Below are 228449 nucleotides of genomic sequence, written 5' to 3'. Positions count from 1 at the left end.
AACGCCGCCTGGTCCCGCGGCTTGGGCTGTGTGGTAAACAGTCAGGGCATTATGCACTCACCGGTGGTGCGCGAGCATGCGGGCATTCCGGAGGATCAGGTGATCATGATCTGCGTTGCCATGGGCTTTCCGGATGAAGACTTTCCGGCCAACGCAGTGGTGTCGAAGCGTCGCGCTGTCGACGAAGTGGCGACCTTTGTCGGCTTCGACGAGACGGTTTCCTAGCGCGATCTGCCGCACGACAATATTCCGGATTCAGGACAGCATGAATCCGGAATACCCTTCGATGGCCTTGAAAACCAGCAATATTCCCGTAATTACCAGCAACCCATACACCACCTGACGGAACCGCTGTTCATTCAGGCGGTGATGCAGGTATTCGCCGAGCAGCACGCCAACCACTAGCAGTGGCAGATAGAGCGCCAGGCGCGGCAGGCTGGGGATGAGCGTGCCGTCGAACAGAAACAGTGCTGTCAGGCAGCTGTTCAAGGTAAGCCACACGACCAGCAGGGTGGCGCGCATGCGGCTCTTGTCGAGCTGGATGCCGCCGATAGCGTAGACCAGCAGCGGGCCGCCGGAAGCGAACAAACCGTGGGTGATGCCGGCGCCGAAGGTCAGGGCGCGGCTGAGTATCAGCGGGTGCGGGGCGATCACGATCCCGCGGTACATGCGCCAGAGCTCGCGGCTGGCGAACCAGAGCACCAGCATGCCGAACAGCAGTTTCAACAGGTTGTCGCCGAGCCAAGGACGCAGTACATAACCCGCGGCCGTACCCAGTACCATCAGCGGCAGGATCAGTTTGAGCAGCACCGGCCAGTAAATATGCCTGCGGTGGCGCCACACCAGATAGCTGGTCATCAGCACGTTGAGCGGCACCACCACCGGCATCATTTCCGAAATCGGCAGGATCAGTGCGCCCAGCGAGAGTGCAATGACCAGGCTGCCGAAACCGGTAATGGCTTCGACGGTGTAGGCCAGCAATATGAACACACCGAGCCATAGCCAGGGATCAAGCAGCATCATTGAGCCTTATTCTGAAAGTAGTAGTGGATAGTAGTCGGGAGGCTGAGATGGAGCCCGGTCGTCCAGGGGAGGTGTGAACTGGGAGTGTCGAGTTCCATCTCGACAAAAGTGTGAGCCGAGACGCCGTTGGTCGAGATGGAACTCGACCTTCCCAGGGAGGGGTGTTGGATCGTGGCATGACGTTAGCGCAACTCCCCGGCGAAGCGCTTACGCACCTGGCGCAGGTACAGCGATGGCGCGATGCGCCAGAGCAGACTGCCGAATCGCGAGACCGGTTCAGGCAGTATCCAGCGCTTGCGCCGCTGTAGTCCGTCATCGATCAGTTTGGCCATCCATTCGGCGCTGCGCATGCCGCCGACCATCGAGCGCGGGTGCTTGGCGACCTTGCCATCGCGCCCCAGGGCGTGATGTTCGATCGGCGTGTCGAGAAAGCTCGGGTAGGCCATGAGTATGTGGATGCCATCAGGCTCCAGCTCCAGGCGTAGCACCTCGAAGAACTGCGTCAGCGCGCTTTTGGCGGCGCAATAGGCAGCGCGGCCGGGCACCGGCATCCAGCCGGCCATCGAGCCGATGCAGACGATCGAGCCGCCCGATTCGCGTAGTAGCGGTAGCGCGGCCATGGTCAGCTCCACCGGGCCTTGCCAGTCCACCGCCATGACCTTGCGAAAGACGTCCGGGTGGGTCTGATGGGCCGGGGAGCGGTGGGTGATGCCGGCATTGTTAACCAGCAAATCGAGCCGGCCGAAGCAATAACGTACCTCATCGATCAGAAAGCAGATGTCGGCTGCCTGGGTAATATCCGCGGTGACGGTTAGCACCCGCTCCGGGTCGCCCAGTTCTTCGGCGCGGGCGGCCAGGCCTTCTGCGTCAATGTCGGCCAGCACCAGACTGTGTCCAGCGGCAAACCAGTGGCGCGCCATGGCCCAGCCGAGGCCGGAGGCGGCGCCGGTGTTCAGGGTGACGTGCATGGGCTGTTCTCTCCGTATCAGGGTTTGCGCAACCCATTGCACTCGACGAAATACTCGAAGGTTTCGGCGGATGTCTTGGCCAACGGATACCCGAATTCCTCCTTCAAGCGCCGATTGCTGAGTACCGGGCGGTAGCGCAGGAAGTTGACCTGCTCTGGCCCGGTTGGCTTGCCGCGCCATTTTGCAATCTGTAGCCCGGCTTTGACCAGCCATACCGGCAAGGTCAATAACGGCTTGTTCAGGCGGTGTGCAATTTCCTGCATGGTCAGCGCGCCATCACCGGCCATGTTGAAAATGCCGGTCTTGTCCTGGCTGATGCCCATTTCCATCGCGCCGATCACATCCTGATCCCAGATGAACACGAAGGGCGAATCGCTGCCCTTGAGCGCGAGGATGCGCGGGGCCATGAACAGGCTGGTGATCTGATTGCGCGTCTCGGTGCCCAGCACGGTGCCGGGGCGGAAGATCAATTGCTGCAGGTGTGGATGGCGCAGACGGTAATCGGCGAGCATCTCTTCTATCTGCCGCTTGTGGTCTGAGTAGGCAAATTCGGGATTGCCGCGTAGGGCGTCCTGTTCGTCGATCCAGGCCGGGTTGTCCGCGTGGTAACCATAGGCGGCGCCGGAGCTGGTAACGGTCAGGTGTTGCACGCCGGCCTTGATGCAGCACTCGAGCACGTTGCGGGTGCCGTTGACGTCGATGTCGTAATCACGGGCGCGGTCCGGGGAGGCCTGGAGCACCGAGGCCAGATGCACCACGTGGGTGATCTGTGCGCGTTTCATCAGGTCGGCCAGGTTGTGTTCACGCACATCGGCGATTTCCAGCGCAAAGCGCAGGTCGTCACGTGTGCGTAAATCCGTGCCGGTCACCGCAAAGTGCTCGGCCAGGCGATTGCCCAGCTGATGACCGATATAGCCGGCCGCGCCGGTGATCAGTATGCGTTTAGTCATGTGCGGTCCGCGCCCAGATGTGTGAAAGAGTGATGCCCGACACCAGATGCCAGACGCCCCAGAAGGCGGTGATCAGCATCATGCCGCCGGCTTCGGGGAAAAAGGTGAACAGGATGACCAGACCCAGCCCCGAGTTCTGGATGCCGACTTCCATGGTCACCGCCCGGCGGTCGGCCACGGGTAGCTTGAGCAGCAACCCCATGCTGTAACCCAGCGACAGCGCCAGCAGGTTATGCGCGGCTACCAGCCAGAAGAAACTGTGGAAACGCTCGAGGAACAGGCCGAAATTGTTGGTGAAGGCGATCGCGACGAAGCCCAGAAACACCAGCAACGAGATAATGCGCAGGGGCTTTTCGCTGCGGGCGACCAGGCCGGGCAATCGGCGTCCGATCGTCATCCCGAGCACCAGGGGCAGCGCCAGTACCAGCAACACCAGCAACAGAATGCCGCCTGGCTCCAGGGTGATGTGCGTCAGGTATTCGCGGGTGTGCGGATTGAGCCAGCCATAGAAGGCGAAATTCAGCGGTGTCAGCACCGTGGCGGCCAGGCTGGACACCGCGGTCATGCTGACCGACACCGCGACGTTGCCGCGGGCCAGCCAGGTCATGATGTTGGAGAAACTACCGCCCGGGCACGACGCCACCAGAATCATCCCCAGCGCCAGTTCGGCATCGATCCGCAGCGCCCAGGTGAACAGGCAGGTCGCCAGCGGCAGCAACAGGAACTGGGCGAACAGCCCGGCCAGAGGTGCGACGGGTGCCATAGCGATGCGCTTGAAATCCTCCAGCCTCAGGCTCAAGGATACGCCGAACATCATGCACGCCATGATGACGTTGAGCAGGATCAGGCTGGCCGGGTCGAACTGGATCGGTAATGCACCGCTCACGCTGCGGGCACCGGCTTGGCTTCGTCCACGCTGAGTCCACTTTGCAGTGCGGTTATGTGCTCAGCCAGCGTCTTCAGGTATTCATCCTTGTTCACGTAATAGGCCATGCGCGCCAGCTTGATGTAATCGTAACCGCCATCGAGCGTCACGCCCGCGCGCTCGTTTTTAATCTTGTCGAACGTTTTGGCAGCCTCCGCGTTTTGCTGGCGCTGGCGGATATACAGCGCTACCAGGCGCGCTTGCTGATTACGGCCCTCCCAGCCGAGCCCCGCGGCCTCGATCATGCCCATCATGAACAGGTTGTCGTGCTCGGGATGGAATACATTCATATACAGCTGCGGCGCGTCCTGCTCGGCTGGCCAGTTCAAGTGCTGGCGCTCAATGAAAGGGTAATCCAGCAGGTAGCCGGTGGACATCAGGATCAGGTCGTACTCCTTGCTCTGGCCGTCGGCGAAGGTGACCTGTTTGCCGCTGACCTTGCTGATATCGCGGCGCGCATGGATATCCCCGTGACCGAGGTGATGCAGGATCAGCGAGTTGATCACCGGGTGGGACTCATACAACCGGTAGTCCGGATTGGGCAGGCCGTAGTCCGAGGGCTTGCCGATGACCAGGCGGATCATCGCGCCATCGATGCGTTGCTTGAGCGCACGCGGCAGCTTGACCTTACCGCCGAGGGTGTCGACCGGCCGGCCCTTGATGAACTTGGGCACGAAGTAGTAGCCGCGGCGCAGGCTGATGTCCACCGATTGCGCGTGGTGAACGGCATCCACGGCGATGTCGGCGCCGGAGTTGCCACAGCCGACAATCAACACTCGCTTGCCCTTGAATACATCGGGCGTGCGGTAATCACAGGAATGCATCAGCTCGCCGCTGAATTCGCCGGGCAGTGTCGGCATGTTCGGCTTGTGCAGCGTACCGTTGGCAATCAGTACGCCATCGAACAGGCGCGATTGCTGTTGGCCGTCATGCTCGGTGGTGACCTTCCATTGCGCGCCGGCGGGTTCGACGCTGAGCACCCGGGTGCTGAATTCATAATGGCGGCGCAGATCAAACTGGCTGGCGAAATCCTGGAAATAGGTCTTCAGCGCGCGGTGGTGTGGATAGGGCGCGACGTCATCCGCCATCGGGAATTCTTTGAACTCCGTCATGCGCTTGGATGAGATCAGGTGCGCGGTCTCGTACATGGTGCTGTGTGGGTTATCGATGTCCCACAAACCGCCCACATCGCTGTGCAGGTCGAACCCGGTGAAGGGGATGCCGAGTTTCTGAAGGTTACGGGCTGCGGCCAGGCCCATCGGACCTGCGCCAATCACGGCGTACATGGGTGCTACCTCGGAAGTCTTTGTTGTTATGCTTGCCAGTCTAAGGGATGCGCTGCGAGGCGTATCGCACCAAACAGGACAAAGGACCGGCAATTCAGGCCATGGGCGACATTTCCGAACACAGCGTCACGCCGCTATACAGCCAGGCGATCGTGCAGGCCGCCGAACGTCAGGGTCTGACGCTACCCCGAGAATTGCTGGCAGAACTGCGCCCGGACCAGCGCGTACCACTGGTCCGGCAGGACGCGCTGTGGGAAGCCTTTTGTGCCGCCAGCGCTGACCCTCTGGCCGGGCTGCGTCTGGGGCTGGAAATGCAGATTGGTCATCTGGACAGTGCCGGCATGCTGCTGGTGACCTCCGACACGCTTGGCGAGGCGCTGGACGAATTGGTCGAATATGCCCCGGTGATCGGTGACGGCGGTGAGTTCAGCGTGCGCCACGCCGGCGAGCGGGTATTCATCGATTATCTGCCGGACTATTCCGTACGCCAGGCCGAGCGGGTGGAGGCGGTGCTTGCCAGCCAGCTCAACCTCACGCGCTGGTCCACCGGTGGGCGCTTCCGTGCCGCCGGCCTCTGGCTCAGCCATGCGCCGCTTACCGGGCTGGATGACTATGCGCAACTGATCGACTGTCCGCTGCATTTTGACGCGGCGCATAACAGCCTCGGGTTTGCGGCGCAGCAGCTCCATCTGCCACTGATTCAGGCCAACAGTTCGCTGCGTGAACACCTGCGCCAACTGGCCGATCAGACCCTGGCTGCGCTCGGCCAGCACAGTCTGACGGCCGAGGTGCAACGCCTGGTGCGGCAGCATCCCCGCTGGGGCAAGGAGCGCGTAGCAGGTGAACTGGAGCTGAGCGGCCGGCATCTCAACCGCCGTCTCGCGGAGGAAGGGCTGTCGTTCAAGAGTCTGCGCGAAAGCGTGTTGCAGCAGATGGCTTGCCGGGCGCTGCGCGGAGAACAACGGGTTGCGGAGATCGCTGAGCGACTGGGCTTTTCGGATGAGGGCGCCTTCGTGCGTGCGTTCCGCCGCTGGCAGGGCGTTACGCCGGCGCGTTATCGCGATACGGCTGGTGGCAACGTGGCGCTCAGCTGAATAAATGGCAGGCTGAACAGAGGGCAGAGCGTCAAGCGCTACCAGGAAGCACCGCTTCCTGGTAAGCAGGAGGGCTATCTAAGATCGCTAGCGAGCTTATCGATCTCTTTGTATGTCTTGCCATCCAGCTCTTTGTTTATACGTGCTTCGGCTTCCATCATGCTATTGAGGCTCAAGCCGTCCGGCGGATTCAGTGCGTAATGCAGAGTAATAGACGCCAGATTCCTGCCGAGTTTATTACGCTCCTCCGGCGACAGATCTTCCATCATCCTGTTCATGCTCGCCTCAGCGTTTGCAGGCGAAGACGTATCCAGCGATGGATCGCCGCACGCGGCCAACAGCGAAGCCATCCCGACTATCAGTGCCAATTTCAGTGTATTCATTGCATACCTTCCTGGTAGAGGACCGTCCGTACCAACTGGCTAACGGCCTATTTCAAGCGCAGCGCTATTATCATCTGCTGGCCTGCTGAAACCGGGGTGAGATTAACATCAATTTCCGGATGCAGACGTGCGCGTCGGATTGGGGCGTGGGTTATGTGTTTCTAGCTGCCGTGATTTTTCATTGTCCCAATGAATTGCCTATCCTCGGTAAATGGGTTGTTGCTCTCGGGGAGACGCCAATGAACCGCTATAAAAATCTGAGTGGAAATTCAGGTGTGCTTGCCTACGAGCTCTCACCAGGGGCCATAGTTGTGCAATTCAACAACGGTTGGAAATACGAGTACACCGACGACAGCGCTGGCGCTTCCGCCATTGCGACGATGCATCGTCTCGCGCGCTCGGGGAAAGGGCTCAGCGGTTTCATATCCGTTAACGTTTGGGACGCTTATACACGCAAATTTCAGTAGCAAGTCACGATTAACGGCTCGAGCCGTTTAGGCTGTTTCATCAGCCTTCGCAAGGTCACCACAGCCAACCCAGCATCAGCAGCACGCCAATGATCCAGGCGCTGAGGGCGACGGTGCCGGGTTGCCACAGGCGATTCCACTGGCGCTCATAGCGACGCCACCGGTCGCTGTCCACATGGGGTTCGGTGGGCGGTAGAGGCGGGCGTTGCAGCAGGCGTTTCAGGCGTAGCGAAGCGATCAGTGCCGGATTCGGTAGGCGGGTCAGCGTCGGGGGGATCTGCCAGCCGATCTTGAGTATCAGAGCGGCGAGGGCGGTGGCGGCCAGTACCGGCCATAGCGACGCCCAGATGGCGTACAGCGGCAGGCTATCGAGCATGGCGCCGCGCAGTGGCGGCCATAGCCACGGCAAGGTGATCGGCATCAGGCAGAGCAGTGCCCAGGGAAGCATTTGGCCGGCGGGCGCTGGCGGTAGCGATTCGTTCTGCTGCTGACTTGCGCGCATCAGCCACAGGGCACGCAGTACCAGCAAGGTGGTGCCGAGCGAACCGGCGGTGAGTAGCGGCATCCAATCCGCCACGGCGCTGGCATCGACGCCGTCCTTGAGCAGCGCCTTGACCGCCGCGCCGCTGGTCAGCGGCAGTCCGGCCAGGGCCAGCGCGGGCACCGCCATCAGTAGCCAATGCACCGGTCCTAGCCGGTTATGGGCACTGAGTCCGGCGCCCATGAACAGCGCGCCCTTGGCCAGGCCGTGATGCACGCCGTAAATGGCGAGCAAGGTGGCCGCCGCGGTTCGGTATTCCGGTTGCTGCCAGGCCAGCGCGAGTATGGCCAGCAGATAGCCCATCTGGCTGACCGATGAATAGGCCAGCACGGTTTTGGTTCGTGTTTGCAGCAATCCGAGCAGCACGCCGTAAAACGCGCTGAATGCGCCGATCGCCAGCAAAACGGGAGCCCAGCCTTGTAGTAGCGGATCCTCAGTTGGCAGGAAGCGCCACAGGCCGAGGATGCCTGCCTTGAGCATTGCCCCTGAGAGCACTGCACTGGCTGCGGCGGGCGCGGCCGGGTGGGCCAGCGGCAACCAGACATGCAGCGGCCAGAAGCCAGCCTTGAGACCAAAACCGACCAGCAATAGCGTGGCGGTCAGGGTGCTGGTCGGCGCGTTTTGCCAGGCATTCAGATCCAACGCACCATCGGCCTCGTGAATACGCAGCATTATGCCGGCATAGAGCAGCATCTCGCCGAGCACCGCCAGTTGCAGGTAAAGCCTCCCGGCCTGGCGCGGGGCTGGGCCGCGCAGGTGAACGACCAGGCCGTAGGCAGACAGACTCATGAGGGTAAAGCCGACATAGAAGCTGCCTGCATCCTGAGCGATGACCAGCTGCAGGTTGCCGGCCAGCGACAGCAGCCAAAAGATCCAGAATCGCTGCCGGTGGTTGTCGTCCCTCAGATCGCCCACTGCAAAGCGGGTCGAGCAAGCCCAGAGCAGGGCGGTGAAGCCGAGCCAGGCGCGGCCGAGCTGATCATCCAGCGCCCATTCGGCCCCCGGCCAGAGGGTCGAGATCGCCAGTGCCTGCGGCGGCCAGAGGCTGAACAGCAAAGCCGGCAGGCAGCTTAACCAGAGCCAGCTGCCGGCCTGGCGTGGCTGGCGCCATACCAGCAGCGCGGCGATGAGCGGCGCGCCTGGCACCAGTAGCCACAGCAGCGGGCTCACAGGTTGAACTCGCGGTTGATGATCAGCTCACTCCAGCTCAGCGGGCTGAAGCCGGTGCCGGCCAATATGCCGGCGAGTAATGCCAGCAGCGCGGTGAATAATACCGGGACCAGCAGCATCCAGTGCGTCTCGCCCAGGCCGGGGCGGCCGGTGCCAAGCGAGCGTTCCTCGGGCCATTCGGCCGGAGGGCGGGCAAACCAGCCGCGGTAGATCAGCGGCAGGAAGTAGGCGGCATTCAACAGACCGGATATGACCAGCACCAGCAGTGCGATGTCCCAGCCAGCTTCCAGCGCGCCCAGACCGAGATACCACTTGCTGATAAAGCCGGCAGTCGGCGGCACACCAATCATGCCCAAGGCGCAGAGGGTGAAGGCGGCCATAGTCAAGGGCATGCGCCGGCCAATGCCGTCCATCTCCCGGATCCGGTGCACGCCCAGGGTCTCGGCGAAGATGCCTGCGCAATAGAACAGCGTGACCTTCATCAGGCCCTGATGTACCAGGTGCGCCAGGGCACCGACACCGGCAATTGGTCCCATCAACGCGACCCCCATGGTGATGTAGGACACCTGGCTGATGGTGGAGTAGGCCAGGCGTTTTTTCAGCTCCTGCTGCTGCAGGGCCTTGAGCGATCCGTAGATGATGGTGGCCGCCGTCAGCGCCAGCAGCGGCACGTTCAACCCCAGTGCCTGCACCGGTTCCACGCCGTAGACGTCATATACCACCCGCACGATGCCGAAGGCGCCGGCCTTGACCACCGCCACCGCGTGCAACAAGGCGCTGACCGGTGCGGGCGCGATCATCGCCTGCGGTAGCCAGCCATGCAGCGGCAGTAACGCCGCCTTGACGCCGAGCCCGGCGATCATCAGTGCAAAGGCGACAATCAGGCTGGTGCTGTGTGCTTCCAGCATGGGTTGCAGGTAGCCGCCGGTAACGAAATCCGGACTGCCGGTCAGGCTGTGCAGCAAGGCCACGCCCATCAATAACAGGGCGCCGCCGCCCAGGGTATAGGTCAGATAGACACGTCCGGCCCGCAATGCTTGCGGGGTGCCGCGGTGCACCACCAGCGGGAAGGTAGTCAGCGTCAGCAATTCGTAGAACAGTAGAAAGGTCACCAGATTCCCGGCCAGCGCTACGCCGACAGTGGCGCTGACGCACAGGCTGAAATACCCGAAGAAGCGCGAGCGCAGCGGCGAGTCCTCCAGGTAGCCGATGGCATAGATGGTGGTCGCCAGCCATAGCACCGACGACAGGCTGACGAATTGCAGAGACAGCGCATCGCCCTGCAAGACCAGGCCGCCGCCAGGCAGGAAAGGCACGGCAAAACGAAACTCCAGCCCACGGTCGACGCCCCAGAGCATCAGCCCGACCAGCGCCAGCTTGAGTAACACGCCGGTCATGTTGAGCAGCACGCGCAACCTGTTCTGGTCCTCACGCAGGGTGAATATCAGCAGGCCGGGCACCAGCGAGCTGAGCACGATGAGCAGGGGCAGCAGGCTGGACCAACTGGTGATCATCGGTTCACCTCCGTCAGCCAGAGGATCAGCGGCTCGCTGTACAGCGCCATGCCCCAGACCACCAGCGCCGGCAGCAACGCCAACCATTGGGCGAAGGCGTCGGGGTTATAGTTGGGCGGATTCGGATCGGCCCTGTCGAAGGCCAGGGCAACTACCCGAAAGACATAGGCGGCGCTGGCCAGGGTGCCAAGCAGTACGCCCAGTGCCCAGGGCCAGTGCACGGGGTCCGCCAGCAGCGGTTGCAGCAGCACCCATTTGGCGACGAAACCGCCGCTGGGCGGCAGACCGATCAGGCTGCCACCGGCCACGGCGAAGGCGAACATGGCGATCGGCATGGTCTGTGTGGCGCCCTTGAGCGAGGAGACCCGTTTGCTGCCGAGGGTGGCCTGCATTTCCCCGGCGGCGAGGAACATCGATACCTTGGCCAGCCCGTGGGCCAGCACGAACAGCCACAGCGCCGCGGACAGCTCGGTCTGTTGCCAGCGCAATAACAATCCCAGGGCGAGCAGCGCGTAACCCAGCTGGGCGACGGTGGAATAGGCGACCAGGGTTTTCAGGAACGGCGTACGCAGCGCCGCCCAGCCGCCAGCCAGCAGCGCGACGATGCCCGCCAGGGCAAACAGCAACCCCGCCGGTTGCGCCACCTCGACCGGCGCCATCCGGCTCCACAGCATCCAGAGAATGAACAGCGGACCCTTGACCACCAGGGCTGACAGGAGCGCGCTCACCGCTGTTGGCGCACTCGCATGGGCGGCGGGTAGCCATAGATGCAGGGGCCAGAGCGCGGCCTTGAGCATCAGTCCGAGAGTCATCAACAGCAGCGCCAGGCGCGTTGTGTGATTGGCGTCGATCATGGTCGCCAGCAGGTCAATGTCGAGTACGCCGTACCGGCCGTAGAGCAGCGCGACGCCGAGCAGGTAGCAAAGCGACGCGGCGAGGGACAGCAGCAGATAACGCAGCGCCGGCCCGTAGGCCTTGGGCCCGGAGATGATGATCATGGCGACCGCCACCAGCCCGAGCAGCTCCAGGGTGACGTACCAGTTGAACAGATCGCGGGACAGCCACAGCGCGGCGAGGCTGCCGTGCAACAGACATGACAGCGGCCAGTAATCGGTGTCGCGGGTCTGGCTATGGCGGCTGCGCTCGGCATATACCGCCACCAGCAGATGAACCAGTGCGGTGAAGGTCAACAGCAGGGCGCTCAGCAGGTTCAGTTCAAACCGAATGCCCAGCGGCGTGTCCCAGCCGCCGATGGCCAGGGTCTGGGTACCGTGTGCGACCACCTCGGCCAGCGCCAGACCGGCGACAATCAGGCTGAGCAGGCTGGCGATGATCACCCAGGCGCCGGCTCGCGAGCGCAGGAAAAGCAAGAGTAACGCCGTGGCCAGCGGGATCAGCAGACTTGCCAACGCCAGGGTCATTCGTTTGGCTCCGGCGCCTGCTGCTTACCCGACTTGTGCGCACTGATTGCCACCGCCAGACGCAGCGCGAAGGCGGTGGCACTGACTGCCACCACCAGTCCGGTCACTACCAGCGCATGTAATACCGGGTCGCTGTGTTCGCCGCGGTTGGCAAGCGCGATCATGACCATGAAGGTGCCACTGCCCATGATGTTGATCGCCATGATGCGGCGTATGGGGTGGTGCAGGCGTGCCAGCCCGTGCAACCCCATCAACCAGAGGACGCTGCCTGCACAGAGAAAGATCAGCGTGCTGCTCATGTGCCCAGCTCCTCGCGCTCACCGATGACCAGCAGGCTCAGACTGGCGGCAATCGACAGGGTGGCGGCGACCTCAATCAAGAGGATCAGGTTGCCGGACCACTGCGGCGGATAGTTCAGCCAGCCACTGCCGAGCCAGGCGCCCGCCGCGGCGATTCCGAGAAACACCACGATGCCCATCAGCACCAGCGCGCGCATCGGCCAGTCATCCCAGCGCAATACCGGCAGCAGCCCGGCAAGACGCAGCAGCACTATTCCAGCAGCCAGCAGCGCGCCAGCCTGAAAGGCTCCGCCGGGCGCGTGGCTGCCGCGCCATAACAGGTAGCCGGCGATGATCACGCTCAACGGCGCGAGAATCCGACTCCAGGCGCGCAGCAGGGTCCAGGCGTGCGCCTGTTTATACCCCGCCGGTTGCAGCTGGCGCACGCCGAGCACAGCCAGCAGCAAAACCACCAGTTCCAGCAGTGTGTCCCAGGCGCGGAAGTTGAGTAGCACCGCCGTCACCGGATGGCTGACGCCACTGGTATCGAGATGGGCGCTGACCAGCCCGGGCAGAGGCTGGGGTCCCTGCTCCAGGGGCAGTACGGCGCGGATCAACAGGATCAGCACCAGCACGCCAAGCACTCCCGCAGACAGTGCTCGAGCGGGTGGTCTGCGCGGTGGCGGCTCCGGCCCGATGCGCGCCAGGGCGGCCAGCAGCAGGACGCCGGTCAGGCCGGCGCCAATCGCCGCCTCGGCCAGCGCCAGATCCGGCGCACCGAGCCGGGCCCAGGTGATTGCCAGCAGCAGCCCGAAGGCGACGAACAGAACTATGCCGGTATACAGGTGACGCACGTGCAGAGCGGTGCCGGCGAGAATCAGCAGCAGTACGCTCAACGTAATGTCGAACAGCAGCTCAAGGGAGAGCATCATCGTCCTCCTGTTCGGGGTTCCGATCCTGCTCGCGCTGGTAGCGCGCCAGCAGTTGGCAGGCGGTGGTGCTCGAGGCCATCACCAACAGCCAGACCGCAAACATGATGGCGATCGCATGCCAGCTCTCGGCACGCAGACTGAGACCGAGCACCACGAGGCCGAGGCCCAGGGTGTCGGCCTTGGTCACCGCGTGCAGCCGACTGTAGACGTCGGGAAAGCGCAGCAAGCCGAGGGTGCCGGCGACGAAGAAGAAGCAGCCGAACACCAGCGCTATGCCGCTCAGCCAGGCCAAAAGATCAGTCATCACTCGGCGGCCTCCGCAGCAGCTGCACCAGGGCGGCGGTCACCACCGCTGCCAGCAATGCCAACACCAGCGCCGCATCGAGCAGTGCCGGCTGGGCCTGGGAGTGGGCCATCAGCATGAGCAGCGCGGCACCGGCGGTGCCGAATAACTGGATGGCCAGCAGACGATCGGCGCGGGTCGGTCCGTGGAGGACCCGCCACAGACCGGCGAGGATGCTCAGTAACAGGATGACCGCCAGTAGCGTCATGCTGGGCCCTCGCCGAGCACGTGCATCAATTGTTGCTCAAGGCGAGCCACGCTCTCTAGCCAGGGCTGCGTATGGTCGAGTACATGCAGTGCCAGATGATCTGCTTCAATGGCGCCGGCCAGCGTACCCGGCAGCAGGCTGACCGCCGCGGCGAGCAGCAGGCGGGAGCGCGGGTCGCGCGCTGTGAGTGGATAACTGACCCAGGCGGGGTCCAATGGCATGCGCGGTTGCACTGCCCGGCGAGCGACATCCCAGCCGCCGGCCACCAGCGCCCGGAGAAAAAACAGCAGGAAACCCGGTACCGCCCGCGGGCGGAAAGTCCAGACTGGGTTGCCGAGCCAGCAGGCCAGCATGGCTGCGGCCAATGCACAGGGTATGCCTATATACCAACCCTTGCCGCCCGCAAGCAGCCCCCATAGAGCGACATACAGCAACGACCAGAACAGCATGCGTCGTGACAGAAAGCGATCCGCCCAGGAATAAGGCACAGTAACTCCCGTTGTGTCATTGGATTCATGTTAGGTCACCATTGAAGGCGGCTCAATGGGGCGGTATCCGATGATGCCCCCTGGCAGCGAAGGCTTGCTAGACTCTCTCGCATGATAGTCCTGTTGATGGCTTCCCTACACGACAGAGAGAAACCTATGTCTCGCAACATCATCGTTCTTGGCGCCGGTATGATCGGCGTTTCCGTGGCCTGGCATCTGGTGCGTCGCGGTCATAGCGTGACGCTGGTCGATCGTCGTGAGCCGGGTCGTGAAACCTCTTTTGGTAACGCCGGTATCATCCAGCGCGAGGCCGTGCGGCCTTATGCGTTTCCACGTGACTTCAGTACGCTGTTGCGGGTTTTGCCCAACCACGAGGTGGATATTCGCTATCGGCCCTTCGGCATGCTGCACGCAGCCGGCCCGCTGTTCCAATACTGGATCAACTCGGGCGGGGCGCGTTACGAGCGCATCGTCAAGGAATGGGCATCGCTGATCATGCGGTGCCAGGACGCGCACGCGCCGATGATCGAGGCGGCCGGTGCGGGCGAACTGGTACGCAAGGGCGGCTGGCTGGAGTTGTATCGCACCCAGAAGGCGCTGGATGAGCGGCTGGAAAAAGCGCGTATTGATCAGGGGCGTTTCGGCGTGGAGTTTGACGTGCTCGACGCCGCCGGGCTGTATGCCATGGAGCCGCATCTGGGCAAGGGGCTGGTGGGCGCCATTCACTGGACCCAGCCGTGGATGGTCTCGGATCCGGGTGCGCTGGTGCAGGCCTATGCCCGACATTTTGAACAGCAGGGCGGTCGCCTGGTACAGGCCAGTGTCGAGGAAATCCGTCATGAGGGCGCTGATTGGCAGGTGGTGACCAGCGAAGGGCCGATCGAGGCAGAGCAGGTGGTGATCGCCATGGGGCCTTGGTCAGGCAAGGTGCTCTCGGATATCGGTATTGATGTGCCGTTGTTCGTTAAACGCGGCTACCACATGCATTACTCGACGGAGCAGGGCGCCAGCCTCAACCACTGGGTAATGGATGCCGAGAAAGGTTTTCTGCTCGAGCCGATGCGCGCCGGGATTCGCCTGACGACAGGGGCCGAGCTGGCGGATCTGGATTCACCGCCCCAGTACCGGCAGCTCGCGGCCGCTGAACGCGCCGCGCGTGAATTGTTCCCGCTCGGCAAAAGACGCGACGCCGAGCCCTGGAAGGGCGCACGGCCCTGCATGCCGGACATGAAGCCGGTGATCGGTCCGGCCCCGGACAAACCCGGGCTATGGCTGGCCTTCGGGCATGGACACCAGGGCTTTACCCTGGGACCGGCGACCGGAGAGCTGCTGGCGCAGATGATGGATGGCGAACAAACGCCAATCGACATGACGCCATTTCGCGCGGATCGGTTCTAGAGTTTCGGAGGGTGTGTCGATTTCACGGTCCCGGGTTCGACCAGATCAGGAAAAGAAACAACGTTCCGCAAATCGACAGGAGCCTGAAATGATCAAACTATACGGCACACCCCCAACCCGCCTGCTACGCGTTACCTGGTTGCTTAATGAGCTGGGTCTGGAATACGAGTCGCACCCGATTGACCTGATGAAAGGTGAGCATTTACAGCCGGACTTTCTGGCGCTCAACCCTGCCGCCAAGGTCCCCGTACTGGTTGACGGCAGTCTGGTGTTGACTGAGTCGTCTGCCATACAGCTTTATCTGGCGGAAAAATATCCAGAGGCCGGGTTCATTCCGCAGACGCTGGAAGACAGAGCCCAGATGTATCGATGGATTTTCTTCCTGGTGACGGAAATCGAGCAGCCGCTGTGGCGCATCGCCCGTCAGACCTTTATCTATCCGGAAGAGCGGCGTTCTCCTGGCGACGTGGAAAAAGCGCGGGAGGAGTGCCTGGAAATGGTGGCAGTACTGGAGCGCCACATGGCGCAGCGGGAATTTATCGTCGCCGACCGCCTGACCGTGGCCGACTTCAATGCCGCCTACACACTGGACTGGGCCAACGAAGAGAAGATGCTCGAAAGCGCACCAAGGCTGAGCGCCTACCTGAAGACCATGTATTCACGCCCCACGGCGCCGCAGACTATCGCGGAGGCGTTTGCGGCGGGGGAAGGTTAGGATTAGGCAGTATCACTTTGAGTTCGGACCAAATGGGGCCTGGCACGCTGGCTGATCCCAGATAATTGATTCACCGTCGCTGCTCCGACTATGGTGTAAATGAGCTGGAGAGTGAGCGAAAGCCGCCTAGGGTGCTCGGCCTCTTCAGCCGTTGGTGCCCTCATCCGGCCTCGACGATCACAATCCCTTCGTTCTTGGCCTAGACAGGAAAGCTCCATGACAGCCTATGTAATCACCTACCTCGACGTCACCGACGCCGAGGCCTTTGCGGAATATCAGGCCGTAGCGTTCCCAACGATCGAGCCGCACGGCGGGCGACTGTTGGCCTCGGGGGATAAACTTGAAGTCATGGAAGGCATACTCCGTCCGCAAACAGTGGTGATCATCGCGTTCGATTCGATCGCGCAGGCGAAGAAATGGTACGCCTCGCCGGAGTACGCGGAGACGATTCCGATGCGTCAGCGTGCGGCAAGCGCGAGCATGATTTTCGTGGAGGGCTTGCCGCCGAAGCTCGGCTAAGGAGTGTATCGAGCACTGATTGGCCTTGACGCGTTCAAATGCCATATCCAGGCTGCAGTTGATGTATGGGGAAAAGCTTTTGACTGACGATGAGATAGCGGCGTTCAGCGAAGAGGCCAGAGCGGCTGCAGACAGATGGTTGAGCTTCTTGAACGAACGGGACGACTGACCACGCAGTCTGCACAGAAGGCCCCGCGTCAGCGGCCTGCCTGGGGTGTTCTTTACTTCAACTGTTCGCGCACGATCTCTTCGACCTTGCCGCGCAGCCGGTTGCGCAGTTCGGCTTCGATGGCAGGGATCATGTCGTCAATTACATCCTGCAACACCATCTGCACTTCCGAGCGCAACCGTTCCTCCAGTCGAAATTCCTTGGCGCCGGTAGGCGGTTCTTCAGTGGCTTCCGGCTGCGGCAGGTACTCGGCCATCAGCTTGTCGAGATGGATGCGTTCCTGAGCCAGGCGCGCAAGCGAATCGTAGGGCAGGAAGGGGTTGGCCGACTGCTCGGCGGCGATCGGTGTCAGCTGATAGGGCGGCGACTCGGGTTCGGTCGGTGCTTGGGGTGGCTCTGCTGGCTCTGCGGACTCAGGCCCAGGCTCGATAAATACATCCTGCAGCAGCGGTATGTCGAGTTCCGAAAGGTCGAGCTCCTCCTCGGAATGCACTTCCGGGTGCTCATCCAGCAGCGTACGGATGGACTCGAGGTCCTTCAGCAGGCGTGAGGGTTCATCGGAATCGTGCGTCATGGTCATGGTGCCACGCGGATTGAGTGTGAATTTAAAGGATAGCCCCGTTCGCGGTAGAAGCGAAAGCGGTCCCGGGCGGGAACGCGAACGCTATCATGCTCGACGATTATCTCGGCCAGACGGCTGAAACGGCTGAAAAACTGCGGTGTGGCATCGGTGACATTGATCAGCAGATCGTGGTGCGGCGAGGGATCGTCTCCGCTGCCGCAGACCACGGGCTCATCTGGATGGTCACTGTGCAGTCCGTGGGGCACAAAGCTGTCGGCGCGGAACGACCAGAGCAGGTTATCCAGCTCTGCGGCCTGCTCCTCGCTGGCGCAATGCAGATACACCTTGTGCCCCTTGCCCCACGCCTTGTGGGCCAACCGACAGGCGTAATCCAGGCGTGCGCCAGGTTGGTCGCTGGACAGGAGATAAAAATCGATACGGGTCATAGTCCTCGCCGTCCGGTGATCAACAATGTGCCTTCCAGCTTTTAGACCTGCGCCTGATTCAGCAGATACTGGGTCAATAACGGTACCGGCCGTCCGGTTGCGCCTTTTTCCTTGCCGCCGCTGATCCAGGCCGTGCCGGCGATGTCCAGGTGCGCCCAGGGGTAGGCCTTGGTGAAGCGCGACAGGAAGCAGGCGGCGGTGATGGTGCCAGCCTTGGGCCCGCCGATGTTGGCGATATCGGCGAAGGGGCTGTCGAGCTGCTCCTGATATTCATCAAACAGCGGCAGTTGCCAGGCGCGATCGTCGGACTGCTTGCCGGCGTCGAGCAATTTGCCGATCAGCTCGTCGTTATTGCCCAGCAAGCCGGTGGTGTGGCTGCCAAGAGCGACAATACAGGCACCGGTCAGGGTAGCGATGTCCACCACGCTGGCGGGTTTGAAGCGTTCGGCGTAGGTCAGCGCATCGCACAGTACCAAGCGGCCTTCGGCGTCGGTGTTGAGCACTTCGATGGTCTGGCCGGACATGCTGGTGACGATGTCGCCGGGCTTGGTAGCCGTGCCACTGGGCATGTTCTCTGCGGCGGCAATCAGGCCGACGATATTGATCGGCAGACGCATGCTGACAGCGGCCTTGAGCACGCCAAACACCGTGGCCGCGCCACACATGTCGTATTTCATCTCGTCCATGCCGCTGCCGGGCTTGAGGCTGATGCCGCCGGTATCGAAGGTGATGCCCTTGCCGACCAGTACGTGGGGCTGGTCCTTCGGCTTGCCGCCCTGGTAGCTGAAGCGAATCAGCTTGGCGGGTTCTGCGCTGCCGGCACTGACTGACAGCAGCGAGCCCATGCCCAGCGCTTTCATGTCCTTCTCGTCGAGAATTTCGATATCGAGCTCGGGGTGTTGCTTGCCCAGGACCTTGGCTTCTTTTGCCAGGAAGGTCGGGGTACATACGTTGCCGGGCAGGTTGCCCAGGGTACGGGTCAGGTCGGTACCGTCGCTGATGGCCTGGCCATGGGCAACGCCGCGGCTCAGTGCATCGCCATCGGATTTGTCCGCAGACCACATCAGGACTTTCTTCAGGCGCGGCTTGGTGGCCTTCTTGCTCTTGAACTGGTCGAACTGATACAGGCTCTCGCGCGCGGTTTCGACCAGCAGGCGGGTGCGGCTGTAGAGGTCGCGCTGCTTGACCGGCAGGGCAGCGAAGGTAAACAGGGCATCGGTAGCGCCGCCGTCCTTGAGCACGGCCATGACTTTTTGTACCAGTTTGCGGTAGCTGCGGTCGTTCAGTTCGTCTTCTTTACCGTAGCCTGCCAGCAGCACGCGCTGGGCCGAGATACCGGGGAGACCGAACAGCATCAAGGTCTGGCCGGCCTTGCCACTGATGTCGCCGTGCTTGACCGCCAGGCTGATCTGGCCGCCGCAGGCCCGGTCGAGTTCCGCCGCCGCGCCGGCCAGTTTGCCCGACTCATTGATGGCTACTACGACGCAACCGGTTTTTATTGTTTCAAGTGTGCCGTGCTTGACGTTGAACTCCATGGTGCTCCTCAAGACAAATCGTGTTGTTTGACTGATAATGCAGGCCCTTACCCGCCTGAGACCAAGCGGGTGGTGTGTTGCAACCAGGTGTGCTTTCCCTGCATTCTGGCCTATTCCCGTGTGCCCATAAAGCCCTGGAGCCAAGGAAGTTACTGTGATTGTCTTTCGTTATTTAAGCCGTGAGGTCCTTATGACGCTCACCGCGGTCAGCGGCGTGCTGTTGCTGATCATCATGAGTGGGCGTTTCATCAAATATCTTGCGCAGGCTGCGGCCGGACAACTGGATCCGGGTGTGCTGTTTGTCATCATGGCCTACCGGTTGCCCGGCTTCATGGTGCTGATTGTGCCGCTGGGCATGTTTCTCGCCATTCTGCTGGCGTACGGGCGGCTGCATCTGGAAAGCGAGATGACGGTGTTGTCCGCCACCGGTATCAGTGACCGCAAGATTCTCGGCTACACCCAGGGGCCGGCATTGCTGGTGGCGCTGCTGGTTGGCTTGCTCAGCCTGTGGGTAGCGCCGGCAGGCGTGGTCAAGACCCAGCAGCTGTTCAATGAGCAGGACGCGATGACCGAATTCGATACCCTGGCGGCTGGGCGATTCCAGTCGGTGGGCAAGGATGCGCAGCGGGTGACCTATGCTGGTGGTCTGTCGGACGACCGCACCGAGCTGCAAGAGGTGTTTATTGCCGAGAAATCCGGCTCTGGCGAGGATGCCAATATTGGCGTGCTGATCGCGGAGGGTGGTCGACAGCAGATGAACCCGGACGGCAGCCGTTATCTGGTGCTCAATGATGGCTACCGCTATGACGGCACGCCGGGTCAGGCGGATTTTCGTCGGATCGAATACGAGACCTATGGCGTGCTGTTGCCCAAGCCCGAGGTAGTGACCGAAATCACCGATCGTGAGGCAATCCCCACTCGGCAGCTGATAGGCGACCCTGATCTACGTACGCGCGCCGAGCTGCAATGGCGTATCGCTCTACCGATTCTGGTGCCCATTGTGGCCTTCTTCGCGGTACCGCTGGCGCGGGTCAATCCGCGGCAAGGGCGCTTCCTCAAACTGCTGCCCGCGGTACTGCTGTACATGTCCTATCTGGCGCTGCTGATCAGCGCACGTGGCTGGATGGAATCAGGGCGCGTCCCCGCGATACTCGGACTCTGGTGGGTGCATGTGCTGTTCCTGGCAATCGGCGTAGGGCTGAATTATCGCTCACTGTTCGCCCGCAGCACTCCAAGGAGACGCAATTATGCGGCGGCTTGATCGATATATCGGCAATTCGGTGCTGTCGAGTGTGGTGCTGGTATCGCTGATTGTGCTGGGTCTTGATGTGCTGTTTGCCTACATCGGTGAGCTGGAAGATCTGGAGGGCGGCTACGGCGCTGTCCAGGCGCTTGGCTACGTGGTACTCACTCTGCCGCGTCGGCTGTATGACCTGTTGCCAGTGGCGGTACTGGTTGGCTGTCTGGTGGGGCTGGGTACCTTGGCCAGCAACTCCGAGCTGACCGTCATGCGCGCTGCGGGAGTATCGGTTGCACGCATCATCGGTGCGGTGATGAAACCGCTGGCGGTGGTGATGCTGGCAGGTGTGCTGCTCGGCGAATACGCCGCGCCCTACACTGAAAGTTTGGCGGAAAGCCGCCGGGCTATTGCGGTGGGCAGTGGCGAGGCGATCAAGTCCAAGGGTTTGTGGCATCGCGAAGGCAACGATTTTATCCATATCAATGCCGTGCAGCCTGACGGCCAGCTGTATGGCATTACCCGTTACCGCTTCAATGAAGACCGCGAATTGCAGGAGTCCAGCTTTGCTGCCCGGGCAACGGTGCACGAGGAGGATTGGCTCCTGGAAGAGGTCAAGCTGACGCGTTTCCTGGACACGGGGTTGAGTGAGGTCGATACGCTGGAGCAGCAGCGTTGGGATGTGGGCCTGTCCCATGAGCTGCTGCGGGTGGTGCTGCTTGATCCGGACGTACTGCCGATCAGCGGGCTGTGGCGCTATCAGCAATATTTGGCCGAACAGGAGCTCGATAGCAGCGCTTACTGGCTGTCGTTCTGGAAGAAGGTGTTCCAGCCGGTGACCACTGCGGCGCTGGTGTTTGTGGCGATATCCTTCATTTTCGGCCCGCTGCGGTCGGTCACTCTCGGTCAGCGTGTGTTCACCGGGGTGCTGGTGGGTTTCAGCTTCCGCATCGTGCAGGATCTGCTCGGGCCATCCAGCCTGGTGTTTGGTTTTTCGCCGCTGATCGCGGTGTTATCGCCGATCCTTGTGTTGGTCTTGATGGGTGTGGTGCTGATTCGTCGGGCGGGGTGATGCTGGCGGGTTCTTCGTGGCAGGAGAATCCGCTATCGCGCCGGGTCGGCCCTCCCACGGGAAAATCTGTGCCAGCCGACAATTTCCGAGTTTTAAGTTAAGTGAGGTGCAGTCTGCAAATAGCAGGCAGCGCCGGGTTGGCCAGCCAAAAAACTCATTTGATATCAATATGATATAAAGCATGACCAGTTATCATTTACCCAATCGGGTGAGATAAACCGGCTCTGTTATCCGCTACTTTCTGCCCCGCCATGAGCGCTGTTGTTGGTTCTGACCATTGAGCTCAATTCAGAAACCCCAACACAGAGACGACAATGCACTCACCCCTATTGAAACTCAGCACCCTGACACTCGGTCTCGTATTGGCCGCTGGCGCCTACGCGTTCAACCCAGGCAATCCCGGGAACGGAAGCAACCCAGGCGGTGATCAACCCGTCGAATCCGGCTTTCCGTCAGTGGGCAACTTTGCAGCGTCCGGCTCGTTCGCGACCACCAGCGCGTCTGAAGGACCTTCTTGCACTGTCTACCGTCCACGTACCCTGGGCGAGAATGATCTGAAACACCCGATCATCCTCTGGGGTAACGGTACGGGCACCGCTCCAAGCGGTTATTCCGCGCTGCTTAATCACTGGGCCAGCCATGGTTTCGTGGTCGCCGCAGCCAATACCACCAACGCCGGCTCCGGCCAGGAAATGATCGCCTGTCTGGATTATCTGGTTGAGCAGAACGGCCGCGGCTCCGGCCCCTATGCCGGCAAGCTGAACCTGGACGCTGTCGGTTCATCCGGTCACTCCCAGGGGGGAGGGGGCTCGATCATGGCCGGTCAGGACAGCCGCGTTACCGCGACCGCACCGTTCCAGCCGTTCGTTCTGGGTCTGGGGCACCGCAGAGCGTCGCAGTCCAACCAGAACGGTCCTATGTTTCTGATGACCGGCAGCGCTGACACCCTCGCGGGTTCCGAAGCCAACGGCCGTCCGGTATTCAGCAATGCCAACGTTCCGGTGTTCTGGGGTGAGTTGCAGGGCGCCAGCCACTTTGTGCCGGCCTTCAACGGCGGCGGTTTCCGTGGGCCATCCACCGCCTGGTATCGCTACCAGCTGATGGGCGACAAGAATGCCGAAAGCACCTTCTATGGTCCGGATTGCACGCTCTGCACCAGCAGCGAATGGAAGGTGCAAAAGAAGGGCATCGAGTGATCTGAATCCTGGGTTTATGCCAAAGGGGCTGGCCGTTTCGCGGCCAGCCCTTTTTTGTGGTGGTTAATACCGTATGGCTGGGTTTATTGAACCCGTCTTGATGGGGTCGCTATGACCCTCTGCAATCTAATTAATTGATTCATATCAAATTTAGGATTGGCACGGTTAATGACTGTAACTCCGTACATTAATCATTCAGAGTTGTTCATGAAAAAATCAATGGTGTCAGTCGCCGCTATCCTGTTGTTATCGAGCAGCCTGGTTCAGGCGGATCAGGTAGTAGAGGCGAAGGAAGATCGTATGGTGGGCGGTGGATTCGGCGGGCTCACCGGCTTTATGGTCGGCGGCGCGGTGGGCGGTCCGATCGGCGCTCTGGTGGGTGGCGGCCTGGGTTACTTCGGTGGCAAAGGGGCTCAGCAGGCCGCCGGGCTCGACCAGACGCTCTATGTCATTCAGGCCGAGGACGGTAGCCTGAACCGCGTGCGAACCTCTTCAGCCGATGGTTTTGCGGTAGGCGAAGCGGTAAACCGCGACGGCTCCAACCTGAGCGCAATGAATCACTGAGATTTTGATTTTCAGATGTTTATCCACGGATCTCCAGCGGCTACCCGACCCCAAGGGGGATCGGGTACATGCTGCTGAACGATTGAATTAGGGGGCGCTGGCAGTGGTCTTGCTATCCCGGCGCGCGACGCCAAGCTCGCCCAGCGTAGCCGCCATATCCTCGGCTGAGGTGGCGGGCTCAACGTCGGTATCGATCTTCAGAATCCGACCATCCTGGTCGATGTAGAAGGTATGCCGTTTTGCATAGCCGAGCATGTGCAGCACGTCATACGCCTTGGCGACTGATTTGTCCTCGTCACTCAACAACGGAAAATCGGCACCGGTCTCTGCGGCAAACTCCTTGTTCTTTGCCAGGGGGTCGACACTGGCCATGAAGTAGGTAACGTCGTATTCGCGAATCAGATGGCCGTTTTCTGCCAGGGATTTGCATTCGATGGTGCAGCCGGACGTGAAGGCCCGCGGAAACCAGGCCAGCACCACCGCTTGCTCGCCACGATAGTCGGCCAGGCGATACGTTTCGCCATCCGCTCCCGGCAGCTCGAAGTCGGGCGCCATGTCGCCCACTTCCAATGCACTCGCCGTCGCAGCGGCCAAGCTCAGGCAAGTCCCTAACAGCAATGCTTTAACTGATGTGTTCATGTCACTTTCTCCTTATCGATCCGGGTTGGCTTACTCGCCAACCTGAACGAGCGAAGGCACCGATAAACCATAGCTGTGCACGGGCACAAGCGCCACTGGCAAGGCCTGCGTTCAGGCGTCAGGCCACGGTCAACTGTTACCTGTTTATATCCATGTTCCTGGTTTCCTTGCCAATCACCAGTGCGAGCAGGGTGATTGCGGCCATCGATGCGAGGTAAACCCCGACCAGGAACGGACTGCCATCACCCACACTCCATAGCCACACGGCGATGAAGGGTGCGACAGCGGCGCCGAGAATGGACGATACGTTGTAGGAAATGCCAGAACCGGTGTAGCGCACGTTGGTCGGAAACAGCTCCGGAAGCAGGGCGCCCATCGGGCCGAAGGTCATTCCCATCAGACTGAACCCCAGTACCAGCCAGAGCATCACGCCGACAAAGCCCATCGACAGCAGCGGCACCCATAGCAAAGCAAACAGAATGATCGCCAGGGTCACGCAGATCAGCGTCTTGCGTCTGCCCCAACGGTCCGCCAACACGCCAGACAGCAGGGTGAAGATGCCGAAAAACACAACGCCGAAGATCAGCATCAACACAAAGTTGTTATAGCTGTAGCCAAGACCGGAGAGCTGGCCGGGTGCAGGGTCAATCGGCGCGCGGCCATAGCTCAGGGAGAAGGTCGTCATCAGATAGAAGAGTACGTAGGTGGCGAGCATGTAGAAGGTGCCGAGAACCAGTTCGCGCCAGTTTTTACGGACTACTTCGCCGAGTGGCAGCTTGACGACTTTGCCCGCGGAGACCGTCTTGGCAAACGTGGTGCTTTCCACCAGGTTGAGGCGAATCCACAAGCCGATGATCACCATGACCGCGGAAAACAGGAACGGAATCCGCCAGCCCCAATCGAGGAAAGCTTCGGATGGGCGCGATGGATCATCTGATGGCAGCATCGCTGCAACGATCAGGAACAGCCCGTTAGCGATGATGAAGCCCAGGGGCGCGCCCAGTTGCGGGAAAGTACCGAACAACGCGCGTTTGCCCGCCGGTGCGTTTTCCGTGGCGACCAGCGCCGCGCCGGACCACTCGCCACCAATGGCAAAACCCTGCGCCAGACGGAGGATGACCAGCGCCAGCGGCGCAAGCCAGCCAATGCTGTGGTAGGTCGGCAGCAGCCCGATCAGAAAGGTGGCGATGCCCATGGTCAGCAGGGCATAGATGAGCGTGGTTTTGCGTCCGACCTTGTCACCCAGGTGCCCGAAGAACACCGCACCAAGCGGACGTGCAATCATCGCGGCGCCAAAGATGGCGAAGGACGCCAGCAGTGCAGCCGTCTCGTTGCCTGATGGGAAAAACAGATGCGGAAAGACCAGAACGGCAGCCGTTGCGTACACGTAAAAGTCATAGAATTCGATGGTTGTGCCGATCAAGCTGGCGAACAGCACCCGCGAACGGGAATTGGCTGGTGCTTGCACGGTATCGGCAGTGGCGATGGCGTCGGACATGGGCTGCTTATATCTGGAGTGGAGGAAAGGCCGTAGGGCGCGATGAGGCGCTATTTTCACTGATCAACCGCGTTAAGGGTAGCGCTCGCTCGAAAACCAGACCTGCTGTCCTGCGGACAGCGTCGCCGCGAGGGCGCACCTCCTACGAAAACCAGCCTCCAACCTGAACCATCACCTCTCCACCAACCCCAGCCTCCCATCTGTGGTCAACCGATACCGCGCAAAATCCTCTGCCAGAAACAAACTGCCCGAATAGGTGGCGGCGGCCTCGTTGCGAATGTCGTCAATGGATGGGCTGCGTTCGGGGTGGGCCTGATAGCGGGCGCTGAAATGCGTCAGCACCAGATGCGGTATGCCGGTTTGCTGGGCAAAGGCGGCCACGGCGGCGGCGGTGCTGTGACCGAAATTGGCACGGTCGTTTTCGGCAATGGCCTGGGTGTAGGTGGATTCATGCACCAATACTTGCGCGCCTTCGCAGGCCTGCGCCAATAGCTCGGGCTTGTCGTTGTCGCCACCCACCACGATGCGCCGGGGCGTGCGGTTGAAGATCAGATACTCATCGCTGTAGAGCGTGCGGCCCTCATATTCAACATCAAAACCGCGCGCCAGCTGACCCCATAGCGGACCGCGCGGAATGCCCTGGGCATCGAGCTTGTCGATATTGAGCTGCGGGTCCGGCCTGGCTTCGGTGAAGCGATAGCCGTAGCTGGGCACGCGATGGGAGAGGGCAATGGATTCGGCGCGCAGAGTGTTGTTGCGCCATTCACCCAGGGATTCGCTCGCATGGAAGACCAGTTCGAAGGACAGGTAGCTATGGCTGAAGCGCAGGCTGGCGTCGATCCATTCGCTGATGCCTGCCGGGGCAATGATATCCAGCGGCCGGGTCCGGCCCGACATGCCGGCGCTGGCCAGCAAGCCTGGCAGGCCGAAGCAATGATCACCATGCACATGGGTGATGAATATGCCGCGCAGGGCATGCAGAGAAAGCGGGGTGCGCAGCAGCTGATGCTGTGTGGCCTCGCCGCAGTCGATCAGGTACCAGCCCTTGCCGGTGGTTTCGGTCAGCGCCAATCCACTGACATTACGTGAGCGGGTTGGCGTACCGGATGAGGTGCCGAGGAATAACAGGTCCAAGCGGGGCTCCCGTTCCAGCAGCGGCTCCGAACGCAAATGCTCGGTTCGCCGACATCAGATGACGTGCTGCAGATGAGTGTTGCTGGCGCCACTGTAGCGCCCCAATGCCGCGTATCGCTACTGGCTGGACTGCTGAGTCTCTACCGGCAGTCGTCGGATGGGCAAGCAGGCGTGAATTGACGCTGCCATAGTAGATCCATGACCTGTGCAACCTTTCGCTTCTATGCCCAATTGGACCGCTTTCTGCCGGGTGACCGGCGGGGGCGCGCATTCGATATCAGCTGCGCCGAGCGATCGACCGTCAAGCACATGATTGAAGCGCTGGGTGTGCCACATACCGAAGTTGCCCTGGTGATTGCCAACGATACGCCAGCGGGGCTCGACCGGTTAATCGCCGAGGGCGACCGAATAGCCCTGTACCCCAAGTTCGAGTCACTGGATGTCTCTGCCATCAGTGCCACTGCGCCTCGCCCACCCGGTCCACCGCGGTTTGTGGCCGACTCGCATCTTGGCGCACTGGCCCGGCTGCTGCGTATGGCCGGGTTCGACACGCTGTATGACAATCACTACGCCGATGCAGCAATCGTTGAGTTGGCCCAGGCCGAGCAGCGCATCGTGCTGACCCGTGATCGCGAGCTGCTCAAGCGACAGGCAGTCGTCCATGGCTGCTTTGTTCATACGCTCAAGCCGGCAGCCCAGTTGCGGGAGCTGTATGAACGGTTCGATCTGGCAGCTGCAGCGCAGCCTTTCAGGTTGTGCATGGATTGCAACCTGCCGCTGCGCGGAATTCCAAAACAGCAGGTACGCGAACGGGTACCTGCCCGTGTGCAGGCGCGCCACGAACTCTTCTTTACCTGCGACCAGTGCGAACGGGTGTTCTGGGAGGGTACGCATTGGCGCGCCATGCGCCAGGTGCTGGATGCGTTATCGGCAGCAAAGTGAGCGGTTGCCGCTCCTGGAGAGGCGGGCAACGCATAGCTTCAGGGTTTTTTTACGGGCTTGGGCAGCAGTACGACGCGAGTGCCTGAGGCGATATCCTGCCAGGTGCGTCCCTCACGATCCCAGAGTGCCCACAACACACCCAGGCCGCCGCACAGCCAGGCTGGAATGGCGACCAGAAAGCGGATCACCGCCTGCTTCCAGGTAATCGCAAGCCCGCCTGGCTGTTGCACGCGCAATCGCCATACCTGCATGCCGAGGGTCTGGCCACTCAGCGTCCAGAACAGGCCAAAGAAGGCCAGCAGACTCAGCAGCATGATCAGGCTGAGGATCGGGTCCTGATCGAGCGCGCCGGATTCAGACATGCCCTGCAGGGTCTGCGCACCGTATATCTGGCGCAGTATCCCTTGCTGATAGGCCAGCGTCAGCACCATGATCATCGCCAGGCTCAGCAGAAAATCATAGAAGGCGCTGGCAAGGCGACGAATCAGGCCGGGCGCCGGAAAATCTCCGGCAGGTATCAACTGCTTGGCCGCCATGCGGGCTCCGGTTACGGTTACGTTCAACGCCGGCTCAATGGCTGGCGCTCGAAGGACACGCCGGCGAGACCCTGTTGCATCAAGGCGCGAATATTGGCATGGCTGTCACCGTCGGGGTCGGCCAGTACGGATCGATAATGTTCGGCGAAGCACTGCAGGGCCTGCTCGTCCGTCAGGCCCAGATCCAGTGCCATCGCCAACACCTTGCAGGAGCCCTGATTCTGCTCGGCGCTGTTATGCACAGACCCGTTATCGAATGCGCTGGGTTGGTATTCGTAATGCTCATCGATGAATGCGAGGGTATCGACAAACTGATGTTGCGGCGTACCGAGCTGCGCCAGAAAACCTGCTGGAGTCATGCCTTATCCTGCTTTGACTGGTCGAATGCGGCCTGCTGGGCAGGCGTGGCGTCCTTCTGATATTTGGCTTTCCACTCCGCATAGGGCATACCGTAGATGGCTACGCGGGCTTCGTCCGGAGTGACGGCAATATCCATGTCGTCTGCGGCGTTCTTGTACCACTTGGCCAGGCAGTTGCGGCAGAACCCGGCCAGGTTCATCAGATCGATATTCTGTACATCCTTGCGGCTGTTCAGATGGCTCACCAGATTACGGAAGGCTGCGGCTTCTACTTCGAGGCGCTCTTGCTTCGTCATGGTTCTACTCCGGATGGGTCAGGGCGTGCTTGCTCGGATAATACTGAGGGAAGAACCGGCCAGCAATCGCTTGCCAGCGCTTCGTGTTCAGGAGCTGATTCAGCGCCTGCGCCATCCTGGCTGTTTATTCCCTGCCGGCACTGAGAGTGATGGAAACCGACTCGGCAAAGCGTAGCGCATGCGGCTTGTCCACCTCTACCTCGGCATACCGTACCTGCGGGTACCGCATGACTATGTCCAGCAGCTCCTGGGTCAGTCGTTCCAGCAGGGCGAAGCGGTTTTCTTCGACGTGGCTGATCAGCGCTTTGGTGACGGTGCGGTAGTTCAGCGCATGGTCAATCTCGTTGACCTGCACCGCGCCCATGGCCGGGTAGAGGATGGTGACGTTGATCACCACGTCCTGCCGGTTGCGCACCTCGTCGTCGTTGATGCCGATAAAGGTGCGCAAGCGCAGGTCCTTGATACGGATGCGTGCCAATCCGGGAGTCAGCGTATGCATAATCCTACCTTGCGATCAGTTGCAGGAATTCCTGCCGGGTCGAGCCGGACGTGCGGAACGACCCGAGCATGACGGACGTATGCATCGAGGAATTCTGCTTCTCCACGCCGCGCATCATCATGCACATGTGCTTGGCTTCGATCACCACTGCCACGCCGGCGGCATGGGTGACACTCTGCATGGCGTCGGCGATTTCCCGGGTGAGGTTTTCCTGGATCTGCAGCCGGCGCGCATACATGTCGACGATACGCGCTACCTTGGAAAGGCCGATGACCTTGCCGGTGGGCATGTAGGCGACGTGCGCCTTGCCGATGAAGGGCAGCATATGATGCTCGCACATCGAGTACAGCTCGATGTCCTTGACGATGACCATCTCGTCATTGTCGGACTCGAACAAGGCGCCGTTGACGATTTCCTCCAGCGACTGCTCATAGCCACGGCAGAGAAACTGCATTGCCTTGGCTGCACGCTGGGGCGTGCCTTGCAGTCCGCCGCGCAGGGGGTCTTCACCGAGGTTGGTGAGGATTTCGTGGTAATTCTGGGTCAGTTTTTCCAGGCTCATCGGGGTGCTCTCATGCAATCATTTGAGGTGCCTGCCGCCATTGAGCTGCAGGCAGGTACCAGTTGTATAGGGTGAATCCATCAGATAGCGGATGGACTGATACACCACGTCGGGGCCGGGCTCGATACCCAGAGCGGACTTGCTCAGCGCTTTGGCGCGGTAGTTGGCATCGTCCCGCTGGTTGAACATGATCAGCGCTGGGGCGATCGAATTGACCTTGATATTCGGAGCCAGGCGCGCAGCGAAGGATAGCGTCAAGGATTCGAGCCCTGCCTTGCTGGCGCAGTAACCGGTGTGCTTGGCGCTGCCGCGGCGCACGACATCATCGGTAATGTGGATGATATCGGCAGCCTTGCCGGGATCGAACAGATCGGCGCAGGCTTCATTGAGCATATAAGGCGCCTGCATGTGCACCATGAACATCTGCTCGAAAGCATCGGGCTCGCCGTCGTCGAGCCATAGCGAGGCATTGTGAATCAAGGCCCGCAGCCGAAGCTGACGGTCCGTCAGCTCACCGATCAGAGCCTGAATGCCGGCGCGCGTGGAGAAGTCGGCCTGGATCACGTCAATACCCTGCAGCGGCGCTGTTGCCCATTCGGGGCGCAGTTGGCGACAGGTGATAATGACATCGTAACCGTCGTCAACCAGACGCCGCGCGCAATGCAGACCTACCCGTTGGGCGCCCCCTGTAATGACAACAGTCGGCCTGTTGCTCATCGCCTTTCTCCCTGCGGTGCATCGCTTACGTTGCTGGTGTAACGGTCGTTACGCTCGGCCGGGGATATTAACATGCCTTGTGCCGCAGAGGGCCGGTGCGACCGAGCATAGTATTTACGGCATAATGCGCGTTTTCCAAACAATGGCAGGGGGAACAATGCATCTGGGGATAATAAGCGGTTCGGTTTTCGGCACGGCTGATCTGGTTGCCGACGAAGCGGCCACGCACTGTGAGGCGGCCGGGCTGCAGGTTACCCGCATCAAGCAGCCAACGGTCGATGCGCTGCTGGGCGCGTCGGTGGATGCCCTGCTGGTGGTATGCTCGACGACTGGCATGGGCGAAGTCCCAGAGACCCTGATGCCTTTTTATCTGGAGATGCAGGATCGCTTTCCGCTGCTGACCGGCGTTCCCTTCGGTGTGATTGCGCTGGGCGACGCGGGTTATGGCGATACGTTCTGTCAGGGTGGTCAGCAGGTCAGGGAATTGTTGCAGGAATTGCAGGGCCGCGAAGCGATCGCGATGCTGGAGCTGGATGCCAGCGAGACCGTCACACCGGAAACCGATGCCTTGCCCTGGCTGGATGCGTTCATCAAGCAACTGAAAAGCGCCTGACAGGCGCTATTCAGCCTCTTCCAGCGTGGCGCTGCCAACGGCCAGACGGGTCAGCGCTGGCTCATCGAGAATGACGATCTCACCATAATTGATTTGCAGCCAACCGGCCTGCTCCAGGCGCTTGAGCAACCTGTTGATGCTCTGGCGCGAACTGTTGAGCATCAATCCCAGTGCTTCCTGGGAGAGCTGGATCGACGGCCGTGCTTCTTCACTGCGGGTCTCGCCATAGGCATGCGCGTGCGTCAGCAACCGTTTGGCCAGCCGTGACGGCAAGGGCAATAACGCGCTGTCCTCCAGCATGGAAAAGGACAGGCGCAGTCGCCGGCAGAGCAGGCGCATGAAGTGCGGATACAACTCCGGGCGCCGCTCAAGCAGCTGGTGAAAGCCCTGGCGCGGAATCATCAGCAGTTCGGTGGCGCCGCTGGCATGGGCGTCGTGGGTTCTTGGCAGGCCATCGAACAATGAGATCTCGCCAAACCAGCTTCCGGGGCTGAGTACGGTCAGCAGCGCTTCACGGCCATCGGCGCCGGTATTGCTGATTCTCACCGCGCCAGAGATCACGCCGTACAGCCCGTCGGGCGGATCATCCTTGGCATGCAGGCGCTCGCCGTCGCCCAGGGCTCGCACGCGCGCCAGGCTGAGCATATCCTCGAGACAATCGGCCGGCAGCTCGCGCAGCCAGCGATTACGCTGTATCAAACCTGCATATCGGCCTGTCTCGCCGCTGGACACTGTCTTCTGCTTGACAGTCCTTTTAGCTGCCACTCTCTAGACTCCTGCTACTGTGAATAATCGCGAGTATGCCGCAAGACGCCATTTGGCGCCCGGCTTCTGTGAACAAGAGGAACACATCCATGAACGCAATCCAGTCCCTTGAGAATCTTGATGTGAAGGCGCAGGTCAGCGCGGAAGAATGGCAAGCGCGGGTAGACCTGGCGGCCTGTTACCGCCTGATTGCCATGTATGGCTGGGATGATGTGGTGTTCACCCACGTTTCGGCGAAGATACCCGGCACTGAGCATTTCCTGATCAACCCGTACGGGCTGATGTTCGAGGAGATAACTGCCTCGAGCCTGGTGAAGATCGATCTGCAGGGCAACAAGCTGATGGAGTCGCCGTTCGAGATCAACCCCGCCGGTTTCACCATCCATAGCGCGGTGCATGAAGTACGTCATGAAGCCGGTTGCGTGATGCATACGCATACCCCGGAAGGCGTGGGCGTATCCTGCCAGAAGGACGGGATTCTGCCGATCTCGCAGCAGGCGCTGTTCGTGCTGTGCAGCCTGGCGTATCACGATTACGAAGGCGTCGCGTTGAACGAGGACGAGAAGAGCAGACTGCAGGCTCACCTCGGCCGCGCCAATAACCTGGTGCTGCGTAATCACGGCCTGCTGACCTGTGGTCGCAGTATTTCCGATGCCTTCCTGACCATGTACACCCTGCAGCGCTGCTGTGAAATTCAGGTCGCAGCGCAGGCTGGCGGCAGTGAACTGACCACCATTTCCCAGACCATTCTCGACGGCGCCGTGGAAAGCATGCGCAAGGTTACCCGCGGCGCCGGCAGTGGTATCGCCTGGCCGGCGTTGCTGCGCAAGATCCAGCGGGTTAACCCGGGATTTGATGTTTGAGCCATTCGGTCGAGGGCATCGATCTGGACAGCTGGGTCGAGCAAGCCCAGATCTTCGATTTCGACGGCCATCAGATCCGCTATTGGGCGGCGGGGGAGGGCGAGCCGCTGCTGTTGATTCACGGATTTCCCTCCGGCTCCTGGGATTGGCAATACCTGTGGCGCCCGCTCGCCCAACGTTACCGGGTGATTGCCTGTGACATGCTCGGCTTCGGTTTTTCCGCCAAGCCGCGCGGTCACCGCTATAGCCTGATCCAGCAGGCCGAGCTGCAACAGGCATTGATGGCGCATCTCGGTATCGAGCGCTACCACGTGCTGGCGCATGATTACGGCGACAGCGTGGCGCAGGAATTGCTGTCGCGGGACGGGGCAGGACCGCCGTTCCTGGCCAGCCTGTGTTTTCTCAACGGGGGGTTGTTCCCGGAAACCCACCGTCCGGTGCTGCTGCAAACACTGCTGATGAGTCCGCTGGGGTTTCTGATAAGCAAAGGCTTCAGCCGCAACAAGCTGAAGCAGAATTTCGGACGCGTATTCGGTCCGGATACCCAGCCGTCCGAGCAGGAGCTTGATGGGTTCTGGGAGATGATCGTCCACAACGACGGGCCGGCAGTGATGCACCGGCTGATTCGCTATATGTCTGAGCGCAAGGTGCACCGCGAGCGCTGGGTCGCAGCCATGCAACAGACCCAGGTACCGATGCGCGTCATAGACGGTGCGGTGGATCCTGTTTCGGGGGCGCATATGGTTGCCCGCTACCGTGAGGTGATCGCGCGGGCCGATACCGTGCTGCTGGACGGCATCGGCCACTATCCACAGGTCGAAGCGCCGGAGCAGGTGCTGGCGGCATATCTGGCGTTTCGTTCGGCACCGGCTGAAGCCGCTTGAGCAACCGTTAGAAGGGTGCCGGTACGCGCCGCGAACGTGCGGCGCGTTTTCATTTTAGTTAACGCTGCTCTTCGCGCAGAAATACCAGCTTGTTTGGCGATGAGCTGGCGGAATTGAAGCGGTATCCATCCAGACCGAAATCCTTCAGGCCTTCCGGATCGGTCAGACGTTCCTTGATCACATAGCGGGCCATCAGGCCGCGGGCTTTTTTCGCGTAGAAACTGATGATCTTGTACTCGCCGTTCTTGCGATCCTTGAACACGGTATCGATCACCCGGGCATTCAGCGCTTTGGGTTTTACCGCGCCGAAATACTCCTGGGACGCCAGATTCAATAGCACGTCGTCGCCCTGTTCGGCCAGATCCTTGTTCAACCATTCGCTGATGCGCTCGCCCCAGAAGGCGTACAGATCCTTGCCCCGCGAATTGGACAGCTTGGTGCCCATTTCCAGCCGATAGGGCTGCATCCGATCGAGCGGACGCAGCAGACCATAAAGGCCTGAGAGCATGCGCAGATGCTTTTGGGCAAACTCGAAATCTGCTTTGCTGAAGTCCTCGGCTGCGAGTCCGGTATATACGTCGCCTTTGAAGGCGAGAAGCGCCTGCTTGCTGTTTTTCGCAGTGAATTTCTCGGCCCAGCTGCCATAGCGGGCGACGTTCAGCGCGGCCAGCTTGTCAGACAGTTTCATCAGCTCGGCGATGTCCTGCACGGACTTGTCCTGCAGGATTTCAATCAGCTCGTTGCTGTGCTCCAGATACCGCGGCAGTGTGTGGCGCTCGGCCGCGGGCGGGGTTTCGTAATCCAGGGTCTTGGCGGGGGAAATCACCATCAGCATGACAGACAGCTCCTAGTCGCATAGTGCTGGCTATTATGCCGCAAGAAGGAGGTGATCAGGGCTTATGGGGTTAATAGGTCTGGGCTATTAAGTTTGAAGCTGGCGCCCAACTGCAAGTGGCCGGGAAGTCCCGGCACTTGCAGTCGTGGTTCCGATCAGAGATGCGTCTCGGCATATTCCGCCAATATCGAGCGCGGTACACCCTGCAGGTGGATGTGCACGCCGTGGGGGAAGTCCTTGAAGCACTCGGTCAGGTAGGTGAGCCCTGAACTGGTGGCGTTCAGGTAAGGTGTGTCGATCTGCGCCAGGTTGCCGAGGCAAACCACTTTGGAGCCGGCGCCGGCGCGGGTGATGATGGTCTTGATCTGGTGCGGGGTGAGGTTCTGGCTCTCATCGATCATGATGAGACTCTGCTGGAAGCTGCGACCCCGGATGTAGTTCAGCGATTTGAACTGCAGGGGCACCCGGTCGAGGATGTAATCCACGCTGCCATGGGTGCATTCATCGTCCATATGCAGGGCTTCAAGGTTGTCGGTAATAGCGCCCAGCCAGGGCTCCATTTTCTCCCGCTCGGTACCCGGCAGGAAGCCGATGTCCTCGTCGAGCCCCTGGGTGCTGCGGGTGGCGATGATGCGCCGATAGGTCTTGCTGACCATGGTCTGCTCGATGGCAGCCGCCAGGGCCAGGATGGTTTTACCCGAGCCTGCCGCCCCGGTCAGGTTGACCAGGTGAATGTCCGGATCGAGCAAGGCGAACAGCGCCAGCGACTGGAATACATCACGCGGGCGCAGGCCCCAGGCTTCCTGATGCAGCAGCGGTTCCTGATGCAGGTCCTGCAGCATCACGCGCCCGCCCTCGCGGGATCTGACCCAGCCGACAAAACCCTGGCCATCAACGATGAAGTCGTTGATGTGCAGCCCGGGAATCGGCGCGCTGAGTTCTACTTGGTGCATCGTCTTGCCCAGGCGTTGCTGGGTTTCGACCTTGGTCACGCCATCCCAGAACGAGCCTTCAAGCTCATGGTATCCCCGGGCGAGCAAGGAGATGTCGTCGAGCAACTGATCGGTCTGATAGTCCTCCGCGTCGATTCCACATGCACGCGCCTTGAGCCGCATGTTAATGTCCTTGGATACCAGCACGATGCGGTTGTCAGGGTGGCGCTGCTGGAGTTGGCACAGCTGGTTGATGATCTTGTTGTCGTTGATGTCATTGGGCAGGCAGTGGGAGGGGATGGGTGCCTTGTCCATGAGTATTGCGAGGGTGCCGATGTTGCCGAGTTTGCCGCGTTGGATGGGAACGCCTTGTTCAACCAGGTCGGGGGGAGAGTCTGCCAGTGTGTGATCTATCTGGCGTATGGCCTGGCGACAATCTGCTGCTGTGCTGGTCTTGCCAGACTTGAGTTTGTCGAGTTCTTCCAGAACGGTCATCGGGATGATGACGTGGTGTTCTTCAAAGTTGAGTAGCGCGTTTGGGTCGTGTATCAGGACGTTGGTATCAAGGACGTAGTAGGAGTGTCGGGTTCGTCCGGACGCTTCCATATGCCATCACCTCGCAGGCCGAATATACGTGGCTGTATCAGACGTTAACTCTACGCCTGGCAGTCCGTAGGGCCGACTCTGGGAGGCCTGTCAGTATCATGGGATCACCGTCAGGCTTCCGGTCGGTTAATTTGTGTATAGCGCAGGAAAGATGACATTCACAAGCACCTGAGTGATGTTTGTGAAATAAACGGGCAAATTGACAGACGGCGATTTTCAGCGGCTGCGTTAGCGCGCTATATTGGTGGGCCAGGTCGGGTTTGGGTGGTGATTTGCTCTAAATCGGCTGGCCTATCGGCCAGATCGCCGCGGGTCGCGCCTCCCACGAATTACTCCGAAGTCGCTACGACCTTTTTTGGAAGGGGGCGACCGCCGCTACGGTTCGGCGTGATCGCGCTTCCCAGGGGTTTAGTGCCTGGACTCCGAACAATCACACAGTTTCATTGCCAGTGCTCGGAGTAACCTGTGANAGTTTCATTGCCAGTGCTCGGAGTAACCTGTGAGAGGGGCGACTCGCCGCGATCGGCGTCCGCAGGACGCCTTGTCTTTGTCTCAACGCCGACGCTGCCTATCCCCAGAAGGCCTCGAACGCTTGCGATTGGCCGCAGCGGCGGCGCCTTGTGCCGCTTCATTGGCATCGCTGGCAGCCTTTTCCTCGGTGGTCTGGTTGCGGCGCGGAACGGGTTTCAGATATATCTCTTCAGGCGGCAGACATTCCAGTTTGCTGCCGAGCATTTCTTCAATCGGTGGCACCTGGAATGCATCATCCTCGCCGGCAAAGCTGATCGAAGTCCCCTTGGCGCCAGCGCGGCCGGTACGGCCGATGCGGTGCACATAATCCTCTGCATCATCCGGCAGCGTGTAATTGATCACATGGCTGATGCCGTCGATATGAATCCCGCGGCCCGCGACATCAGTGGCCACCAGCACCCGTAGTTTGCCATCGCGGAAGTTGTCCAGCGTGCGGACCCGCTTGTGCTGCGGCACATCGCCGGACAGCTGGGCGGCATCGACGCCATCACGGACCAGCCGTTCCTGAATGCGGCGCACCTCATCCTTGCGGTTGGCAAATACCATGACCCGCTCCAGCTCCAGCTGGGTGACCAGGTTGTAGAGCAGGGTGTACTTGTCCTTGCCGCTGACGGCGTAGACCTTCTGGGTGATGTTCTCCGAGGCGGGGCGTTCGGGTTCAATCTCGACCACCGCCGGATTATCGGTCCACTGCTGAGCCAGGTTCATCACGTCGTCGCTGAAGGTGGCGGAGAACAGCAGCGTCTGCCGGTCACCCTTGCGTGGGGTCTGGCGGATGATTTGGCGTACCTGGGGGATGAAGCCCATATCGAGCATGCGATCGGCTTCGTCCAGTATCAGCACTTCGACCAGGTCCAGATGGACTTCGCCGCGGTTGCAGAAGTCCAGCAAGCGTCCCGGCGTGGCAACCAGAATGTCGCAATAGGTGTTTTCCAGCTGACGGATCTGCTTTTCGAAATCCATGCCGCCGACAAAGCCCATGACGTTCAGCGAGCAGTGTTTGGTCAGGCCCACGGCGTCATTGGCGATCTGCATGACCAGCTCGCGGGTCGGCGCAATGATCAGCGCCCGCGGCTCGCCCATGAAGCGCTCATCTGGTGGAGGTGTTTCCAGCAGCTGGGTGATAGTCGAGATGAGAAACGCCGCGGTCTTGCCGGTGCCGGTTTGCGCGCGGCCGATGGCGTCATGGCCCTTGAGCGTATTGCCCAGCACCTCAGCCTGAATCGGCGTGCAGTAGCTGAAACCCTGCTCGTTGATGGCGCGCATCAAGCAGTCGGGCAGCGGGAAATCATGAAAACGCGTCTTGCCTTCCATCGGCTCCACAGCGAAGTCTGCAAGCGACCAGGGCTTGGCTTCGGCGGGCGGAGACTGACGAGGAGCACGTGGCGCAGCGCTACGCTTGGGCTTGGACCGGGGCGGCGTGGACGGCTCGGTACTCGCGGGCGCAGAGGTCTGGTTGGTTACCGGTGCGGCTTGGGGCGTTGCGTTGGCCGACTCGACATGCGGCGCGGGCGTCTCTCCGGGTTTGAACAACTTCTTTAGTGCTTTGAGCACAGGCGTCTCTCGATCTGGCGTGTGGATAATAATTGGCCAGTGTAAAGCAAGCCCGACGCTTAGCGAAGCCTTGGTCGCCTTGTCAATGGGCGCCCGCTAAAAGTCTGGCTTTTATTTCAACCAATGGAGCCCGTCTCAGAGCCCTAGGCGCTGTGTCAGCCAGCTGCGGATGTGCACGATTTCTTCCGGGCATACCTCGTGCGACATGTCGTAATCGTGCCAATGGGTAGTATGGCCGAGGGCTGCAAGGCGGTCATGGGCGTCACGGCCGAGCGGCGTGGGCAGAATGTCGTCGTAACGGCCGTGGGCAAAAAAGATGTCCAGCCTTGGCTCGGCTGACGCATCCTGTAGCAAAACATCCAGTGTCGGACCATAGGTAGACAGCGCCATCAGACCGCCAAACGGCAGACGGCTTTCAAGGGCGGCGTGCAATGCCACCGCACCGCCCTGGGAAAAGCCGGCAAGGATGATGCGTTCGATGGCGATGCCCTGCTCGCATTGCTGTTGGACCAGCTCGAGCACAGTGCGCACTGATTCATCCATCTGTTGGTTATTGATGATCCGCGCGGGTGACAGCCCAAGAATGTCGAACCAGCAGGGCATCGGAAAACCGTTGTTGATCGTCACCGGCCGGGTCGGAGCCTGGGGAAAGATGAACCTGATGCCGTGCCCAGGCGGCAGCCGCAGGGCTTCCACTACCGGCACAAAATCGTAGCGGTCGGCGCCCAGACCATGCAGCCAGATTACACAGGCGTCTGCCGGGCCAGGTGGATCAAGGATCAATGGGGATTGGCTCATGGTCGTGCTCCTTTCGTTCAGTGTCTGGCCTGTTCAGGCCCGTGACATGAATTTTCCAGTGTCGGTATTGATACGGACGACTTCGCCAGTGGCCAGGTATTCCGGGATCTGGATTTCCAGTCCGGTCGCGAAGCGCGCAGTCTTGGAACGTGCGCTGGCTGAAGCCCCCTTGATCGCCGGGGGCGTTTCTTCGATGGGCATTTCCACCACCGCAGGCAGTTCGACGCCGACCATGTTGCCTTCAACGATCAGCCCGAACAGGCCCTGAATGCCTTCAGCCAGATAGGGAATCTGTTCATCGATCTGGTCAGGGCTGAGGGTGTACTGGCTGAAATCCTCGTTATCCATGAAGGTGTAGCCGTCAGCGTCCTGATACAGGAGCTGAATGGCGCGTTTCTGGAAATCGATGGCGGCGAGCATGTCATCGCCAGTCAGACTCTGATCGAGTTTCTGTTTGGTCTGCACGTGATTGAAGCGAATCTTGTACAGCGTGGTGCCGCTGCGTGAAGACGGGCTCTTTACGTCAATAGTGGAGACGATGTAGGGCTGGCCATTGATCTGTACGATCTGACCTTTTTTTAACTCGGACGCTCTGGGCATGGGGCTGACTCATGATTGATGCAGCCGGTATTCTGCAGCGGGGGAGCCTGCTGCTGCAAGCGTATCTGGAAGCAGCCGGCCCGCGCCCTCAGGCGCCGTCCGGCCCGCGCTGATACGCTAGCAACTGCTTTTCGGGCTCAGGGTCTGGCATTTCGTGCGCGGTGGCAGTCGGCGCTTCCCCGCTGGATGCCTGCGCGGGTCCGGCCGGCAGCACCCTGCTGTTGATCAGCCGTTCCAGGCCCTCGCTGTTGCGCAGATTGACGTCGAGCTGACGGTAGGCGATGACAATGCCGTGTTCACGGAACTGGCGATCGACTTCCCGGTTGATCTCATCGATGGCGAAGTTGCGGTCCATCAGCTCGCGCACATGGATGCGCAGCTCGTGTTCGAGCCGGTGATCGCCAAAATTCAGAAACAGCACCATGGGTTCGGGATCCTTCAGCACCCGTGGATTGTCATCGGCAATCTGCATCAGCAATTCCTTGGTCTTGGCCAGATCGGCGCCATGGGCAATACCCAGCTTCAGCGACACGCGGGTGATGGTGTCGTCCAGCGACCAGTTGATCAGCTGCTCGGTGACGAAGGTCTTGTTGGGAACGATGATTTCCTTACGGTCGAAATCGGTAATGGTTGTCGCCCGAATCCGTATCTTGTTCACCGTGCCGGATAGCGGGCCGATGGTCACCACATCGCCGATGCGCACCGGGCGTTCAAACAGAATGATCAGACCGGATACGAAGTTGGCGAAGATCTCCTGCAAACCAAAGCCCAGCCCCACACCCAGCGCCGCGACCAGCCACTGCAATTTGTTCCAGCTGACGCCAAGCGCTGATAGCGAAAGAAAAATACCCAGGCTGACGATGGTGTAACTGAGCAAGGTGGTGATGGCGTAGCTGCTGCCCTGGCGCAACTCTATGCGCGACAGCACCAGCATTTCCAGCAGGCCGGGCAGGTTGCGACCCAGGGTGAAGGTCAGCGCGACGATGGTCAGCGCGCCGAGCAGGTCGCCGGCGCTGATGGCGTCTAGCTGAGGATTGTCCGCGCTGCCGGCGTTGTACTCCCACATGGTTACCGATTCCAGGTAGGAGGCGGCACTGATCAGATCCGACCAGGTGAAATACACCAGCACGCTGAAGATGATGGTTAGACCGAGCCGGGCCAGGCGCAGCGATTGCTGGTTGATCTGCTGGATGTCCATCTCGGGAACGTCGATGGTGGCTTCCGGCTCCGGATGGTCCAGCTGTTCCTGGTGTTCGGCGGCCTGGCGCTTGCCCAGCGCGCGCTGGTAGGCGAGGCGACGCCCGGCGACGTTCAGGTTGCGCACCACGGTGCCCTCGAACAGCATCCATATGGTGATCAGATACAGCGTGGTGATGAACCGGTCCGACAGTATGATTGCCGTGTAGTTGTAGCCCCAGGCCACCAGGCCGGCCAGCGCCAGGGGCGCCAGCGTCAGGATCAGTGCAGCCAGCAGATGCAGTACGCGCGAATCATAGATCGGATCGCTGCGCTGCATCATCCGGCCCAGTAGCCAGGCCAGTCCGAGCATGCCCAGGAACATGAACAGCCGACCCATGACATCGTCGCCAATCTGTTCGGGGAGAATCTCGCCTACTGCGACCACCAACACCAGTGGCAACAGAATCCATGCGGCCCGGCGCGTGAGACGGCGCAGGCGTGACACCTGGGCGGGGTCCCAGCGGAAATGTCGAGTGGCTATGCCCTGCGGATCGAATACGCGGTACAACAAATGAATGATGAACCAGGCCAGGGCCAGTTCACTGAGCCCCTGACCGAGGGCAGGCATCGCCGGCTCCTCACCCAGACTCAATAGCAGGCCCAGGGAAATCAGCACCATCGGAACCGGGATAATAGTCAATGCCGTCAGCATCAACGCGCGGGGCGTGTGGTGCACGCTGTCGCGCCGGAAATGCCCGACATCCTCATGCAGGCTGCGCAGCTGTTCGCGCAGGGCTGGCAGACGCCAGTTATAGAAACCCAGCAGCAGTGCCAGCAGGATCAACCAGCCGACATTGTCGAGCAGTATGTTGCCCAGCTTTTTAACATGCACCAGCGGATCGATTATCTTCCATTGCTCGGTCATCTTGCGCGGCAGGTCCAACAGCCAGGCGCGGTCGACCGGACGGTTGCTGGCGACCCAGAACAGTTGATCGTCAATCCGCCGCTCCAGGTCCTCACTGAGTTTTTCGACCTGCCGCTGGTTGATCTGCACGCTGATCGCCAGACTCAGCAGGGTGTTGATGTTGTCGCTCAGCTTGTCGACCAGACTGATCCGGCTGCTCACCAGGCTCTCGAATTCGTCACGCAGCTCTTCACGTTGCTCCTCCGGCAGGCGGTCGATCAGGCGATCACGGTAGGCGGTGGGATTAACGATTTCGTCACGCAGCTGGTTGAGTTCGAACTGGCGTAGTCGCAGATCGGCGATCTGGTCAGCCAGCGTGGTGTCATAGCGGACGCTGGGCAAGGCCTGCTTTTGCTGATGCAGAATGCGTGACAGCAATACGCTGCCTTCAAGCACGTCGATCTGCTGTTCAAGGGCACTCTCGATCTGGCCGAGACTGTCGACCTGTTGCTTGGTCTGGATGCCCTTGCGGGTCAGCTCACCGACCTGGGTGGTGGCGCGCAATAGCTCTTCACTGAGCTGCCGGTTGATCGCACCCTGATCACTGAGTAGCTGATGGTTGCTGGCCTGCAAGGCTTGTTCGGTGGCTTCGGTAACTGTCTGCTCGGACTGGCTGCGGCGTTTCTCGTTGATTACATCCTGCAGGACCTGAATCTCGACCTCGAAGCTGCTGATCTGCTGGGCCAACAGGTCACGTTGCTGGGTCGCCAGGTCCTGGAGAATATTGTTCGCCGAGAGACGCTGGCGCAGCAGATCACTGGAATATTGCAGGCTCTGTTGTTCGGCGCGCAGCAGACGGAGGCGGGCATGGGTTATCGGCGTTTCACTTTGACGTTGTAGTGCGCGGATCTGATCGTTGAGTTCATTTTCGCGGGTCTGGTTCTTCGCGACGCTGGCCTGTGTGCGCTCCGGGCGGGTTTGCGCGGCAATCAGTTCGCTATTGATGGCAGTCAGTTCATTCTGCGCATTGAACATGCGCGCGACCTTTTCGCCTAGAGACCTTTCCAGCTCTCCCAGCTCCTGACCTTCGAAGCTGGCGCGCATCTTGTCGAGATCTTCGTCCTCAATCTGTTCCAGTTCCTGCTTCGCACTTCGAGTGCGCGCGGGTGCCTCTTCCTTCTGCGTCTGGAGTTCGGCCAGTTGCTCAATCAACTTTTCGGTCCGTTGCAGATGCGTCAGGGTCTGCTGAAAGATCTCCCTGAGCTCGACTTTGTCTGGTTCTGAAAAGGACGCTTCATCCAGGCCCTGAATGTCAGCGCGCACGGATTCGATCGCCGCCGTGGGTTCCTCCTGCGCGTGCAGGGGAGCGATGAACATAACCAGGAGAGCCAGCAGCAGGCCGACGGGGAGCGAGAAAAGCCGGGACATGAAAGAAATTTCCACAGTAGAAGTTGCTGGCGCAGAGTAATCCTGCGGGTAGTTCATGGGAAGTGTCGCGATGACGGGTGTAATAGCGAATGTAAACAGACCGCCGGGAGGGCGGTCTGTTCAGAGGTGGAATTTCAGGATTAGTTCACAGTTTAATCAGAACCAGTCGTCCTGCATGTCGAGACAGGTGGTGTCGCGACGCTCAAGCACCGCCAGCGCCTGATGGCAGCTGGGAACTTCCCAGGTCAGGAAGAACCGGGCAGCCTGCAGTTTGCCCTGATAGAACTCGCGGTCGGCTGGCGAGCCGCTTGCCAGGCCCTGTTGGGCGCGAATCGCCTGTTCCAGCCAGCGCCAGCCGATCACCATGTGACCGAAGGCGTTGAGATACAGCGCCGAGTTGGCCAATGCCTGATTGACCTGGCCTTTGCCCATGTCGCCCAGCAGCGCCAGGGTCACCTTGCCGATATGAGCGTGCAGTGCTTCCAGTGGTTCGCGCAGCGCAGTGAGTTGCTCGAACTCTGAAGCACGAGCGCAGCAGTTCTGGATCAGCTCGGACAGTTGCTTCAAGGCCGCGCCATTATTCATCGCCACCTTGCGTCCGAGCAGGTCCAATGACTGGATGCCGTTGGTGCCTTCATGGATCGGATTCAGACGATTGTCCCGGTAGTACTGTTCCACCGGATATTCGCGCGTATAGCCCGAGCCGCCGAGGATCTGGATCGCCAGTTCGTTGGCCTTGAGGCAGAACTCCGATGGCCATGCCTTGACGATGGGCGTCAGTAGATCAAGCAGTTGCAAGGCCGTCTGACGCTGGTCTTCAGTTTCCAGGGTCTCGGTATCGTCGAACAGCCGCGCTGCGTACAAGCCCAGATCGAAGGCGCCTTCGACATAGGCCTTTTGCGTCAGCAGCATGCGCTTGACGTCGGTGTGCTGGATGATTGGCACCTGCGCTGCCGCCGGATCCTTGCCGTCGGGCAAGCGACCCTGCGGACGTTCACGAGCATAATTCAGCGAATACAGATACCCCGCGTAGCCCAGCATGACGGCGCCCATGCCGACGCCGATACGCGCTTCGTTCATCATCTGGAACATGTACGGCAGCCCCTGATGCGGCTTGCCCACCAGATAGCCCACGCAGTTGCCATTGTCGCCAAAATTCAGCGCAGTCGAGGTGGTGCCCCGCCAGCCCATCTTGTGAAACAGGCCCGCCAGGGTCACATCGTTGCGCTCGCCCAGGGAGCCATCGTCGTTGACCAGAAACTTGGGCACGATAAACAGCGAGATGCCTTTCACGCCCGCCGGAGCGTCGGGCAACTTGGCCAGCACCATATGTACGATATTGTCGGACAGCGGATGATCGCCGCCGGAAATGAATATCTTGTTGCCCTTGAGCCGATAGCTGCCGTCGCCGGCCGGTTCGGCGCGGGTGCGGATGTCGGATAGAGAGGAGCCGGCATGCGGCTCGGTCAGCGCCATGGTGCCAAAGAAGCGGCCATCGATCATCGGCTGCAGGAACCGCTGCTTCTGATCCTCGTTGCCGAAGGCCTCGATCAGGTTGGCTGCGCCCATGGTCAGCATGGCGTAGGACGACGTCGCTATGTTGGCTGACTGGAAATGCGCAAAACAGGCTTGCGACAACAGATTGGGCATCTGCATGCCACCCTGTTCGAACGTCCGGGTGGCATTGAGGAACCCGGCTTCGAGGAACGCATCGACCGCGGGTTTGACCTCGGGAATCAACTCCGCCGCACCATTAACGTATTGGGGCTCGTTTTCATCGCTCTTACGATTGTGCGGCGCGAAAAACTTCTCCGCGATAGTGCGGGCAGTGCCCAGGGCGGCGTCAAAGGTTTCGCGATTATGCTCGGCAAACCGCGGGCGCTGGGTCAGGCTTTCGGCATCCAGTACTTCGTACAACTCGAAGGCCAGATTGCGGGTATCAAGCAGGGTATCTGTCATGGCGCTCGTCTCGAAAATGAACGCCTGGCAGTGTATGCGTTCCGAATATGACTGCAAACGCCTATTGATACGACTGATGTCACCAGATCAGAACAGCCGAAGCGGTGGCTCATCCAGGGCGGCGCGTTGCTCGCGCAACGTCAGGATCTGGTCTGCCCAATACCGTTCGTTGGCGAACCAGGGAAAGTGTTTGGGGAAGGCCGGATCATCCCAGCGGCGAGCCAGCCAGGCGCTGTAATGGATCAACCGCAGGCTGCGCAGCGACTCGATCAGCGGTAACTGGCGTGGATCGAAATCGTAGAACTCGTTGTAGCCGTCTGCCAGTTCGGCCAGTTGCGCCTGGCGCTGGTCGCGCTCGCCGGAGAGCATCATCCACAGATCCTGGATTGCCGGGCCCTGACGGCAATCGTCCATGTCGACCATATACAGCAGCTCGTCACGCCATAGCAGGTTGCCGACGTGCAGGTCGCCATGCAGGCGAATGGTCTCATAGGGGTGCGCTGCATAGATCTTGTCGATCTGCTCCAGCAAGTCATCCGCTACGGAAAAATAAGCCGGGCGCAGGTTTTCTGGCACGCTGTTGTTTTCGCGCAGCCAGGCGATGCTGTCGTGACCGAAGTTCTGTGGCGTCAATGAGGGGCGATGCTTGAACGGACGCATCGAGCCGACGGCATGCAGACGTCCCAGCAGACGGCCAAGCATGAGCAGATGATCTGGATTGTCGAACTCGGGCGCACGACCGCCAAAGCGTTTAAACAGAGTGAAGCGAAAACCGGCGTGTTCAAACAGCGTTTGCCCGTCGATTTGCATCGGCGGTATGACCGGGATTTCCAGGTCGGCGAGTTCGAGAGAGAACTGATGCTCCTCGAGGATCGCTTCGTCGCTCCAGCGATTCGGCCGATAGAACTTGGCAATCAATGGCTCGCCGTCTTCAATGCCAATCTGGAATACGCGGTTTTCGTAGCTGTTCAACGTAAGCGTACGGGCGTCACTGACATAGCCGAGCGATTCCACCGCATCGAGAACGGTGTCAGGTGTGAGCAGGGCAAAAGGGTGTAGGTTGTCCATGGCGTCGCACCGTCAGTTGAGGATGCACTATGGTGTCACATTTCAGGGCGGATAAGTTCGCAGGGTGCTAATCGGTGGTCAGCATTCGCGAGGTTCTGCTTCGGGTGGAGGAGTCAGCTTTCGCGAGGCGACAGAGCCGCGCTGACACGCTGCAAGTACGTCCCTGTAAGCTCGTCGATGACATCCCTGTCATCGCACGGTCATCGCGACCCTGTCGCCTCGCTGCGCCACCAAGATTTGCGTTGCCGGAGGGAGAAGTCAGGTCGTTGCCTGGGGGTGTAGTGCGCTGCGCTACGCCAAGCTTTCCGCAACCTCGAACCCCGCCAGAGACTGGCTTCATGACAGTCAAATCGATGTGTGACGAGAAATCCCCCCTAGCCCCCCTTTTACCAAGGGGGGAACTGGTCCGTGGTGTCTGGTGGTTTTGATGTCTGAGCCATGCCGATGCGGGAGCAAGTCCGCTGGCTGTCAGGGTGGAGCAAGTGTTGAAAACAGGGAAGTTTTCGTCAAGCCCCCAGGGACGGGTTCACGGCGTCGTGCGTAATCCTGACAGTCGGTGGGCGGCAGACTCCGATGTTCCCAGCCAAGTGGGTAAGTCAAGGCAGAGTGAAAATCCCATCAAGCATCAGTGCGCGCCACGCACCAGACACTGACACTCGCCGCGCCAGCATCCAGCAGAACCCGGCTGGCTTCTCTTACTGTCGCTCCCGTGGTGACCACGTCCTCAACCAGGGCGATGTGTTTACCGAGAACCCGCTCTGGCTTGCGGCAAACAAAAGCGTCCTTGAGATTGCGGCGCCGGGCTCGGGCGTCCAGACCTTGCTGGGCTTGGGTCGCACGTTGTCTTAACAACACACCGTGCTCAACGGAAATAGTCAGGCATCTGGCCAGTGGGCGGGTGAGCTCCATCGCCTGATTGAAACCGCGTTTAGCCTGACGCGCACCGTGCAGCGGCATGGGGATCAGGCAGTCGGGCAACGCCTGTTGCCGCTCCTGATAATGAAAGCGCACGGCATCAAGCAACAACAAACCAAGCATCCGACCATAGGTCAGTTGATCGTGATGCTTGAAGGCCAGAATCAGACTGTCGATGGGAAAGCCATACACAAAGGGCGCCACGATCTGGTTGAAGGCGGGCGGGCTGTTCATGCATTGGCCGCAGAGGCCTTCGGCAAGCGAAAGCGGTAGCGCGCATTGGCGGCAGTGTGATCCCAGCCAAGGCAGGTCGGCGCGGCAGGCCTCGCAGATTCCCAGTTGGGAATGCCCGCCATAGCTCAGGCAAAGCAGGCAGGATGCGGATTGGTTATTAATTAACCACTTGTAAACCGTGCTTGATTTCAAAGGTTGACGCTTTCCCTGTCGTCGCTATGATGCGACAAACGTTGAAGCCAAACCGATCTTCAAGCAAACACCAGGAATGTTTTTGATGACTGCATCCCAAACCCGCCACGACTGGACGCCGGCAGACGTACTGGCCCTGCTCCGCCAACCCTTCAATGATCTGCTCTTTCAGGCGCAGACGGTGCATCGCCAGCATTTTGATGCGAACCGGGTGCAGATCTCAACATTGCTTTCGATCAAGACCGGTGCTTGCCCTGAAGACTGCAAGTATTGCCCCCAATCCGGGCATTACAACACCGGCCTGGACAAGGAAAAACTCCTTGAGGTGCAGAAGGTGCTGGATGAGGCCGCTGCAGCCAAGGCCATCGGCGCAACGCGTTTCTGCATGGGTGCGGCATGGAAGCACCCGTCCGAAAAGGATATGCCTTACGTTCTGGAAATGGTTAAAGGCGTGCGCAAGCTCGGCCTGGAAACCTGCATGACGCTGGGCAAACTGACTAAGGAACAGACCGCTGCGCTGGCCGATGCCGGACTGGACTATTACAACCATAATCTGGATACCTCGCCGGAGTTCTACGGCAAGATCATCACCACCCGCACCTATGGCGATCGTCTGCAGACGCTGTCCTACGTGCGTGACGCGGGGATGAAGATCTGCTCAGGCGGTATTCTGGGCATGGGCGAGTCGCTGGAAGATCGCGCCGGGCTGTTGATTCAGTTGGCGAACCTGCCGGAGCATCCGGAAAGCGTGCCGATCAACATGCTGGTCAAGGTCGCCGGGACGCCGCTGGAAAATGCCGAGGACCTGGATCCCTTCGACTTCATCCGCATGTTGGCTGTGGCGCGCATCATGATGCCCAAATCGCATGTGCGTCTGTCGGCCGGTCGCGAGCAGATGACTGAGCAAACCCAGGCCCTGGCGTTCTTTGCCGGAGCCAACTCGATCTTCTACGGTGATCGGCTGCTTACCACCTCCAATCCGCAGGCAGAAAAGGATATGCGTCTGTTCGAGCGCCTGGGCATCAAGCCCGAAGAGCGCGAAGAACATGATGATGAAGTGCATCAGGCAGCCATTGAGCAGGCGCTGGTTGAACAGCGCGATAGCGCATTGTTTACCAACGCCGCGGCGGTCTGATCACGTCCCTCATGAGTCATTACCATGCCTTTCGACCTGACTGCCCGACTAGCTGAACGTCGGGCGGCCCACCTGTATCGTCAAAGACCATTGCTTGAGGCGCCGCAAGGCGTGCGGGTAGTGGTCGACGGTCAGCCGCTGCTGGCGTTCTGCAACAATGATTATCTGGGCCTGGCCAATGATCCGGAAGTCGTCGAAGCCTTTATCGACGGTGCCCGCAAATGGGGCGTCGGTGGTGGCGCCTCGCATCTGGTGGTCGGTCACAGCACTCCACACCATCAGCTTGAGGAAGCGCTCGCCGACTTAACCGGCAGGCCTCGTGCGTTGCTGATGTCGAGCGGCTATATGGCGAATCTGGGTGCAGTGACCGCGCTGGTCGGGCAGGGCGATACGGTGCTGGAAGACCGTCTGAACCATGCGTCGTTGCTGGACGCGGGCTTGCTCAGCGGCGCGCGTTTCTCCCGTTACCTGCACAACGATATCGAAAGTCTGACGTCGCGCCTGGCCAAGGCCACCGGCAATACCCTGGTGGTGACTGATGGCGTTTTCAGCATGGACGGTGACCTGGCGAACTTGCCCGCGCTGTGCGCTGCGGCACGAGAAAAGAACGCCTGGGTCATGGTTGACGATGCCCACGGGTTCGGCTGCCTCGGCCAGCAGGGCGGCGGCATCGTCGAGCATTATGGGCTGGGGGTGGAGGATGTGCCGGTACTCGTCGGCACCCTGGGTAAGGCGTTTGGTACTTCAGGTGCGTTTATTGCCGGCAGCGAGGAGCTGATCGAAACCTTGATCCAGTTCGCGCGGCCCTACATCTATACCACCAGTCAGCCACCGGCCGTGGCGTGCGCTACGCTGAAGAGCCTGCAGATCCTGCGTGAGCAAAGCTGGCGACGCGAGCATCTTGCTCGACTGATTGCCCAGTTTCGCACTGGCGTGTCCGACTTGGGCCTGGAACTGATGGACAGCCCCACCCCGATCCAGCCTATCCTTATCGGCAGCAGCGAGCGCGCCATTGCGATATCGGCAGCGCTGCGCGAGCGCGGCATTCTGGTTACGGCGATTCGCCCACCGACCGTCCCGCGCGGCACCGCCCGGTTGCGCGTGACCCTGTGCGCAGCGCACAGTGAGCGCGATGTGGCGCATCTTCTTGATGCGTTAGAACAAGCCATAGCTGCTGTGCCGGAGTGTGAATGATGACTAATATTTCCCTGTTGCCTGGTTGGGCGATGTCTGCTGCTAGCATGGAGCCGCTGCGCGGGGCGCTGCTTGAGCGTCTGCCGCAGGCGCAGGTTCAGTGCCATGATTTACCCTCCCTGCAGATGTCCAGCATCGAAACGGATCTGGCACGCCTGGGTGAGCAGTTGCCGGATGGCGTTCTCATCGGCTGGTCGCTTGGCGGCGTGCTGGCGCTGCAGTTGCAACGGCGTTTTCCGAAGAAATTTTCCGCGGTCATTACCATCGCCAGCAATCCCTGTTTCGTCAGTCGGCGGGACTGGGCTGAGGCCATGCCAACGGACACCTTCAAGTCCTTTTATGCTGACTTCCGCGACGAGCCGGAAAAGACGCTCAAACGTTTCGCCCTGCTGGTCACGCAAGGCAGCACGCAGGGTAGGGCACTGAGCAAAGCCTTGCAGTGGGACGACGCGGACCATGAGCAGCGCCTGCATGCGCTGGCGATTCTCGGTGTGCTGGATAGTCGCTCCATTCTGCGGCGCTCCAGCCTGCCGACGCTGCACTGTCTGGCGGGGCAGGATGCCCTGGTGCCTGCGGCGGTTGAAGGGTCGCTTACGGAGCTGGATGACCACTCCCGCGTTGCGGTGCACGCCGAGGCCAGCCATGCGCTGCCGCTGGAGCAGCCGTTATGGCTGGCTGAGCAGATAGCCCAGTTTTTGCAGGTCGGCGATGACTGAGCAGGCGATCGACAAACGCCGGATCGCTGAATCCTTTGGTCGGGCGGCCACGACCTATGACCAGGCTGCAGCTTTCCAGCGCACGGTTGGCGGTAATCTGCTGGCGCGCCTGTCTGCCGATTATTGTCCCGTGGCGATCGCGGATCTGGGTTGTGGCACGGGCTATTTTACCCGGGCGCTGCATAGGCATTATGGCCGTCCGGTGATGGGTATTGATCTGGCGGAGGGCATGCTGCAGTTCGCCCGCGATGCGTCACCGGACTGCGGACCCTGGGTTACGGCTGACGCGGAAGCGTTGCCGCTGCGTGCCGGTTCACAGGATCTGATCTTTTCGAGTCTGGCGCTGCAGTGGTGCGCCCATCTGCAGAGGGCGTTGAACGAGGCATACCGCACCCTGCGCCCTGGCGGCTGTCTGGCGTTCAATACCTTGGTTGAAGGGTCGCTTGATGAGCTGCGCCAGGCCTGGCAGCAGGTCGATGGTTTCGTTCACGTTAATCGGTTTATGTCGGAGACCGCGTTGCGTGAGTTGCTGGCTGACGCAGGCTTTGCGCAGTATCGCTGCGAGATCGAGCAGCACCTCCTGCATTACGGACAGCTCAGCGAACTGACCCGCGAACTCAAGGCATTGGGCGCGCACAATGTGAACCCTGGACGTCCTGGCGGACTGACTGGCCGCGCCAGGCTGCGCGCGCTAACCGAGGCGTACGAGCACTTCCGGGATAACAAGGGTTTGCCAGCCACCTATCAGGTTGCACAGATCCTATTGATAAAGGGGCCGGCGTAGGTGCCGGAAGCAAATATGCTCAAGCGTTATTTTATTACCGGTACTGATACCGAGATCGGCAAAACCACCATTGCGGCGGCCCTGCTGCATAGTGCGCGGCAACGGGGATTGACCACCGCTGCCGTTAAACCCGTAGCGGCTGGATGCGAGCGCACCGCTGAGGGTCTGCGCAACGATGACGCGCTGGCGCTACTGAGTGAGTGTCAGCCGTCACTGCCCTATGAACGGGTTAACCCGGTGGCGCTGGAAGCGGCCATCGCTCCGCATATTGCAGCGAGTGAGGAGGGCGCAACCCTGAGTGCTGAGCTGCTGGCTGCCGGATGTCAGACCGTATTCGACACCAATGCCGATCTGACGCTGGTCGAAGGGGCGGGTGGTTGGCGTGTGCCGCTGAATGCACACCAGACATTGGCGGATCTCGCCGGCTTGCTCAGCGTTCCAGTAGTGATGGTGGTTGGCATGCGGCTCGGCTGTATCAATCATGCGCTGCTGACCGCTGAGGCGATCAAGGCCGACGGGCTGGTACTGGCCGGCTGGGTGGCGAACCGAGTGGACCCTGATATGAGCCGGCCGGACGAGAACCTGGCGACGCTCAAGCAGCTGATTGCAGCGCCCTGTCTGGGCGTGGTGCCCTGGCTGGAACAGCCGTCTGCCGGCTCGATCGCTGCGCATCTGGATATCAGTACGCTGCTATGAACGCAGCGCTACCCATTTACCCCGGCCTGTGCTTGAATGGCCGTATAGGCTGAATGGAGGCGAAGTGCCATGGCTAGCTTGGATCTAGTGTCATCCGGGATGAATAGCGTCAGACAGGGGCAGTATCGTGCGAACACCGCAGCGGCGGAAATCGCCCGCAGTGGTGTGCAATCGGATCCCGCTGCGTCTCAGGCCATCCCGCTGCAGCCCGCCAATGGCCAACCCGCTGCCACAACGACCGTCGATTCCAATCGTCCGGTCAACCTGGTCGATAGTCTTGTCGAGCTGCAGTTGGGGCAACGCAAAGTCGAAGCTGGCGCCGCCGTGATCGATACCGCCAACGAAGTGCTTGGCACGCTGCTCGATGTAACCGCCTGAATCACATTTCCCTTTACGATCTTGCGCGGTCGTTCTTCTAACCGTCACTGCCGTATTCGCGGCCAGCTGGCGGTTTGCTCGTAATCGGTGTTTCCCCAACCTGAAAAATACTTGCCCGGAGCGACCGGGCGGGCTTGACATGTCTGCGCGGTAAACGTAAGTTTCAAACGTCTGTTTGAATGCTGCCGTCGGCAGCCCTGTTTGCAGCTTTCGTCTGCTCTTGAAATCCCGATATAACCGTTGAGGTCAAGTTACCATGCCAGATTACAAGGCTCCCCTGCGTGACATCCGTTTCGTCCGCGACGAAGTTCTGGGTTATGAAGAACACTACAAGAGCCTGCCGGGCTGCGAAGAAGCCACCCCGGATATGGTCAATGCCATTCTGGAAGAGGGCGCCAAGTTCTGTGAGCAGGTTATCGCTCCGCTGAACCGCGTTGGCGATAGCGAAGGCTGCACCTGGAGCGCTGAAGGCGTGACCACTCCGACTGGCTTCAAGGAAGCTTACGCCCAGTACGTTGAAGGCGGCTGGCCGAGCCTGGCCCACGACGTCGCCCATGGCGGTCAGGGTCTGCCCGAGTCGCTGGGTCTGGCGGTCAGTGAAATGATCGGTCAGGCCAACTGGTCCTGGGGCATGTACCCGGGCCTGTCCCACGGCGCGATGAACACGCTCGACGCCCATGGTACTGACGAACAGAAGCACACCTACCTGAGCAAGCTGGTGTCCGGCCAATGGACCGGCACCATGTGTCTGACCGAGCCGCATTGCGGTACCGACCTGGGCATGCTGCGCACTAAGGCCGAGCCGAACGCCGACGGCAGCTACAAGATTTCCGGCACCAAGATTTTCATCTCCTCCGGTGACCACGACATGGCCGAGAACATCGTCCACATCGTACTGGCGCGCCTGCCCGACGCACCGGCTGGCACCAAGGGGATCTCGCTGTTCATCGTGCCGAAGTTCCTGCCTGACGCCAATGGCGACAAGGGTGAGCGCAACGGCGTCACCTGTGGCTCGCTGGAACACAAGATGGGCATCCACGGTAACGCCACCTGCGTGATGAATTTCGACGCTGCGTCTGGCTATCTGATCGGGCCGCCGAACAAGGGTCTGAACTGCATGTTCACCTTCATGAACACGGCCCGCCTGGGTACCGCGTTGCAGGGGCTGGCACATGCTGAAGTCGGCTTCCAGGGTGGTATCAAGTACGCCCGTGATCGTCTGCAGATGCGCTCGTTGACTGGTCCGAAGGCACCTGAAAAAGCCGCTGATCCGATCATCGTGCACCCCGATGTGCGCCGCATGCTCTTGACCATGAAGGCTTTCGCCGAAGGCAACCGGGCAATGGTGTACTTCACTGCCAAGCAGGTTGACATCGTCAAGAACAGCCCTGATGAAGCGGCGCGCAAGCAGGCCGACGCGTTACTCGCGTTCTTGACGCCGATTGCCAAGGCATTCATGACTGAAGTCGGCTTCGAAGCAGCTAACCACGGCGTGCAGATTTACGGCGGCCACGGTTACATCTCCGAGTGGGGCATGGAGCAGAACGTACGTGACGCACGTATCGCCATGTTGTACGAAGGCACCACCGGCATCCAGGCACTGGATCTGTTGGGCCGTAAGGTACTGATGACCCAGGGCGAGGCGCTGAAGGGCTTCACCAAGATCGTGCACAAGTTCTGCCAGGCGCAGGAAGGCAACGAGGCGACCAGCGAGTTCGTCGCACCGCTGGCGGCGCTCAACAAGGAATGGGCAGACCTGACCATGAAGGTCGGCATGGCCGCCATGAAGGACCGCGAGATGGTTGGCGCTGCCTCCGTGGACTACTGCATGTACTCCGGTTACGCCTGCCTGGCCTACTTCTGGGCTGACATGGCGCGCGTCGCGGCTGAGAAGCTGGCTGAGGGCACTGCCGAGGAAGCCTTCTACAAGGCGAAGTTGCAGACTGCGCGGTTCTATTTCCAGCGCATCCTGCCACGCACCCGCATGCACGTTGAAGCCATGCTGTCGGGTTCTGCAAACCTGATGGATATGGACGAAGAGGACTTCGCGCTGGGTTACTAAGCCCGGTTGCGGTTTCCAAAGGGCTGTCCCGCGAGGGGCAGCCCTTTTTTCGTCTCTGGATTTTTATTCGGGGTTGGTCCGTCCAGTGGGCCACATGCGCGCTCGCCGAAGCGTCTGGTGTTGCTGCGAAGCTCTGGCGTAGCGCAGGCGCACTCCACCTCAGGAGGGCCCGACGTAGAGGGTGATTTACGGGGCTGCGCCCCTGGTTGGTCCGGCGCAGCAATCTACCGTGCCAGCCGTAGCCCGGAAAACTGCCAGCGTGCCTGGGTTGGGAAAAAGTTGCGATAACTGAGGCGCGCATGGCCGGGTGGTGTCGCCAGCGAGCTGCCGCGCAGCACCATCTGGTTGATCATGAATTTGCCGTTGTACTCACCCACGGCGCCGGTCGCAGCCTGAAAACCGGGGTAGGGCAGGTAGGCGCTATTGGTCCATTGCCAGACCTGGTCGAACAGACCGCTCAGATCTGGCTGCGAGGCGGCGGCATGTTCCCACTCCGCTTCGGTGGGCAGCCGCGCCTGGGCCCAGCGGGCATAGGCATCGGCTTCATAGAAACTGACATGCATGACCGGCGCATCGTGGTCGAGCAGCTGTTCGCCGTGCAAGGTGAAACGCCGCCAGTCTTCCCCATCATGACGCCAGTACAGTGGCGCCTGCAGGGATTCATTGCAGCGCATATCCCAGCCGTCCGATAGCCACAGTTCGGGTCGTTCATAGCCGCCGTCGGCCATGAACGCAAGGTAGTCACCGTTGCTGACGTTGCGCCTGGCCAGCTCGAAAGGCTCAAGCCAGACCCTGTGTCGGGGTTGTTCGTTATCGAAGCTGAAGTCACCGCCCTCGTGTCCGATAGTCACCAGCCCACCGTCAAACTGAATAAAACTGTTCGCGCACTGCTCATTCGCGGCGCCGTCTGCGGAGGCGCTGCGCCAGGCGGGCAGCAAGGGGTTACGCGAAAAATGATGCTTGAGATCGGTGAGGATCAGCTCCTGATGCTGCTGCTCATGATTGAGCCCCAGTTCCAGCAGATCCAGCGCCTCATCGCTCAGAGTGCCGCTTTCGATATGGGCCTGCATGTGGTGATCGACATGGGCGCGGTAGGCGAAGATCTCCTCCAGCGAAGGGCGGGACAACATGCCGCGTTCGGCGCGGAGATGGCGTTCGCCCACGCCAACGTAGTAGGAGTTGAAGAGCACCTTGAACGCTGGGTCAAAGGCTGCAGGGGCATCCGGTGCAGCGGACAGGATAAAGGTCTCGAAGAACCAGCTGGTATGCGCCAGGTGCCATTTGATCGGACTGGCTTCGGCCATGGATTGCAGCTGGCAATCCTCTGCCGACAGACCTTCAGCCAGTGCCAGGGAATACTGGCGCACCTCATGGAAGCGTGCGGCAAGTTGCGTGGAACGCGAGACAGGTTGGTGAATGCTCATGGGCTGGGCTCCGCTAGAAAGACCCCGAACCATTGGTCGGGGTCGGTCCATAACTGGCAGCGTCCGAAACCGGCTTCCTTCAGCATGTCACCGAAGCCGTCCGGCGTGTACTTGTGCGAGTACTCGGTCAATACGTGCTCGCCGGTATTGAAATAGCGACTCGTCTGACCGCCGAGATCGACGCGGTGCTCGCGCTGAGCGACCAGCTGCATTTCGATGCGGTTCTGTACGCCATCGTAGCGTGCCCGATGCCTGAAATTATCCCGATTGAAATTCGAGCCGAGCTGGTCATTGACTACGTCCAGCACATGCAAATTGAACTCTGCAGTGACGCCCGCCGCATCGTCGTAGGCTGCCTCCAGGATCTCGATGGGTTTGACCAGATCAATGCCAATCAACAGCCTGCCGTGCTGGCCGCAATTGCGGCGGATGTTGCGCAGCAGCCTGAGTGCATCGGGTCGGGCGAAGTTGCCGATTGATGAGCCGGGATAAAAGAATACCGGCGGCGCATCGGGGCATTCACTGAGCAAGGCCGACAGGTCGAGGTCGCGGGTGAAGTCGCTGACGACGCCGATACATTCTACCTCCGGATTGCGGGCAGCCAGTTCAATCAGGGAGCTTTGCAGGAAATCGCCGGCAATATCAACGCCGATCAACCGTTCAGGCGCGACGTGGCGCAGCCATTGGCGGGACTTGGAACAATCGCCGCAACCCAGATCGACCCATTGCGCTCCTGAAGGGAGGGCCTGGGTGATTTCCTGGGCATACAGGCTGAATATCCCCGCTTCGGTGCGGGTTGGGTAGTATTCGTCGAGTTCGCAGATACGGTTGAACAACTCGCAGCCGATATCATCATAGAAATATTTTGAATCTATTCGGGCGATGGGCTGCAGGAGACCGTCGAGCAGGCTGGCTATCTCAAGGGAGGCGTTAGGGTGCAAGGTATTTTCGATGCGCGGCAGCGGGAGAGCGATATTCACGGGATGCCTCAAAGTCAGGTCTACGATCTTTGAAACTAGCAGCCGCGCGCTGCTTGTGCCAACTGGATGACGCGCTACGTCATCCTGAGGCGGTCTGGCCCGGCCGGGCTCAGCCCTCGTTCTCGACGATCCCGCGGATCATCTTGAACAACTTGCGTGAGGCCGCTGGCGGTTTGTTTTCCGCGGCTTCCTTGACGCCCTGACGCACCAGTTGCCGGAGTTGCTGGCGGTCGGTTTCAGGATGGAGCGCGACGAAGGCGTCCTGCTCTTCGGGTTTGCCGGTCAGCAGGCGATCACGCCACTTTTCCAGATGGTGGAAATGCTGAGCATGTACCTGGCTGCTGCTGTCCAGCCGATCAACGTAGGCCTGAATGGCCTCGACATCCTGGTCGCGCATCAGTTTGCCGACAAAGCTCAAATGCCGCTTGAGGGCGCCACGTGCGGTATGTCGGTGGGCTTCTTCCAGTGCCCGGCGCAGCTTGTCGGTCAGCTCGAGCTTTTCCAGCTGCGCTGGCTTCAGTTCGGTCAGACGACGTCCGAGTTCCTGCAGGTCGTGCAGCTCGCGCTTTACCTGGGTTTTGCTCTTGCCCTCGTCTTCGTCGCCCTGCTCTTCGTCGTGAAAATCTGTCATGGTGGTCCCGTTACGGCCTTTCGCCGGGTCTGTTCGATGCGCCATGATACCCGTTCACAGTGCAGCTGTCCGGAGTACAATGGCGGCCACAAAGGAGAACCTATGACTGATAACCTGCCTACCCGGAACGACGATCCCCAGGCCCTGCAAGGGTCTCTCGAGCAGCGAGTGGCCTTCATCCTCGATGAGTCGAAACGCCAGGGCGCTTCAGCCTGCGAGGTAGTGGTCAGCCACAACACGGGTCTGTCGGTGGGCGTGCGCCAGGGCGAGGTCGAGAACGTCGAGTTCAATCGCGACCAGGGCTTTGGCATTACCCTGTACTCAGGCCAGCGTAAGGGTTCTGCCAGTACCTCGGATACCTCGGACGATGCCATACGTTCGGCTATCGAAGCGGCGCTGGTGATTGCCCGGCACGCTTCCGAAGATCCCTATGCAGGTCTTGCTGATCCTCAGCTCATGGCCAAGGCTCTGCCTGATCTGGACCTCTACCATCCCTGGGAGCTGGGCGCTGAAGCTGCCATCCAGCGGGCGCTGGACAGTGAAGCGGCGGCTCTGGCGGTGGATAGCCGCCTCACTAGCGATGGCTCACATGTCAGCAGCCATCAGGGTTGCCGGGTCTACGGCAACAGTAACGGCTTTATCGGCAGCTCGATTGGCACGCGCCACAGCGTGGCGACGCTGACCATCGCCGCCGATGAGCAAGGCATGCAGCGCGACTACTGGTATGGCGTTGACCGTATTGCCGAGCGCCTGCCTACCGCCGAGGCGCTAGGCCAGAAGGCCGCGGAGCGAACGCTGTCCAGACTGGGCGCCCGCTCCATTCGTACTGCCAAGGTGCCGGTGCTGTTCGCTGCGGACCAGGCGGCCGGCTTGCTGGGCCATCTGGTCGGCGCAATCGCGGGTGGAGCGGTCTATCGCCAATCAACTTTTCTGCTTGATGCCCTGGGCCAGCCGGTATTTCCTGACTGGGTGACCATCGACGAGCGTCCGCATCTGAAGCAGGCGCTGGGCAGCTCCGCTTTCGACGGCGATGGCCTGGCCACGCGGGAGAAATCCTTTATCGAACGCGGCGTATTGCAGAGCTGGATTCTGAGCACCTATTCCGGTCGCAAACTGGGTTTGCCGAGCACCGCTAACGCTGGCGGTGTGAATAACCTGCATGTTTCCTGCAATATCGCAGGCGGTCTGGATGCATTGCTCAAGGAAATGGGCACCGGTTTGCTGGTCACCGAGCTGATGGGGCAGGGCGTGAATGGCGTGACCGGGGATTATTCCCGAGGAGCGGGTGGGTTCTGGGTGGAGAACGGTGAGATCGCGTTCGCGGTGAAGGAAGTCACTATTGCCGGTAATCTTCGCGACATGTTCGGTCAGCTGCGGTGCGTAGGGGCGGACGAGGAGCGTCGTGGCAATTATCTCACCGGCAGCTGGCTGGTTGATGGCATGACCGTCGGCGGGGAGTAACGAGCGGCTTAGCGACCCTCTCAGGTCTATTCACCTTCCTCGAAGTAGTTATTGACCAGCGCCAGGAGCTCCTCCATGGCCTGGTCAGCCTGCTCGCCTTCGCAGCAGATACACACCTCGGTTCCCTTGCTGGCAGCCAGCATCATGACCTGCATGATGCTCTTGCCATTCACCATCTGCTCGCTATCACTGCATCCGATGCGGACATCGCAATCATAACGGTTGGCGACGCCGACAAATTTGGCGGCGGCCCGCGCATGCAGGCCCAACTTATTGATGATTTCGACGTTGGCTTTCGGCATGTCAGGGCAGGTCGCGGTGGCGTATCAGCAGGTTAGGGGTATGCGCGCCGAGCTCCCGGACCAGGCGCTCGGCGATGTACACGGAACGGTGATGTCCACCGGTACAACCGATGCCAACGCTCATGTAGCTGCGCTCGCCGGCGGCGTAGCGGGGCAGCCACTTGGCCAGGAAGTTGTAGATATCCTGGTACATCTCCTGCGCGTCGGGTTCGCCCTCAAGGTAATCACAGATTTCCTTGTCCTTGCCGCAGAACGGGCGTAATTCCGCTTTCCAGTAGGGGTTGGGAAGGCAGCGAACGTCGAACACCAGGTCCGCATCGACCGGTACGCCGCGCTTGAATCCGAACGACTGAATGAGTACCGAGGGCGCATTGCCGTCGCTGCTCAGCAGGCGTTGTTTCAGTAGATCCCGCAGTTGATACAGGGTCAGATGACTGGTGTCGATCTTCAGATTGGCCAGGTCGATAATTGGCTCAAGCAGGCGCAGTTCCGCCGCGATGGCTTCACCCAGCGATTTGCTTTCGTCAGTTAGCGGATGTTTGCGGCGTGTTTCGGAGAAGCGCTTGATGAGCACTTCGTCGGTGGCGGCAAGAAACAGCACGTCGCAGCGGATACCGGTAGCACGGACCTGTTGCAACAGCTCGGGGAAGCGTTCCAGATCGCTCGCCAGGTTGCGCGCATCGATACTGATAGCCACCTTGGGCAGATGCTGTTCGGTGTCGTTGGCCTGTCGGGCCAGTTCGGGCAGCAGCCCGGCGGGCAGGTTGTCGATACAGTAAAAGCCATTGTCTTCCAACAGATGCAGTGCGGTGCTCTTGCCGGAGCCGGATCGGCCACTGACTACAACCAAACGCATTATTCTCTAACTCCCGTCGTCGGTGCCAACCATCACTTCATAGAGGGTCTGGGCATCGGGTGATTGGCGCAGGGCTTCTCGCAGCGATGGCTGGTCGAGCTTCTCTGCCAGCATTTTCAGAATCTGCAGATGTTCTTCGGTTGCTTGCTGTGGCACCAGTAGCACGAATATCAGGTCTACCGGTTCGCCATCGAGGGCGTCGAAATCGATTTTACTGTCAAGTTGAAGAAGTGAGCCGATCGCCTGGGTGCACCCTGGCATGCGGCAGTGGGGTATGGCAATGCCATGCCCGAATCCGGTCGAGCCGAGCTTTTCCCGGGCAACCAGACTTTCGAAGATGGCGTCAGGATCCAGGTTGGTGTGCTGGGAGATCAATTTTCCGATCAGCTCCAGCACACGTTTCTTGGATGCCCCCTGCACACCTGCAAAGGTGCGCTCGGGGGTCAGGATATGGTCTATTTGCATGGTCACGCGGCGTTGTTGGCCTTAGCGGTCGTTGACGCCCTGTAGGCGATTGAGGTTCTTTTCCTTGTATTTGATCAGCTGTCGATCAAGCTTGTCGATCAGCATATCAATTGCCGCATACATATCGGTATGTTCTGCGTTTGCTACGACTTCGCCCCCTGAAACGTGGAGAATGGCTTCGGCTTTCTGACGCAGCTTTTCGACTTCGAGGATGACCTGAACGTTGGTGATCTTGTCAAAATGCCGCTCGATGCGTGCCATTTTTTCAGTGACGTAGTCGCGCAGTCCGTCAGTGAGCTCGAGTTGGTGACCGCTAATATTGAGTTGCATACGGCTTCTCCTGATTGGTTTTATGGTACTGGGTGAATACCGATCACCCGGTGGTGCCACCTTGATTCCTTTGTACTGTCAAACCAGTCGCTTGCGTTCGCTCGATGGAGCGATATTGAGTGATTCCCGATACTTGGCGATGGTGCGGCGCGCCACGTGAATGCCCTGTTCCTCCAGTAAACCAGCGATCTTGCTATCGCTCAATGGTTTCTTCGGGTTTTCCGCCGCGACCAGTTTTTTGATCAAGGCGCGAATGGCCGTCGATGAAAATTCTCCGCCTTCGCTGGTACTGACGTGGCTTGAGAAAAAGTACTTGAGTTCGAAGATTCCGCGCGGCGTGTGCATGAATTTCTGCGTGGTAACGCGCGATATAGTGGACTCATGCATACCCACGGCCTCGGCAATGTCATGCAGTACCAGAGGTTTCATCGCCTCCTCGCCGTGCTCGAGAAAACCGCGCTGGTGCTCGACGATTTGCGTCGCCACTTTCATCAACGTCTCGTTACGACTCTGCAGGCTTTTGATGAACCAGCGTGCCTCCTGCAGATGATTGCGCAGGTAGGTGTTGTCATTGCTGGTGTCGGCGCGACGGACCATGGAGGCATAGGTATTGTTGACGCGGACCTTGGGCACCGACTCCTGATTCAGCTCCACGACCCAGCGATTGCTGTCGCGGCGCACGATGACATCGGGAATCACGTATTCGGCATCGCCGGAGGCGATCTCGGAGCCCGGTCTGGGATTGAGCGTCTGGATCAGTGCGATGGCATCGCGCAGCTGATCTTCCTTGAGCTTGGAGCGGCGCATCAGCTGGGTGAAGTCGCGGTTACCGAGGAGTTCGAGGTGATTTTCGACTACGCGTTTGGCCTGTTCCAGCATCGGGGTATCGGCGGGTAGTTGCCGCAGCTGCAGCAATAGGCATTCACGCAGATCGCGGGCGGCCACGCCAACCGGTTCGAACTGCTGGAGTCGATGCAGGACCATTTCAACTTCGTCGAGATCCGCCTCCAGCTCCGGATCAAGGGAGGAGAGGATATCCTCCAGTGATTCCTGCAAATAGCCGTCGGCGTTGATCCCGTCGATCAACGAGATGGCGATCTGATGATCCGTTTCGGATAGGGGAATCAGATTCAGCTGCCATTCCAGATGGCTCTGCAAGGTTTCGCCGGTGCCGGTGCGCGAGGTGAAATCCCAATCCTCGTCATCATTGCTGGGCAAGGAGCTGGCGGAGGTCTGATAAACATCTTCCCATTGGGTGTCGACCGGCAGCTCGTTGGGTATCTGTTCGTTCCAGCTGCCTTCATCGTCTGCCTGGCCATGCTGTTCAATAGCATCAAGAGCAACTGGCTCGGGAAGGGTGACGGCGGCGGCATCATCGCTATCCGGGGCGCTTGCGGCATCGCCGGAAAAATCATCATCGCCATCGTCCGCCATTTCGAGCAACGGATTGGCTTCCAGGGCTTCCTGAACTTCCTGCTGCAGATCCAGACTGGAAAGCTGAAGTAAACGAATGGCCTGCTGCAGCTGGGGCGTCATGGTCAGCTGCTGCCCCATCTTGAGGACGAGCGTTGGTTTCATTTTCCGGTGAACTACCTTGTGCGCTGAATCAGAACCGTGTGAACGCCGCGTGGCGCTTTGCCTGTAAGATCATGCCTGAACCCAAGCGGCTTTTACAGACGGAAGGCGTGACCGAGGTAGACGTCCCTCACCAACTGGTTGGCTAGCACGGTCTCCGCGTCGCCTTCAGCGATGATGTGGCCGTCGTTGACAATGTACGCCTTATCGCAGATATCCAGTGTCTCGCGCACATTGTGGTCGGTTATCAGCACGCCAATGTCCTTGTCCTTGAGGTGCTGGATAATCTGTTTGATGTCGTTGACGGATATCGGATCCACGCCGGCAAAGGGCTCGTCGAGCAATATGAATCGCGGCTCTGTGGCCAGTGCGCGGGCGATCTCCGCTCGCCGGCGCTCGCCACCGGACAGGCTCATGCCCTTGCTGTCCTTGAGGTGATGGATATGAAACTCGCGCAATAGTGACTCAAGCTTGCCCTCGCGACCCTTGCGATTGAGATCCTTGCGGGTCTCGAGAATCGCCATGATGTTCTCGCCGACGGTCAGCTTGCGGAAGATGGATGCTTCCTGCGGCAGGTAACCAATACCCTGGCGCGCGCGACCGTGCATAGGCAGACCAGTCACGTCGACGCCATTGATCTGGATCTTGCCTTCATCAGCCTTGACCAACCCGACGATCATGTAGAAACAGGTCGTCTTGCCCGCACCGTTCGGCCCCAGCAGGCCGACCACTTCGCCGCTGGTGATCGACAGGGAAACATCCCGCACCACCTTGCGCGACTTGTAGGCTTTGGCCAGGTGGTGCGCCTGTAGCTTAATCATTATTGGCCGGCTCCGGCGTGCGATTGCGCGGCTGAATCACCATCTCGATGCGACCGGGCTTCTCGGCGCTTTCGCCGGGGCGTCCGGCATCGACGATTTCTTCGGCCACGTTGTAGGTGACATATTCACCTTCAAAGGTATTGCCGTCCTGGTCCAGATGCGCGTTATTGATCAGCACCACCCGTTCCTCGGCGGCATAGTATTCAATGGTCCGTCCGCGGGCGTTGACCGGGCCTTTATTCGGGTTGGGCGTCTGTTTGAACGTGGCGGGGTTGCCTACGCTGACGATTTTGCTTACCTCACCTTCAGCATTGGTGGTCAGGGTCACCTCGTTACCGGTCAGGCGCATGCTGCCCTGGGTCACAATAACGTCCCCGGTGTACACGGCGATATTGCGCCGGTCGTCGAGGTTGGCCGTATTGGCCTGAATACGAATGGGTTGATTGCTGTCTTCGGGAAGGGCTAGTGCCTGAAAACAGGGGCCGAGCAACAGGGCAACAAGCGCCAGGGATTTAACGCACCTCATGTAGGCCTCGTACGTTGGACAGCAGCTGCATGCGGCCGTCTTGGAAATAGACATGCATGCCAGTGGCGGTGGTAACGCCACTGACTGCTTCGATTCTAACGTCCTGATCAGTCTCGGCGTAATCCCTCGAGGGGAATACCGTCAGGGCCGATGTGGTCATCTGCGATACCGGTTCGTCAGGTATCTCCTGCTTGAGCAACACATCGTCATTCAGCTGGACCCGGTCACCGCCTTCGGTAATCCATCCCGTGCGCGAAGTTACCAACCAGGGTTGCTGCTCGTCCGCGCGGTAGTACAACAGGTTTGGCGCTTCCAGCCGAGTGCTGTCTTCGTTGGCCAGGTGCGTGGCGCGTCGGCTGGTGAGCTCATAGCGTACCGTGCCGTCGGGATTGAGCATGGTGATGTGACTGTTTTCCATGAAGAAATCAGGCTGGGTCGGGTCGTCCACCAACACTGTTTCGCTGAAGCTGCCGGGCCGAATGTTCCAGTAGCCCATCGCCAGCGCAATCGCCACGGCGATCCCGACAATGGCACCGACCACCAGGTAGCGGGGCGGATTGAAACTCACAGGTAGGCAGCCTGCGCGGCATCAAGCGTGCCCTGGGCGCGCATGATCAGCTCGCAGAATTCGCGTGCAGCCCCCATCCCGCCGGCATTCTGCGTTACGCCATGGGCGTGTTCGCGTACGAAGGCGTCAGCGCTGGCGACAGCCATGCCAAGGCCGACCAGGCGCATCACCGGCAAATCCGGGAGATCATCGCCCAGGAAGGCGATCTGCTGATATTTGAGCTGTATCTGTTGGCGCAGCTCCTCCAGCGCATTGATCTTGTCTTCCCGGCCCTGGATCAGGTACTGGATGCCCAGGTTGGCAGCGCGCTTTTCTACCAGGGGGGAGTTGCGCCCACTGATGATTGCCGTCTCGACGCCCGAGGCAATCAGCATCTTGATGCCATGGCCGTCCAGGGTGTTGAAGGACTTGAACTCGGTGCCGTCGGGCATGAAATACAGCCGCCCGTCAGTCAATACGCCGTCCACGTCAAAGATTGCCAGGCGAATAGCCTGAGCCCGTTCGAACAGAGGAATTTCCGGAAATTGCTTCATACCACTCCCGCCCGTAGCAAGTCATGCATGTTCAGCGCTCCAACCGGTTTACCGGCGTTGTCGACAACGAACAGACCATTGATCTTGGCGTCCTCCATGACCTTCAGCGCCTCGGCAGCCAGTGCACCCTGACTGACAGTCTTGGGCCGAGACGTCATCACACTGGCGATGGACGCGTTATGGATGTCGACGTTGTGATCAAGCGTGCGACGCAGATCGCCGTCGGTGAATATGCCTACCAGTGAACCGCTTTCATCCGCCACGCCGGTCAGGCCAAGCCCTTTGTGGGTCATTTCCAGAAGCGCATCGCGCAGTCGGGTGTCCGGTGAAACCATCGGCATGCGCTCGCCAGCATGCATGATGTCATCTACCAGCAGCAGCAAGCGCCGGCCGAGGGTGCCGCCTGGATGTGAAAAAGCAAAATCCTCGGCGCTGAATCCCCGGGCTTCGAGCATGGCGATAGCGAGGGCATCGCCCATGACCAGTGCCGTAGTGGTGCTTGAAGTCGGTGCCAGGTTCAGCGGGCAGGCTTCCATTTCGACGCCAGTATGCAAATTGGCGATCGCAGCCCGAGCCAGGGTCGAGTCCGGATTGCCGGTAATGCTGATCATTGGGACGCCAAGACGCTTGATGAGTGGTAACAGGGTGACCAGCTCGGCGGTATTGCCCGAATTGGACAGGGCGATGACCACGTCATTGCGGGTGATCATGCCCATGTCGCCATGCGAGGCTTCGCCGGGGTGCACAAAAAATGCCGGTGAGCCGGTGCTGGCCAGCGTCGCTGCCATTTTCCGGGCGATATGACCGGATTTGCCCATACCCGTGACCACGATGCGCGCTTTGCAGTCCAAGAGGGTCTGGCAGGCAATGCCAAAATGTTGGTCGAGCCTGGCCAGCAGGCTATTGACGGCGTCGCGCTCCATGCTGATGGTGCGTTGTGCTGAGGCGATAAAATCGAATTCGGACATGTAATCTGCGTCTTGGTTTGATCAGGCGGCGAGTATAACGCCTTGTCCCGTCCAACTCACGCTGGGTCGGCCTGTTTGGCGCAGCATCGGTTGCTCGTCGCGCTTGAAGCAGCCGCGCCGTGCTCGTCACGCGTTGTTTTGCAACCAAATGAGTCCTGTCGCGGTGTTTTTAACCCGCAATTGGTTGTGAACACTGCGCACCTTGGGGCGAGCCGGTTGAACTGGTATATTAGCGCGTTCATTTTTGCCGCACCTTCGCGGCACCCCAGGATCAGGTTCGTTCATATGGCCGTATCGTCGGACTACATCGTTGATATGCAAAAGGTTTCCTTCTCGCGAGGAGAGCGCCTGATCTTTGATAATGTCGATATCCGCATCCCTCGAGGCAAGGTCACCGGCATCATGGGGCCGTCCGGTTGTGGCAAGACCACGCTGTTGCGCCTGATTGGCGCCCAGCTGCGTCCGGACAGCGGCTCTATCATGGTTAATGATCAGGACATCCCCAAGCTGGGCCGTAGCGAGCTGTTCGAGGCTCGCCAGCAGATGGGCATGCTGTTCCAGAGCGGTGCGCTGTTTACCGACCTTAGCGTATTCGAGAATGTTGCCTTCTCACTGCGCGTGCATACCGATCTGCCGGAAGAAATGGTCCGCGACATCGTGTTGCTGAAACTTCAGGCGGTGGGTTTGCGTGGCGCATACCAGCTGATGCCCGACGAGCTGTCTGGTGGCATGCAGCGCCGCGTGGCGCTGGCCCGGGCTATTGCTCTTGATCCTCAGCTGTTGATGTACGACGAGCCATTCGTGGGCCAGGACCCGATTTCGATGGGGGTATTGGTCCGTCTGATCCGGCTGTTGAATGATGCGCTGGGGCTGACGAGCATTGTCGTCTCCCACGATCTGGCTGAGACCGCCGGCATTGCCGACTATTTATATGTGGTGGGCGATGGCATGGTGCTGGGGCAGGGCAAACCCGAGGATCTGATGAATTCGGATAATCCGCGCATTCGGCAATTCATGCAGGGCGAGCCGGATGGTCCGGTGCCCTTCCATTATCCGGCGAATGGCTACGTCGATGATCTGTTGGGCAAGGAGAGCAGATGAAAGCTTCGATGACTGACCGGATTGCCCTGCTGGGGCGGTCCGGTCTGGATGTGGTAGGCACGCTGGGGCGCTCGGGCATATTTCTGTTCCAGGCATTGGCGGGCAGGTCACAGTTTGGTAACGCATTCGGTCTGCTGGTGCGCCAGCTGTACGCCGTCGGCGTGTTGTCCATGGTCATCATCGTGGTGTCCGGGCTGTTCATCGGCATGGTGCTGGCGCTGCAGGGCTACAACATTCTGTCCGGTTACGGCTCTGAGCAGGCGGTCGGACAGATGGTGGCACTGACGCTGCTGCGCGAGCTGGGACCGGTGGTCACGGCATTGCTGTTCGCGGGTCGTGCCGGATCGGCGCTGACGGCGGAAATCGGCCTGATGAAAGCCACCGAGCAGTTATCCAGTCTTGAGATGATCGGCGTCGATCCGCTCAAGTATGTGATCGCCCCGCGGCTCTGGGCGGGATTTATCTCCATGCCGTTGCTGGCAATGATCTTCTGCGTCGTGGGAATCTGGGGTGGCGCCATGGTCGCGGTCGACTGGCTCGGCGTATACTCCGGCTCCTATTGGTCGAATATGCAGAACTCCGTTCAGTTTGGTGAGGATGTTCTCAACGGCCTGATCAAGTCAGTGGCATTTGCTTTCGTGGTGACCTGGATTGCAGTATTCCAGGGCTATGATTGCGATCCGACCTCCGAAGGCATCAGCCGGGCAACCACCCGCACTGTCGTCTACGCGTCCCTGGCCGTTCTGAGCCTGGACTTCATTCTCACCGCTTTGATGTTTTGATTACCCAAGGAAACCCAAGATGCGTATGCGTACTCTGGAATTGACAGTAGGCGTGTTCATTCTCGCCGGACTGCTGGCGCTCGCGGTCCTTGCCGTGCGGGTCAGTGGCCTGTCAACGAATACTACCGGGGATGTCTATAAGGTCTATGCCCATTTCGACAATGTGTCAGGCCTGACTACCCGAGCCCGCGTCACCATGGCGGGTGTGACAATTGGCCAGGTGACCGATATCCAGTTTGACAAGAACCGCTACACCGGCAGAGTAGAGATGGCCATATTCAGCGACGTGGATACCTTGCCGGCGGACAGTGCTGCCTCGATTGTGACGGCGGGTTTGCTTGGTGAGAAGTACATCGGGATTTCGGTAGGTGGTGATGACATGATGCTTGCCGAGGGTGATGAGATCTATGACACCCAGTCGGCCCTGGTGCTTGAAGAGCTGATCGGGCGCTTCCTGCTCAATACCGTCAGCAGCGATGATTAATCGGAGAGAAAAATGCGTAACGTAATCAAGTTGGCCCTGGTGCTGGCTCTGTCGGTTCCCCTGTTTGCTCAGGCGGCTTCCGCTACACCGCAACAAGTGGTGGAGGATACGTCGAACCGCGTGATGGACGTGCTCGACTCCAATCGCGAGCTCTATAAAAAGGATTCCGCCGCTTTCCTGGAAGGCCTCAGCGAAGTGCTGGATCCGGTGGTCGACTATGAAGGTATCGCGCGCAGCGTCATGACCGTGCGATTCAGCCGTGATGCCAGCCCGGAGCAGGTCCAGCGGTTTATCGAGACCTTCAAGCGCAGCATGGTGCAGTTCTATGGCAACGCCTTGCTGGAATTTGATAGCGGCGAAATCAGCGTTCTGCCGCCGCGCAACCGCGACAAGCGCGAGGACCGCGCCAGCGTCAACATGGAAATCAAGACCGCCAACGGCACGGTTTATCCCGCGACCTACACCATGGTCAACAAGGATGGTCAGTGGATGGTGCGTAACGTCATTGTCGAAGGTATCAATATCGGCCTGCTGTTCCGTGACCAGTTCGCCCAGGCCATGCAGACGCATAACAATGATCTGGACAAGGTGATCGACAACTGGGGCGGGGTGGTAGCTGAATCTCGCGAGAAAGTTGCCAAGGGTGAGGCGCAGTGAAGGCAAGGGTTGTCAGCGAGGAGGGCGCCCGGATCAGTATCGAGGGTGAGCTCGACTTTGCGACAGCTGTATCCGTACGTTCTGAGCTCGAGAGCGCGATTGACAGCGCTGGGCAGGATGTTCTCCTTGATCTCTCAGGCGTTAGCCGGGCGAACAGCGTTGGATTGTCGTTGATTCTGGTCGCTGCCCGCAGACTGAGCGAAAAGGGCGGCAATTTGCGCCTGACCGAGGTGCCGCAGGCGCTGCGCAGCATCGCCACCGTATGCCAGCTTGACGAGTGGCTGGCTTCCGTGACTGTTTCACCGCAAGCCAACTGAACCGCACCGCAACGCAACGCCACAGGAGAAATGCTCATGCACGCGCACGAAGTGAAAAAGTTACTTGAAGAGCAACTACCAGGAGCGCAGGTGGAAGTAGAAGGCGAAGGCTGCAATTTTCAGCTCAACCTGATCAGTGACGAACTGAAGGCATTGCCGCCGGTCAAGCGTCAACAGCAGGTGTATGCACTGCTCAATCAGCCGATCACCGACGGCAGTATTCATGCCGTCACAATGAAATTTTTTACCCTTGAAGAATGGACCAGCCGTTCCTGAAGGAAGGCCCCGACTAAAGAGACCCGAATGGACAAACTGATCATCACCGGTGGCGATAGCCTCGACGGCGAAATCCGCATTTCCGGGGCCAAGAATTCGGCTCTGCCAATTCTGGCCGCCACCCTGCTGGCTGATGAGCCGGTTACTATCTGCAATCTGCCGCACCTGCATGACATCACCACCATGATTGAACTGTTCGGTCGCATGGGTATCGAGCCCGTCGTCGACGAGCGGCTCAATGTGGAAGTGGATTCGACGCGCATCACTACCCTGGTGGCGCCCTATGAGCTGGTCAAGACCATGCGCGCTTCGATCCTGGTATTGGGACCGATGCTGGCGCATTTCGGCCAGGCCGAAGTCGCACTGCCGGGCGGTTGCGCTATCGGTACGCGTCCGGTTGATCTGCATATCCGCGGCCTGGAAGCCATGGGTGCGGAAATTACCGTGGACGGCGGTTACATCAAGGCCAAGGCGCCCCCGGGCGGCCTGCGCGGCGCGCATTTCTTTTTTGATACGGTCAGTGTGACCGGTACCGAAAACGTGCTGATGGCGGCAACCCTGGCCAAGGGGCGGACGGTACTGGAAAACGCTGCCCGCGAACCGGAAGTGGTTGACCTGGCTGAATGCCTGATCGCCATGGGCGCCAATATCACCGGGCATGGCACCGCAACGATCACCATTGAAGGCGTTGAGCGCCTTCACGCTGCGCGCTATTCGGTCATGCCGGACCGGATCGAGACCGGTACCTATCTGGTTGCTGCTGCAGCCACTCGCGGCCGCGTCAAGCTCAAGGGCACCGATCCATCCATTCTGGAGGCGGTACTGCTCAAGCTGGAAGAGGCGGGCGCGCAGATCGACACGGGCAAGAACTGGATCAGTCTCGACATGAAAGGCAACCGGCCCCGGGCGATCAACCTACGCACCGCTCCGTACCCGGCCTTTCCGACGGATATGCAGGCGCAGTTCATCGCGATGAATGCGGTCGCAGAAGGCACAGGCACGGTCGTTGAAACCGTGTTCGAGAATCGCTTCATGCACGTTCAGGAAATGAACCGCATGGGCGCTCATATTCTGATCGAGGGCAACACGGCGATCGTTACCGGCGTCGAGCGGCTCAAGGGTGCCCCGGTCATGGCGACTGATTTGCGCGCCTCAGCCAGCCTGGTCATCGCCGGTCTGGTTGCTGATGGCGACACGCTGGTTGATCGTATTTACCACATCGATCGCGGCTATGAATGCATCGAGGAAAAGTTGCAAGCGTTGGGGGCCTGTATTCGTCGGGTGCCCGCTTGAGGGAGCAGTAATGAGCCAGAGTCTGACAATTGCCCTGTCCAAGGGCCGTATCCTCGATGATACCTTGCCGCTGCTGAAGCTCGCCGGCATCGAACCGATCGAGGATCTGGAAAAGAGCCGTAAACTGATCTTTCCCACCAGCGATCCGGACGTACGTCTGTTGATTGTGCGTGCCACTGATGTGCCGACCTACGTGGAGCTCGGCGCCGCCGATCTGGGCGTGGCGGGCAAGGATGTGCTGATGGAGTACGACAGTCAGGGGCTGTATGAACCCCTGGATCTAAAAATCGCGAACTGTAGACTGATGACTGCAGGTCCGGTCAATACGCCCGAGCCCAAGGGACGGCTGCGTGTGGCCACCAAGTTCGTCAATGTGGCGCGGCGTTACTACGCAGAACAGGGGCGCCAGGTCGAAATCATCAAGCTCTACGGCTCCATGGAGCTGGCACCCCTGGTGGGCTTGGCGGACAAGATCATCGACGTAGTCGATACCGGCAATACGCTGCGTGCCAACGGCCTCGAGCCGCAGGAGCTGATCTGTCATATCAGCTCGCGGCTGATTGTCAACAAGGCAGCAATGAAGATGAAGCATGCCCGCATCAAGGCGTTGATTGATGTGCTCGGTGATGCCGTCGAGCGCCGCACTGAAACTGCTTGATCTGTCACTCTCTTTACAAAGGTAGCGCGCCCATGAACACGCCATTGAAAATCGCTCGTCTCGACGCCGACCAGGTCGATTTCAATCAGCATCTGGATACGCTGCTGGCGTGGGAAGGGGTATCTGACCGCGCGGTGAACCAGCGCGTCGAGGAAATCATTGACGCTGTGCGTCAGCGTGGTGACGCCGCCGTGGTCGAGTATACGGCGCGGTTTGACGATCTGAACGTGGCGCAGATGTCCGATCTGATTCTCGGGCGCGAGCGGCTCGAACTGGCCCTTGAACGCATCACGCCGGAACAGCGCACCGCGCTGGAAGTGGCGGCTGAGCGTGTTCGCATCTATCACGAACATCAGCGTCAGGAGTCCTGGCGCTACACCGAGGCTGACGGCACCGTACTGGGTCAGCAGATTACCCCGCTCGATCGGGCGGGGCTCTATGTGCCCGGTGGCAAGGCGTCCTATCCCTCCTCGGTGCTGATGAACGCCATCCCAGCCAAGGTCGCAGGCGTGCGTGAAGTGGTCATGGTGGTGCCAACCCCGCGGGGCGAGATCAACGAGCTGGTATTGGCCGCGGCCTGTCTGGCCGGTGTTGATCGGGTGTTTACCATCGGTGGCGCCCAGGCGGTGGCGGCGCTGGCCTACGGTACCGAAAGTGTCCCCCGGGTCGACAAGATTGTCGGGCCTGGAAATATCTACGTGGCCACTGCCAAGCGCGCGGTGTTTGGTCAGGTCGGTATCGACATGATCGCCGGACCCTCGGAAATCCTGGTGATCTGTGACGGTCAGACTGATCCGGACTGGATCGCCATGGATCTGTTCTCACAGGCTGAGCACGATGAGAAGGCCCAGTCGATCCTGTTGTCACCGGACGCGGCGTTTCTCGATGCGGTCCAGGCCAGTCTCGACAAGCTGCTGTCCAGTCTGGAGCGCTGCGATATGGTCCGGGTGTCGATGGAAAGCCGGGGCGCGCTGATCAAGGTTGCCAGTCTGGAACAGGCCATCGAGGTGTCCAATCGGATTGCTCCGGAACACCTGGAGTTGTCTGTTGCGGATCCGGACGCGCTGTTGCCGAAGATTCGTCACGCCGGCGCCATCTTCATGGGTCGTTTCACGCCTGAGGCGCTGGGCGACTATTGCGCGGGTCCGAACCACGTGCTGCCGACGTCCGGTACCGCACGGTTCTCCTCGCCGCTTGGCGTCTATGACTTTCAGAAACGCTCGTCGGTGATCTTCTGCTCACCAGAGGGCGCCTCGGAACTGGCGAAAACCGCATCCGTGCTGGCGCGGGGCGAAAGCCTGACCGCGCATGCGCGCAGCGCAGAATATCGAATCAAAGATTAACAGCGAGAGCTGAAAATCGGCTGGATGCTCGTCGGTTTGAGCTCCCGCGCTTTTAGCTCAACGCTTCATGCCGAGGATTGATCAGTGAGCCGCTTCTGGAGTCCCTTTGTCAAAAATCTGGTGCCCTATGTTCCGGGCGAGCAGCCGAAGCTGGATAACCTGGTCAAGCTCAACACCAACGAGAATCCCTACGGTCCGTCACCGCAGGTACTTGAGGCAATACGCGGCGGCGTCGATGCCAGCCTGCGGCTCTATCCTGCGCCCAACGCCGACAGTTTGAAGTCGGCAATCGCCGATTATCACTCGGTCACGCCGCAGCAGGTTTTTGTGGGTAACGGCTCCGACGAGGTGCTCGCGCACATCTTTCATGCGCTGTTCCAGCACGATAGGCCAGTGCTGTTCCCGGATATCAGCTACAGCTTCTACCCGGTGTATTGCGGCCTGTACGGCATCGAAGCTCGAACCCTGCCGTTGGCCGCGGATTTCAGTATCCGCCCAGAAGACTATCAGCAGCCAAATGGCGGCATTATCTTCCCCAATCCGAATGCGCCTACCGGTGTGTTGTTGGGCCTGGACAAGATCGAAGTGATTCTGCAGGCCAACCCTGACTCGGTGGTCGTGGTGGATGAAGCCTACATCGATTTCGGCGGTGAAACGGCAATCAGCCTGGTTGACCGTTATGCCAATCTGCTGGTGACTCAGACCCTGTCCAAATCGCGCTCACTGGCAGGGTTGCGGGTCGGTTTTGCGGTGGGGCATCCGGATCTTATCGAAGCGCTGGAACGGATCAAGAACAGTTTCAATTCATATCCACTGGACCGCCTGGCTATCCTCGGATCGGTCGCCGCGTTTGAGGATGACGAATATTTCCGTGCCACATGCCAGGCGGTCATACGCAGTCGCGAGCATCTTGCCACAGCACTGCAGCTCCTCGGATTCGAGGTGCTGCCTTCCGCGGCCAATTTCATTTTCGCGCGACATGCCACATGTGACGCTGCCGGGCTGGCGCAGGGCTTGCGGGAGCAACGGGTGATAGTGCGGCACTTCAATGCGCCGCGGATTGACCAGTTCCTGCGCATTACTATCGGTACAGAAGAACAGAATCAGGCGCTGCTCGAGGCACTGAAGCAGCTGCTCTGATGACCTGAGGCGAAGGGGCGATCAACGCCCCTCTGCTGGCCCGTCAGGGCTTGAAGCTGGGCCGAACGCCCACCTGCGCGACGAAGGTATGGGTGTTGCCGTCGCGCAGGACCTCCATGGTCACTGTTTCGCCAGGATCAGCACGTGCCACCTGATTCATGGCGTCGCGTCCGCTGCTGGCGGGTTGATTGTCGATACGCAAGATCAGATCACCGGGTTGCAGCCCTGCCTGCCATGCCGGGCCATCGCGATACAGTCCGGTAATCACGATCCCTTCATTCTGTTTCAGGTTGTACGAGGCTGCCAGCTCGGGCGTTACGGGCTGCACCTCTACACCGAGCCAGCCGCGAATGACCCTGCCAGCCGCGATGATTTCGTGCATGACTTCATAGGCCAGGCGAGCCGGGATGGCGAAACCGATCCCCTGGGAGCCGCCAGATTGGGAGAAAATCGCCGTATTGATGCCGATCAGGTTACCGTGGGCATCGATCAGCGCACCGCCCGAATTGCCCTGATTGATCGCAGCATCGGTCTGGATGAAGTCTTCATAGGTATTCAGTCCCAGCTGGTTGCGCCCCGTGGCGCTGATAATGCCCATGGTCACCGTTTGGCCCAGGCCGAAGGGGTTGCCGATGGCCATGACTACATCGCCGGTGCGCTGTCTGAGTTCATCGCTGGAGCTGATGGTAACGGCCGGCAGGTTGGGCAGATCGATTTTGAGTACCGCCAGATCGGTTTCCGGGTCCGTGCCGATCAGCCGTGCGAGTGCTTCGCGACCATCCTGCAAGGCCACCAGAATCTCGTCGGCGTCGGCGATCACGTGATTATTGGTCAGCAGATAGCCGTCGGGGCTCAGGATTACCGCCGACCCCAGGCTCGACTGGCGCCGGGCGGGCGCGGGCATGGTGTCGGAATAATCCCTCAGGGTCCGGCCACGCTGCTGCCCATTCGTTTCACCTTCGAGTTCCTTGCTGGTGAAGATGCTCGCCACTGCCGGGGCGGCGCGCTGAACGGCGTCGCTATAGGAGGCAGGGCCGACCGACGGAGCGGCGGCCTGCGGGGCCATCTGGATGGCGACATTGCTAGTTTCCGGCAAGCCGAGCCAGTGTGGGTATTTCTGGACGATCAGCAGCGCTGCCAGCAGGCCGCAGGCCACCGGCCAGGCGAGATTACGCACGAGATCCTTCATAAATCTGTCCCTTGAGACCGTGGTCGGCCAGTCGATTAACCCGCCATTATAAGTACATGCGGCGAGCCTGTGGAGCGTGAGTTCTTGAAAAGGCTGCGTCTGGGTCTGAGAATGCAGAATCTGTTCATCGGTTGGAGAATATCATGAGCGAAAAAGGCTCGGTCGCGCGTCGCGACCTGGTTGCCTATTGCGATGCCATGCTGGAAAGCGCGGCGTTCCAGGACTACTGCCCGAATGGGCTGCAGATCGAAGGTCGCGATCGAGTACAGCGCCTGGTTACCGGCGTCACTGCCAGTCAGGCCTTGATTGACGCCGCTATCGCGCGGGGTGCGGACATGCTGCTGGTCCACCATGGGTACTTCTGGAAGGGCGAGTCCGCTCCGCTGACCGGTATCAAGAAAAACCGTATCAAGGCGTTACTTGATCACGATATCAGCCTGCTTGCCTATCATCTGCCGCTGGATGTGCATGCCGAGGTGGGTAATAACGTCCAGCTTGCGCGCTTGCTTGGCTGGCGGATTCGCGGCGGGCTGGAGCCGGAGAACCCGCGCTCGGTGGGCCTGCACGGCGAGCTTGAAAAACCGCAATCGGCCTGTGAAATGACCGAAAGCCTGACGCGCGTACTCGGCCGGGCGCCCTTGCATATCGCCGGGAATGACCGACCTATCAAGCGTATCGCCTGGTGCACCGGCGCGGCCCAGGGCTACATCGAAAAAGCCATCGCCCTGGGCATGGATGCCTTTGTCACAGGTGAAGTATCCGAGCCGACGGTCCACAGTGCGCGGGAGAATGGCATTCATTTCTTTGCGGCTGGCCACCACGCTACCGAACGTTACGGTGTACAGGCGCTGGGGGAGAAGCTGGCGGAGCAATTCGGAATAGCGCATGAATTTGTCGATATCGATAACCCGGTCTGACCCGCTGCGCTTGCGCGTCCTGTTGAATCAGCGCCAGCCTGCCCAGTATATGGTTATGCTTTAAAGGTATTAAAAGGCAGCTTATTAGATGCATGTGGCTTTGTTACAATGCCGGCCTATCTGACTGCCCTTCATCGTGAGTACGCCATGCTCGAAAAACTGACACATCTCAAGCAACTGGAAGCCGAAAGCATCCATATCATTCGTGAGGTGGCCGCCGAGTTTCAGAATCCGGTGATGCTGTATTCGATCGGCAAGGACTCCGCGGTCATGTTGCATCTGGCCCGCAAGGCCTTTTACCCCGGTCGTCTGCCGTTTCCGGTCATGCATGTCGACACCGGCTGGAAATTCCGCGAAATGTATAGTTTCCGCGAGCGCATCGTCGAGGAAATGGACCTGGACCTGCTGGTTCACAAAAATCCCGAAGGTGTGGCGCAGGGCATCGGACCCTTCACCCACGGCAGCGCGGTGCATACCGACGTGATGAAGACCCAGGGTCTGAAGCAGGCATTGGACAAGTACGGCTTTGACGCGGCCTTCGGTGGCGCCCGCCGTGATGAGGAAAAGTCACGCGCCAAGGAGCGCGTCTATTCCTTCCGCGACAAGCATCACCGCTGGGATCCAAAAAACCAGCGTCCCGAGTTGTGGGATATCTACAACGGCAAGGTGCACAAGGGTGAAAGCATTCGCGTGTTCCCGCTGTCGAACTGGACCGAGCTGGACATCTGGCAATACATCTATCTGGAAAGCATTCCCATCGTGCCGCTGTATTTCGCCGCCAAGCGTCCGGTGGTCGAGCGTAACGGTTCGCTGATCATGGTTGACGACGAACGTATGCCGCTGGAAGAGGGCGAAGTGCCGGAAGAAAAGATGGTCCGCTTCCGTACCCTGGGCTGTTATCCGCTGACCGGCGCGGTGGAATCCACCGCTGCCACGCTGCCGGAAATCATTCAGGAAATGCTTCTGACCCGCACGTCCGAGCGCCAGGGCCGGGTGATCGACCACGATCAAGCCGGATCGATGGAAGAAAAGAAACGCCAAGGCTATTTCTAAGCGCTCACCCCGGAGAATTACATGAGTCACCAATCAGATCTTATCAGTCAGGACATCCTGGCCTATCTGGGGCAGCACGAGCGTAAGGAGCTGCTGCGCTTTTTGACCTGCGGCAACGTCGACGACGGCAAAAGCACCTTGATCGGCCGTTTGCTGCACGACTCCAAGATGATCTATGAAGATGACATGGAAGCCATCACCCGCGACTCCAAGAAGTCCGGCACCACCGGTGAGGAAGTTGACCTGGCGCTGCTGGTCGACGGTCTGCAGGCCGAGCGCGAGCAGGGCATCACCATTGATGTCGCCTATCGCTACTTTTCCACTGCCAAGCGCAAATTCATCATCGCCGATACCCCCGGTCATGAGCAGTACACCCGCAACATGGCCACCGGGGCCTCGACCTGTGACCTGGCGATCATCCTGATTGATGCGCGCTACGGCGTACAGACGCAAACCCGCCGGCACAGCTTTATCGCTTCGTTGCTGGGCATCAAGCACATCGTGGTCGCCGTCAACAAGATGGACCTGATGGAATTCGACGAGACTGTATTCGATCGGATCTGCGACGATTACCGCGACTTCGCCAGTGGCCTGGAGCTGCTGGACGGCAGCAGCGTGCACTTCGTGCCGATGTCGGCGCTGAAGGGCGACAACGTAGTCAATCGCAGCGAGCGCAGCCCCTGGTATACCGGGCCTTCGCTGATGGAGATTCTTGAGACCGTCGAGATTGCGGCCGATCGTAACCTTACAGATCTGCGTTTCCCGGTTCAGTTGGTCACCCGACCGAACCTGAACTTCCGCGGCTTCGCCGGTACCGTGGCGTCCGGCATCGTCCACAAGGGCGACGAACTGGTGGTGCTGCCTTCGGGCAAGACCAGCCGGGTCAAATCCATTGTGACCTTCGACGGTGAGCTGGAAAGCGCCGGCCCCGGTCAGGCCGTGACCTTGACCATGGAAGACGAGGTGGATATCTCCCGCGGCGACATGCTCGCCCACGTGGATAACCGGCCGCTGATTGGCGATCAATTCGAAGCCGATATCGTGTGGATGGCCGAGCAGCCGATGCAGCCGGGCCGCAAATACGACATCAAGCGTGCCACCAGCACCAGTCCGGGCTCCTTTACCCGGATACTGCACCAGATCAACGTCAATACGCTGCAAAAGCAGACTGCTGCGCAGCTGGAATTGAACGAGATTGGCCGGGTCGAGCTGGCGCTGGAACGGCCGATCGCCTATGACGATTACCGCGCCAACCACGTCTCGGGCGCCTTCATCGTTGTCGACCGCATGACCAATGGCACCGTTGGCGCGGGCATGATCGTGGCCAAGGGGCTGCTTGGGCAGAACACCAGCGGTAGTCATCATGGTCGTCTGGCCCACGTGACCGCATCGGAACGCGCTGTGCGTTTCGGTCAGGAGCCGGTCACCGTTCTCTTTACCGGGTTGTCCGGGTCCGGCAAAAGCACTATTGCCTACGCAGTAGAGCGCAAGCTGTTCGATAGCGGCCGCGCCTGTTACGTACTGGATGGCAAGGTGCTGCGTCAGGATCTCAGCAAGGGTGTCGGCCAGGATGCGCTGGGCCGCGCGGAAAATCTGCAGAAGGGTGCTCGCATCGCCAGACAGCTCAATGAAGCGGGGCTTATTGCGTTGGGCGCCTTTATGGCACCGACCGAAGAAGGCCGCGCGGCTGCCAAACACATTCTGGGGGAGCGCTGCCTGCAGGTGTATCTGGATGCGCCGCTTGAGGTCTGTCAGACACGTGATCCTTCGGGTCTCTACGCTGCGAATGCGGACAACACCGTGCCGGGAGTTTCCTATCCCTATGAAGCGCCCGAGGAAGCAGCGCTGGTGCTGAATACCGCGGAGATGGATCTTGAGAGTTGCGTGGACAAGGTGATCGGTCTGCTCCGTGAGCGGTCACTGATCTGACCTATGAAACCTGCCGATATTGACTTCATGCGTCTCGCGCTGGCGGAGGCCGAACAGGCCGCCGCCTGTGGCGAGGTGCCGGTGGGGGCCATTCTGGTGCAGGATGGCCAGATAATCGGCAGAGGCTTCAACCAGCCCATTACCAGCCACGACCCCAGCGCTCATGCCGAGATGGTCGCGCTGCGTCAGGCGGCAGCGACGCAGCAGAACTACCGCTTACCCGATTCCACCCTATACGTGACCCTCGAGCCCTGCACCATGTGTGCGGGGCTGCTGATTCACAGCCGGGTCAAGCGGCTGGTATTTGGCGCCAGCGAGCCCCGCGCGGGCGCGGTGATGAGCCGAAGCCAGATTCTGGCGCAGTCCTGGATGAATCATCGCGTCGAAGTGGAAGGCGGGGTGCTTGAGGAGGAGTGCGCTGCTGTTCTGACTGCGTTTTTCAAGGCGCGGCGCGAACGCTAGTTTCATGTTTCATGGCACATCCCGAGGCGTCCTGAGATCTTTTCATTGGGTAACCGCTGCTCGTCCCCGCCGCTCTACCGTACCGGTAGTTGTCTGCTTGTGCCTGATTACCGAGCCCGAACGCGCCACCCAGCTGCATTTGTGGGAGGGGCGACTCGCCGCGATTGCTATCAGCCCGCACAAGCCATCAGAACTGGACACAGTTAGTCCGGTGCGTACGAGTTATTGTTTTGCTTGTAGCCAATTAATCAAAGAGTTTTGCGCTTATCGCACGAAACCAATCGCGGCGAGTCGCCCCTCCCACAGGCTAATCGTCGCGCATCATCAAATCCCCTGCGGTAACTGCTCCAGGATGCCCGGCGTATGGTAGTTGCTGTCCGGCAGCCGGCCTGTCTCGGACTGGGGCTGGGTTATCCATTGCAGGATTTCGTAGTAACGCCGGATGTTCTGCACGTAATTGACCGGTTCCACACCGCGGGCGTAGCCGTAGCGGGTCTGGGTGTACCACTGCTTCTTGGCCAGCAGCGGGAGATGGTCTTTGACATCGATCCAGCGGTTTGGGTCGCGGCCGTTGTTGCGGGTCAGAATGCGCGCGTCGTCGAGATGGCCAAGGCCGACGTTATAGGCTGCCAGGGCAAACCAGGTCCGGTCCGGCTCGGGTATATCCGTTGATAACTGATCCCGTACCCACACCAGATAGCGGGCGCCCCCGAAAATACTTTGCTTTGGATCTACCCGATTGGTCACGCCGACAAATTTGGCTGTGGGCAGGGTGAGCATCATCAGACCCCGCACGCCGGTGGGCGAGCGTGCGTCCGGGTCCCATAAAGATTCCTGATAGCCCATGCCGGCCAGCAATCGCCAATCGAGTGCGTACTGATCGCCGGCCTGACGGAAAAGGGTTTCAAAGCGTGGCAGTCTGTTCTGCATGTGCCGAGCGAATGCGCGGGCGCCTACATAGTCGAGCACATCCGAATGGCCATAGAAGCGTTCGACCAACTGATCCAGTGTCCCGTCCTCCTTGATCGTTTCGAAAAACGCAGACACCGCTTCAAGCAAGCTGTTGTCGTTGCTGTGCGGCAGTACCCAGGCGATAGGTTGGGGCTGGTCGAGATCAAAGCCGACCCGCACGGCGGGGTAGAACGCCTGGTTGACGACCAGCTCGTTGGAATAGACCACTGCGTGATCGATTTCGTTATCGTTGACCAGCCGCAGCAGGTCCACCACTTCCAGGTTGTCTGATTCCTCGAACATCAGCTCAGGGTGTTCGAGCTGCAGATCGCGTAACTGGTCGGCCAGTGTGCTGCCCTTGAGCACCATCACCCGTTTACCGTAAATGTCTCCGAGGTTGCGCGGTTGGCGCGTGCCGCGTCGATACACCACCTGCGGCGTGGCGTCGAGATAGGGTTCGGCAAAGCGCACCTGGCCCTCGCGCGCCGGGTTGATGGTCAGTCCGGCGGCGGCCAGGTCCGGGCCTTCCTCGGCACCGAGGCGCTGGTACAGTTCGTCGAGCGTGTTGGAGGTAGTGAGATCCAGCTCCACGCCGAGGCTGTCGGCAAAACGTTTGCTGAGCTCGTACTCGAGGCCGGTATCGCCGTTACGGTCCTGATAATAGGTCGTGGGGGTGTTGCGGGTGATGACGCGCAGAACCCCCTCTTCGTGGATCTCCTCCAGGCGGTCGGGCTTATCGCAGCCGGCCAGCAGGTTTGCCAGGAACACAACCGCCAACGTTGTTGCCCAGCCTTTGAACGACCATGGCGCTGTCGTACGTCTGAGGCCACGCGCGAGCAGACTCGACGCGCCCGGCGCGCTCAGCGGTGAGTGCTGCCGTGTGCTGGCTGCCTCGCCTGGATCTTCCGCGGCTGTGTTGATCAGGGGTATGGGACGCATGCGCGCAAGTATATGCAAATCCGCCGCTTCGCAATAGCGGCGGGAGGCGGTAGTGCTTCGCTTGTCACCGAGAGCCTGATCACGGCCTGGGAGTGTCGCTCCTCAGCGTGGTGGGAAAGCACCTCTTGAGGTATCCTATGGGCCTTCAATTTTCCCTTCCAGCACCCCGAGGCCTATATCGACATGCAAATCCTGCGTGGAGCCCCAGCCCTTTCCGATTTTCGCCGTGACAAGCTGCTTGCGCGGCTTCAATCCAGTGTGCCTGCGGTGCAGGGCCTGTATGCCGAATTCATGCATTTTGCCGAGCTCGGGGCGGAGCTTGATGAGCACAGCGAGCAGGTGCTTGCGCGTCTGCTCAAGTATGGCCCATCGGTTACGGTGGAAGAGCCCGCTGGCACGCTGATTCTGGCTGTTCCACGTTTCGGCACCATCTCGCCCTGGTCGAGTAAAGCCACCGACATCGCGCATAATTGCGGTCTCGACGCTGTCGTTCGGCTGGAGCGGGGCACGGCCTATTACATCCGGGGTGAATTGAGCGCTGCGGATCGGGCGATCGTGGCAGATCTGCTGCACGACCGCATGACCGAGCTGGCGCTGGAGGATCTGCAGGTGGCGGAGAATCTGTTCAAGCACACCGAGCCCAAGCCGCTGAGCACCGTCGATATTCTTTCCGGCGGACGCGAGGCACTGCAGCAGGCGAATATTGAGCTGGGTCTGGCACTGGCCGACGACGAAATCGATTATCTGGTGGACAGCTTCAAGGGCCTGGAACGCAACCCCAGCGACGTTGAACTGATGATGTTTGCCCAGGCTAACTCCGAGCATTGCCGACACAAGATATTCAACGCCACCTGGGATATCGACGGCGAGGCTCAGGACAAGAGCCTGTTCGGCATGATCAAGAACACCTACGAGTTGCACAGCGAAGGCGTGCTGTCGGCCTACAAGGATAACGCGTCGGTCATCGAGGGCTTTGTCGCTGGGCGCTTCTTCCCGGATGCCGCCAGCGGTGAATACCGTGCTCACCAGGAGCCGGTGCACATTCTGATGAAGGTTGAGACGCATAACCACCCGACGGCGATTGCACCCTTTCCGGGTGCGTCGACCGGTTCCGGTGGCGAGATCCGTGATGAGGGCGCCACCGGTCGGGGTGCCAAGCCCAAGGCGGGCCTCTCCGGTTTCACCGTTTCCAACCTGCGTATTCCCGGTTTCGTACAGCCTTGGGAAGAGGACAACGGCAAGCCGGATCGTATTGTCACACCCTTGCAGATCATGATCGAAGGCCCGCTGGGCGGCGCCGCGTTCAACAATGAATTTGGCCGTCCGAATCTGACCGGCTATTTCCGTACCTTCGAGCAGACGCTGGCGTCGCCGCGCGGGCCGGAAATCCGCGGCTATCACAAGCCGATCATGCTTGCCGGAGGGTTGGGTAACATCCGCGCCAATCACGTGGAGAAAGCCGAAATCCCGGTCGGTGCCAAGCTGATCGTGCTTGGCGGGCCGGCCATGTTGATTGGTCTGGGCGGCGGCGCGGCCTCGTCCATGGCCACCGGCAGCAGCGCCGAGGATCTGGATTTCGCCTCGGTACAGCGCGAGAACCCGGAAATGGAGCGCCGCTGCCAGGAGGTCATCGACCGTTGCTGGCAGCTGGGTGACAAGAACCCGATCCGCTTCATTCACGATGTGGGTGCGGGTGGTCTGTCCAATGCCTTCCCCGAGCTGGTAAATGACGGCGGTCGCGGCGGTCGTTTCGAGCTGCGCAACATACCCAACGATGAGCCTGGTATGAGCCCGCTGGAAATCTGGTCCAACGAGTCCCAGGAACGCTACGTGATGGCCGTCGATCCAGCGGACTTTGAGTGTTTTCAGGCCATTTGCGAGCGCGAGCGTTGCCCCTTCGCGGTGGTTGGTGAAGCCACTGAAGAGCGGTTGCTGACCCTCAGCGACCGCCATTTCGACAATATGCCGGTGGATATGCCGCTATCGGTTTTGCTCGGCAAACCGCCGCGTATGCACCGCAGCGCCGAGCGTGAAGCTGAGCAAGGCGACGACTTTGACGGTACCGGGCTTGAACTGACGGACGCGGTAAGCCGCGTGCTGCGTCTACCCGCGGTGGCCAGCAAGAGCTTCCTGATCACCATCGGCGATCGCAGCATTACCGGTCTGGTGGCGCGCGATCAGATGGTCGGGCCCTGGCAGGTACCGGTCGCTGATTGTGCCGTTACCGCGACCAGCTTCGATGTATACACCGGTGAAGCCATGGCCCTCGGCGAACGCACGCCGCTGGCGCTGCTGGATGCGCCGGCGTCAGGCCGTATGGCGGTGGCCGAGGTGGTGACCAATCTCGCCGCGGCGCGTATCGATAAACTCTCGGATATCAAGTTATCTGCCAACTGGATGGCCGCTGCGGGCCACCCCGGTGAAGACGTCCGTTTATATGAGACCGTCCACGCGGTCGGAATGGAGCTGTGCCCCGAACTGGGTATCACCATTCCGGTGGGTAAGGACTCCATGTCCATGCAAACCCGCTGGCAGCAAGGTGACGAAGCAAAAAGCGTGACCTCACCAATGTCGCTAGTGGTCACCGGCTTTGCGCCAGTGCAGGACGTGCGTCAGACCATGACGCCTCAGCTGCGCCTGGATCAGGGTGAGACCGATCTGATTCTTATCGACTTGGGACGTGGGCAGAACCGGCTTGGCGGGTCGGCGCTGGCGCAGGTGTACAACCGCATGGGCAGTGAAGCACCTGACCTGGATGATGCCGAGGATCTGAAGGCCCTTTTCGCGGTGATCCAGGGTCTGAATAACGATGATCTGTTGCTGGCATACCACGACCGTTCGGACGGTGGCCTGCTGACGACGCTGGCTGAAATGGCCTTTGCTGGGCATTGCGGTCTGCAGATCACGCTGGACGTGCTGGCCGACCAGGTCGCTGATCTGCCCGCTGCGCTGTTCAATGAGGAGCTGGGCGCAGTCATTCAGGTGCGTCAGGCCGCTACCGAGGAGGTGCTCAATGCATTGAGCGCGGTGGGTCTGGGTAATTGCAGTGCCGTCATTGGTCGCCCGGTGAAGGAGCAGACGCTGAGCTTCACCTATAACGAGCAGACCGTGCTGAGCGGAACGCGCAGCGAATGGCAACAGGCGTGGAGCGAGACCAGCTGGCAGATTCAGCGGCTGCGTGACAACGCCGATTGCGCTGACCAGGAATTCGACAGCCTGGCGGATGACGCCAATCCCGGTTTGCAGGCGCTGCTCAGCTTCGATGTGAACGAAGACGTCGCCGCGCCCTATATCAACACCGGTATCCGTCCGCGCGTAGCGATTTTGCGCGAGCAGGGTGTAAACGGCCAGGTGGAAATGGCAGCCGCCTTTACCCGCGCCGGCTTCAACGCCATTGACGTGCATATGAGCGATATCCTCAGCGGCCGCATTGAGCTCGACAGCTTCCGGGGTCTGGTTGCCTGCGGTGGTTTTTCTTACGGCGACGTGCTCGGTGCCGGCGAGGGCTGGGCCAAGTCGATCCTGTTCAACGATACCGCGCGGGAAGCCTTCAGCAATTTCTTCGCCCGTCCGGAAACCTTCGCGTTGGGTATCTGCAATGGCTGTCAGATGTTGTCCAATCTGCGCGAGCTGATCCCCGGTAGTGAGCACTGGCCGCATTTTGTACGCAACCGCTCCGAGCAGTTTGAAGCGCGGGTGGCGATGGTCGAGGTGCAGCCGTCTGCTTCCATCTTCCTCAGCGGCATGACCGGCTCGCGGCTGCCGATTGCGGTTGCCCATGGTGAGGGTCACGCCGAGTTCACTTCGAGTGAGGCGGTGGATGCCTGTGAGGCAAGCAGCAGCGTTGCCCTGCGCTATATCGACAACCGTGGCCGCATGACCGAGCGCTATCCGTCCAATCCGGGCGGTTCCCCGCGCGGTATTACCGGTCTGACCACGGCGGACGGCCGGGTAACCATCATGATGCCGCACCCCGAGCGGGTGTACCGGGCGGTGCAGAACTCCTGGTATCCGCAGGAGTGGAGCGAGGATGGCGGCTGGATGCGCATGTTCCGTAACGCGCGAGCCTGGGTCGGCTGATCCAGCTGGCGCTGAAAAACCCGGAGCCTGGCTTCGGGTTTTTTTTGCCCTGTGATTAATGGATTGGGCGTGCCGGATGGACGTCAACCACTGCGGGTATTTGTGAAATGCCCGGCGCGCTGCAAGACTGCAACAAATCCTCATGTGCGGAGCGCTCTTATGTACAAACTGTGTTTTTACGTCCCCGAATCGCACCTCGAGCCGGTCAAACAGGCGATATTCGATGTCGGCGGCGGTCGTATCGGCGATTATGAGCAGTGTTGCTGGCAGGTGCTGGGGGAAGGTCAATTTCGGCCGCGGGCGGGGGCCCAGCCATACATTGGTAAACGGGGCGAACTGGAAAAACTGGCTGAGTACCGCGTCGAGCTGGTGTGCAGCGACGAGCTGATCGAGCCATCGGTGGCGGCACTGAAAACCGCGCACCCTTACGAAGAGCCAGCCTATGATGTCTGGCGGCTAGCTGATATCTGAAGCTTGTTGGGGGTCGGGACTCATTAAATGCGTGGCGCCGTCCCTGGCGCCTGCATCTGTCAGCCGAGCGAAATCGTTACGCAGGTTTCGCTGATGCAACCTTCACTCGCTTTCTGCTTTAGTCGCCTCTGGATTGAGCTCGAAGGGAATAGGCTGCGGGGTATCGTTGGTAGACGGTGGCAGATGCGGTAGCTGAAAGTCAGGCTGATCGCCGGTCAAGGTTTTGAGGAAGGCAACGATATTGCCGATCTCGTCTTCCTTCAGTTCCCGTCCCAACTGCAGACGACCCATCACATCCACGGCCTTCTCCAGCTCCCAGTAGGCGCCGTCGTGGAAGTAGGGGTAGGTCAGCTCGACGTTGCGCAGGGTTGGCACCTTGAAGTTGAAACGGTCGCTGTCCTTGCCGGTGACGGCGACGCGGCCTTCGGCGGGGTTGGTGGTCTGATAGGGCTCGACCACACCCATGCGCTGGAAAGAGGTCCCGCCCGCCGCCGGGCCGTTGTGACAGGCCACGCAGCCGATGTCCTTGAACGTCTGGTAACCGAGCAGTTCCTCGTCGCTCAGGGCCTTGTCGTCGCCCTTGAGCCACTGGTCGAAACGTGAATTGGGCGTGACCAGGGTTTCTTCGAATACTGCGATCGCGTCAGTCACGTTGTCGATAGTTACTTCCTTGGTGCCATAGATCTCCTCGAACGCCTGCAGGTACTGCGGTATCGAGCTGATCACATCCAGCGCCAGGACGTGAGTCGACGCCATTTCCATGGGATTGGAAATCGGGCCAGCGGCCTGCTCCTGAAGGTCGGCTGCCCGGCCATCCCAGAACTGGGCCACGCTCAGGCTAGAGTTCAGTACTGTCGGCGAGTTGATCGGGCCTTGCTGCCAGTTGTGACCGATGGAGGTGGGCAAGTTATCGCTGCCGCCGCTGCTCAGGTTATGGCACGAGTTGCAGGAGATGAAGCCGGAACGGGACAGGCGCGGATCGAACCACAATTTCTTGCCCAGCTCGACCTTGGCGGGTTCGGTCACCTTGGCTTCTTCGATCGGCTGAATGGGTTCGCTGGTAGCGCGATCAGCCAAGGCCGCCGAACTCAGGCCAAGACCCGTGGCAAGGGCCAGATACAACAATTTGATCTTCATGGAAATCTCCTCTCTTGAACGACAACTGGCCGACCATTCGCCGTGTCCTTGATGATGAGAGTCTCCCTGATGTGCGCGAGTCGGATGTTGACCTGGGTCAAGGTCTGATTTCGACGATAGTTCGATCGGGAACCATGTTCCACAGTTCCTGCATGCTGGCGTTGTCCAGGGCGATACACCCGTTGGTCCAGTCGAGGCCCTTGAAGAACCATTCTGGATATTCCTCGTCAACCGGGGTGCCGTGAATCATGATCATGTTGCCGGGATCCAGCCCGCGCTCATAGGCGGCCGTGCGGTCCTTGAGGTTAGGGTAGTCCAGGTGCAGGCTCAGATTGTAATTAGGGCTCTCGTGGCGCCAGTCGATACTGTAGATACCTTCCGGGGTCCGCTCATCGCCCCGCTGGCGTTTGTGTCCGACTGGTTGCTTGCCGAGCGACACCCGGTATTCACGAATGACCTTGCCGTCGCTGATCACTTCCAGTCGGCGCTCCTGCTTGTGAATCAGCAACTTGTCGACGGGTGGCGGGCTGGCCAGGCACAACGACGCGAACAGGAGCCCCAGCAGGGCCGTTATCAGTCGAGTCATACGATCGAGCCGGGGCGTCGGTGGGGCGGCCAGGTTATGTCGAGCATGCGCACCGGAAATTCGCTGGTGCGCACATCGGCGTAATACTGGCGCAGGGTTTTGCTGATGGTGGGAAACGCCAGCTGATCCCAGGGAATGTCGGCTTCACTGAATAGCCCGACCTCGAGGCTTTCTTCACCGGCGGCGAAGTTCATGTCTGCCAGCCGCCCACGGAAGAACACATACACCTGATTTATATGCGGCAGGTTGAACAGCATATACAGCTGCTGCGCCTCTACTCTGGCTCGGGCTTCCTCCCAGGTCTCCCGCAGGGCGGCCTGTTCGGTGGTCTCGCCGTTCTCCATGAAACCGGCAGGCAAGGTCCAGAAGCCGTGACGTGGCTCGATCGCACGGCGGCACAGCAAGACCTGGTGCTCATGGGTCACCAGGCATCCGGCGACGATTCGCGGATTCTGGTAGTGGACGGTCTCGCAGTGAACGCAGACGAAACGGACCCGGTTATCGCCGGCTGGAATGCTCTCGGAGACTGCCTCCCCGCATTGGCTGCAAAATTTCATCGGATTGCGGATTAGCCTCGTTTGGAACGCTTGTGTCATATCTTGCGGTTCATTGCGTCATGCGGCAAGTCTGGCGATATGCCGCGCGTGGTGAGCTCTATAAAGGGGTATTCACACCAGCAGGGTTCTGGTTCTTGCCAGATGATCATGACATCATACGATGCTGTTGATGCAGTGCAGCGAGCCAGCACGATCGAACCTGACGCCGCCAGCGGATCGGGCGTGGGTCATCTTTGGATTAGCTGAATGCGCTGTCTGATCGGGCGCAACTGCACTCGCTCTGATACACGCGAAAGACGTTGATGTGTCAGCTGACGAAAGCTCAACAGACTCAAGGCAAACAGCGAGGTATGTGCATGCTGGACAAGCTGCGCATGCGGGTAATGGATCACAAGCCGCGCATCATCGAAGCGGCGGGCCTGCCGGAGGCTGGCGTGCTGATTCCCATTACCTGTGTGCACAATCAACCTGAGATCATCCTGACGCTGCGCTCGAAACGGTTATCGACGCATTCGGGAGAGGTCGCCTTTCCCGGTGGAAGACGCGATCCGGGCGATGTCGATCTGCAATTCACTGCCTTGCGCGAAACACATGAGGAAATCGGGCTACGCCCCGAGCTGATTGATGTCATCGGACCGATGGACAGTCTGGTATCGCGTTTTGGCATCAAGGTTACTCCTTACGTCGGCATACTCCCTGACGTCTACGAACTGACGCCGAATGCGGATGAAATCGAAGAGATTTTCAGTGTGCCGGTGCGGTATCTGCTCGAAGATCCCCGTGAGATGACGCACCGCATCGATTACGAAGGTCGTAGCTGGTATGTACCCAGTTACCGTTATGAAGGGTTCAAGATCTGGGGGTTGACCGCCCTGATGCTGACTGAACTGATGAACGTGGCCTTCGATGCCAATATTCCATTAAGCATCCCTTATGACTCGGACCTGGAGAAGAAATCACGATGAAATATAGCCTCGGAGAGAGCCGCGTCGAGATGGCCGATGATGCCTGGATCGCCGAAACGGCGGTTGTGGTCGGCAAGGTACGCCTGGAAGCGGGTGCCAGCGTCTGGTTCGGAGCGGTCCTGCGCGGCGACAATGAGCTGATACTGCTGGGCGAACACAGCAACGTCCAGGACGGCGCCGTCATGCATACCGATCCCGGTTCGCCCCTCACCCTCGGCAAGGGTGTGACCGTCGGGCATAACGCCATGCTGCACGGCTGCACCGTAGGCGATTACAGCCTGATCGGGATCAATGCCGTCGTCCTCAACGGGGCAAAAATAGGCAAACACTGCATTATTGGCGCCAATGCGCTGATCCCCGAGGGCAAGGAAATCCCCGACGGATCGCTGGTAATGGGCTCGCCTGGCAAGGTGGTCAGGCAGCTGAGCGAGGATCAGAAAAGAATGGTCGAGGCGGGTGCCGCGCACTATGTGCATAACGCTCAGCGCTACCGTCGCGACCTCAAGCCGCAACTCGATTGATGGTCATGCACACGACAGTACGCTCCCCCTGCGTCAGCATCTGCGTGCTGGATGATCAGGATATCTGCACCGGTTGTCAGCGTACCGGTCAGGAAATCACCCGCTGGAGCCGCAGCAGCGATGCACAGAAGCGGGAGATCCTCGGCTTATGTGAACAGCGCGCGCGCCGTCAGGGCCTGTGGATCGATTCGTCAAAGAGCACTCAAGGAAATCGGGTATGACTGCCATCGGAACACCTCACGCTGCAGACGCCACGCGGGTCATGCTGCTGGGGTCGGGCGAGCTGGGCAAGGAACTGATCATTGAGCTGCAGCGCCTCGGCTGTGAGACGATCGCAGTGGACCGCTACGACAACGCCCCAGCGATGCAGGTGGCGCACCGTCGTCACGTGCTCAACATGCTCGATGGTCGGTTGTTGCGCGAGGTGATCGAGGCCGAACAGCCCGACTTTATCGTGCCCGAAATCGAAGCCATCGCCACACCCATGCTGGTCGAACTTGAGCAGGAGGGGTATCACGTTATTCCCACCGCTCAGGCTGCCTGGCTGACGATGAATCGCGAAGGGATCCGCAGGCTCGCCGCTGAAGAGCTCGGCCTGGCTGTTTCGCCCTACCAGTTCGCCGAGACTCAAGAGCAATACCTCGCGGCGGTGGACGCGGTGGGCTTGCCCTGCGTCGTCAAACCGGTGATGAGTTCATCCGGCAAGGGTCAGAGTCTGGTGCGCGATCAGGCAGACGTGGTCCCGGCCTGGGACTATGCGCAGGCCGGGGGGCGCGCGGGGCAGGGCAGGGTCATCGTCGAAGGCTTCATCGATTTCGACTATGAGGTCACGTTGCTGACCGTTCGCCACAGCGGTGGCACAGACTTCTGTGCACCCATTGGGCATCGTCAGGAAGCGGGGGATTATCACGAGTCCTGGCAGCCCCAGGCGATGTCTGAAGCGGCACTGCTCGAGTCGCAGCGAATAGCGCTGGCGGTGACGGACGCGCTCGGCGGGCGGGGTGTATTTGGGGTCGAGCTCTTCGTCAAGGGTGATCAGGTCTGGTTCAGCGAAGTGTCGCCGCGGCCACACGATACCGGCATGGTCACCATGATTTCCCAGGATCTGTCCGAGTTCGCTTTGCACGCGCGTGCGATCCTGGGGTTGCCGATTCCAGTGATCCGCCAGCTGGGACCCTCCGCCTCGGCCGTACTGCTGGTCAACGGCACGTCGGAAAATGTCAGTTTCGGTAATTTACAGCAGGCGCTTACGGAGGCAGATACCCAGCTGCGCCTGTTTGGTAAGCCCGGGGTCGAGGGTCAGCGGCGTATGGGCGTTGCCTTGGCGCGTGGAACCACGGTGGAAGAGGCCCGCGCCAAGGCAATACGCGTCATAGGGGCGATCGACGTCACGCTATGACGCAGCGGTGCTAGCGCTTCAGGGAAGCTTGAGGCTCTTGGCCGCCATTACCTGATCCAGCGCCCGGTTCCAGACGCGGGCGCTTTTCACCATGTTGTCCTTGGTCTGCAGGATCTCGATCCGATAGGGGCCGATCGCCAGGCACACGCTGGTCTCCGGGATGCTTTCCAGCTGTTCGGTAATCAAGCCATTCAAAGTCTTGGGGCCATCCGCCGGCAGCTTCCACTGCAGCTGCCGATTGACGTCGCGCAGTGCTGCGCTGCCGTCGATGACAAAGGTGCCGTCATCCTGTGGATGCACGTCCTGGCTCGGCATCAGGTCGGTGGTGAACTCGCCGACAATCTCTTCAAGAATATCTTCCAGCGTCACCAGACCGATCACATCGCCGTATTCATCCACGACGAAGGCGATCCTGCGTTTGTTCTTCTGGAAGTTGAACAGCTGGGTATGCAATGGCGTGCTTTCAGGAATGAAATAGGGCTCCTTGCAAGCCAGAATCAGCGATTCCTTGGTCAGCGTGCCGCGGCTCAGCAGGCGTGCGATCGAGCGCATGTGCACGATGCCGGTGATGTTGTTGATGTCGCCCTGATACACCGGCAAGCGTGTGTGGTGGCAGGTGCGCAACTGGTTGAGGATGGTCGACAACGGATCCTCGAGATCAATACCCATGGCTTCATTGCGTGGCACCATGATGTCATTGACCGTCATTTTCTCCAGATCCAGGATACCCAGCAGCATGTTCTGGCGGCTGCGGGTAATCCCCAGTCCGGCTTCACGCACCACGGTACGCAATTCCTCAGTGGAGAGCTGGCCTTCATCAGCGTCAGCCGGGTTAACCCCGATCAGCTTGAGCAGACCGTTACTCACCGCGTTACAGACCCAGACAATGGGATAGAACAGCCGCTGCAGCAGCTCCAGAATGATGCCGACGCGGAAAGCAATCAATTCCGGGCGCAGCGCCGCCAGCGTCTTGGGCGTGATCTCGCCGAATATCAGGATGACTACAGTCAGCCCGATGGTGGCAATCGCGATACCCGCGTCGCCCCATATGCGCACGGCAACGATGGTGGCGATCGAGGCGGCAAGAATGTTGACGATATTGTTGCCGACCAGGATCGTGCCCAGCAGGCGATCAGGCCGCTCAAGCAGGCGCGAGGCGCGTTTGGCGGATTTGTTTCCTTCCTTGCTCAGATGTTTCAACCGGTAACGATTGAGGCTCATCATGCCGGTTTCGGAGCTTGAGAAAAAAGCGGAAAGAAGGATCAGCACTGCCAGGCTGAGCATCAGCATGCCGATGGGTGCTTCGTTCAAAGGGTTGCCTCGGAACTGTTTAAGGTGGTCACAGGGGAAGTATGAATTCGCGCATCAGTTTGCTACCGAAATACGCGAGCATCAACACCATAAAGCCGGCGAGGGTCCAGCGAATTGCATTACTGCCGCGCCAGCCGCGGACGTGTCGGCCCCACAGCAGGATGCCGAACAATACCCATGCCAGACAGGATAGTAGTGTTTTGTGGGCGACATCCTGGGCAAACATGTTTTCGAGAAACACGAAGCCGGATATCAGTGCCAGAGTAAGCAGGATTTCTCCGCACATGAGGAACTGGAACAGTAAGCGTTCCATGGTCTGCAAGGGCGGGAAGGTGCGGATGAAGCGGGTAGGGCGCTTGTGCTTGAGCTGATATTCCTGCACTGCGAGCATCGCTGCCTGAAAAGCCGCGATCGACAGGATCCCGTACGCGAGAATTGATAGCAGTATATGCACTATCAGACCGTGGCGGTCAGCGACAAAAATAGTGCCATGATCCGGTAGGAGCGCGGCCAGCAGCACCGTCACCAGCGCCAACGGATACAGGCTCAGCAGTAGGGTCATGACCGGTGCGCGGAAACTGGACGCAAGCGTCAAACCCACTACCAGCCAAGCAATCAGCGATGCGGCGTTGAAAAAGCCGAGCGACAAGCCCTGTTCGGAGAACAGTTGCAAGAACAGACTGATTGCGTGAACCAGAAGCGCAACAAAACCGACCACACGTAGAATGTGGACATTTGCCGTCAGACGTTTGCTGACGCACTGGAATTGATAAAGCGTGCCGCCCAGGTATAGCCCGGCAGCCAGCATGCTAGGAATCAGAGCAGTCATACGTCCTTGAGAGTGGTTATCAACAATACCGGAGTGTGGCATAAGCCGCGGTGCTGATAAAGCGCTTCCCTGTAATCTGAGCATAGGCAAAGGTATACTTGCCGGCTAACAGGCTTCTCCCCCGTGGCGGGCGCGCGAAGCAAAGGAGAAACATCGATGTTTGAAAATCTTACCGAACGCCTTTCCCATAGCCTGCGCGGCGTTACCGGCCGGGCCAAGCTGACCGAAGAGAATATCAAGGACACATTGCGCGAAGTGCGCATGGCCTTGCTGGAAGCCGACGTGGCCTTGCCTGTGGTCAAAAGTTTTGTCGACCAGGTGCGGGATCGGGCGGTGGGTCAGGAGGTATCGCGCAGCCTGTCGCCCGGCCAGGTGTTCGTCAAGATCATCAAGAGCGAACTCGAAGCCGTCATGGGCGAGTCCGAGGGGCTCAATCTCAACGTTGCGCCGCCGGCGATCATCCTCATGGCTGGCTTGCAGGGCGCGGGTAAGACCACGTCCGTTGCCAAGCTGGGTAAAACCCTGCGCGAGCGCCAGAAGAAAAAGGTGATGGTCGTCAGTGCCGACGTCTATCGCCCGGCGGCAATCAAGCAGCTGGAAACGCTGGCGGCCGAAGTCGATATCAACTTCTTCCCGTCGGATATCAGTCAGCGTCCGGTGGATATTGTCGAAGCGGCTATACGTGAAGCACGCAACCGCTTCATGGACGTTCTGATTATCGACACCGCCGGCCGTCTGGCTATCGATGCCGACATGATGAACGAGATCCGCGAAGTACATGCGGCGGCCAAGCCGGCCGAAACGCTGTTCGTGGTCGACGCCATGACCGGTCAGGATGCGGCCACCACGGCGCAGGCCTTTAACGAGGCACTGCCGCTGACCGGGGTCATCCTCACCAAGGTGGACGGCGACGCTCGGGGCGGTGCCGCCTTGTCGGTGCGTCATATCACTGGCAAGCCGATCAAATTCCTGGGTGTCGGGGAAAAGACCGACGCGCTGGAAGTGTTCCATCCTGATCGGATCGCCTCACGTATCCTCGGTATGGGCGATGTGCTCAGCCTGATCGAGCAGGCCGAAAGCAAGCTCGACAAAGACAAGGCCGAGAAGCTGGCCAAGAAGCTGAAGAAGGGCAAGGGCTTCGATCTGGAGGACTTCCGTGACCAGCTGCAACAGATGCGTGGCATGGGCGGCCTGGGCTCGCTGATGGACAAGTTGCCGATGATGGGCAAGATCAATCCAGCGCAGATGGAAACAGCCCAGACCCAGGCAGAAAAGCAGTTCAAGCAGATGGAGGCCATCATTAACTCGATGACCCCCGCTGAGCGACGCAACCCTGATATAATCAGCGGTTCGCGCAAACGCCGAATTGCCGCCGGTTCCGGTTCTCAGATTCAGGACATCGGACGCGTCATCAAGCAGCACAAACAGATGCAGAAGATGATGAAGAAAGTCAGCGGCAAGGGCGGTATGGCCAAGCTGATGCGCGGCATGGGTGGAATGGGTGGTGCAGGTGGCGGCGGTGGTATGTTGCCCCCTGGTGGCGGTATGCCCAAATTCTGACCAGACCTGCCGCCGAACCGGCGTCAGGCAAATAACTGTTTTCAATGGCCGCGTTATTCCGTAGAATACGCGACCTTTCGGGCTATAGGCTCGTTGAAATATTGTAGCGTTACTCAAATACAGGAAACGATGTCCACATGGTAACCATTCGTCTAGCTCGTGGCGGCTCCAAGAAGCGCCCCTTCTATCATTTGACCGTCGCTAACAGCCGCAACGCCCGTGATGGCCGTTTCGTAGAGCGCGTAGGTTTCTTCAACCCGGTTGCTGCCGGTGCTGAACCGCGTCTGTCGGTCAACCAGGAGCGCGTCTCCTACTGGCTGAGCATGGGCGCACAGCCGTCTGAGCGTGTTGCATCACTGCTGAAGGAAAATCAGGCTTCCGCCTGAGTATGACCAGCGTGCCTGAGTCCGCTGAATCGCCACTGGTGGTTCTCGGCAAGATTGTCGGGGCTCATGGAATTCGCGGGGCGGTCAAGGTGTATTCACACACCGACCCGTTGGATAACATTCTGGACTATCCGCAGTGGACGCTCCGAAAGGGCACCGAAACGCGGACAGTAACCTTCACCGATGCCCGGGTTCAGGGTCGGGTGCTGGTAGTGCAGCTCACAGGGCTGGACGACCGCAACCAGGCGCTTGAGCTGACGGACTTCGAGATATGCGTAGTGCAGAAAGCATTGCCCGATCTTGAGGAAGGTGAGTATTACTGGCACCAATTGGAAGGTTTGCAGGTAGTGACCCTCGAGGGTCAGTTGCTTGGTCGTGTAGACCATATGCTGGAAACCGGATCCAACGACGTGTTTGTGGTGAAGCCCTGCGAAGGCAGCCTGGACCAGCGCGAGCGGCTGTTGCCGTATCTGCCGGGCCAGTATGTGAAAGACATCAATCTGACGACAGGTGTTGTGCAGGTTGATTGGGACCCGGAGTTCTGACCGGTGTGGGCCGGTGTAGTTACTCTGTTTCCCGAAATGTTTGCAGCGCTCACCGACTACGGCGTAACAGGTCGTGCGGTAACGCGTGGCCAGCTGAGTGTTGCGTTCAGTAATCCCCGCGATCACGCCCATGATCGTCATCGAACCGTCGATGATCGTCCATTTGGTGGCGGACCGGGAATGCTGATGAAAGTGGAGCCATTGCTTGAGGCCATCGAGGCTATCAAACAGCAGGCCCCAACGCCGCCCCGGGTGATCTATCTCTCTCCCCAGGGACAGCCGCTCAGTCAGAAGCGAGCCGGCGAGCTGGCGCAGTTGGAAAGTGTAGTGCTGCTCTGCGGACGCTACGAAGGCATTGACGAGCGCATTATTGAGCGCTGTGTCGACGAAGAAGTGTCCATCGGCGATTACGTTCTGTCCGGTGGCGAGCTGGGAGCCATGGTGCTCCTGGATGCAATAACCCGGCTGATTCCTGGCGTGCTCGGGCATGCGGATTCAGCGGTAGAAGATTCATTTTCGGAAGGGTGGCTGGATTGTCCACACTACACCCGGCCGGAAGAGTTTGCAGGGCAGCGCGTACCGGAGGTGTTGCTCAGTGGTAACCATGCATTAATCCGGCGCTGGCGACTCAAGCAGTCCCTGGGCAGAACCTGGCAACGCCGACCAGAGTTGCTCGAGGATCTTATGCTGAGCAAAGAACAGCAACAGCTGCTGGCGGAATTTATCCGCGAGCAGAAAACCGATAACCATTAGCAAGTCCGGCGGCTTGTGCAGGAGTTTGTGATGTCTAACATTATTGCCCAGATCGAAGCTGAACAGATGACCAAAGAGATCCCCGCGTTTGCGCCGGGTGACACTGTTATTATTCAGGTAAAAGTAAAGGAAGGTGATCGTCAGCGCCTGCAAGCCTTTGAAGGCGTGGTTATCGGTAAGCGTAGCCGCGGGCTGAACTCTGCCTTCACCGTGCGCAAGATCTCCAACGGTTTCGGTGTAGAGCGTACCTTCCAGACCTACTCGCCGCTGATCGACAGCATCAACGTCAAGCGTCGCGGTGACGTGCGCAAGGCCAAGCTGTATTACCTGCGTGCGCTGTCCGGTAAGGCCGCACGTATCAAGGAAAAGCTCGGCTGATTTCAGTCTTGCAGCACAAAAAGCAGCCTTCGGGCTGCTTTTTTGTTGCCTGATGGTTTTATCATGAGCACCCACCCAGCCGAGGTAACTATGCCCGCCAGTAGCGATCCGGATCGACCGCAGGAACGCGCATCAGGGGCAGCGTTGCCCGATGCAGCGTTGCCGGCAGCGGACGCGCGTGCCATCGAGCGCTATCTTGAAAGCCTGTGGCTGGAGCGCGGTCTGTCCCGTCAGACCCTGGCGGCCTACCGCACTGATCTGGAGCTGTTGGCCGGGTGGTTGAATCAGCGGCGCTCGGGTTTGTTGGCCGTAACAAGGTCGATGCTGATGGAGCATCTGGCCTGGCGCATCGGCAAGGGGTATCACGCCCGGTCCACCGCGCGGCATCTGTCCTGCATTCGGGGTTTTTACCGGCACGCGCTGCGCCAGAGTCTGATCATCGAAGATCCGACGCTGGACATCGCTTTGCCCAAGCTTGGACGCTCATTGCCCAAGTCGCTCAGCGAGGCCGATGTCGAGGCGCTGCTGGATGCGCCAGATGTGAGCGATACGCTGGGGCTGCGTGATCGGTGCATGCTGGAAGTGCTGTACGCCTGCGGTCTGCGAGTGACCGAGCTGGTCGAGCTGCGCCTGGATCAGGTCAACCTTCGCCAGGGTGTGGTGCGGGTAAGCGGCAAGGGTAACAAGGAGCGCCTGGTGCCGCTGGGCGAGGAGGCCATGAGCTGGATCGACCGCTACATGAAGGAGTCGCGTCCGGCTCTGCTCAACGGTCAACCCAGCGATGTGCTGTTTCCCAGCAAGCGGGCGCGGCAGATGACCCGCCAGACCTTCTGGCACCGAATCAAGCTGCACGCCTCTCAGGCGAATATCCGCAATGGACTGTCGCCGCACACCCTGCGGCATGCGTTTGCCACCCATCTGCTCAATCACGGGGCGGACCTGCGCGTGGTACAAATGCTGCTCGGACACACCGATCTGTCTACCACGCAGATCTACACCCACGTCGCACGCCACCGCCTGAAGGATCTACACGCCAGCCATCATCCACGTGGGTGAGGGGGCGGTTTCATGCTAAGCTTGCGCGTCTTCCGGAGGATCGAATCAATGCGTTTCAGATATGTTGCCGGCTGTCTGCTGGCCCTGTGCGCTGCGCAGGTCTCGGCCGATGCCGAAAAAGCCATTCGCGCCAGCCTCGACAAGCTCAACCTGAGCGGCGAGATCAAGGCTGTGAGCCCTGCGCCTGTGGACGGGTTGTACCAGGTTCAGCTGGAAAGCGGTCGGTTGCTGTACGCCAGTGAAAATGGCGACCACATCATCCAGGGCGCGATATTCGATGTCAGTGGCGCGCAGCCGCGCAACCTGACCGCCGAGGCCGAAGCCAAGGGCATCGGTGAAGCGATCGATGCGATCCCGAGAAGCGAGATGGTGATCTTTCCCGCCGCAGAGCGGAAGGCGCACATCACCGTGTTTACCGACACGGATTGCGGGTACTGCCGCAAATTACACACCGAAATCGACGAGCTGAACGAGCTGGGTGTCGAAGTCCGCTACGCGGCGTTCCCCCGTGGCGGCATGGAGACCGAGACGGCGCGGACCATGCAGTCAATCTGGTGCGCCAAAGATCAACAGGCGGCGATGACCCGGGCCAAGCAGGGCGACAGCGTCAAAGAAGCGACCTGCGATGATCCGGTGGCCAAGCAGTTCGCACTCGGCCGCCAGGTCGGCGTACAGGGTACGCCTGCCATCTTCCTGGGTAACGGCGTGCTGATCCCCGGCTACAAGCCGGCAGCAGCACTGGCCAAGGAAGCGCTTGCCAACCAGTAGCGGCCTGGCAGTTCAATCCTGACATGGCTGGGTGGGTCTCCCATTCAGTTAAATAACACAGCGGATAAGTAGGGGCCTTAGTTTGAAACCGGTCAAAGTTGGAATATGTGGTCTGGGCACCGTTGGCGGTGGCACCTTTAATGTCCTGCAGCGCAATGCAGCTGAAATCGTGCGGCGTGCGGGGCGCGACATCGAGGTGGCGCAGATTGCCGCGCGGCGACTCAACCCGGCGTGCAGTCTCGGTGATACCGAGGTGGTTGATGATGTGTTTACGCTGGTCAACAATCCCGAGATCGACATCATTGTCGAATTGATCGGTGGTAACGACGTGGCCAGGCAAGTGGTCCTGCAGGCCATTGCCAACGGCAAGCACGTGGTGACCGCCAACAAGGCCCTGATTGCGGTGCACGGCAACGAAATCTTCGAAGCTGCCCGGGAAAAGGGCGTCATGGTTGCCTTCGAGGCGTCGGTAGCTGGCGGTATTCCGATCATCAAGGCGCTGCGTGAAGGCTTGGCTGCCAACCGTATTGACTGGGTTGCCGGCATCATCAACGGTACCGGTAATTTCATTCTGACCGAGATGCGTGACAAGGGCCGTGCCTTTGCCGATGTGCTGGCCGAAGCGCAGGCGCTTGGCTATGCCGAAGCTGATCCGACCTTTGACGTCGAAGGTATCGATGCGGCGCACAAGCTGACCATTCTGGCCTCTATCGCCTTTGGCATTCCGCTGCAGTTCGACAAGGCCTACACCGAAGGTATTACCAGGCTGACCACGGCTGACGTCAATTATGCCGAGGAGTTTGGCTACCGCATCAAGCATCTCGGCATCGCCCGGCGCACCGAGTCCGGCGTTGAGTTGCGCGTGCATCCGACGCTGATTCCCGCTGATCGCCTCTTGGCTAACGTCAAGGGCGTGATGAATGCGGTCATGGTCAACGGTGACGCAGTCGGCTCCACGCTGTACTACGGTGCCGGCGCCGGTGCAGAGCCTACCGCTTCTGCGGTGGTGGCGGACATCATCGATGTGGTGCGAACCTTGACCACCGATCCGAACAATCGGGTTCCGCATCTGGCATTCCAGGCGGATTCGCTGTCTGATTTCCCGGTGCTGCCGGTGGGTGATGTGCACACGGCCTATTATCTGCGCCTGCATGCCAAGGACCGTCCCGGTGTGCTGGCCAAGGTCGCTTCCATCCTGTCCGAGCGCGGCATCAACATCGAATCGATCATCCAGAAGGAAGTCGAGGAACAGGATGGTCTGGTCCCGATCATTCTGATGACGCACAAGGTGCGCGAACAGAGCATGAATGACGCCATTGCCGCTCTGGAAGCGCTGGATGATATCGCGGCGCCGCTCATGCGGATCCGTGTAGAACAACTGAACTAAGAAAGCAGGAGGCGGAGGCGGGAAGCTGGAGGTGCAAGCCTTCGAGCTTCGGGCTTCTGCTTCAAGCTAAAACCTGAAGGGTTTTACGATGCGCTATATAAGCACCCGTGGGCAGTCACCGGCCCTGAACTTCGAAGATGTCCTGCTTGCAGGCCTGGCCACCGACGGTGGCTTGTATGTTCCCGAGAACCTGCCTCGCTTCACCCAGGAAGAAATTGCCTCCTGGGCCGGATTGCCCTATCACGAACTGGCGTTCAACGTGATGCGCCCCTTCGTCGCCGGCAGCATTCCGGACGCGGATTTCCGCGACATCCTGCGTGATACCTATGCGGTATTCGAGCACCAGTCGGTCGCACCACTGCGCCAGTTGGGCGCCAATGAATGGGTCCTGGAACTGTTCCATGGCCCGACCCTGGCGTTCAAGGATTTTGCCCTGCAGTTGCTCGGCCGTTTGCTGGATTACTTCCTGATCAAACGCGGCGAGCGCGTGGTGATCATGGGCGCTACTTCCGGCGATACCGGCTCTGCCGCGATCGAAGGCTGCCGCCGCTGCGCCAATGTCGATATCTTTATCCTGCACCCGCACAACCGCGTGTCCGAGGTGCAGCGTCGGCAGATGACGACCATCGCCGGCGATAACATCCATAACATCGCCGTAGAAGGCAACTTCGACGATTGTCAGGAGATGGTCAAGGCCAGCTTCGCCGACCAGGCGTTCCTCAAGGGTACGCGTCTGGTAGCCGTCAATTCGATCAACTGGGCGCGCATCATGGCGCAGATCGTCTATTACTTCCACGCGGCTTTGCAGCTTGGCGGGCCAGCGCGATCGATGGCCTTTTCCGTGCCGACCGGCAACTTCGGCGATATCTTCGCCGGTTACCTGGCGCGCAATATGGGCCTGCCGATCAGCCAGTTGATCGTGGCGACCAACCGCAACGATATCCTGCACCGCTTCATGAGTGGCAACCAGTACGACAAGGACGCGCTGCATCCGTCGCTGTCGCCGTCGATGGACATTATGGTCTCGTCCAATTTCGAACGCTTGCTGTTCGATATGCACGGACGCAATGGTCCGCAGGTGGCCAAACTGATGGATCAGTTCCGCCAGACCGGGAAGTTGTCGGTGGACGAAGAGCGCTGGACTGAAACCCGCCGTTTGTTCGATTCGTTAGCCGTTGATGATGAGGCGACCTGTGCCACCATCACTGACGTCTACAAGGAATGTGGTGAACTGCTGGATCCCCATACCGCGATCGGTGTCCGCGCCGCGCGCGAGTGTCGGCGCTCCATGAGCCTGCCGATGATCACGCTGGGCACGGCCCATCCGGTCAAGTTTCCGGATGCGGTACGCCAGGCGGCCATCGCCGAGGAGCCGGCACTGCCGGCGCATCTGGCAGATCTGTTCGAGCGGGACGAGCGATTCACCGTTTTGCCAAACCATCTGGTCGATGTTCAGCAGTTCGTCGCTGCGCACGGCAACCGGGGCAAGCCGCTCTGACCGTAGCTGCGGCCCGGATTACCCCGGGCCGCGGCTATTTTCACCGAACTAACGCAGCCGAACCCCTCTCCAAGCTTTGAGCTCTAGCGAGGATGACCAACGGGCATGCGTCCCCCCCTGCGAAACCTTCAACAATTGCTGGACCATCTCGCCAGACTGAATCGGGGCAGGGATGAGGTCTCGCTGCGGCTGGTCGTGGAGTCCATCGGCACGCGCTCTTTCGGGCCGTTGTTGATGCTTGTCGGTATCATCCTCGCGTCTCCCCTGAGTGGCATCCCCGGCATGGCAACCACCATGGCGCTGTTCATACTGCTTATTGCCGTGCAAATGCTGCTCGGGCGTAACCAGTTCTGGCTGCCGCAATGGTTGCTCAGCCGCTCGGTCAAACACGACCACCTGATCAAGGCGATATCCTGGGTGCGACCGGTGGCGCGGCGCATCGACGCAGTACTGCGCCCGCGATTGACGGTGCTGGTGACCAACAGTGCCGCCTATGTGATTGCGCTGATCTGCGTGCTCATCAGCATAGGCCTGCCGATGATGGAGATCATTCCTTTCTCTGCTTCGATCGTGGGGCTCGCGTTGACCGCCTTTGGCCTGTCGCTGGTGGTGAATGACGGTCTATTAGTGATCCTGGCTGTTGTGCTGGTCTGCGCAACTTTTGGTCTCGCTGTTGTCAACATACTGTGACCTGACACAGCGAACTATAATAAGGAGACAGCCCAGCGCATGCTCTGGTTTCTCGTGCCACACCTGATCGGTTTGCTGTTCTGGGCTGCCTCGCTGTTGTATCTCCCCGCTTTGATTGCCGGCAGTCTGGTTCGAGAAAACGCCTTTCGTGAACCCGCAGATCCCTTCGATTCCATCTCGCGCCTGGTCTTTACCCGTATAGCCACGCCCTCGGCGCTGTTTGCGATCATAGCGGGGACACTGGTGTTCCTGTTCGATCACACGGTTGATATCTGGCTGATCGCCAAGTTGACACTCGTAGCAGCGCTGGTGCTGTCGCATGCGGCGACCGGCTTGCTGATCCTGCGTGCCGAGTCAGGCAACGGCAAACCGGTGATTGGTTGGTGCTGGGTGCTAGGCATTGTGCAATGCCTGCTGATGATCGCCATCGTCTGGCTGGTCTTGGGTAAGCCGTCACTGCAGGAATGGTTATGAGCAGGGCGGTGTCAGGGGTCGACTCCCAGCCGTTCGGCGCGTTCTCTGATCTTCTCGTGGGACACCCCGACGGCGTGGTCGTAGACCAGTTGGCCGCCGAGAAAGCTGGTCAGCGAAATCATCACACCGCTGAGCAGCGAGAGATAGATTCCCCATGGAAACAGGGCACCCGCCGGGTCGTCGAGGCGTATCAACCAGTTGAGGGTGGCGAGCGACAGCATCATTACCGCCAATATGCCGTGACACCAGGCGGTGATCAGTCGGCGGATCTGGCTGACAATAACCAGGTCGAGCAGCCCGATGGTTCCCGATACCCAGCCGCCCAGAGTGCCGATACCGACCAGCCAGAGGCTGGCCCGCGCCCAGAAATAATCCTGCGTGAGCACATAGGCGAGATCGCTACCGATCACGCCGATCAACGCAGCCACAGGAAAGTGAATCAGCATTGGATGAATGGGGTGACCATGAATGGCGAGCTTGCTGGCAATGGAAGCGGAATTCATCGTGATCCTCATGGTTTCGCGAAAGTCATCGCCGGTTTCCATTCCGGGCCGTTCTGCAGAAGGTTAGCAGGCGCCGGGCTGATTGGCATGTGCTTGCTTGTCACCGGCTGTGGTGGCCCGTTTTCCGCGTTGAATCCTGCAGGCCCGTCGGCGACCGCCGCGTCGTGGCTGTGGTGGGGCATGTTCGGCTATTTCAGTCTGGTGATGTTGGCGGTATTTGCCGTGTGGTTCTACGCGATGCGCCGGGATCCAGGCGACATCGACCAACAGCAGTCGCAGCGGTTGCAGAATCGCTGGGTGTTCTGGGGCGGGCTGGTCCTGCCGACCGTCAGTCTGGCGGCGGTTCTGGTTGTTGGTTTGCCGATAGGCCGGGCCATGTTGCCGCTACCCCTTGAGCAGGGCGAGCCCCTGCGCATCGATGTAACGGCGCAGCAATGGCGGTGGGATGTGAGTTACCCCGATAGCGCCATCATGCTGGAGGACCGGTTGGTGATCCCCGCTGGCGAGCCGATCGACGTACACCTGAACAGCGCGGACGTGATTCATTCATTCTGGGTGCCGCGTCTGGCCGGGAAGCTGGATGTGATCCCCGGCCGGACCAATGTGATTCGTATCCAGGCGGATCAGCCCGGAATTTACCGGGGACATTGCGCAGAGTTCTGCGGAGCGGGTCATGCGCACATGCACTTCGAGGTCGAGGCCGTTGAGTCCGAGGCATTTCAAACCTGGCTGACGCAGGAGCAGGCCAATGAGTGAACTCAGAAACGCAGGCAACCGGTCGCGGCTGGCACAATTCGACAGGGTATGGGGGAATCTGCCCGGCTGGGGCCAACTGTCCGCCGTTAACCATACGTCTGTGGGGCTGCGTTTTGTCGTCACCGGGATGGTGTTTTTCCTGATTGGCGGCATTCTGGCAATGTTGATACGCACCCAGCTGGCGCTGCCGGAACAGGACATTCTCAGTTCTAGCGCCTACAACCAGATTTTCAGCATGCACGGCACGGTGATGATGTTTCTGTTCGCCATTCCGGTGCTGGAAGGCGCAGCGATGTACCTGATCCCGAAGATGATCGGCACGCGTGATCTGGTATTTCCCCGGCTCAGTGCGCTGGGCTATTACTGTTATCTGTTCGGCGGCATCATCATCGTCTCGAGCCTGTTCCTGAACATGGCGCCCGATGCAGGATGGTTTATGTACACGCCCCTGAGTGGCTCGTTCTATTCGCCGGGGCTGGGACCCGATTTCTGGCTTTTGGGCATTACCTTTGTCGAGATTTCGGCGATGTCCGCGGGGGTCGAGTTAGTGGTGTCGATTCTGCGTACGCGGGCCAACGGGATGTCGCTGCGCAAGATGCCGATCTTCTGCTGGTACATTCTGGCGATGGCCCTGATGATCGTGTTTGGCTTTCCACCGCTGATTCTGGGCAGCATTCTGCTGGAGCTTGAGCGCGCCGCGGGCATGGTGTTCTTCGAGGTAGCAGGTGGGGGCGATCCACTTCTGTGGCAGCATCTGTTCTGGCTGTTTGGACACCCTGAGGTGTACATCATCTTTCTGCCGGGGGCGGGGATAGTCTCCACGCTGATTCCGGTGTTTGCTCAGCGTCCGTTGCTCGGTTATCGCTGGATTGTGATGGCCATCATCCTGATGGGCTTCATCAGCTTCGGACTCTGGGTGCATCACATGTTCACCGTCGGCATACCTTCGCTGGCGCTGGCATTTTTCTCCATGGCCAGCATGCTGGTAGCGGTGCCCACGGCCATCCAGTTCTTCGCCTGGATCGCCACGTTGTGGACCGGGCGGGTGGTATTTCATCTGCCCATGCTGTGGATTCTCGGCTTTCTGATCATCTTCGTTGCGGGCGGCTTGACCGGCGTGATGTTAGCGCTGGTGCCCTTCGACTGGCAGGTACATGACACCCACTTCGTGGTGGCGCACATGCACTACGTGCTGGTGGGTGGCATGCTGTTTCCGCTGATCGCGGGGTTCTATTACTGGTTGCCGCATGTGTCCGGGCGCATGCCATCGGACACGCTGGGCCGCTGGGGTTTCTGGCTGACCTTCATCGGTTTCAACCTGACCTTCCTGATCATGCATCTGACCGGGCTGTTCGGCATGCCGCGTCGGGTCTATACCTACGAGGCGGGGTTAGGCTGGGATCTGTTCAATCTGATTTCATCGATCGGCGGCTTTATCATGGCCATCGGTATCGCGGTGCTCATTCTCGATATCGCGCTGCATTTTCGCTTCGGCCAACGCGCGCGGCAGAACCCGTGGAACGCGGACTCGCTGGAATGGGCTGTGGAAATGCCGGTCAGTACCTATAACTTTGCCAGTCTGCCCGATGTGCCGACCCGCCACCCCATGTTCGAGGATCCGACGCTGCCGCAGAAGATTGCCGACGGCAAGTATGGCCTGGCAGATATCAGCCACGGCCTGCGTGAGATCTACGGTTCGCGGGCTGGCACTGGTAAGGTCATGCAGGTCATTCATTTGCCGACTAACTCATGGCTACCGCTGCAGAGCGCGGCGATCATTGCTGTGGTCTGTCTGGGTCTGCTGACCAAGTTCTACTGGGTGGCGCTGGTGGCAGCGGTATTCGCGGTACTGTCTCTGTTGCGGTGGAGCTGGCATAACGGCGCGCATGCCAGCAGTGCTCCCTTGACCGACGGTGAACGCACCGACCCCCCATTGCATTCGCGCATGCTAGACAGTCCCGGGTTGTGGGGCATGGTGGTTGCGATGATGGGCAACGGCACACTTTACGCGTCGTTGTTGTTCGGCTGGTTTTACCTCTGGACTGCCGCGCCGCAATGGGAAGCGCCGACGCAGGGGCCGCTTGCGCTGATGCCGCTGCTGCTCAGTGGTGCGTTGCTGACCCTCGCTGCGCTGGTGTTCCGCGTTGCGGTCGGTCGATTGCGGGCCGGAAACGGCAATGGCATGCAGGGCCTGTTCTGGATAGCGTCGCTCATCGGTCTGATACATTTCGGTCTGTTGCTGTGGGTGCTGCTCAGTGCACCGCTGGAACCGACCGAGCTGGCGCATGACTCGGTGCTGACCGTCATGCTGATGTATCTGCTGATTCATAGCGGCCTATCGACTGTCGTGACGGCGATGCAGGCGATGCGCGTGCAGCTCGGCTACGTCAGCTTGCGTGTGCCCTACGAGCCGATCGTGGTGTGGCCGCTGTGGGTCTATACGCTGGCTATCTTCTGGTTGGCAGTTGCTGCCTTCGTCTTGTTGCCAATGGGCTGGGGGGCCGCCTGATGCTCTCGATTTCGCACCCAATCCAGATAGTGATGGGGCTGATCATCTGGTCTGTCTGGTTTGTTGTGCTTTATGGACTGCAGGGAATCGGCTGCAATGTGGCGCCGCCTGCTGCGGAGCTCGGCCCCTGGACCTGGATCAACGCGCTCCTGCTGGGGCTGGGAGTCTGCGTCACGCTGCTGCTACTGTTTGCCGCCTACCGATGTTGGAAAGCCGGGCAGGATCAACGCGTGGAGGAAGACTCTCACCGGCGGTTCATCGCCCGTATCAGCGGCGGCATCTATCTGTTTTCAGCGATAGCCGCGGCTGCGGTTACAGTGCCGGTGGTGATCTATCCGCCCTGCGTGTAAGCCGTTCGTATACACCATGCGCACTGCAGCGTGGTGTTCACTCTTCCTGATCGCGCGAACGTGCCTCTTCGATGGTCTCGCGAGCTTCCTGTTTCTCCTCCGCGTCCGCCGTCGGCTTCTCGTGTTCGTGCGCTTCGTCCGGCGTGTAGCAGAGCGTGGCCATGATCGGAAAATGATCGGAGCCAAACTTGTTCAGACGCCTGATGCCACACAGCTTGAAGTGCCGGGTAACGAATATATGGTCCAGCGGCCAGCGCAGCAGCACGTGCCAGGCATTGTAGGTATTGAACATCCCGCGGCCACAGCGCAGATCAAGCATGCCACTCACGCGGCTGAAGGTGCGTGTGGTACGGGACCAGGCGACATCATTCAGGTCGCCAATCAACAAGGCGGGCTCGGCACGCTCATGGATATGCTTGCCGACCAGCAACAGCTCGGCATCACGCCACAGCGACTCCTTGCTCTCATTGGGGGCAGGTGGGCGCGGGTGTAACGCATGAAAATGGATGGTGCTGCCATCTTTGAGTTGCAGATCGCCATGAATCGACGGGATGTCGTCCTGAATCAGGCGCTTGATCTCGATATTCTCCAGCGGCAACCGTGAATACAAGTGCATGCCGTACAGGTTGTCCTGGGGAATGCTGACGCGGTGCGGCCAGTCGGTCAATGCGGCGTCCAGTTGGTCGCCCCACCAACTGTCGGATTCGAGTGTCAGAACGACGTCGGGTTGATGCGCCAGAATCTGGCTGACCAGACCATCCACGTTGCGATTGGGGGTCAGCACATTGGATATCAGCAGGGTGACGCAGCTGTCTTTCTCGGCATCTTCGGCATCCAGAACCTGAATTTTCCAGAGCCGCGTCCAGGGCAGAATACGGTACACCTGCAATGCCAACACCAGCAGCGCGCAGGCCAGCGTCGGAATCTGCCACGGCGCTTCACTCCAGGGCGAAAGCAATACCACCAGCAGTGCCAGGCTTGCGATCTGCACACGCGGAAACTCACACGCGCGCAGCCACCAGTCATGTAGACGGATTTTTGCAAGCAGCGTCATGCTGAGCAATAACAGGGCCAGAACGAATAATGGCAGTGTCAGCAAGCTCTACTCCGTAATGAGTGAATGATTGATCGAGCAGCGCAGCGAGTAGGGCTCAGCCTTGCCTGACTTCAAGGTTGGTAAGCACCGTGGTGCGCCTGTGGGGCGGCTTATTCGCTCTTGCCGGTGTCGTCAGCTGTACTTTCAGCGCCCGCTGCTGGGCTGTCGGCGGCCGGATCACCTGCCGCAGGACCGCCTGCCGCAGATTCAGCTTCGTTGTCGCCTGCCGCTTTGCGTGCGAGTTTTTCCTGACGCTTTTCTTCCTGCTGCTTGCTCTTTTTCAGCTCTCTCTGACGTTTTTCGAATGAGTAGTTTGGCTTGGCCATATAGGACTCCAGATTGTGTGTGCCCACAGTGTAATGGATGTTGCAGCTGGCTGCAGAATACGCCCGTGCGAGTGAACCCGGAACTTCAGGGTCGATAGTGGCACTAATCAGCTGCGTGTTTGTGTGCATTGTCATGGAAGTGTTCGCCGACCTGGGTCGGGAGCACTAGCGGCCCATCTCGGGGTCAACTGTTTAGCACTTGAATGCTCGCAAGGAACTGCTTAATGATGACCAGGTTTTTCTTCAGGGCGTTGCCCTTCATGTTGTCCATGCCGCTCCTGGCTCAGGAGCAGAATTTCGACTTCGAGTCAGTGATCGGAAAGGCCAGAGAGCTGGCCTCCAAACCCTACGCCGCGCCTGCTGAGGTACCGCGTTTTCTCCGCGACCTTAATTATCAGGATTATCAGGGTATCCGCTTCAAACCGGAAAGCAGTCTGTGGCATGACGAGGACACGCCGTTCAAGGTCATGATGATGCCACCGGGCCTCTTCTACCGGCATGCCGTGCGAATGAACATTGTTGAGGACGGCGCAGCCGACCCGGTCAATTTCGAGAAGCGGCAGTTCACCTATCCTAATCCGGATATCGAGCGGCTGGTGCCGGCCGACATGGGCTATGCAGGCTTCAAGCTGACCTTCCCCTTTGAAGGGCCTGATGTCATGAATCAGTTCCTTGTCTTCGGCGGTGCCAGCTATTACCGCGCGGTGGGCAAGGAAAACAATTTTGGTCTGTCGGGTCGGGGTATCGCGGTCGACACGGGCTTGCCGAGCGGCGAGGAATTCCCCTCGTTTGTCGAGTTCTGGCTAGAAAAACCCACGTCCGACGCTGAGACCATGACCTTCTACGGTCTGCTGGATGGCGAAAGCCTGGCTGGCGCTTACAAATTCACGGTGACCCCTGGCGAGCAGACCGAGCTCAAGGTCGAATCGGCACTGTTCCCCCGCAATCCGGTAGAAATGCTCGGCCTGGCGCCCTTGACCAGTATGTTCTATTACGGCGAGAACACCTTGCATCCGGCCGGTGAATGGCGTCCAGAAGTGCATGATTCGGACGGCCTTTTGATCCACGACGGCGGGACTGACGAATGGCTATGGCGTCCCCTGCGTAACCCCTCGACCCTGAGTATCGATTACTTCGCCACCCAGAATGTGCGCGGATTCGGGCTGATACAGCGCGATACCGATTTCACCAGCTATATGGATCTCGAGGCGCGCTACGAGTCGCGACCCAGTGCCTGGATAGAACCTGAAGGCGACTGGGGGCAGGGCCACGTTGTGCTGGTGCAGCTGCCTACCTCAGACGAAACCAATGACAATACCGTGGCCTTCTGGCGTACCGACGGCAAGATCAGCAAGGAGCAATCGCTGCACTTCAACTACACCGCGCGCTTCGGCAATGACCGCGTGGCTGGCGAGCCGCTCGCGCGTGCGGTGGATACCTATCTGGGTGATGGCATGCGCGTCGGAGGGGGCACTGAACCGGGCTCGGTGCGGGTGATTGTCGATTTCGTTGACGGCCCGTTGGCTGATTTGCAGCCTGACGCGCCGGTTGTTGGTCATGTCAGCGGCCTGGAAGACACCGAAGTGCTGGAGCACTTCGTCGAGTATGTCGAACCGCTGCACCGTTGGAGATTATCCGCCCTGGTACGACCCGCGGGCGACAAACCGCTGGCGTTGCGTGCGTACCTCAGTCAGCACGAAGAAACGCTGAGCGAAACCTGGAGCTACCAGCTGCCTCCAGGCAACGGCGTGCTGGGTGTTATCCAGCGCAAATGAATCGATTCAAGGAGCACACATGCAGCCGATCCGGGCTGAAATAGCGTTGGCGAGAGTACTGGCGTACCTGCAGTGGACGGGCGTGAATATCGATGCGCAGGTCGAGAGACAGGCATTGAGTATCGTCGCTGAGGCGCTGGAAACCGACGCGCCAGATTTCTTCCAGGCGTGCATGGAGCGGACCAAGGAGCGCTTTGAGCTGTCGCAGGCGGCTGTACCGGTGCCATCGCCGCCGATCTGTCGCGCCAGCATCGGTTACGGCGTCCACTGATGACCGCTCACCGTCCTGAATTACCTGAAGCCGGCCGGCACCTGACCAAGCCGCGTTGGCGCCGTGCGGCTGCGTTGCGCCGCAGCTTTCTGCTGTTGGCAGTGCTGCTGCAAACGGCCGTCGCTACCTATTTCATGCTCTCGGTATTGCCATATAACGGCGGTACCGGTCTGGAAATAGCCATGGCAGCGCTCTTCGCTATCCTGTTTACCTGGATATCGATCGGCTTCTGGGTAGGAGTGATCGGCTTTTTCATTCGACGGTTAGGTGGCGACCGGTATTCGTTACTGGCACAGCAAGACGACGCCACATTGGCTGGGACTGCGCTCACGCGTACGGCGATCGTCATGCCCATTTATCATGAATCGGTAGAGCACAGTCTGAGTGGTCTGAAGTCGGTGTATCGCAGTCTGGAACGGACTGGGCAACTGGAGCATTTCGACTTTTACATTCTCTCGGACAGTCGCGATCCGGACATCTGGCTAAGGGAACAGACCGCCTGGGCCGGTTTGTGCACGGAGCTGGGCGCCGCGAACCGAATATTCTACCGGCGCCGGACCCTCAATCTGAACTACAAGAGCGGCAATATCGGCGACTTTCTGCGGCGCTGGGGGCGTAACTATGCCTACATGGTGGTGCTCGATGCCGATAGTCTCATGGGCGGCAGAACGCTGGTGCGCATGGTTCAGCTGATGCAGCGTCATCCGCGCGTCGGCATCCTGCAGACCAGCCCGGCATTGCTCAACGGCGAGTCGGTATTTGCCCGGGTCCAGCAATTCGGCAATCAGTTATATGGGCCGCTGTTTACCACCGGGCTGGCGGCAGTCCAGCTGGGTGAGGCGGCTTTCTGGGGCCACAACGCCATTCTGCGTACGCAACCCTTCATGAGATACTGTGGTTTGCGCAAGCTTCCCGGATGGGGACTGTTTCGCGGGCCGATCATGAGCCACGATTTTGTCGAGGCCGCCTATATGGGTAGGGCCGGGCTCGAGGTCTGGCTTGAGCCGGGCCTGGACCAGAGCTATGAGGAGTCGCCGCCTACCCTGGTGGAAGAACTGACCCGCGACAGGCGCTGGGCGAAGGGCAATATGCAGCACCTCTGGTTACTGTTGCGCGGCAAAGGTATGCGCGCCGCGCATCGCATGGCGCTAGTGAACGGCATCATGTCGTACTTTGCCTCGCCGCTGTGGCTGGCGTTTCTGGTGCTGACGACCGTTGAAGCGGCACGCATGGTGCTGATGCCGATAGACTACTTTCCAGACCCGCACCAGTTGCATCCGCTTTGGCCGCAATGGGAGCCGATACGCGCCGTGGTACTGGTCGCCATTACCATGACCCTGCTGTTTCTGCCGAAGTTTCTTGCGCTGTTCGATGCGCTCCTGACGGGACGGGCGAGGGCCTTCGGCGGCTCGCTGCGAATGGCTGCGGGCGTCTTGATAGAGATTTTTCTTTCCGCCTTGCTGGCGCCGATTCGAATGCTGGCGCACTCCCGTTACATCCTTGAGGCTGTATTGAATGCCACGCTGCGCTGGGCTGGGCAGAACCGCGCCGGCGAAATCGGCTGGGGCAAAGCGGTGCTCAATCAGGCAGTCGGAACGCTGCTGGCAATTTCCTGGGCATCGTTCGCCTGGTGGCTGGATCCCTTGTTCTTTCTGTGGACGTTGCCGGTTGCGTTACCGCTGGTGCTGGCAGCACCTATCTTCGTCCTCCTTGGCAAGGTCCGGGTGGGGCAGGCCCTGCGCCGCCGGGGTTTGCTGATGATTCCCGAAGAGACATATGGTTCGGATCTGGTGGACGGTCTTGCCGATACCCGCGGTCTGGAAACCGCCAGCAGTGATTTTCCTGCGTTTTATGAGGCGGTTCTGCATCCGCAAATCAATGCCCTGCAGGTTTCCCTGGCGCGTGACCGCCGGCGGGGTCCGCGAGCGGACTGGCTCGAACACCTCTGTCAGGACTGCCTGGAGCAGGGGCCGGGCGCGCTGGACAAGTTTGAGCAGAGCGCGCTGGCTGGCGATGCCGTATCCCTGTCCTGGCTGCATCGCCAGGCATGGCGGGCCCCGGTCGATTCGCCCTGGGGGCGCATCCTCGGGATCCGGATGCAGGCGCGTCGGCGTGAAGACCAGGGGCTGCCCCCGGCGATCCTTACCGACTAGTCCTGATCTTTTATTGCGAATTTGCAGGGCTTTCGGCACGCCCGCTGGCCGCCATGTGAAGGCTTGTCTGAATAATGATGCGACTTAGTAATAATGCGCGCGCAAAAACTATATGAATGCTAAGTTGAGATCAGAACAAACTTTTTTGGACGTTACGCTGTCCAAAATCACAGCGGGACGGGGTTTGAAATATTTCGGGCTCCCCCGTTACATCAAGTAGGACCGCGGGAAATTGCGGTTCAGCTCTTAATTTCATACGAGGTAACCTCATGAACAATATCGTATACATCGTTGGCGCTGTGGTAATTGTATTGGCTATCCTGTCGTTTCTTGGATTCCGTTAAGAAACCTCTGGATAACTACTGCGCTCGGCCATGCTGCGTTGAAATCCTCCTCAAAATGCTCATTTACAACACGTAAACTGCGCTTTTTCGTTGGATTTCGCCTTGCTTGACCTTCGCTCGCTACGTTTTCAGAGGTTCCTTAATCGCCAAAACGATGGCGCGTAACATAAGGCGCCTCGCAAAGCGGTCGCGTCGTGCAGGCACGACGCCGTCCGCTTAAATTACCTTTCGTTCTTTCAGGGCTTCGATCTGTTCCGGCAGATACCCCAGCTCTGACAATAACGCATGGGTATGTTCTCCCAGAGCTGGTCCGGTCCACTCGGTTGATCCGGGTGTCGCGGATAGCTTTGGGATAATACCCGGCATCTTGAACGGCTTGCCGTCAGGCAATTTCCCTTCAGTGAACATGCCTCTTGCCAGAAATTGTGGATCGCTGAACATATCCGCAACCGAAAAGATTCTGCTCGCTGGTACGTCTGCCTTTGCCAGCACATCCAGTACCTGCTCCTGCGTTCGACTCGCAACCCATCGTTCTATAACGGCATAAAGCTCATCGCGACGTGCATCCCGGCCAGCGTTATCGGTCAGGCTGACATCCTCTGCCAGATCAGTACGTCCAATCACCTGCATGAATCGCTTGAAGATAGCATCGCCGTTCGCGCCGATCTGCACCGCCTTGCCGTCGGCGCAGGTATGTATGGAGGAGGGGGTAATGCCGGGCATGATGTTGCCGCTGCGCTCGCGCACAAAACCCATCACGTCGTATTCCGGCACCATACTTTCCATCATGGCGAATACGGCTTCATACAACGCCACGTCGACCAGTTGGCCTTCGCCGTTCCCGACCTCACGGTGCCGCAGCGCCATCAGCGCACCGATTACACCCCACAGGGCGGCAATCGAGTCGCCGATCGAGATACCTGTGCGCACGGGCGGACGATCCTCGAAACCGGTGATGTAGCGCAATCCGCCCATGGATTCACCCACTGCACCAAAGCCCGGCTGATCCTTCATAGGGCCGGTCTGCCCGAACCCTGACAGTCGAACCATTACCAACCGCGGATTTAGCGCGTGTAGCGCTTCCCAGCCCAGCCCCCATTTTTCCAGGGTACCGGGACGGAAGTTTTCAATCAGTATGTCGGCATCGACCAGGAGTTCGCGCAGGATGCGTATCCCGTCGGGTTCCTTCAGGTTCAGCGTCAGTGATTTTTTGTTGCGCGCCTGCACGAACCACCACAGGGACGTGCCTTCATAAATCTTGCGCCATTTGCGCAGCGGATCACCGCCATCCGGCGACTCGACCTTGATAACCTCCGCACCGAATTCAGCGCAGATTCGAGCAGCAAAAGGCCCGGCGATCAGCGTGCCAAGCTCTATCACCTTGAGTCCGGTTAGGGGTTTTTCGGCGTTCATGCAGGCTCCGGTGCGTCGAATGTCGGGTCATTCTAACCGGATTTGGCAGCGCTTATAGCGCCGTGACGCATCGAATCCGAAAGGCCAACTTCCCCTGACCCCCCTATTTCAAGGGGGGAGCTGAGGTGTTGTTACGTTATTCCAGGCACTATCTTCAAGCCGCGATCTGGCAGCCCCGCAGTAATCTTTCAGTGCTTGGGATTACCGGCATTACCGCGGTTCTGTTGTGGAGTGCCTGTGCTGATCCCCGACGCAGCTGTATCGACCTGCGGCGTGCTGCTTGTCTGCGGAGCGGGTTTGTTAGCAGCTTCATTGGCGGCCGATAGAGAGCTGACCTCAGACTGGTCGAGTGAACGGGCGGGGGCTTCGCGCAGGTTTTGGGTCAGAGTTCTGGCCATTTTAAGGTGGTGCTCGAGTTTGCCCAGCGTGCGTTGGGCAAAATGGCTCACTTCGAAATCGTCAAGCTGAGCGCCTTGCTGGAATATGGCGACGATCTGTTCATGTGCTGCGACCTGATGGTCCGCATAAGCAGTGTCGAATCCATCCGTTTCGCGCAGACTCAGCAGCATCGACCTGGCTCTGTTGATCAGGTCGGTTTCCTCGTCCAGTTGGTGACCTTTTTCCCGGGCTAGCTGCCTGAGCTCCTTGTTGATCGCCAGGTGGTCCTCAATCATTTTATAAGCAAAGGATTTCACCTCCGTCGATTTGGTTTTTTCCAGCGCGAGTCTTGCTGCTTCAATCTCGGAAAACCCCTTGGCTGCGGCAGTATCGATAAAGCGCGCTGGGCCGAAGGCCTTCCGTTCCGACATCCGGTGATAAATAAACGCGGCGGCCCCGACAGTGGCAGCCCCGATAGTTAATGCTCGCAAGGTATTCATGACTTCTCCCGGTTGGACCTGATTGGTACAGCGTGTGGTCTTGAAACGAACGGAGGCCGGCATTTTTAGAGGGTGGTCTCCCAGCCGTCGCGATCGCCATGAGGTGCAACGTTGATTCAACCGCTCTGTCAGGACGCCTTTTTCAAGGCCTGGACCAATTCCTGTTTACGCATGGATGAGCGGCCGCGGATGTTCTTCGCGCGCGCTTTCTGCAAGAGCTCCTGCTTGGTTTCGGACTCAAGCGGGCGGTCCTTGCGCGGCTCACCCCGTTTGGTGGCGACCGCTCGCCGCGCCGACCGACTGGCGTCCTTACGTTTCTGCTGTGGGGATTTTTTCTCGCCGGAGCCGCCGGAACGTTCGCCGCCGCCTGACTGTTTATTAACGGTGGCCCAAGCCCGCGCCTCGGCTTCACCGTCGGAAACACCTTTCTCCTGGTAGGTTTCCTCGATGTGCTCGGCTTTGCGTTTTTGCTGTTCGGTGTATTTGTCTTTGCTTCCGCGTGGCATGAAAGTCCTCCTCGCCGCTAATGACAAGTCGCGTCAATTGTGTGAGTTATGACTGGACGCCGTTTGGCGAGTTCAGCACGAGGGATGAACGGTGTAACGGAAGGGGATTTTTGAACTTGGCCGGGCATGTGTAGCCATACTTCTAAATAGCTTCAATCGAGGAGCGAAGCGATGGAGGCACTTGTACTGATCGGTTTAACGTTAGTGATTGTTCTGCTGGTAGATCTCTGGCTGGCGGCCAATATCATGAAAAGCGACAAGCCAAAACGGAATCGTTACGGCTGGATTGCGCTCATCTTTCTCCTGCCGGTCGTGGGTTGGATAATCTGGGCGCGAATGGGGCCGCGCGGCATGGCGAAAGCGCCCGCGTCCCCGGAACACAGCAAATAGATCAATGCGCCTGAGCCTTGGCGCGACGCGTTATATCACTGCGCATGGCGCCCATGATGATGGTCGCTTCGATCTCTTCGAGAAGGTGGCGTCCAAGTCGTCGCAATGATTGAACGTCGCGGTACTGGTCCCGGCTGATGCCTACCACAGTGAAGTCTTCGTTCTGATAACTGAGTTGAACGGTAAGAGTGCGATCAACCTCGACCTTGCATTTACTGCGCACCGACTGCATGGAATTATTCAACACGGTTTCGATGTCCGCGACGGTAAGGTGTTCAGACCTCTTCATGGCTAGCCCTATGCTCATTGTATGCCCCATACGCTCGATAAAGGTTGCTCGTCCAGTGTTTCAAGATCGTGGCAACAAACCGAAATACGTCGGCAAATGGTCGCTAGCCGTCGGGATGCACACCGAATAGTCCGTTTTCAGGAAGATTCTGACGCGCCAGACAGTGATGGCGCGAAAGCTCAGTGCAAAGCTATTTTTTTAAGCTGTAAATCGCCGGGCGAAACCTATTTCGCTAATTGGCATCATCTTATTATTTCTTGCTTCGCCAGAATTATCAGAAGTTCCTTCCCTCTTTCATTTATGTGCTGCAGTTACGTTTTTAGCAGCACACGGTCTCTCGATCAAGCGAATTTAGAGAGTAGTTGAAATTTTCAGGCGAGCAAACGCTGGATAGTATCGCTATGGTACAAATGTCGAAATAGAGCGGTTAACAGCCGTTACGAGACGATGATTTATTAACGTGTTACGCCATCGAATGGCGTTAAAGACAACAAGTTTTATTATATTTTGCGATATATATATTCGATGGCGAACGCGCGTTTTTTATGGCCATTTTGATCGCAGCGCGAGAGGTGAAGTACGGAGGGCCAGGGAGCGGCGCCGACGGGCGTCATGAATCCGCAGGTATGCGCCGATGTCGCCAATGGAGGGGGCCAATGACTGAGGGCAGTCGTGCGATGGCCGTGGTAGCTCTGAGCCGCAGACTGGAAAACTGGAAGCCCCTATAAGCGGGCTCGTTCCCCGGCTCGGTTGGCTCGGGAGGCAGGTCTGTTTGAGTTTCGGAATAGTCCAGTTCAAGGTAGTGACGACGGCTGATACGCAATATTCCCCAGAGCGTGGAGCTTGCCACCAGCAGCCAGCAACCGATCAACAGCAACACATAACTTTCCGGGCTCACGCACTACCTCCCTGGTACTGAACAGCTGAATACTTTTGGATTTACCGTTCGCCGCGAGTCCAGACGAAGCGGCTGTTGATGAAGCATCGTTGTGCCATCTTTGAGCGCGCGGCTGCTTGATAGTTCCCCGTGAAATAAGCCGGCGGCAGCCGCTCAGCCCCTCACGAGGGGGTGTGGTGCTCGGGTGTCGTGCCGCCATCCTTGGGTTCAATCATCTGTTGAACCTGCACATCGGTGATCTTCCCGGTGCCGCTGTGTTGCTCTTTGATCATGGTCAACGCCTGCTCAGGTGTGAGCGTCTGTGCATCGGATTCGATTTCACAGCTGGCTGGCTGGTTATCCAGGATGTAGCTGACCAGAAACAGATTTTTTTTGCCCATTGAATATCTCCATTGGTTGGGTTGGCTAAATCAATAGACCTTCGCCGGCGACTGATAAGTTCCGCTCGAGCGAACACGCCAGCAAACTACTCGGCGGCAGGGGAGTCACAGCAGAACGGCCAGTGCTATTGCTGTGACCGCATAGGCAGCGACCAATGATGAGGAGGCGGACCACGTGTGGGAAACGATACTCGCCACGATAATCAGCGAGTTTTCTGATCTGGACGATGTTGAAAACGCCACGCGGGTAACCACGCGGCTATTGTTCGCCGCCTTGCTCGGCGGTCTGCTTGGCTTTGAACGCGAGCAGCAGGGCAAGGCAGCCGGGATCCGGACCCATATGATGGTGGGTCTTGGTGCTGCGTTGTTCGTGATCGCCTCGCTGCAGGACGGCGCCATGGACGATGCCATGAGCCGCGTGATCCAGGGCATTGTTACGGGGGTCGGCTTCCTTGGCGCCGGGACCATTCTCAAAACAGAGAGCCTTAAGGATGTTAAAGGGCTCACTACCGCGGCGGGAATCTGGTTCACCGCAGCCATCGGGGTAGCGGTCGGTCTTGGTCACGAGATGACGGCGATGATCAGCACCCTGATCGCGCTGGTCATCCTGCATCTTTTGCCATTACTGACGCAGCGCAAAGAGGATCCCGGAGCCTGAATTCAGCTCGCTGTTTCGGGTAAAGGCTGCCGAAGGCGCTCGGGCTCCGCGGCCACTGCCCGACCGGGGAATGAAACTTTCCCCCACGCGCCAGGGTCATCCGAACACAGGTTAAAGGCGAGTAACGGCAATGCCCCGATCAATCTGGAAAGGTGCTATCAGTTTCGGCCTGGTTCATATCCCTGTCGGTCTGGTGTCGGCTACGACCTCGCAGGGAGTGGATTTCGATTGGCTGGACAAGCGCAGCATGGATCCGGTCGGTTACAAACGGATCAACAAGACCACCGGCAAAGAAGTCACCAGCGAGGATATCGTCAAGGGTGTCGAATTGCAGAAGGGTCAGTATGTGGTCATCAGTGAGGAGGAGATCCGCGCTGCGCACCCGGAAGCGACCCAGACAATAGATATTTTTTCCTTCGTCGACAGCTCACAGATCCCACTGCCCAATTTCGAGAAGCCCTATTACCTGAGCCCGGTGAAGCGCGGCGAAAAGGTGTACGCCTTGTTGCGCGAAGCGCTGGTGCAGACCAACAAGGTTGCCCTCGCCAATGTGGTGATACGCACCAAGGCGCGCCTGGCCGCGCTGATGCCGCTGGACGGAGCACTGATGCTGGTTATGCTGCGCTGGCCCTCCGATGTGCGCGGCCTGGAAACGCTCGAATTGACCGATGCCGTCACCAAAGCGAAAGTGACCAAGAAGGAACTGGATATGGCTACTCGCTTGATCGAGGACATGAGCAGCGACTGGCAGCCGGAGGAGTATCGCGACGAATTCCAGGACAAGATCATGGAGCTGGTTGAAGAGAAGGCCGCCAAGGGCAAGATCGAATCAGTGGAGGAAGAAGAAAGTGTCGAGCAGCGCCGCAGTGCCGACGTCACCGATCTCACCGAACTGCTCAAGCGCAGTCTGGGTGGCAAGCCGGGGGGCAAGGGCGGCGGCAAGGCCCCTGCACGCAGTAGCAAGGCCAAGAGCGACAAGGAAGATGACACGCCGAAGCCCAAGCGGGCCTCACGCGGCTGATTAGCTCGGGCGCCCCGCAGAAAACTCAGGTCCCGCACTGCCGCGTTTGAGCCTACGCAAGAGCGGCGACCCGCACATCCCCCGGTAGGAGTGTCGCCCTCGGCACGACGCTGGCCGCCAGGCCAGCCAATGTAATTGAACTCAACCCCCTCCACACCAGCGCTGCGACAGGGTACCCCCACGCCGCCGTTTTATCCGCTTATCGCCTATCCGTCCCGATTGACAGGAACCAATGTTTCCGCGGTTCTGTCCGAAGATACACGTGGTCCACACCTTCGGAGGTCATCATGTCCGAGCAGACGCTTCCCCCGCAGCATCAGGAGCATCGCCCCGGTAAAGAGGGCGAGATGCATCCGGAACCGATTTATATTTCCGATCACTACAAAGCCGCCGGCAAGCTGGAAGGCAAGGTTGCGATCGTGACGGGTGCCGACAGCGGTATCGGGCGCGCGGTTGCGGTGCATTTTGCTCGGGAAGGCGCCGATATCGTCATGCTCTATCTCGAAGAGCATGCCGATGCCGAGCACACCCGCAAGGAAGTCGAGCGTACCGGGCGCAAGGTGAAGGTCTACGCTGGCGATGTGGCTGAGGAAACGCTGTGTCGACAGATCGTCGAGGAGACGCTCGCCGAGTGGGGGCAAATCGACGTGCTGGTCAACAACGCTGGCGAACAGCACCCGCGCAAGAACCTTGAAGATATTCCGCAGGAACAGTGGGAAAAAACGTTCCGCACCAATATTTTTGGCATGTTTCAGCTGACCAAGGCCGCGTTGCCGGCAATGCAGTCTGGGGCGGCCATCATCAATACCACGTCGGTGACGGCCTACAAGGGCAGTCCCATGCTGCTCGACTATTCGTCTACCAAGGGTGCGATTACCGCCTTCACCCGTTCCCTATCGATGAATGTTGCCGAGCGGGGTATCCGGGTCAATGCCGTGGCACCGGGGCCGATCTGGACCCCACTGATTCCCTCTACGTTTGACGCCGAGAATGTTGAAACCTTCGGCTCTAATACGCCCATGAAACGCCCTGGTCAGCCCGCCGAACTCGGGCCAGCTTACGTCTATCTGGCCTGTGACGATTCCAGCTACATGAGTGGTCAGGTCCTCCATATCAATGGCGGCAATGTCGTTAACGGTTGATAGCCGATGAGTGCGTTGTCCCTTTTCCCACCCGCCTGGCCAATCCGGGCGCAAGGAGCCTAAACAGATGTCGCTCGAACATACCAATGAGCGTTCGCATGATGCGGTGCTCTCCATTGAGGACGCTATCCGACTCCCGCGTATCGCCATCGAAGCGGTGAAGCCCCAGGTCGAAGCGGGTCGGTTTGCAGCCAAGGCTATTCAAGGCCAGCCGTTTGAGGTGTCTGCGGTGGTCTTTTCCGATGGTCATGACAAGCTGGGTGGCCGCCTCATCTGGCGCTCGGTGCGCGATAACGACTGGCAGCGCGTGCCGCTGGAATACGTTGCCAACGATCTGTGGCGCGCCCGGTTTGTCCCGGATCGGCTGGGCCGCATGGAGTTCGCGATCGAAGCCTGGGTTGATACTTACGCGACCTACTGCGATGAGCTGAAGAAAAAGTTTGCCGCCGGCGTCCCGGTTCCGTTGGAGCTGGAGGAGGGCGAGCAGTTGTTGCGAGAGGTGAAGTCGCATGCTTCATCTGATCTGGCCGCCGTGCTCGATGGCGTGCTGCAGCAACTGGCCGAGGTGACCGAGGTCGATGACAAGGTGACCATTATGCTGGCGCCGCAAACGGTTGACGCAGTGATCGCCAGCGAAGCGCACCCGCACAAGGTGCGCAGCGAGGCTTACCCGGTGGAGGTGGATCGCCGGGAGGCAGAGTTCGCCAGCTGGTATGAGCTTTTCCCCCGTTCGGTGACAGATGATCCGCAGCGCCACGGCACCTTTCGCGATGTGATCGAGCGGCTGCCGGAAATTGCAGCGATGAACTTTGATGTGTTGTATTTCCCGCCGATCCATCCGATCGGCCGCACCCACCGCAAGGGGCCGAATAACTCGCTCATCGCCGGGGAAAATGATCCGGGCAGCCCCTATGCCATCGGTAGCCACGAAGGCGGCCACGAAGCGATTCACCCCGAGTTGGGTACGGTCGATGACTTCCATGCACTGGTCGACGCGGCCAAGGCGCACAACCTGGAAATCGCACTGGACTTCGCTATTCAGTGTTCGCCCGATCATCACTGGTTGCAGGAGCATCCTGGCTGGTTCAGCTGGCGCCCCGACGGCAGCATTCGTCATGCCGAGAATCCACCGAAGAAGTACGAGGATATCGTCAACGTCGATTTTTATGCCGAGGACGCCTTGCCCTCATTGTGGGTGGCGTTACGTGATGTGGTGCGCGGCTGGGTCGAGCATGGGGTGAAGATGTTCCGGGTGGATAATCCGCACACCAAGCCCATGCCGTTCTGGGAATGGTTGATCGCCGATATCCGCGAAGACCACCCTGATGTCATCTTCCTCTCCGAGGCCTTTACCCGGCCGCCGATGATGGCGCGTCTGGGCAAGCTCGGTTTCAGTCAGAGCTATACCTACTTCACCTGGCGCAATACCAAACACGAATTGCAGACGTTTTTCACCGAGCTCAATCAGGCGCCGTGGAAAGACTGCTATCGGCCGAATTTCTTCGTCAATACGCCGGATATCAATCCGTACTTTCTGCACGATTCCGGGCGCCCGGGCTTTCTGATCCGGGCGGCGCTGGCAACGATGGGTGCCGGGTCCTGGGGCATGTATTCAGGCTTTGAAATCTGCGAAGCCGCGCCCGTATTAGGCAAAGAGGAATACCTCGATTCCGAGAAATACGAAATCCGTCCACGCGATTACTACGCCCCCGGCAACATTGTCGCGGAAATCACTCACCTCAACCGGATTCGCCGCGCCAATCCCGCATTGCAGACACATATGGGATTTCAGGCCTACACCGCCTGGAATGACAACATCCTGTATTTCGGCAAACGCACCGAGGATCTTCAGAATTTCATTCTGATCGCCATCAGCCTGGATCCACACAACGCCCAGGAAGCCCATTTCGAACTGCCGTTGTGGGAGTTCGACTTGCCCGATGACGCCCAGATGATTGGCGAAGACCTTATGACCGGCCATACCTGGACCTGGTATGGCAAGACCCAATGGATGCGGATCGAGCCATGGAGCCAGCCCTTCGGTATCTGGCGTCTGCGGCCGTTACATCAGAGAGACCAATAATGCCCAAAAAACAACGTAGTGCAGCCTTTATCGACGATCCACTGTGGTACAAGGATGCGGTCATTTATCAGGTACACGTCAAGTCGTTCTTCGATTCTAACAATGATGGTATCGGCGATTTTCAGGGGCTGATCGCCAAGCTCGATTACATCGCCGACCTGGGCGTCAACACCATCTGGCTGTTGCCGTTTTATCCGTCACCGCGGCGTGATGATGGCTACGATATTTCCGACTACCGCAAGGTGCATTCGGATTATGGCCGAATGGCCGATGCCAAGCGTTTCATTGCCGAGGCGCACAAGCGTGGCCTGCGGGTCATCAGCGAGCTGGTCATCAACCACACGTCGGACCAGCATCCCTGGTTCCAGCGAGCGCGCAAGGCCAAGCCCGGTTCGGCCGCGCGCAATTATTACGTCTGGTCCGATTCTGACGAGAAGTACGACGGCACGCGGATCATCTTCCTCGATACCGAGACCTCCAACTGGACCTGGGATCCGGTCGCCGGCCAATACTTCTGGCACCGTTTCTATTCTCACCAGCCCGATCTGAATTTCGATAACCCCCAGGTGCTCAAGGAAGTGTTGTCGGTCATGCGCTTCTGGCTGGATCTTGGGGTTGATGGTCTACGCCTCGATGCCATCCCCTATCTGATCGAGCGCGACGGGACCAATAACGAGAATCTGCCCGAAACGCACGTGGTGTTGAAAAAGATCCGCGCGGAACTGGATCGGGTGTACCCCGACCGCATGCTACTGGCCGAAGCCAATCAATGGCCGGAAGACACCCAGATGTATTTCGGCGGTAACGAAGAGGGATTGGGCGATGAGTGCCACATGGCGTTTCATTTCCCGTTGATGCCGCGCATGTACATGGCCATTGCTCAGGAAGATCGCTTCCCGATTACCGACATATTGCGCCAGACGCCGGATATTCCATCCAACTGCCAGTGGGCGATCTTCCTGCGTAACCACGACGAGCTCACCCTGGAAATGGTGACTGATCGCGAGCGCGACTATCTGTGGAATTACTACGCCGCCGATCGCCGGGCCCGTATCAATCTGGGCATTCGCCGCCGACTCGCTCCGCTGGTTGAGCGAGACCGCCGCCGGATCGAGCTGCTCAACAGCCTGTTGTTATCGATGCCCGGCACACCGACCTTGTATTACGGCGACGAGCTGGGGATGGGCGATAACATCTTCATCGGCGACCGCGATGGCGTGCGCACCCCGATGCAATGGTCAGCCGACCGCAACGGTGGCTTCTCTCGCGCCGACCCGGCGAGCCTGGTGTTACCCCCGATCCAGGATCCGCTATATGGCTATCAGACTATCAACGTTGAGGCCCAGGCGGCTGATCCGCACTCACTGCTCAACTGGACGCGGCGCATGTTGGCGGTGCGTAAACAGCAGAAGGCCTTTGGCCGTGGGACGCTGACAATGCTGGCGCCGAGCAATCGGCGGATTCTCGCCTACCTGCGTGAGTTCACCGACGAACACGGCCAGACCGACACCATTCTGTGTGTGGCTAACGTGTCGCGGGCGGCGCAGGCGGTGGAGCTGGACCTCACTCATTACGTCGGCAAGGTGCCGGTTGAAATGATCGGCGGCAGTGCCTTCCCTCCCATCGGTCAGCTCAGTTATCTGCTGACGCTGCCACCCTACGGTTTCTATTGGTTCCTGCTGGCCGAGCAGAGCCAGATGCCCAGCTGGCATGTGGAGCCCCCAGAGAGGATGCCGGAAATGGCGACCCTGGTATTGAAACGACAGCTACAGGAAATACTCGACGAGCAGCCACTGCAGGTGCTGGAGAAAGAGACGCTACCGGCTTATCTCCCCAAACGTCGCTGGTATGCGGTGGTGGGCTCACGTCAGCCGAAGACCAGAATCCTTTATGCGGTGCCCTTTGGTGACAGCGCCCACCCGGCGTTACTCAGCGAGGTGGAGGTCAAGTCCGCCGATCATGTGGACTATTACCAACTGCCGCTGGGCTTTATCGGCGAGGACGATAGCAGCGTGCTCTCCGAACAGCTGGCCATGGCACGCATTCGCCGTGGTCGCCAGGTCGGGTTGTTAACCGATGCCTTCACCATGGAAACCTTCGTCCGGGCAGTGATTACGCGCCTGCGCAGCGGCAAGAGCATCGAGACCGATCGCGGCACGTTGACGTTCCAGGGCAGTGAAGCCCTTTCAGGCATGGAGTTTCCGGACGATATCGCCATCCGCTACCTATCGGCCGAGCAGACCAACAGCTCGGTCATCATCGGCGGCAAGATGGTGCTGAAACTGATACGTCACCTGCATCCGGGTATTCATCCCGAGTTGGAAATTGGCGCCTACCTGACTGATCGCGGTTTCGAGAACTGCGCGCCGATGCTTGGACAGGTGACCCGCACCGATCCATCCGGCGAGCCCTACGCGCTCATGGTGGTGCAGGGCTATCTGGATAATCAGGGTGATGCCTGGGAATGGACGCTGGTGACCCTGGATCGGGCGATCCGTGACCAACTGGCAGGCGGCATGTCGCAGCATGAGAACCAGTACGGCGCGCTCACCGAGCTGGAGGAATTCTCCGCATCGCTGGGTAAACGCCTGGGTGAGATGCACGTTGCGCTTTCCGCGCCCACCGATAACCCCGATTTCGCCCCCGAGCCTACAAGCGAAGAAGATACGCAGGGCTGGGCGCAGAGCATCCGCGGGCAGGTCGAGGCGGCGCTGGATGCGATTGAAGCCAGTGAGGCCCAGCTGGAAGAGGAAGATATCGCCGTCGTCGTGAGCCTGCGCAAGCACCGGCAGAGTCTGGGCCAGCGGATCGACGCGCTGGCGGCGAAAGCGGCTGGTGGTCTGCGCTTCCGCGTCCACGGGGACCTGCACCTCGGACAGGTACTGGTGGTCAAGGGCGACGCCTATCTGATCGACTTTGAAGGCGAGCCGTCGCGTCCCTTGCAGGAGCGCCGCGCCAAGCTCAGTCCCTACAAGGATGTCACGGGTGTACTGCGCTCCATTGATTACGCTGTGGCCATGGCCTGTCTCAATGCCCAGGGCACCGACAACTCCGACGAAGCCGAGCAAAGCCGCAACGAGATTGTCCGCGACTACCGGGATAGAGCCACCGCTGCCTTCCTGCAGGCTTATCGAGACGCTGCAGCGGAAATCCCCCATGACTGGGTCGATGCCGGCGGCGAAGAGGCGGCGCTCACCCTGTTCAGCCTGGAAAAGGCGGCCTACGAAATTCTTTACGAAACAGAGCACCGACCAACCTGGATCAGCGTTCCGCTCAATGGTCTGGCCGAACTCGTTCAGCAGCTTGAGGACAACACATGATGGATAGCCAAACGTCCGATGAGGATCTTCGCCTGGCGGATATTGATACCCAGGCGCTGGTAAGGGCCGAACACTGGAACCCATTTGCCGTGCTTGGCCCGCACGAGGTAAACGGGCAGATAGTGGTACGCAGTTATCTGCCTAACGCCCTGAGCGCCGAGCTGATCGACGCGCAAACTGGCGACGTGCTCGGGCCGATGGAACAACCGCAAATTCCCGGACTGTTTGTCGGGCGCTTGCCCGACCGGCGCGCTTACCGATTGCGCATCCGCTGGGCCAGCGGGATGCAGGAGACCGAGGATCCGTACAGCTTCGGTCTGCTGCTCGGCGAGATGGATATGTATCTGTTCGCCGAGGGTAATCACCGCGACCTGGGGCATTGCCTTGGCGCACAGGTAATGGATATCAACGGTGTCAATGGCGTGCGCTTTGCCGTCTGGGCACCCAATGCGCGTCGGGTGTCGGTAGTCGGTCCGTTCAATAGCTGGGACGGGCGCCGCCATCCGATGCGCCAGCGGCATCCCTCGGGTATCTGGGAGTTGTTCATTCCACACTTGCAGCCGGGTGAGGTGTACAAATACGAGATTCTGGGCCAGCACGGCATACTACCGCTGCGCGCGGATCCGGTTGCCTTGGCAACCGAAGCGCCACCAGCCACGGGTTCGGTGGTTGCGCCGCCCCTGCAACATCCCTGGCAGGACCAGGAATGGATGGCGCAACGGATAGAGCGCCAGGGACACTCGGCGCCAATGTCCATCTACGAGCTGCACGCCGGATCCTGGCAGCGTGAGGATGGCGATGGCCGTTTTTACAGCTGGCAGGAGCTGGCTGATCGCCTGATCCCCTATATCACGGACCTGGGATTCACCCATATCGAGCTGATGCCGATCATGGAGCACCCGTTCGGCGGGTCCTGGGGATATCAACTGCTGTCGCAGTTTGCGCCGACCGCACGCTATGGCACGCCGCATGATTTCGCTGCCTTTGTCGATGCCTGCCACTGCGCCGGGATCGGGGTGATTCTGGACTGGGTGCCAGCGCATTTTCCCACCGACGAACACGGCCTGGGTCGCTTCGACGGCACGGCACTCTACGAGTACGAGCATCCCTTCGAAGGCTTCCACCAGGATTGGGATACCTACATCTACAATCTTGGGCGGACGGAGGTTCATGGCTTCATGTTGGCTTCGGCGCTGCATTGGTTACGTCAGTTTCATATCGATGCGCTGCGCGTGGATGCTGTGGCGTCGATGCTGTATCGGGATTATTCGCGCAAGGATGGCGAGTGGATTCCGAACAAATATGGCGGCCGTGAAAATCTCGAGGTCATCGATTTCCTGCGGCACCTCAACGACGTAGTCGGCACCGAGGTGCCCGGCGCGCTGGTGATCGCGGAAGAATCCACTGCCTTTCCGGGCGTGACGCATCCGACCCGGGAAGGGGGGCTTGGCTTCTCCTACAAGTGGAACATGGGCTGGATGCATGACTCGCTCACGTACATGGCCGAGGAGACGATCAACAGGCGTTATCACCACCACCAGCTGACCTTTGGCTTGCTCTACGCCTTTACCGAGCAGTTCATTCTGCCGATCTCCCACGACGAAGTGGTGCACGGCAAGAAGTCGCTATTGGACAAGATGCCCGGTGACCGCTGGCAGAAGTTTGCCAATCTGCGGCTGTATTTCAGCTTCATGTGGACCCATCCCGGTAAGAAGTTGCTGTTCATGGGTTGTGAGTTCGGTTCATGGCGGGAGTGGAACCATGACCACGAACTGGACTGGTATCTGCTGCGCTACAACGAACACCAGGGCGTGCAGACGCTGATGAAGGACCTGAATCACCTGTACCGCGAAGAACCGGCTCTGCACCAGCTGGATGGCAAGGAGGACGGTTTCCAGTGGCTGATCGGTGATGACGAGGGCAACAGTGTCTACGCCTGGCTGCGCAAGGGGGAGGCCGGTGTACCGCTACTGGTGGTGCATAACTTCACCCCGGTGCCGCGCAACAACTATCGGATTGGCGTACCGCTGGAAGGCGCCTGGACGGTCCTGCTCAACAGCGACGCGGAGCGATACGCCGGTTCAAACGCCGGTTGTTCCACCGAAACCATGACCGAAGAGCAGGTTGCGCATGGCCAGCCCGCTTCCCTGGTGCTGGATCTTCCCCCGCTAGGCACGCTCATCCTGCGGCCGCAGGCGGGTGACATCGTCTGAGTCTTGCGGGTCGGGATCATCGGTCCCGGCCTGCTGCTTCAGGGTTTTGGCACGCTTTTCCAGCACCAGGTACATGACCAGGGCGATGGCTAGCGGAAACAGGAAGTAAATCGCCCGGTAGCCGATCAGCGCGGCGAGGATTGTTCCTGCCGGGATCTGATGTTGGAGCAGCCCCAGAAAGACGGCTTCAAGCACACCCAGACCCGCCGGGATGTGGGTGACTACGCCCGCAATGCTGCTCACCATCAGAATCCCGAGGATGGACGGGTAAAATGCCTCCTCCGGCAACAACAGGTAGATCAAGGCTGCCATCAATGACCAGTTGAGCGCCCCGAGCGTGGCTTGCATTAACGCCAGGCGCAGCGAAGGCAGCTCTATCTCGTGCTTGCGCCACCGCCAGACACGCTTTCTGGAGAACCGGCAAGCCAGCAGATACGCCAGTGAGACCGCCAGCAAGGCGAAGCCGATAAACTGCAAGGTAGTGGTGCCTATCGTCCAGTTCCCCGGCAACTCCATCAGGCGCAGGGAGAATACTGAACCGGCGAGGATCATGTAGCCCACCCAGTTGGCCAACAGACTGATACTCAGTACCCGGGTGATCGTCGGCACGCTCAGGCCCAGCCGGGAATAGAGCCGGTAGCGCAGCGCAATACCGCCTACCCAGGCACCGAGATTGAGATTGAATGCGTAGCAGACAAAGGCTGTGGACAACACCTGACTCACCGATAGCTTATGACCTGTGTAAAACCGTCCAAGCAGATCGTAGCTGCTGAAGACCAGGTAGCTGAGCAGGGTGATCGCAGCGCCCCCGAGGAGTATCGGCAGGCTGTAGCTCTGCAACGCCTCTTTGACCTCCTGCCATTCGACATTCTTGATCATGCTGAAGAGCAAGACCGGTATCAGGATGAAGAAGAACAGGGTGACGCCACGCTTCAGCCAGGCCATCTTGCGTGAGCGTGAATCCTTCTTCGAGGTGGCTTTGGATTGGGATTTCTTCACTGGGACTTCTCTTGGCTGCAAGACAGATTGGGGGGCGTGGTAATCGCGTCGGCAGGTGCCGCTTCGTCAGTCACAGGTTCAAGTTTAGGGGTATGCGCGGGCAGCCAGCCGATGATGGCCGGAAAATGCCGCAGGAAATGGAAGCTGGCCGAGATCAGTGGGGCGCGCCACCAATAGCCCTTGGCAGCTACTTTCAGGGTGACCGGCTTGCATTTGCTCCTGCCCAGCTCTACCAGATGTTCGTACAGCTGCTGATTCAAATCGGGGTCACGAATGAACAGGTTCGCCTCGAGGTTGAGCGAAAGACTCAACGGGTCGAGATTGCTTGAGCCGACGGTGCACCACTCACGGTCCACCAGTGCGATCTTGGCGTGCAGTGGCCGCTCACAGTACTCATGAATGATGACGCCATCGCGCAACAGGTAGTTGTATAGCAGCACCGACAGCCCGCGCACCCAAGCTCTATCCGGCTGGCCCTGGAGAATCAATGTTACCTTCACGCCGCGCCGGGCGGCATTGCGCAATTCGCGAAGGATGCGGTAGCCCGGGAAGAAATAGGCATTGGCCAGCAACAGGCGGTAATGTGCCGAGCGAATAGCGCGCAGATATTGCTGTTCAATATCGGTGCGGTGAGTCTGGTTATCGCGGATCGACAACAACATGCGCGAGTTTCCGGCTCGAGCTGTTACCGGTTCTATGTCTGGCAGCGGCTCGGCGATCTGGCTGTGTTTGAGGATGGCGCGGCTGGCGCGGTGCAGGTCGGCAACGATTGGCCCGCGCACCTGAACGGCATAGTCCTGTTTAGCCAGTGGACCGAAGTCAGCCAGGTGATCGGCCCCAAAGTTGATGCCGCCGACGAAGCCGATCTCGGCGTCGATGACGATGATCTTGCGGTGCAGCCGCCGGAACAAGTTGGTACGCATGCCGAGCACGCGAGGGCGGGGGTCAAACATCTGCATGACGATGCCTGCCGCTGCCAGCTCGGCGATGTAGTCACTGCTCAGATCTGCCGTGCCGTAGCCATCTACAATCATCTCCACATGAACGCCGCGCGAAGCAGCATCCAACAGCGCATCCTTGAGCGCACGGCCGACCTTGTCATCAAATATGATAAAGGTCTCCAGCAGTATTTCCCTGCGCGCGGCGCGAATGCACTCGAATACACGTGGGAAAAACTCCTCACCATTGATGAGTAGGTCGACGTCGTTGCCTTCCTGCCAGTTGAATCTCATAGTCGTACCTCGACAACCAGGGGAGCGTGGTCTGATAAATGAGACCACGGCCGTTTGGAAAGTACTGCAGGGGCATGGGTCGTTGCGTTGCGCACGTAGACGCGGTCCAGGCGCAACAGGGGCCAGCGCGCCGGGAAACTCTTCGCCGGTTTGCCGTAGGCGTTGACGAAGGCTTCGATCATGCCGCACTCATTCATGATGCCGTCGGCGCGTAATCGCCAGTCGTTGAAATCCCCCGCGACAATCACGGTTTCGTTCGCCGGCAGACTCTCGAGAAAGGTGCTTAACAGGCGCAGCTGCTCGTCCCGGTGCGTTTCACGCAAGCCAAGGTGCACGCAGATGGCATGCACGTCACGCTGGCCGGGCACGTCGAGTACCGAATGCAGCATGCCGCGTTCTTCGGTGCCGCTGATGCTGACGTCGAGGTTGTCGTAGCGCAGTATCGGAAACTTGGAAAGCAGGGCATTGCCATGATCGCCGTCCGGATAGACGGCGTTACGCCCGTAGGCGAAGTCCGGCCACATGGTATCGGCGAGAAATTCATACTGCGACGTATCGGGCCAGTTGTGCCAGCGTTCGGCGTGCACGCGGTGCGCGCCTAACACTTCCTGCATGAACACCAGATCGGCTGACAAGGTATTAACCGCGTCGCGCAGCTCCGGCAAAATGAAGCGCCGATTAAAAAAGGTAAATCCCTTGTGCACATTCGCCGTCATGATGCGTAGTGAATGTACCGGGGGGGCGAGTTGGGTTTTGGCGTGGGCGGAATAAGACGCTTGGGTCACTGCTTGGCTCCCGTGCCTTCGTCCGGCGGTTGCCCTGGTACGACTTCCAGCTTCTTGCCGAGGCCGAGTTTGTCGAGCAACTGGCGGGCGTCGTAGGGGGCGCGGACTTTAATATCGTTGTCGAAATAACAGTACAGATCGCAGGCCTTGGGCGGCGTCTTCTGCTGGGGTGCAATAAGCGTCGCATCCCGCGGTTGGCGGCCCTTGGTCCAGAGCTTGATACGTTTCTTCCAGCGTTCGAGGGCTTCGTCGGAATAGCCGCTGCTATAAAGCTCTTTGTCGCCATGCAGGCGGATGTATACGAAGTCGCTGGTGAGGTCTTCGTGATAGGGCCATTTGCCGGCGGTGTCCGCTATAACCAGCGCGATCTGCTGGCTGCGCAGCAGCTCGACGAATTCCTCATCGAGGCCCTTTGGATTACGGATCTCGACGGCATGCCGTATCCGCTGTTTGCTATCAATATCCAGATATCCTGGTTTCTTCAGCCGTTCGGCGCAGCCCTGGGCGAGTTTGGTTGCCTCGGCGGTGGAGCGCGGCAAACGCTGCAGGAAATCCTCGAACTGCTGCGGATCGAGTTTAAAATTCGCCGGAAACTGCCAGAGCATCGGTCCGAGTTTGCGGCCCAGATGCAGCGGACCCGACGCGAAGAAGTTCGCCAGGGGCTCTTCAATGTCGCGCAGGCGTTTGGTGTGGGTAATGAACCGCGGCCCCTTCACACTGAAGACAAAATCCTCCGGTGTTTCCTCAGCCCAGCTGGCATAGCGTTCTGGCGTTTGCAGGGCATAGAAGGAGCCGTTAATTTCGATGCTGTTAACTGCACGCGAGGCATATTCCAGCTCCCGGCGCTGCACTAACCCGTCTGGGTAGAAATCCCCGCGCCAAGGACGATAGCGCCAACCGGAAATGCCGATGCGAATGTCGCTCATTCAGCGTCCTTTTGCTGCCGAGGGGGGTCAATAGTTAGCTGGTGGGTCGCTGGCCGGGAAAGAGTCGTCGATCGTCTCGTCGATGCGGTCTTCCTTGTCCTCGGGGTTTTCAAGTTTCTCTCGAGATCCACGGTCCGGGTCGGGCACCTCTTTGTGTGGCTTATCATCTTTTTTCGGCGGATTGACTGCTTTCATGTTGGATCCTCGCGCTAACTGAACGGCTTACGAATCAATGCAGGCTTCTAATATTCCGACTTGAGGCTGCAGGTACGGTTCAGTTTTTTTGCGATCGCTGACTTAGGCCGCCGGCTCGGACCAGTTCCGCCTTGGTAGAAGGGGGGGCTAGAGGGGATTGAATTCAGCAAGTCAATTAGCCGGATCGGAGCACAGCGCCCACCGGCTGCCAGGCTGGCGCAAGACGCCGTGAACCCATCCCTGTCGCCTCGCGGCAGCTGACTTCGAAACACAAACCAGAGGGTGGGTTGTGTTGCTTCCAAGCGGTCAGATGGTGTCGCCCAGCTGTCAAACGATCACTGGACCCTAAACAAACACAACCTCATACGGCTGCTGCATCCGCTCAAGCATGGCAGGGGTCAGGGCTGGCGCGAGTCCGGCTTCGGGATCGCCGCTCAGCTGGCTGGCGAAGGCCTGGATGGCGTGACGTTTGCGCGCCTGGGTCCAGCGGTCCAGGTGGATCTTGCATGCGCGTTTCCAGGGGATTCGCGGATCCTCCGGGCTTGCCCATTGCCAGGCAAAGACCGGCACCTCATGCACGGCACAACCAATCTCCGCGCCCACAGCAATAGCCGCCTGGGCGACCGCCTGATGGTCGCTGTGGCCGTCATCACGCCAGGGTGTGAATACAACATCGGTAGGGCGAAGGTAGGTGCGGAGAAATTCGATCAGAGCAGGTTGATGACCGGCCAGCTCCGCGTCGGGGAAGCCGCCATGAATCCATTGCAGATGATTCATCGACAGACCCAGACGGCGAAGAGCTTCAGCACTTTCCTGAGGACGTATGATACCCAGCCGCTCCGCCGTCCAGAGCCTGGAGCCGGGATGGCTGGCGCTGCCGTTGGTCATGGACACCAGCATCAGGCTGCGCTGTTGCCGGGCGAGCAACTGCAATAACCCGCCGCAGCCAAGGATCTCGTCATCCGGATGGGTTGAGATGATCACCGCGCGAGCATGTGCTGGAACCAGCTGCTCGCAGGTAACCACCGGAACCAGCGCCATACGTTCCGAATTTCTCCAGGCGTGCAGCGGAGAGCCATCCCTGGTGCTATCAAAGTTCATCGTTTTCCCAGCTCCCTAGGAGGGTCAGCGCTATCTATACCCGAGGTCGGTCCGAAGCCCTACCGCTGGTCCTTGTGATGCAACTCAAACAACACCAGTGAGCGACTGGTGACCGCAAAATGGCTATCGAACTGGTGGTGCTCAAGCCGTCTGAGTTCCGGCCGGTTGGTATCGATCAGGCACACCCAGCCAGACCCTTGGGCAACTTCAGGAAGCAAAAAGTTCACTGTTTCGTGATGTGCGTTCATTAATAGCAGCAGGGTGGCGTCTTCTCCGCCGCGGCGGATGCCGGTGGGCTGGGCTCGCCCATCCATCAGCATGCCGATGCAGCGACCATTGGTGTCATGCCAGTGTTCTTCAGACATCTCGTCGCCGTCGGGCATCAACCAGGTCACATCCTTGACCCCGAGATCTTCATTGTAATGACCGACCAGGAAACGTCCGCGGCGCAGAACCGGGTGCGCTTGGCGTAGCGCGATCAGGCGACGGGTAAAGGCGAGCAGGGCGGTGCCTTCTTCGTCCAGACTCCAGTCGATCCAGCCAATCTCGTTATCCTGACAATAGACGTTGTTGTTGCCATGCTGGGTGCGGCCAAACTCGTCGCCGGCCAGTAGCATCGGCGTGCCCTGGGAGAACACCAGGGTCGCGAGCATGTTGCGCATCTGGCGCATGCGCAGCTCATTGATCTCCTGGTCATCGGTGTAACCTTCTACACCGTGGTTCCACGAGAGGTTGTTATCGTGCCCGTCTTCGTTGTCCTCGCCGTTGGCGTCGTTATGCTTGTCGTTATAGGTAACGATGTCACGCAGGGTGAAACCATCGTGGGCAGTAATGAAGTTGATTGACGCATAGGGGCGCCGGCCGCGTTGGTTGAAGCGATCACCCGAGGCAGTGAGTCGGCTGGCCAGCTCCGGCAGTTTGCCTTCGTCGCCGCGCCAGTAAGCGCGCACATTGTCGCGGAACTGGTCATTCCACTCGGACCAGCCCGGCGGAAATCCGCCCACCTGATAGCCACCGGGACCGCAGTCCCACGGCTCGGCGATCAACTTGACCTTGCTCAGTATTGGATCCTGCCGGCAGGCGACCAGGAAGCCGTGGCGTTCGTCGTAGCCGTCATGATGGCGAGCGAGGATGGTTGCCAGGTCAAAGCGGAAGCCATCCACGCGCATCTCGGTGGCCCAATAGCGTAACGAGTCGGTGACCATCTGCAGGACGCAGGGGTGACCCAGATCCAATGTGTTGCCGGTGCCGGAGTCATTGATGTAATGGCGCTTGTTGTCCGGCATCAGGCGGTAATAGCTGGAGTTGTCGATGCCGCGCATGGACAGCGTCGGGCCCATCTCATTGCCTTCGGCGGTGTGGTTGTAGACCACGTCAAGGATCACCTCGAGCCCAGCGCTATGCATGCGCGCGACCATTTCCTTGAACTCGCTGATTTTGCCGCTGGCCAGATAGGGCGCATGCGGTGCGAAGAAGGCAATGGTGTTGTAGCCCCAGAAATTGGCGAGCCCCTTCTCCTGCAGGTGCGGTTCGTTCACGAAGGCATGGATAGGCAGCAGCTCGACGCTGGTGACGCCCAGCGAACGGATATGCTTCATGACTTCATTGTGTGCCAGACCCGCGAAGGTCCCGCGTGCATCCTCCGGCACGGCGGGGTGTTGCATGGTGAAACCGCGCACGTTGGTCTCATACACAATGGTCTTGTTCCAGGGCACCCGGGGGTGATGCTGGTCCCCCCAGGTAAACGCTGGATCAATGACCTTGGCCTTGGGCACGAAGGGTGCGCTGTCACGTTCATCGAAACTCAGGTCGCCGTCCGGCGAGCCAATGGTGTAGCCGAACAGCTCGTCGGTCCATTCCAGCTTGCCTACCAATTGCTTGGCATAGGGGTCAATCAGAAGCTTGTGGTGATTGAAACGATGCCCGGCTTCCGGATCGTAGGGACCGTAGACACGGTACCCATAAATAACGCCGGGGTGAGCGTCGGGGAGGTAACCGTGCCAGATCTCGTCGGTATATTCAGGCAGCTCTATGCGTTCCAGTTCAACCTGGCCGCTGCTGTCGAACAGGCAAAGCTCGACCTTGGTGGCATGTGCCGAAAACAGTGCGAAGTTGACGCCCAATCCGTCCCATGTGGCGCCCAGCGGAAAAGGCGAGCCCTCGGTAATGCGGGACGTCTGCTTGAATTCGGGCTCCAGCGGACTGGTTTCGTGGTGTCGACTGCTCATGCTATGACCTCTTCAAAGCCTGCCCGGCGGGCAGGTTATTTGCTCTTGGGCGCCTTCGGCGTCTTGGTTGCTTTGGGTACTTTCGGCGCTTTGGGTTCTTTCGGCTCCTTGGTGGTTTTGGCAGCCGATGCCCGCGGCGCACGGGGTTTTTTGGCTGCCGCCGTCGGCGCGTTGGCTTCCGGCGTCAGGTTTGCCTCGGTAGGCCGGGTTACCTTGCGATTGCTGATAGTGGGTCTGGCGGCTTCCTGATTCTCGGCCTCGACCAGCTTGCGGGCCATTTCCCAGTGTCGGTCATGCATGCCGGCAGGCCGGCCTTCGGATTCCCAGATCTGGTAGGCGAATTCGCGGATGCGCATTTCATCTGCGGTCATAAGAGGAACTCCTGACAATGTGGAGTGGAACAAAGAAGGTTCACGGGGAAGTCGGCCAGTACCTCGGACAGTGCAATACTGCCCGCTTGAGGTTCGATGGCACGCGCGGAAAACACGCCGGTCAGCGCGTTTTCATTGAACGGGCTGGGCAGGCGGACCCGCGTATCGCCCCACTGCTCGGGTGGAATGTGTGGCGTGTCACGGCCATTCAGTAAATCGGAGGAGCGCAAGGGCGCGACGATGATCATGTAATCTCCTTCAAAGCATCGCGCGAACGCGATAGCGCGGTCGGCGTACTCGCCCTCGATCTCCAGCGGAATATAAGCGCCCCGGCTGAACATCTGGGGCTGGGCGCCACGTACAGTCAGAGTGCAGCGCAGCAGCCATTGTTTGACGCGGCCATCGCGCCAATGTTCCACCAGTTCCTGCTTGTCTGGCAGCTGCTTCAGTGCAGCGACTCGGGCACTGAAATCGACCGGGCGCCGGTTGTCCGGATCCACCAGGCAGAAATCCCAGAATTCGGTTCCCTGGTACAGGTCCGGGACCCCGGGCACGGTCATGCGTAACAGGCTCTGAGTCAGACTGTTCAGCGCACCAGCGGGGGCAATATCGGCGGCAGCAGCGGCGATGTCCTCACATAGTTCGCGGGCACTTTCATCGGTCAATAGACGGGTCAGAAACTCGCGACAGGCGGTCTCATATGTCTCGTTGGGTACGCTCCAGCTACTGCGCAATTTGGCTTCACGCAGGGCCTTCTCCTGCCAGCCGACCAAGCGCTGCAGGTATTCCTCCATGCTCGACTGGTCGCCCGGTTCCAACCCCAGCGGCCAACTGCCAATCAAGGTCTGGTACAGAATGTATTCATCCGCCGGACTGGGGGCGACGCCGTCCGCCAGTTCCTGGCGCAGGGGCGCGGCCAATGCCTGCCAATCCTGCACGCGGTGGATAAACCATTCGGCGCGCTCGCTGAGAATGGCCAGCCGGGCGCGGGTATCTTCGCCGCGCTTGTTGTCATGCGTGGCAGTGGTCAGCAGGTTTTCCGGGAAGTGGATCAACCGATCCAGACAGGTCTTGTGAAAGGCTTCCAGCGGTGCGCTGAAATGTTGCGGGTCATAGCCTACGTCGTAGCGTGACAACAGCACGCCGGAGCGGTAGCAGGCCGTATCCTCCACCGCCTTTGCCGCGGCAGGGGAGGTAAGTTGTTGAAAACGTGCGAGTATTTTCTGTCTTAGATGGCGTTCGTTGCCAGGCGGCAGCTCGCGCAGCGGCTGCCCACCGAGCCATTTGTCGAGCTTGTCGAGGATTGGCCAGTCCGCTTCGGAGAGCACCTCACGCGCACCTTCGAAGGCTTGCTGAAAGAATTCGGCGTCTGTGTGGGAGCGCCCGCAGGCGCCTGCGTAGGTTCGGTAAACCGGAAAATGCGCCACCAGCTCGGTCAGCGCCCGGCGTATCGAGCCCAGTGTCAGATCGCGGGTGTCGATATCCTGGCGAGCGATCTGCAGCAAACCCTGCGCCACGGTTTCCAGATCGCCGGCGAGGGAGCCGGCGAGCACCAGTTTGCGTGCCTCGTAGACCTCGACCATGAAATCCGTCGGCCGGCCACTGAGCTCGGCCCAGAATTCAGTCAGCGTGGGCTCGCCGCGCGGGTCGTGCTGCAACAACGACACCTGATTCATGAATTCGTAGCCGGTGGTGCCGTTGACGCCCCAGTCATTGGCCAGGGTTTCGCCTTCGGCAATGATCTTCTCGACGTAGATCGGAAATTGCTCGCCCAACAAGTCTGCTGGACGCTTGTCGAGCAGACTGTTGACCCGCCGGCGCAGCTTGCGGCAGTACGCGCGGGGGTTCGCCAGGCCGTCCACGTGATCAATGCGCAAACCGTTGAGCCAGCCCTTTTCGATCAGCTCGAATATCTTCGCGTGGGTCGCCTCGAACACCGCAGTGTTCTCGACCCGCAGCCCGCCGAGTTCGTTGATATCGAAGAACCGCCGCCAGTTGATGTCGTCCGAGGCGGTACGCCAGCTGGCGAGGCGGTAGTGTTGCCGTTCGAGTAGCTGATGCAGCCTTTCCTTGCCCTCCGGGGTATCCGGGCGAAAGCGTAACAGCGCCGCTTCTATCGCTTTCAGGGTGTCGGTATTGGCCGCCTGGATCGACAGATCACGGCGCAGCACGCGGGCCGCTTTCCACGCCCCGGCGGTGTTTTCCAGTTCGGCAAATTCGCTCGACAGGGCGACCAGGGTTGCATTGTCGCTGCCCTCTAATACGTCAGCGTAGGTGGGCGGATGCAAGGGGAAGCGATGATCGTAGTGGCTGGCATAGAACGCGCCTTCCTTGGCATCGAAATGCAGTTCAATCTCGCCGGAGGCGAGCACTTCGCCGTAATCCGTGCGCAGAAAGGGTACCAGCAGCTGGCCGTGCATCAGCGGGTCCAGCGACTGCCACTGGATATCGAAGAATTGCGCATAGTGGCTCATTGGTCCCCATTCCAGCACGTCCTGCCACCAGGGATTGGCATCGCCACCGACAGCCATATGATTGGACACGATATCCAGGATCAGCCCCATGCGGTGGTCACGCAGTTCGTTGACCAGCCGTTCCAGCGCGGCTTCGCCTCCCAGCTCGGGATTGATGCGAGTCGGGTCGACCACGTCATAGCCGTGCATCGAGCCGGGTCGAGCCGTGAGCAGCGGGGAGGCATAGATATGGCTGATGCCCAGTCGAGAAAAATACCGGACCAGAGGTACCGCGTCGTCGAGGGTGAAGCCCTTGTGAAATTGCAGTCTTAGCGTCGCCCGTAGATCGTTCATGGTGTGCTGTTCCGCTTGAAGTGTGTTGCTGTGGTCAGGGCTTGGTCGTGTTCCGCCGCGTTCGCGCTGAAGCGCGAGCAAAGGCCAGGCGCTGCAGCCGGCTCTTGACCTGCTTGTCATCCAGCATATGCCGCGCTTCCATCGGCCAGCGGCGGCGCCAGTTGGGGTGTTCATCACCGGGCCCAGGCAGATTCGGCTGCTCCTCGCTGGCCATGACATCTTCGATGGGCAATAGCACCAGCGGTGCCGGCGTGCTGCCCACGTACTCGATACTGGCCTCAAGCTTCTTGCTCAGGCCGGCATCCATCCGGTCCAGACAGCCGGCCTGGGTGAGAGCAGAGGTCAGGGCGCGCTTTTCTTTTTCGCGCGCCGGCCGGTCCTCCTCGGCATGCTCGGGGCAGATATGTCCTGCCTTGAGTCGCCATTCGATATCATGGCCCTTGAACCAGCCGCTGATGCTGGGCAGGTCATGAGTGGTGGTGGTCGCCAGAGCGTCCTTCGGCCATTTCGCCGGAGCAATGAAATGCCCCTCGTCCTGCTCGAACAGCAGCACGCGCATGCCGAGAATATTGCGGCTGGCAAGCTCTTCTCGCAGGCCAGGCGGCACCGTGCCCAGGTCCTCACCGACCACCAGAGTGCGGTGGCGCCAGGCTTCCAGGGCGATCAGCCGCAACTGGTCCTTAAAGGGGTAGTCGAGGTAGGCGCCCTGATCGGGGGTGGCGCCATGCGGGATAATCCATAACCGCTGCAGGCCCATTACATGATCGATGCGAATGCCGCCGGCATGCGCCATGTTGGTCTGCAACATCTCGATGAAAGCGCGAAACCCGTTGGCGCGCAGGCCGGCGGGAGAAAAGGCCGATATCCCCCAATCCTGACCGGTACGGCTGAGCAAGTCCGGGGGCGCGCCGACGGTGACCGAGGGGAGAAACTCGGTCTGCCGGGTCCAGACCTGGCTGCCCGAGCCGTTTGCACCGACGGCCAGGTCGGCAATCAGGCCCAGACGCATGCCCGCGTCGCAGGCGGCTTTCTGCGCACGCCGCAGACTGCGATCAATCAACCACTGGGCGAATACATGGAAGCCGACCTCAGCAGCATGGTCGCTGGCGAAACGTTCTACCTCGGCGCTGTGCGGGTTACGGAAGGGCTGCGGCCATTGGCGCCAGTCACCTGGCTGGCCCCCGCCAAGCATGTGCCCATGTAAAGCCTCGAAGCGACAGTGCTGGGCAAGCGCCTCGCCTCCCTGCTGCTCAAATAGGTCCAGGTCGTCGTGCAAGTCGGTCCGGGTGGCGCTGAAAGTGCGGTAGAGCTGGCGCAATAACCTGAGCCGCACGCTTGAGGCTGCTGGCCAGTCGATCAGATCCAGTGCTTCGAGCCGCTGCATTTCTTCGGCAAGGCCGCATTCGGCAATGGCCTGCGCTACCGCTTGTTCGCCCAGCACGCTCTCTGGCGCGGAGTGCAGAATGTTGAAGAACATGCGGCTGGAGGGGGAGTACGGGCTGTAGTTGCCGGTATCGGCGCTGAACATCGCATGTACCGGACTCATTGCCAGGGTGTCTGCGCCGGCATCGGCGGCGCATTGGGCCAGGTCAGCCAGCGCCGCTGTATCACCCAGGCCACCGTCGCCCTTGCGCCGCAGGGAGTAGAGCTGCGCCGTGAGCCCCCAGAGGCGCGCTTGGCTTTTCCCGGTCAATTCCTCGACGCTGGGGCAGGCGTGCGGCGCGGTGGCCAGCGTGATCTGTTCGTCGCCAATCTCCAGCTGATGGTAGCCCCAGTCGTCGATAGCCGGCAGTGCGCCGGAGGCGTCGAGTTTGCCCTCGCGGGTTTCGCCGTTTTCGAGCGCCAACCGAAAAGCCGTGCCGGGAGTGAAGTGCGGGGTCAGCGGGAGTTTCTGGCCAGCTTCCATGGTGATGAGAGGAGCCAGCTCTTTACCGCACTGCTGCGCCTTCAGGTGCGCGAGGCTTTCCCTGATCAGCGTATCACTGCCGGTGGCATAGCCCAGCGCTTCCAGCAGATCGCGCTGCACGGCAATCGAGACCTGCTGCGTTTCATCAAAGGCATCAATCCATTCGACATTGATACCGGCCGCTCTGGCCAGTCGGGTCAATAGCGCATCACTCATGCAGCGGGTTCCAGGAAGACGAGGGTACTTCGGGGCGACAACACACCGGCATCAGCGTCGCCGTTATAGGCGAACAGGCACTGGGCTGTTTCGGACGATGGGTCACAGGTGACATAGGCGTCGCTGAGATTGATGTCGATGCGCAACAGACTGCCGTCGCCCATGCGCCAGGAGGCCGACACAGCGTCGTCAGCCAGGACGCTGGCGCCGGCAAATCGGGCGCCGGCAAGCCGCGGGATGATCTGCTGATGGCGCAGGTTGAGCAGGCTGCTGTAGAAGTCACGCCAGTGCTGGTACTCGGGCCGGCTAATGGCGACATAGTCCGGTCGCGACGCCGAGAAGGTTTCCACGGCATTGGGATCGGGGATCTTGCGCTCGGGATGCTCGGTGAACAGCGAGAATTCACTGAACTCCCTCTGTCGACCTTCGCGCACCGCCTGCGCCAGTTCCTCGTTGTGGTCAGTGAAATACAGGAAGGGCTTCTTCGAACCCCATTCCTCACCCATGAACAGCAGGGGCACCATGGGCGAGAGCAGCATCAGCGCGATGGATGCCTTGAGCGTGGCCTCGTCAGTCAGCAAGGTCAGGCGTTCACCGAAGGCGCGGTTGCCAATCTGGTCGTGATTCTGCAGGAACAGCACAAAAGCGGAGGGCGGCAGATGGCCGCTGGGTTCGCCGCGGCTGACGCCGTGTCGCGAGTCCTCGCCCTGGAAGATAAAGCCTTCGCCCAGGCAGCGTGCCAGCTTCAGCGTCGGCTGCTCGGCAAACTCGGCGTAATAACCCTCCTGCTCGCCGGTTAGCAAGGTATGCAGGACGTTATGCGCGTCATCATTCCACTGGGCGTCGAAGCCGCGCTGCAACAGTTTGGCCGAGTTATCCTCATTCTCCAGGACCAGATGCACATGGCGCTCGGGCCCCGTCGCCTCACGCACCCGCTGCGCCAGCTCGACCAGGAAATCCTTCTCGCTGATGGCATGCACTGCATCAAAGCGCAGGCCGTCGACGCGGTAGTCGACCACCCACATCAGCGCGTTCTCGCAGAAGAAGTTGCGCACCTCAGGCCGCCGGAAGTCGATTGCCGGGCCCCATGGGGTCTCGATGTCCTGACGGAAAAAATCACTGGCGTAATGCCCGAGGTAATTACCATCAGGGCCGAAATGGTTGTAGACCACATCGACATAGACCATCAGTCCGATGGCATGGGCGGCATCAATCAGCGCTTTCAGGTCTTCCGGGGTGCCGTAGGAGGAGTCCGGGGCGAACGGCAACACGCCGTCGTAGCCCCAGTTGCGCGCGCCTGGAAATTCACCCAGGGGCATGAGTTCTATGGCGGTAATGCCCAGTTTCTGCAGGTAGGGCAGGTAGGCCTGAACGCCCTTGAACCCGCCGAGCAGGCCGACATGCAATTCATAGATGATGGTCTCGTGCCAGGGACGTCCTTGCCATTCCGAGGTCTGCCAGTTGAATGCGTCGTGATCGACCACGGAACTGAAGGCATGCACATCCCCGAGCTGAGCGCGGGACGCGGGATCCGGTACCCGCAGGTCACCGTTGATGATGAAGCGATAACCGGTGCCGGCCGGGCAGGGCACCTCTGCCCTGAACCAGCCGTCGGCTTGCGATCTCAGGTTATGAATGGCACCACTGACCAGCTCAACCGAGACCTCACGAGCATCGGGAGCCCAGAGACTGAAACGGGTATCGCCGTTGTCCAGTACCAGTGCGCCATGGGTGGGCGCGCCTGCCGTCAACTTCGCCTCCCGACGTCTGCTGCCAATGCCTGGGGAACCCGTTCGCGAACCAGGCCGCGGTAGAGCTCATCGTAGGGTTTGACCGATTCCGCCCAGTACATGGGGGACATCATGGCGCGGCGACGCATGGCGTTCATGAGCTCCGGATGCTGGTAGATCCTGATGGCGCGCATTACCGCATCGCGGTAGCTGTCCGCAGTGGCGTCACTGAACAGGAAACCGGTGACGCCATCTTCGATGGTGTCGACCAGGCCACCGGTGCGGTGCGCGATCGGCAGCGAGCCGAAACGCTGCGCATACATCTGGCTCAGTCCGCAGGGTTCGAAGCGCGAAGGCATGAGCAGAAAATCGCTGCCGGCATACATGCGCCGTGCATCCAGTTCGTTGAAGCCAATGTGGACGCCGATGCGGCCGGGGTAGCGCTCTTGCAGCTCGACCATTTCCGCTTCCAGCGCCCGCTCGCCGCGACCAATGACGGCGATACGGCCACCCGCGGCGACGATATCGCCGGCAATTTCCCAGGTCAGGTCAATGCCTTTCTGGTGTACCAGGCGCGAGACCACCACGAACAGCGGCCCGTCCTCCGAATCCAGCCCGAAGGTCGCTTCGATATAACGCGCATGTTCGGCTTTGCCGTCGGCTTCCAGGTCGGTAAAACCTTCGATCAGGTGCGGATCACTGCCCGGTTCCCAGCTTTGATCAATTCCATTGGTAATACCGGTCAGGCGCCCTTCAGCCGCGCGGTGCCTGAGCAGGCCGTCGAGTCCACAACCGGCTTCTGCGGTGGTGATCTCATGGGCGTAGGTTTTGCTGACGGTGGTGATGTGGCTGGCGTAGACGATACCGGCCTTGAGAAAAGATAATTTTCCGTAGAATTCGAGACCTTCTGGCACAAATGCCTGCTGAGGAATGCCCAGCTCGGGCAAGCACGCGGCATCACACACGCCCTGGTAGGCCAGGTTGTGGATGGTGAAAACGCTAGGCGTTCGGTCGCCTCGCAGGGCCATGTAGGCCGACGCCAGACCGGCGGGCCAGTCATTGGCGTGCACCAGTTGAGGGCACCAACTGATCCCCGCATGCCCCGAAGCCAGATCGGCAGCTGCCAGGCCGAGGCGAGCAAAACGGATATGATTGTCGGGCCAGTCGCGGCCCTGCTCGTCAGCGTAAGGAGTGCCTTCACGCTCATAGAGTTCAGGGCAAATGAGCACGTAGATGATCAGCCCGTCGGCCATATCGATGCGCCCAATCCGGCACGGGGGGATCGCCGCGCGACCTTCTACCTTGCCGACGATTCTGATCGGATGCCCGCTGTCCATTACCTGGCTGTAGCCGGGTATTACCACGCGAATATCATGATAGGCGGCAAGCGCCCGCGGCAATGAAGAGGAGACGTCTCCCAGGCCACCAACCTTGACGAGATCGGCAAATTCCGGGGTGACAAAGAGCACTTTCTTTTTCTGGCTTTGCTGACTCTCTACATGAAGTTGTGGCCGGACTTTTACTTGACCCGGATCGGCGGAACGCACTGTTGTTACAACATTTCCCATACTCACTATCCTCCGCGTATTGGGCCTCTGGCGTGGCAGCTCCTGTCTGAGTGCTGTGCACTTTTTCGGTGCGCAGTACTGCCCAAACCGTCCATGGCAGAAGGCCTCTAAATCCGCGCGCTATAAGCAAGGGGGGCTGCTGCTGCGGATAAAAAATCCGCTTACATTGATGACCTGAATCCAGGGGCTTAGTTCCAGTTTTGCGACGCAGTGCGCAACAGGAAATGTCCGGAACTTTGGTAATTGCGACTCCCTCTTACTTACAGGCTCTCCGGGCCGTTAATAAAGGGGCAGAGTAAATATGCAAAGTGTCAAAGTCGTGATCGATTTTCTTAAATCGCATCAACTAAAACTGTCCACCGCCGAGTCCTGCACGGCCGGTCTGATGGCAACCAAGTTGGCCGATATCCCGGGATGCGGTGCGGTATTTGAGCGTGGTTACGTGGTGTACGCGCCAGAGGCCAAGAATGATTGCCTGGGCGTCAGCTTTGCCACCATTGAAGAGCATGGCCTGACCAGTGAACCTGTGGCGCGGGAGATGGCACTCGGCGCGCTGCGTAACAGCGAGTCCAGCATGGCGATAGCCAATACAGGTGTCGCTGAGTCAGAGGATGAGGACCTGGATGGCACTGTGTGTTTCGCCTGGGCGCTGAGGCAGCATGGTCGCGAGCACGTGGTCAGCGAAACAAAGCAGTTTGACGGTAGCCGCAATCAGGTCCGAGAGCTGGCTGCGCAATACGGGCTGTTGAAGATCCCGGAATGTTACCGCCAGATGCTTGATGCTTAGTCGGCTGGAGTTTCGCTGACCGAGCGGGGCGGGACTGCACCCTCGCTGCGGTGACGCAGCCGTTTAGGGTACACTGCCTGCCCCTTTTTCCCGTCGGGAACCCCATGGCCCAGCAAGCGACACCCTACAAGGTCCACCTCGGTCTGTCCGATGTTGACCAAGGCATCTACGAGTCGGTACGCATCACCATTGCGCGTCACCCGTCGGAAACCGAACAGCGCATGACCGCGCGCATTCTGGCCTATGGTCTGTGGTATCAGGAGCGGCTCGCCTTCGGACGAGGCCTATCCGACGTTGATGAGCCGGCGTTGTGGCACAAGAGCCTGGATGATCGCATCGAACACTGGATCGAAGTAGGCCAGCCGGATGCCGACCGCCTGATCTGGTGCTCGCGTCGGTCCGAAAAACTCTCCCTGCTAGCCTATGGCAACACCCGCGTCTGGGCGAGCAAGGTCTTACCCGCCGTGGCTGGATTGAAGAATCTGAAGATCGCCGTATTGCCGCAGGAACCGCTTGATCTGCTGGCAACCGATCTGCCTCGCACCATCGATTGGGGACTGATGATCAGCGATGACGTGTTGTATGTCAGTGATGCGCGCATGCAGCATGAGCTAAAGCTGGAATGGCTGCAGGGCGAACGCTGATGCGCATCGAAGCCCGCCCCGTCCCCATCGATCTGCCCGAGCTGGGCGATTTGCCGCCGCTGTTACAACGCTTGTATGCCGCGCGCGGTGTTGCCAGCGCTGCTGAGCTGGACCATAGCCTGAAATCGCTGCTGCCCTTTGATTTGTTCAAGGGCATGCGCGAGGCGGTGGCGGTGCTGCGCCGGGCGCTGGAACGGCAGCAGCCTATCTTGATTGTGGGTGATTTCGACTGTGACGGCGCCACCGCCTGTAGTGTTGCGGTACTGGGTCTGCGTGCCCTGGGTGCCGGACGGGTGGACTATCTGGTGCCTAACCGCTTCGAATTCGGTTATGGCCTCACCCCGGAAATTGTCGAAGTGGCGCTGAGAAGCCATCCAGAGGTACTGGTCACCGTGGATAACGGTATCTCCAGTATCGAAGGGGTGGCCGCCGCGAAGGCGGCCGGGCTATCGGTGGTGGTCACCGATCATCACCTGCCGGCCGAGCACCTGCCGGCCGCCGACGCCATCGTCAATCCGAGTCAGCCTGGTTGCGATTTCCCGAGCAAGGCCATCGCCGGGGTAGGCGTGATCTTCTACGTGATGCTGGCGCTGCGCGCCGAGCTGCGTGAAAGCGGCTGGTTCAATACCGAGCGCCCCGAGCCGAATCTGGCTGAGCTGCTTGATCTGGTGGCCCTGGGCACGGTTGCCGACGTGGTGCCGCTGGATGCCAATAACCGGATTCTGGTGCATCAGGGGCTAGCGCGTATTCGTAGTGGCCGCTGCCGGCCCGGTATCCGCGCTCTGCTGGAAGTCGCCGGGCGGCCGGCCCAGCGGCTGGTGTCCACGGACCTGGGGTTTATCGTCGGACCCCGCCTGAATGCTGCGGGGCGCCTGGACGACATGAGCATGGGCATAGAATGCCTGCTCACCGAGAACGAAGATCTCGCACGGGATATCGCCCGTGAGCTGGACGGGCTGAACAAGGACCGCAAGGCCATCGAGCGGGACATGCAGCAACAGGCGCTGGCCAGTCTGGACGCGGTCAGCGTGTCGGAGCAGGAATTGCCCTTCGGCTTGTGCCTGTTCGATCCGGACTGGCACCAGGGCGTCATCGGGATCCTTGCTTCGCGCCTGAAGGACCGCTATCACCGCCCGGTCATTGCCTTCGCTGATGCCGGAGACGGCATGCTCAAGGGCTCGGCGCGCTCGGTTGCCGGCCTGCATATTCGTGATGCACTGGACGCCGTGGCGGCGGCGAATCCTGGGCTGATCAGCAAGTTCGGGGGCCATGCCATGGCGGCCGGATTGTCTTTGCCCGAAGCGCTGTTCGAGCAGTTCTGCGGTGCCTTCGATGCCGAGGTGCGCCGTCAGCTGGTGGCAGATGACCTGACCGGGCGCGTGTTGTCCGATGGGGAGCTGTGCGCAGAAGAATTCAACCTTCCGCTGGCAGCCCAGCTGCGCGAGGCAGGGCCCTGGGGGCAGCATTTTCCAGAGCCGGGCTTTCATGGCGAATTCCAGATTATCCAGCAGCGTCTTGTCGGTGAGCGCCACCTGAAGATGGTGGTGCAACTGCCCGGCGCCACCCAGCTGCTCGATGCCATCGCCTTCAATATCGATCCTGCCGTCTGGCCGAACCCGTCCATCCAGCGGGTGCTCCTGGCCTACACCCTGGATATCAACGAGTACCGCGGCCAGCAGAACCTGCAGCTGCTGGTCAAGCACGTCGAGCCGGCGTGATCGGGCCGGCTTTGCTGCCCTCGGCGTTCAAGTCTTGATCTGAGCCAATACCCTGTACGACACAGGCAACTACACTAGGGTTTTTGCCGCTCCACTCGTTGCCGGGAAATGCCCATGGATCAAAAGCAGCTACCGCCCAATTGGCACGCGCACACCGTCGCAGAGGTCCGAGAGCAGCTCGGCAGTCACGATAAGGGGCTGAGTGCTGCCGAGGCGACCGAGCGGCTTGCTCAATACGGACCCAATCAGCTCACCGCTGCGAGCGTCCGCCCCTGGTGGCGGCGCTTGCTCGCCCAGTTCCAGAATGTGCTGATCTATGTGTTGCTGGTGGCGGCGGTGGTCACCGCGCTGCTGGGCCACTGGCTGGATACCTCGGTCATTCTGGCGGTGGTATTGCTACAGGCTGTAGTGGGCATCGTGCAGGAGGGCAAGGCCGAGCAGGCGTTAGCGGCTATCCGGCACATGCTGGCGCCCAAGGCCACGGTGCTGCGCGACGGCGAGCGCCAGCGAATTGAGGCCAGCGAACTGGTACCCGGTGATGTGCTGATGCTGGAGGCCGGCGATCGCGTGGCGGCGGATGTACGTCTGGTGCAGTTGCATGGTCTCAAGGTGGACGAAGCGTTGCTGACCGGGGAATCGGTGCGGGTGGATAAACTCACCGATCAGCAGGCTGGCGACGCGCCATTGGCGGAGCGTTTCAATATGGCGTACTCGGGGACGCTGGTGAACGTCGGCACCGCCCGTGGCGTTGTTGTGGCAACGGGCGAGCAGACTGAGATCGGCCGCATTTCCGGCATGCTCAGCGGCGTTGAAACACTGCAAACGCCCTTGTTGACGCAGATGAACCGTTTTGCCAAATACCTCTCACTGATCATCGTGGTCATCGGTGCGCTGGTGTTTTTTGCGGGCTGGATGTTCAGTGAGCGCCCGCTCAATGAACTGTTCATGGCGGTCGTCGCGCTGACCGTCTCGGCGATTCCGGAGGGGCTACCGGCCATTCTGACCATCACCATGGCAATTGGCGTGCGGCGCATGGCGACGCGCAAAGCAGTGGTGCGGCGCATGCCGGTGATTGAAACGCTGGGTGCGGTCTCGGTGATCTGCTCCGACAAGACCGGCACCCTGACGCGCAATGAAATGATGGTCGCCGCGTTGTCTCTGGACAGACACATCTATCCGGTCAGTGGGGAAGGCTATGCGGTTGAAGGCCGCATCGGCGATGAGCAGAGTGGCGACCCGTCGCCCGTGCTGCTTGAATACATGGCGCAAGCTGGTCTGCTGTGCAACGACGTCGAGCTGCAACGCCAGGGGGACAGCGTCAAGATCATCGGTGATCCGATGGAGGCCGCCTTATCGGTGCTGGGCGCCAAGGTCGGGCTGGATACGACGTCCTACACCGCCGAATGGCCACGCCGCGATGAAATTCCCTTCGATGCCGACAAGCGCTATATGGCGACCCTGAACCATGATCATCATGGTCAGGCGGTAGTGCTGCTCAAGGGGGCGCCGGAGCGCGTCATGGCCCTGTGCAATAGTGCGCTGGACGCGCAAGGGGAAGCCGTGGCGCTGGAGCCCGCTGACTGGCAACACAGCATCGATGAGTTGGCAGGACAGGGTTTGCGGGTGCTGGCTCTGGCGCGCAAGCCGATCGAGCCCGAGCAGCAAGACCTCGATGGTGACGAGATGGGTGCCGACTTCCAGTTGATCGGAATCGTCGGCCTGCTGGATCCGCCGCGACAGGAGGCCATGGAGGCCATCGCCGAATGCCACCGTGCCGGCATCCGGGTGAAGATGATCACCGGTGATCATGCGTTGACCGCGCGCGCCATCGCGGCTCGCCTGGGCCTGCGCAATACTGAGCGAGTCGCTACCGGGCACGACCTGGATAGCCTGGACGACACTCAATTGATGCAGTTGGCGCAGGAGGTCGATGTATTTGCCCGGACCAGTCCTGAGCACAAGTTACGGTTGGTACAGGCACTGCAGGCGGTCCATGGCGTGGTAGCCATGACCGGTGATGGGGTCAACGATGCGCCGGCATTGAAACGGGCGGACGTGGGCATCGCCATGGGCGTGAAAGGCTCCGAGGCGGCCCGCGAGGCAGCGGATATCGTATTGCTGGACGACAACTTCGCCAGTCTGGCTGCGGCGGTCCGCGAAGGCCGTACCGTTTATACCAACCTCAAAAAAGCCATCAGCTTTCTGCTGCCGATCAATGGCGGCGAAGCGGCCAGTTTGATCGTGGCCCTATTGATCGGGCTCACCCTGCCGATAACCGCTTTACAGATTCTCTGGGTCAATCTGGTCAGCTCCGTGGTGCTGGCGATGGGACTGGCCTTCGAGCCGGCCGAGCCCACCGTGATGGAAAAACCGCCGCGCAGTAGCGGTGAATCGCTGCTGAACAGTTTTCTGGTATGGCGCATCGTGCTGGTGTCGCTGCTGTTTCTGGCGGGTATTTTCGCCAGTTTCCAGTGGGCGGTGCAGGCCGGCTACAGCAGCGAAGTCGCCCGCACATTGGCGGTCAATACGCTGGTCGCGATGGAAGTGTTCTACCTGTTTGCAGTGCGTTATCTGGACAGCGCATCGCTAACCCTGCGCGGGATGCTGGGCACGCCGGCGGTATGGATTGTGGTGGTACTGGTGACGCTATTACAGCTGGTCTTTACCTATGTTGGCGTGATGCACACCTTGTTTGAGTCGGCAGCGTTGAGTATTCCTCTGTTGCTGATTCCGGGTGCTGCGGGTGTGGTTGTGCTGGCGGTGCTGGAGCTGGAAAAACGCGTACGCGGCGGTGACCGGAGGGTCAGTAATTAGATTTTATGATGAGACAGTTATGTGTAATGCTTCACAAATCTGAGCGAAACGGTAAGCCGTAAGCAGTCGCATGATGGTGTTTGATACCAGGGAGAGCCAGGTCTTGCCTGACTTGAAGAAACGTCTGAAGGGAATGCAGAACCATCTCGGCCTGAATGCGGGTGATATCCGTACACGGCTGCGCCTGTTGCTGCTGGATGAGCAAAGCATCAGCGCGCTGTCGGGGTATCTGCCTGAGCTGGAAGCCGTGCATGTGCGATGTATCGATGCGCTGCACGAGCATCTGCTGCAGTTTCCCCATGCCGCAGGTTTGCTCAATCGCCCCGGCATGCTGGTACGGCTGAAGGATCAGCAGCGGCACTATTATCAGCAGATGCTGCGTGGCCCCTACGACATGCAGTATGTGCGGCTGCGCCTGCTCGTTGGTATTACTCACGAGAGCGTCGGGCTGGGTCAGAGCGTGTCATTGGCCAGCTACCATTTCTATCTGGATTTCATGCACGCACAGCTGCGCGAGCGCTGGCCGGCGCAGCCGGAGCTGGTGCATCGCCTGTTCAGCTGCCTGCTCAAGGTGGTGTTCTTCGATATGACGCTGGCGGTTGATACCTATTCTGCCGCCAGTCAGCTCGCCCTGGAGGAAAGCCAGACGCGCTACGCCCGCGCCATGCATGGCACCAATGATGGCATCTGGGAGTGGCATGTCACAGAGGATCGGCTCGACGTCTCCGAGCGCTGGTTGACCGTGCTTGGACTCGATCCCGGCCAGGCGCCGACCAATCTGGCCGAGTGGTTGTACATGCTCCCGGAGAGCCAGCGCAGCGGCTTCAAGGCGTCGGTCATGGCGCATCTGGAAGGCTATCGGTCCGAACTCAAGATCGAGTGTCAGTTACGGCATGCCCAGGGGGAGTATCGCTGGGTTTTGGTGCGTGGTGAGGCAACTCTGGATCACCATGGCGACCGTCTGCTGTCCGGCTCTCTGACCGATATTCACATTCGCAAGACCGCCGAGCAGGAGCTGGCGCACGCCACCTTGCATGATCCGCTGACCAATCTGCCGAATCGCGAGCGCATGAATCAACTGCTGTTGCAGGCATTGCAACGACAGGCCAAGCCCGGCGCGCGGCACGCAGCGGTGCTGTTTATCGATCTGGATCGATTCAAGCTGATCAATGACAGTCTCGGCCACCAGGTCGGTGATCAGGTGCTGATTGAGGTCGCGGCGCGGATCGAACGTTGCCTGCGACCGGGCGATCATCTGTGTCGATTCGGCGGCGACGAATTTGTCGTGTTGCTCAACGACATGGCCGAGCCGGGTGATGCGGAAAACGTCGCCAAGCGCATCATGCAGGGGCTGTTGTCGCCCTTGCTGATTGGTGAGCGACGCCTGACGGTCACCGCCAGTATCGGTCTGGCCCCGCTCAAGGGGCATGATCAGGAGCAGGATGCGCTGCGTGAGGCTGATCTGGCGCTATACCGGGCCAAGACCTTCGGCAAGTCGCAGCTGGCGCTGTACAGCGAAAGTTTGCAGCAGGAAGTTCACCATCGCCTGGAATTGGAAAACGCCCTCAGCGAGGCGCTGAACCGCAAGCAATTCGAGCTCTACTATCAGCCGATCGTCAAGGTAGAGGGCGACAGCTCCAGCGTCATCGGCGTCGAGGCGCTGCTGCGCTGGTGGCGTAACGGCAAGATGATCGCGCCGGATGAATTCATCCCCGCCCTCGAAGACTCCGGACAGATCGTCGAAGTAGGTGCCTGGGTGCTGCGCCAGGCCTGCACCCAGGTGCTTGAGTGGCACGGAAACGGTCATCCTGCGCTGCGCTGCTCGGTCAACCTGTCCAGCCGTCAGCTGCGAGAGGATAACTTCGCCGGCACGGTCGCCGCGATACTGGAGGAAACCGGCTTCCCGGCGAGCAGCCTGGTGCTGGAAATAACCGAAAGCCTGCTCATGCAGGACGGCCCCGATACCCTGGCCACGCTGCGTGAACTGGAAAGTCTGGGCATCCGGATTGCCCTCGATGATTTCGGCACCGGATTCTCCTCACTCGGCTATCTGCATCGCTATCCGCTGCATATCATCAAGGTCGACAAAAGCTTCATCTCCCGCGCCCCGGATGACGAACGCCTGCGCGCCATCAGCCGCGCAATCATCGGTCTGGGCCACGGCCTGAGCATGGACGTGATCGCCGAAGGCATCGAAACCATCGAACAAATGGATTTTCTCAGCACCGAAGGTTGCCACTATATCCAGGGCTACTGGTTCAGCCGCCCGCTATCGGCCAGCATGATCAAGCCGGTGTTGAATACGCTGGCGGGGTTGGATGTTGAGGTGCTTGTGGAAGGCATCGTTGGCGAGGAAGTCTAATCCGGACCTGACAGGTTTCGTCGCCCGCGGCGACGAAACCCGGTACATCTATCGCAATATGCTCGGGCTACCCTGGCCCTGTACTGCTTTCAGTTCCTCGTCTTCCAGCCACTGGGCGGGGTCTATGTCACTGACCTCGGCTGCCGCGGCGACGACATGGGCCCAGCTGGAGCGGTTGGTGAACAGCATGCCGGCTTCATCCAGCGTGCCGCCGCGGTTTATGTAGCCGAGTACGCGACTGTGTTGTGGATCGGGTAGCAGGTTGTGCAGGTGACCGCGGAACACTTCAGGACGCATGTGGGTGAGCATGATGCGGCGCGGATATTTACTAGGGAAGATCAGCTGAATCAGTTCCGCGCTGGCTGCGTATTCTGCTTCGAGCGTATCGCGGGGAATGGCAAAACGGCCGGGCTCCTGCAGATACACCAGACGCCAGCTGACGTTGTGCGCTGTCAGACGTTCGGCGGCGCGCTGCATGGCACCCATCTGATAGGCACCGCAGGCGATCAGTAACACGGCCTCGCCGTTGCCCTGATGTTCCTCAAACACCAGCGCACCCTGTTCGGCTAGCTGGACCGCCTGCTCGGGGGTGAAACGTGAGGGCTGGTCGCGTTTGGCAATCACCATGCAGCTCAGTCGGCCGCGTTCGGTATAGATGCTCGGCAGTACCGCCAGGGTGCTGTTGTAATCAGCGGTGAGCACGACGCGCATGACATCGTGCATTTCCCCGAGCAGCGCTTCGCAGAAGGTGGTGTCCTGGTGGGATTGTTCGTTCTTGCCGTTTTCCCAGGTATGGGAGGTGGCAATGACCGGAAAGCCCAGCCAGGCAGCGGGACGGCCAACTTCCTTGCGATGCCGGGCGAAGATAATATCTTGACGCACCGCGCCGAGCATTTTCACGCAAAAGGCTTCATAGCTGGCGACCAGGTTCAGGCCGGCCTTGTTACCCAGGCACGCCGACACCACAGCCTCTTCATTGAGTACGGTGATGATCCGCCCATCAATCGCTTCCAGGTCGCTTTCCGGATCGCTCACCCGGTGCTTGAGCGCACGCAGTACGCCGCCCAGCTTGTTACTGGCCAGCTCGTCCGGATTGCCGACGCGGGCGCGCAGGCCGGGATTGGCTTCGGTCATGCTGACGAAGAATCGGTCCACTGCCAGCATCGGCGAGGCCGGTTCGCTCATCCACTCGGGCTCGGGCAGCACCGGCGTTTTTGGGTGACGCTTGGCCAGTGCATGGTCGCGTTCCAGTGGTCGGCCCTGTTGGGCGTGTCGCGTCAGCAGATCCCGGGACTGCTCTAGCTGCTCGGGACTGACCCAGAGTTTGCCGGCGTGCTGATTGAACAGGCTGCGTGCGGCTTCGTCATGCCGCGGATTGCCGGGCAAGGGCAGGTTGTGGGCGGCGTTTTCCCCGGCGCCATAGAAGCCGAAACCCTTGGTGGTCTCGGCGATGGCATAGGGGATGGGCAGGGGATACTTGAGCAGACCGCGTTGATGTTCCTCGACCCGACGATCAAGTCGCTGCTCCATTTCGTACAGTGTGCAAACAAAAGCTGCTGGATCGCGGCCGTCAAAGCGTATCGGGTCGAAGCCGCAGGCGGTCAGATGCTCGACGAAACCATCCAGACCCTTCACGGTGCCGAGTTCGGTGCGCTGTTCAATACGCCGACCGTTGGCAATCATCACCGGCAACGCCATGCCGCAGTCCTCTGCGCGCCACCAGCGGGGTATCCAGTCGCTGCCGCGCTGTTCTTCAGCGGCACCGTCGGAGAGGAAGGCCACCAGCTTCTCGCCCGGCAGCGGCATATGAGCGTAAAGCAATTCGGCGAAGCCGAGATAGCCGCCTTCAATGATGCCGCCGGCAGTGTATGGATTGACGTGACTGCCCAGTGGCGCGGCAGGGCGGCCATCGGGTTGCTGGGCGTATCCGTAGAAATCCTTCAGCAGGCGGTCAAGCCCGCCATCTTCGCCGTAGCGTTCGGCCTGTTCGGGGTGAAGGTTGCCGGTGAGGATGTTCAATGCGTCGATCGCCGCTACGCAATGACCCTGACCCATCAGCCAGCTGCGGGTGCTGCCGGTCAGATTGTTCAAGGCCAGATAGGCGGCGTAGCCAGGCACCATATTCAGGGCACCGCCGGTATGGCCTTCGGGATTGCGCTTGAAGTCCTCGGCGTTGAGCTTAGTGCCGTCCGGATGGCAGCGTTTGGCATAGGTCATGTGCACGACCAGCCACAGACCGGCGCTGGTCACTCGATCAAGCGCGGTGAGCATGCGGTAGGCACTGTCCAGATCGGGTTGCGCGCCGCTCTGCTGCAGTTGATGGGCCAATCTGTATACGGCCGCCTGGGTCGCCGGACTGTGCTCAATGACACCATAGCCTGCGCGCCATTCGGCGAAGGCGGGGTGTTCTTCAGCATGCTGGTCGAGGATGTTCTGGTCGGGTAATAACTGGCTCACGAATAACTCCTGGCGGGTAATGGTCGCTTGCGAATAGACCCAGTCTAGCGTGATTTCATGGATAGGCTCCCTGACCTGCATCAAGCCCGGTGGGCCTCGCTGTGCTGGCTGCCATCTGATAATCAGAGGAGGCGAACGGGTCTGTTTATACACTCCGGTCCGTTGCACCGTGGTGGCGCGGTGTCCTGCGAGAACGCTGCACGGCTGCGGTAATTTCCGCTACAATGACGCCCTTTTTCCTGACGGGACTTGTCACCATGGAAATCAACCCGATTCTCAATACCATCAAAGATCTGCGTAGTCGCTCCGAGACTATCAGGGGGTATCTTTGACTACGATCAAAAGCATGACCGCCTGACAGAAGTCGAACGCGAGCTGGAAGACCCCAGCGTGTGGAACGATCCCGAGCGCGCGCAGAGCCTGGGCAAGGAGCGCTCGCAGCTGGCGCAAATTGTCGAGACACTGGATGGCATGCAGGTTGGCCTGGCGGACGCCTCCGAGTTGCTTGAAATGGCTGCCGAAGAAGAAGACGAGTCCGCCGTAGCGGATGTCGTCACTGAACTGGAACGCCTGCAACTGAGCCTGGAAAAGCTCGAGTTTCGCCGCATGTTCAGTGGTGAGATGGACCCGAACAATTGCTATCTCGACATCCAGGCCGGTTCCGGCGGAACCGAAGCCCAGGACTGGGCGAACATGTTGCTGCGCATGTATCTGCGCTGGGCCGATCAGCGCGGCTTCGAGACCGAGATTATCGAGCTGTCGGCTGCAGAGGTCGCTGGTATCAAGAGTGCGACCGTGCACATCAAGGGCGAATACGCCTTTGGTTGGCTGCGCACCGAAATCGGCGTCCATCGCCTGGTGCGCAAGAGCCCCTACGACTCCGGCAATCGCCGTCATACATCCTTTTCGGCGGTGTTTGTCTCCCCCGAAATTGATGATGACATCGAGATCGATATCAATCCCTCCGATCTGCGCGTGGACACTTACCGCTCATCCGGCGCGGGCGGTCAGCACGTGAATACCACCGACTCAGCCATCCGTATCACCCACGTGCCGACCAATACCGTGGTCAGTTGCCAGAACCAGCGCTCACAGCACGCCAACCGTGACACTGCGATGAAGATGCTGCGCGCCAAGCTCTATGAGCTGGAAATGCAGAAGCGCAACGCGGCCGCGCAGGCGATGGAAGACACCAAGGCCGACATTGGTTGGGGTCATCAGATACGCTCCTATGTGCTCGATCAGTCGCGGATCAAGGATTTGCGTACCGGGATCGAGAACAGTAACTGCAACGCGGTGCTCGATGGTGACCTCGATGAATTTATCGAGGCGAGCCTCAAGCAGGGGCTATGACCCCGCTTACGTGAAGCGTTGAACATCTGGGTGTGACCCGCATTTATCAGCACCTCATTGCCTGCCCCGACCGCGTTGCGGTCGGGCGGGACTGAGGGCTCAGCAGTATCAATACAGATTCTTCAGGATTAGCGAACATGACCGATCAGCCGCACGACCAGCACGCACAGCACGAGGAAGAGAACAGTTTGATTGCCCTGCGCAAGGAAAAGCTGGCGGCTGAGCGGGCCAAAGGTAACGCCTTCCCCAATCAATTCCGTCCTGACAGCTATGCCGGCACGTTGCAGCAGCAGTACGCCGACACGAGTAAGCCGGAGCTGGAGGAAGCCGCTATCCCGGTCAAGGTCGCCGGTCGCATCATGCTTAACCGTGGCGCGTTCATGGTGATCCAGGACATGAGCGGGCGCATTCAGGTGTATGTCGATCGCAAGGGCTTACCCGCGGAGACGCTTGAAGCGATCAAGAGCTGGGACATGGGCGACATCATTGCGGCCGAGGGTACGCTGGCGCGGTCTGGCAAGGGCGATCTGTATGTGCACATGCGCGATGTGCAGCTGCTGACCAAGTCGCTGCGGCCTTTGCCGGACAAATTCCATGGCCTGACCGACACCGAGCAGCGGTATCGCCAGCGTTACGTGGACCTGATCGTCAACGAGGAAACGCGTCACACCTTCCAGGTGCGCTCCAAGGTGATCTCGCATATTCGCCAGTTCCTGGCTGAGCGCAACTTCCTCGAAGTTGAAACGCCCATGTTGCAGACGATTCCCGGCGGGGCGGCGGCCAAGCCCTTCGAAACCCATCACAATGCGCTGGATCTGCCGATGTTCCTGCGCATCGCGCCCGAGCTATACCTCAAGCGGCTGGTAGTGGGCGGCTTCGAGCGGGTATTTGAGATCAACCGCAACTTCCGTAATGAAGGCGTTTCGACCCGGCACAATCCCGAGTTCACCATGCTCGAGTTCTACCAGGCGTATGCCGACTATGAAGACAACATGGACCTGACCGAGGAGATGTTCCGCGAGCTGGCCATGGCAGTGTTGGGCTCTACCGACGTGCCCTATCAGGGCAAGGTGTTTCATTTTGGCGAGCCCTTTGCGCGGCTGTCGGTATTCGACGCGATCCTCCAGTTCAATCCGGAGATCACCGCCGCCGATCTGCAAGATGTCGACACTGCACGGGCCATCGCCACCAAAGCCGGCGCCAAGGTCCTTGGTTTTGAGGGACTCGGCAAGCTGCAGGTGATGATCTTCGAAGAGCTGGTTGAGCACCGCCTGGAACAGCCCACCTTTATTACCCGTTATCCGTTCGAAGTCTCGCCGTTGGCGCGGCGCAGCGACGATGATCCGAGTGTGACCGATCGTTTCGAGTTGTTCATTGGTGGCCGCGAAATTGCCAATGCCTACTCGGAGCTTAACGATGCCGAGGATCAGGCCGAGCGCTTCCACGCCCAGGTAGCAGACAAGGACGCAGGTGACGATGAAGCCATGCATTACGATGCCGACTTCGTCCGCGCACTGGAATACGGCATGCCGCCGACGGCGGGCGAGGGCATCGGCATTGATCGGCTGGTCATGTTGCTGACTGACGCACCGTCGATCCGCGACGTGATTCTGTTCCCGCATATGCGGCCTGAGCACTGAGTTTCGGTTTGACACTCAACCCCGCGCCGACTGGTTCGGGGTGGCGTGCGCGGAGGTGGGCCATAGCGGACACGCTGCGAGCCATCCCTGGGGCTCGACGATGGCCATCCATGGCCATCGACGGTCCGCCATGGCCCACCTCCGTGCACGCTATGAATGCCGCAGCTGCCAGAGTTGTTCCGCCGGGGATCGATTGATGATGGCGAGCTCAGAGTTTGCCTGCGGGGCCGGGTAGTTGAACTGATGGACCGTCGATAGCCAGGGATGGCTATCGTCGAGCCTACAGGGACGTACTTGCGGCGTGTCCAGCAGTTCAGCTACCCGGCACAGCGTTGCACCTACCCCCGATGCCTCGTAATGTCTTGGCACCAAGAGCAGGAATAAACAGCATGGCGATCAAACAGAGCGAGCAATACCAGCTGGTCATACGCAGCCTGTCCGACCGGCTGGTCGAGGCGCAGGCGCCGATTCGCATACTCGATGCCATCAAATGGGATGATAGCCTGCGCGACGAATTTTTCCGCAAGGGCTGCAACACCATCCCTGATGTGGGTCCGGATTACTACGCCGGGCGCCCCATGAACTTCGACCCGGCCGAGCGTTTGCAGCTGTTTCAGGACATCGAACGCGATATTACGCGTCAGCTCGGCACCTTCAATCCGGTCGGGCAGATCATGCGCCGCATGTGCCGTGAATACCGCATGGTCATTCGCATGCTGGAAGGGCGTGGCACGCCGGAGCTCGGCCGTATTTCCCAGGAACTCTATGGCTCGGCTTCGGATGCCTTTCACGCGGGCGATCCGACCCTGACCGACCTGAGTATCACGCTCAGCGAATCACTGGCCAATATCGGCTCGGATCTCGGCCGGGAACCCAAGCACATCCCGGCGCCGGAAGCGGTGGCGATCCTGCAGGAGAAAATGAATCTGGCGTTTCCGGACGACCAGGCGGTGCGCGTATTCGAGTCCGACGGCATCGTGGCCGATGCCGCAGCGGGTGCTGACTACATCAAGATCCGCAGCGACGCCATGTTCAACCAGCGTGACCTGAAGATCCTTGCCGTGCACGAAGGCATGGTCCATGTGGCAACCAGTCTCAACGGTCAGCATCAGCCCATCTGTACCTTCCTGGCCAAGGGGCCGCCGTCATCGACGGTCACTCAGGAAGGGTTGGCGATCCTCATGGAAGTGATCACCTTTGCCTCCTATCCGGCGCGTCTGCGAAAGCTCACCAACCGTACCCGGGCCATTCAGCTGGCCGAGACCGGTGCTGATTTCATGGATGTGTTCAGGTTCTATCTGGAGGAAGGGTATTCAAAGCAGGACAGCTACACCAATGCCAGCCGGGTGTTCCGGGGGTCGAGCAGTAATGGTCTGCCGTTCACCAAGGACCTGGCGTACCTGAAGGGCTTTATCCTGACGTACAACTATATCCAGCTGGCTGTACGCAAGGGCAAGCTGCAGCAGATTCCGCTGCTGTTCTGTGGCAAGACCACGCTCGAGGACATGCGCACGCTGGGGCAGTTGGTGGAGGAGGGGCTGGTGGTGCCGCCGCGCTATCTGCCAGAGCCCTTTGCTGACCTGAACGCCCTCAGCGCCTGGATGTGTTTCTCCGGCTTTTTGACCAACCTGAGCCTCGATCGTATCGAGGCTGACTATGCGAATATTCTTTGATGGAGCCGTTTGATGTCTGACGATAATGAAATCAACAAACTGCCGTTGATTCTGACTGCACTGGGTACGCTGCTGGCGACTGTTGCGATCCTGCACTTTTATGGGTACCTCAATTTCGTACGCGAGGAGGAAGGGTTGCTCGTTGCCGAGTTCAGCCTGGTCACGGTTGGCACCGAGGAAGCCGGACAGGTACGCAGCAAACCTGCCTATCAGGTTGCCGAGTGTGTGGACGGCGTTCTGATACTGCACGACAGCCGACACAATGGGCTGTCCGGTCTGCTCGTCGACGACCGGCAGCGTATTGTGCGTTGTGATGCGCAGAGCGTGCCGGCGCTGCAATAGCTATGGTCGACCAGGCGAGCATTCAACTGGAGCCAGGCTGGCGCGAGGCATTGGCGGAGGAATTCGACAAACCCTATATGCGTGAGCTGAAAGCCTTCCTGCTTGAGCAGAAGGTGGCGGGCAAAAACATCTACCCTCCCGGCCCGCTGATATTCAATGCGTTGAACAGCACGCCGCTTGAGCAGGTCAAGGTAGTGATTCTGGGTCAGGATCCCTACCACGGCCCAGGGCAGGCGCACGGCCTTTCCTTTTCTGTGCCTCCGGGGGTGGCGATCCCGCCTTCGTTGAGAAATATCTTCAAGGAGCTTGAACGTGATCTTGGCCTGGCACCGCCCCGGCATGGCTGCCTGGAAAGCTGGGCCGGGCAAGGCGTGTTGCTGCTCAATGCAGTGCTGACGGTCGAGCAGAGCCTGGCTGGCTCGCACGCCAGGCACGGCTGGGAACGTTTGACTAGCCGCATAATCGAAGTGCTTAACGAGCAGTGTGAGCATCTGGTATTCATGTTGTGGGGTGCTTACGCGCAGAAGAAGGGCGCGCAGATTGATGCATCCAGGCATCTGGTGCTGACCTCCGCCCATCCTTCACCGCTGTCTGCACACCGCGGTTTCATTGGTAACGGACATTTTTCCTCTGCCAACGCCTATCTACAAAAACATGGCCGGAATCCCGTCGATTGGAGTTTGCCCGACTGCAGGTAAACCCCTTATGGGCGGCATTCAGGCGTCAGGCGGGCCATACTGTAGGCTCACCGGAAAGGAGATTGTTATGGAGCATGTGCCTCAACCTTACACCGCACTGGTGCCCCGCACTGACAAGCTGGTTGTGCAGAAAGTCGGCCACACGGCGCTGGTGACCATGGATAACCCACCTGCTCATACCTGGGATTCCGATACGCTGCACGGGCTGTATGAACTAGTGGATCATCTCAATCACGATCCGGAAATATACGCCGTGGTGCTCACCGGGCGCGGCAATCAATTTTTCTCGGCTGGCGCTGATCTGAAGCTGTTGGCCGACGGGGACAAGGCCCGGGCAAGGATGCTGGCTCGATTGTTTGGCCAGGCATTCGAAGCGCTACGAGATTTCTCCGGTGTCACGATTGCCGCTATCAACGGCTACGCGCTGGGCGGCGGGCTGGAATGCGCACTGGCCTGTGATATTCGTATTGCAGAGCGCCAGGCTCAGTTGGGGCTGCCCGAGGCCGGCGTCGGGCTGCTGCCGTGCGCCGGAGGCACTCAGGCGTTGGCGTGGCTGGTGGGTGAAGGCTGGGCCAAGCGGATGATCCTCTGCGGTGAGCGAATCGACGGCGTCAAGGCCGAACGGATAGGGTTGGTCGAGGAGGTGGTTGAGGAAGGTCAGGCGGTGACCACCGCGCTGCGGCTGGCGGCCCAGGTCGCGCGTCAGAGCCCGTTGGCGGTCCGCCATTGCAAGCGGTTGATCCAGGGCGCACGCCGCCAGCCAATGAACAGTCTGTTGGCGGAAGAGCGGGAGCGCTTTGTCGATCTGTTTGATGCCGAGGACACGCTGGAGGGCATTAGTGCCTTTCTGGACAAGCGTCCGCCGCAATGGACCAATCGCTGACGCCCTGGTTGCCGGCTTCGCACTGACGGCATAATCGGCAGTCCCGCATGACTGCCGATACCCATCGGATTCAGGCCAGGAGCTGCATCGCAGCTTCCATCTCCGCCGACAGGTCCTCGTCTTCCCCTTCGTTCTGGGACAATCCCAGCTTGGCAAAGGAGGGCAGGCTGTTCCAGTCCATCTGGGTAAACGGATGGTCTGTGCCGCTCAGACCTTGCAGCATGGCCACCTGAATGATGTCCGCGTAATCGGTGGTTTCGGAGTTGCGCTGGAAGTCCAGGTGCTCCGAGGGAATGCGCCGCAGCGGCAAAGGGAAGTCCCAGGCTTCGAGGATACGGTTGCCCAGTACCGGATGCAGATGCTCGATGACCCTATCCAGGCTCGCCGGGTCGCGCAGCAGCTCTTCGTGTTCTTCTGCGTAGCTGAGTATGGGCAGCATCCCGATCTGATGAACCAGGCCGCCGAGGGTCGCCTGGTCGGGCTTGAGTCGGGTGTAGTGACGGCACAGGACATGGCATATGCCCGCGACTTCCAGACTGCGGGCCCACACCTGCCGCATCTTCTGGTCGATGACATCCGAGGTCGCCTGAAACATCTGCGCCATGGCAAGACCGGTGGCCAGGTTGGCGGTATAGGAGATGCCCATCCGATTCACCGCCATGGACAGATCGGTTATCTCCTGTCGGGTGCGCAGCAGGGGACTATTGACCACTTTGATCAGACGCGCGCTGAGTGCGGCGTCGTTGCTAATCTCATGTACCAGCGCCGGGATGGATACATCTGGATTCTCTGCAGCTTCTCTTACCCGCAGGGCCACCTCGGGCAAGGTCGGCAGAACCAGCTGATCCCTGTCAATAGCGTCCATTAGTTGGGCTTGCACCCGTTCAGCCAGATCTGTCATACAAAATCCCTTGTCAATTGTCCCTGTCGGCTTCGCTGGCTATCAGTTCGGACTCATAGGGTAGGTCCGCCATGGTAAGCAAGGGTCCGCCACTGTCTGCCACGCTCATGGTGGTCAATTGTGCCGCATCCTTCTGCAGCACGGCCAGCATTTCCACAATATGACTGCTGCGCGCGGCGATGACTACTTCGCCGAGCAATTTTCCGGTGTCGCGGTCGACAATGGGCGTGCCCGGAGGAGGAGGGGCCTCGCCGGCGAGTAACAGGCGATACATCCGACGCTTGAGCTTGCCCAGATACTCCATGCGCGCAACGATTTCCTGTCCTGTGTAACAGCCTTTGCGAAAGCTGACCCCGCCCAGCTGCTGCAGGTTGAGCATCTGCGGTATGAAGCTTTCATAGGTGGGCTGGGTGACCTCGCCAATGCCAGCGCGGATCTGTCGCACTTGCCATTCATCTGTGGCCGCCGGTGTAGCACTCCGGCACAGCCTGTCCAGCGTGGGCTGGGCCTCAGCGGTCGGCAGCCAGATTTCGAAGGCGTCTTCGCCTAGCCGGACCACCAGTGTGTGGCCGGTATGCGCTACATCATTGGTGCGAGCCGGCACATCAAGGTCGACGGTGCGCAACGCCGCCTGCGCGTCGGGACCCCAGAGACCCAATCCGACCCACTCTGTGGAGGCATCGGTCAGCGCGGTCTTGAAAAACACAGCGTACTTGCTCAGCTCGCTGACTTGTCCTGCGACCAGATCACGGTGCATGCACAGCAGGTACTCGTCTTCGCTGGGTCTGAGCAGACGGAAACTGGACTGCATGCGGCCCTTGGGATTACAGCGTGCGCCGAGGGTGCTGATATCAGTGGTGATTTTGTCGACGTCGCAGGTCACCTGGCCTTGCAGAAATTTGGTCGGATCGGCCCCGCGTGCGCTCATGACGCCCTGGTGTGCAAGCCAGGTAATAGCGGTCCCGTCAGTTTCCCTTTCCGCTTTCCGGGGGAACCGGTCAGACAGAAGAGAGTGAATGTCATGTGTCTGGGTCATGGGATTCCAAGTGTCGGTGAATGGGCCTGTTACATCATAGGATCAGGCGTGACCATTTGTCAGTCCTGTCGGTGCGCGTGTCAGGATTCGTGGGTGTTTCATCGCAAGCCGCGACGAAATGGCAACAGACCCTGGATGGACTTCCGGCTATAATGAATTTCAGCGTCAAGCAGCGTTCAAACTGGTAATGGAGATGTCGATGTCGGCCGAAGTGGAATATAAACGATTGTACTGGCACAGCCGCCGCGGCATGCTCGAACTGGATGTACTGCTTCTGCCTTTTCTGGAAGAAGCCTATCGCGATCTGGAAGACGCAGATAAGGACCGCTACCGGATGCTACTCGAGTGCGAGGACCAGGATATGTTTGGTTGGTTCATGCAGCGCAGTGAGCCGGAAGACGCGGATCTCAAACGCATCGTGAGGATGATATTGGATCGTGTCCAGCCCAACTGATTTTCTCATGCTCAAACGACAGCCCTCCCGGTTTCTTGGAGGTGTGCTGTTAGTCATGTCGCTTCTGGCGATTACGGCACTGTACCGAAGCAATCTGCCGGGTCTGCACGCTGGGATATTTGCAGCGGCGGTACTGGCCTATTGCTGGTGGGTATGGCCCCGCCAGATCAGTCTGCAGCACGCCCATTCGGTCACCGGGCTGCGCTTCGACAGCCATGGCTGGCACGTGCTGCGCCGCGATGGCTCGGAAGCCGGTGCCAGCCTGCAGCCGGATACCTTTGTCAGCGCTTTTCTGGTTGTGGTCAGGTTGCGTGAACCGGGTCGGTGGTTCCCTGTTTCGGTCATTTTGCCCGCTGACTCCGCCCCCGAGGATGCGTTGCGTCGGTTAAGGCTGCGGCTGCGCTTCAGCCGCCAGCGTTGGGCGGCTGCAGAATAGTATCTTTGGCTTCGGGCAATAGATCCGGGTAGTCCAGCGTGTAATGCAGTCCACGACTCTCCCGGCGCTCGATGGCGGAGCGAATGATGAGGTCGGCGACAACCGCCAGGTTGCGTAGCTCCAGCAGATCCCGGGTGACCCGGTAGTTACTGTAGAACTCATGAATTTCGGCCAGCAGCATATCCACACGATGTTTGGCGCGTTGTAGGCGCTTCGTGGTTCTGACGATACCCACGTAATCCCACATGAAACGTCGCAACTCATCCCAGTTGTGCGAAATAATCACGTCTTCGTCGGAATCGGTGACCTGGCTTTCATCCCAGGGCGGCAGGTTCTCCGGCATGCGGGTGCCGGCCAGATTGTCCAGAATATCCTGCGCTGCGGAACGGCCATACACGATACATTCAAGCAGCGAATTGCTCGCCATCCGGTTTGCGCCATGCAGGCCGGTGAAGCTGGCCTCGCCGATCGCGTACAGATTCTCCCTGTCAGTCCGTCCGGCGCGGTCAACCATGACGCCCCCGCAGGTATAGTGCGCCGCCGGGACCACGGGAATGGGCTCGCGGGTGATGTCGATGCCGAATTCCAGGCAGCGATCATGCACGGTGGGGAAGTGGCTGCGAATGAACTCGGCAGGTTTGTGACTGATATCCAGGTACACGCAATCGATGCCCAGGCGTTTCATTTCGTGGTCGATGGCGCGGGCGACGATGTCGCGGGGGGCCAACTCAGCACGCTTGTCGAAACGCGGCATGAAACGGCTACCGTCGGGCAACTTGAGGTAGGCACCTTCACCCCGCAGGGCCTCCGTCACCAGAAAGCTTTTTGCCTGTGGGTGGTACAGGCAGGTGGGATGGAACTGGTTGAATTCCATATTGGCGACGCGGCAGCCGGCCCGCCACGCCATCGCGATGCCATCTCCGGAGGCGGCGTCGGGATTGCTTGAGTACAGGTAAACTTTGCTGGCGCCGCCGGTAGCCAGAACGGTGAAGCGGGCACTGAAGGTTTCAACATGCCCCGTGGCGCTGTTCAGGATGTAAGCGCCCAGGCAACGGTTGCCGGGCTGGTTGAGCTTGGCTGAGGTGATCAGGTCGACCGCGACCCGGTTTTCCAGTAATTCGATATTGCCATGGGCCTGCGCCCGGCGGAGCAGGGTCGTAAAGATGGCGGCTCCGGTGGCATCCGCAGCATGAATAATCCGTCGATGGCTATGGCCTCCTTCGCGGGTCAGATGGAAGTCATCGGTCTCGTTGCCGTCTGCTCCCCTTTCCCGGGTGAAGGGCACGCCCTGATCAATCAGCCAGCCGATCGCTTCACGGCTATGGCCGACGATATGCCGGACCGCATCTTCGCGGCACAGCCCACCGCCGGCGTCGAGGGTGTCCTGAACGTGCGCGTCAACGGTATCGCTGTCATCCAGCACGCCTGCGACGCCGCCCTGGGCCCAATAGGTCGAGCCTTCCGACAGCTGGCCCTTACTCAGCACGGCAACGCGCAAGTGCGCGGCAAGATGCAGGGCGAGTGTCAAGCCGGCAGCGCCGCTGCCGATAACCAGTACGTCGTATTTCAATTCAGGCGTCATCTCGAACTCTTGTCAGTCAGTGTCAGAGGGTGCGAAGCAGTTACCTGGGTGAGTATATAGAAGCTGTCTGCCATGCAATACTTTCCTGTATGGTTGCGCTGCCAGGCAGGAATCTGCCAACCAAGGCACCTAATGGAACTTTTTTCGTCGCTATTGTTCCTATTGCTGAACCTGATAAGGGGAGAACTTTTGGCTACATTGCGGGTCTATCACAACAGGGCGCGACAGATACCTGTTCGCAACGGAGAGCCTGGGAATGGCTGAACAGACAGACCAGCAGTTGGTCGAACGGGTTCAAAAGGGTGATAAGCGGGCATTTGATTTGCTGGTCCTGAAGTATCAGCACAAGATTTTGGCGTTGGTTACTCGTTTTGTTCACGATACGCATGAAGCGCAGGATGTGGCGCAGGAAGCCTTTATCAAGGCTTATCGAGCCTTGGCGAACTTTCGGGGCGATAGTGCGTTCTATACATGGTTATATAGGATAGCAATCAACACCGCGAAGAATTACCTGGTGGCCCGAGGCCGACGTCCGCCTGATTCGGATATCGCAGCCGAGGATGCTGAGTACTACGAGGGCGACAGTGCCCTTAAGGATATTCACTCACCGGAGCGGGATCTGCTACGCAATGAGATTGAGCAGGTTGTCAATCGGACCTTGCAGCAGTTGCCGGATGATTTGAGAACAGCTTTGACCCTGCGCGAATTCGAGGGTTTGAGTTACGAAGATATTGCCGCTGTGATGGAATGCCCGGTAGGTACCGTTAGATCGCGTATTTTTCGGGCGCGTGAGGCAATCGACAAAGCCCTCAAACCCCTGCTGGAAGCATAAGCAGGCAATAGGGTTAACGCAGCGAGCCCTCAGGGCCTTTAGTAGAGGTACACCAATGAGAAGCGAATCCTTGCAGGAATCTCTCTCCGCAGTCATGGATGGCGAAGCCGGAGACCTAGAATTACGGCGGGTGCTCCAGGCAACGGAACAGGAACCTGCTGTGCGCGATACATGGGAGCGCTATCAGATTGCCCGGGCTGCAATGCATAAAGAGCCGTGGCAGGGCAAGGTGGATCTGTCCGCCGGGATCGCTGCTGCCTTGGCGAACGAGCCCACTCCGACAGCTTCCTCCCAGCCTTCTGCGCTCTGGCAGAATATGGGCAAGCTGGCTGTTGCGGCTTCCGTTACCCTGGCAGTGCTGGTTGGCGTGAAAATGGTCAATCAGGAAAACGTGCCTGGCGAACCGGCGATCGTTGCTGAGCGGCCTGCCCAGGAGGCTGCCCCCGCACCTTCAACGCCTGCTGCTGCTCCGGCAGTCAGACAGTCTGGCAGCGCGGTCCTGGCAGGGTTCCCCGCAACATCCGATGCGACGGCCCCATCCGACTGGCATGAAAAGCGGATCAGCAATTACCTTCGCCAGCATGCAGAGCAGGGCACCCAGGCTGCAGCACCGAGTCCGGTTCCCTACGCACGTGCCGCGAGCCTGGATGACAAATAGTGTTATCAAGGGGGAGCGTCCATAGGCGGTCCTGTTGGTTGTTCGTCATGCTCCTCGGAGCACCCGTGGCGATGGCAGGGGAAGCCCAGAACTGGTTGTCGCGTATGACCGAGGCAGCCGGGAAACAAAGTTTTCACGGCGCCTTCGTCTATGAGCGAACCGGAAGCTTTACCACTCATGAGATCTGGCGTCAGGTCGGTGATGATGTTACTACCGAGCGTCTGGTGCAGACCGATGGAGAATATCAGGAGTGGCTGCGCCGTAACGGTAAGTTGATTTGTGCCACGACCGGCGGGCCAGTAATTGCCAGTCAGGAAGCGTCGCAGACCATTAATCGGCCGGAGCTGCTGGAAGAATGGTACGAGCTTCAGGTACTTGGCGCGACGCGGGTGGCATCGCGACCTGTGACGGTGGTGGCGGTGAAGCCACGCGATGCTCATCGATATGCCTATGAGTTCTATCTGGACTCAGATACCGGTCTGTTGCTCAAGTCGTTGATGGTCAATGAGCGACAAGCTTTGCTTGAGCGTTTCCAGTTTGCCACCTTCGAGTTGAATCCGACCCTTGCTGATGCAATGGCGCCGGGCAAGGGGTGTCTCGAGGTCACCGATACTGAAGCTGAAGCCATGGTGGCGGATAGCCAATGGCAGCCCGCCTGGTTACCCCCCGGGTTCACCGAAGGTCGGCAGGCGCAGTTGCTTAACGAGGGTGACGGACAAATTATCAGTCAGGTCTACACCGATGGCTTGGCTCGCTTTACGCTATTTATCGAGCCCCTGAGCGAAGAGCATCAAGCGGAAGACTTGCGCGCCCAGCTTGGTCCCACCGTTGCGGTTAGCCGGAAACTGAATCTTACTGAAGGTCTTTTCCTTGCCACCGTTGTCGGAGAAATCCCACCCGCGACCGCTGAACGCATCGTCGGCTCACTGTTGCCCGAGCAGGGTGCTCAGACGCCATGATCGAAGAACAGGGCCGCGTGCTCAGCGTCGAAGAAGGCGCCGTATGGGTCGAGACTGTGCGTCGCAGCACCTGCGGCTCCTGCCAGGCGCGGGCCGGTTGCGGTCAGGCGCTGTTGCAGCGCCTCGGATCTGGCGCGCGGCAGGGTTTCATCCGGGTTGTGTCCGACCGCGAATGTCATGTGGGTGACGAAGTCGTCATCGGTATTCCGGAAGATGCCGTGGTCCGCGGTTCGTTCTGGGTCTACGTGGTGCCGCTAGCAGCTCTTTTTACATGTGGTTCGCTGGCGGGCGCGTTGGGTGCAGGCGAGCCGGGCACGATTGCAGCCGCGTTTGCCGGCTTGTTCGGTGGCTTTGGCATAGTGCACTGGCATGCGCGCCGCAGTGCCGCTGATCCTTCCCTGCAGCCCCGTGTTCTGAAATCTCAGCAATCGGTCGTTTCGCAGAGTTGATCCCGCCAGTCTTTTCTTGAACAATCTACCGAGTTCTTATCTCAATGGGGAGTTGGTTCACATGTCGATCGCGCAACGCTGGTTACTAGCGGCCGCCGGGACGCTGTTGCTGTCCTGGCAGTCCACATCCATGGCGCAGAACCTGCCGGATTTCGCAGACCTGGTTGAAGAGGCTTCGCCTGCCGTGGTCAATATCAGTACTCGTCAAACAGCCCCTACCCGAGGCACCGGCATGCCCCCTGGAATGCCTGACCTTGAGGGGCTGCCGCCATTGTTCCGCGAATTCTTCGAGCGCGGTATTCCTCAGCAGCCGCCCCAGCAGCAACGGGCGCCCCAATCGTTGGGCTCCGGCTTTATCACCTCAAAAGACGGTTACGTATTGACCAATAATCATGTGGTCGCGGGTGCCGACGAGATATTCGTGCGGCTGTCGGATCGCCGTGAAGTTGAGGCCAAGCTGATCGGCGCCGATCCCCGTTCCGATTTGGCCTTGCTGAAGATAGACGCTGGCGAAGACCTCCCGGTCGTGCGGATTGGTAAGTCTGCGGACATCCGTCCAGGTGACTGGGTGCTCGCGATTGGCTCTCCCTTCGGGTTCGATTATTCGGTGACCGCAGGCATAGTCAGCGCCAAGGGACGAAGCCTGCCGAATGAGAGTTATGTTCCATTCCTGCAGACTGACGTAGCGATCAACCCGGGTAACTCCGGTGGTCCGCTGTTCAATCTGGATGGCGAAGTGGTCGGTATCAATTCGCAGATATTCACGCGCTCGGGCGGCTTCATGGGGTTGTCCTTTGCTATCCCGATCGATGTGGCAATGGATGTGGCCGAGCAATTGAAGAAAGACGGCGTTGTGCGCCGCGGCTGGTTGGGCGTGATTATTCAGGAGGTTAACAAGGATCTCGCCGAGTCCTTTGGCCTGCGCAAGCCGGCGGGTGCGCTGGTGGCCCAGGTAATGCCTGAAGGACCGGCTGAAGAGGGCGGGCTGCAGGCCGGTGATGTGATACTTGAGTTCAATGGTGAGGAAATCAACCTGTCTTCGGATCTGCCGCACGCGGTGGGCCGCGTGCGTCCCGGTGAGAAGGCAAGCCTGGTGATCATGCGTAACAAGAAGCGCCAGAACCTTGAGATGACCATCGGCGCGCTGCCGGACGATGAGGAAATGGCTGCGGCGTCGGGTCCCAGTACGCCTGGCGGCGCCGCAACGGCCGCCAATCGACTGGGTCTGATGGTGGCGGACCTTACTGCTCAGCAGAAGCAGAACACCGGGGTCGAGTCAGGTGTGGTCGTGCGGGAAGTACGCCAGGGCCCGGGCGCAATGGTTGGTTTGCGGCCCGGCGACATCATTACCAGTCTCGATAATCAACCGGTGGATTCGGCGGAAACATTCGAAGAGCTGGCCGACAAACTGCCAACCAATCGCTCCGTTTCGATGCGGGTTATTCGTCAGGGGCGGGCCAGCTATATCACTTTCCGCCTCACTGAATAAGGTCGCTGCGGCCGTCAAGCCAAGGGGGCGGCGCCTGAACGGGCGTCGTCCGCAACCCCCGCGGCAGCATAGCGCAGGTGCCGGTTATCAGGTACACTCGCGGGCTGTTTTCGGGGAACCTCCCCGCCCATCGCCATGTCTGGCAATCTAGTCTGGAAGATCCTTGCTTTGAGTGACCTGAGCCTAATCCGAAATTTTTCGATCATTGCCCATATTGATCACGGCAAGTCGACGCTGGCAGACCGATTCATTCAGATCTGTGGAGGACTGACCCAGCGCGAGATGGCCGAACAGGTACTCGACTCGATGGATCTCGAGCGTGAGCGTGGCATTACCATCAAGGCCCACAGCGTCACGCTGTATTACACCTCCCGTAACGGCAAGACCTATCAGCTGAATTTCATCGATACCCCCGGTCACGTCGATTTCCATTACGAAGTCAGTCGTTCACTGGCGGCGTGCGAAGGGGCATTGCTGGTCGTGGATGCCGCCCAGGGCGTTGAAGCGCAATCGGTTGCCAACTGCTACACCGCCATCGAGCAGGGCCTTGAAGTGATGCCGGTCCTGAACAAGATCGACCTGCCGCAGGCCGAGCCGGACCGGGTCAAGGCTGAAATTGAAAGCGTGATAGGAATCGACGCGACTGATGCCGTCGTGTGTAGCGCCAAGAGTGGGGTAGGCGTGGAGGATGTTCTTGAGCGCCTGATCGAAGTGATTCCGCCGCCAGTGGGTGAGCTCGATGCACCGTTGCAGGCATTGATCATCGATTCCTGGTTCGACAATTACCTGGGCGTTGTCTCTCTGGTCCGTGTCAAGCACGGGCGAATCAAGAAGGGTGACAAGGTCCTGGTCAAGTCGACCGGCAAGATTCATCAGGTCGACAGTGTGGGCGTCTTCAATCCCAAGCATTCCGCTACAGCCGATCTGAAAGCAGGCGAGGTGGGCTTCATCATTGCCGGCATCAAGGATATTCATGGCGCGCCGGTGGGCGATACGCTGACGCTTTCCAGTACCCCGGATGTGGATATGCTGCCCGGGTTCAAGAAAGTAAAGCCTCAGGTGTATGCTGGCCTGTTCCCCGTCAGCTCCGACGATTTTGAAGATTTTCGCGAGGCGCTGTCGAAGTTGACGCTGAATGACGCCTCTCTGCATTTCGAGCCGGAAAGCTCTGATGCGCTGGGGTTCGGCTTCCGCTGCGGTTTCCTCGGCATGTTGCACATGGAGATCATTCAGGAGCGTCTGGAGCGTGAATACAATCTGGATCTGATCACCACCGCGCCGACGGTGATCTTCGAGGTGCTGAAGAAGGATGGCAGCCTCAGCTACGTTGATAACCCGTCTCATTTGCCTGATCCGTCGATGATCGAGGAAATGCGCGAACCCATAGTGCGCGCCAATATTCTGGTTCCACAGGATCATCTGGGTGGCGTCATCACACTCTGCATCGAAAAGCGCGGCGTACAGCATGACATGCTGTTCCTCGGCACCCAGGTGCAGGTGATCTATGACATCCCGATGAATGAAGTGGTCCTGGACTTCTTCGACCGGCTGAAATCGGTAAGTCGCGGCTACGCCTCGCTGGATTACGCCTTCGACCGATTCCAGGCGGCCAAGCTGGTGCGCCTGGACGTCATGATCAACGGCGAGAAGGTCGATGCGCTCGCGCTGATCGTGCATCGTGATAATGCGGCTTACAAAGGCCGTCAGCTGGTCGAGAAAATGAAGGAATTGATTCCGCGCCAGATGTTCGACGTGGCTATCCAGGCAGCGATCGGCGGGCAGGTAGTCGCTCGTTCGACGGTCAAGGCCCTGCGTAAGAACGTTATCGCCAAGTGTTACGGCGGTGACGCCAGCCGCAAGAAGAAACTTCTGGAAAAGCAGAAGGCCGGTAAAAAGCGGATGAAGCAGGTGGGCAATGTGGAAATTCCACAAGAAGCCTTCCTGGCAGTCCTGAAAGTCGATAATTAGGAATCTCGGTCCGCTACATGACGCACATCAACTTTCCGCTGTTGCTGGTGATCGCAGTCGCCCTCGCTGGTTTCCTTGCGCTGCTGGATCTTGTCTGGTTGGCGCCACGCCGCCGGCGCGCCATAGCGGTCTATCGCAAGCAGACGGATAACGTCGATCCGCAGATTGTGCAACAGCTGGATAAGGAACCGTTGCTGGTTGAATACGGCAAATCCTTCTTTCCGGTGCTTGCGGTGGTGTTGATTCTGCGTTCATTCCTGGTCGAGCCGTTTCAGATTCCCTCCGGGTCGATGAAGCCGACCCTGGAAGTCGGCGACTTCATCCTGGTGAACAAGTTTGCCTACGGCGTTCGTCTGCCGGTGGTCGATACCAAGGTGATTCAGGTCGGGGATCCGCAGCGTGGCGACGTGATGGTTTTCCGTTATCCCAATGATCCGCGTATTAATTACATCAAACGGGTCGTGGGCTTGCCCGGCGACCAGGTTCGCTATGCCGAGAAGCGGCTGTATATCAATGGCGAGGCGGTCGAGACCGAGCTGGTGGACACCCGCGCAGATGATGAAATCCCTGCCGGTCACCCGCTGCAGGCGGTGGCCAAGGCGGAGATATATCAGGAACAACTCGGCGACGTAACGCATCAGATACGCCACAAGCGGCTGTCGCAGCCGCCGCCCCCCAAGGAATGGACGGTGCCGGAAGGTCACTACTTCATGGTTGGCGACAACCGTGACAATTCCAACGACAGCCGCTACTGGAATGCGCCGAACATGCCGCAGGAGTTGTGGGGCATGGTGCCGGACAACTATATTGTCGGTAAGGCCTTTGCAGTATGGATGCACTGGCCTGAACCCAAGCTGAAGAATCTGCCGAGTTTTTCCAGCGTATCGCTGATCAAATAGGCCCACTCCCGGGTCGGCAGGAAAGCATAAGATCAACAACGGACGTTACGAGGTAAGCATGCGCCATTCTCAGAAGGGTATGTCTTTTTTCAGTTGGCTGGCAGTCATAGCACTGGTCGTGTTCGGCCTGATGGTGACCGTCAAGCTGGTGCCGATCTACATGGATCATTTCGCGCTGCGCAAGATCGTTACGTCGGTGAACGAAGACCCGACCATCAAGATCGGCTCATTGCGCGAACTTAGTTCGCATATTAACAAGGGCCTGCAAATCAACAGTATCCGAGATATCAACGCCGCCGAGGCGATCAAGATAAACGCCAACGGCACCGATACCTACACTGTGCTGATCAAGTATGACGTGCGCGCGCCCATGCTGCAGAACGTGGACCTACTGGTCCATTTCGATGAATCTCATATAGTCAGACCAATCAAGTGAGCAATAAGTTAGACCGGCTGGAACGTAAGATCGGCTACAGCTTCAAGGACCAGGAACTCCTGGTTCTGGCGCTGACCCATCGTAGTCTTGGGGGGCGCAATAACGAGCGCTTCGAATTCCTTGGTGACTCCATTCTCAACTTTGTGGCCGCGGACGCGCTGTTCGAGCGCTTCCCGCAGGCTCGCGAAGGGCAGCTTTCGCGCCTGCGCGCCAGGCTGGTAAAGGGCGTCACCCTCGCCGAGCTGGCCAAGGGCTTCGAGCTGGGAGAGTTTCTCCGCTTGGGTTCCGGTGAACTCAAAAGCGGTGGTTTCCGGCGCGAATCCATTCTCGCCGATACCACAGAGGCGATTATTGGTGCCATCTACCTGGATAGCGGGATGGAGACGGCGCGCGAGCGTATTCTGTTCTGGCTGACCGATCACATTGCCTCGCTGACTCTGGTCGACAATAACAAGGACCCTAAAACGCGACTGCAGGAATACCTCCAGTCGCGTCAGTGCGAACTCCCTCGATATGAGGTGATCGAAAGCAGTGGCGAAGCGCATTGCCGTACGTTCAAGGTTGAGTGTCAGGTCGCTCCTCTTGGGGAACCGACCTTTGGCGCTGGCAGTAGTCGTCGTTGCGCCGAGCAGGAAGCGGCGCAAAAAGCCCTAATCGCCCTTGGCGTGGAGAAGTTGGATGAGTGAAGTTTCCCGTTGCGGCTACGTAGCCATTGTGGGTCGACCGAATGTCGGCAAGTCTACGTTGCTCAACCACATCCTTGGTCAGAAGCTGGCGATCACTTCGCGCAAGCCGCAAACCACGCGTCACACCATGCTCGGTATCAAGACCGAGAACGGTGTTCAGGCCATTTATGTCGACACTCCCGGTGTGCACAAGGACAACGACAAGGCGCTGAACCGGTTCATGAACAAGAGTGCTACTCAGGCCCTGCGCGACGTGGACGTGGTGTTGTTTGTGGTCGACCGCACCCGTTGGACCGACGAAGACCAGATGGTTCTGGACAAGGTGCGCTACGTAAAATGCCCGGTTCTGCTGGTGGTCAACAAGGTTGATCGCATGGAAGAGAAGGGCGACATGTTGCCGCATCTGGAATGGCTGACAACCCAGCTGCCGGAAGCCGAAGTCGTTCCCGTGTCGGCACTGCACGGACGTAACATTGAACACCTGGAAGAGCTGATAGCTAGTCGTCTGCCTGAGAGCGAACATTTTTACCCCGATGATCAGCTCACTAACCGTAGCTCCCGGTTCCTGGCCGCCGAGTTGGTCCGTGAAAAGGTGATGCGCCAGCTCGGTGCAGAAATCCCTTATCAGGTCGCGGTGGAAATCGAGCAGTTCAAGCAGGAAGGCAAGGTTCTGCATATTCATGCCCTGATTCTGGTGGAGCGCGAAGGCCAGAAAAAAATCATCATCGGGGATGGTGGCGATCGTATGAAGAAGATCGGCCAGGAAGCGCGTCTGGATATGCAGAAACTGTTCGGTAGCAAGATCATGCTGAATTTGTGGGTCAAAGTGCGTCGTGGCTGGTCGGACGATGAGCGCGCGCTCAGCTCGCTGGGTTACCGTTTCGAGTAACTGTTTAGCGAGGCCGGCTGCCGGGAACGGCGGTTGGCCTGGTGATCCCCCCGTATGTGGCCGCAACACGATTATCCCGAAATGGTCGCTACTCGCACTGCGACGTCTCATGCGGCACGCTAACAGCCTCACAACCTCAAGAGACCCTGGATGAGCCGCCCTCTCAGCCCTGCCTACGTTCTGCATAGTCGCCCCTATCGCGACACTAGCGCGCTGGTGGATCTATTTACGCTTCACCATGGTCTGCAGAGGGCTGTATGGCGAGGCGCTCGTGGCCAGCGTAAAGGGCTCGTGCCGCAAGCCTTTATGCCGCTAATGGTCGCCACCGTCGGGCGCGGCGAACTGAAAACCCTGACTCAGGCTGAAGCCGCCGGCTCTTACGTGTTGTTGCAGGGCGATGCACTGTTCAGTGGTATGTATCTCAATGAATTGCTGATCCGCCTGGTGTATCCGGGTGATCCGCAGCCGGTATTGTTTGCCGCCTATCAACATGCCCTGGAGCAGCTTGCCAGTAACGCCTCGGTTGAGCCCGTACTGCGTCAGTTCGAATGGCAACTACTGGACGGGCTCGGCTACGGCTTCAGCCTGACCGTGGACGCCACGGGGCAACCGGTGTCAGCCGATGCTCGCTATGTGTGGCAGGCGGAGCAGGGCCTGGTGGTTCTGGAGCGGGATAACAACGGCGGCGTGCCTGGTAGCGCGCTGCTGGCCATGGCGGCCCATGATTGGCGCGAACCGCAAACGCTGCGGGCAGCCAAACAGTTGATGCGCCAGGCACTGGCACCGCACCTGGGTAATCGGCCGTTGATAAGCCGCTCGCTCTTCACTCGCCATCCCTTTATTGCCAAAGGAGATTTACCGTGATCAATCCACAGCGCGTACTGCTGGGTGTGAACATCGACCATATCGCCACGTTGCGTCAGGCACGCGGCACGCGCTATCCGGATCCGGTCCAGGCGGCCATTGACGCTGAGCAGGCCGGTGCTGATGGTATTACGGTGCATCTTCGCGAGGATCGCCGCCATATCCAGGAGCGCGATGTGCGCCTGTTGGCGGAGGTGCTGCAGACCAGGATGAACCTGGAGATGGCCGTCACCGACGAAATGCTCGCCTTTGCCCGCGAGATTCGCCCGGCGCATGTCTGTCTGGTGCCTGAGCGACGCGAGGAGCTGACTACCGAGGGCGGGCTGGAAGTCGCGGCTGATCAGGCAAGAATCCAGCGAGCGGTAGAGCAGCTGAATTCGCAGGGAGCAGAGGTCTCGTTGTTCATTGATGCCGATCCGCAGCAGATCGAAGCCGCGCGCCGCGTTGGCGCCCCGGTCATCGAGCTGCATACAGGGCACTATGCCGACTCCGAAGGCGATGAACAGGTCGCTGCCCTGCAGCGTATTCGTGAAGGGGTTGCCTACGCGCGCAAGCTTGGGCTGGTGGTCAACGCCGGACACGGCTTGCATTACCACAATGTCGAGCCGATCGCGGCGATTCCCGGCATCCACGAACTCAATATCGGCCATGCGATCATTGCCCGCGCATTGTTTTCCGGACTGGCGCCAGCCGTCAGGGAAATGCGTGCCTTGATCATGGGGGCCTCTTCCCCGCAATGATCGTTGGCATCGGAACGGACATAGTGCTGGTCAGCCGCATCGAGGCTGCGCTGGGGCGGCAGGGCGAGCGCTTCGCCCGGCGGATTCTCACTGATACGGAGCTGGAGCGCTTCAAGGCCCATTCGCAACCGGCGCGCTATCTGGCCAAGCGTTACGCGGCCAAGGAAGCCATTCTCAAGGCGCTGGGCACCGGGCTGGCCAAGGGCATGTCCTGGCACTTTATGCAGATAGACAATGATCCGCAGGGCGCACCTCAGGTCATTCTGAGCGGAGTCGCCGCCCAGCGGCTGGCACAGGGCGGCGGAGGGCGCATGCTGCTCTCGCTCAGTGACGAGCGTGAGCAGGCGCTGGCATTCGCGGTCTGGTCAGCCGAGTAGCGCGCGTTCGGCTTTAATGGCGGGCTATGAGACGTGAACTGAGCCCAGACGTGCATAGCTGACCTGCAGCCGCCCGGCTGCCTCCAGCAGGGCATGAATGGCTTCCAGGCTCTCTTCTCCGTGCTTGATCAGGGTTTCCGCCTGGTAGCAGCAATCGCGCAGCTCCGGCACCCCACAGTATCGCGTGGCGCCATGCAGGCGGTGCACCGCTTCGAGTAACGCCTGCTGGTCATTTGCCCGGCTCGCCTGTTCGATCTGCCGAGATTCTTCAGGCAGCCCCGCCAGCAACATATTCAGCATGTCTTCGGCCAGGTCAGCTTTGCCGGCAGCCAGTCGGAGCCCTTCCTCAGGGTCGAGTATTCGAGTATCGCCATACCCGGGTTCGGCGCGCAGTGGTTCACCCTTTGGCGGGTTCGGCCCGTCCAGTGCCAACAATTCCGCGCCGGTCCATTTCTGAATGCAATGGCGTAGCTGCTCCGGGTCGATCGGCTTGCTGATGTAATCGTTCATGCCGCATTTGAGCAGCTGCTGGCGTTCACCCGGCAGGGCGTGCGCGGTCAGCGCGATGATGGGCACTGCTGTACTGCGGGCGAGCGTTTCACGTTTGCGAAGCTCAACCGTGGTCTGCCGCCCATCCATGCCGGGCATTTGCACATCCATGAACACCAGCTCGACATGCTGATCTTCCAGCACCTCCAGCGCCTGCTCACCGCTGGTTGCCAGCACTACCTCGGCTCCCATATCAGTGAGAAGCGCCTGAACCAGTTTCAGGTTGGCCGGGTTGTCGTCCACGCACAGTACGCGTATGCCGGGGGACGCAGAGCGTGGCAGCAGATTGACGGAAGGGGCGCTCGTCGCTGGCTTGAGCAGCAGCTGCGTAGCGGCGCGGAAGAGTTTGCGTGTGCACACCGGTTTGGACAGCACCTGGCATTGCGCACGGGGCAGGGCATCGAGCTCCCCGTAATGCTCGGTGGTGTCGGTGAATAGCAGTGTTTTGCACCAGTCGTGTTGGGCCCAATAACCGATCATGTCGAAGATCGAGGTCGTCGAACAGGTGCTGCTGGTGCTGAGCAGCGCCAGGTCGATACGCTCCTTGCCCCCTTCCAGCGCCAGATGCAGCGTCTCAGGCGTATCGAACAGCTGTACCACCAAGCCGAGATCTTCCAGGATATGCATGATTGATTGACGGCTGAGCAGCTGTGGTTCGACCAATGCAGCGTGCATCCCCTGCAGCGGTTTGGGTGGTAAGTCGTCCAGCGCCTGGCTGGACTTGCCGAGGCGCAGCGTCAACCAGAACTCCGAGCCTTCACCCTGCTGGCTGTGCAGGCCGATCTCGCCCTGCATCTGCTCAACCAGGCGCTTGGAAATGACCAGTCCAAGGCCGGTACCGCCGCTCTGGCGTGACAGCGAGTTGTCCGCCTGACTGAACGCCTGAAACAGCGACTTCTGTTGGGAGGGGGACAGGCCGATACCGGTATCGGTCACGCTGATGCGCAACAGGGCGAAGGTATCGTCTTCCTGCTCCAGCATGACGCGCACGCTGACGGAACCGCGGTGGGTGAACTTGATCGCATTGCTGACCAGATTGGCGAGGATCTGCTTGAGACGTAGCGGATCGCCGCTGAGCCCGAGCGGCGTGTCGCGATAGATGATGCTGACCAGCTCAAGCCCTTTCTGATGGGCCGCCGGAGCGAGCATGGTCAGGGTGTCCTGAATCAGGTCGCGCAGGTTGAACGGCAGGTTGTCGAGTACCAGTTTGCCGGCCTCGATCTTGGAGAAGTCGAGAATCTCGTTGATGATCGCCAGCAGGTTATCGGCCGATTTCTCGATGGTGCCCAGGTACTCCTGCTGCCGACCGCTGAGTTCGGTGCGTTGCAGCAGATTACTGAAGCCGAGTATGCCGTTGAGCGGCGTGCGCAGCTCGTGACTCATGTTGGCGAGAAATTCCGACTTGATGCGGCTGGCTTCCTGAGCGGTCTTGCGGGCCAGATCCAGTTCGATGTTCTGGATCTCGATCGTTTCAAGGGTCTGGCGCAAGTCCTCGGTCGCCTGATCGATGTTCTGCTGGAGCTCGCCCTGAGCGCTCTGCAGCGTCTGCGCCATGGTGTTGATACCCACAGCCAGCTCATTCAGTTCGCGGCTGCCCTGCGGTGGCAGGCGGATATCCAGCCGTCCTTCACTGATGCGGCTGATGGCCTGATTGACCTGGGCGATCGGGCGGGTAATGCGCCGGCCCATCAGCCCCACTACCGCGCCGGTGATCACCAACCCGAGCACAATCAGCACCAGCGCGCTCAGCACCGTCTGGTAGCGGCGAATAATGGTGTTGCCGTGGCTAAGTTCGACTTCCACCCAGCCGAGCAGGGCATCCGGCTCGACCGTCGGCTGGGAGCGTAGGCCGGTCAGATCGGGGCTGGCCAGAAGGGGCAGTTTGAAACGGCTGCTGGAACTGCTGGCCTGCACCTGCAGGCCAGATCCGGCACCGAAATCACTCTGATGGATGCGCTCTGCCGTATGCATCTGCGGACCGCTGTGCTCCAGGCGCTGCATGTCGGCATCGTAAAGGGTGACGGCGCGGACATCGCGGTGATTGAGGGCGACCGACATCATCGGTCTAAGACGTTCCGGCTGGCCATCGAGCAGCGCAGCGGACGCCGGGCTTTGCAAATATTCAGCGGTCAGCAGGCCGCGCTCAAGTAGCTGCCGGTCCAGATCCTGCACATGCTGCCAGCTGAAATACACCCCCAGGGAGAGGGCCAAAATGCCAGCAGGAACCAGCGTCATCGCCAGGATGCGGGCCTTGATGCCAATCTCGTTCATTATGTGTATCCGTCTCTCCGATGCCGGTATCATATGCCGACTGACACAAAAGCACAGCCTTGCGCACGGCTTGACCGGGCGCGGCCGCAAGGGTGGATGATGAGCATCGAATTTCCGACCATTGCCGATTTCATCGGTAACACTCCCCTGGTAAGACTGCAGCGTATGCCAGGTGAGACCAGCAATACCATTCTGGTCAAACTTGAAGGTAATAATCCGGCCGGTTCGGTCAAGGATCGCCCGGCGCTGTCGATGATTCTGCGTGCCGAGCAGCGCGGCGAAATCCAGCCCGGCGATACCCTGATCGAGGCCACGTCCGGTAACACCGGTATCGCGCTGGCTATGGCCGCAGCTATCAAGGGTTACCGGATGATCCTGATCATGCCGGACAACATGAGCAGCGAGCGCAAGGCGTCGATGGCAGCCTACGGTGCCGAGCTGGTACTGGTGTCGCAGCAACAGGGTATGGAAGGTGCGCGCGATCTTGCCGTACGGATGCAGAGCGAAGGTCGTGGCAAGGTCCTCGACCAGTTTGCCAATCAGGATAATCCGCAGGCGCATTACGCCACCACCGGACCGGAAATCTGGCGCGATACCCAGGGCACCATTACCCATCTGGTCAGTTCGATGGGCACGACCGGCACCATCATGGGCCTGTCGCGCTATTTCAGAGAGCAGAACCCGGCCGTACAGATCGTTGGCCTGCAGCCGGTGGAAGGTGCAGCGATTCCCGGTATTCGCCGCTGGCCTGAAGCCTACTTGCCACGCATCTTCGATGCCTCGCAGATTGATCGCGTGATTGATATGGCCCAGGACGAAGCTGAAATCACCATGCGTCGACTGGCACGGGAAGAGGGCATCTTCTGTGGCGTCTCGTCGGGTGGAGCCGTCGCTGCCGCGCTGCGCCTGTCCGCTGAAGTCGAGAACGCCGTGATCGTTGCCATCATATGTGATCGGGGTGACCGTTACCTGTCCACCGGTGTGTTTGACCCCAAATCATGAAGCGTTCCTACGGACGGGCGCGGCGCACGACGGATGCGCCCGCTGCGATTGGGCAGCGTATCGAGGTGCTGCTCGAGCGCCTCAGTCATGATGGTCGTGGTATCGGCCGTTGGCAGGGCCGCACGACCTTCGTCGAAGGCGGTTTGCCCGGCGAGCGGGTAACCGCACGCGTCGTCCGTGCGCGCAGCAAGCTGATTGAAGCGCGCCTCGATCAGTTGCTCGAGCGTAGCCCCGACCGACAAGCGCCCAGATGTCAGCACGCTGACCTGTGCGGCGGTTGCAACCTCCAGCATATGTCCCACGCCACCCAGATCGAAACCAAGCAGCAGGCGCTGGCCCAGCAATTGCAACATTTCGCTGGTATAACACCAGAGCGCTGGATGCCACCGTTGCTCGGGCCGGCCTATGGTTACCGTCAGCGCACCCGCTTATCGGTACGCTGGGATCAACGGGCAGCGCGATTGCAGACAGGTTATCGCCAGCGCGCGAGTAATGAGCTGGTAGAGATCAGTGAATGTCCTATTCTGGTTCCTGTACTCGAGGCGCTGGTCAAGGCTTTGCCGGCCGCCTTGCAGCAACTGAAGGCGCGCACCAGTTTAGGGCACGTGGAGCTGATCGGGGGCGACGCGCCGGCTATGGTAGTGCGGCACATTCGACCGCTCGGACAGGAGGATATTCAGCTGCTTGAAGACCTTGCGCAGCGCCACCATGTTGATCTGTGGTTCGAGGGCGAGGGTGAGGCGATGCGCCACGGTGACGACGCGGCGGCAACCTCCGAACTGGCTTACCGGCTGGAAGAACAGCAATTGCGCTTCGCCTTCGCACCTGGCGACTTTACTCAGGTCAATGCAGTGATGAATCAGCAAATGGTCAACCAGGCAATGGACTGGCTGAACGTGGAGGCCGGACAGAAGGTACTGGATCTTTTCTGTGGAGTGGGTAACTTCTCGCTGCCGCTGGCACAGCGGGGTGCTGAGGTAACGGGCGTTGAGGGTGACGCGCGTATGGTCGAGCGGGCCAGCATGAATGCACAGAATAATGGCTTCGACGCTGTGCACTTTTGCCAGGCCGACTTGTCGAAGCCGTTCACAAACGAAACGCTGGATCAGCAATACCAGGCGGCTCTTCTCGATCCGCCACGCGACGGGGCCGAAACACTGGTGGCCGCGTTGGCCGAGCGAGGCATCGGCAGGATCCTCTACGTATCCTGTAACCCGGCCACGCTGGCCCGCGACGCGGGTATTCTGGCAAGCAAGGGTTATCGGCTGGTTCAGGCGGGCGTTATGGATATGTTCCCGCAAACGGCCCATGTGGAAGCCATGGCACTGTTCGTGTCGGGCAAGGATAAAAACCAAAATGGTACAAGTCAGAGCTGATTATCCGGTCAACCACGATGGAAGTGTTGACCTCGATGCCTGGATGGCTCGGATAGAGAAGCGAGTGCCCCTGGCGCAACCTGCGCGCCTGCGCGAAACATGCGAATGGGCCAAAGAATTGGAAGACGCGGCGATCGCCGCGGAAAATATCTGGGGCACCGGTAACAGCAGCTTCCAGACCGGACTCGACATGGCCGACATTCTGGCCGATCTCAAGCTGGATCAGGACTCCCTGGTCGCGGCTGTCATCTACCGCGCGGTGCGCGAACACAAAACTGATCTGGTTGAAGTCGAGCGCCGTCTGGGGCCCAGTGTCGCCAGCCTGGTGGACGGTGTGCAGCGCATGGCGGCGATCAGCGTATCGCAGAATCCCGGCAAGGCCAGCGCCTTCGGCACCCAGGCGCAGGTGGAAAATCTGCGCAAGATGCTGATCACCATGGTCGACGACGTCCGCGTCGCGCTGATCAAACTGGCCGAGCGCACCTGCGCCATCCGTGCGGCCAAAGACAGTTCGGAAGAAAAACGCTACCGCGTTGCCCGCGAGATCTTCGACATCTACGCGCCGCTGGCGCACCGTCTGGGCATTGGTCATATCAAGTGGGAGCTGGAGGATCTGTCCTTCCGCTACCTCGAGCCGGTGAAGTACAGGCAGATTGCCAAGCTGCTCGACGAGCGCCGTCTCGATCGCCAGGAGTACATCGAGGAGGTGATGGCGCGGCTGCGTGCCGAGCTGGACGCGGCGCACATCCATGGCGATATCACCGGACGGGCCAAGCACATCTATTCGATCTGGCGGAAGATGAGCCGCAAGGGCATCGATTTCAGTCAGGTTTATGACGTGCGTGCGGTGCGTATTCTGGTGCCGCAGGTACGTGATTGCTACACCGCGCTGGGAATCGTACACAGTCTGTGGCGACACATCCCCAACGAATTTGACGACTACATCGCCAATCCCAAGGAGAACGGTTACCGCTCTCTGCACACCGCGGTGGTTGGCCCGGAGGGCAAGGTGCTGGAGATCCAGATTCGCACCCACGCCATGCACGAAGAGGCCGAACTGGGCGTCTGTGCGCACTGGCGTTACAAGGGCACTGATCTCAAGCAGACCTCCGATGCCTACGAGGACAAGATCGCCTGGCTGCGCCAAGTCCTTGAGTGGCATGAGGAAATGGGCGATATCGGCGGGCTGGCTGAACAGCTGCGCGTGGATTTCGAGCCGGACCGGATCTATCTGTTCACCCCGGACGGCCACGTGCTGGACGTGCCCAAGGGCGCCACGCCGCTGGACTTTGCCTATCGGGTGCATACCGAGGTCGGGCATAGCTGCCGCGGGGCCAAGGTCAACGGTCGTATCGTGCCGCTGAACTACGTGTTGCAGACCGGCGAGCAGGTGGAAATCATCACCGGCAAGCAGAGCAGCCCGAGCCGCGACTGGCTGAATTCCAACCTGGGCTACGTCAATACATCGCGCGCCCGGGCGAAGATCCAGCACTGGTTCAAGCAGCAGGCCCGCGAGCAGAACGTGGTCGCCGGCAAACTGATGCTCGAGCGCGAGCTGACCCGGCTAGCGCTCAACGGCGCGGATTATGCCCAGCTGATCGATCGCCTCGGCATCAATACCCAGGAGGATCTGTTTGCTGCCGTTGGCTCGGGTGATGTGCGGCTTGCGCACGTGGTCAATGTCGCCCAGCAACTGGTTGAGCCGGATCGCAACATCGATCAGCTGACGCTGGTGCCACGTCGGGCGAACAAGAATGGCCGTCGGGGCGATGTATACATTCAGGGTGTGGGCAATCTGCTGACGCAGTTGGCCGGTTGCTGTCAGCCGGTGCCCGGCGATCCGATCATCGGCTACATCACGCTGGGTCGCGGGGTCACCGTACACCGCGCCGACTGCGCGACGGCCATGCAGCTGCAGGATCAGGTAGCGGAGCGACTGATCGAAGTGAGCTGGGGCGGCAAGCCGGTGCAGACCTATCCGGTGGAGATCTACATCAAGGCCTACGATCGGTCGGGCCTGCTGCGCGACATATCGCAGCTGTTGGCTAACGAGAAAATCAATGTGCTGGAAGTCAGTACCCGGACCAACAAGGAAGATAACTGCGCGGCCATGCTGCTGACGGTGGAGATACCCAATCTCAACATGCTGGGTCGGCTGCTGGGGCGCATCAGTCAACTGCCGAATGTCATCGAGGCCTGGCGTAACCGTCAGCAGAACCGGGCGTGACCTATCAGTTGGATGACCTGCTGTATCTGATGCGACGACTACGGGATCCTGCGCACGGCTGTCCGTGGGATCTCGAACAGTCATTCGAGACCATCGTGCCGCACACCCTTGAAGAGGCCTATGAGGTCGCCGATGCGATAGCTCAGGGGGATTTCGAGCAGCTGTCCGGAGAACTGGGCGATCTGTTGTTTCAAGTGGTGTATTACGCTCAGCTCGGACGTGAAGCTGGGCATTTCGGCTGGGACGCCATCGTCGATGGTATTACCCGCAAGCTGGTACGCCGGCATCCCCATGTGTTCCCCGACGGTAATCTGCGCACGCCACCGGGCACGCGCAGTCTGAATGCCGAGCAGATCAAGCACCGCTGGGAGGAAATCAAGGCCGAGGAGCGCGCCGCCAAGGCGAGCGCGCCGCAGCAGCTGTCACTGCTGGATGATGTTCCGCATGCATTGCCCGCACTGAGCCGTGCACAGAAGCTGCAAAAACGGGCCAGTCGCGCCGGTTTCGACTGGTCTGAAACGGCGCCGGTGATCGACAAGGTGCAGGAGGAACTTGACGAGATCCGGCAGGCGCTGGCTGCGCGCGACCAGCAGGCGGTGGCGGAGGAGGTCGGTGACCTGTTGTTCTGTGTGGTCAACCTGGCGCGTCATCTGCAGGTCGATGCCGAGTCCGCATTGCGGGCCGGGAATGCCAAGTTTGAACGGCGGTTCCGGTATATCGAAGCGCAGCTGGCGGCCGCCGGCACCAGCGTGGAGCAGGCAGCGCTCGAGCACCTGGACGCTTTGTGGGACGCAGCCAAGCATCACGGCCTGTAGAATACGGCGTTTCGTCAGCCTGGCGAAACGCCGCTTGTTCTAGTGTTCGGTTTCCTGTTGTTGTGCCGACAATGCCGCCAGATGTTTACGGCTGAGTGCCAGATAGCGCGGCGTGGGTCCGGTATCGCCATATAACGGGTCGCCCATCTCATCTTCAGCAATCACTTCTTCCCCAGGCTCATAGGGCAGCGACGCTTCGAATTCCTCCAGTGCTGCAGACAGCAGGTCGGTGATCAACTCCTCGACGCAGCGTTTGGGATACATTTCCTGCAGCGCAGCCAGGCGCGCTGCATCCTCCAGCGGCAGCTTCACCTGATAGGCGTTCTGCGTTACGCGACCCTTTCCGGTGCGTTCCCATTCCTGAGTAAGTTCACGGATCTTCATGGTTTTCCTCTTTGACTTCCGCTTGTGGCGATACTGTAAGCCTAGCGCAGTACCTGCGTCTTGTCTGGCGCTTGCCACTGCGCCGCCTTGAACCCATGCTGTAGTAAGTGAACGAACAGGAGCTGAGCATGACCGAGATCGATGCGCGTCTGCGCGAGGAAGTACATGAGCTGGGCGAGTTGCTGGGACAGACCATCCAGGCGCAGTTGGGTGAGGATTTTCTCGAGCGCATCGAGCGTATTCGACTCGGTGCCAAGCAAGGCCGTCAGACCAATCAGGCCGAGTACGACGCCCTGTTGAGCGCCATGCACGACCTGCCAGACGATCAACTGCTGCCGGTGTGCCGCGCTTTCAATCAGTTTCTCAACCTGGCCAACATTGCCGAACAATACCATCGCATCCGGCGTCGTCGTGACGATGAGCAGCCACTGTTCGAGGATCGCTGCCTGAGCGAGCTGCTTCAGCGTCTGCGCGATTCAGGCATGGATGGCAATAAATTGCGTGACCATATTGAGGCGCTGGATATTGAGCTGGTGCTGACGGCGCACCCCACCGAAGTAGCGCGCCGCACGCTCATCCAGAAGTACGATGCGATCGCCGCCGCCCTGGAGCGGGGTGATCATGATGATCTGTCGGCCAGTGAAACGGCCCAGGTGCGTAGCGACCTGGCGCGTCTGATCAGCGAGGCCTGGCATACCGATGAAATCCGCCGCAACCGTCCGACGCCGGTGGATGAAGCCAAGTGGGGGTTTGCGGTTATCGAAAATTCCCTGTGGCAGGCGTTGCCGCAATTTCTTCGCCAGCTGGACGCGCAGATGCATGACGCCACCGGTCACCGTCTGGACAGACGTGCGGCGCCGGTACGAATCGCCTCCTGGATGGGCGGCGACCGGGACGGCAATCCGAATGTCACCGCCGCCGTCACCAGCGAAGTGTTGCTGCTCGGACGCTGGATGGCCGCCGATCTGTATCTGCGCGACATCAGCGCCCTGAGTAACGAACTGTCGATGCAGGCGGCCAGTGAGGCGCTGATGCAACGCGCCGGTGGTGTGGACGAGCCTTACCGCGCGGTGATGAAGGCCCTACGTCAGCGGCTGCTGGTGACGCGCCGTTGGGCGCAGGCAGCCCTGGCCGGAGAGACGTTCGAATCGACCGAGGTGCTGCACCACTTGGACGAGCTGCGCGAACCGCTGGAGCTGTGCTACCAGTCCTTGCTTGACCAGGGCATGGAACTGATCGCCAATGGCCCGCTGCTCGATACGCTGCGGCGGGTCAATGCCTTTGGCCTGGCGCTGGTGCGCCTGGACATTCGCCAGGAAGCCAGTCGACACAGCGACGCGCTCACCGAGCTGACCGAATATCTGGGGCTCGGCAGTTATCAGGAGTGGGATGAAGCCCAGCGCTGCGACTTTCTGCTGACCGAACTGCACAACCGTCGACCGCTGCTGCCGCCGGCATGGAAATCGTCCGATGAAGTGGCCGAGGTGCTGGCCACCTGTCGGGTGGTGGCGACGCAATCGGCTGATCTGTTCGCCTCCTACGTCATCTCCATGGCGTCCTGCGCCTCGGATGTGCTGGCCGTAAAACTGCTGCTGAAATGTGCCGGCGTGGCCTGGCCCATGCGCGTGGTGCCGCTGTTCGAGACACTGGATGATCTGGACAATGCCGCGCCGGCGATCCGGCAACTGCTGGAGCTGGAAGGCTATAGAAGCCTGATCGGCGACGAGCAGGAGGTGATGATCGGCTATTCCGATTCGGCCAAGGATGCCGGGGCGCTGGCCGCGGGCTGGGCACAGTACCGTGCCCAGGAGGCGTTGGTCGACCTGTGCCGCGAACTGGGTGTGCGCCTGCGGCTGTTCCACGGCCGTGGTGGCACGGTTGGGCGCGGCGGCGCGCCGGCCCATATGGCCATTCTTTCCCAGCCTCCGGGGTCGGTTAATGGTCAGTTTCGGGTGACCGAGCAGGGCGAAATGATCCGCTTCAAGTTCGGTCTGCCAGGCATTGCGCTGCAGAGTCTGAACCTCTATACCAGCGCCGTGCTCGAGGCCACGCTACTGCCACCCCCGGCACCGCAGCCGCAGTGGCGCGAGAAAATGCAGCGTCTGGCGGACCGCTCGGTCACTATCTACCGGGGCGTGGTGCGCGACGAGCCGCAGTTCGTCGAATATTTCCGTCAGGCAACACCGGAACAGGAGCTGGGGCGGCTGCCGCTGGGTAGTCGGCCCGCCAAGCGGCGCAGCCAGGGTGGTATCGAAACCCTCAGAGCGATTCCGTGGATATTTGCCTGGTCGCAGACCCGTCTGATGCTGCCCGCCTGGCTGGGTGCAGGTCAGGCCCTGGCCGAGTCGATCGAGCAGGGTGAAGAACCGCTTTTACGCGACATGATGTCCCAATGGCCATTTTTCCGAGCACGGGTTGAGATGCTGGAAATGGTCCTGTCCAAGGCCGACGGCAACATCGCCCGATACTATGAGCAGCGGCTAGCCGAGCCCGATTTATGGCGCCTGGGCGAGACCCTGCGCACCGCACTGCAGCGCGCCATTGACACGGTGCTGCGCTTGCGCGACGCCGATCAGCTTCTGGCGCATGATCCGGTGCTGGCCGAGTCGGTGGCCGTGCGTAACCCCTATATCGATCCACTGCATTTGTTGCAGGCTGAGCTGTTGGCGCGGACACGCAGCCAGGGGGCCGACCAGGACGAGGATCTCGAGCAGGCCCTGTTGGTCACCGTCGCCGGAATAGCGGCGGGTCTTCGCAACACCGGGTAGCCGCGCTGGTGAGGTAGTCCCGGCCTGTCAGTCGGGACTATGGTCTGGCTTGTGCGTGCTGGGCTGTAAGTGTATGTTGAACGCCCTTTTCGCACTGCTTCTGTCGTGCGCGAATCTTGCGCGCCAGCCCCGGCTGGTGCCCGCCAGCCTCCGGTCATGCACCCCAGGCGGCCCCCCGGTTATTCAGTTAGAACGAGGAGTTCAGCAATGCGTGTAATCCTATTGGGCGCTCCAGGCGCGGGCAAAGGCACTCAAGCCCAGTTCATATGCAAGCGTTTTGGTATCCCCCAGATCTCCACCGGCGACATGTTGCGCGCCGCGGTCAAGGCCGGCAGCGAGATGGGGCTGTTGGTCAAGGAAGTGATGGACAGTGGCCGGCTGGTCTCGGACGATTTGATTATCGGCCTGATCCAGGAACGTATCACTCAGGACGACTGCACCAATGGTTTCCTGTTAGATGGCTTCCCGCGTACCATTCCCCAGGCCGAAGCGCTGGTTGATGCGGGCATCGTCATTGACCACGTGCTGGAGATCGCGGTCGACGACGAAGAGATCGTTAAGCGTCTGTCCGGGCGTCGGGTTCATGCAGGCTCTGGCCGTATCTACCACATCGAGCACAATCCGCCGCAGGTTGCGGGCGTGGATGATGCGACCGGTGAGGCGTTGATCCAGCGTGACGATGACAAGGAAGAAACCATTCGCAAGCGTCTCGAGATCTATCACACCCAGACTCAGCCGCTGGTTGAGTTCTACCGCCAGCTGGGTGAGGCTCAGGGCAAGCCGAAGTGCTCGCGGGTTGAAGGCGTCGGCACTGTCGAGGAGATTACCTCCAAAGTGCGCAACGCTCTGGACTGATCAGATCTGCGTGGCAAATGAGCCCGTGCGCCAGAAGTCGCACGGGCTTTTTCGTTTAGGTACAATCTCGCCCCCTCCGTTCGGATGACACATCACGCATGGCCACTCTGCTTGCCCTGGATACCGCCACCGAAGCCTGTTCCGCCGCGCTATTGCACGACGGCAAGGTTTATGCCCGCCATGAGGTAATACCGAGGCAGCATGCCAAGCGGTTATTGCCGATGATTGATGAATTGCTGCAGGAAAGCGGTGTGACCCTGAAGCAACTCGATGCGTTGATATTTGGTCGGGGCCCCGGTGCCTTCACCGGTGTGCGGATTGCCACTGGCATGGTTCAGGGTCTGGCCTTTGCAGCGGATAAGCCGGTGATTGATATATCCAATCTGGCGGCCCTGGCGCAGCGTGCCTGGCGCGAGCACGGCGCCGAGCAGGTCTGTGCCGCGATCGATGCGCGCATGGACGAGGTGTACTGGGGGTGTTATCAGCTGAACAAGGGCGTGATGCAGCTGGTCGGCACCGAGCGGGTCAGTGCACCGGAAGCAGTGACTTTGCCGTCAGGCCTGGACCGACCGACGGGTGCCGGGACGGGCTGGCAATATGCACAGAGGCTCGCGGTACAGGTCGACCAGGCCTGGCCTGAATTGTTGCCTGATGCGCGTGATCTTTTGAGTCTGGCGCTGCCGCGCTGGGAGGCGGGTGACGTGCTCGACGCGGCGGATGCGCAGCCGGTCTACCTGCGCGATCAGGTGGCGACACCGAAACAGTCGCCGAAGTAGAAGCATCTCGGCGAGCACGGTTCGAGTTTGTGGCAGAATGCGAGCTGGGGGATAATTGCCCCTGATTCGCTGTCACAGGTTGGTATTCCCCATCTGACTTTAGATCAGGACGGGGTTGGCCAGCGCCTTCATCAACCCGGAGTTCTCTATGCGTCTGGATGGTCATAATCCGTTCAATACGTTGCCAAGCCGCGGAATACGGCCGGTCATGCCGGCTCCGGGGAGCGAAGTGGCGCGCGTGGATCAGCCTGGGTCTTCAGCCAGGATCGAAATCGCGCGCAGTGCCGATGCCCGTATCGTCAGCGCCTCGACCTCCATCGCCGAATATATTCCGGCTCGCCGGGACAGCGTCGAACCTGTGCACACCCGGGCCGGCCAGGCCTTGGCCAGTTATAACGCCACCGCCAATATGATGATCAAAGACGAGGTCGAAGGCGTGTTCGGCATCGACCTGTACGCTTGATGAGCGTCGATAGCTTCCCGCCTATGTCCTCTTCTGCGCATACCGCGCCAATCGCCTCACTCGCCATCACCTGGCTGGCGCCTGAATATGAGGCGCGTGCTGCTGAGCTTGCTTCCCGCCTGGGTTATGCCTGTGTGGAACACGGGGACCCCGCTGTACAGATGCTGTTGCAGGTCGGCGTGGACGGACTGAGTCTTCAGGCAACCGGCCCGGACGCACCGGGCGCGGTGCGCGTTGACTTTGTAGAAGGCGCGCTGGCACATCGGCGCCTGTTCGGCGGCGGTGCGGGGCAGATGGTGGCGCGGGCGGTAGGGGTCAGGGGCGGGATTCGACCCAGTCTGCTGGATGCCACCGCCGGCCTTGGGCGGGACGCCTTCGTACTGGCCGGGCTTGGCTGCGACGTGATCATGCTGGAACGCCAGCCGGTCATCGCGGCGCTGCTGGCTGATGGTCTGGAGCGCGCTCAACGCAGCGGCGGGAAAGTCGCCGAAATCACCAGCCGCATGCGCCTGATTCAGGCCGATGCCATTCAGACCATGCATGAGTGGGAAGGGCCAGTGCCACAGGTGATTCACCTGGATCCGATGTTTCCGCATCGCGACAAGTCGGCGCTGGTGAAGAAGGAGATGCGCCTGTTCCGGCCGCTAGCGGGAGATGATACCGACGCCCCGGCGCTGCTGGAAGCCGCGCTGCAACTGGCCAGCCACCGCGTTGCGGTGAAACGTGCGCGCAAGGCGCCGGCTATTGAAGGCCAGCGACCCAGTGCCCAGCTGACGGGACAATCCAGCCGTTACGATATCTATGGCAAGCGCAGACTGGAGAGCTGACCTTCGCTCGCTACGCTCTTCAGAGGCTCCTTAATTCTCAGCCGTCCCTTAGTTCTCAGCTGCTCCAGGCGTACGCGCAACCTGCTTGATCGACAGTCTTATCTCCGCGCTCAATACCCGTTTGGCCGCGTTCTCGGCGATATCCTCCAGCTCCGGCTGATAATGCAGGTGCCCGTTCGGGTCGACCTGCAGTACCTCCGTCTCGATCAGCCGCTGGATAAACTGGCGAAACAGTGTCTTGTCGAAGGACTCCGGGGCATTCAGTCCGTGCAGTATCGACAGACGCTGGGCCATGACCGTGCAGAGCGCTTCGAGTGCCTCGGCGCTCAGGCTGCCGTTGGGATTGTTGAGTAGCAGGGCCGAGGCCATGTAGAAGCGTTCGAGCATCTGCAGGATGCTACGGGCCAGCAGACTGAGCAGGACGAACTCGGCTGAACTCGGATCGGGCCGGTGAATCTGCTGGTCATCCTCGTTCAGCAGATTCTGGTCGATCAGCCCGTCAATCCAGTTGTCGATCACCGCGGGCAATTGTTCATCGCGCCAGTGCATGAACAGCTCGCCCTGCAGATAGGGATACAGCGCCATGACCAGCCGCTGGATCTGCTTGCGAGTCATCCGGGAATTGTTCAGGAACAAACAGGCAATCAGTGCCGGCAGCGCCACCAGATGCAGCACGTTGTTGCGGTAATAGGTCATCAATACCGCCTGGGGCTCATCCAGGTAAAGAATTTCGCCCAGCGCATCGGACTGCCGACCAATCAGCTCCATGGCTTCGACATAACGAATGATGTCCTGTCCGCCGATATCGGGCAGGGTGATGCTGTCGCTGTACGGCACCCGGCGCAGCAATGCCAGATAGGCATCCAGCTGGCGCACCAGTCCACGCTCATCCAGCGCCAGCCTGGGCGTGGAGAGCATCACCAGTGAAATCAGATTCACCGGATTGACGTCCGCCGCAGCGTTGATCGAGCTCGCCAGGGTGCGTGCGAGCTGATGGGTGGTGCCCGGCAGCCAGTCGGGTTTGAAGTCGCTGCCATGCTCCATGTTGCGCCAGCCCGGTTGTTGCTCATCGAGGAAAGCCGATAGCGATACCGGTTCGCCGAAGTTCACTGCGACCTGCCCGAAACGCTGTTTCAATGCCGACAGCACGCGGAAGATATCGAAAAACGACTCCTTCTTTTTCTCCTGCCCGCGCAGTTCGCCCAGATAGGTGCGACCTTCGAGCACGCGTTCATAGCCGATATACACCGGAACGAAGACGATAGGCCGGCGCGATGAACGCAGGAAGCTGCGCAGGGTGATGGCGAGCATCCCGGTCTTGGGATTCAGGGTGCGGCCGGTGCGCGAGCGGCCGCCCTCGATGAAATACTCCACCGGGAAGCCGCGGCTGAACAGAATATGCATGTATTCGTTGAACACCGCGGTATACAAGGCGTTGTCGCGGAAGGTGCGGCGCATGAAGAAGGCGCCGCCGCGGCGCAGAATGCCGCCGACTACCGGCATGTTGAGGTTGATACCGGCCGCAATGTGCGGCGGCGTCAGGCTGTGTTGCAGCAGGGTATAGGACAGCAGCAAATAGTCGATATGGCTGCGATGGCAGGGGATATAGACAATCTCGTTGCCCCGCGCGATCTCCTGAACCCGTTCGATGTGGTTGACCCGAACACCCTCATACAGCTTGTTCCAGAACCAGGACAGCACCACTTCCAGAAAGCGGATGATGCTGTAGGTAAAGTCCGAGGCAATTTCGTTGGCGTACCGGGTGGCTTCACGCCTTACCTTCGCCGGGTCTTCGCCGCGCTCGAGTGCTTCGCGCTCAATGGCCTGGCGCACCGTGGGGGCGTGCAGCAGGCCCTTAAGCAGCGAGCGGCGGTGCGAGAGGTCGGGGCCCACCACAGCGCCCCGTTGCTGGCGAAAATGCACACGCAGCAGGCGGTTGATGCGGCGCAGACTGCGTTCGTGGCCGATCTGCTGATCGGCCAGTTCGCGTAACGGGATCGCCGCGCCAAAACGCACCCGGATATTGCGTCCGTGCAGCACAATGGCGAGCAATTTGCGCAGTCGCCCACTGACCGTCCAGTTATAGGCAAACAGCAGCTTGATCGGCGACGACTCGACATCCGGAGACTGGCCCCAGAAGACGCTGACCGGCACCAGTTGCACATCCAGCTGGGGGTTTTGCTCTACTGTGGTCAGCACGCGTTGCAGACGCGGCGACTGGTGGCGCGGATCGGGGCGGGCGGTCCAGGCATGGGTATGGCTGAGAAATACGTGCGCTTCTTCCTCGCTCAGCGTCTGGATGCTGCGCGTGGGGCGTGGCAGACCGGCGCGGTCACATTCATGATCCAGCACCAGTAAATCGGACAGCGAGCGATAGGGCAGCACATAGACTATGGGCAGCTGGGGGTCGAGCTGTTCGTTGAACGCCAGATCGCCGACGCTTTTCGAGCGAGACCAGAGATACAGCATGCGGCGCAGCAGGCCAAAACGCAGGCGGCCGAAAAACGAAGAATGAACAGCTGACATGGTGCTCCCTGCGAGTCTGGTGGCGGCTTTCATCAGCCGCGTGTTGCGCGGCCTGGATGAAAACAGGCTAGGCAGAATTCTAACGGTTTTGCTCGCGTGTGACAGGGTGCATTACAAGCCTCGTAAGCAAACCTTGAAAACGATGGGTGATACCCGCATATTCACGCCGTGCTCGGATACGTCAATGTCGGGCCGCAGAGGCTGCAGGATGCGCCTCAGTGCGTTGTTGCTGGTTTTGCCACGCTCACGTCCCGGGTTCGGTCTATCACCCTGCGGTTCGTCAATCCATGTATCCTTGCGCGTTGCGGTCGCCGCATGTTTGCGGCGCGCCAGTGTCTGTTGAGGTTTTCAGCACATTGACCGAAAACCTCAGCAGACCCAAAACTCTCGGGGGAGATGGAACAGAGGCCATGATAAAGATAAACAGCCTGACCAAACGATTTGGCGACCATGTCGCCGTGGACAACTTGTCCTTTGAAGTGCAGCCGGGGGAAGTACTCGGATTTCTGGGGCCGAACGGCGCCGGCAAGTCCACCACCATGAAAATGCTCACCGGGTTCCTCACACCCGATGGCGGTAACGCCTCGGTCTGTGGCTTCGATATCCAGTCGCAGATTCTGCAGGCACAGCAGCAGATGGGCTATTTGCCGGAAGGCGCGCCCTGCTACGGCGACATGCGGGTCAAGCGCTTTCTTGAGTTCATCGCCGAGGTGCGGGGATTCTCGGGTGCCGAGAAGCACAAGCGGGTGGCGCTGGCGGCCGAGCAGCTGGAGCTCAATGGGGTGCTCAACCAGAGTATCGAGACGCTGTCCAAGGGCTTCAAACGACGCGTCGGCCTGGCCCAGGCCATCCTGCATGATCCGCAGGTACTGATTCTTGACGAGCCCACTGATGGGCTTGATCCGAACCAGAAGCATCAGGTGCGCAATCTGATCCAGCAGCTGGCCAGCGGCAGCAACAAGATCGTGGTGATCTCCACGCATATTCTCGAAGAAGTCAGTGCTGTGTGTACCCGCGCAGTGGTGATCGGCCGTGGCCGGCTGTTGGCTGACGGTACGCCGGCCGAGCTTGAAGCCCGCTCCCGTTATCACCAGGCGGTGACTGTCGATCTCGAGCATGCGGTGGATAGCGCCCCCTTGATGGCGCTACCCGGTGTGCTCGATGTCGAGCAGCAGCGCGATGGCCAGCTGCTCACCGTCGTGGCCAAACCCGGCGAAGTGGTGTTCCCGGCCGTGGGCCAGTATGCCCGTGAGCACAATTGGCCGGTCAAGGAGTTGTCGGTCGAGCGGGGCCGCCTGGACGAAGTCTTCCGTCGTCTGACCGAAGGGGAGGCAGCATGAAAAACCTTGGCGTAATCTTCAAGCGCGAGCTGGGCAGCTATTTCTCCACGCCCCTGGCGTTCATCTTTATCGTCATCTTTCTGGTGCTGGCAGCGGTCTTCACTTTCTACCTTGGCGGCTTCTACGAAAGCGGCCAGGCCGACCTGAATGCCTTCTTCAACTTCCATCCGTGGTTATACCTGTTCCTGGTGCCGGCAGTGGCCATGCGGCTGTGGGCCGAGGAGCGCAAGTCCGGCACCATCGAGCTGCTGATGACCCTGCCGGTATCGCGTACCGATATGGTGCTGGGCAAGTTCCTGGCGGCCTGGGTGTTTGTCGGCATTGCGCTGTTGTTGACCTTTCCGATCGTCATCACCGTCAACTATCTGGGAAACCCGGATAACGGCGCGATCATCACCGGGTATATCGGTAGCTGGTTGCTGGCCGGCGGGTATCTGGCGATTGGTTCGTGCATGTCGGCACTGACCAAGAACCAGGTCATTGCCTTCATCGTCAGTGTGGTCGCCTGTTTTGTCTTTATCGTCAGCGGTCTGCCGCTGGTCCTGGATCTGTTCAGCGGTTGGGCTCCCCAATGGCTGGTGGATGCCATCGCCTCGCTCAGTTTCCTGATTCGCTTTGACGCCATCAGCAAGGGCGTGCTGGATCTGCGCGATCTGTTGTATTTCATATCGCTCATGGCCGTCTGGTTATGTGCCACAGCGATTGTCATCGACCTTAAAAAGGCCGATTGAGGCGAGGAGACCGAACAATGAAACGTTTAATGTATTCAGGTGCCGGCCTGCTGGTGCTACTGCTGGCCTTCGTCGCGTTCAACATGGCGTCCAGCGTGCTGCTGCCGGGTGCCCGGCTTGATCTGACCGAGCAGAAGCTGTTCACCATTTCTGATGGCACCCGACAGATTCTGAAAGATCTGGACGAGCCGATTACCCTCAACTTTTTCTTCTCCGACCGGGCCAGCCAGGACATGGTGGTGCTGCGCAACTACGCGCGTCGTGTCGAGGAAATGCTCAAGGAATACGAGCGCGTAGCCGACGGCAAACTGGAGCTACGGATCATCGACCCGCAGCCCTTCTCGGAGGCCGAAGACCGTGCTGCCGAGTTTGGCCTGCAGGCTGTTCCGCTGTCTCAGTCCGGCGAGCAACTGTACTTCGGTCTGGCCGGCACCAACACCCTGGCCCAGCGTGAGGTGATTCCGTTCTTTGCCATGGAGCAGGAAGGCTTGCTGGAATATGAGCTCAGCCGGCTGATCAACAGCCTGGCGCAGCCCGAGAAGAACGAAATCGGCATCATCGCCGGCTTGCCGATGTCTGGTGGCATGGACCCCATGTCCGGTCAGGCCAGCCCGCCGTGGATGGCCTTCGAGCAGGTGCGGCAGATGTTCGATATCCGCGAGCTTGAGCATGATATCGATGCAATCCCCGAAGAACTTGAGGTGCTGCTGTTGGTGCATCCCAAGGCGCTGAGCGAATCCGCGTTGTTTGCGATCGATCAGTTTGTCCTGCGTGGCGGCCGGTTGCTGGCTTTCATCGACCCACTGGCCGAGTCAGACCAGAGCCAGGAGGCCATGCTGGATATGATGGCTGATGGCAAGGCGTCGGATCTCGGGCCGCTGCTGAAGAGCTGGGGCGTGCGCTTCGATCCCTCTCAGGTGGTGGTCGACGCACGTCTGGGTATGTCAGTCGGCCGCGGAGAGGGACAGTTGCCTGCCCGTCACATTGGCTGGCTGGAATTGGAGCCAGCGCAACTCAATGTGGATGACACGGTCATGGCGCCCTTGAGTCTGTTGACCATTGGTACCGGCGGCGCACTGATTCCGGAAGAGGGCAGCGAGACCAGCTTTACGCCTCTATTTTCCAGTACCGCCAACAGCGCTCTGATATCCAGCGAACGTTTCACCTCGATGCAGGACCCCGAGGTGCTGCTGGATGGATTCAAGGCGGATGATCAGGTCTACCATTTCGCTGCGCGGCTGCAGGGACCGGCGCAAACCGCCTACCCGGACGGTCTTGCCGAGCGTGAGCCCGGCTTGACTGAGTCGGACAACATCAACGTGATGGTGGTGGCTGATACAGACATGCTCACCGACCGCATGTGGGTGCAGGTGCAGGACTTCTTTGGCGAACGCGTTCCACAGCCCTGGGCGGACAACGGCGGCCTGCTGTTCAACGCGCTGGACAATCTGTCGGGCTCCGAGGCGTTGATCAGCGTTAGGTCGCGTGGCGATTTCAGCCGACCTTTCACTGTGGTCGAAGAGCTGCAGCGTAACGCCGAACAGCGTTTCCGTGCCAGCGAGCAGCGGTTGCAGCAACAGCTGGCGGAAACCGAGCAGCGTCTGGCGCAGATGCAGCAAGGCCAGGATCCATCCCAGCTGAGCGAACTGACGCCCGCACAGGAGCAGGAAATTCAGCGCTATCTGGACCAGAAGCTGCAGATCCGCAAGCAGTTGCGCGACGTGCGCTTCCAGTTGAACAAGGATATCGAACAGCTCGGTACCCAGCTGAAGGTCATCAACATCGCGCTGGTACCGGCGTTGCTGACGCTGGGTGTGCTGCTGTGGCTGTTGGTCGGCCGTCTGCGCCGGCGTTCCGCCTGAGGAGGCTGTGATGAAAAAACTGATCGCAGCCCTGGCGCTGCTCACTGTGGTTCTGGTGGTGGTCGCCCTGCGTATGCAGGGCAGCGACCGCGTGGCGGATCTGGAAAGCCGTGCGCTGCTGTCGGAAGACCAGCTTGCTCAGCTGGCCGACGTGGAGCGCATCACGCTATCGCGGGCTGATGCCTCGGTGCAACTGGTGCGCACTGAGAATGACTGGGGCGTCGCCGAGCATGACCTGTTCCCGGCGCAGCGCGAACGTCTGGCGGCCTTGCTGCACGCCCTGCGGGGCGCGCGCATCATCGAGAATCAGACCGCCAACCCCGACTACCATGCCCGGCTGGGTCTCGACCCCGATGCGGATGCGGCCGAAACGCTTGCCGTCACATTGGCCGGCGAGGGGGAGATGACTCTGCTCTACGGCAATACAGTGGGCACCGGTCAGTTGGTACGCTTCGCCGATAATGATCAGGTATGGCTGGTCAACCGCCCGTTGAACATGACGGTCAACAGCAGTGAGTGGTTGGCCCTGCAGGTCACTGATATCCCCATGGAGCAATTGTCGAGCGCCCGCTGGGAGCACGCTGACGGTGAGGTTCTGGAACTCGATAAGGCCAGGGAGGGGGATTACAACTTCCGCCTGGTTGATCTTGAGCCAGCTCTGCAAGTGGGTAACGAACGCTGGATCAACAGCATGGTATTGGCGCTGGCCAGCCTGCGGGCGCAGGATGTAGTGCCGCGTCAGGATCTGCCCTTACAGGAGCCGGTATTACGTATGCAGCTGCAGACCTGGCAGGGCGCCGAGCTGCAAGCCAGCCTGCACGATCTGGATGGGCGTTACTGGTTGGTGATCGATCGTTACGCCAGTCCTGAGAAGGGCGAGCTGGAAATCAACGCCGATGAGCGTTGGGCCTTCCAGCTGGCAATCGGGCAGGTAGAGCAGCTGAACAAGCGTCACGCGGATATCGTGCGCAACCAGCCGGCTGACTCGGCGCAGGAGTAGCGCGCGGGAAGCGTCGCCGGCGCTGCCCGGCGACCGGGTGGGTCAACCGAGCTGCTGGTGGACCCACTGCTTGAACTGAGCTGCCGGCATCGCTCCGGCCATGCGGTTAACCTCTTTGCCGCCACGGATCATCATCAGCGTCGGGATGCTGCGGATGCCATATTGGCCCGCCAGCGTCTGCTCGTCTTCTGTATTGATCTTGACCAGTCTGGCGCGAGGCTCGATGGACGCTGCCGCGTGCTCGAATACGGGCGCAAATTGCAGGCAGGGCCCACACCAGGGCGCCCAGAAATCAACAACCAGCGGCAGGTCGGCGGATGCATGGATGCGAAATTGCGCCGCGTTCAACGAGAGCGGCTGGCCGGTAAACAGCGCCTGCTTGCAGACCCCGCAGCGTGGATCGGAATCCAGCCGGCTGAGGTCGAGACGGTTTTTCCGGTGACAGTGGCCACAGGCAACAATTATCGGTTGGTTCATCACATAGTCCCCAGGCTAAACGGGCGTTCGCTTGCAGTTCAGGGCTTCAGCGCCCAGGTGAACTCGGCTTCGCCTTCCTCATTCACTTTCATCCAGAGGTCCACATCGGCATCGCCCTGTTCCTCGGACCAGCCACCCACCGAACAGCGTACCTCGTGGCCGATGGCAGCATGAATCGCGCGCGCGCAGTCCAGGTCGGTGTCCCAGGGTGTAGCGTCGCTGTCAAACCAGACGCTGGCCCATTTGCCTGCGGCCTTGCGCACAATCATCATCGGAATGGGATGACCGTCCAGCATCAAGGTGCCGTGCCGGGTGAGGCCGTTCCATCCCTTGAGTTCGAGGCTGCCCAGCTGCTGTCCCAGCCAGTCGGTGAGTGCGTCGAGATTCTCTTCTCGCAGGTAGATTTCAATATCGGGTTGTCGCACGCAAATTCCTCTCAGCAACGTTGCAGCAGGACCATACGCATGGCCACCTCAAGCTCCGGCAGTCCCGTCTCCAGCAAAGCCTGCTGGCGTTCGGGGCGGCTGCGGAAGCCGTGGGGCGTCATGCCGATCAGGCTGGCCAGATCAGCTGGCTTCAGATCCAGAGCATAGCGCAGGACCTGATCATTGACGATGCGCAGGCCCTCCGGCAGTTGTTTTATCAGTTCCGGCGTTGGGTGGACGCTATCGTAGAGCTTTGCCCGCAGGCTCAGCAGGTGATCGGCATCGGGACCTACCAGCAGGACATGCCCGCCGGGTCGCAGGCTGCGCAGGCATTCATCCCAGGACCAGGGGCTGAATACGCAGAGTGCAGCGTCCAGGCTCGCATCGGCGACTGGCAAGCGTGCGCTGGAGGCTACCAGCCACTGGATGTCGCGGCTGCGACGGCAGGCCTTGAGCACAGCGTCCTTGCTGATATCCAGTCCACCGATGGCGGTGCCAGGCAAGGCGGCGGTGAGGCGGTGCGTGTAATAGCCTTCGCCACAGCCCATGTCCAGCAGCGTGCGGGGCGCCAGCTCGGCAATCAGCCGGTTGATCTCATCGCTCACCGGCTGATAGTGCCCGGCGTCGAGAAATGCCTGACGGCATGCCAGCATGGTCGGCGTATCGCCGGGCTGACGACTGTTCTTGTGTTGCACCAGCAACAGGTTCAGATAGCCCTGGCGGGCCTGGTCATAGCTATGGCCATTGGCACAGCGCCAGTTACGTTCGGTGGCGGTCAGTGGCTCGCGGCACTGGGGACAGATCAGATCAAGCATCAGCAGAGCAACTGTTCGAGGGTGGCTTGATAAATATCGGTCAAGGTATCCAGGTCGGCAGCGGCGACGTGTTCGTTGAGCTGGTGGATGGTCGCGTTGATGGGACCGAGCTCAACCACCTGGGTGCCCATTGCCGCGATGAAACGCCCGTCGGAGGTGCCGCCCGAGGTAGAGGGTTGGGTCTCGCGCCCGGTCACCTGGCGGATGGCCGCCGAGACGCCATCCAGCAGGTCGCCGGGCTCGGTGAGAAAGGGCAGCCCGGAGACTGTCCACTCCAGCTCGTAATCCAGCCCGTGTTGATCGAGGATATCGCTCACCCGCAACTGCAGACCTTCGACCGTCGATTCCGTGGAGAAGCGGAAGTTGATCAAGGCCTCGAGTTCGCCGGGCACGACATTGGTCGCACCGGTGCCGGAATGGATATTGGAGATCTGGAAGCTGGTGGGCGGGAAAAACGCGTTGCCGGCGTCCCAGCTTTCCTGTGCCAGTGTTGCCAGCGCGGGCGCCGCCAGATGAATCGGGTTGCGGGCCAGATGCGGGTAGGCGACGTGGCCCTGCTTACCCTTGATGATCAGCCGTGCGTTGAGCGAGCCGCGCCGGCCATTCTTGACCATGTCACCGACCAGCTCGGTGCTGGAGGGCTCACCGACGATGCACCAGTCGACTTTCTCGCCGCGATTGACCAGTGTTTCAACTACCTTGACCGTGCCCTCTGTGGCCGGACCTTCTTCGTCACTGGTGATCAGAAAGGCGATTGAGCCGTTGTGATCAGGGTGCGCGGCAACGAAGCGCTCAACCGCCACCACCATGGCTGCCAGGCTGCCCTTCATGTCTGCAGCACCGCGCCCGAGGAGCATGCCATCGCGTACGATTGGCTCAAAGGGTGGCTGATCCCAGCGTTCTACCGGCCCGGTGGGGACGACATCGGTATGCCCGGCAAAACACAGCACCGGACCTTCGGTGCCGCGGCGCGCCCACAGGTTGTCCACTTCGCCGAAGCGCAAGGATTCCAGCTTGAAGCCAACAGCCGCGAGCCGTTCGCCCATCAGGTGTTGGCAGCCAGCATCCTCCGGGGTGGTCGAATCGCGCGAGATCAGCTCGCAGGCCAGAGAAAGAGTAGGGGAGAGGTCGGTCATGGGCTCGGTTCGCAGGTCGTTGAAATTCGGCGCCATGATACCAGACCCAGGGTGCTGGTGACGCCGCAGTGGCCTAGCCAGGCATGGGCAATGCCTAGCTCCAGCGCGCCTTGCGCCAGGCACGACGCTGCTTCTTGTCGAGGAAGGTCCAGGCCAGCATCCGGCTGTGCTTGAGCCCCTGGGTCATGGGCACCACGCGTATGTCGCAGGCACCGAGCTGGCGCAATTGCTGCTGTAGTTCGTCCAGGTTGGCCGCTTTTGACACCAGGCTGCTGAACCAGAACACCGAGGTCGCGTATGCAATGCTTTCGTTGATCAGCCGCGTCAGGAAACCCACTTCGCCGCCGGCGCAATACAGCTCGCTGGCCTGGCCGCCAAAACTCTGATGCGGGGTCAGCTGCTTGCCATGGTGCTCTTCAAGGTTGCGCCACTTGCGCTGGTTGGCCTGCTTGGCTGCCTGGGCATCGGCATAGAAGGGCGGATTGCACAGACTGAAGTCAAAACGCTCATCGGCGCCCACAATGTTGTGCAGCAGCTTGTCAGGATCCGGTTGCAGGCGCAGCTCTATCTGGTTAGCCAGCGACGGGTTGGCGGCGATGATGCGGCGGGCGTTACTCAATGCCGGCGCATCGATGTCGGTGCCGACAAAACGCCAGCCGTAATCGTGATTGCCGATCAGCGGATAGATGAGATTGGCGCCGGTGCCGATGTCCAACCCAACCAGCTTCGGTCCGCGCGGGATATGCCCGTCATGGCTTTCGCCGATCAGATCAGCCAGCGCGTGCACGTAATCGGCGCGGCCCGGCACCGGTGGGCACAGGTAGCCTTCGGGGATGTCCCAGTCCTGTACGCCGTAGTGGTGCTGGAGCAATGCGCGGTTAAGCGCCTTGACGGCGACGGGATTGGTGAAATCCAGGGTGAGATTGTGCTCCTTGCCCGGAATCAGAAACTCGAGCAGCTCGGGCCGCAACTTGCCCAGCGCCTTGAAATCGTAGCGGCCCTGGTGGCGGTTGCGCGGATGCAGGGTCACTGCGGCTTTACGGGGTGCTGACTTGCTGGACATGAGAGGCTTCCGGAAAAGGATGACAGGATACAGGACGTCGCGCGCAAAACAGAATGCTCATCATGCCAGTGTAGCGATATCTGGCCGGCATGCAGCCGGAGCAGGGCGTCTGTCTCGTGCATTCTGCTGCGCCTGGCTGGCCCAAGCCGGCAGATGCCTGAGTTATACTGCGCGCAGTTGATAATGAGGTGCGCATGAGTACAGATGATCCCCGTTTCGCTGGCATTGCCCGGCTGTATGGTAATGAGGGGCTGGCCCGTCTGCGTGACAGCCATGTGGCGGTGATCGGCATCGGCGGCGTTGGTTCCTGGGCGGCCGAAGCGCTGGGCCGAACGGGCATCGGGCGCATCACGCTGATCGATCTCGATGAGGTGTGTCAGACCAATACCAACCGGCAATTGCCGGCGCTCGAAGGGCAGATCGGTCGGCCCAAGGTCGAGGTGATGGCTGAGCGCTTGCGCGCGATCAATCCCGATTGCGAGGTGACTGCGATCATGGATTTCGTCACCGAAAGCACCTTGCCCCAGTACATCACCGAGGAGCTGGATGCGGTGGCGGACTGTATCGATAGCGTGAATTCCAAGGTGGCGCTGATCGCCTGGTGTCGGCGGCGGCGCATCCCCATCGTGACGGCCGGCGGCGCGGCGGGCCAGATCGATCCCACGCAGATCAAGGTGTCGGATCTGTCGAAGACGACCAATGATCCACTCGCGGCCAAGGCGCGCTCGCAGCTGCGGCGCAAGCACAATTTCCCCAGAGACGGCAGCAAACGCAGTTTTGGTGTGCCCTGTGTGTATTCCACCGAGCAACTGCGTTATCCGTCATCCGATGGCGGCGTGTGTCGTCAAAAAACCTTCAATGGCGAGACGGTCAAGCTGGATTGCGAAGGGGGGATAGGAGCTGTGTCGATGGTTACCGGCGCATTCGGATTGAATGTTTCGGCGAAGATCGTCGAGCGGTTGCTGCGCGGGGTCAAGCTGGACGTCTAGCGGGGAGGGAGCGGTCAGAACGCATTCAAACGCCCGGCATACCCGGGCGTTTGATGTTGAACTCAGTTATGCGCGTGCAGCATATCGTTGAGCTGGATGGCGCTCTTGTTGGTCTTGCATTCGATAGCGCCGGTCTGCGAGTTACGGCGAAACAGCAGGTCGGTCTGGTTGGCCAGTTCGCGAGCCTTGACGATCTCCACCAGGTTATCGGCATCATCCAGCAAGGCAACCTTGATACCCGCCGTGATGTACAGGCCTGCCTCGACGGTACAACGATCGCCGAGCGGGATACCGATACCGGCGTTGGCTCCGATCAGGCAGCCTTCACCCACCGCGATGACGATATTGCCGCCGCCGGACAAGGTGCCCATGGTCGAGCAACCACCACCCAGATCGGAACCCTTGCCAACGAACACGCCGGCGGAGATGCGACCTTCGACCATGCTGGTGCCGGCGGTACCGGCATTGAAGTTGATAAAACCTTCATGCATGACAGTAGTGCCTTCGCCGACGTAGGCGCCCAGGCGGACCCGTGCGGTATCGGCAATGCGTACGCCGCCGGGCACCACGTACTCGGTCATCGACGGGAATTTATCGATGCTGTGTACATTCAGAGTCTCGCCCTTCAGGCGGGCTGCCAGCTGACGCTGGGGCAGTTCGTTGACATCGATGGCGCCGTGGTTGGTCCAGGCGACGTTCGGTAGCAGCGGGAAGATACCTGCCAATACTACGCCATGCGGCTTGACCAGACGGTGTGACAGCAGATGCAGCTTGAGGTAGGCCTCGGGGGTGGAAGAGGGCGCCTCGTCGGTAGCCAGAATGGTCGCCACCAGCGGCTTGTTGCTGCTGATCAGTTGGGTGACCAGAGCGCCGACTTCGGCGAAGCCGGCCGATTCGATCGCCTTGCCCAGCGTCTCACACTGAATGGCAGAAACCGCTATCGCCTGATTGCCACCTGCGTAACCGAGCTGATCGGCCACTACCTTCAACAGCCCGCTTTCGGGGTTGAGCAGGGGCTGCGGGTAGAACACTTCCAACCAGTCGCCTGCGCTGTTCTGGGTTCCAATACCGAAGGCCAGGCTGAAACATTCGCTCATGGGGAATTCCTTTGCATGGTTCGTGAAGATCAATCGAAAACGCGTGCGTAGAGATCGGGCTTGAAGCCCACCAGACGTTCCGAGCCGGTATCGAGTACCGGTCTCTTGATCATTGAGGGGTTGGCCTGCATCAGCGCCACGGCCTTATTAGTATCGATATCCTGCTTGTCAGCATCAGAGAGCTTGCGAAAGGTGGTGCCCTGACGGTTGAGGATCGTCTCCCAGCCGTGCTCACTGCACCAGGCCTGTAGCCGCTGCGCGTCGATACCTTCCTTCTTGTAGTCATGAAAGCGGTACACAACGCCCTGCTCATCGAGCCAGGTGCGGGCTTTCTTCATGGTGTCGCAGGCCTTGATGCCGTACAGGCAAACCGGGCTGGCGTCACCGCCGGATGTAACCTCAGACATGGGCGTCTCCACAAAGGCCAGGACCGAAAAAAACGTGAGCCGGATTATGCCACGGCGATGCTTCGGCTGTCAGTCGGGGCGACACTCAGAGGCTCTCGACGAAGCGGCGGATGCGCTGCGCCGCCTCGATGCAATCGGCCAGCGGCGCGACCAGGGCCATGCGTACCCGTCCGGCGCCCGGGTTGTAGCCCTCGACATCCCGGGACAGATAGCGGCCCGGCACCACCGATACGTTCTGTTCGGCGAGCAGCCGCCGAGTGAAACTTTCATCATCTATCGGCGTTCTCGGCCATAGATAGAACCCGGCATCCGGACGCTGTACATCCAGCACGTCGCCAAGAATATCCAGCACCGCATCAAACTTGGCCTGGTACTGCTGACGATTCTCCTCGACGTGCTGCTCGTCCTGCCAGGCGGCGATGCTGGCCAGCTGGGTCTGCACCGGCATGGCGCAGCCGTGATAGGTACGGTAGGTCAGATAGGGCTTGAGCAGACTGGCATCACCGGCGACAAAGCCTGAACGCAAACCAGGCAGGTTGGAGCGCTTGGATAGGCTGTGAAAGACCACGCAGCGGGCGAAGTCATGCCGGCCCAACTCCGCGCAGGCTTGCAACAGACCAACCGGGGCGGGCTGTTCCGGCGCGTAGATCTCGCTGTAGCATTCATCCGAGGCAATGATGAAGTCGTACTGATCCGCCAGGTGGATAAGCTGCTGCAGCGTCTCCAGTCCGATCACTGCGCCTATAGGATTGCCCGGCGTGCAGATGAACAGCAGCTGGCAGCGCTGCCAGATGTCTGCGGGCACGGCGGTGAAGTCGGGTACGAAGCCATTGGACGCGTCACAGGCGAGATAGTGTGGCTCCACGCCCGCGAGAAAGGCCGCACCTTCATAGATTTGATAAAACGGGTTGGGGCTGACCACCAGCCCCTGCGGATCGCGGCTGACCGCGGCCTGGGTAAAGGAGAACAGCGCTTCACGCGTACCGTTGACCGGAATCACGTTGGCCTCCGGGGTCAGGCTGCCCGGCTGCAGGGCGAATCGGTGAGTCAGCCAGTCGGCGATGGCTTGCCGCAACTCAGGCGTACCGGCCGTGGTGGGATAGACCGCGGCCTTGTCGAGATTCCGGCTCAGTGCGTCCAGTACGAGCGGCGGCGATGCATGCTTGGGCTCGCCGATCGATAGCGCGATAGGGCGCAGCTGCGGATGGGGTTCGACGTCAGCGATCAACGCACGCAGTTTTTCAAACGGGTAGGGCTGCAAACGTTGCAGGTCGGTGTTCATCCGGAAATATCCTCAGTGCCGGTTCGCGATATCATGCGAGCGGTTATGATCTTGTTGGTAATTGGAGCCCAGGGTCTCGACGATAGTGGCCTGCAGCCGGGCGCAGAGATCGGGGTCCGATAAGGGCTCGTTGTTCGCGTCCGTGAGGACGAAGACGTCATCCACTCGTTCCCCCAAGGTCACGATCTTGGCGTTCTGCACGCTGATATCAAAATCCAGAAAGATCTTGCCCATACGCGCCAGCAAGCCGGGGCGGTCGGGTGCGCTGAGCTCCAGAATCGTGTGCTGGCCGCCGTGGTCGTTGAAGATGGTGACCTCCGGCGGGAAGGCGAAATGCTTGAGCTGGCGCGCGACGCGGCGCTGAATGATCGACGGATAGGAGTCCGGATCGGACAAGGCTTCAATCAGCCCTGATTTGATTTGGCGAATGCGTTCCGGATTGTCGCCAATGGATTCGCCGTCGGCGTCCAGAACGATGTAGTTATCCAGGCTGAAGCGCCCCGTCGAGGTGATGACGCGGGCATCCTGAATGCTCAGATTCAGCTGATCCATTGCCGCAACGGTCACGGCAAACAGGTCGTTCTGCTCCGGGGTATAGATGAAGATCTGGGTAGCACCTTCGAATTCGCGCTGAGCGGTTTCCTTGATCAATACCAGGGGCACGTGTTTGTCAGCGTGCTGGGCGATGGCCTCGGTATGCCAGGCGATATCGTTGGCGGTATGCCGGAGAAAATAGTCCTCTCCCAGCTGCTCCCACAGGGCTTCGACGTCTTCTTCATCGATACCGCTGCGCACCAGAATATCCAGCGCGGCCTGCTGGGTCTGATGAATATGCTCGTCCCGGTTGGGCGGGTTTTCCAGCCCGCGGCGCAATGCACGCTTGGTCTCGGTGTACAGCTGGCGCAACAGGGAGGCGCGCCAGGAATTCCACAGGGTCGGATTGGTCGCGTTGATGTCGGCGATGGTCAGTACGTAGAGATAATCCAGGCGCACCTGGTTGCCCATGCGCAGGGCAAAGTCATGGATGACCTGCGGGTCGGAAATATCCTTACGCTGTGCGGTAGTGGACATGATCAGGTGGTTACCCACCAGCCAGCTCACCAGATGGGTGTCCCAGGCGGGCAGCTTGTGGCGCTTGCAGAACGCCTCGGCATCCACCGCGCCCAGCTCGGAATGGTCGCCACCCCGGCCCTTGGCAATGTCGTGATACAGGCCGGCCATATACAGCAGATCCGGTTTCGGCAGCCGGTTGAAGATGCGCCATGCCAGTGGGTACTTTTCCTGGTAGTCGGAATGCCCCAGCTTGCGCAAGTGCTTGATCAGGTTGAGCGTATGGGCGTCGACGGTATAGATGTGGAACAGATCGTGTTGCATCTGTCCGACGATCTTGCCGAACTCCGGCAGATAACGTCCCAGAATCCCGTAGCGATTCATACGCCGCAGATTGCGGTGGATCCCTTGTCTGCAGCGTAGCAACTCGATGAACAGGCTGGTGTTGCGGATGTCGCTGCGAAAAGCTTCGTCGATAAGATGCCGGTGGTCGCGCAACAGTCGTATGGTCCCGGCGCGCACGCCACGGATCTCGACGTGCTGCGCCATCAGCAGGAAAATCTCCAGCAGGGCTGACGGGGTGCGCTGGAAGACCTGGTCGTCAGTCACTTCGATGTAATGATCACGGATCCGAAACCGCGCATTGAGCGGGGTGATATCGGCGGCCTCGGCATCACGCAGCAGGATTTCCTCGAAGTGCTGCATCAGCAAGTCGTTCAGCTGCGATAGCGACATCACTACCCGGTAATAGCGCTGCATGAAGCTTTCAACGCCGAGTTTGGTGTCGGTATCCTCATAGCCCAGCAATCGCGCCAGTGCCCGCTGGTGGTCGAACAGCAAACGGTCTTCCGCGCGCCCGGCAAGGTGGTGCAGGGCAAAGCGTACCTTCCACAGGAAGGCCTGACCTGATGCCAGAATCTGATACTCGGATTCGTTGAGGAAACCGCGGTCCACCAGCTGGCGCAGATCGCTGGTACCGAAATGCCGTAAAGCGACCCAGCCGATGGTCTGGATGTCGCGCAGACCGCCAGGGGAGCCTTTGACGTTCGGCTCGAGATTGTATTCGGTGTCGTTGAATTTGGCGTGGCGCGCCTGCTGCTCGGCGCGCTTGGCACGGAAGAACTCGGCGTCGCTCCACATCTTGTCGGTACCGATGTTAGCGATCATGGCTTGGCGCAGGTCTTCGCCGCCGGCCAGTGTGCGCGACTCCATCAGATTGGTGATCACCGTGATATCGGCGCGCGCTTCTTCTTCGCATTGAGCGACCGAGCGCACACTCTGGCCCACTTCCAGGCCGACGTCCCACAGCAGCATCAGGAACTGCTCGATTGAATCGCGATAGTCGGCCGCGTTGTCCTCACGCAACAGAATCAACAGGTCGATGTCGGAATGCGGATGCAGCTCACCGCGGCCATAACCGCCGACTGCCAGCAGGGCGATGTCCGGATCTTCAGCGCAGGTCAGCCGGCTCCAGGCCTGGGTTAGAATCTGGTCGGTAAACCAGGCGCGGTCATGCACCAGCTTGCGAATGTCCCGCCCGCCGTTGAAGCGCACCTTGAGGACGTGGTCCGCATGCTTGATAGCTTTCTTGAAAGCCGCCACGGGGCTGCTTTTCAGGGCCAGTTCAGCCTGAAACTGGCCCCGGTCGAAAAGTTCATGGTCCACGGTAGTGCCCTCGGAATGGCGTGCAGCGATTACCTGAAGCTTTCTTCTTTACGCAGGGTAAGTACTTCGTAGCCGTCGGCGGTAACCAGCACAGTGTGTTCCCACTGCATGGACATCTTGCGATCCTTGGTAATGGCGGTCCAGCCATCTCCCAGCAGCCGGGTTTCGGCACGACCCTGGTTGATCATCGGTTCGATGGTGAAGGTCATGCCTTCCTTCAATTCGAGGCCGGTGCCGGCGCGGCCGTAATGCAGTACCTGAGGTTCCTCGTGGAATACCTTGCCGATGCCGTGACCGCAATATTCGCGTACCACACTGTAATGGTTAGCTTGCGCGTGGGTCTGGATCACGTGGCCGATATCGCCCAGGCGAGCGCCGGGGCGCACTACCGAGATACCTTTATACATACATTCCTGCGTCACCCTGGCGAGCCGCTCCATCCATTCAGGCACCTCACCGATCATAAACATCTTGCTGGTGTCGCCGTGGTAGCCATCCTTGATGACGGTGACATCGATATTGAGCGCGTCGCCGCTCTTTAGCGGCTTTTCGTTCGGGATGCCATGGCAGACCACGTGGTTGATCGAGGTGCATATCGATTTGGGAAAGGGGATGCGGTCGGGCGCGCCGCCGTAGTTCAGCGGCGCGGGGATGGCCTTCTGCACATTAACTATGTGGTCGTGGCAGATGCGGTCCAGCTCTTCGGTCGTGATGCCTGGTTTGACATGCTCACCGATCATCTCCAGTACTTCTGCGGCCAGCCGACCAGCGATGCGCATGCCGGCAATATCTTCCGGAGTCTTGATGGTAACTGTCATGTTTGGGCTCTCTCGATTACGACGCCTGAACTGGCGTAGGGACTGGACAAGCCCCACAGTTTACCAGACATGCAGGGCTCTGTTTACCAGACGTGGCGGCCAGGGCCACGGCGACCGTCCGGCAACTTCCTGTTTCCGCAGCCCGCGCGATATGGTATAAAGCGCCGCGCCTGAGAGAACGCAGTTATCTGTGCCCAGGCGAAACTGAAACCGCACACGTATCGTCACATTGTCCTGGGTGCCCTCCGGGGTTGGGCATTGGGATACGTGGAGGCTCAACCCGATATATATTGGAGCTGTCATGACTCAAGTATCAATGCGCGATATGCTGAAGGCCGGTGCGCACTTCGGCCACCAGACCCGTTACTGGAACCCGAAGATGGGCAAGTACATCTTCGGCGCTCGCAACAAGATTCACATCATCAACCTCGAAAAAACCATGCCCATGTTTCACGACGCCCTGAGCTTCGTGGAAAAGCTGGCTTCCGGCAAGAACAAGCTGCTGTTCGTCGGCACCAAGCGTGCTGCCAGCAAGATCATTGCTGAAGAAGCAAGCCGTGCCGGCATGCCGTATGTCGATCACCGCTGGTTGGGCGGCATGCTGACCAACTACAAGACCATCCGCGCATCCATCAAGCGTCTGCGTGATCTTGAAATCCAGTCGCAGGACGGCACCTTCACCAAGCTGACCAAGAAAGAGGCGCTGATGCGCACTCGCGATCTGGAAAAGCTGGATCGTGGTCTGGGCGGCATCAAGGATATGGGCGGCCTGCCTGACGCAATGTTCGTTATTGATGTCGAGCACGAGCGCATTGCTATCACCGAAGCCAACAAGCTGGGTATCCCGGTTATCGGCATCGTTGATACCAACAGCAGCCCGGACGGCATCGATTACGTCATCCCAGGTAACGACGACGCTATTCGTGCGATCCGTCTGTACGCAGCAGCCATGGCTGACGCGGTACTGAGCGGCAAGAACACCAACGGCGGCGCTGATGAGTTCGTTGAAGAATCCGCTCCTGCTGCTGAGGCACCCCAGGGCTGAGGGTTAACGGCGCGTTAATGCCGTACTAAAAAGGGGGCTATGCCCCCTTTTTTGCCATATCTTTTTGCAACACTGATATGGCTGCCTGCGAATCTCCCGGGCAGCTAAAAATCAAGCAATTCAGAGGAATATCTCTATGACACAGATTACTGCAGCCATGGTTAAAGAACTGCGCGAGCGCACTGGCCAGGGCATGATGGATTGCAAAAAGGCACTGAACGCTGCCGGCGGCGACATCGAAAAAGCCATTGACGACATGCGCGCTGCCGGTTCGATCAAGGCTGCAAAAAAAGCCGGCAATATTGCTGCCGAGGGTGCAATCGCGGTCAAGGTTGCTGATGACAACAAAGCGGCAGTGATTGTTGAAGTGAATTCCCAGACCGACTTCCTGGCTCTGCAGGACGACTTCAAAGGCTTCGTCAGCGACAGCCTGGAAAAGGCTTTCGCAGCCGGTTACACCGATGCAGCGCCGTTGATTGCCGATCAGGAATCCGCCCGTGAAGCGCTGGTCGCCAAGTGCGGCGAGAATGTCAATATCCGTCGTCTGGCCCGCGTCGAGGGTGACGTCATCGGCGCTTACCTGCACGGTCACCGCATCGGTGTTGTGGTTACCCTCAAAGGCGGCACCGTTGAACTGGCGCGCGATATCGCTATGCACGTAGCGGCCAGCAACCCGCAGTTCCTTGCTCCTTCTGAAGTTTCTGAAGAAGCTGTGGCAAAGGAAAAGGAAATTTTCATGGCCTTGAACGCCGAGAAGATCGCTGGCAAGCCGGAAAATATCGTCGAGAACATGGTGAAGGGCCGGATCAACAAGTTCCTGTCCGAAGCCAGCCTGGTTGAGCAGCCCTTCGTCAAGGACCCTGAAATCAAGGTCGGCGACCTGGCCAAGAAGGCCGGTGCTGAAGTCATCTCCTTCGTACGTTTCGAAGTGGGTGAAGGTATTGAGCGCGCCGAAGTCGACTTCGCGTCAGAGGTTGCGGCCCAGCTCGAAGCGTCCAAGAAGTAAGATCCGTGCCGTTTAACCAGCGCGCAGCAGTCGCTCGAGCAGGGCAACTGTAATATGGTTGATCAGAGGCTTCCCGCGTAAGCGGGAGGCCTCTTTTTTAGGAAACACTGAACAAGTAATCATCCCGAGTGTCTAGGGAAGCGCTAAACAGCGCTCCCATGGTGAGACTTGTTGAGTTTTTCTCCACCCACAGCAGGAGAGTCAAGCATGGCCCAGGTACCTAGCAGTCGCCAGCCCAAATATAAAAGGATCCTTCTCAAGCTCAGCGGCGAAGCGCTGATGGGCACTGAGGAGATCGGGATTGATCCGAAGGTTCTGGATCGTATGGCCCTTGAAGTGGGGCAGCTGGTCGGTATCGGCGTGCAGGTTGGCCTGGTGATCGGCGGTGGCAACCTGTTCCGCGGCGCAGCCTTGCATGCCGTTGGCATGGATCGGGTAACAGGCGACCACATGGGCATGCTGGCGACGGTCATGAACGGCCTGGCCATGCGTGACGCGCTCGAACGCTCCAATATCCAGACCCGGGTGATGTCAGCCATTACCATGGAAGGCGTCACCGAGCACTACGACCGACGCAAAGCGATGCGCTATCTTGCTGGCGGCGACGTGGTAATATTTTCGGCTGGTACCGGCAACCCCTTCTTCACCACTGACACCGCCGCCTGCCTACGCGGCATCGAAGTGGACGCCGATGTTGTGCTCAAGGCGACCAAGGTCGACGGGGTGTACAACGCCGATCCGATGAAAGACCCGAATGCCGAACGTTTCGACAAGCTGACCTATGACCAGGTCCTGGATCTTAAGCTGGGTGTGATGGATCTTACCGCCATCTGCCTGATCCGCGATCACAAGATGCCGTTACGCGTGTTTAATATGAACAAGCCCGGAGCGCTGTTGAACGCAGTCGTTGGAAGCGCCGAAGGCACTCTGATCGAGGACTAGTAATGATCAATGAAATCAAGAAAGACGCGCAGGAGCGGATGAAGAAGTCGGTCGAATCGTTGGACCACGCCTTTGCCAAGATCCGCACAGGGCGCGCTCATCCGAGCATTCTCGACACAGTAGTCGTTTCCTATTACGGGGCTGATACGCCATTGCGCCAGGTCGCCAACGTGAACGTTGAAGACTCCCGGACGCTGGCACTGACCGTGTTCGATCGCAGCATGATTCAGGCTGTTGAAAAAGCCATCATGACCTCTGATCTGGGTCTGAATCCGGCCACTGCCGGCACGACCATTCGCGTGCCGATGCCGGCCCTGACCGAAGAGACCCGCAAGGGTTTCACCAAGCAGGCTCGCTCTGAAGCGGAGAATGCCCGGGTTGCCGTGCGCAACATCCGTCGCGACGCGCTGAGCCAGCTGAAGGATCTGCAGAAGGAGAAGGAAATCAGCGAGGACGAAGAGCGTCGCGCCGCTGATGATGTGCAGAAACTGACTGACAAATTCATTGCCGAGATCGACAAGGCACTGGAATCCAAGGAAGTGGATTTGATGGCCATTTAAGGTCCTCCTCCCAAGTCATCACATGAAACAGCAGAACGTTATCAGCCCCTCATCACCTGACAATCCGCGGCATGTCGCCATTATCATGGATGGCAATAATCGCTGGGCCCGCAAACGCTTCATGCCCGGCGTGGCCGGTCACAAGGCGGGCGTCGATGCTGTCCGCGCCGTGATTGAGGTGTGCGCAGAGGAAGGCGTCGAGGTACTCACTCTGTTCGCTTTCTCCAGTGAAAACTGGAGTCGTCCTGAGGCCGAAGTAGGCGCATTAATGGAGCTTTTCCTCCGGGCATTGCGGCGGGAAGTGCGCAAACTGAGCGAAAACGGTATTCGATTGCGCCTTATTGGTGATCGTTCCAGGTTCTCGGCTGAACTTCAGCGGGCCATGGCGGATGCCGAGGCGCTGACCGCTGATGGTCAGCGCATGACATTGGTGGTCGCGGCCAATTATGGCGGCAAGTGGGACATGGCTCAGGCTGCCAGGGGGCTGGCTATCGATGCAGCTGCTGGTCTGTTGGACCCCTCGGCAATTTCCGAAGATGATTTCCAGGCCCGCTTGAGTACGGCGGAGTGGCCGCTGCCTGACCTGTGCATCCGCACCGGCGGTGAGCGGCGTATCAGCAATTTCCTGTTGTGGCAGCTGGCTTACGCCGAGTTGTATTTTTCCGACCTGTACTGGCCGGACTTCAAGCATGAAGCGATGCGCGGGGCATTGGCGGATTTCGCCAGTCGTCAGCGCCGTTTCGGCAAAACGAGCGAACAAGTCGCGGCGGAATCCTGATGCTGATGCAACGTGTGATAACCGCGGTGATTCTTGCGCCGCTGGCCATTGCTGGGTTTGTTTTATTGGACGGTGGCTGGTTTGCCCTGTTCGTCGGTGGGATCGTCACGCTCGCCGCCTGGGAGTGGGCCCGCCTTGGCGGCGAATCCTCCAAAAGCGGCCGAATTATCTATGCCATTGCCGTGGCGTTATTGCTCTCCGGGCTATATCGCGACGAATGGCCTGCGCAGTACGTCTTATTGCCCGCACTAGGCTGGTGGCTAATCGCTACGATCCTGGTGATGCGCTATCCCAGAGGCCGTGGGCTCTGGGCCGGATCCATGATCGGTCAACTGTTCGGCTTGCTGGTGTTGCTTCCTGCCTGGTATGGCCTGGTGTGGCTGAAGGCTCAGGACAACGGGTTATGGCTGATTGTGGCGACCATGATACTGGTCTGGGCTGCCGATATCGGAGCCTATTTCGCGGGTAAGACCTGGGGTCGCCGCAAACTGCGTCCGGCCGTGAGCCCAGGCAAAACCGTTGAAGGGTTGCTCGGTGGTGTAGCCCTGACTCAGCTGTTGACCCTGGTTGCCCTGATTTACCTAGGATGGGATTTGCGTTCGGTGCTGCTGGGGTTGCTCGGCGCGCTGCTGGTCGTATTATTCTCCGTGGTGGGTGATCTCACGGAAAGCCTGTTCAAGCGTGAGCAGGGACTCAAGGACAGCAGTAACCTGTTGCCTGGCCACGGCGGCGTGATGGACAGAGTCGACAGTCTCACTGCCGCTATTCCGATCTTTGCCCTGTACTGGCTGTTTGTTGGGAGCACGCTCGGGTGAAACCGACCTGGATCAGCGTCCTGGGTGCCACCGGCTCAATCGGTGTCAGCACCCTTGATGTCATTGCCCGGCATTCAGAGCGCTATAAGGTGTTTGCACTGACCGGCCACAGCCGCATGCGCGAGCTCGCCGAGCAGTGTCTGGCGCATCAGCCACGATACGCAGTGGTGGCTGACCAGGCGCAGGCGCAGGCCTTGCAGGCCAGGCTGTCGGCTGCAGGCTCGCTGACCGATGTGCTGCACGGCGCCGAGTCGCTGGCCTGGGTGGCTGCACATGAGCAGGTTGATGCCGTCATGGCGGCGATTGTCGGAGCAGCAGGTTTGCAGCCGACAATGGCTGCGGCGCACGCCGGCAAAAAGGTGCTATTGGCCAACAAGGAAGCGCTGGTCATGGCCGGCGCCTTGTTGATGGATGCCGTGAAAACCTCCGGCGCGCGGCTGCTGCCAATCGATAGCGAGCACAATGCAATTTTTCAATGCATGCCCGGCCGGTACCCCGATGGGCTACAGCAAGTCGGTGTGCGGCGGATTCTGCTCACCGCTTCCGGCGGCCCGTTCCGTGAATTCAGTCGTAAGGAACTCGAAGGGGTGAGCCCCGAGCAAGCCTGCGCTCATCCGAACTGGTCGATGGGTCAGAAGATTTCGGTGGATTCCGCCAGCATGATGAATAAGGGCCTTGAGCTGATCGAGGCCTGCTGGTTGTTTGATGCGCGACCCTCCCAGGTGGAAATTGTGGTCCACCCGCAAAGTGTGGTGCATTCGTTGGTGGATTACGCCGACGGCTCGGTGCTTGCTCAGATGGGTAATCCCGATATGCGCACGCCTATCGCCCATGCTCTGGCCTGGCCCGAGCGCATCGACTCGGGCGTGAGCCCGCTGGACCTGTTGAGCGTCGCTCGGCTTGACTTCGAAGCGCCCGATCCAGAGCGCTTTCCCTGCCTGCGCCTGGCCCGACAGGCGGCTGAAGAGGGCGGCACCGCCTGCGCTATCCTCAACGCGGCCAACGAGGTTGCTGTCGAAGCCTTTCTGGCACGACGCATTGGCTTTACCTCGATCCCTGTTATTATCGAGCACACCCTGAGTCGCCAGGCTTGCGAGCCGGTGCGGGATCTGGAGCATGTTCTGCAGGCCGACCGTCTGGCGCGGCAACACGCAGCTAACTGGTTGGCCCTCAAAGATTGAACCGGAGCCGTCCGCGCAAGCGGAACCTCCGAAAGAGGCGTTAAATGGATCTGCTTTTCACCCTGCTTGCTACCATCGTAGCCCTTGGTCTCCTGGTTACCATTCATGAATATGGTCACTTCTGGGTCGCCCGGCGCTGTGGCGTCAAAGTGTTGCGGTTTTCCGTGGGCTTCGGCAGCGCACTGTTCCGCTGGCACGATAAGCGCGGCACTGAGTACGTTATCGCCGCCATCCCCCTTGGCGGTTACGTCAAGATGCTGGATGAGCGTGAAGGCCCCGTTGACCCCGCCGAGCTGGATCAGGCGTTTAACCGCAAGGACGTAAAGCAGCGCATCGCGGTGGTCGCGGCCGGTCCTATCGCCAATTTTCTGCTGGCAATCGTAGCCTTCTGGCTCATCGCTGTGTTGGGCGTGACGACGGTCGCGCCGGTTCTGGGGCCGGTCACCCCGGACAGCGTTGCCGCGCGGGCAGGCTTGAGTGAAGGTCTGGAAGTCATAGAAATTGATGGCGCGAAAACGCAAAGCTGGCACGATGTCAATCTGCAGCTGATTCGGCGGCTAGGTGAAAGTGGGCAGTTGCAGTTGCTCGGCAAGGAAGAGGGCAGCAGTGTTACGCAGCGTTATACGCTTGAGCTACAGGATTGGTTGCGTGGCGCCGACCAGCCAGATCCGATCAGCGCACTGGGACTGACCAGCTGGCAACCTGAAATCACACCGCTGCTGGGCGAGGTGAGCGCCGATGGCGCAGCCTACGCGGCGGGCTTACGCAACGGCGATCTGATCCTGACGATCAATGGTCAGCCGGTTAACGACTGGGTGCGCCAGGTAGTGCCGGCCATTCAAGCCAGCGCGGGCGAGCCTCTGACGGTCGAAGTACAGCGTGACGGCGAACGACTATCGCTCGAGGTCACGCCGGCGGTGCGCGAGGTGGAGGACCGGCAAATCGGTTTCATCGGTGCGGGTGTGGCTGCCTTTGAGTGGCCGGATCGCATGATCCGTACCATCGAATACAATCCATTGGTGGCAATCCCCGTCGCGGTCAACAAGACCTGGGACATGACGGTACTGACCCTCGATTCCTTGAAGAAAATGGTTACCGGGCTGGTCTCGGCAAAAAACTTGAGTGGCCCGATAACCATTGCTAAAGTGGCGGGCGCTTCAGCCAAGTCCGGTCCGGAAAGCTTTCTGAATTTCATCGCTTATCTGAGTATCAGTCTGGGAGTGTTGAATCTGCTGCCTATCCCTGTGCTCGATGGTGGGCATCTGGTTTACTACACAGCCGAATGGGTCAGGGGCAAGCCGCTGTCCGAACGAATTCAGGCCTGGGGGTTGCAGATCGGCTTGACGTTGATTGTGGGCGTGATGGTGTTTGCCATCTATAACGACATCAGCCGGCTGGGCGGATGATCAGGAATCCCGCGAAGAATCTGGAATAGAAAGCCGTGCGCGGTGAGGTTTGCCGCAGCATAGGCGGGGATGTCAGGTTCTAAGTACAGCTACTCGAGCTGTCGTACGCGGCAGATAATTTATAAACAGTTAGTCAGAACGGATTTCATGAAACGTTACCTATTGCCCGCGCTACTGATGACACTCCTGGCGCCGGAAGTTTTTGCCGATGCTTTCCGGATCTCCGATATTCGCGTCAATGGGTTGCAGCGTGTGTCAGCTGGCAGCGTATTTGCCGCGCTGCCCCTCAACATTGGTGATGAGGTCGATGACCCAGAGCTGGTCGAGGCTTCACGCTCCCTATTCCGTACCGGTTTCTTTGAAGATATCCGGCTTGGCCGCGATGATGACGTACTGGTTATCACGCTCGTCGAGCGGCCATCGATCTCGTCCATCGAACTCGAAGGTAACAAGGCGATCAAGAGTGAAGATCTGCTCAACGGCCTGACCATGGCTGGTCTTGCCGAAGGCGAGATATTCCAGCAGGCGACGCTCGAGGGCGTACGCAACGAGTTGTTGCGCCAGTACGTCGCGCAGGGCCGTTATTCTGCCGATATCGAGACCGAGGTCGTCGCCGAGCCGCGCAACCGTGTCTCGCTGAAGATCATCGTGGATGAAGGCTCGGTTGCCTCGATCAAACACGTGAACATCGTGGGTAACAGCGTATATCCAACCGATGACCTGGTTAACCTGTTCGAGCTGAGCTCGACCGGCTGGTTGTCGTTCTTCCGCAACGACGACAAGTATTCTCGGGAAAAACTGTCCGGCGATCTGGAACGCCTGCGGTCGTACTATCTGGATCGTGGCTACATCAATATGAATGTGGCCTCGACCCAGGTATCCATTACCCCGGACAAGCAGAACGTCTACATCACCGTTAACATCGATGAAGGCGAGCGCTTCACGGTCGATGAGGTCAAGCTGTCAGGTGATCTGGTGGTCGACGAGGAAGAAATTAACAAACTGTTGCTGGTCGAGCCTGGCCAGGTGTTTTCGCGTCAGGTCATGACCGCGAGTTCTGACTTGATCAGCCGGCGTCTGGGCAATGAGGGGTACACCTTTGCCAACGTCAACGGCATTCCCGAGATCAACGAGGACGACCAGACCGTATCGGTGACCTTTGTCGTCGACCCGGGTAGCCGTGCCTACGTCAATCGCATCAACTTCCGCGGCAATACCAAGACTGACGATGAGGTCTTGCGTCGTGAAATGCGCCAGATGGAAGGCGGTTGGGCGTCTACCCACCTGATTGATGACTCCAAGGTGCGCCTCGAGCGGCTCGGATTCTTCAAGACGGTCGACGTCGAAACTGTTCCGGTACCCGGCTCAGAAGATCTGATTGACGTGAATTACTCGGTGGAAGAACAGCCCTCCGGCTCGATCACCGCCAGCGTCGGTTTTGCCCAGGGCACGGGTCTGATCCTGGGTGGCTCGATCAGTCAGAACAACTTCTTCGGTTCGGGTAACCGCGTCAGCTTCAGCGCGAACCGTTCTGAATATCAGTCCGCTCTGTCGTTCGGCTTCATGAACCCGTACTTCACCGCTGACGGCGTGAGTCTCGGCTATAACGCTTTCTATCGGACTACTGACTATGACGAGCTGAACTATGAGTTCACCAGCTACGCGGTGGACTCCTACGGTGGCGGCTTCAACATCGGCTATCCGATCAGCGATACCTCGCGCCTGTCCTTCGGCCTGAGCGCGCAGAAGGACGATATCAAGGAAGGTATCTATACGGTTAACGAGATTCAGAACTTCCTGAACACCGAAGGCACTTCGTTCACCAACTTCAAGTTCAATGCCTCCTGGTCGCAATCGACCTTGAACCGTGGCGTCTTCCCGGACCGTGGTTCATCCCAGTCGCTGGGTCTTGAGACGACCATTCCTGGTAGTGACCTGTCGTTCTACAAGATTGATTACCGTGGACAGAAGTTCTTCCCGATGTCTGACAGCCTGACGCTGCGACTGCATACCAACCTTGGCTATGCGGAGAGCTATGGCTCAACGACGCTGGTGCCTTTCTATGAGCATTACTATGCCGGGGGCATCGGCTCTGTACGCGGCTTCCGCGATAACTCGCTCGGTCCGCGAAGCACGCCAAACGTCAACGATCCAGACAAGGACCACCTGCCGTTTGGTGGTAATGTGAAAATCACCGGTGGCGCCGAGCTTATCTTCCCGGTGCCCTTCGTTGAAGATCAACGCTCGCTACGCACCGTGCTGTTTCTCGATGCCGGTAACGTATTCGATACCAACTGTTCGACCACGAATCTGGAGTTCGAAGGCGGAGCAGAGAATCCTGGCTGCGGCGATATCGATGCAGGCGAGATTCGCTACAGTGCCGGTGTCGGCCTTTCCTGGCTGACCGCGCTCGGTCCGCTCGGCTTCAGTCTCGGTAGGGCAATCAATGACGAATCCGAAGATGATACCCAGTTCTTCCAATTCACTCTGGGCCAGACATTCTAAGTCGGCTCAAACCAAGCATAACCAGGAGTAGGTCAAGTGCGTAAGTTTCTCAGTGTTGTCGTAATATCAGTCATGGCCATGGCCTCTTTTCCGGCCATGGCAGAAATGAAAATAGCGGTACTGGATTATCAGATGGCGTTGCTCGAGTCGGATGATGCCAAGAAGTATTCCGCCGATGCCGAGAAGAAGTTCGGCACCCAGCTCCAACGTCTGCGTAACCTCGAGGCGGAAGCCAAGCGTTTGCAGGAGCGCATGAAGCGCGATGGCGAGAAGCTGAATCAGACCGAGCTTGAAAAGCTTGAGCTTGAATTTCGTCAGAAGGCCCGTGAGTTCCAGACCCAGTCCAAGGAATTGAACGAGTCCAAGGCGTCGGCGGACCGCGAAATGCTTGATTCGCTCAAGCCCAAGCTGGATAAGGCTGTTGAAGAAGTTCTCAACTCGGGTAACTACGATCTGGTCATCGACCGCAGCGCCGTGGTTGACGTCAAGCCTGAATTTGACATCACCCGTCAGGTGATCGAACGCCTGAACCGTTGAGGCAGTCATGACTGAAGTCACTCTCGCGCGCCTCGCCGAAACGCTTGGCGCGCGCTTGGTGGGAAATGGCGAACGCATTATTCACGGACTGGCGACGCTGCAGGATGCCGGTCCCGGTCAGTTAAGCTTTCTCGCTAACAGCCGTTACCGCAAGATGCTCGGGACGACCCAGGCAGAGGCTGTATTGCTCAAAGAGGCTGACGCTACGGATTTCAGCGGCAATGCATTGGTTGTCGACGATCCCTACCTGGCGTACGCCCGTATATCCCATCACTTCGATCCCAAGCCACGCCGGGCACCTGGCGTCCATCCTTCGGCCTTTGTCGCCGAAGATGCGCAGGTGGATCCGGGCGCGTCGATTGGTCCGGGGGCGGTGATCGATGCCGGTGCTGTGATTGGTGCCGGGGTGACAGTCGAAGCACTCTGCTATGTGGGTGCCCGCAGCAAGATAGGCAAGGGCGGTTGGCTGGGCCCGCGGGTAACGCTGTATCACGACGTGATTATCGGTGAGCGCGTGTCGATCCAGGGCGGCGCAGTCATTGGCTCTGAGGGGTTCGGGTTTGCCAATCATCAGGGTCAGTGGCAAAAAATTGCGCAGATTGGCGGCGTGGTCATCGGCGATGATGTTGAAGTCGGGGCCAATACCACGATCGACCGGGGTGCCCTGTCCAGTACCTCTATCGGAAACGGCGTAAAGCTCGATAACCAGATTCAGATCGCGCACAACGTGCAGATCGGCGATCACACGGCTATTGCGGCCTGTGTCGGGATTTCCGGAAGCACGCGGATCGGCAAGTATTGCACCATTGCCGGTGGCGTCGGGATGGTGGGGCACATCGAGATATGTGACAACGTTTTCATCAGTGGCATGACAATGGTGACCCGTTCGGTTACCGAGCCGGGCGCCTATTCCTCCGGTACCGCAATCCAGCCAGCAGCTGAATGGAGAAAGTGCGCCGCACGCTTCCGGCAGCTGGATTCCATGTTCAAGCGTGTGCAACAGCTTGAAAAAGAGCTGATTGCGGTGACCCCAGGGACTTCGGGTTCATCTGAATCCTGATCAGCGCGGATGCGCTCAATTATTACTGCAAGGCATGCAAATTAATGGATATCAATGAAATACGAGAATACCTGCCCCACCGCTACCCGTTTTTGCTGGTAGATCGGGTGGTGGAGCTGGATCTCGAGGCGAGAAAAATCCGTGCGTACAAGAATGTCTCGGTCAATGAACCTTTCTTCAATGGTCATTTTCCACAGCACCCGATCATGCCCGGCGTGTTGATTATTGAGGCCATGGCCCAGGCTGCTGGACTGCTTGGGTTCAAGATGATGAACGTGAAAAGCGATGAAGGAACCCTCTATTACTTCGTTGGCACCGACAAGCTACGCTTCCGTCAGCCAGTGGTACCAGGCGACCAGCTGATGCTCGAAGCACAGCATCTGAGTAATCGCCGCGGGATCTGGAAGTTTGCCTGCCGTGCGACGGTGGACGGCAAGGAAGCCTGCTCAGGGGAAATCATTTGCGCGGAACATAAGGTATGACTGGTATTCACCCCCAGGCCATTGTCGATCCTGCTGCCAGGCTCGCCGATGACGTTGAGGTTGGCCCCTGGACCTTTATTGGTCCCGACGTCGAAATTGGCGCCGGCACGGTCATTGGTCCGCACGTAGTGATCAAGGGTCCAACGACAATCGGCAAGGCGAACCGGATATTCCAGTTCGCCTCTGTGGGTGAAGACTGTCAGGACATGAAGTACAAGGGCGAAGCAACCCGTCTGGAAATCGGCGACCACAACGTCATCCGTGAGGGTTGTACGCTCCATCGCGGCACCGTCCAGGATCGCGGCGTCACCAGCATTGGCAGCCATAATCTGCTGATGGCCTATGTTCACGTGGCGCATGATTGTGTGGTCGGCAACAACATCATCATGGCCAACAATGCGACCATCGCTGGCCATGTGCACGTCGGTGATGGGGTCATACTGGGCGGTTACACGACCGTCCACCAGTTCTGCCAGATCGGTGCCTGGTCAATGAGTGCGGCCAACAGCGCCGTGTTCAAGGATATTCCCGCTTTCGTCATGGTGGGTGGCAATCCGGCCAGCGCACACGGCATGAATTTCGAAGGTATGCGTCGTCGCGGCTATCAGCCGGAGGTGGTGACTGCCTTGCGCCGCGCCTACAAGCAGGTATACCGCCAGGGCCTGACCTTGCAGGAAGCGTTGAAGAATATCGAAGAAAGCGCGAACACCTTTCCTGAGGTCGCGCTCTATCGCGATTCCATTCTGGCGGCGACCCGCGGCATTACCCGCTGATCATGGTCGGCTCAGCCTCTCCCGGAAAAGCCCCCTTACGTATTGCCCTGGTTGCCGGTGAAGCCTCCGGCGACACCCTCGGAGCGGGGGTGATGCGGGCGCTCAAACAGCACTACCCGGATGCGCAGTTCATTGGCATCGGTGGGCCACGCATGATTGCCGAAGGCATGCACAGCCGGGTGCCGATGGAGCGGCTGTCGGTCATGGGGCTGGTTGAGGTGCTGGGCAGATTGCGAGAGTTGCTGCGCATCCGCAAGGATCTCGTCGAGTGGCTAAAAGAGCAGCAGCCGGATGTGTTCATTGGTATCGACGCGCCCGACTTTGCCCTGGGCGTAGAGCTGCGGCTGCGAGAGGCGGGCATTCCCACCGTGCATTACGTCAGCCCCTCGGTATGGGCCTGGCGCGAGAAACGCGTACTGGGTATCCGCAAATCCACTGACCTGATGCTCACCCTGTTTCCGTTCGAGGAAGAGGTTTATCAGCGTCACGGCGTCGCGGTACGTTGCATAGGCCACACGCTGGCCGATCAGATCCCGTTGCAGCCGGATAGAGCCGCCGCGCGCAGCACGCTGGGTCTGGACGAGGAGATGCGAGTCGTTGCGCTGATGCCGGGTAGTCGTAACGGGGAGTTGCGCAAGCTCGGCCTGTTGTTCCTGCAGACCGCCGCCTGGTGCCTTGAGCGCCAACCCCAGTTGCGTTTTATCATGCCCTGCGCGAGTCCTGAGCGTAAAAGTCAGATGCAGAATATCATCGCCGAAAGCGGCCTGAATCTGCCGCTCACCTTGCTCGACGGTCAGGCCCATGAGGTACTCGCTGCCTGCGACGCGGTGTTGATCGCCTCAGGAACGGCAACACTTGAAGCCATGCTGTTCAAACGGCCCATGGTGGTCGCCTACCGCATGGCTGGGTTAACCTTTCGGATACTCAAACGCCTGGTTCGGGTTGGGCATGTGTCGCTTCCCAACCTGTTGGCGAAAAGGGAAGTGGTCCCGGAATTTCTACAGGACGACGCAAGCCCCGAGGCTATGGGCGCTGCATTACTGGAACGGCTGGGGCCGACGCTTGAGCGTGAGGAGACCCAGGCGGAGTTCATGAAGCTGCACCAGATGCTGCGCCGCGATGCAGATCATTCCGCGGCCGAGGCAGTGATAGAGCTGTTGAAACAAAAGGGCAAGTTGGCATGAATCAGATCGTGATGGACTGGATTATTTCAGAGGGCGAAATCACCGCTGGCGTCGACGAGGTCGGACGCGGACCGCTCTGTGGTGCAGTTGTCACCGCGGCAGTCATACTCGATCCGCTGAACCCGATCGAAGGCCTGAACGATTCCAAAAAGCTTACCGAAGCCCGCCGCGAAGCACTCTTCCCGTTGATCCAGGAGCGTGCAGTGGCCTGGTGCATTGCTCGCGCGGAAGTCGAGGAAATCGACGAGCTCAACATCCTCCACGCCACCATGCTCGCCATGCAGCGCGCCGTAGCAGGCTTGTCGGTCCGCCCGGACCGCGTGCTGGTCGACGGCAATCGCTGTCCGATCCTGCCCATGCCCAGCGAGCCGGTGATCAAGGGTGACAGCCGGGTGCCGGCGATCGCCGCCGCGTCTATCCTGGCGAAAGTCGCGCGCGATCGAGAACTGGTCGAAATGGACCTGCTCTATCCCGGCTACGGCCTCGCCCAGAACAAGGGCTACCCCACTGTGCAGCATCTGGCTGCCTTGAAAGAGCTGGGTGCCACCGAGATACATCGACGATCGTTTGCGCCAGTGCGTGAGGCACTCGACCTAGTGGTGCCGTCTTCATTGCAGAATGCTTGCGCCGAGTTGTTGACTGTGGAATCTGAAGCTACCGATTTGGTTGGCTGATTCACCGAGTGAGCTTGCGCGAGGCGACAGGGCCGCGCCGACACGCTGCAGGTACGTCCCTGTAAGCTCGCTGATGACATCCATGTCATCAAACGGTCAGCGCAACCCCGCCGCCTCGCTTCGCATCAATATTTGAGTTGCCGGATGGCACACCCCAAACCAGGTTTATTCTCCGCATCACGCGGATGCTCGACCGAGCCTGCCGGCTGTCAGGGTGGAGCAAGTGTTGAAAACAGGGATGTTTTCACCAAGCCCCCATGGATGGGTTCACGGCGTCTTGCGCAACCCTGGCAGCTGGTGGGCGACCCGCTCCAGATATCAAATCACATCTTCACGCGACCGCGAAACAGATGAGTCTGGTTCCGGCGTAAATCCGGGGTTAGCTGCCGCGAGGAAGATTTGATTAACTTGCGGGCGCTTGGCTTCAGGACGGCTGTTTCGAGCGCTTGATGCCTGGTCGATGCGTCTGCCGCAGGGCTTAAATCCCCCCTAGCCCCCCTTTGACCAAGGGGGGAATTGGTTTCGTGCGGCTGATGGTTTTGATGCTTCTAGCCACACCGATGCTTGATCGAGCCCGCATCCGTGCCGGATGGAGCAAGTGTTGAAAACAGGGAAGTTTTCGTCAAGCCCCCAGGGACGGGTTCACGGCGTCTTGCGGAATCCGGCGCGGATGTGGAGCGAGCGACTGGCTCCCCAAACACACCTTCAAGTCTCCGGCGATCTTGAATGCGGAAATAAGAGGCAGAACATCGATAGACAAACCAGACCCAAGGTCGCTGGCTCGATTCGCCCCCCACCGTTACAATCGCTCTCTTGCCGTCCGCTTCTGAAACAGGATTACCAATGAGCTTCTCCTTCGTCCATCTGCGCGTCCACAGTGAATATTCCCTCGTGGATGGTCTGGTCAGAATCAAACCGTTGATCAAAGCGGTGGGCGAGGGTGGGATGCCGGCTGTGGCAGTCACCGATCAGAACAACATGTGCAGCCTGGTGAAATTTTACAAGGCCTCCATGGGTGCAGGCATCAAGCCGATTTCGGGCGTGGATATCTGGCTGGTGGGCCGCGATGACGAGAGCAGTCTGACCCGCATGACCCTGCTGTCTATGGATCGGCCGGGTTACCGCAACCTCACCGAACTGATCTCGCGTGGGTATACCGAAGGGCAGAAGAATGGCCTGGTTACCATTCGCCGCGAGTGGATCGCTGAAGCCAGCGAAGGCGTCATTGCGCTGTCCGGCGCGAAGGAAGGTGAGATCGGCCAGGCGCTGCTGTCCAACAATCCGCATGAAGCCGATGAATTGCTCAGCTTCTGGATGGGGGTGTTCCCCGGGCGCTTCTACCTTGAGTTGCAGCGCACTAGTCGTCGCAACGATGAAGAACATGTGCATGCAGCCGTTGCGCTGGCGACGCGACTGGATTGCCCGGTTGTTGCCACCAATGACGTGCGGTTCCTCAAGCGCGAGGATTATGAAGCTCACGAAACACGCGTCTGTATCGGTGAAGGGCGAGCGCTGGACGATCCACGCCGGGTCCGCCAGTACAGCGAAGAGCAGTATCTGAAGACGCCGGCAGAAATGGCCGAGTTGTTCTCGGACATTCCTGAAGCACTCGAAAACAGCGTCGAGATCGCCACGCGCTGCAACATCGATGTACAGCTAGGCACCTACTTTCTGCCGGAATTCCCCATTCCGGCAGGCTTGACCATCGAGGAGTACTTCCGTCAGGTGTCCTTCGAAGGTCTGGAAGAGCGGTTCAAACTGATACTGCCGCCGGATAGCGATGACTACGATGCGCGCCGTCAGGTCTATGTGGACCGACTGAACTTCGAGCTCGACATCATCAACCAGATGGGCTTTCCCGGTTACTTCCTGATCGTGATGGACTTCATCAAGTGGGCCAAGGGCAATGGCGTGCCGGTTGGGCCTGGCCGGGGGTCGGGGGCAGGCTCGCTGGTGGCTTACGCGTTGCTGATCACCGACCTTGACCCGCTCGCCTATGACCTGCTGTTCGAACGCTTCCTGAACCCCGAGCGGGTTTCCATGCCCGACTTCGATATCGACTTCTGCATGGAAGGGCGCGACCGCGTCATCGATTATGTAGCTGAAACCTATGGTCGCGATGCGGTATCCCAGATCATTACCTTCGGCACCATGGCCGCCAAGGCGGTAGTGCGGGACGTGGCGCGTGTGCAGGGCAAGTCCTACGGCCTGGCCGATAAGCTGTCGAAGATGATCCCCTTCGAAGTCGGCATGACGCTGGCCAAGGCCTTCGAGCAGGAAGAAATCCTGCGCGAATTTCTGGCTGCGGACGAGGAAGCCCAGGAAATCTGGGACATGGCGCGCAAGTTGGAGGGCATCACCCGGAACGTCGGCAAGCACGCTGGGGGCGTGGTGATCGCGCCGACCAAGCTGACCGATTTCGCGCCGCTGTACTGCGACGAAGCCGGTGCCGGCCTGGTGACCCAGTTCGACAAGGATGATGTGGAGGCGGCCGGTCTGGTGAAGTTCGACTTCCTGGGGCTGCGTACGCTGACGATTATCGATTGGGCGATGGACACCATCAACCGCGAGCAGGCCAAGAACGGCCTGGAGCCGCTCAATATTGACTTCATCCCGCTGGATGATGCGCCGACCTACCGCATGCTGCAAAAGGCCGAGACCACCGCGGTCTTCCAGCTTGAATCCCGCGGCATGAAGGAGCTGATCAAGAAGCTCAAACCCGACTGTCTGGAGGACCTGATCGCCCTGGTGGCATTGTTTCGTCCGGGTCCGCTGCAATCGGGCATGGTCGATGACTTCATCAACCGTAAGCATGGACGCGAGATCGTCTCCTACCCACACCCGAATTATCAGTATGCGGGCCTCGAGCCGGTACTGAAGCCCACTTACGGCATCATCCTGTATCAGGAACAGGTGATGCAGATTGCGCAGGTGATGGCCGGCTACACCCTCGGCGGTGCGGACATGCTGCGCCGGGCAATGGGCAAGAAAAAGCCCGAGGAGATGGACAAGCAGCGGACGATCTTCCTTGAGGGTTGTACGAACAACGGCATCAGCGCCGATCTGGCGGGTAATATATTTGACCTGGTGGAAAAGTTTGCCGGCTACGGTTTCAACAAATCGCACTCGGCGGCCTATGGTCTGGTCTCCTATCAGACCGCCTGGCTCAAGGCGCACCATCCGGCTGCCTTCATGGCCGCGGTGTTGTCGGCAGATATGCACAATACCGACAAGGTCGTCACGCTGATCGAAGAGTGTCGCAGCATGAAGCTGCGGATGAAGTCGCCGGACGTCAACCTGTCGGAGTACAAGTTCACGGTAGATGAATCGGGCGCGGTGGTTTATGGTCTCGGCGCTATCAAGGGCGTGGGCGAAGGGCCGGTGGAAACCATCGTGCAGACTCGCCGCGCCGGTGGGCCCTTCACCGATCTGTTTGATTTCTGTGCAC

The 228449-nt window shown here is 59.8% G+C and carries 216 protein-coding genes and 1 pseudogene (2 of these 217 running past the window's edge); 122 read left to right on the top strand and 95 right to left on the bottom strand.

The genetic code is table 11. From position 1 onward, the window contains the following. On the top strand, positions 1 to 225 hold the end of the coding sequence (locus FHK95_RS01860) for a nitroreductase (RefSeq protein ID WP_150302875.1). The gene continues 462 nt to the left of window position 1, outside the view; the window shows 225 of its 687 coding nt (coding positions 463-687); the start codon falls outside the window, past its left edge; it ends in the stop codon at positions 223 to 225. Positions 226 to 255: 30 nt separating this feature from the next. Here the strand turns inward: FHK95_RS01860 and FHK95_RS01855 are convergent, their stop codons facing one another. The 5 genes from FHK95_RS01855 to FHK95_RS01835 form a co-directional block, all read right to left on the bottom strand. Then, on the bottom strand, positions 256 to 1023 hold the full coding sequence (locus tag FHK95_RS01855) for a sulfite exporter TauE/SafE family protein (protein WP_328592919.1): 768 nt from the start codon (positions 1021 to 1023) through the stop codon (positions 256 to 258). Between the two features lie 182 nt (positions 1024 to 1205). After that, on the bottom strand, positions 1206 to 1991 hold the full coding sequence (locus FHK95_RS01850) for an SDR family NAD(P)-dependent oxidoreductase (protein WP_150302874.1): 786 nt from the start codon (positions 1989 to 1991) through the stop codon (positions 1206 to 1208). 17 nt (positions 1992 to 2008) lie between these two features. Continuing rightward, a complete protein-coding gene (locus FHK95_RS01845; RefSeq protein ID WP_150302873.1) occupies positions 2009 to 2941 on the bottom strand; it encodes an SDR family oxidoreductase in 933 nt (310 codons plus the stop codon). Further along, positions 2934 to 3767, bottom strand: coding sequence for a bile acid:sodium symporter family protein (locus tag FHK95_RS01840; protein WP_150302946.1), 834 nt, complete (start codon positions 3765 to 3767; stop codon positions 2934 to 2936). The genes FHK95_RS01845 and FHK95_RS01840 overlap by 8 nt, the downstream gene beginning before the upstream one ends. Before the next feature lie 56 nt (positions 3768 to 3823). Beyond that, complete coding sequence (locus tag FHK95_RS01835) at positions 3824 to 5152, bottom strand: flavin-containing monooxygenase (RefSeq protein WP_150302872.1); 1329 nt, start codon at positions 5150 to 5152, stop codon at positions 3824 to 3826. Between the two features lie 101 nt (positions 5153 to 5253). On the opposite strand from FHK95_RS01835, the gene FHK95_RS01830 reads away from it, so the two are divergent. Continuing rightward, positions 5254 to 6246: an AraC family transcriptional regulator gene (locus FHK95_RS01830; RefSeq protein ID WP_150302871.1), complete on the top strand. Its 993-nt coding sequence runs from the start codon at positions 5254 to 5256 to the stop codon at positions 6244 to 6246. A 74-nt stretch (positions 6247 to 6320) separates the two neighbouring features. Here FHK95_RS01830 and FHK95_RS01825 read toward each other — a convergent pair whose 3' ends face one another. After that, entirely contained in the window at positions 6321 to 6629 is a 309-nt protein-coding gene (locus tag FHK95_RS01825) for a hypothetical protein (RefSeq protein WP_150302870.1), read from the bottom strand. A gap of 239 nt (positions 6630 to 6868) precedes the next feature. Here FHK95_RS01825 and FHK95_RS01820 point away from each other — a divergent pair, with 239 nt between their 5' ends. Further along, positions 6869 to 7096: a hypothetical protein gene (locus FHK95_RS01820; protein WP_150302869.1), complete on the top strand. Its 228-nt coding sequence runs from the start codon at positions 6869 to 6871 to the stop codon at positions 7094 to 7096. Positions 7097 to 7151: 55 nt separating this feature from the next. On the opposite strand, the gene FHK95_RS01815 is transcribed toward FHK95_RS01820, so the two are convergent. Genes FHK95_RS01815 through FHK95_RS01780 form a run of 8 tightly spaced genes read right to left on the bottom strand, consistent with a single transcriptional unit; the run spans position 7152 to position 13991 of the window. Further along, on the bottom strand, positions 7152 to 8807 hold the full coding sequence (locus tag FHK95_RS01815; RefSeq protein WP_150302868.1) for a complex I subunit 5 family protein: 1656 nt from the start codon (positions 8805 to 8807) through the stop codon (positions 7152 to 7154). Continuing rightward, entirely contained in the window at positions 8804 to 10321 is a 1518-nt protein-coding gene (locus FHK95_RS01810; RefSeq protein ID WP_150302867.1) for a complex I subunit 5 family protein, read from the bottom strand. Before FHK95_RS01810 ends, FHK95_RS01815 begins: the two co-directional genes overlap by 4 nt. Further along, positions 10318 to 11742 (bottom strand): complex I subunit 5 family protein, encoded by a 1425-nt coding sequence (locus FHK95_RS01805; protein WP_150302866.1) that lies wholly within the window; start codon positions 11740 to 11742, stop codon positions 10318 to 10320. Before FHK95_RS01805 ends, FHK95_RS01810 begins: the two co-directional genes overlap by 4 nt. Beyond that, positions 11739 to 12041: an NADH-quinone oxidoreductase subunit K gene (locus tag FHK95_RS01800; protein WP_150302865.1), complete on the bottom strand. Its 303-nt coding sequence runs from the start codon at positions 12039 to 12041 to the stop codon at positions 11739 to 11741. The genes FHK95_RS01805 and FHK95_RS01800 overlap by 4 nt, the downstream gene beginning before the upstream one ends. Next, on the bottom strand, positions 12038 to 12952 hold the full coding sequence (locus FHK95_RS01795; protein WP_235906684.1) for a Na(+)/H(+) antiporter subunit B: 915 nt from the start codon (positions 12950 to 12952) through the stop codon (positions 12038 to 12040). The genes FHK95_RS01800 and FHK95_RS01795 overlap by 4 nt, the downstream gene beginning before the upstream one ends. Beyond that, positions 12936 to 13256 (bottom strand): monovalent cation/H(+) antiporter subunit G, encoded by a 321-nt coding sequence (mnhG, locus tag FHK95_RS01790; RefSeq protein WP_150302864.1) that lies wholly within the window; start codon positions 13254 to 13256, stop codon positions 12936 to 12938. The genes FHK95_RS01795 and mnhG overlap by 17 nt, the downstream gene beginning before the upstream one ends. Next, complete coding sequence (locus FHK95_RS01785; protein WP_150302863.1) at positions 13249 to 13503, bottom strand: monovalent cation/H+ antiporter complex subunit F; 255 nt, start codon at positions 13501 to 13503, stop codon at positions 13249 to 13251. The genes mnhG and FHK95_RS01785 overlap by 8 nt, the downstream gene beginning before the upstream one ends. Further along, entirely contained in the window at positions 13500 to 13991 is a 492-nt protein-coding gene (locus FHK95_RS01780) for a Na+/H+ antiporter subunit E (RefSeq protein ID WP_235906683.1), read from the bottom strand. The genes FHK95_RS01785 and FHK95_RS01780 overlap by 4 nt, the downstream gene beginning before the upstream one ends. Before the next feature lie 156 nt (positions 13992 to 14147). On the opposite strand from FHK95_RS01780, the gene FHK95_RS01775 reads away from it, so the two are divergent. The 3 genes from FHK95_RS01775 (at position 14148) to FHK95_RS01765 (ending at position 16623) form a co-directional block, all read left to right on the top strand. Beyond that, the gene (locus FHK95_RS01775) at positions 14148 to 15389 is read left to right on the top strand and encodes an NAD(P)/FAD-dependent oxidoreductase (protein WP_150302862.1); all 1242 of its coding nucleotides are present in this window, start codon (positions 14148 to 14150) and stop codon (positions 15387 to 15389) included. 88 nt (positions 15390 to 15477) lie between these two features. Beyond that, positions 15478 to 16104, top strand: a complete 627-nt coding sequence (locus FHK95_RS01770; RefSeq protein WP_150302861.1) for a glutathione S-transferase family protein — start codon at positions 15478 to 15480, stop codon at positions 16102 to 16104. Between the two features lie 216 nt (positions 16105 to 16320). Further along, positions 16321 to 16623 carry a DUF1330 domain-containing protein gene (locus tag FHK95_RS01765; RefSeq protein WP_178114679.1) on the top strand — a complete coding sequence of 101 codons (303 nt, stop codon included), beginning with the start codon at positions 16321 to 16323 and terminating at the stop codon, positions 16621 to 16623. Between the two features lie 221 nt (positions 16624 to 16844). Here the strand turns inward: FHK95_RS01765 and FHK95_RS01760 are convergent, their stop codons facing one another. The 3 genes from FHK95_RS01760 to FHK95_RS01750 are packed head-to-tail and all read right to left on the bottom strand — an operon-like array spanning position 16845 to position 19335. Then, positions 16845 to 17366, bottom strand: coding sequence for a hypothetical protein (locus FHK95_RS01760; protein ID WP_150302859.1), 522 nt, complete (start codon positions 17364 to 17366; stop codon positions 16845 to 16847). A gap of 2 nt (positions 17367 to 17368) precedes the next feature. Beyond that, positions 17369 to 17800: a DNA polymerase III subunit chi gene (locus FHK95_RS01755; RefSeq protein WP_150302858.1), complete on the bottom strand. Its 432-nt coding sequence runs from the start codon at positions 17798 to 17800 to the stop codon at positions 17369 to 17371. A gap of 41 nt (positions 17801 to 17841) precedes the next feature. Next, on the bottom strand, positions 17842 to 19335 hold the full coding sequence (locus FHK95_RS01750; RefSeq protein WP_150302857.1) for a leucyl aminopeptidase: 1494 nt from the start codon (positions 19333 to 19335) through the stop codon (positions 17842 to 17844). A 154-nt stretch (positions 19336 to 19489) separates the two neighbouring features. Here FHK95_RS01750 and lptF point away from each other — a divergent pair, with 154 nt between their 5' ends. The 4 genes from lptF (at position 19490) to FHK95_RS01730 (ending at position 23404) form a co-directional block, all read left to right on the top strand. After that, a complete protein-coding gene (gene lptF, locus FHK95_RS01745) occupies positions 19490 to 20596 on the top strand; it encodes an LPS export ABC transporter permease LptF (protein ID WP_150302856.1) in 1107 nt (368 codons plus the stop codon). Continuing rightward, complete coding sequence (gene lptG / locus FHK95_RS01740; RefSeq protein ID WP_150302855.1) at positions 20583 to 21644, top strand: LPS export ABC transporter permease LptG; 1062 nt, start codon at positions 20583 to 20585, stop codon at positions 21642 to 21644. Before lptF ends, lptG begins: the two co-directional genes overlap by 14 nt. A 314-nt stretch (positions 21645 to 21958) precedes the next feature. Next, positions 21959 to 22840, top strand: coding sequence for a poly(ethylene terephthalate) hydrolase family protein (locus FHK95_RS01735; RefSeq protein ID WP_150302854.1), 882 nt, complete (start codon positions 21959 to 21961; stop codon positions 22838 to 22840). 207 nt (positions 22841 to 23047) lie between these two features. Next, the gene (locus tag FHK95_RS01730) at positions 23048 to 23404 is read left to right on the top strand and encodes a hypothetical protein (RefSeq protein WP_150302853.1); all 357 of its coding nucleotides are present in this window, start codon (positions 23048 to 23050) and stop codon (positions 23402 to 23404) included. A gap of 87 nt (positions 23405 to 23491) precedes the next feature. Here the strand turns inward: FHK95_RS01730 and FHK95_RS01725 are convergent, their stop codons facing one another. The 3 genes from FHK95_RS01725 to FHK95_RS01715 form a co-directional block, all read right to left on the bottom strand. Continuing rightward, the gene (locus FHK95_RS01725) at positions 23492 to 24043 is read right to left on the bottom strand and encodes a peroxiredoxin (protein ID WP_150302852.1); all 552 of its coding nucleotides are present in this window, start codon (positions 24041 to 24043) and stop codon (positions 23492 to 23494) included. 136 nt (positions 24044 to 24179) lie between these two features. Continuing rightward, positions 24180 to 25541: an MFS transporter gene (locus FHK95_RS01720; protein WP_150302851.1), complete on the bottom strand. Its 1362-nt coding sequence runs from the start codon at positions 25539 to 25541 to the stop codon at positions 24180 to 24182. A gap of 171 nt (positions 25542 to 25712) precedes the next feature. Next, on the bottom strand, positions 25713 to 26675 hold the full coding sequence (locus tag FHK95_RS01715; protein WP_150302850.1) for a ribonuclease Z: 963 nt from the start codon (positions 26673 to 26675) through the stop codon (positions 25713 to 25715). A gap of 198 nt (positions 26676 to 26873) precedes the next feature. On the opposite strand from FHK95_RS01715, the gene FHK95_RS01710 reads away from it, so the two are divergent. After that, complete coding sequence (locus FHK95_RS01710; protein WP_150302849.1) at positions 26874 to 27617, top strand: Mut7-C RNAse domain-containing protein; 744 nt, start codon at positions 26874 to 26876, stop codon at positions 27615 to 27617. 38 nt (positions 27618 to 27655) lie between these two features. On the opposite strand, the gene FHK95_RS01705 is transcribed toward FHK95_RS01710, so the two are convergent. The 6 genes from FHK95_RS01705 to folM form a co-directional block, all read right to left on the bottom strand. Continuing rightward, entirely contained in the window at positions 27656 to 28153 is a 498-nt protein-coding gene (locus FHK95_RS01705; RefSeq protein WP_150302848.1) for an RDD family protein, read from the bottom strand. A 23-nt stretch (positions 28154 to 28176) separates the two neighbouring features. Next, positions 28177 to 28512 (bottom strand): HopJ type III effector protein, encoded by a 336-nt coding sequence (locus FHK95_RS01700; protein ID WP_150302847.1) that lies wholly within the window; start codon positions 28510 to 28512, stop codon positions 28177 to 28179. After that, positions 28509 to 28808 (bottom strand): DUF1244 domain-containing protein, encoded by a 300-nt coding sequence (locus FHK95_RS01695; protein ID WP_150302846.1) that lies wholly within the window; start codon positions 28806 to 28808, stop codon positions 28509 to 28511. Before FHK95_RS01695 ends, FHK95_RS01700 begins: the two co-directional genes overlap by 4 nt. Positions 28809 to 28932: 124 nt before the next feature. After that, complete coding sequence (gene folX / locus FHK95_RS01690; protein WP_150302845.1) at positions 28933 to 29307, bottom strand: dihydroneopterin triphosphate 2'-epimerase; 375 nt, start codon at positions 29305 to 29307, stop codon at positions 28933 to 28935. A 4-nt stretch (positions 29308 to 29311) separates the two neighbouring features. Further along, positions 29312 to 29869 carry a GTP cyclohydrolase I FolE gene (folE, locus tag FHK95_RS01685; protein WP_150302844.1) on the bottom strand — a complete coding sequence of 186 codons (558 nt, stop codon included), beginning with the start codon at positions 29867 to 29869 and terminating at the stop codon, positions 29312 to 29314. Between the two features lie 18 nt (positions 29870 to 29887). Then, on the bottom strand, positions 29888 to 30586 hold the full coding sequence (gene folM / locus FHK95_RS01680) for a dihydromonapterin reductase (RefSeq protein ID WP_150302843.1): 699 nt from the start codon (positions 30584 to 30586) through the stop codon (positions 29888 to 29890). 157 nt (positions 30587 to 30743) lie between these two features. Here folM and FHK95_RS01675 point away from each other — a divergent pair, with 157 nt between their 5' ends. Beyond that, positions 30744 to 31199, top strand: a complete 456-nt coding sequence (locus FHK95_RS01675; protein WP_150302842.1) for a flavodoxin domain-containing protein — start codon at positions 30744 to 30746, stop codon at positions 31197 to 31199. 6 nt (positions 31200 to 31205) lie between these two features. Here FHK95_RS01675 and FHK95_RS01670 read toward each other — a convergent pair whose 3' ends face one another. After that, positions 31206 to 31964: a Crp/Fnr family transcriptional regulator gene (locus tag FHK95_RS01670; RefSeq protein ID WP_150302841.1), complete on the bottom strand. Its 759-nt coding sequence runs from the start codon at positions 31962 to 31964 to the stop codon at positions 31206 to 31208. A gap of 89 nt (positions 31965 to 32053) precedes the next feature. Between FHK95_RS01670 and FHK95_RS01665 the strand changes: the two genes are divergently transcribed. Beyond that, complete coding sequence (locus FHK95_RS01665; protein WP_150302840.1) at positions 32054 to 32827, top strand: class II aldolase/adducin family protein; 774 nt, start codon at positions 32054 to 32056, stop codon at positions 32825 to 32827. After that, positions 32824 to 33711, top strand: a complete 888-nt coding sequence (locus tag FHK95_RS01660) for an alpha/beta fold hydrolase (protein WP_150302839.1) — start codon at positions 32824 to 32826, stop codon at positions 33709 to 33711. Before FHK95_RS01665 ends, FHK95_RS01660 begins: the two co-directional genes overlap by 4 nt. Positions 33712 to 33769: 58 nt before the next feature. Here FHK95_RS01660 and yaaA read toward each other — a convergent pair whose 3' ends face one another. The 10 genes and pseudogenes from yaaA to FHK95_RS20355 all read right to left on the bottom strand — a co-directional run. Next, entirely contained in the window at positions 33770 to 34546 is a 777-nt protein-coding gene (yaaA, locus tag FHK95_RS01655; protein ID WP_150302838.1) for a peroxide stress protein YaaA, read from the bottom strand. Positions 34547 to 34701: 155 nt separating this feature from the next. After that, positions 34702 to 36084 carry a PhoH family protein gene (locus FHK95_RS01650; protein WP_150302837.1) on the bottom strand — a complete coding sequence of 461 codons (1383 nt, stop codon included), beginning with the start codon at positions 36082 to 36084 and terminating at the stop codon, positions 34702 to 34704. 552 nt (positions 36085 to 36636) lie between these two features. Further along, entirely contained in the window at positions 36637 to 38169 is a 1533-nt protein-coding gene (gene rhlB, locus FHK95_RS01645) for an ATP-dependent RNA helicase RhlB (protein ID WP_150302836.1), read from the bottom strand. A 135-nt stretch (positions 38170 to 38304) separates the two neighbouring features. Continuing rightward, positions 38305 to 38967: an alpha/beta hydrolase gene (locus FHK95_RS01640; RefSeq protein WP_150302835.1), complete on the bottom strand. Its 663-nt coding sequence runs from the start codon at positions 38965 to 38967 to the stop codon at positions 38305 to 38307. Positions 38968 to 39000: 33 nt separating this feature from the next. Further along, positions 39001 to 39567 carry an elongation factor P-like protein EfpL gene (efpL, locus tag FHK95_RS01635; RefSeq protein ID WP_150302834.1) on the bottom strand — a complete coding sequence of 189 codons (567 nt, stop codon included), beginning with the start codon at positions 39565 to 39567 and terminating at the stop codon, positions 39001 to 39003. Positions 39568 to 39655: 88 nt separating this feature from the next. After that, positions 39656 to 43078: a mechanosensitive channel MscK gene (gene mscK / locus FHK95_RS01630; RefSeq protein ID WP_178114678.1), complete on the bottom strand. Its 3423-nt coding sequence runs from the start codon at positions 43076 to 43078 to the stop codon at positions 39656 to 39658. Positions 43079 to 43234: 156 nt separating this feature from the next. After that, positions 43235 to 45037 (bottom strand): acyl-CoA dehydrogenase, encoded by a 1803-nt coding sequence (locus tag FHK95_RS01625; protein ID WP_150302832.1) that lies wholly within the window; start codon positions 45035 to 45037, stop codon positions 43235 to 43237. 87 nt (positions 45038 to 45124) lie between these two features. Continuing rightward, a complete protein-coding gene (locus FHK95_RS01620; RefSeq protein WP_150302831.1) occupies positions 45125 to 46105 on the bottom strand; it encodes a serine/threonine protein kinase in 981 nt (326 codons plus the stop codon). 618 nt (positions 46106 to 46723) lie between these two features. Next, complete coding sequence (locus FHK95_RS01615) at positions 46724 to 47254, bottom strand: ComF family protein (RefSeq protein ID WP_235906682.1); 531 nt, start codon at positions 47252 to 47254, stop codon at positions 46724 to 46726. 9 nt (positions 47255 to 47263) lie between these two features. After that, positions 47264 to 47446, bottom strand: a pseudogene (locus FHK95_RS20355) (double zinc ribbon domain-containing protein); the annotation flags it as partial. 85 nt (positions 47447 to 47531) lie between these two features. Here FHK95_RS20355 and bioB point away from each other — a divergent pair. From bioB to FHK95_RS01580, 7 genes are all read left to right on the top strand, one after another. Further along, positions 47532 to 48581 carry a biotin synthase BioB gene (gene bioB / locus FHK95_RS01610; protein ID WP_178114677.1) on the top strand — a complete coding sequence of 350 codons (1050 nt, stop codon included), beginning with the start codon at positions 47532 to 47534 and terminating at the stop codon, positions 48579 to 48581. Between the two features lie 24 nt (positions 48582 to 48605). Next, the gene (gene bioF / locus FHK95_RS01605) at positions 48606 to 49775 is read left to right on the top strand and encodes an 8-amino-7-oxononanoate synthase (protein WP_150302828.1); all 1170 of its coding nucleotides are present in this window, start codon (positions 48606 to 48608) and stop codon (positions 49773 to 49775) included. Then, on the top strand, positions 49772 to 50491 hold the full coding sequence (locus FHK95_RS01600; protein ID WP_150302827.1) for an alpha/beta fold hydrolase: 720 nt from the start codon (positions 49772 to 49774) through the stop codon (positions 50489 to 50491). The genes bioF and FHK95_RS01600 overlap by 4 nt, the downstream gene beginning before the upstream one ends. Further along, positions 50484 to 51275, top strand: a complete 792-nt coding sequence (gene bioC / locus FHK95_RS01595; protein WP_150302826.1) for a malonyl-ACP O-methyltransferase BioC — start codon at positions 50484 to 50486, stop codon at positions 51273 to 51275. The genes FHK95_RS01600 and bioC overlap by 8 nt, the downstream gene beginning before the upstream one ends. A 15-nt stretch (positions 51276 to 51290) precedes the next feature. Then, positions 51291 to 51971 carry a dethiobiotin synthase gene (gene bioD / locus FHK95_RS01590; protein WP_150302825.1) on the top strand — a complete coding sequence of 227 codons (681 nt, stop codon included), beginning with the start codon at positions 51291 to 51293 and terminating at the stop codon, positions 51969 to 51971. A gap of 69 nt (positions 51972 to 52040) precedes the next feature. After that, the gene (locus tag FHK95_RS01585) at positions 52041 to 52349 is read left to right on the top strand and encodes a hypothetical protein (protein ID WP_150302824.1); all 309 of its coding nucleotides are present in this window, start codon (positions 52041 to 52043) and stop codon (positions 52347 to 52349) included. Between the two features lie 256 nt (positions 52350 to 52605). Continuing rightward, entirely contained in the window at positions 52606 to 54411 is a 1806-nt protein-coding gene (locus tag FHK95_RS01580) for a phenylacyl-CoA dehydrogenase (RefSeq protein ID WP_150302823.1), read from the top strand. A 224-nt stretch (positions 54412 to 54635) separates the two neighbouring features. Here FHK95_RS01580 and egtB read toward each other — a convergent pair whose 3' ends face one another. The 3 genes from egtB to yjgA form a co-directional block, all read right to left on the bottom strand. Further along, positions 54636 to 55835, bottom strand: a complete 1200-nt coding sequence (egtB, locus tag FHK95_RS01575) for an ergothioneine biosynthesis protein EgtB (protein WP_150302822.1) — start codon at positions 55833 to 55835, stop codon at positions 54636 to 54638. Then, positions 55832 to 56815, bottom strand: coding sequence for an L-histidine N(alpha)-methyltransferase (egtD, locus tag FHK95_RS01570; RefSeq protein WP_178114676.1), 984 nt, complete (start codon positions 56813 to 56815; stop codon positions 55832 to 55834). Before egtD ends, egtB begins: the two co-directional genes overlap by 4 nt. 109 nt (positions 56816 to 56924) lie before the next feature. Then, positions 56925 to 57446 carry a ribosome biogenesis factor YjgA gene (yjgA, locus tag FHK95_RS01565; RefSeq protein ID WP_150302820.1) on the bottom strand — a complete coding sequence of 174 codons (522 nt, stop codon included), beginning with the start codon at positions 57444 to 57446 and terminating at the stop codon, positions 56925 to 56927. Between the two features lie 102 nt (positions 57447 to 57548). On the opposite strand from yjgA, the gene pmbA reads away from it, so the two are divergent. Continuing rightward, positions 57549 to 58907 carry a metalloprotease PmbA gene (pmbA, locus tag FHK95_RS01560; protein WP_150302819.1) on the top strand — a complete coding sequence of 453 codons (1359 nt, stop codon included), beginning with the start codon at positions 57549 to 57551 and terminating at the stop codon, positions 58905 to 58907. 26 nt (positions 58908 to 58933) lie between these two features. On the opposite strand, the gene FHK95_RS01555 is transcribed toward pmbA, so the two are convergent. From FHK95_RS01555 to FHK95_RS01510, 10 genes are all read right to left on the bottom strand, one after another. Beyond that, positions 58934 to 59209 carry an HPr family phosphocarrier protein gene (locus tag FHK95_RS01555; RefSeq protein ID WP_150302818.1) on the bottom strand — a complete coding sequence of 92 codons (276 nt, stop codon included), beginning with the start codon at positions 59207 to 59209 and terminating at the stop codon, positions 58934 to 58936. Position 59210: 1 nt separating this feature from the next. Beyond that, a complete protein-coding gene (gene rapZ, locus FHK95_RS01550) occupies positions 59211 to 60065 on the bottom strand; it encodes an RNase adapter RapZ (protein ID WP_150302817.1) in 855 nt (284 codons plus the stop codon). A gap of 6 nt (positions 60066 to 60071) precedes the next feature. Continuing rightward, entirely contained in the window at positions 60072 to 60530 is a 459-nt protein-coding gene (gene ptsN / locus FHK95_RS01545; RefSeq protein ID WP_150302943.1) for a PTS IIA-like nitrogen regulatory protein PtsN, read from the bottom strand. Positions 60531 to 60551: 21 nt separating this feature from the next. After that, on the bottom strand, positions 60552 to 60860 hold the full coding sequence (hpf, locus tag FHK95_RS01540) for a ribosome hibernation-promoting factor, HPF/YfiA family (protein ID WP_150302816.1): 309 nt from the start codon (positions 60858 to 60860) through the stop codon (positions 60552 to 60554). Positions 60861 to 60938: 78 nt separating this feature from the next. Further along, positions 60939 to 62438 carry an RNA polymerase factor sigma-54 gene (locus FHK95_RS01535; RefSeq protein ID WP_150302815.1) on the bottom strand — a complete coding sequence of 500 codons (1500 nt, stop codon included), beginning with the start codon at positions 62436 to 62438 and terminating at the stop codon, positions 60939 to 60941. A gap of 92 nt (positions 62439 to 62530) precedes the next feature. Beyond that, positions 62531 to 63256 carry an LPS export ABC transporter ATP-binding protein gene (gene lptB / locus FHK95_RS01530; protein ID WP_150302814.1) on the bottom strand — a complete coding sequence of 242 codons (726 nt, stop codon included), beginning with the start codon at positions 63254 to 63256 and terminating at the stop codon, positions 62531 to 62533. Beyond that, entirely contained in the window at positions 63249 to 63782 is a 534-nt protein-coding gene (lptA, locus tag FHK95_RS01525; protein WP_150302813.1) for a lipopolysaccharide transport periplasmic protein LptA, read from the bottom strand. The genes lptB and lptA overlap by 8 nt, the downstream gene beginning before the upstream one ends. Next, positions 63769 to 64350: an LPS export ABC transporter periplasmic protein LptC gene (gene lptC, locus FHK95_RS01520; RefSeq protein WP_150302812.1), complete on the bottom strand. Its 582-nt coding sequence runs from the start codon at positions 64348 to 64350 to the stop codon at positions 63769 to 63771. The genes lptA and lptC overlap by 14 nt, the downstream gene beginning before the upstream one ends. Beyond that, the gene (locus FHK95_RS01515; RefSeq protein ID WP_150302811.1) at positions 64347 to 64883 is read right to left on the bottom strand and encodes a KdsC family phosphatase; all 537 of its coding nucleotides are present in this window, start codon (positions 64881 to 64883) and stop codon (positions 64347 to 64349) included. Before FHK95_RS01515 ends, lptC begins: the two co-directional genes overlap by 4 nt. Continuing rightward, complete coding sequence (locus tag FHK95_RS01510; RefSeq protein WP_150302810.1) at positions 64880 to 65851, bottom strand: KpsF/GutQ family sugar-phosphate isomerase; 972 nt, start codon at positions 65849 to 65851, stop codon at positions 64880 to 64882. Before FHK95_RS01510 ends, FHK95_RS01515 begins: the two co-directional genes overlap by 4 nt. A 285-nt stretch (positions 65852 to 66136) precedes the next feature. Between FHK95_RS01510 and FHK95_RS01505 the strand changes: the two genes are divergently transcribed. The 10 genes from FHK95_RS01505 to hisC all read left to right on the top strand — a co-directional run bounded on the left by FHK95_RS01505 (position 66137) and on the right by hisC (position 73902). Further along, positions 66137 to 66952 (top strand): ATP-binding cassette domain-containing protein, encoded by an 816-nt coding sequence (locus FHK95_RS01505; RefSeq protein ID WP_150302809.1) that lies wholly within the window; start codon positions 66137 to 66139, stop codon positions 66950 to 66952. Continuing rightward, positions 66949 to 67734 carry a lipid asymmetry maintenance ABC transporter permease subunit MlaE gene (gene mlaE, locus FHK95_RS01500; protein ID WP_150302808.1) on the top strand — a complete coding sequence of 262 codons (786 nt, stop codon included), beginning with the start codon at positions 66949 to 66951 and terminating at the stop codon, positions 67732 to 67734. The genes FHK95_RS01505 and mlaE overlap by 4 nt, the downstream gene beginning before the upstream one ends. Before the next feature lie 19 nt (positions 67735 to 67753). Next, entirely contained in the window at positions 67754 to 68218 is a 465-nt protein-coding gene (mlaD, locus tag FHK95_RS01495) for an outer membrane lipid asymmetry maintenance protein MlaD (protein ID WP_150302807.1), read from the top strand. Positions 68219 to 68230: 12 nt separating this feature from the next. Continuing rightward, complete coding sequence (locus FHK95_RS01490) at positions 68231 to 68875, top strand: MlaC/ttg2D family ABC transporter substrate-binding protein (protein WP_150302806.1); 645 nt, start codon at positions 68231 to 68233, stop codon at positions 68873 to 68875. Continuing rightward, complete coding sequence (locus FHK95_RS01485) at positions 68872 to 69192, top strand: STAS domain-containing protein (RefSeq protein ID WP_150302805.1); 321 nt, start codon at positions 68872 to 68874, stop codon at positions 69190 to 69192. The genes FHK95_RS01490 and FHK95_RS01485 overlap by 4 nt, the downstream gene beginning before the upstream one ends. Before the next feature lie 36 nt (positions 69193 to 69228). Then, positions 69229 to 69468: a BolA family protein gene (locus tag FHK95_RS01480; protein WP_150302804.1), complete on the top strand. Its 240-nt coding sequence runs from the start codon at positions 69229 to 69231 to the stop codon at positions 69466 to 69468. Positions 69469 to 69495: 27 nt separating this feature from the next. Beyond that, on the top strand, positions 69496 to 70761 hold the full coding sequence (murA, locus tag FHK95_RS01475) for a UDP-N-acetylglucosamine 1-carboxyvinyltransferase (protein ID WP_150302803.1): 1266 nt from the start codon (positions 69496 to 69498) through the stop codon (positions 70759 to 70761). A 10-nt stretch (positions 70762 to 70771) separates the two neighbouring features. Continuing rightward, complete coding sequence (gene hisG, locus FHK95_RS01470) at positions 70772 to 71419, top strand: ATP phosphoribosyltransferase (RefSeq protein ID WP_150302802.1); 648 nt, start codon at positions 70772 to 70774, stop codon at positions 71417 to 71419. Positions 71420 to 71451: 32 nt separating this feature from the next. Then, positions 71452 to 72762 (top strand): histidinol dehydrogenase, encoded by a 1311-nt coding sequence (gene hisD, locus FHK95_RS01465; protein WP_150302801.1) that lies wholly within the window; start codon positions 71452 to 71454, stop codon positions 72760 to 72762. A gap of 84 nt (positions 72763 to 72846) precedes the next feature. Continuing rightward, the gene (gene hisC, locus FHK95_RS01460; protein ID WP_150302800.1) at positions 72847 to 73902 is read left to right on the top strand and encodes a histidinol-phosphate transaminase; all 1056 of its coding nucleotides are present in this window, start codon (positions 72847 to 72849) and stop codon (positions 73900 to 73902) included. A 43-nt stretch (positions 73903 to 73945) separates the two neighbouring features. Here the strand turns inward: hisC and FHK95_RS01455 are convergent, their stop codons facing one another. Continuing rightward, positions 73946 to 75091, bottom strand: coding sequence for a S1C family serine protease (locus FHK95_RS01455; RefSeq protein ID WP_150302799.1), 1146 nt, complete (start codon positions 75089 to 75091; stop codon positions 73946 to 73948). Positions 75092 to 75234: 143 nt separating this feature from the next. On the opposite strand from FHK95_RS01455, the gene FHK95_RS01450 reads away from it, so the two are divergent. The 4 genes from FHK95_RS01450 (at position 75235) to tadA (ending at position 79452) form a co-directional block, all read left to right on the top strand. After that, positions 75235 to 76008 (top strand): Nif3-like dinuclear metal center hexameric protein, encoded by a 774-nt coding sequence (locus tag FHK95_RS01450; protein WP_150302798.1) that lies wholly within the window; start codon positions 75235 to 75237, stop codon positions 76006 to 76008. 147 nt (positions 76009 to 76155) lie between these two features. Next, a complete protein-coding gene (gene cysD / locus FHK95_RS01445; protein WP_150302797.1) occupies positions 76156 to 77061 on the top strand; it encodes a sulfate adenylyltransferase subunit CysD in 906 nt (301 codons plus the stop codon). 21 nt (positions 77062 to 77082) lie between these two features. Further along, entirely contained in the window at positions 77083 to 78990 is a 1908-nt protein-coding gene (gene cysN, locus FHK95_RS01440) for a sulfate adenylyltransferase subunit CysN (protein WP_150302796.1), read from the top strand. 3 nt (positions 78991 to 78993) lie between these two features. After that, positions 78994 to 79452, top strand: a complete 459-nt coding sequence (tadA, locus tag FHK95_RS01435; RefSeq protein WP_150302795.1) for a tRNA adenosine(34) deaminase TadA — start codon at positions 78994 to 78996, stop codon at positions 79450 to 79452. 324 nt (positions 79453 to 79776) lie between these two features. On the opposite strand, the gene mltF is transcribed toward tadA, so the two are convergent. Next, positions 79777 to 81360 (bottom strand): membrane-bound lytic murein transglycosylase MltF, encoded by a 1584-nt coding sequence (mltF, locus tag FHK95_RS01430; protein WP_235906681.1) that lies wholly within the window; start codon positions 81358 to 81360, stop codon positions 79777 to 79779. 165 nt (positions 81361 to 81525) lie between these two features. Here mltF and purL point away from each other — a divergent pair, with 165 nt between their 5' ends. After that, positions 81526 to 85422, top strand: a complete 3897-nt coding sequence (gene purL / locus FHK95_RS01425) for a phosphoribosylformylglycinamidine synthase (protein ID WP_150302794.1) — start codon at positions 81526 to 81528, stop codon at positions 85420 to 85422. Positions 85423 to 85581: 159 nt separating this feature from the next. Continuing rightward, positions 85582 to 85893 carry a Nif3-like dinuclear metal center hexameric protein gene (locus tag FHK95_RS01420; protein ID WP_150302793.1) on the top strand — a complete coding sequence of 104 codons (312 nt, stop codon included), beginning with the start codon at positions 85582 to 85584 and terminating at the stop codon, positions 85891 to 85893. Positions 85894 to 85995: 102 nt separating this feature from the next. On the opposite strand, the gene FHK95_RS01415 is transcribed toward FHK95_RS01420, so the two are convergent. From FHK95_RS01415 to FHK95_RS01405, 3 genes are all read right to left on the bottom strand, one after another. Beyond that, positions 85996 to 87030, bottom strand: coding sequence for a cytochrome-c peroxidase (locus tag FHK95_RS01415; RefSeq protein WP_178114675.1), 1035 nt, complete (start codon positions 87028 to 87030; stop codon positions 85996 to 85998). A gap of 97 nt (positions 87031 to 87127) precedes the next feature. Beyond that, the gene (locus FHK95_RS01410) at positions 87128 to 87616 is read right to left on the bottom strand and encodes a L,D-transpeptidase family protein (RefSeq protein WP_150302792.1); all 489 of its coding nucleotides are present in this window, start codon (positions 87614 to 87616) and stop codon (positions 87128 to 87130) included. Next, the gene (locus FHK95_RS01405; protein ID WP_150302940.1) at positions 87613 to 88173 is read right to left on the bottom strand and encodes an NUDIX hydrolase; all 561 of its coding nucleotides are present in this window, start codon (positions 88171 to 88173) and stop codon (positions 87613 to 87615) included. Before FHK95_RS01405 ends, FHK95_RS01410 begins: the two co-directional genes overlap by 4 nt. A gap of 356 nt (positions 88174 to 88529) precedes the next feature. Here FHK95_RS01405 and FHK95_RS01400 point away from each other — a divergent pair, with 356 nt between their 5' ends. Genes FHK95_RS01400 through purT form a run of 4 tightly spaced genes read left to right on the top strand, consistent with a single transcriptional unit; the run spans position 88530 to position 91058 of the window. After that, positions 88530 to 89138, top strand: coding sequence for an NUDIX hydrolase (locus FHK95_RS01400; RefSeq protein WP_150302791.1), 609 nt, complete (start codon positions 88530 to 88532; stop codon positions 89136 to 89138). Beyond that, the gene (locus tag FHK95_RS01395; RefSeq protein WP_150302790.1) at positions 89135 to 89659 is read left to right on the top strand and encodes a gamma carbonic anhydrase family protein; all 525 of its coding nucleotides are present in this window, start codon (positions 89135 to 89137) and stop codon (positions 89657 to 89659) included. The genes FHK95_RS01400 and FHK95_RS01395 overlap by 4 nt, the downstream gene beginning before the upstream one ends. Before the next feature lie 5 nt (positions 89660 to 89664). Next, complete coding sequence (locus tag FHK95_RS01390) at positions 89665 to 89880, top strand: DUF1289 domain-containing protein (protein ID WP_150302789.1); 216 nt, start codon at positions 89665 to 89667, stop codon at positions 89878 to 89880. Beyond that, the gene (gene purT, locus FHK95_RS01385; RefSeq protein ID WP_150302788.1) at positions 89877 to 91058 is read left to right on the top strand and encodes a formate-dependent phosphoribosylglycinamide formyltransferase; all 1182 of its coding nucleotides are present in this window, start codon (positions 89877 to 89879) and stop codon (positions 91056 to 91058) included. Before FHK95_RS01390 ends, purT begins: the two co-directional genes overlap by 4 nt. Before the next feature lie 18 nt (positions 91059 to 91076). Here the strand turns inward: purT and FHK95_RS01380 are convergent, their stop codons facing one another. Together FHK95_RS01380 and FHK95_RS01375 are read right to left on the bottom strand one after the other, a co-directional pair. Next, complete coding sequence (locus tag FHK95_RS01380; protein WP_150302939.1) at positions 91077 to 92348, bottom strand: HlyC/CorC family transporter; 1272 nt, start codon at positions 92346 to 92348, stop codon at positions 91077 to 91079. 49 nt (positions 92349 to 92397) lie between these two features. Beyond that, positions 92398 to 93198: a cytochrome C assembly family protein gene (locus FHK95_RS01375; RefSeq protein WP_150302787.1), complete on the bottom strand. Its 801-nt coding sequence runs from the start codon at positions 93196 to 93198 to the stop codon at positions 92398 to 92400. 156 nt (positions 93199 to 93354) lie between these two features. On the opposite strand from FHK95_RS01375, the gene ffh reads away from it, so the two are divergent. The 11 genes from ffh to FHK95_RS01320 all read left to right on the top strand — a co-directional run bounded on the left by ffh (position 93355) and on the right by FHK95_RS01320 (position 102693). Then, positions 93355 to 94758 (top strand): signal recognition particle protein, encoded by a 1404-nt coding sequence (ffh, locus tag FHK95_RS01370; protein WP_150302786.1) that lies wholly within the window; start codon positions 93355 to 93357, stop codon positions 94756 to 94758. A gap of 137 nt (positions 94759 to 94895) precedes the next feature. Continuing rightward, entirely contained in the window at positions 94896 to 95144 is a 249-nt protein-coding gene (rpsP, locus tag FHK95_RS01365) for a 30S ribosomal protein S16 (RefSeq protein WP_150302785.1), read from the top strand. A 2-nt stretch (positions 95145 to 95146) separates the two neighbouring features. Next, positions 95147 to 95689: a ribosome maturation factor RimM gene (gene rimM, locus FHK95_RS01360; RefSeq protein ID WP_150302784.1), complete on the top strand. Its 543-nt coding sequence runs from the start codon at positions 95147 to 95149 to the stop codon at positions 95687 to 95689. 3 nt (positions 95690 to 95692) lie between these two features. After that, positions 95693 to 96442 (top strand): tRNA (guanosine(37)-N1)-methyltransferase TrmD, encoded by a 750-nt coding sequence (gene trmD / locus FHK95_RS01355; protein ID WP_150302783.1) that lies wholly within the window; start codon positions 95693 to 95695, stop codon positions 96440 to 96442. A 30-nt stretch (positions 96443 to 96472) separates the two neighbouring features. Continuing rightward, positions 96473 to 96820: a 50S ribosomal protein L19 gene (rplS, locus tag FHK95_RS01350; protein WP_408003578.1), complete on the top strand. Its 348-nt coding sequence runs from the start codon at positions 96473 to 96475 to the stop codon at positions 96818 to 96820. Positions 96821 to 96979: 159 nt separating this feature from the next. Continuing rightward, positions 96980 to 97876: a site-specific tyrosine recombinase XerD gene (gene xerD / locus FHK95_RS01345; RefSeq protein ID WP_408003583.1), complete on the top strand. Its 897-nt coding sequence runs from the start codon at positions 96980 to 96982 to the stop codon at positions 97874 to 97876. A 48-nt stretch (positions 97877 to 97924) separates the two neighbouring features. Beyond that, positions 97925 to 98644, top strand: a complete 720-nt coding sequence (dsbC, locus tag FHK95_RS01340) for a bifunctional protein-disulfide isomerase/oxidoreductase DsbC (protein WP_150302781.1) — start codon at positions 97925 to 97927, stop codon at positions 98642 to 98644. An 82-nt stretch (positions 98645 to 98726) separates the two neighbouring features. Continuing rightward, on the top strand, positions 98727 to 100031 hold the full coding sequence (locus tag FHK95_RS01335; RefSeq protein WP_150302780.1) for a homoserine dehydrogenase: 1305 nt from the start codon (positions 98727 to 98729) through the stop codon (positions 100029 to 100031). An 88-nt stretch (positions 100032 to 100119) separates the two neighbouring features. Then, a complete protein-coding gene (thrC, locus tag FHK95_RS01330) occupies positions 100120 to 101529 on the top strand; it encodes a threonine synthase (RefSeq protein ID WP_150302779.1) in 1410 nt (469 codons plus the stop codon). Between the two features lie 105 nt (positions 101530 to 101634). After that, positions 101635 to 102219 carry an exopolysaccharide biosynthesis protein gene (locus FHK95_RS01325; RefSeq protein ID WP_150302778.1) on the top strand — a complete coding sequence of 195 codons (585 nt, stop codon included), beginning with the start codon at positions 101635 to 101637 and terminating at the stop codon, positions 102217 to 102219. A gap of 39 nt (positions 102220 to 102258) precedes the next feature. Continuing rightward, positions 102259 to 102693: a CopD family protein gene (locus FHK95_RS01320; protein ID WP_150302777.1), complete on the top strand. Its 435-nt coding sequence runs from the start codon at positions 102259 to 102261 to the stop codon at positions 102691 to 102693. 11 nt (positions 102694 to 102704) lie between these two features. Here FHK95_RS01320 and FHK95_RS01315 read toward each other — a convergent pair whose 3' ends face one another. Continuing rightward, positions 102705 to 103196 (bottom strand): DUF2231 domain-containing protein, encoded by a 492-nt coding sequence (locus FHK95_RS01315; RefSeq protein ID WP_150302776.1) that lies wholly within the window; start codon positions 103194 to 103196, stop codon positions 102705 to 102707. An 87-nt stretch (positions 103197 to 103283) separates the two neighbouring features. Here FHK95_RS01315 and coxB point away from each other — a divergent pair, with 87 nt between their 5' ends. From coxB to FHK95_RS01300, 3 genes are read left to right on the top strand one after another with little or no spacing between them, the layout of a single operon-like run. Continuing rightward, positions 103284 to 103952, top strand: a complete 669-nt coding sequence (gene coxB, locus FHK95_RS01310; protein ID WP_150302775.1) for a cytochrome c oxidase subunit II — start codon at positions 103284 to 103286, stop codon at positions 103950 to 103952. Further along, the gene (ctaD, locus tag FHK95_RS01305) at positions 103945 to 106461 is read left to right on the top strand and encodes a cytochrome c oxidase subunit I (RefSeq protein ID WP_150302774.1); all 2517 of its coding nucleotides are present in this window, start codon (positions 103945 to 103947) and stop codon (positions 106459 to 106461) included. The genes coxB and ctaD overlap by 8 nt, the downstream gene beginning before the upstream one ends. After that, positions 106461 to 106811 carry a hypothetical protein gene (locus FHK95_RS01300; RefSeq protein ID WP_150302773.1) on the top strand — a complete coding sequence of 117 codons (351 nt, stop codon included), beginning with the start codon at positions 106461 to 106463 and terminating at the stop codon, positions 106809 to 106811. The genes ctaD and FHK95_RS01300 overlap by 1 nt, the downstream gene beginning before the upstream one ends. Before the next feature lie 37 nt (positions 106812 to 106848). Here the strand turns inward: FHK95_RS01300 and FHK95_RS01295 are convergent, their stop codons facing one another. Further along, entirely contained in the window at positions 106849 to 107910 is a 1062-nt protein-coding gene (locus FHK95_RS01295) for an endonuclease/exonuclease/phosphatase family protein (RefSeq protein WP_150302772.1), read from the bottom strand. A gap of 107 nt (positions 107911 to 108017) precedes the next feature. Beyond that, the gene (locus FHK95_RS20405; protein WP_408003577.1) at positions 108018 to 108368 is read right to left on the bottom strand and encodes a hypothetical protein; all 351 of its coding nucleotides are present in this window, start codon (positions 108366 to 108368) and stop codon (positions 108018 to 108020) included. Positions 108369 to 108457: 89 nt separating this feature from the next. On the opposite strand from FHK95_RS20405, the gene FHK95_RS01285 reads away from it, so the two are divergent. Genes FHK95_RS01285 through mdoH form a run of 3 tightly spaced genes read left to right on the top strand, consistent with a single transcriptional unit; the run spans position 108458 to position 112432 of the window. Beyond that, entirely contained in the window at positions 108458 to 110008 is a 1551-nt protein-coding gene (locus tag FHK95_RS01285; RefSeq protein WP_206668518.1) for a glucan biosynthesis protein G, read from the top strand. A gap of 19 nt (positions 110009 to 110027) precedes the next feature. Next, complete coding sequence (locus FHK95_RS01280; protein WP_150302771.1) at positions 110028 to 110279, top strand: hypothetical protein; 252 nt, start codon at positions 110028 to 110030, stop codon at positions 110277 to 110279. Next, complete coding sequence (gene mdoH / locus FHK95_RS01275) at positions 110279 to 112432, top strand: glucans biosynthesis glucosyltransferase MdoH (RefSeq protein ID WP_150302770.1); 2154 nt, start codon at positions 110279 to 110281, stop codon at positions 112430 to 112432. The genes FHK95_RS01280 and mdoH overlap by 1 nt, the downstream gene beginning before the upstream one ends. A gap of 560 nt (positions 112433 to 112992) precedes the next feature. On the opposite strand, the gene FHK95_RS01270 is transcribed toward mdoH, so the two are convergent. From FHK95_RS01270 to FHK95_RS01260, 3 genes are all read right to left on the bottom strand, one after another. Continuing rightward, positions 112993 to 114189 (bottom strand): CaiB/BaiF CoA transferase family protein, encoded by a 1197-nt coding sequence (locus tag FHK95_RS01270; RefSeq protein ID WP_150302769.1) that lies wholly within the window; start codon positions 114187 to 114189, stop codon positions 112993 to 112995. A gap of 188 nt (positions 114190 to 114377) precedes the next feature. Then, positions 114378 to 115187 (bottom strand): DUF4142 domain-containing protein, encoded by an 810-nt coding sequence (locus FHK95_RS01265; protein ID WP_150302768.1) that lies wholly within the window; start codon positions 115185 to 115187, stop codon positions 114378 to 114380. An 8-nt stretch (positions 115188 to 115195) separates the two neighbouring features. Continuing rightward, positions 115196 to 115573, bottom strand: a complete 378-nt coding sequence (locus tag FHK95_RS01260; protein WP_150302767.1) for a Rho termination factor N-terminal domain-containing protein — start codon at positions 115571 to 115573, stop codon at positions 115196 to 115198. A gap of 171 nt (positions 115574 to 115744) precedes the next feature. Between FHK95_RS01260 and FHK95_RS01255 the strand changes: the two genes are divergently transcribed. Then, positions 115745 to 115963: a PLDc N-terminal domain-containing protein gene (locus FHK95_RS01255; RefSeq protein WP_150302766.1), complete on the top strand. Its 219-nt coding sequence runs from the start codon at positions 115745 to 115747 to the stop codon at positions 115961 to 115963. Between the two features lies 1 nt (position 115964). On the opposite strand, the gene FHK95_RS01250 is transcribed toward FHK95_RS01255, so the two are convergent. From FHK95_RS01250 to FHK95_RS01240, 3 genes are all read right to left on the bottom strand, one after another. Continuing rightward, the gene (locus FHK95_RS01250; RefSeq protein WP_150302765.1) at positions 115965 to 116252 is read right to left on the bottom strand and encodes a hypothetical protein; all 288 of its coding nucleotides are present in this window, start codon (positions 116250 to 116252) and stop codon (positions 115965 to 115967) included. A 610-nt stretch (positions 116253 to 116862) separates the two neighbouring features. Next, complete coding sequence (locus FHK95_RS01245; protein ID WP_150302764.1) at positions 116863 to 117150, bottom strand: hypothetical protein; 288 nt, start codon at positions 117148 to 117150, stop codon at positions 116863 to 116865. A 161-nt stretch (positions 117151 to 117311) separates the two neighbouring features. Beyond that, on the bottom strand, positions 117312 to 117530 hold the full coding sequence (locus FHK95_RS01240; RefSeq protein WP_150302763.1) for a hypothetical protein: 219 nt from the start codon (positions 117528 to 117530) through the stop codon (positions 117312 to 117314). A 175-nt stretch (positions 117531 to 117705) separates the two neighbouring features. Here FHK95_RS01240 and FHK95_RS01235 point away from each other — a divergent pair, with 175 nt between their 5' ends. From FHK95_RS01235 to glgB, 6 genes are all read left to right on the top strand, one after another. After that, a complete protein-coding gene (locus FHK95_RS01235; protein ID WP_150302762.1) occupies positions 117706 to 118188 on the top strand; it encodes an MgtC/SapB family protein in 483 nt (160 codons plus the stop codon). A 130-nt stretch (positions 118189 to 118318) separates the two neighbouring features. Beyond that, the gene (gene ku, locus FHK95_RS01230) at positions 118319 to 119209 is read left to right on the top strand and encodes a non-homologous end joining protein Ku (RefSeq protein WP_150302761.1); all 891 of its coding nucleotides are present in this window, start codon (positions 118319 to 118321) and stop codon (positions 119207 to 119209) included. A gap of 287 nt (positions 119210 to 119496) precedes the next feature. Next, positions 119497 to 120351 (top strand): SDR family oxidoreductase, encoded by an 855-nt coding sequence (locus FHK95_RS01225; protein ID WP_150302760.1) that lies wholly within the window; start codon positions 119497 to 119499, stop codon positions 120349 to 120351. A 67-nt stretch (positions 120352 to 120418) separates the two neighbouring features. Then, a complete protein-coding gene (locus FHK95_RS01220; RefSeq protein WP_150302759.1) occupies positions 120419 to 122434 on the top strand; it encodes an alpha-1,4-glucan--maltose-1-phosphate maltosyltransferase in 2016 nt (671 codons plus the stop codon). Further along, positions 122434 to 125754, top strand: coding sequence for a maltose alpha-D-glucosyltransferase (gene treS / locus FHK95_RS01215; protein WP_150302758.1), 3321 nt, complete (start codon positions 122434 to 122436; stop codon positions 125752 to 125754). Before FHK95_RS01220 ends, treS begins: the two co-directional genes overlap by 1 nt. After that, positions 125751 to 127967: a 1,4-alpha-glucan branching protein GlgB gene (gene glgB, locus FHK95_RS01210; RefSeq protein WP_150302757.1), complete on the top strand. Its 2217-nt coding sequence runs from the start codon at positions 125751 to 125753 to the stop codon at positions 127965 to 127967. Before treS ends, glgB begins: the two co-directional genes overlap by 4 nt. On the opposite strand, the gene FHK95_RS01205 is transcribed toward glgB, so the two are convergent. From FHK95_RS01205 to glgA, 12 genes are all read right to left on the bottom strand, one after another. Further along, positions 127923 to 128912: a lysylphosphatidylglycerol synthase domain-containing protein gene (locus tag FHK95_RS01205; RefSeq protein ID WP_150302935.1), complete on the bottom strand. Its 990-nt coding sequence runs from the start codon at positions 128910 to 128912 to the stop codon at positions 127923 to 127925. The two genes, glgB and FHK95_RS01205, sit on opposite strands and share 45 nt — an antisense overlap. Before the next feature lie 50 nt (positions 128913 to 128962). Then, positions 128963 to 130198 carry a cardiolipin synthase ClsB gene (gene clsB, locus FHK95_RS01200; protein WP_150302756.1) on the bottom strand — a complete coding sequence of 412 codons (1236 nt, stop codon included), beginning with the start codon at positions 130196 to 130198 and terminating at the stop codon, positions 128963 to 128965. After that, the gene (locus FHK95_RS01195) at positions 130195 to 130914 is read right to left on the bottom strand and encodes an endonuclease/exonuclease/phosphatase family protein (RefSeq protein WP_150302934.1); all 720 of its coding nucleotides are present in this window, start codon (positions 130912 to 130914) and stop codon (positions 130195 to 130197) included. The genes clsB and FHK95_RS01195 overlap by 4 nt, the downstream gene beginning before the upstream one ends. 65 nt (positions 130915 to 130979) lie before the next feature. Beyond that, complete coding sequence (locus FHK95_RS01190) at positions 130980 to 131909, bottom strand: DUF72 domain-containing protein (RefSeq protein WP_150302755.1); 930 nt, start codon at positions 131907 to 131909, stop codon at positions 130980 to 130982. A 27-nt stretch (positions 131910 to 131936) separates the two neighbouring features. Beyond that, positions 131937 to 132104, bottom strand: a complete 168-nt coding sequence (locus FHK95_RS20000) for a hypothetical protein (RefSeq protein WP_178114674.1) — start codon at positions 132102 to 132104, stop codon at positions 131937 to 131939. Positions 132105 to 132449: 345 nt separating this feature from the next. Continuing rightward, complete coding sequence (locus FHK95_RS01185; RefSeq protein WP_150302754.1) at positions 132450 to 133205, bottom strand: PIG-L deacetylase family protein; 756 nt, start codon at positions 133203 to 133205, stop codon at positions 132450 to 132452. A 59-nt stretch (positions 133206 to 133264) separates the two neighbouring features. After that, positions 133265 to 135433 (bottom strand): glycogen debranching protein GlgX, encoded by a 2169-nt coding sequence (glgX, locus tag FHK95_RS01180; RefSeq protein ID WP_150302753.1) that lies wholly within the window; start codon positions 135431 to 135433, stop codon positions 133265 to 133267. 35 nt (positions 135434 to 135468) lie between these two features. Beyond that, a complete protein-coding gene (locus FHK95_RS01175) occupies positions 135469 to 135804 on the bottom strand; it encodes a DUF2934 domain-containing protein (protein WP_150302752.1) in 336 nt (111 codons plus the stop codon). Next, a complete protein-coding gene (locus tag FHK95_RS01170) occupies positions 135801 to 138611 on the bottom strand; it encodes a malto-oligosyltrehalose synthase (protein WP_150302751.1) in 2811 nt (936 codons plus the stop codon). The genes FHK95_RS01175 and FHK95_RS01170 overlap by 4 nt, the downstream gene beginning before the upstream one ends. 34 nt (positions 138612 to 138645) lie before the next feature. After that, positions 138646 to 140733 (bottom strand): 4-alpha-glucanotransferase, encoded by a 2088-nt coding sequence (gene malQ / locus FHK95_RS01165; protein ID WP_150302750.1) that lies wholly within the window; start codon positions 140731 to 140733, stop codon positions 138646 to 138648. After that, on the bottom strand, positions 140730 to 142484 hold the full coding sequence (gene treZ, locus FHK95_RS01160) for a malto-oligosyltrehalose trehalohydrolase (protein WP_150302749.1): 1755 nt from the start codon (positions 142482 to 142484) through the stop codon (positions 140730 to 140732). Before treZ ends, malQ begins: the two co-directional genes overlap by 4 nt. Further along, positions 142481 to 144031, bottom strand: a complete 1551-nt coding sequence (glgA, locus tag FHK95_RS01155) for a glycogen synthase GlgA (protein ID WP_150302748.1) — start codon at positions 144029 to 144031, stop codon at positions 142481 to 142483. Before glgA ends, treZ begins: the two co-directional genes overlap by 4 nt. Positions 144032 to 144332: 301 nt before the next feature. On the opposite strand from glgA, the gene FHK95_RS01150 reads away from it, so the two are divergent. The 5 genes from FHK95_RS01150 (at position 144333) to FHK95_RS01130 (ending at position 152356) form a co-directional block, all read left to right on the top strand. Then, positions 144333 to 144818, top strand: coding sequence for a CinA family protein (locus tag FHK95_RS01150; RefSeq protein WP_150302747.1), 486 nt, complete (start codon positions 144333 to 144335; stop codon positions 144816 to 144818). 104 nt (positions 144819 to 144922) lie between these two features. Continuing rightward, positions 144923 to 145462: a YaeQ family protein gene (locus FHK95_RS01145; RefSeq protein ID WP_150302746.1), complete on the top strand. Its 540-nt coding sequence runs from the start codon at positions 144923 to 144925 to the stop codon at positions 145460 to 145462. Continuing rightward, complete coding sequence (gene recJ, locus FHK95_RS01140) at positions 145462 to 147180, top strand: single-stranded-DNA-specific exonuclease RecJ (RefSeq protein WP_150302745.1); 1719 nt, start codon at positions 145462 to 145464, stop codon at positions 147178 to 147180. The genes FHK95_RS01145 and recJ overlap by 1 nt, the downstream gene beginning before the upstream one ends. Positions 147181 to 147288: 108 nt before the next feature. After that, positions 147289 to 149994 (top strand): cation-translocating P-type ATPase, encoded by a 2706-nt coding sequence (locus FHK95_RS01135; protein WP_150302744.1) that lies wholly within the window; start codon positions 147289 to 147291, stop codon positions 149992 to 149994. Between the two features lie 103 nt (positions 149995 to 150097). Then, positions 150098 to 152356, top strand: coding sequence for a putative bifunctional diguanylate cyclase/phosphodiesterase (locus tag FHK95_RS01130; RefSeq protein ID WP_235906678.1), 2259 nt, complete (start codon positions 150098 to 150100; stop codon positions 152354 to 152356). A 48-nt stretch (positions 152357 to 152404) separates the two neighbouring features. Here FHK95_RS01130 and FHK95_RS01125 read toward each other — a convergent pair whose 3' ends face one another. After that, positions 152405 to 154813, bottom strand: coding sequence for a phosphoketolase family protein (locus FHK95_RS01125; RefSeq protein WP_150302743.1), 2409 nt, complete (start codon positions 154811 to 154813; stop codon positions 152405 to 152407). A gap of 257 nt (positions 154814 to 155070) precedes the next feature. On the opposite strand from FHK95_RS01125, the gene prfB reads away from it, so the two are divergent. From prfB to FHK95_RS01095, 6 genes are all read left to right on the top strand, one after another. Further along, a protein-coding gene (gene prfB, locus FHK95_RS01120) for a peptide chain release factor 2 (RefSeq protein WP_150302742.1) occupies positions 155071 to 156166 on the top strand; the annotation gives its coding sequence in 2 pieces (ribosomal slippage) (positions 155071 to 155142 and positions 155144 to 156166; 1095 coding nt in all). 137 nt (positions 156167 to 156303) lie between these two features. Then, the gene (lysS, locus tag FHK95_RS01115) at positions 156304 to 157806 is read left to right on the top strand and encodes a lysine--tRNA ligase (RefSeq protein WP_150302741.1); all 1503 of its coding nucleotides are present in this window, start codon (positions 156304 to 156306) and stop codon (positions 157804 to 157806) included. A gap of 389 nt (positions 157807 to 158195) precedes the next feature. Further along, positions 158196 to 159479 (top strand): flavohemoglobin expression-modulating QEGLA motif protein, encoded by a 1284-nt coding sequence (locus FHK95_RS01110; protein WP_150302740.1) that lies wholly within the window; start codon positions 158196 to 158198, stop codon positions 159477 to 159479. A gap of 12 nt (positions 159480 to 159491) precedes the next feature. Next, positions 159492 to 159821, top strand: a complete 330-nt coding sequence (locus FHK95_RS01105) for a hypothetical protein (RefSeq protein WP_150302739.1) — start codon at positions 159492 to 159494, stop codon at positions 159819 to 159821. A gap of 2 nt (positions 159822 to 159823) precedes the next feature. Further along, positions 159824 to 160519, top strand: a complete 696-nt coding sequence (gene ung, locus FHK95_RS01100; protein ID WP_150302738.1) for a uracil-DNA glycosylase — start codon at positions 159824 to 159826, stop codon at positions 160517 to 160519. Between the two features lie 67 nt (positions 160520 to 160586). Next, the gene (locus tag FHK95_RS01095; RefSeq protein ID WP_150302737.1) at positions 160587 to 161402 is read left to right on the top strand and encodes an enoyl-CoA hydratase; all 816 of its coding nucleotides are present in this window, start codon (positions 160587 to 160589) and stop codon (positions 161400 to 161402) included. 70 nt (positions 161403 to 161472) lie between these two features. On the opposite strand, the gene FHK95_RS01090 is transcribed toward FHK95_RS01095, so the two are convergent. Together FHK95_RS01090 and ygfZ are read right to left on the bottom strand one after the other, a co-directional pair. Next, a complete protein-coding gene (locus FHK95_RS01090) occupies positions 161473 to 162303 on the bottom strand; it encodes an HDOD domain-containing protein (RefSeq protein ID WP_150302736.1) in 831 nt (276 codons plus the stop codon). Positions 162304 to 162316: 13 nt separating this feature from the next. Then, positions 162317 to 163258, bottom strand: a complete 942-nt coding sequence (gene ygfZ / locus FHK95_RS01085; protein WP_268977537.1) for a CAF17-like 4Fe-4S cluster assembly/insertion protein YgfZ — start codon at positions 163256 to 163258, stop codon at positions 162317 to 162319. Positions 163259 to 163538: 280 nt separating this feature from the next. Here ygfZ and FHK95_RS01080 point away from each other — a divergent pair, with 280 nt between their 5' ends. Further along, positions 163539 to 163793: an FAD assembly factor SdhE gene (locus FHK95_RS01080; RefSeq protein WP_150302734.1), complete on the top strand. Its 255-nt coding sequence runs from the start codon at positions 163539 to 163541 to the stop codon at positions 163791 to 163793. A 55-nt stretch (positions 163794 to 163848) separates the two neighbouring features. Next, positions 163849 to 164229, top strand: coding sequence for a hypothetical protein (locus FHK95_RS01075; protein WP_150302733.1), 381 nt, complete (start codon positions 163849 to 163851; stop codon positions 164227 to 164229). Here FHK95_RS01075 and nadB read toward each other — a convergent pair. Beyond that, positions 164198 to 165811 (bottom strand): L-aspartate oxidase, encoded by a 1614-nt coding sequence (gene nadB, locus FHK95_RS01070; RefSeq protein WP_150302732.1) that lies wholly within the window; start codon positions 165809 to 165811, stop codon positions 164198 to 164200. The two genes, FHK95_RS01075 and nadB, sit on opposite strands and share 32 nt — an antisense overlap. Positions 165812 to 166067: 256 nt before the next feature. On the opposite strand from nadB, the gene rpoE reads away from it, so the two are divergent. From rpoE to acpS, 13 genes are all read left to right on the top strand, one after another. Continuing rightward, positions 166068 to 166643, top strand: coding sequence for an RNA polymerase sigma factor RpoE (gene rpoE, locus FHK95_RS01065; protein WP_150300648.1), 576 nt, complete (start codon positions 166068 to 166070; stop codon positions 166641 to 166643). Between the two features lie 55 nt (positions 166644 to 166698). Beyond that, positions 166699 to 167301: a sigma-E factor negative regulatory protein gene (locus tag FHK95_RS01060; protein ID WP_150302731.1), complete on the top strand. Its 603-nt coding sequence runs from the start codon at positions 166699 to 166701 to the stop codon at positions 167299 to 167301. 71 nt (positions 167302 to 167372) lie between these two features. Next, positions 167373 to 168260 (top strand): MucB/RseB C-terminal domain-containing protein, encoded by an 888-nt coding sequence (locus FHK95_RS01055; protein ID WP_235906688.1) that lies wholly within the window; start codon positions 167373 to 167375, stop codon positions 168258 to 168260. Further along, the gene (locus FHK95_RS01050) at positions 168257 to 168709 is read left to right on the top strand and encodes a SoxR reducing system RseC family protein (RefSeq protein ID WP_150302729.1); all 453 of its coding nucleotides are present in this window, start codon (positions 168257 to 168259) and stop codon (positions 168707 to 168709) included. Before FHK95_RS01055 ends, FHK95_RS01050 begins: the two co-directional genes overlap by 4 nt. A gap of 61 nt (positions 168710 to 168770) precedes the next feature. Further along, entirely contained in the window at positions 168771 to 170198 is a 1428-nt protein-coding gene (locus tag FHK95_RS01045; protein WP_150302728.1) for a DegQ family serine endoprotease, read from the top strand. A gap of 168 nt (positions 170199 to 170366) precedes the next feature. After that, positions 170367 to 172166 (top strand): translation elongation factor 4, encoded by a 1800-nt coding sequence (gene lepA, locus FHK95_RS01040; protein ID WP_150302727.1) that lies wholly within the window; start codon positions 170367 to 170369, stop codon positions 172164 to 172166. Positions 172167 to 172183: 17 nt separating this feature from the next. Then, positions 172184 to 173065, top strand: a complete 882-nt coding sequence (gene lepB / locus FHK95_RS01035; RefSeq protein WP_150302726.1) for a signal peptidase I — start codon at positions 172184 to 172186, stop codon at positions 173063 to 173065. A gap of 58 nt (positions 173066 to 173123) precedes the next feature. After that, a complete protein-coding gene (locus FHK95_RS01030) occupies positions 173124 to 173501 on the top strand; it encodes a DUF4845 domain-containing protein (RefSeq protein WP_150302725.1) in 378 nt (125 codons plus the stop codon). Next, the gene (gene rnc / locus FHK95_RS01025) at positions 173498 to 174187 is read left to right on the top strand and encodes a ribonuclease III (protein WP_150302724.1); all 690 of its coding nucleotides are present in this window, start codon (positions 173498 to 173500) and stop codon (positions 174185 to 174187) included. The genes FHK95_RS01030 and rnc overlap by 4 nt, the downstream gene beginning before the upstream one ends. Then, complete coding sequence (era, locus tag FHK95_RS01020; protein WP_150302723.1) at positions 174180 to 175076, top strand: GTPase Era; 897 nt, start codon at positions 174180 to 174182, stop codon at positions 175074 to 175076. Before rnc ends, era begins: the two co-directional genes overlap by 8 nt. A gap of 150 nt (positions 175077 to 175226) precedes the next feature. Beyond that, positions 175227 to 175940: a DNA repair protein RecO gene (recO, locus tag FHK95_RS01015; protein WP_150302722.1), complete on the top strand. Its 714-nt coding sequence runs from the start codon at positions 175227 to 175229 to the stop codon at positions 175938 to 175940. Then, complete coding sequence (gene pdxJ, locus FHK95_RS01010) at positions 175937 to 176680, top strand: pyridoxine 5'-phosphate synthase (protein WP_150302721.1); 744 nt, start codon at positions 175937 to 175939, stop codon at positions 176678 to 176680. Before recO ends, pdxJ begins: the two co-directional genes overlap by 4 nt. Then, positions 176677 to 177057, top strand: a complete 381-nt coding sequence (gene acpS / locus FHK95_RS01005) for a holo-ACP synthase (protein ID WP_150302720.1) — start codon at positions 176677 to 176679, stop codon at positions 177055 to 177057. Before pdxJ ends, acpS begins: the two co-directional genes overlap by 4 nt. 24 nt (positions 177058 to 177081) lie before the next feature. On the opposite strand, the gene FHK95_RS01000 is transcribed toward acpS, so the two are convergent. Beyond that, positions 177082 to 179880: a response regulator gene (locus FHK95_RS01000; protein WP_150302932.1), complete on the bottom strand. Its 2799-nt coding sequence runs from the start codon at positions 179878 to 179880 to the stop codon at positions 177082 to 177084. Between the two features lie 96 nt (positions 179881 to 179976). Between FHK95_RS01000 and cysM the strand changes: the two genes are divergently transcribed. From cysM to mazG, 4 genes are read left to right on the top strand one after another with little or no spacing between them, the layout of a single operon-like run. Continuing rightward, positions 179977 to 180879: a cysteine synthase CysM gene (gene cysM / locus FHK95_RS00995; protein ID WP_150302931.1), complete on the top strand. Its 903-nt coding sequence runs from the start codon at positions 179977 to 179979 to the stop codon at positions 180877 to 180879. Next, positions 180876 to 182255, top strand: a complete 1380-nt coding sequence (gene rlmD, locus FHK95_RS00990; RefSeq protein WP_150302719.1) for a 23S rRNA (uracil(1939)-C(5))-methyltransferase RlmD — start codon at positions 180876 to 180878, stop codon at positions 182253 to 182255. The genes cysM and rlmD overlap by 4 nt, the downstream gene beginning before the upstream one ends. Beyond that, the gene (gene relA / locus FHK95_RS00985; protein WP_150302718.1) at positions 182236 to 184482 is read left to right on the top strand and encodes a GTP diphosphokinase; all 2247 of its coding nucleotides are present in this window, start codon (positions 182236 to 182238) and stop codon (positions 184480 to 184482) included. The genes rlmD and relA overlap by 20 nt, the downstream gene beginning before the upstream one ends. Continuing rightward, a complete protein-coding gene (mazG, locus tag FHK95_RS00980; RefSeq protein WP_268977536.1) occupies positions 184479 to 185297 on the top strand; it encodes a nucleoside triphosphate pyrophosphohydrolase in 819 nt (272 codons plus the stop codon). Before relA ends, mazG begins: the two co-directional genes overlap by 4 nt. A gap of 39 nt (positions 185298 to 185336) precedes the next feature. Here the strand turns inward: mazG and FHK95_RS00975 are convergent, their stop codons facing one another. Beyond that, positions 185337 to 185681 carry a pilin assembly protein gene (locus tag FHK95_RS00975; protein ID WP_150302717.1) on the bottom strand — a complete coding sequence of 115 codons (345 nt, stop codon included), beginning with the start codon at positions 185679 to 185681 and terminating at the stop codon, positions 185337 to 185339. A gap of 128 nt (positions 185682 to 185809) precedes the next feature. Between FHK95_RS00975 and ppc the strand changes: the two genes are divergently transcribed. From ppc to FHK95_RS00950, 5 genes are all read left to right on the top strand, one after another. Next, complete coding sequence (gene ppc / locus FHK95_RS00970; protein WP_150302716.1) at positions 185810 to 188449, top strand: phosphoenolpyruvate carboxylase; 2640 nt, start codon at positions 185810 to 185812, stop codon at positions 188447 to 188449. A gap of 207 nt (positions 188450 to 188656) precedes the next feature. Beyond that, on the top strand, positions 188657 to 189304 hold the full coding sequence (gene adk, locus FHK95_RS00965; protein WP_150302715.1) for an adenylate kinase: 648 nt from the start codon (positions 188657 to 188659) through the stop codon (positions 189302 to 189304). Positions 189305 to 189402: 98 nt separating this feature from the next. Continuing rightward, positions 189403 to 190080, top strand: coding sequence for a tRNA (adenosine(37)-N6)-threonylcarbamoyltransferase complex dimerization subunit type 1 TsaB (tsaB, locus tag FHK95_RS00960; RefSeq protein ID WP_150302714.1), 678 nt, complete (start codon positions 189403 to 189405; stop codon positions 190078 to 190080). 148 nt (positions 190081 to 190228) lie between these two features. Beyond that, positions 190229 to 190543, top strand: a complete 315-nt coding sequence (locus FHK95_RS00955; RefSeq protein ID WP_150302713.1) for a hypothetical protein — start codon at positions 190229 to 190231, stop codon at positions 190541 to 190543. Between the two features lie 23 nt (positions 190544 to 190566). After that, a complete protein-coding gene (locus tag FHK95_RS00950) occupies positions 190567 to 191370 on the top strand; it encodes a class I SAM-dependent methyltransferase (RefSeq protein ID WP_150302929.1) in 804 nt (267 codons plus the stop codon). A 48-nt stretch (positions 191371 to 191418) separates the two neighbouring features. On the opposite strand, the gene plsB is transcribed toward FHK95_RS00950, so the two are convergent. Beyond that, a complete protein-coding gene (plsB, locus tag FHK95_RS00945; protein WP_150302712.1) occupies positions 191419 to 193896 on the bottom strand; it encodes a glycerol-3-phosphate 1-O-acyltransferase PlsB in 2478 nt (825 codons plus the stop codon). A gap of 410 nt (positions 193897 to 194306) precedes the next feature. Here plsB and FHK95_RS00940 point away from each other — a divergent pair, with 410 nt between their 5' ends. Genes FHK95_RS00940 through FHK95_RS00925 form a run of 4 tightly spaced genes read left to right on the top strand, consistent with a single transcriptional unit; the run spans position 194307 to position 198829 of the window. Then, entirely contained in the window at positions 194307 to 195236 is a 930-nt protein-coding gene (locus tag FHK95_RS00940) for an ABC transporter ATP-binding protein (protein ID WP_150302711.1), read from the top strand. Next, entirely contained in the window at positions 195233 to 195967 is a 735-nt protein-coding gene (locus FHK95_RS00935; protein ID WP_150302710.1) for an ABC transporter permease, read from the top strand. Before FHK95_RS00940 ends, FHK95_RS00935 begins: the two co-directional genes overlap by 4 nt. 17 nt (positions 195968 to 195984) lie before the next feature. Then, positions 195985 to 197829, top strand: a complete 1845-nt coding sequence (locus tag FHK95_RS00930) for a GldG family protein (protein ID WP_150302709.1) — start codon at positions 195985 to 195987, stop codon at positions 197827 to 197829. A gap of 10 nt (positions 197830 to 197839) precedes the next feature. Continuing rightward, on the top strand, positions 197840 to 198829 hold the full coding sequence (locus tag FHK95_RS00925; RefSeq protein ID WP_150302708.1) for a DUF4340 domain-containing protein: 990 nt from the start codon (positions 197840 to 197842) through the stop codon (positions 198827 to 198829). Between the two features lie 42 nt (positions 198830 to 198871). Here the strand turns inward: FHK95_RS00925 and trxC are convergent, their stop codons facing one another. From trxC to rlmF, 5 genes are all read right to left on the bottom strand, one after another. Next, positions 198872 to 199306 carry a thioredoxin TrxC gene (gene trxC / locus FHK95_RS00920; protein ID WP_150302707.1) on the bottom strand — a complete coding sequence of 145 codons (435 nt, stop codon included), beginning with the start codon at positions 199304 to 199306 and terminating at the stop codon, positions 198872 to 198874. 38 nt (positions 199307 to 199344) lie between these two features. Next, complete coding sequence (locus FHK95_RS00915) at positions 199345 to 199731, bottom strand: hypothetical protein (RefSeq protein WP_150302706.1); 387 nt, start codon at positions 199729 to 199731, stop codon at positions 199345 to 199347. Positions 199732 to 199742: 11 nt separating this feature from the next. Then, entirely contained in the window at positions 199743 to 200546 is an 804-nt protein-coding gene (locus tag FHK95_RS00910) for a putative RNA methyltransferase (protein WP_150302705.1), read from the bottom strand. Beyond that, positions 200546 to 201682, bottom strand: a complete 1137-nt coding sequence (gene dapE / locus FHK95_RS00905; protein WP_150302928.1) for a succinyl-diaminopimelate desuccinylase — start codon at positions 201680 to 201682, stop codon at positions 200546 to 200548. The genes FHK95_RS00910 and dapE overlap by 1 nt, the downstream gene beginning before the upstream one ends. Before the next feature lie 94 nt (positions 201683 to 201776). Further along, positions 201777 to 202745 (bottom strand): 23S rRNA (adenine(1618)-N(6))-methyltransferase RlmF, encoded by a 969-nt coding sequence (gene rlmF, locus FHK95_RS00900; RefSeq protein ID WP_150302704.1) that lies wholly within the window; start codon positions 202743 to 202745, stop codon positions 201777 to 201779. Positions 202746 to 202939: 194 nt separating this feature from the next. On the opposite strand from rlmF, the gene tcdA reads away from it, so the two are divergent. Next, positions 202940 to 203734, top strand: coding sequence for a tRNA cyclic N6-threonylcarbamoyladenosine(37) synthase TcdA (gene tcdA, locus FHK95_RS00895; RefSeq protein WP_150302703.1), 795 nt, complete (start codon positions 202940 to 202942; stop codon positions 203732 to 203734). A 62-nt stretch (positions 203735 to 203796) separates the two neighbouring features. Here tcdA and dapD read toward each other — a convergent pair whose 3' ends face one another. The 5 genes from dapD to map all read right to left on the bottom strand — a co-directional run bounded on the left by dapD (position 203797) and on the right by map (position 210053). Next, entirely contained in the window at positions 203797 to 204831 is a 1035-nt protein-coding gene (dapD, locus tag FHK95_RS00890) for a 2,3,4,5-tetrahydropyridine-2,6-dicarboxylate N-succinyltransferase (RefSeq protein WP_150302702.1), read from the bottom strand. 29 nt (positions 204832 to 204860) lie between these two features. Beyond that, positions 204861 to 205238 carry an ArsC family reductase gene (locus tag FHK95_RS00885; RefSeq protein WP_150302701.1) on the bottom strand — a complete coding sequence of 126 codons (378 nt, stop codon included), beginning with the start codon at positions 205236 to 205238 and terminating at the stop codon, positions 204861 to 204863. A gap of 85 nt (positions 205239 to 205323) precedes the next feature. After that, positions 205324 to 206520 carry a succinyldiaminopimelate transaminase gene (dapC, locus tag FHK95_RS00880; RefSeq protein WP_150302700.1) on the bottom strand — a complete coding sequence of 399 codons (1197 nt, stop codon included), beginning with the start codon at positions 206518 to 206520 and terminating at the stop codon, positions 205324 to 205326. A 12-nt stretch (positions 206521 to 206532) separates the two neighbouring features. After that, positions 206533 to 209235, bottom strand: a complete 2703-nt coding sequence (locus tag FHK95_RS00875; RefSeq protein ID WP_150302699.1) for a [protein-PII] uridylyltransferase — start codon at positions 209233 to 209235, stop codon at positions 206533 to 206535. Positions 209236 to 209264: 29 nt separating this feature from the next. Next, positions 209265 to 210053, bottom strand: coding sequence for a type I methionyl aminopeptidase (map, locus tag FHK95_RS00870; RefSeq protein ID WP_150302698.1), 789 nt, complete (start codon positions 210051 to 210053; stop codon positions 209265 to 209267). Positions 210054 to 210354: 301 nt separating this feature from the next. Between map and rpsB the strand changes: the two genes are divergently transcribed. The 16 genes from rpsB to dnaE form a co-directional block, all read left to right on the top strand. Then, positions 210355 to 211098, top strand: coding sequence for a 30S ribosomal protein S2 (gene rpsB, locus FHK95_RS00865; protein ID WP_150302697.1), 744 nt, complete (start codon positions 210355 to 210357; stop codon positions 211096 to 211098). Between the two features lie 136 nt (positions 211099 to 211234). After that, the gene (gene tsf, locus FHK95_RS00860; RefSeq protein ID WP_150302696.1) at positions 211235 to 212104 is read left to right on the top strand and encodes a translation elongation factor Ts; all 870 of its coding nucleotides are present in this window, start codon (positions 211235 to 211237) and stop codon (positions 212102 to 212104) included. Between the two features lie 207 nt (positions 212105 to 212311). Next, positions 212312 to 213046, top strand: coding sequence for a UMP kinase (gene pyrH / locus FHK95_RS00855; protein ID WP_150302695.1), 735 nt, complete (start codon positions 212312 to 212314; stop codon positions 213044 to 213046). A gap of 2 nt (positions 213047 to 213048) precedes the next feature. Further along, the gene (gene frr / locus FHK95_RS00850; RefSeq protein WP_150302694.1) at positions 213049 to 213606 is read left to right on the top strand and encodes a ribosome recycling factor; all 558 of its coding nucleotides are present in this window, start codon (positions 213049 to 213051) and stop codon (positions 213604 to 213606) included. Between the two features lie 22 nt (positions 213607 to 213628). Further along, positions 213629 to 214384, top strand: coding sequence for a polyprenyl diphosphate synthase (uppS, locus tag FHK95_RS00845; RefSeq protein ID WP_150302693.1), 756 nt, complete (start codon positions 213629 to 213631; stop codon positions 214382 to 214384). Continuing rightward, positions 214384 to 215199 (top strand): phosphatidate cytidylyltransferase, encoded by an 816-nt coding sequence (locus tag FHK95_RS00840; RefSeq protein ID WP_150302692.1) that lies wholly within the window; start codon positions 214384 to 214386, stop codon positions 215197 to 215199. The genes uppS and FHK95_RS00840 overlap by 1 nt, the downstream gene beginning before the upstream one ends. After that, positions 215196 to 216380, top strand: coding sequence for a 1-deoxy-D-xylulose-5-phosphate reductoisomerase (ispC, locus tag FHK95_RS00835; RefSeq protein WP_178114672.1), 1185 nt, complete (start codon positions 215196 to 215198; stop codon positions 216378 to 216380). The genes FHK95_RS00840 and ispC overlap by 4 nt, the downstream gene beginning before the upstream one ends. A 44-nt stretch (positions 216381 to 216424) precedes the next feature. Then, on the top strand, positions 216425 to 217786 hold the full coding sequence (gene rseP / locus FHK95_RS00830; protein WP_150302690.1) for a sigma E protease regulator RseP: 1362 nt from the start codon (positions 216425 to 216427) through the stop codon (positions 217784 to 217786). A gap of 147 nt (positions 217787 to 217933) precedes the next feature. Beyond that, complete coding sequence (bamA, locus tag FHK95_RS00825; RefSeq protein WP_150302689.1) at positions 217934 to 220291, top strand: outer membrane protein assembly factor BamA; 2358 nt, start codon at positions 217934 to 217936, stop codon at positions 220289 to 220291. A 72-nt stretch (positions 220292 to 220363) separates the two neighbouring features. Further along, on the top strand, positions 220364 to 220828 hold the full coding sequence (locus FHK95_RS00820) for an OmpH family outer membrane protein (protein ID WP_408003582.1): 465 nt from the start codon (positions 220364 to 220366) through the stop codon (positions 220826 to 220828). A gap of 7 nt (positions 220829 to 220835) precedes the next feature. Continuing rightward, positions 220836 to 221888 (top strand): UDP-3-O-(3-hydroxymyristoyl)glucosamine N-acyltransferase, encoded by a 1053-nt coding sequence (gene lpxD, locus FHK95_RS00815; RefSeq protein WP_150302687.1) that lies wholly within the window; start codon positions 220836 to 220838, stop codon positions 221886 to 221888. 44 nt (positions 221889 to 221932) lie between these two features. Further along, complete coding sequence (gene fabZ, locus FHK95_RS00810; protein ID WP_150302686.1) at positions 221933 to 222370, top strand: 3-hydroxyacyl-ACP dehydratase FabZ; 438 nt, start codon at positions 221933 to 221935, stop codon at positions 222368 to 222370. Further along, a complete protein-coding gene (lpxA, locus tag FHK95_RS00805) occupies positions 222367 to 223143 on the top strand; it encodes an acyl-ACP--UDP-N-acetylglucosamine O-acyltransferase (protein WP_150302685.1) in 777 nt (258 codons plus the stop codon). Before fabZ ends, lpxA begins: the two co-directional genes overlap by 4 nt. A gap of 2 nt (positions 223144 to 223145) precedes the next feature. After that, entirely contained in the window at positions 223146 to 224327 is a 1182-nt protein-coding gene (gene lpxB, locus FHK95_RS00800; RefSeq protein ID WP_150302684.1) for a lipid-A-disaccharide synthase, read from the top strand. An 11-nt stretch (positions 224328 to 224338) separates the two neighbouring features. Further along, entirely contained in the window at positions 224339 to 225001 is a 663-nt protein-coding gene (rnhB, locus tag FHK95_RS00795; protein WP_408003581.1) for a ribonuclease HII, read from the top strand. 843 nt (positions 225002 to 225844) lie between these two features. Further along, on the top strand, positions 225845 to 228449 hold the 5' portion of the coding sequence (dnaE, locus tag FHK95_RS00790; protein ID WP_150302682.1) for a DNA polymerase III subunit alpha. It continues 920 nt past the right edge of the window; only the first 2605 of its 3525 coding nucleotides appear in the window; it begins with the start codon at positions 225845 to 225847; its stop codon lies off the right edge, out of view.

This window comes from Pseudomonas saliphila (genome assembly GCF_008638345.1).
Taxonomy (GTDB): domain Bacteria; phylum Pseudomonadota; class Gammaproteobacteria; order Pseudomonadales; family Pseudomonadaceae; genus Halopseudomonas; species Halopseudomonas saliphila.
This window is presented reverse-complemented; position numbering and strand designations above follow the sequence as displayed.

What these genes read in the sequence shown, in the direction of transcription:
- hisG (WP_150302802.1), top strand. Translation starts at nt 70,772, where the DNA reads ATGAGCCAGAGTCTGACAATTGCCCTGTCCAAGGGCCGTATCCTCGAT.
- rplS (WP_408003578.1), top strand. Translation starts at nt 96,473, where the DNA reads ATGTCTAACATTATTGCCCAGATCGAAGCTGAACAGATGACCAAAGAG.
- mdoH (WP_150302770.1), top strand. Translation starts at nt 110,279, where the DNA reads ATGACCGCTCACCGTCCTGAATTACCTGAAGCCGGCCGGCACCTGACC.
- ppc (WP_150302716.1), top strand. Translation starts at nt 185,810, where the DNA reads ATGACCGAGATCGATGCGCGTCTGCGCGAGGAAGTACATGAGCTGGGC.
- dapC (WP_150302700.1), bottom strand. Translation starts at nt 206,520, where the DNA reads ATGAACACCGACCTGCAACGTTTGCAGCCCTACCCGTTTGAAAAACTG.
- uppS (WP_150302693.1), top strand. Translation starts at nt 213,629, where the DNA reads ATGAAACAGCAGAACGTTATCAGCCCCTCATCACCTGACAATCCGCGG.
- bioF (WP_150302828.1), top strand. Translation starts at nt 48,606, where the DNA reads ATGCCTTTCGACCTGACTGCCCGACTAGCTGAACGTCGGGCGGCCCAC.
- FHK95_RS00930 (WP_150302709.1), top strand. Translation starts at nt 195,985, where the DNA reads ATGAAACGTTTAATGTATTCAGGTGCCGGCCTGCTGGTGCTACTGCTG.
- thrC (WP_150302779.1), top strand. Translation starts at nt 100,120, where the DNA reads ATGCGCTATATAAGCACCCGTGGGCAGTCACCGGCCCTGAACTTCGAA.
- murA (WP_150302803.1), top strand. Translation starts at nt 69,496, where the DNA reads ATGGACAAACTGATCATCACCGGTGGCGATAGCCTCGACGGCGAAATC.
- FHK95_RS01410 (WP_150302792.1), bottom strand. Translation starts at nt 87,616, where the DNA reads ATGACTCGACTGATAACGGCCCTGCTGGGGCTCCTGTTCGCGTCGTTG.
- lpxB (WP_150302684.1), top strand. Translation starts at nt 223,146, where the DNA reads ATGGTCGGCTCAGCCTCTCCCGGAAAAGCCCCCTTACGTATTGCCCTG.
- acpS (WP_150302720.1), top strand. Translation starts at nt 176,677, where the DNA reads ATGATCGTTGGCATCGGAACGGACATAGTGCTGGTCAGCCGCATCGAG.
- FHK95_RS01765 (WP_178114679.1), top strand. Translation starts at nt 16,321, where the DNA reads ATGACAGCCTATGTAATCACCTACCTCGACGTCACCGACGCCGAGGCC.
- FHK95_RS01270 (WP_150302769.1), bottom strand. Translation starts at nt 114,189, where the DNA reads ATGAACGCCGAAAAACCCCTAACCGGACTCAAGGTGATAGAGCTTGGC.
- FHK95_RS01510 (WP_150302810.1), bottom strand. Translation starts at nt 65,851, where the DNA reads ATGTCCGAATTCGATTTTATCGCCTCAGCACAACGCACCATCAGCATG.
- rimM (WP_150302784.1), top strand. Translation starts at nt 95,147, where the DNA reads ATGACCAGCGTGCCTGAGTCCGCTGAATCGCCACTGGTGGTTCTCGGC.
- FHK95_RS01725 (WP_150302852.1), bottom strand. Translation starts at nt 24,043, where the DNA reads ATGAACACATCAGTTAAAGCATTGCTGTTAGGGACTTGCCTGAGCTTG.
- cysM (WP_150302931.1), top strand. Translation starts at nt 179,977, where the DNA reads ATGAGCATCGAATTTCCGACCATTGCCGATTTCATCGGTAACACTCCC.
- FHK95_RS01490 (WP_150302806.1), top strand. Translation starts at nt 68,231, where the DNA reads ATGCGTAACGTAATCAAGTTGGCCCTGGTGCTGGCTCTGTCGGTTCCC.
- malQ (WP_150302750.1), bottom strand. Translation starts at nt 140,733, where the DNA reads ATGAGTGATGCGCTATTGACCCGACTGGCCAGAGCGGCCGGTATCAAT.
- glgX (WP_150302753.1), bottom strand. Translation starts at nt 135,433, where the DNA reads ATGAGCAGTCGACACCACGAAACCAGTCCGCTGGAGCCCGAATTCAAG.
- coxB (WP_150302775.1), top strand. Translation starts at nt 103,284, where the DNA reads ATGTGCTTGCTTGTCACCGGCTGTGGTGGCCCGTTTTCCGCGTTGAAT.
- FHK95_RS01150 (WP_150302747.1), top strand. Translation starts at nt 144,333, where the DNA reads ATGCAAAGTGTCAAAGTCGTGATCGATTTTCTTAAATCGCATCAACTA.
- FHK95_RS01835 (WP_150302872.1), bottom strand. Translation starts at nt 5,152, where the DNA reads ATGTACGCCGTGATTGGCGCAGGTCCGATGGGCCTGGCCGCAGCCCGT.
- FHK95_RS01775 (WP_150302862.1), top strand. Translation starts at nt 14,148, where the DNA reads ATGTCTCGCAACATCATCGTTCTTGGCGCCGGTATGATCGGCGTTTCC.
- dapE (WP_150302928.1), bottom strand. Translation starts at nt 201,682, where the DNA reads ATGACCGACCTCTCCCCTACTCTTTCTCTGGCCTGCGAGCTGATCTCG.
- FHK95_RS01795 (WP_235906684.1), bottom strand. Translation starts at nt 12,952, where the DNA reads ATGATGCTCTCCCTTGAGCTGCTGTTCGACATTACGTTGAGCGTACTG.
- FHK95_RS01285 (WP_206668518.1), top strand. Translation starts at nt 108,458, where the DNA reads ATGATGACCAGGTTTTTCTTCAGGGCGTTGCCCTTCATGTTGTCCATG.
- FHK95_RS01785 (WP_150302863.1), bottom strand. Translation starts at nt 13,503, where the DNA reads ATGACGCTACTGGCGGTCATCCTGTTACTGAGCATCCTCGCCGGTCTG.
- recO (WP_150302722.1), top strand. Translation starts at nt 175,227, where the DNA reads ATGAGCCGCCCTCTCAGCCCTGCCTACGTTCTGCATAGTCGCCCCTAT.
- ung (WP_150302738.1), top strand. Translation starts at nt 159,824, where the DNA reads ATGGTCGACCAGGCGAGCATTCAACTGGAGCCAGGCTGGCGCGAGGCA.
- treS (WP_150302758.1), top strand. Translation starts at nt 122,434, where the DNA reads ATGCCCAAAAAACAACGTAGTGCAGCCTTTATCGACGATCCACTGTGG.
- FHK95_RS20405 (WP_408003577.1), bottom strand. Translation starts at nt 108,368, where the DNA reads ATGACAATGCACACAAACACGCAGCTGATTAGTGCCACTATCGACCCT.
- FHK95_RS01145 (WP_150302746.1), top strand. Translation starts at nt 144,923, where the DNA reads ATGGCCCAGCAAGCGACACCCTACAAGGTCCACCTCGGTCTGTCCGAT.
- bamA (WP_150302689.1), top strand. Translation starts at nt 217,934, where the DNA reads ATGAAACGTTACCTATTGCCCGCGCTACTGATGACACTCCTGGCGCCG.
- FHK95_RS01055 (WP_235906688.1), top strand. Translation starts at nt 167,373, where the DNA reads ATGGCAGGGGAAGCCCAGAACTGGTTGTCGCGTATGACCGAGGCAGCC.
- FHK95_RS01620 (WP_150302831.1), bottom strand. Translation starts at nt 46,105, where the DNA reads ATGGACAACCTACACCCTTTTGCCCTGCTCACACCTGACACCGTTCTC.
- FHK95_RS01250 (WP_150302765.1), bottom strand. Translation starts at nt 116,252, where the DNA reads ATGAAGAGGTCTGAACACCTTACCGTCGCGGACATCGAAACCGTGTTG.
- lptA (WP_150302813.1), bottom strand. Translation starts at nt 63,782, where the DNA reads ATGAGGTGCGTTAAATCCCTGGCGCTTGTTGCCCTGTTGCTCGGCCCC.
- FHK95_RS00820 (WP_408003582.1), top strand. Translation starts at nt 220,364, where the DNA reads ATGGCCATGGCCTCTTTTCCGGCCATGGCAGAAATGAAAATAGCGGTA.
- FHK95_RS01585 (WP_150302824.1), top strand. Translation starts at nt 52,041, where the DNA reads ATGGCTAGCTTGGATCTAGTGTCATCCGGGATGAATAGCGTCAGACAG.
- dapD (WP_150302702.1), bottom strand. Translation starts at nt 204,831, where the DNA reads ATGAGCGAATGTTTCAGCCTGGCCTTCGGTATTGGAACCCAGAACAGC.
- yjgA (WP_150302820.1), bottom strand. Translation starts at nt 57,446, where the DNA reads ATGACAGATTTTCACGACGAAGAGCAGGGCGACGAAGACGAGGGCAAG.
- dsbC (WP_150302781.1), top strand. Translation starts at nt 97,925, where the DNA reads ATGCGTTTCAGATATGTTGCCGGCTGTCTGCTGGCCCTGTGCGCTGCG.
- FHK95_RS01190 (WP_150302755.1), bottom strand. Translation starts at nt 131,909, where the DNA reads ATGAGCGACATTCGCATCGGCATTTCCGGTTGGCGCTATCGTCCTTGG.
- FHK95_RS01390 (WP_150302789.1), top strand. Translation starts at nt 89,665, where the DNA reads ATGCACACGACAGTACGCTCCCCCTGCGTCAGCATCTGCGTGCTGGAT.
- pmbA (WP_150302819.1), top strand. Translation starts at nt 57,549, where the DNA reads ATGACTGATAACCTGCCTACCCGGAACGACGATCCCCAGGCCCTGCAA.
- FHK95_RS00935 (WP_150302710.1), top strand. Translation starts at nt 195,233, where the DNA reads ATGAAAAACCTTGGCGTAATCTTCAAGCGCGAGCTGGGCAGCTATTTC.
- FHK95_RS01280 (WP_150302771.1), top strand. Translation starts at nt 110,028, where the DNA reads ATGCAGCCGATCCGGGCTGAAATAGCGTTGGCGAGAGTACTGGCGTAC.
- mlaE (WP_150302808.1), top strand. Translation starts at nt 66,949, where the DNA reads ATGAAAGCTTCGATGACTGACCGGATTGCCCTGCTGGGGCGGTCCGGT.
- tsf (WP_150302696.1), top strand. Translation starts at nt 211,235, where the DNA reads ATGACACAGATTACTGCAGCCATGGTTAAAGAACTGCGCGAGCGCACT.
- FHK95_RS01800 (WP_150302865.1), bottom strand. Translation starts at nt 12,041, where the DNA reads ATGAGCAGCACGCTGATCTTTCTCTGTGCAGGCAGCGTCCTCTGGTTG.
- tsaB (WP_150302714.1), top strand. Translation starts at nt 189,403, where the DNA reads ATGGCCACTCTGCTTGCCCTGGATACCGCCACCGAAGCCTGTTCCGCC.
- egtB (WP_150302822.1), bottom strand. Translation starts at nt 55,835, where the DNA reads ATGAGCATTCACCAACCTGTCTCGCGTTCCACGCAACTTGCCGCACGC.
- recJ (WP_150302745.1), top strand. Translation starts at nt 145,462, where the DNA reads ATGCGCATCGAAGCCCGCCCCGTCCCCATCGATCTGCCCGAGCTGGGC.
- FHK95_RS01080 (WP_150302734.1), top strand. Translation starts at nt 163,539, where the DNA reads ATGTCGGCCGAAGTGGAATATAAACGATTGTACTGGCACAGCCGCCGC.
- FHK95_RS01625 (WP_150302832.1), bottom strand. Translation starts at nt 45,037, where the DNA reads ATGACAGATACCCTGCTTGATACCCGCAATCTGGCCTTCGAGTTGTAC.
- mscK (WP_178114678.1), bottom strand. Translation starts at nt 43,078, where the DNA reads ATGTCCCGGCTTTTCTCGCTCCCCGTCGGCCTGCTGCTGGCTCTCCTG.
- era (WP_150302723.1), top strand. Translation starts at nt 174,180, where the DNA reads ATGAGTGAAGTTTCCCGTTGCGGCTACGTAGCCATTGTGGGTCGACCG.
- FHK95_RS01315 (WP_150302776.1), bottom strand. Translation starts at nt 103,196, where the DNA reads ATGAATTCCGCTTCCATTGCCAGCAAGCTCGCCATTCATGGTCACCCC.
- FHK95_RS01735 (WP_150302854.1), top strand. Translation starts at nt 21,959, where the DNA reads ATGCACTCACCCCTATTGAAACTCAGCACCCTGACACTCGGTCTCGTA.
- folE (WP_150302844.1), bottom strand. Translation starts at nt 29,869, where the DNA reads ATGAGCCTGGAAAAACTGACCCAGAATTACCACGAAATCCTCACCAAC.
- FHK95_RS01845 (WP_150302873.1), bottom strand. Translation starts at nt 2,941, where the DNA reads ATGACTAAACGCATACTGATCACCGGCGCGGCCGGCTATATCGGTCAT.
- cysD (WP_150302797.1), top strand. Translation starts at nt 76,156, where the DNA reads ATGCTCGAAAAACTGACACATCTCAAGCAACTGGAAGCCGAAAGCATC.
- FHK95_RS01110 (WP_150302740.1), top strand. Translation starts at nt 158,196, where the DNA reads ATGGCGATCAAACAGAGCGAGCAATACCAGCTGGTCATACGCAGCCTG.
- rlmF (WP_150302704.1), bottom strand. Translation starts at nt 202,745, where the DNA reads ATGTCCAGCAAGTCAGCACCCCGTAAAGCCGCAGTGACCCTGCATCCG.
- FHK95_RS01415 (WP_178114675.1), bottom strand. Translation starts at nt 87,030, where the DNA reads ATGAAGATCAAATTGTTGTATCTGGCCCTTGCCACGGGTCTTGGCCTG.
- pyrH (WP_150302695.1), top strand. Translation starts at nt 212,312, where the DNA reads ATGGCCCAGGTACCTAGCAGTCGCCAGCCCAAATATAAAAGGATCCTT.
- FHK95_RS01850 (WP_150302874.1), bottom strand. Translation starts at nt 1,991, where the DNA reads ATGCACGTCACCCTGAACACCGGCGCCGCCTCCGGCCTCGGCTGGGCC.
- FHK95_RS01405 (WP_150302940.1), bottom strand. Translation starts at nt 88,173, where the DNA reads ATGAAATTTTGCAGCCAATGCGGGGAGGCAGTCTCCGAGAGCATTCCA.
- FHK95_RS01840 (WP_150302946.1), bottom strand. Translation starts at nt 3,767, where the DNA reads ATGGCGTGCATGATGTTCGGCGTATCCTTGAGCCTGAGGCTGGAGGAT.
- FHK95_RS00925 (WP_150302708.1), top strand. Translation starts at nt 197,840, where the DNA reads ATGAAAAAACTGATCGCAGCCCTGGCGCTGCTCACTGTGGTTCTGGTG.
- trxC (WP_150302707.1), bottom strand. Translation starts at nt 199,306, where the DNA reads ATGAACCAACCGATAATTGTTGCCTGTGGCCACTGTCACCGGAAAAAC.
- fabZ (WP_150302686.1), top strand. Translation starts at nt 221,933, where the DNA reads ATGGATATCAATGAAATACGAGAATACCTGCCCCACCGCTACCCGTTT.
- FHK95_RS00840 (WP_150302692.1), top strand. Translation starts at nt 214,384, where the DNA reads ATGCTGATGCAACGTGTGATAACCGCGGTGATTCTTGCGCCGCTGGCC.
- FHK95_RS01825 (WP_150302870.1), bottom strand. Translation starts at nt 6,629, where the DNA reads ATGAATACACTGAAATTGGCACTGATAGTCGGGATGGCTTCGCTGTTG.
- FHK95_RS01380 (WP_150302939.1), bottom strand. Translation starts at nt 92,348, where the DNA reads ATGCTGATGCTCAGCCTGGCAGTGCTGATCCTTCTTTCCGCTTTTTTC.
- mnhG (WP_150302864.1), bottom strand. Translation starts at nt 13,256, where the DNA reads ATGACTGATCTTTTGGCCTGGCTGAGCGGCATAGCGCTGGTGTTCGGC.
- FHK95_RS01060 (WP_150302731.1), top strand. Translation starts at nt 166,699, where the DNA reads ATGAGAAGCGAATCCTTGCAGGAATCTCTCTCCGCAGTCATGGATGGC.
- FHK95_RS01240 (WP_150302763.1), bottom strand. Translation starts at nt 117,530, where the DNA reads ATGGGCAAAAAAAATCTGTTTCTGGTCAGCTACATCCTGGATAACCAG.
- FHK95_RS01225 (WP_150302760.1), top strand. Translation starts at nt 119,497, where the DNA reads ATGTCCGAGCAGACGCTTCCCCCGCAGCATCAGGAGCATCGCCCCGGT.
- FHK95_RS01205 (WP_150302935.1), bottom strand. Translation starts at nt 128,912, where the DNA reads ATGGCCTGGCTGAAGCGTGGCGTCACCCTGTTCTTCTTCATCCTGATA.
- FHK95_RS00950 (WP_150302929.1), top strand. Translation starts at nt 190,567, where the DNA reads ATGTCCTCTTCTGCGCATACCGCGCCAATCGCCTCACTCGCCATCACC.
- FHK95_RS01700 (WP_150302847.1), bottom strand. Translation starts at nt 28,512, where the DNA reads ATGACTCCAGCAGGTTTTCTGGCGCAGCTCGGTACGCCGCAACATCAG.
- tcdA (WP_150302703.1), top strand. Translation starts at nt 202,940, where the DNA reads ATGAGTACAGATGATCCCCGTTTCGCTGGCATTGCCCGGCTGTATGGT.
- plsB (WP_150302712.1), bottom strand. Translation starts at nt 193,896, where the DNA reads ATGTCAGCTGTTCATTCTTCGTTTTTCGGCCGCCTGCGTTTTGGCCTG.
- rpsP (WP_150302785.1), top strand. Translation starts at nt 94,896, where the DNA reads ATGGTAACCATTCGTCTAGCTCGTGGCGGCTCCAAGAAGCGCCCCTTC.
- adk (WP_150302715.1), top strand. Translation starts at nt 188,657, where the DNA reads ATGCGTGTAATCCTATTGGGCGCTCCAGGCGCGGGCAAAGGCACTCAA.
- FHK95_RS01580 (WP_150302823.1), top strand. Translation starts at nt 52,606, where the DNA reads ATGCCAGATTACAAGGCTCCCCTGCGTGACATCCGTTTCGTCCGCGAC.
- FHK95_RS01600 (WP_150302827.1), top strand. Translation starts at nt 49,772, where the DNA reads ATGATGACTAATATTTCCCTGTTGCCTGGTTGGGCGATGTCTGCTGCT.
- FHK95_RS01750 (WP_150302857.1), bottom strand. Translation starts at nt 19,335, where the DNA reads ATGGAGTTCAACGTCAAGCACGGCACACTTGAAACAATAAAAACCGGT.
- bioB (WP_178114677.1), top strand. Translation starts at nt 47,532, where the DNA reads ATGACTGCATCCCAAACCCGCCACGACTGGACGCCGGCAGACGTACTG.
- FHK95_RS01855 (WP_328592919.1), bottom strand. Translation starts at nt 1,023, where the DNA reads ATGATGCTGCTTGATCCCTGGCTATGGCTCGGTGTGTTCATATTGCTG.
- FHK95_RS01640 (WP_150302835.1), bottom strand. Translation starts at nt 38,967, where the DNA reads ATGAGCCAATCCCCATTGATCCTTGATCCACCTGGCCCGGCAGACGCC.
- ffh (WP_150302786.1), top strand. Translation starts at nt 93,355, where the DNA reads ATGTTTGAAAATCTTACCGAACGCCTTTCCCATAGCCTGCGCGGCGTT.
- FHK95_RS01505 (WP_150302809.1), top strand. Translation starts at nt 66,137, where the DNA reads ATGGCCGTATCGTCGGACTACATCGTTGATATGCAAAAGGTTTCCTTC.
- hisD (WP_150302801.1), top strand. Translation starts at nt 71,452, where the DNA reads ATGAACACGCCATTGAAAATCGCTCGTCTCGACGCCGACCAGGTCGAT.
- ku (WP_150302761.1), top strand. Translation starts at nt 118,319, where the DNA reads ATGCCCCGATCAATCTGGAAAGGTGCTATCAGTTTCGGCCTGGTTCAT.
- FHK95_RS01695 (WP_150302846.1), bottom strand. Translation starts at nt 28,808, where the DNA reads ATGACGAAGCAAGAGCGCCTCGAAGTAGAAGCCGCAGCCTTCCGTAAT.
- FHK95_RS01760 (WP_150302859.1), bottom strand. Translation starts at nt 17,366, where the DNA reads ATGACGCACGATTCCGATGAACCCTCACGCCTGCTGAAGGACCTCGAG.
- rpsB (WP_150302697.1), top strand. Translation starts at nt 210,355, where the DNA reads ATGACTCAAGTATCAATGCGCGATATGCTGAAGGCCGGTGCGCACTTC.
- lpxD (WP_150302687.1), top strand. Translation starts at nt 220,836, where the DNA reads ATGACTGAAGTCACTCTCGCGCGCCTCGCCGAAACGCTTGGCGCGCGC.
- FHK95_RS01325 (WP_150302778.1), top strand. Translation starts at nt 101,635, where the DNA reads ATGCGTCCCCCCCTGCGAAACCTTCAACAATTGCTGGACCATCTCGCC.
- FHK95_RS01090 (WP_150302736.1), bottom strand. Translation starts at nt 162,303, where the DNA reads ATGACAGATCTGGCTGAACGGGTGCAAGCCCAACTAATGGACGCTATT.
- FHK95_RS01665 (WP_150302840.1), top strand. Translation starts at nt 32,054, where the DNA reads ATGAACGCAATCCAGTCCCTTGAGAATCTTGATGTGAAGGCGCAGGTC.
- FHK95_RS01480 (WP_150302804.1), top strand. Translation starts at nt 69,229, where the DNA reads ATGCACGCGCACGAAGTGAAAAAGTTACTTGAAGAGCAACTACCAGGA.
- FHK95_RS20000 (WP_178114674.1), bottom strand. Translation starts at nt 132,104, where the DNA reads ATGAAAGCAGTCAATCCGCCGAAAAAAGATGATAAGCCACACAAAGAG.
- cysN (WP_150302796.1), top strand. Translation starts at nt 77,083, where the DNA reads ATGAGTCACCAATCAGATCTTATCAGTCAGGACATCCTGGCCTATCTG.
- glgB (WP_150302757.1), top strand. Translation starts at nt 125,751, where the DNA reads ATGATGGATAGCCAAACGTCCGATGAGGATCTTCGCCTGGCGGATATT.
- FHK95_RS00975 (WP_150302717.1), bottom strand. Translation starts at nt 185,681, where the DNA reads ATGAAGATCCGTGAACTTACTCAGGAATGGGAACGCACCGGAAAGGGT.
- FHK95_RS01045 (WP_150302728.1), top strand. Translation starts at nt 168,771, where the DNA reads ATGTCGATCGCGCAACGCTGGTTACTAGCGGCCGCCGGGACGCTGTTG.
- FHK95_RS01515 (WP_150302811.1), bottom strand. Translation starts at nt 64,883, where the DNA reads ATGAAGCAATTTCCGGAAATTCCTCTGTTCGAACGGGCTCAGGCTATT.
- FHK95_RS01420 (WP_150302793.1), top strand. Translation starts at nt 85,582, where the DNA reads ATGTACAAACTGTGTTTTTACGTCCCCGAATCGCACCTCGAGCCGGTC.
- rseP (WP_150302690.1), top strand. Translation starts at nt 216,425, where the DNA reads ATGGATCTGCTTTTCACCCTGCTTGCTACCATCGTAGCCCTTGGTCTC.
- relA (WP_150302718.1), top strand. Translation starts at nt 182,236, where the DNA reads ATGGTACAAGTCAGAGCTGATTATCCGGTCAACCACGATGGAAGTGTT.
- nadB (WP_150302732.1), bottom strand. Translation starts at nt 165,811, where the DNA reads ATGACGCCTGAATTGAAATACGACGTACTGGTTATCGGCAGCGGCGCT.
- FHK95_RS01260 (WP_150302767.1), bottom strand. Translation starts at nt 115,573, where the DNA reads ATGCCACGCGGAAGCAAAGACAAATACACCGAACAGCAAAAACGCAAA.
- lepB (WP_150302726.1), top strand. Translation starts at nt 172,184, where the DNA reads ATGACGCACATCAACTTTCCGCTGTTGCTGGTGATCGCAGTCGCCCTC.
- FHK95_RS01455 (WP_150302799.1), bottom strand. Translation starts at nt 75,091, where the DNA reads ATGAAGGATCTCGTGCGTAATCTCGCCTGGCCGGTGGCCTGCGGCCTG.
- lptG (WP_150302855.1), top strand. Translation starts at nt 20,583, where the DNA reads ATGCGGCGGCTTGATCGATATATCGGCAATTCGGTGCTGTCGAGTGTG.
- ptsN (WP_150302943.1), bottom strand. Translation starts at nt 60,530, where the DNA reads ATGCAAATAGACCATATCCTGACCCCCGAGCGCACCTTTGCAGGTGTG.
- purL (WP_150302794.1), top strand. Translation starts at nt 81,526, where the DNA reads ATGCAAATCCTGCGTGGAGCCCCAGCCCTTTCCGATTTTCGCCGTGAC.
- FHK95_RS01185 (WP_150302754.1), bottom strand. Translation starts at nt 133,205, where the DNA reads ATGAACTTTGATAGCACCAGGGATGGCTCTCCGCTGCACGCCTGGAGA.
- FHK95_RS01255 (WP_150302766.1), top strand. Translation starts at nt 115,745, where the DNA reads ATGGAGGCACTTGTACTGATCGGTTTAACGTTAGTGATTGTTCTGCTG.
- FHK95_RS01650 (WP_150302837.1), bottom strand. Translation starts at nt 36,084, where the DNA reads ATGGAAGCGTCCGGACGAACCCGACACTCCTACTACGTCCTTGATACC.
- FHK95_RS01555 (WP_150302818.1), bottom strand. Translation starts at nt 59,209, where the DNA reads ATGCCGAAAGCCAACGTCGAAATCATCAATAAGTTGGGCCTGCATGCG.
- bioC (WP_150302826.1), top strand. Translation starts at nt 50,484, where the DNA reads ATGACTGAGCAGGCGATCGACAAACGCCGGATCGCTGAATCCTTTGGT.
- FHK95_RS01535 (WP_150302815.1), bottom strand. Translation starts at nt 62,438, where the DNA reads ATGAAACCAACGCTCGTCCTCAAGATGGGGCAGCAGCTGACCATGACG.
- FHK95_RS01175 (WP_150302752.1), bottom strand. Translation starts at nt 135,804, where the DNA reads ATGACCGCAGATGAAATGCGCATCCGCGAATTCGCCTACCAGATCTGG.
- FHK95_RS01135 (WP_150302744.1), top strand. Translation starts at nt 147,289, where the DNA reads ATGCCCATGGATCAAAAGCAGCTACCGCCCAATTGGCACGCGCACACC.
- FHK95_RS01730 (WP_150302853.1), top strand. Translation starts at nt 23,048, where the DNA reads ATGAAAAAATCAATGGTGTCAGTCGCCGCTATCCTGTTGTTATCGAGC.
- ctaD (WP_150302774.1), top strand. Translation starts at nt 103,945, where the DNA reads ATGAGTGAACTCAGAAACGCAGGCAACCGGTCGCGGCTGGCACAATTC.
- rnhB (WP_408003581.1), top strand. Translation starts at nt 224,339, where the DNA reads ATGGACTGGATTATTTCAGAGGGCGAAATCACCGCTGGCGTCGACGAG.
- FHK95_RS01755 (WP_150302858.1), bottom strand. Translation starts at nt 17,800, where the DNA reads ATGACCCGTATCGATTTTTATCTCCTGTCCAGCGACCAACCTGGCGCA.
- frr (WP_150302694.1), top strand. Translation starts at nt 213,049, where the DNA reads ATGATCAATGAAATCAAGAAAGACGCGCAGGAGCGGATGAAGAAGTCG.
- FHK95_RS01300 (WP_150302773.1), top strand. Translation starts at nt 106,461, where the DNA reads ATGCTCTCGATTTCGCACCCAATCCAGATAGTGATGGGGCTGATCATC.
- FHK95_RS01400 (WP_150302791.1), top strand. Translation starts at nt 88,530, where the DNA reads ATGCTGGACAAGCTGCGCATGCGGGTAATGGATCACAAGCCGCGCATC.
- FHK95_RS01220 (WP_150302759.1), top strand. Translation starts at nt 120,419, where the DNA reads ATGTCGCTCGAACATACCAATGAGCGTTCGCATGATGCGGTGCTCTCC.
- yaaA (WP_150302838.1), bottom strand. Translation starts at nt 34,546, where the DNA reads ATGCTGATGGTGATTTCCCCCGCCAAGACCCTGGATTACGAAACCCCG.
- FHK95_RS01105 (WP_150302739.1), top strand. Translation starts at nt 159,492, where the DNA reads ATGTCTGACGATAATGAAATCAACAAACTGCCGTTGATTCTGACTGCA.
- FHK95_RS01320 (WP_150302777.1), top strand. Translation starts at nt 102,259, where the DNA reads ATGCTCTGGTTTCTCGTGCCACACCTGATCGGTTTGCTGTTCTGGGCT.
- folX (WP_150302845.1), bottom strand. Translation starts at nt 29,307, where the DNA reads ATGCATACGCTGACTCCCGGATTGGCACGCATCCGTATCAAGGACCTG.
- tadA (WP_150302795.1), top strand. Translation starts at nt 78,994, where the DNA reads ATGAAACCTGCCGATATTGACTTCATGCGTCTCGCGCTGGCGGAGGCC.
- FHK95_RS00885 (WP_150302701.1), bottom strand. Translation starts at nt 205,238, where the DNA reads ATGTCTGAGGTTACATCCGGCGGTGACGCCAGCCCGGTTTGCCTGTAC.
- lpxA (WP_150302685.1), top strand. Translation starts at nt 222,367, where the DNA reads ATGACTGGTATTCACCCCCAGGCCATTGTCGATCCTGCTGCCAGGCTC.
- FHK95_RS01705 (WP_150302848.1), bottom strand. Translation starts at nt 28,153, where the DNA reads ATGGCGGCCAAGCAGTTGATACCTGCCGGAGATTTTCCGGCGCCCGGC.
- FHK95_RS01810 (WP_150302867.1), bottom strand. Translation starts at nt 10,321, where the DNA reads ATGATCACCAGTTGGTCCAGCCTGCTGCCCCTGCTCATCGTGCTCAGC.
- folM (WP_150302843.1), bottom strand. Translation starts at nt 30,586, where the DNA reads ATGAGCAACAGGCCGACTGTTGTCATTACAGGGGGCGCCCAACGGGTA.
- lysS (WP_150302741.1), top strand. Translation starts at nt 156,304, where the DNA reads ATGACCGATCAGCCGCACGACCAGCACGCACAGCACGAGGAAGAGAAC.
- FHK95_RS01450 (WP_150302798.1), top strand. Translation starts at nt 75,235, where the DNA reads ATGAGCGAAAAAGGCTCGGTCGCGCGTCGCGACCTGGTTGCCTATTGC.
- FHK95_RS00955 (WP_150302713.1), top strand. Translation starts at nt 190,229, where the DNA reads ATGCGTCTGGATGGTCATAATCCGTTCAATACGTTGCCAAGCCGCGGA.
- FHK95_RS01830 (WP_150302871.1), top strand. Translation starts at nt 5,254, where the DNA reads ATGGGCGACATTTCCGAACACAGCGTCACGCCGCTATACAGCCAGGCG.
- map (WP_150302698.1), bottom strand. Translation starts at nt 210,053, where the DNA reads ATGACAGTTACCATCAAGACTCCGGAAGATATTGCCGGCATGCGCATC.
- bioD (WP_150302825.1), top strand. Translation starts at nt 51,291, where the DNA reads ATGCTCAAGCGTTATTTTATTACCGGTACTGATACCGAGATCGGCAAA.
- FHK95_RS00910 (WP_150302705.1), bottom strand. Translation starts at nt 200,546, where the DNA reads ATGCTTGATCTGATCTGTCCCCAGTGCCGCGAGCCACTGACCGCCACC.
- FHK95_RS01195 (WP_150302934.1), bottom strand. Translation starts at nt 130,914, where the DNA reads ATGACGGCGAATGTGCACAAGGGATTTACCTTTTTTAATCGGCGCTTC.
- FHK95_RS01820 (WP_150302869.1), top strand. Translation starts at nt 6,869, where the DNA reads ATGAACCGCTATAAAAATCTGAGTGGAAATTCAGGTGTGCTTGCCTAC.
- rpoE (WP_150300648.1), top strand. Translation starts at nt 166,068, where the DNA reads ATGGCTGAACAGACAGACCAGCAGTTGGTCGAACGGGTTCAAAAGGGT.
- FHK95_RS01170 (WP_150302751.1), bottom strand. Translation starts at nt 138,611, where the DNA reads ATGAACGATCTACGGGCGACGCTAAGACTGCAATTTCACAAGGGCTTC.
- efpL (WP_150302834.1), bottom strand. Translation starts at nt 39,567, where the DNA reads ATGCCCAGAGCGTCCGAGTTAAAAAAAGGTCAGATCGTACAGATCAAT.
- FHK95_RS01030 (WP_150302725.1), top strand. Translation starts at nt 173,124, where the DNA reads ATGCGCCATTCTCAGAAGGGTATGTCTTTTTTCAGTTGGCTGGCAGTC.
- FHK95_RS01395 (WP_150302790.1), top strand. Translation starts at nt 89,135, where the DNA reads ATGAAATATAGCCTCGGAGAGAGCCGCGTCGAGATGGCCGATGATGCC.
- glgA (WP_150302748.1), bottom strand. Translation starts at nt 144,031, where the DNA reads ATGGGAAATGTTGTAACAACAGTGCGTTCCGCCGATCCGGGTCAAGTA.
- rlmD (WP_150302719.1), top strand. Translation starts at nt 180,876, where the DNA reads ATGAAGCGTTCCTACGGACGGGCGCGGCGCACGACGGATGCGCCCGCT.
- lptB (WP_150302814.1), bottom strand. Translation starts at nt 63,256, where the DNA reads ATGATTAAGCTACAGGCGCACCACCTGGCCAAAGCCTACAAGTCGCGC.
- FHK95_RS00940 (WP_150302711.1), top strand. Translation starts at nt 194,307, where the DNA reads ATGATAAAGATAAACAGCCTGACCAAACGATTTGGCGACCATGTCGCC.
- FHK95_RS01050 (WP_150302729.1), top strand. Translation starts at nt 168,257, where the DNA reads ATGATCGAAGAACAGGGCCGCGTGCTCAGCGTCGAAGAAGGCGCCGTA.
- FHK95_RS01805 (WP_150302866.1), bottom strand. Translation starts at nt 11,742, where the DNA reads ATGACCCTGGCGTTGGCAAGTCTGCTGATCCCGCTGGCCACGGCGTTA.
- mlaD (WP_150302807.1), top strand. Translation starts at nt 67,754, where the DNA reads ATGCGTATGCGTACTCTGGAATTGACAGTAGGCGTGTTCATTCTCGCC.
- FHK95_RS01710 (WP_150302849.1), top strand. Translation starts at nt 26,874, where the DNA reads ATGACCTGTGCAACCTTTCGCTTCTATGCCCAATTGGACCGCTTTCTG.
- FHK95_RS01720 (WP_150302851.1), bottom strand. Translation starts at nt 25,541, where the DNA reads ATGTCCGACGCCATCGCCACTGCCGATACCGTGCAAGCACCAGCCAAT.
- FHK95_RS01770 (WP_150302861.1), top strand. Translation starts at nt 15,478, where the DNA reads ATGATCAAACTATACGGCACACCCCCAACCCGCCTGCTACGCGTTACC.
- clsB (WP_150302756.1), bottom strand. Translation starts at nt 130,198, where the DNA reads ATGAGATTCAACTGGCAGGAAGGCAACGACGTCGACCTACTCATCAAT.
- hpf (WP_150302816.1), bottom strand. Translation starts at nt 60,860, where the DNA reads ATGCAACTCAATATTAGCGGTCACCAACTCGAGCTCACTGACGGACTG.
- FHK95_RS01095 (WP_150302737.1), top strand. Translation starts at nt 160,587, where the DNA reads ATGGAGCATGTGCCTCAACCTTACACCGCACTGGTGCCCCGCACTGAC.
- FHK95_RS01615 (WP_235906682.1), bottom strand. Translation starts at nt 47,254, where the DNA reads ATGAACAGCCCGCCCGCCTTCAACCAGATCGTGGCGCCCTTTGTGTAT.
- purT (WP_150302788.1), top strand. Translation starts at nt 89,877, where the DNA reads ATGACTGCCATCGGAACACCTCACGCTGCAGACGCCACGCGGGTCATG.
- FHK95_RS01075 (WP_150302733.1), top strand. Translation starts at nt 163,849, where the DNA reads ATGTCGCTTCTGGCGATTACGGCACTGTACCGAAGCAATCTGCCGGGT.
- rapZ (WP_150302817.1), bottom strand. Translation starts at nt 60,065, where the DNA reads ATGCGTTTGGTTGTAGTCAGTGGCCGATCCGGCTCCGGCAAGAGCACC.
- FHK95_RS01375 (WP_150302787.1), bottom strand. Translation starts at nt 93,198, where the DNA reads ATGACTGCTCTGATTCCTAGCATGCTGGCTGCCGGGCTATACCTGGGC.
- FHK95_RS01675 (WP_150302842.1), top strand. Translation starts at nt 30,744, where the DNA reads ATGCATCTGGGGATAATAAGCGGTTCGGTTTTCGGCACGGCTGATCTG.